The organism is Psychromicrobium lacuslunae (assembly GCF_000950575.1).
In the GTDB taxonomy this organism is placed as follows: domain Bacteria; phylum Actinomycetota; class Actinomycetes; order Actinomycetales; family Micrococcaceae; genus Renibacterium; species Renibacterium lacuslunae.
In genome coordinates this window covers 2,176,164-2,403,092 of sequence record NZ_CP011005.1, presented here as the reverse complement: position 1 = coordinate 2,403,092, position 226,929 = coordinate 2,176,164, and the positions used below count along the sequence as shown (strand labels likewise).

The 226,929-nt window shown below is 59.2% G+C and carries 225 protein-coding genes, 3 tRNA genes, 1 pseudogene and 1 riboswitch (2 of these 230 running past the window's edge); of the genes and pseudogenes, 137 read left to right on the top strand and 92 right to left on the bottom strand.

All coding sequences use genetic code 11. The annotated features are described in order from the left end of the window. From UM93_RS11325 to acs, 3 genes are all read right to left on the bottom strand, one after another. On the bottom strand, window positions 1-117 hold the start of the coding sequence (locus UM93_RS11325; protein WP_234399424.1) for a carbohydrate ABC transporter permease. 822 nt of this gene lie to the left of the window's left edge; the window shows 117 of its 939 coding nt (coding positions 1-117); it begins with the start codon at window positions 115-117; its stop codon lies off the left edge, out of view. 33 nt (window positions 118-150) lie between these two features. Beyond that, window positions 151-1,449 (bottom strand): ABC transporter substrate-binding protein, encoded by a 1,299-nt coding sequence (locus tag UM93_RS11320; protein WP_045077300.1) that lies wholly within the window; start codon window positions 1,447-1,449, stop codon window positions 151-153. A gap of 213 nt (window positions 1,450-1,662) precedes the next feature. Further along, a complete protein-coding gene (gene acs, locus UM93_RS11315; RefSeq protein ID WP_045075653.1) occupies window positions 1,663-3,633 on the bottom strand; it encodes an acetate--CoA ligase in 1,971 nt (656 codons plus the stop codon). 219 nt (window positions 3,634-3,852) lie between these two features. On the opposite strand from acs, the gene UM93_RS11310 reads away from it, so the two are divergent. From UM93_RS11310 to UM93_RS11300, 3 genes are read left to right on the top strand one after another with little or no spacing between them, the layout of a single operon-like run. Beyond that, window positions 3,853-5,253 carry a hypothetical protein gene (locus UM93_RS11310; RefSeq protein WP_045075650.1) on the top strand — a complete coding sequence of 467 codons (1,401 nt, stop codon included), beginning with the start codon at window positions 3,853-3,855 and terminating at the stop codon, window positions 5,251-5,253. Beyond that, complete coding sequence (gene nth, locus UM93_RS11305; RefSeq protein ID WP_045075648.1) at window positions 5,254-6,066, top strand: endonuclease III; 813 nt, start codon at window positions 5,254-5,256, stop codon at window positions 6,064-6,066. After that, entirely contained in the window at window positions 6,063-6,728 is a 666-nt protein-coding gene (locus UM93_RS11300) for an NUDIX hydrolase (protein ID WP_045075646.1), read from the top strand. The genes nth and UM93_RS11300 overlap by 4 nt, the downstream gene beginning before the upstream one ends. Window positions 6,729-6,748: 20 nt before the next feature. Here UM93_RS11300 and UM93_RS11295 read toward each other — a convergent pair whose 3' ends face one another. The 4 genes from UM93_RS11295 to UM93_RS11280 all read right to left on the bottom strand — a co-directional run bounded on the left by UM93_RS11295 (window position 6,749) and on the right by UM93_RS11280 (window position 10,912). Next, window positions 6,749-7,453 carry a hypothetical protein gene (locus UM93_RS11295; protein ID WP_157874135.1) on the bottom strand — a complete coding sequence of 235 codons (705 nt, stop codon included), beginning with the start codon at window positions 7,451-7,453 and terminating at the stop codon, window positions 6,749-6,751. 56 nt (window positions 7,454-7,509) lie between these two features. Beyond that, window positions 7,510-8,409, bottom strand: a complete 900-nt coding sequence (locus tag UM93_RS11290; RefSeq protein WP_045075642.1) for an alpha/beta fold hydrolase — start codon at window positions 8,407-8,409, stop codon at window positions 7,510-7,512. 53 nt (window positions 8,410-8,462) lie between these two features. Beyond that, a complete protein-coding gene (locus UM93_RS11285) occupies window positions 8,463-9,149 on the bottom strand; it encodes a TetR/AcrR family transcriptional regulator (RefSeq protein WP_045075640.1) in 687 nt (228 codons plus the stop codon). 83 nt (window positions 9,150-9,232) lie between these two features. Next, a complete protein-coding gene (locus tag UM93_RS11280; protein ID WP_045075638.1) occupies window positions 9,233-10,912 on the bottom strand; it encodes a bifunctional 3'-5' exonuclease/DNA polymerase in 1,680 nt (559 codons plus the stop codon). A gap of 214 nt (window positions 10,913-11,126) precedes the next feature. On the opposite strand from UM93_RS11280, the gene ssd reads away from it, so the two are divergent. The 7 genes from ssd to UM93_RS11245 all read left to right on the top strand — a co-directional run bounded on the left by ssd (window position 11,127) and on the right by UM93_RS11245 (window position 15,745). Continuing rightward, complete coding sequence (gene ssd / locus UM93_RS11275; RefSeq protein ID WP_052663758.1) at window positions 11,127-12,203, top strand: septum site-determining protein Ssd; 1,077 nt, start codon at window positions 11,127-11,129, stop codon at window positions 12,201-12,203. Then, entirely contained in the window at window positions 12,200-13,366 is a 1,167-nt protein-coding gene (locus tag UM93_RS11270; protein WP_045075636.1) for a TadA family conjugal transfer-associated ATPase, read from the top strand. Before ssd ends, UM93_RS11270 begins: the two co-directional genes overlap by 4 nt. Beyond that, the gene (locus UM93_RS17185) at window positions 13,363-14,043 is read left to right on the top strand and encodes a type II secretion system F family protein (protein WP_052663757.1); all 681 of its coding nucleotides are present in this window, start codon (window positions 13,363-13,365) and stop codon (window positions 14,041-14,043) included. Before UM93_RS11270 ends, UM93_RS17185 begins: the two co-directional genes overlap by 4 nt. A gap of 121 nt (window positions 14,044-14,164) precedes the next feature. Further along, a complete protein-coding gene (locus UM93_RS17180) occupies window positions 14,165-14,641 on the top strand; it encodes a type II secretion system F family protein (RefSeq protein ID WP_052663756.1) in 477 nt (158 codons plus the stop codon). Between the two features lie 63 nt (window positions 14,642-14,704). Then, window positions 14,705-14,980: a DUF4244 domain-containing protein gene (locus UM93_RS11255; protein WP_045075635.1), complete on the top strand. Its 276-nt coding sequence runs from the start codon at window positions 14,705-14,707 to the stop codon at window positions 14,978-14,980. Beyond that, a complete protein-coding gene (locus UM93_RS11250) occupies window positions 14,961-15,347 on the top strand; it encodes a TadE family type IV pilus minor pilin (RefSeq protein WP_045075634.1) in 387 nt (128 codons plus the stop codon). Before UM93_RS11255 ends, UM93_RS11250 begins: the two co-directional genes overlap by 20 nt. Next, entirely contained in the window at window positions 15,344-15,745 is a 402-nt protein-coding gene (locus UM93_RS11245; protein WP_045075633.1) for an Rv3654c family TadE-like protein, read from the top strand. The genes UM93_RS11250 and UM93_RS11245 overlap by 4 nt, the downstream gene beginning before the upstream one ends. Before the next feature lie 5 nt (window positions 15,746-15,750). Here UM93_RS11245 and UM93_RS11240 read toward each other — a convergent pair whose 3' ends face one another. Next, window positions 15,751-18,084: a DEAD/DEAH box helicase gene (locus UM93_RS11240; protein ID WP_045075631.1), complete on the bottom strand. Its 2,334-nt coding sequence runs from the start codon at window positions 18,082-18,084 to the stop codon at window positions 15,751-15,753. A gap of 62 nt (window positions 18,085-18,146) precedes the next feature. Between UM93_RS11240 and trhO the strand changes: the two genes are divergently transcribed. Continuing rightward, window positions 18,147-19,058, top strand: a complete 912-nt coding sequence (trhO, locus tag UM93_RS11235; RefSeq protein WP_045075630.1) for an oxygen-dependent tRNA uridine(34) hydroxylase TrhO — start codon at window positions 18,147-18,149, stop codon at window positions 19,056-19,058. 135 nt (window positions 19,059-19,193) lie between these two features. Here the strand turns inward: trhO and srmL are convergent, their stop codons facing one another. Further along, entirely contained in the window at window positions 19,194-20,330 is a 1,137-nt protein-coding gene (gene srmL / locus UM93_RS11230; RefSeq protein WP_045075628.1) for a PheS-related mystery ligase SrmL, read from the bottom strand. Window positions 20,331-20,457: 127 nt separating this feature from the next. On the opposite strand from srmL, the gene UM93_RS17940 reads away from it, so the two are divergent. The 5 genes from UM93_RS17940 to topA all read left to right on the top strand — a co-directional run bounded on the left by UM93_RS17940 (window position 20,458) and on the right by topA (window position 27,203). Continuing rightward, window positions 20,458-20,610: a hypothetical protein gene (locus tag UM93_RS17940; protein ID WP_157874133.1), complete on the top strand. Its 153-nt coding sequence runs from the start codon at window positions 20,458-20,460 to the stop codon at window positions 20,608-20,610. Beyond that, window positions 20,607-22,184, top strand: coding sequence for a DUF7059 domain-containing protein (locus UM93_RS11225; protein ID WP_045075627.1), 1,578 nt, complete (start codon window positions 20,607-20,609; stop codon window positions 22,182-22,184). Before UM93_RS17940 ends, UM93_RS11225 begins: the two co-directional genes overlap by 4 nt. Before the next feature lie 96 nt (window positions 22,185-22,280). Further along, window positions 22,281-23,621, top strand: coding sequence for a sensor histidine kinase (locus UM93_RS11220; RefSeq protein WP_162183384.1), 1,341 nt, complete (start codon window positions 22,281-22,283; stop codon window positions 23,619-23,621). Window positions 23,622-23,658: 37 nt separating this feature from the next. After that, window positions 23,659-24,327 (top strand): response regulator transcription factor, encoded by a 669-nt coding sequence (locus tag UM93_RS11215; RefSeq protein WP_234399294.1) that lies wholly within the window; start codon window positions 23,659-23,661, stop codon window positions 24,325-24,327. Window positions 24,328-24,428: 101 nt separating this feature from the next. Further along, on the top strand, window positions 24,429-27,203 hold the full coding sequence (gene topA, locus UM93_RS11210; protein WP_045075623.1) for a type I DNA topoisomerase: 2,775 nt from the start codon (window positions 24,429-24,431) through the stop codon (window positions 27,201-27,203). Window positions 27,204-27,342: 139 nt separating this feature from the next. Here topA and UM93_RS11205 read toward each other — a convergent pair whose 3' ends face one another. Continuing rightward, window positions 27,343-28,698 carry a C1 family peptidase gene (locus tag UM93_RS11205; RefSeq protein ID WP_045075621.1) on the bottom strand — a complete coding sequence of 452 codons (1,356 nt, stop codon included), beginning with the start codon at window positions 28,696-28,698 and terminating at the stop codon, window positions 27,343-27,345. Between the two features lie 137 nt (window positions 28,699-28,835). Here UM93_RS11205 and UM93_RS11200 point away from each other — a divergent pair, with 137 nt between their 5' ends. From UM93_RS11200 to proC, 3 genes are all read left to right on the top strand, one after another. Then, entirely contained in the window at window positions 28,836-29,822 is a 987-nt protein-coding gene (locus UM93_RS11200) for a Ppx/GppA phosphatase family protein (RefSeq protein WP_045075620.1), read from the top strand. A 12-nt stretch (window positions 29,823-29,834) separates the two neighbouring features. Beyond that, on the top strand, window positions 29,835-30,623 hold the full coding sequence (locus UM93_RS11195; protein WP_045075618.1) for a sugar phosphate isomerase/epimerase family protein: 789 nt from the start codon (window positions 29,835-29,837) through the stop codon (window positions 30,621-30,623). A 491-nt stretch (window positions 30,624-31,114) separates the two neighbouring features. Beyond that, window positions 31,115-31,951, top strand: a complete 837-nt coding sequence (proC, locus tag UM93_RS11190; protein WP_045075616.1) for a pyrroline-5-carboxylate reductase — start codon at window positions 31,115-31,117, stop codon at window positions 31,949-31,951. A gap of 30 nt (window positions 31,952-31,981) precedes the next feature. Here proC and UM93_RS11185 read toward each other — a convergent pair whose 3' ends face one another. Beyond that, entirely contained in the window at window positions 31,982-32,620 is a 639-nt protein-coding gene (locus UM93_RS11185; protein ID WP_422784956.1) for a potassium channel family protein, read from the bottom strand. Window positions 32,621-32,660: 40 nt separating this feature from the next. Further along, complete coding sequence (locus UM93_RS11180; RefSeq protein WP_082057111.1) at window positions 32,661-34,070, bottom strand: TrkH family potassium uptake protein; 1,410 nt, start codon at window positions 34,068-34,070, stop codon at window positions 32,661-32,663. Window positions 34,071-34,198: 128 nt separating this feature from the next. On the opposite strand from UM93_RS11180, the gene UM93_RS11175 reads away from it, so the two are divergent. Both UM93_RS11175 and UM93_RS11170 read left to right on the top strand, forming a co-directional pair. After that, the gene (locus tag UM93_RS11175) at window positions 34,199-35,407 is read left to right on the top strand and encodes an acetoin utilization protein AcuC (RefSeq protein WP_045075612.1); all 1,209 of its coding nucleotides are present in this window, start codon (window positions 34,199-34,201) and stop codon (window positions 35,405-35,407) included. 98 nt (window positions 35,408-35,505) lie between these two features. Beyond that, window positions 35,506-35,940 (top strand): ArsR/SmtB family transcription factor, encoded by a 435-nt coding sequence (locus tag UM93_RS11170; RefSeq protein WP_045075611.1) that lies wholly within the window; start codon window positions 35,506-35,508, stop codon window positions 35,938-35,940. Window positions 35,941-36,038: 98 nt separating this feature from the next. Here the strand turns inward: UM93_RS11170 and UM93_RS11165 are convergent, their stop codons facing one another. Then, a complete protein-coding gene (locus tag UM93_RS11165) occupies window positions 36,039-37,277 on the bottom strand; it encodes an alpha-hydroxy acid oxidase (protein ID WP_052663755.1) in 1,239 nt (412 codons plus the stop codon). 79 nt (window positions 37,278-37,356) lie between these two features. Here UM93_RS11165 and UM93_RS11160 point away from each other — a divergent pair, with 79 nt between their 5' ends. From UM93_RS11160 to UM93_RS17485, 3 genes are all read left to right on the top strand, one after another. Then, window positions 37,357-38,046 (top strand): FadR/GntR family transcriptional regulator, encoded by a 690-nt coding sequence (locus UM93_RS11160; protein WP_045077291.1) that lies wholly within the window; start codon window positions 37,357-37,359, stop codon window positions 38,044-38,046. 154 nt (window positions 38,047-38,200) lie between these two features. Next, window positions 38,201-38,413, top strand: coding sequence for a helix-turn-helix domain-containing protein (locus UM93_RS11155; RefSeq protein ID WP_045075607.1), 213 nt, complete (start codon window positions 38,201-38,203; stop codon window positions 38,411-38,413). Window positions 38,414-38,498: 85 nt separating this feature from the next. Continuing rightward, the gene (locus tag UM93_RS17485) at window positions 38,499-38,597 is read left to right on the top strand and encodes a 30S ribosomal protein bS22 (RefSeq protein ID WP_003792170.1); all 99 of its coding nucleotides are present in this window, start codon (window positions 38,499-38,501) and stop codon (window positions 38,595-38,597) included. Between the two features lie 93 nt (window positions 38,598-38,690). On the opposite strand, the gene UM93_RS11150 is transcribed toward UM93_RS17485, so the two are convergent. Next, on the bottom strand, window positions 38,691-39,503 hold the full coding sequence (locus UM93_RS11150; RefSeq protein ID WP_045075606.1) for an HAD family hydrolase: 813 nt from the start codon (window positions 39,501-39,503) through the stop codon (window positions 38,691-38,693). A 71-nt stretch (window positions 39,504-39,574) separates the two neighbouring features. Between UM93_RS11150 and UM93_RS11145 the strand changes: the two genes are divergently transcribed. Together UM93_RS11145 and UM93_RS11140 are read left to right on the top strand one after the other, a co-directional pair. Beyond that, the gene (locus UM93_RS11145) at window positions 39,575-39,865 is read left to right on the top strand and encodes a glutaredoxin family protein (protein ID WP_045075604.1); all 291 of its coding nucleotides are present in this window, start codon (window positions 39,575-39,577) and stop codon (window positions 39,863-39,865) included. Between the two features lie 85 nt (window positions 39,866-39,950). After that, window positions 39,951-40,622, top strand: a complete 672-nt coding sequence (locus UM93_RS11140; RefSeq protein WP_234399422.1) for a redox-sensing transcriptional repressor Rex — start codon at window positions 39,951-39,953, stop codon at window positions 40,620-40,622. Window positions 40,623-40,689: 67 nt separating this feature from the next. Here the strand turns inward: UM93_RS11140 and UM93_RS11135 are convergent, their stop codons facing one another. The 3 genes from UM93_RS11135 to UM93_RS11125 all read right to left on the bottom strand — a co-directional run bounded on the left by UM93_RS11135 (window position 40,690) and on the right by UM93_RS11125 (window position 42,956). After that, window positions 40,690-41,373 carry a DUF6264 family protein gene (locus UM93_RS11135; protein WP_045075603.1) on the bottom strand — a complete coding sequence of 228 codons (684 nt, stop codon included), beginning with the start codon at window positions 41,371-41,373 and terminating at the stop codon, window positions 40,690-40,692. Between the two features lie 98 nt (window positions 41,374-41,471). Next, a complete protein-coding gene (locus UM93_RS17175; RefSeq protein WP_052663754.1) occupies window positions 41,472-42,281 on the bottom strand; it encodes a hypothetical protein in 810 nt (269 codons plus the stop codon). Window positions 42,282-42,404: 123 nt separating this feature from the next. Continuing rightward, window positions 42,405-42,956: a YceI family protein gene (locus tag UM93_RS11125; protein WP_045075601.1), complete on the bottom strand. Its 552-nt coding sequence runs from the start codon at window positions 42,954-42,956 to the stop codon at window positions 42,405-42,407. Between the two features lie 126 nt (window positions 42,957-43,082). Between UM93_RS11125 and UM93_RS11120 the strand changes: the two genes are divergently transcribed. The 5 genes from UM93_RS11120 to ccsB all read left to right on the top strand — a co-directional run bounded on the left by UM93_RS11120 (window position 43,083) and on the right by ccsB (window position 47,973). Beyond that, complete coding sequence (locus UM93_RS11120) at window positions 43,083-43,745, top strand: histidine phosphatase family protein (RefSeq protein WP_045075600.1); 663 nt, start codon at window positions 43,083-43,085, stop codon at window positions 43,743-43,745. 72 nt (window positions 43,746-43,817) lie between these two features. Next, on the top strand, window positions 43,818-44,423 hold the full coding sequence (locus UM93_RS11115) for a TlpA family protein disulfide reductase (RefSeq protein WP_045077286.1): 606 nt from the start codon (window positions 43,818-43,820) through the stop codon (window positions 44,421-44,423). Between the two features lie 25 nt (window positions 44,424-44,448). Further along, window positions 44,449-45,201, top strand: coding sequence for a cytochrome c biogenesis CcdA family protein (locus tag UM93_RS11110; protein WP_045075598.1), 753 nt, complete (start codon window positions 44,449-44,451; stop codon window positions 45,199-45,201). Window positions 45,202-45,211: 10 nt separating this feature from the next. Beyond that, on the top strand, window positions 45,212-46,897 hold the full coding sequence (gene resB / locus UM93_RS11105; protein ID WP_045075597.1) for a cytochrome c biogenesis protein ResB: 1,686 nt from the start codon (window positions 45,212-45,214) through the stop codon (window positions 46,895-46,897). Then, on the top strand, window positions 46,897-47,973 hold the full coding sequence (ccsB, locus tag UM93_RS11100) for a c-type cytochrome biogenesis protein CcsB (RefSeq protein WP_045075595.1): 1,077 nt from the start codon (window positions 46,897-46,899) through the stop codon (window positions 47,971-47,973). The genes resB and ccsB overlap by 1 nt, the downstream gene beginning before the upstream one ends. 102 nt (window positions 47,974-48,075) lie before the next feature. On the opposite strand, the gene UM93_RS11095 is transcribed toward ccsB, so the two are convergent. The 5 genes from UM93_RS11095 to UM93_RS11075 all read right to left on the bottom strand — a co-directional run bounded on the left by UM93_RS11095 (window position 48,076) and on the right by UM93_RS11075 (window position 51,016). Further along, window positions 48,076-48,846: an ABC transporter permease gene (locus tag UM93_RS11095; protein ID WP_045075593.1), complete on the bottom strand. Its 771-nt coding sequence runs from the start codon at window positions 48,844-48,846 to the stop codon at window positions 48,076-48,078. Then, window positions 48,843-49,652 (bottom strand): ABC transporter ATP-binding protein, encoded by an 810-nt coding sequence (locus tag UM93_RS11090; RefSeq protein ID WP_045075592.1) that lies wholly within the window; start codon window positions 49,650-49,652, stop codon window positions 48,843-48,845. Before UM93_RS11090 ends, UM93_RS11095 begins: the two co-directional genes overlap by 4 nt. Beyond that, complete coding sequence (locus UM93_RS11085) at window positions 49,649-50,020, bottom strand: DUF1048 domain-containing protein (protein WP_045075590.1); 372 nt, start codon at window positions 50,018-50,020, stop codon at window positions 49,649-49,651. The genes UM93_RS11090 and UM93_RS11085 overlap by 4 nt, the downstream gene beginning before the upstream one ends. Window position 50,021: 1 nt before the next feature. After that, window positions 50,022-50,351, bottom strand: coding sequence for a PadR family transcriptional regulator (locus UM93_RS11080; RefSeq protein WP_045075589.1), 330 nt, complete (start codon window positions 50,349-50,351; stop codon window positions 50,022-50,024). A 287-nt stretch (window positions 50,352-50,638) separates the two neighbouring features. Further along, the gene (locus UM93_RS11075; RefSeq protein ID WP_045075587.1) at window positions 50,639-51,016 is read right to left on the bottom strand and encodes a PLDc N-terminal domain-containing protein; all 378 of its coding nucleotides are present in this window, start codon (window positions 51,014-51,016) and stop codon (window positions 50,639-50,641) included. A 66-nt stretch (window positions 51,017-51,082) separates the two neighbouring features. Between UM93_RS11075 and UM93_RS11070 the strand changes: the two genes are divergently transcribed. Next, window positions 51,083-51,442 (top strand): DUF4229 domain-containing protein, encoded by a 360-nt coding sequence (locus UM93_RS11070; protein WP_045075585.1) that lies wholly within the window; start codon window positions 51,083-51,085, stop codon window positions 51,440-51,442. A 66-nt stretch (window positions 51,443-51,508) separates the two neighbouring features. On the opposite strand, the gene UM93_RS11065 is transcribed toward UM93_RS11070, so the two are convergent. The 3 genes from UM93_RS11065 to UM93_RS11055 are packed head-to-tail and all read right to left on the bottom strand — an operon-like array spanning window position 51,509 to window position 54,461. Next, entirely contained in the window at window positions 51,509-52,390 is an 882-nt protein-coding gene (locus UM93_RS11065; protein WP_045075583.1) for a 1,4-dihydroxy-2-naphthoate polyprenyltransferase, read from the bottom strand. Window positions 52,391-52,394: 4 nt separating this feature from the next. Continuing rightward, a complete protein-coding gene (locus UM93_RS11060) occupies window positions 52,395-53,510 on the bottom strand; it encodes an AMP-binding protein (protein ID WP_045075581.1) in 1,116 nt (371 codons plus the stop codon). 6 nt (window positions 53,511-53,516) lie between these two features. Then, window positions 53,517-54,461, bottom strand: a complete 945-nt coding sequence (locus tag UM93_RS11055) for a 1,4-dihydroxy-2-naphthoyl-CoA synthase (RefSeq protein WP_045075580.1) — start codon at window positions 54,459-54,461, stop codon at window positions 53,517-53,519. Window positions 54,462-54,533: 72 nt separating this feature from the next. Between UM93_RS11055 and UM93_RS11050 the strand changes: the two genes are divergently transcribed. After that, window positions 54,534-55,013 (top strand): VanZ family protein, encoded by a 480-nt coding sequence (locus tag UM93_RS11050; RefSeq protein ID WP_157874132.1) that lies wholly within the window; start codon window positions 54,534-54,536, stop codon window positions 55,011-55,013. 7 nt (window positions 55,014-55,020) lie between these two features. Here the strand turns inward: UM93_RS11050 and UM93_RS11045 are convergent, their stop codons facing one another. Then, window positions 55,021-55,452, bottom strand: coding sequence for a VOC family protein (locus UM93_RS11045; RefSeq protein WP_045075578.1), 432 nt, complete (start codon window positions 55,450-55,452; stop codon window positions 55,021-55,023). A 150-nt stretch (window positions 55,453-55,602) separates the two neighbouring features. On the opposite strand from UM93_RS11045, the gene UM93_RS11040 reads away from it, so the two are divergent. From UM93_RS11040 to UM93_RS11010, 7 genes are all read left to right on the top strand, one after another. After that, complete coding sequence (locus UM93_RS11040; RefSeq protein ID WP_234399293.1) at window positions 55,603-57,288, top strand: ABC-F family ATP-binding cassette domain-containing protein; 1,686 nt, start codon at window positions 55,603-55,605, stop codon at window positions 57,286-57,288. 89 nt (window positions 57,289-57,377) lie between these two features. Beyond that, window positions 57,378-58,574 carry a thiolase family protein gene (locus tag UM93_RS11035; protein ID WP_045075577.1) on the top strand — a complete coding sequence of 399 codons (1,197 nt, stop codon included), beginning with the start codon at window positions 57,378-57,380 and terminating at the stop codon, window positions 58,572-58,574. Then, a complete protein-coding gene (locus UM93_RS11030) occupies window positions 58,571-59,344 on the top strand; it encodes an enoyl-CoA hydratase/isomerase family protein (RefSeq protein ID WP_045075574.1) in 774 nt (257 codons plus the stop codon). The genes UM93_RS11035 and UM93_RS11030 overlap by 4 nt, the downstream gene beginning before the upstream one ends. Then, window positions 59,341-60,198 (top strand): 3-hydroxyacyl-CoA dehydrogenase family protein, encoded by an 858-nt coding sequence (locus tag UM93_RS11025; RefSeq protein ID WP_045075573.1) that lies wholly within the window; start codon window positions 59,341-59,343, stop codon window positions 60,196-60,198. Before UM93_RS11030 ends, UM93_RS11025 begins: the two co-directional genes overlap by 4 nt. A 98-nt stretch (window positions 60,199-60,296) precedes the next feature. After that, entirely contained in the window at window positions 60,297-61,004 is a 708-nt protein-coding gene (locus tag UM93_RS11020; protein WP_045075571.1) for a tyrosine-protein phosphatase, read from the top strand. Between the two features lie 9 nt (window positions 61,005-61,013). Further along, window positions 61,014-61,607: a GNAT family N-acetyltransferase gene (locus tag UM93_RS11015; RefSeq protein WP_045075570.1), complete on the top strand. Its 594-nt coding sequence runs from the start codon at window positions 61,014-61,016 to the stop codon at window positions 61,605-61,607. Further along, window positions 61,604-62,032, top strand: coding sequence for a GNAT family N-acetyltransferase (locus UM93_RS11010; RefSeq protein ID WP_052663751.1), 429 nt, complete (start codon window positions 61,604-61,606; stop codon window positions 62,030-62,032). Before UM93_RS11015 ends, UM93_RS11010 begins: the two co-directional genes overlap by 4 nt. 116 nt (window positions 62,033-62,148) lie before the next feature. Here UM93_RS11010 and UM93_RS11005 read toward each other — a convergent pair whose 3' ends face one another. Together UM93_RS11005 and UM93_RS11000 are read right to left on the bottom strand one after the other, a co-directional pair. Then, window positions 62,149-63,078 carry an endo-beta-N-acetylglucosaminidase H gene (locus tag UM93_RS11005; protein ID WP_199921743.1) on the bottom strand — a complete coding sequence of 310 codons (930 nt, stop codon included), beginning with the start codon at window positions 63,076-63,078 and terminating at the stop codon, window positions 62,149-62,151. Between the two features lie 187 nt (window positions 63,079-63,265). Beyond that, on the bottom strand, window positions 63,266-63,661 hold the full coding sequence (locus UM93_RS11000; protein ID WP_045075567.1) for a hotdog fold thioesterase: 396 nt from the start codon (window positions 63,659-63,661) through the stop codon (window positions 63,266-63,268). A 25-nt stretch (window positions 63,662-63,686) separates the two neighbouring features. On the opposite strand from UM93_RS11000, the gene UM93_RS10995 reads away from it, so the two are divergent. The 3 genes from UM93_RS10995 to UM93_RS10985 all read left to right on the top strand — a co-directional run bounded on the left by UM93_RS10995 (window position 63,687) and on the right by UM93_RS10985 (window position 67,195). After that, window positions 63,687-64,466: a class I SAM-dependent methyltransferase gene (locus tag UM93_RS10995; protein WP_045075565.1), complete on the top strand. Its 780-nt coding sequence runs from the start codon at window positions 63,687-63,689 to the stop codon at window positions 64,464-64,466. A gap of 65 nt (window positions 64,467-64,531) precedes the next feature. Further along, window positions 64,532-66,652, top strand: a complete 2,121-nt coding sequence (gene paaZ, locus UM93_RS10990) for a phenylacetic acid degradation bifunctional protein PaaZ (RefSeq protein ID WP_045075564.1) — start codon at window positions 64,532-64,534, stop codon at window positions 66,650-66,652. Window positions 66,653-66,655: 3 nt separating this feature from the next. After that, on the top strand, window positions 66,656-67,195 hold the full coding sequence (locus UM93_RS10985; protein ID WP_045075562.1) for a GNAT family N-acetyltransferase: 540 nt from the start codon (window positions 66,656-66,658) through the stop codon (window positions 67,193-67,195). A gap of 10 nt (window positions 67,196-67,205) precedes the next feature. Here the strand turns inward: UM93_RS10985 and UM93_RS10980 are convergent, their stop codons facing one another. From UM93_RS10980 to UM93_RS10970, 3 genes are all read right to left on the bottom strand, one after another. Further along, window positions 67,206-67,637, bottom strand: coding sequence for a universal stress protein (locus tag UM93_RS10980; RefSeq protein ID WP_052663750.1), 432 nt, complete (start codon window positions 67,635-67,637; stop codon window positions 67,206-67,208). Continuing rightward, a complete protein-coding gene (locus tag UM93_RS10975) occupies window positions 67,634-69,112 on the bottom strand; it encodes an MFS transporter (RefSeq protein WP_324606731.1) in 1,479 nt (492 codons plus the stop codon). Before UM93_RS10975 ends, UM93_RS10980 begins: the two co-directional genes overlap by 4 nt. A 199-nt stretch (window positions 69,113-69,311) precedes the next feature. Then, the gene (locus UM93_RS10970; protein ID WP_045075561.1) at window positions 69,312-69,713 is read right to left on the bottom strand and encodes a winged helix-turn-helix transcriptional regulator; all 402 of its coding nucleotides are present in this window, start codon (window positions 69,711-69,713) and stop codon (window positions 69,312-69,314) included. Window positions 69,714-69,818: 105 nt separating this feature from the next. Between UM93_RS10970 and UM93_RS10965 the strand changes: the two genes are divergently transcribed. Then, complete coding sequence (locus tag UM93_RS10965; protein ID WP_045075559.1) at window positions 69,819-70,706, top strand: NADP-dependent oxidoreductase; 888 nt, start codon at window positions 69,819-69,821, stop codon at window positions 70,704-70,706. Between the two features lie 323 nt (window positions 70,707-71,029). Further along, a complete protein-coding gene (locus UM93_RS10960) occupies window positions 71,030-71,836 on the top strand; it encodes a hypothetical protein (RefSeq protein WP_045075557.1) in 807 nt (268 codons plus the stop codon). A 550-nt stretch (window positions 71,837-72,386) separates the two neighbouring features. Here UM93_RS10960 and UM93_RS10955 read toward each other — a convergent pair. The 3 genes from UM93_RS10955 to paaI are packed head-to-tail and all read right to left on the bottom strand — an operon-like array spanning window position 72,387 to window position 74,796. Beyond that, a complete protein-coding gene (locus UM93_RS10955; protein ID WP_045075556.1) occupies window positions 72,387-73,061 on the bottom strand; it encodes a TetR/AcrR family transcriptional regulator in 675 nt (224 codons plus the stop codon). Then, entirely contained in the window at window positions 73,058-74,356 is a 1,299-nt protein-coding gene (gene paaK / locus UM93_RS10950) for a phenylacetate--CoA ligase PaaK (protein ID WP_045075555.1), read from the bottom strand. The genes UM93_RS10955 and paaK overlap by 4 nt, the downstream gene beginning before the upstream one ends. Continuing rightward, a complete protein-coding gene (gene paaI, locus UM93_RS10945) occupies window positions 74,353-74,796 on the bottom strand; it encodes a hydroxyphenylacetyl-CoA thioesterase PaaI (protein ID WP_045075554.1) in 444 nt (147 codons plus the stop codon). Before paaI ends, paaK begins: the two co-directional genes overlap by 4 nt. A 109-nt stretch (window positions 74,797-74,905) precedes the next feature. Here paaI and UM93_RS10940 point away from each other — a divergent pair, with 109 nt between their 5' ends. The 5 genes from UM93_RS10940 to UM93_RS10920 all read left to right on the top strand — a co-directional run bounded on the left by UM93_RS10940 (window position 74,906) and on the right by UM93_RS10920 (window position 82,181). Then, window positions 74,906-76,486, top strand: coding sequence for a beta-N-acetylhexosaminidase (locus UM93_RS10940; protein WP_052663749.1), 1,581 nt, complete (start codon window positions 74,906-74,908; stop codon window positions 76,484-76,486). Window positions 76,487-76,613: 127 nt separating this feature from the next. Next, the gene (locus tag UM93_RS10935) at window positions 76,614-78,311 is read left to right on the top strand and encodes an LCP family protein (RefSeq protein ID WP_045075552.1); all 1,698 of its coding nucleotides are present in this window, start codon (window positions 76,614-76,616) and stop codon (window positions 78,309-78,311) included. Between the two features lie 58 nt (window positions 78,312-78,369). After that, window positions 78,370-80,433, top strand: a complete 2,064-nt coding sequence (gene pta, locus UM93_RS10930; protein WP_045075551.1) for a phosphate acetyltransferase — start codon at window positions 78,370-78,372, stop codon at window positions 80,431-80,433. A 2-nt stretch (window positions 80,434-80,435) separates the two neighbouring features. Beyond that, the gene (locus UM93_RS10925) at window positions 80,436-81,590 is read left to right on the top strand and encodes an acetate kinase (RefSeq protein WP_045075550.1); all 1,155 of its coding nucleotides are present in this window, start codon (window positions 80,436-80,438) and stop codon (window positions 81,588-81,590) included. 21 nt (window positions 81,591-81,611) lie between these two features. Next, window positions 81,612-82,181 carry a GNAT family N-acetyltransferase gene (locus UM93_RS10920; protein WP_045075549.1) on the top strand — a complete coding sequence of 190 codons (570 nt, stop codon included), beginning with the start codon at window positions 81,612-81,614 and terminating at the stop codon, window positions 82,179-82,181. A 98-nt stretch (window positions 82,182-82,279) separates the two neighbouring features. Here UM93_RS10920 and UM93_RS10915 read toward each other — a convergent pair whose 3' ends face one another. The 3 genes from UM93_RS10915 to UM93_RS10905 form a co-directional block, all read right to left on the bottom strand. Next, window positions 82,280-83,155 (bottom strand): trypsin-like serine peptidase, encoded by an 876-nt coding sequence (locus UM93_RS10915; RefSeq protein WP_045075548.1) that lies wholly within the window; start codon window positions 83,153-83,155, stop codon window positions 82,280-82,282. Window positions 83,156-83,303: 148 nt separating this feature from the next. Then, window positions 83,304-84,176, bottom strand: a complete 873-nt coding sequence (locus UM93_RS10910; protein WP_052663748.1) for a trypsin-like serine peptidase — start codon at window positions 84,174-84,176, stop codon at window positions 83,304-83,306. A 92-nt stretch (window positions 84,177-84,268) separates the two neighbouring features. After that, entirely contained in the window at window positions 84,269-86,413 is a 2,145-nt protein-coding gene (locus tag UM93_RS10905) for a S9 family peptidase (protein ID WP_045075546.1), read from the bottom strand. A 124-nt stretch (window positions 86,414-86,537) separates the two neighbouring features. Between UM93_RS10905 and paaA the strand changes: the two genes are divergently transcribed. The 6 genes from paaA to UM93_RS10875 all read left to right on the top strand — a co-directional run bounded on the left by paaA (window position 86,538) and on the right by UM93_RS10875 (window position 91,285). Continuing rightward, window positions 86,538-87,509, top strand: coding sequence for a 1,2-phenylacetyl-CoA epoxidase subunit PaaA (gene paaA / locus UM93_RS10900; protein WP_045075545.1), 972 nt, complete (start codon window positions 86,538-86,540; stop codon window positions 87,507-87,509). Beyond that, a complete protein-coding gene (gene paaB, locus UM93_RS17695; protein WP_045075543.1) occupies window positions 87,510-87,827 on the top strand; it encodes a 1,2-phenylacetyl-CoA epoxidase subunit PaaB in 318 nt (105 codons plus the stop codon). It begins immediately after the preceding gene. A gap of 46 nt (window positions 87,828-87,873) precedes the next feature. Beyond that, a complete protein-coding gene (gene paaC / locus UM93_RS10890) occupies window positions 87,874-88,722 on the top strand; it encodes a 1,2-phenylacetyl-CoA epoxidase subunit PaaC (RefSeq protein WP_045075542.1) in 849 nt (282 codons plus the stop codon). An 8-nt stretch (window positions 88,723-88,730) separates the two neighbouring features. Further along, window positions 88,731-89,240, top strand: a complete 510-nt coding sequence (gene paaD, locus UM93_RS10885) for a 1,2-phenylacetyl-CoA epoxidase subunit PaaD (RefSeq protein WP_045075541.1) — start codon at window positions 88,731-88,733, stop codon at window positions 89,238-89,240. Next, the gene (gene paaE / locus UM93_RS10880; protein ID WP_045075540.1) at window positions 89,241-90,428 is read left to right on the top strand and encodes a 1,2-phenylacetyl-CoA epoxidase subunit PaaE; all 1,188 of its coding nucleotides are present in this window, start codon (window positions 89,241-89,243) and stop codon (window positions 90,426-90,428) included. A 77-nt stretch (window positions 90,429-90,505) separates the two neighbouring features. Then, window positions 90,506-91,285, top strand: coding sequence for an enoyl-CoA hydratase/isomerase family protein (locus tag UM93_RS10875; protein ID WP_045075539.1), 780 nt, complete (start codon window positions 90,506-90,508; stop codon window positions 91,283-91,285). A gap of 54 nt (window positions 91,286-91,339) precedes the next feature. Here the strand turns inward: UM93_RS10875 and UM93_RS10870 are convergent, their stop codons facing one another. The 3 genes from UM93_RS10870 to UM93_RS10860 form a co-directional block, all read right to left on the bottom strand. Beyond that, window positions 91,340-91,813 (bottom strand): GNAT family N-acetyltransferase, encoded by a 474-nt coding sequence (locus UM93_RS10870; RefSeq protein WP_052663747.1) that lies wholly within the window; start codon window positions 91,811-91,813, stop codon window positions 91,340-91,342. After that, on the bottom strand, window positions 91,814-92,848 hold the full coding sequence (locus tag UM93_RS10865; protein ID WP_045075538.1) for a hypothetical protein: 1,035 nt from the start codon (window positions 92,846-92,848) through the stop codon (window positions 91,814-91,816). It lies immediately after the preceding gene. An 85-nt stretch (window positions 92,849-92,933) separates the two neighbouring features. After that, window positions 92,934-93,371: an Lrp/AsnC family transcriptional regulator gene (locus UM93_RS10860; protein ID WP_045075537.1), complete on the bottom strand. Its 438-nt coding sequence runs from the start codon at window positions 93,369-93,371 to the stop codon at window positions 92,934-92,936. Between the two features lie 166 nt (window positions 93,372-93,537). Between UM93_RS10860 and UM93_RS10855 the strand changes: the two genes are divergently transcribed. The 4 genes from UM93_RS10855 to UM93_RS10840 are packed head-to-tail and all read left to right on the top strand — an operon-like array spanning window position 93,538 to window position 97,987. Continuing rightward, window positions 93,538-94,677, top strand: coding sequence for a thiamine pyrophosphate-dependent dehydrogenase E1 component subunit alpha (locus UM93_RS10855; RefSeq protein ID WP_045075536.1), 1,140 nt, complete (start codon window positions 93,538-93,540; stop codon window positions 94,675-94,677). Further along, entirely contained in the window at window positions 94,674-95,711 is a 1,038-nt protein-coding gene (locus UM93_RS10850; protein ID WP_045075535.1) for an alpha-ketoacid dehydrogenase subunit beta, read from the top strand. Before UM93_RS10855 ends, UM93_RS10850 begins: the two co-directional genes overlap by 4 nt. Next, on the top strand, window positions 95,711-97,132 hold the full coding sequence (locus UM93_RS10845; protein ID WP_045075534.1) for a dihydrolipoamide acetyltransferase family protein: 1,422 nt from the start codon (window positions 95,711-95,713) through the stop codon (window positions 97,130-97,132). The genes UM93_RS10850 and UM93_RS10845 overlap by 1 nt, the downstream gene beginning before the upstream one ends. Before the next feature lie 45 nt (window positions 97,133-97,177). Further along, window positions 97,178-97,987 carry an MBL fold metallo-hydrolase gene (locus tag UM93_RS10840; RefSeq protein WP_045075533.1) on the top strand — a complete coding sequence of 270 codons (810 nt, stop codon included), beginning with the start codon at window positions 97,178-97,180 and terminating at the stop codon, window positions 97,985-97,987. An 18-nt stretch (window positions 97,988-98,005) separates the two neighbouring features. Here UM93_RS10840 and UM93_RS10835 read toward each other — a convergent pair whose 3' ends face one another. Next, a complete protein-coding gene (locus tag UM93_RS10835) occupies window positions 98,006-99,313 on the bottom strand; it encodes an acyltransferase family protein (protein WP_045075531.1) in 1,308 nt (435 codons plus the stop codon). Between the two features lie 192 nt (window positions 99,314-99,505). Between UM93_RS10835 and UM93_RS10830 the strand changes: the two genes are divergently transcribed. After that, window positions 99,506-100,705: an MFS transporter gene (locus UM93_RS10830; RefSeq protein WP_422784955.1), complete on the top strand. Its 1,200-nt coding sequence runs from the start codon at window positions 99,506-99,508 to the stop codon at window positions 100,703-100,705. On the opposite strand, the gene UM93_RS10825 is transcribed toward UM93_RS10830, so the two are convergent. From UM93_RS10825 to UM93_RS10810, 4 genes are all read right to left on the bottom strand, one after another. Further along, window positions 100,697-101,578: a phosphatase PAP2 family protein gene (locus tag UM93_RS10825; protein WP_234399292.1), complete on the bottom strand. Its 882-nt coding sequence runs from the start codon at window positions 101,576-101,578 to the stop codon at window positions 100,697-100,699. The genes UM93_RS10830 and UM93_RS10825 overlap by 9 nt on opposite strands. 83 nt (window positions 101,579-101,661) lie before the next feature. After that, on the bottom strand, window positions 101,662-102,150 hold the full coding sequence (locus UM93_RS10820) for a hypothetical protein (protein ID WP_045075527.1): 489 nt from the start codon (window positions 102,148-102,150) through the stop codon (window positions 101,662-101,664). Between the two features lie 41 nt (window positions 102,151-102,191). After that, entirely contained in the window at window positions 102,192-102,917 is a 726-nt protein-coding gene (locus tag UM93_RS10815) for a hypothetical protein (protein ID WP_045075526.1), read from the bottom strand. A gap of 61 nt (window positions 102,918-102,978) precedes the next feature. Then, window positions 102,979-103,578, bottom strand: a complete 600-nt coding sequence (locus UM93_RS10810) for a TetR/AcrR family transcriptional regulator (protein ID WP_045075525.1) — start codon at window positions 103,576-103,578, stop codon at window positions 102,979-102,981. Between the two features lie 136 nt (window positions 103,579-103,714). On the opposite strand from UM93_RS10810, the gene UM93_RS10805 reads away from it, so the two are divergent. Beyond that, the gene (locus UM93_RS10805; RefSeq protein ID WP_045077272.1) at window positions 103,715-104,653 is read left to right on the top strand and encodes an o-succinylbenzoate synthase; all 939 of its coding nucleotides are present in this window, start codon (window positions 103,715-103,717) and stop codon (window positions 104,651-104,653) included. 90 nt (window positions 104,654-104,743) lie between these two features. Then, a complete protein-coding gene (menD, locus tag UM93_RS10800) occupies window positions 104,744-106,390 on the top strand; it encodes a 2-succinyl-5-enolpyruvyl-6-hydroxy-3-cyclohexene-1-carboxylic-acid synthase (protein ID WP_045075523.1) in 1,647 nt (548 codons plus the stop codon). Here the strand turns inward: menD and UM93_RS10795 are convergent. From UM93_RS10795 to UM93_RS10775, 5 genes are all read right to left on the bottom strand, one after another. Next, on the bottom strand, window positions 106,374-107,132 hold the full coding sequence (locus UM93_RS10795) for an amino acid ABC transporter ATP-binding protein (protein WP_045075522.1): 759 nt from the start codon (window positions 107,130-107,132) through the stop codon (window positions 106,374-106,376). The two genes, menD and UM93_RS10795, sit on opposite strands and share 17 nt — an antisense overlap. A gap of 2 nt (window positions 107,133-107,134) precedes the next feature. Continuing rightward, window positions 107,135-108,136, bottom strand: a complete 1,002-nt coding sequence (locus UM93_RS10790) for an amino acid ABC transporter permease (protein ID WP_082057106.1) — start codon at window positions 108,134-108,136, stop codon at window positions 107,135-107,137. Beyond that, complete coding sequence (locus UM93_RS10785) at window positions 108,133-109,062, bottom strand: ABC transporter substrate-binding protein (protein ID WP_045075521.1); 930 nt, start codon at window positions 109,060-109,062, stop codon at window positions 108,133-108,135. Before UM93_RS10785 ends, UM93_RS10790 begins: the two co-directional genes overlap by 4 nt. A 656-nt stretch (window positions 109,063-109,718) precedes the next feature. Then, window positions 109,719-110,072, bottom strand: coding sequence for a beta/gamma crystallin domain-containing protein (locus UM93_RS10780; protein WP_045075520.1), 354 nt, complete (start codon window positions 110,070-110,072; stop codon window positions 109,719-109,721). 93 nt (window positions 110,073-110,165) lie between these two features. Beyond that, a complete protein-coding gene (locus UM93_RS10775; RefSeq protein WP_045075519.1) occupies window positions 110,166-111,470 on the bottom strand; it encodes an isochorismate synthase in 1,305 nt (434 codons plus the stop codon). Between the two features lie 68 nt (window positions 111,471-111,538). On the opposite strand from UM93_RS10775, the gene UM93_RS10770 reads away from it, so the two are divergent. Genes UM93_RS10770 through UM93_RS10760 form a run of 3 tightly spaced genes read left to right on the top strand, consistent with a single transcriptional unit; the run spans window position 111,539 to window position 114,653 of the window. Beyond that, window positions 111,539-112,252 carry a demethylmenaquinone methyltransferase gene (locus UM93_RS10770; protein WP_082057105.1) on the top strand — a complete coding sequence of 238 codons (714 nt, stop codon included), beginning with the start codon at window positions 111,539-111,541 and terminating at the stop codon, window positions 112,250-112,252. After that, complete coding sequence (locus UM93_RS10765; protein ID WP_045075517.1) at window positions 112,249-113,538, top strand: geranylgeranyl reductase family protein; 1,290 nt, start codon at window positions 112,249-112,251, stop codon at window positions 113,536-113,538. Before UM93_RS10770 ends, UM93_RS10765 begins: the two co-directional genes overlap by 4 nt. Continuing rightward, window positions 113,535-114,653, top strand: a complete 1,119-nt coding sequence (locus UM93_RS10760) for a polyprenyl synthetase family protein (RefSeq protein ID WP_045075516.1) — start codon at window positions 113,535-113,537, stop codon at window positions 114,651-114,653. Before UM93_RS10765 ends, UM93_RS10760 begins: the two co-directional genes overlap by 4 nt. Here the strand turns inward: UM93_RS10760 and UM93_RS10755 are convergent. Continuing rightward, a complete protein-coding gene (locus UM93_RS10755) occupies window positions 114,650-115,066 on the bottom strand; it encodes a hypothetical protein (RefSeq protein WP_045075515.1) in 417 nt (138 codons plus the stop codon). The genes UM93_RS10760 and UM93_RS10755 overlap by 4 nt on opposite strands. 22 nt (window positions 115,067-115,088) lie before the next feature. Between UM93_RS10755 and UM93_RS10750 the strand changes: the two genes are divergently transcribed. After that, window positions 115,089-116,924, top strand: a complete 1,836-nt coding sequence (locus UM93_RS10750) for a S9 family peptidase (RefSeq protein WP_052663745.1) — start codon at window positions 115,089-115,091, stop codon at window positions 116,922-116,924. 39 nt (window positions 116,925-116,963) lie between these two features. On the opposite strand, the gene UM93_RS10745 is transcribed toward UM93_RS10750, so the two are convergent. Further along, complete coding sequence (locus tag UM93_RS10745) at window positions 116,964-117,581, bottom strand: trimeric intracellular cation channel family protein (RefSeq protein ID WP_045075514.1); 618 nt, start codon at window positions 117,579-117,581, stop codon at window positions 116,964-116,966. Between the two features lie 23 nt (window positions 117,582-117,604). Here UM93_RS10745 and UM93_RS10740 point away from each other — a divergent pair, with 23 nt between their 5' ends. From UM93_RS10740 to UM93_RS10715, 6 genes are all read left to right on the top strand, one after another. Continuing rightward, window positions 117,605-118,321: a sirohydrochlorin chelatase gene (locus tag UM93_RS10740; RefSeq protein WP_045075513.1), complete on the top strand. Its 717-nt coding sequence runs from the start codon at window positions 117,605-117,607 to the stop codon at window positions 118,319-118,321. Next, window positions 118,311-119,030, top strand: a complete 720-nt coding sequence (locus tag UM93_RS17480; RefSeq protein WP_045075512.1) for an ASCH domain-containing protein — start codon at window positions 118,311-118,313, stop codon at window positions 119,028-119,030. The genes UM93_RS10740 and UM93_RS17480 overlap by 11 nt, the downstream gene beginning before the upstream one ends. 148 nt (window positions 119,031-119,178) lie before the next feature. Then, window positions 119,179-120,912, top strand: a complete 1,734-nt coding sequence (locus tag UM93_RS10730; protein ID WP_045075511.1) for a nitrite/sulfite reductase — start codon at window positions 119,179-119,181, stop codon at window positions 120,910-120,912. Between the two features lie 25 nt (window positions 120,913-120,937). Then, window positions 120,938-121,648 carry a phosphoadenylyl-sulfate reductase gene (locus UM93_RS10725; protein ID WP_045075510.1) on the top strand — a complete coding sequence of 237 codons (711 nt, stop codon included), beginning with the start codon at window positions 120,938-120,940 and terminating at the stop codon, window positions 121,646-121,648. Further along, complete coding sequence (cysD, locus tag UM93_RS10720) at window positions 121,645-122,682, top strand: sulfate adenylyltransferase subunit CysD (RefSeq protein ID WP_234399291.1); 1,038 nt, start codon at window positions 121,645-121,647, stop codon at window positions 122,680-122,682. The genes UM93_RS10725 and cysD overlap by 4 nt, the downstream gene beginning before the upstream one ends. Then, complete coding sequence (locus tag UM93_RS10715; RefSeq protein ID WP_082057104.1) at window positions 122,682-124,130, top strand: sulfate adenylyltransferase subunit 1; 1,449 nt, start codon at window positions 122,682-122,684, stop codon at window positions 124,128-124,130. Before cysD ends, UM93_RS10715 begins: the two co-directional genes overlap by 1 nt. Before the next feature lie 66 nt (window positions 124,131-124,196). Here UM93_RS10715 and UM93_RS10710 read toward each other — a convergent pair whose 3' ends face one another. After that, window positions 124,197-125,135 (bottom strand): hypothetical protein, encoded by a 939-nt coding sequence (locus UM93_RS10710; RefSeq protein ID WP_052663744.1) that lies wholly within the window; start codon window positions 125,133-125,135, stop codon window positions 124,197-124,199. After that, window positions 125,135-125,623 (bottom strand): DUF6318 family protein, encoded by a 489-nt coding sequence (locus UM93_RS10705; protein ID WP_162183383.1) that lies wholly within the window; start codon window positions 125,621-125,623, stop codon window positions 125,135-125,137. Before UM93_RS10705 ends, UM93_RS10710 begins: the two co-directional genes overlap by 1 nt. Window positions 125,624-126,033: 410 nt before the next feature. Here UM93_RS10705 and UM93_RS10695 point away from each other — a divergent pair, with 410 nt between their 5' ends. The 4 genes from UM93_RS10695 (at window position 126,034) to UM93_RS10680 (ending at window position 130,958) form a co-directional block, all read left to right on the top strand. Next, a complete protein-coding gene (locus UM93_RS10695; RefSeq protein WP_045075505.1) occupies window positions 126,034-127,425 on the top strand; it encodes a hypothetical protein in 1,392 nt (463 codons plus the stop codon). 210 nt (window positions 127,426-127,635) lie between these two features. Beyond that, window positions 127,636-128,859, top strand: coding sequence for an ABC transporter substrate-binding protein (locus tag UM93_RS10690; RefSeq protein ID WP_045075504.1), 1,224 nt, complete (start codon window positions 127,636-127,638; stop codon window positions 128,857-128,859). A gap of 289 nt (window positions 128,860-129,148) precedes the next feature. Continuing rightward, window positions 129,149-129,958, top strand: coding sequence for an ABC transporter ATP-binding protein (locus tag UM93_RS10685; protein WP_082057103.1), 810 nt, complete (start codon window positions 129,149-129,151; stop codon window positions 129,956-129,958). Next, window positions 129,951-130,958 (top strand): ABC transporter permease, encoded by a 1,008-nt coding sequence (locus tag UM93_RS10680; protein WP_082057102.1) that lies wholly within the window; start codon window positions 129,951-129,953, stop codon window positions 130,956-130,958. Before UM93_RS10685 ends, UM93_RS10680 begins: the two co-directional genes overlap by 8 nt. A gap of 185 nt (window positions 130,959-131,143) precedes the next feature. On the opposite strand, the gene UM93_RS10675 is transcribed toward UM93_RS10680, so the two are convergent. After that, the gene (locus tag UM93_RS10675) at window positions 131,144-133,219 is read right to left on the bottom strand and encodes a PhoX family protein (RefSeq protein WP_045075503.1); all 2,076 of its coding nucleotides are present in this window, start codon (window positions 133,217-133,219) and stop codon (window positions 131,144-131,146) included. A gap of 268 nt (window positions 133,220-133,487) precedes the next feature. Here UM93_RS10675 and cobA point away from each other — a divergent pair, with 268 nt between their 5' ends. The 6 genes from cobA (at window position 133,488) to UM93_RS10645 (ending at window position 140,821) form a co-directional block, all read left to right on the top strand. Then, window positions 133,488-134,732, top strand: a complete 1,245-nt coding sequence (gene cobA / locus UM93_RS10670) for a uroporphyrinogen-III C-methyltransferase (protein WP_045075501.1) — start codon at window positions 133,488-133,490, stop codon at window positions 134,730-134,732. Window positions 134,733-134,761: 29 nt separating this feature from the next. Continuing rightward, window positions 134,762-136,210 carry an FAD-dependent oxidoreductase gene (locus UM93_RS10665; protein ID WP_199921742.1) on the top strand — a complete coding sequence of 483 codons (1,449 nt, stop codon included), beginning with the start codon at window positions 134,762-134,764 and terminating at the stop codon, window positions 136,208-136,210. A 135-nt stretch (window positions 136,211-136,345) separates the two neighbouring features. Continuing rightward, the gene (locus tag UM93_RS10660; RefSeq protein ID WP_052663743.1) at window positions 136,346-137,074 is read left to right on the top strand and encodes a phosphatase PAP2 family protein; all 729 of its coding nucleotides are present in this window, start codon (window positions 136,346-136,348) and stop codon (window positions 137,072-137,074) included. Window positions 137,075-137,089: 15 nt separating this feature from the next. After that, window positions 137,090-137,764 (top strand): response regulator transcription factor, encoded by a 675-nt coding sequence (locus tag UM93_RS10655; RefSeq protein WP_045075499.1) that lies wholly within the window; start codon window positions 137,090-137,092, stop codon window positions 137,762-137,764. Beyond that, the gene (locus UM93_RS10650; protein ID WP_045075498.1) at window positions 137,757-138,740 is read left to right on the top strand and encodes a sensor histidine kinase; all 984 of its coding nucleotides are present in this window, start codon (window positions 137,757-137,759) and stop codon (window positions 138,738-138,740) included. Before UM93_RS10655 ends, UM93_RS10650 begins: the two co-directional genes overlap by 8 nt. Before the next feature lie 272 nt (window positions 138,741-139,012). Next, complete coding sequence (locus UM93_RS10645; RefSeq protein WP_045075496.1) at window positions 139,013-140,821, top strand: S53 family peptidase; 1,809 nt, start codon at window positions 139,013-139,015, stop codon at window positions 140,819-140,821. Between the two features lie 97 nt (window positions 140,822-140,918). On the opposite strand, the gene UM93_RS10640 is transcribed toward UM93_RS10645, so the two are convergent. Continuing rightward, window positions 140,919-142,373, bottom strand: coding sequence for a PucR family transcriptional regulator (locus tag UM93_RS10640; protein ID WP_045075494.1), 1,455 nt, complete (start codon window positions 142,371-142,373; stop codon window positions 140,919-140,921). A 166-nt stretch (window positions 142,374-142,539) separates the two neighbouring features. On the opposite strand from UM93_RS10640, the gene UM93_RS10635 reads away from it, so the two are divergent. The 4 genes from UM93_RS10635 to UM93_RS10620 all read left to right on the top strand — a co-directional run bounded on the left by UM93_RS10635 (window position 142,540) and on the right by UM93_RS10620 (window position 147,693). Further along, the gene (locus UM93_RS10635; protein ID WP_045075493.1) at window positions 142,540-143,970 is read left to right on the top strand and encodes a gamma-aminobutyraldehyde dehydrogenase; all 1,431 of its coding nucleotides are present in this window, start codon (window positions 142,540-142,542) and stop codon (window positions 143,968-143,970) included. 352 nt (window positions 143,971-144,322) lie between these two features. Next, a complete protein-coding gene (gene gabT, locus UM93_RS10630) occupies window positions 144,323-145,681 on the top strand; it encodes a 4-aminobutyrate--2-oxoglutarate transaminase (protein ID WP_045075491.1) in 1,359 nt (452 codons plus the stop codon). Window positions 145,682-145,785: 104 nt separating this feature from the next. After that, a complete protein-coding gene (locus tag UM93_RS10625; RefSeq protein ID WP_045075490.1) occupies window positions 145,786-146,661 on the top strand; it encodes a universal stress protein in 876 nt (291 codons plus the stop codon). 81 nt (window positions 146,662-146,742) lie between these two features. Beyond that, window positions 146,743-147,693 carry a ribose-phosphate diphosphokinase gene (locus UM93_RS10620; protein WP_082057100.1) on the top strand — a complete coding sequence of 317 codons (951 nt, stop codon included), beginning with the start codon at window positions 146,743-146,745 and terminating at the stop codon, window positions 147,691-147,693. Here UM93_RS10620 and rarD read toward each other — a convergent pair. Further along, a complete protein-coding gene (rarD, locus tag UM93_RS10615; protein WP_045075488.1) occupies window positions 147,658-148,653 on the bottom strand; it encodes an EamA family transporter RarD in 996 nt (331 codons plus the stop codon). The genes UM93_RS10620 and rarD overlap by 36 nt on opposite strands. 207 nt (window positions 148,654-148,860) lie before the next feature. On the opposite strand from rarD, the gene UM93_RS10610 reads away from it, so the two are divergent. After that, complete coding sequence (locus UM93_RS10610; RefSeq protein ID WP_234399290.1) at window positions 148,861-150,273, top strand: FAD-dependent oxidoreductase; 1,413 nt, start codon at window positions 148,861-148,863, stop codon at window positions 150,271-150,273. Between the two features lie 76 nt (window positions 150,274-150,349). Here the strand turns inward: UM93_RS10610 and UM93_RS10605 are convergent, their stop codons facing one another. Further along, complete coding sequence (locus UM93_RS10605) at window positions 150,350-150,604, bottom strand: hypothetical protein (RefSeq protein ID WP_045075485.1); 255 nt, start codon at window positions 150,602-150,604, stop codon at window positions 150,350-150,352. 361 nt (window positions 150,605-150,965) lie between these two features. Between UM93_RS10605 and UM93_RS10600 the strand changes: the two genes are divergently transcribed. Continuing rightward, window positions 150,966-152,147: a serine hydrolase domain-containing protein gene (locus tag UM93_RS10600; RefSeq protein WP_045075484.1), complete on the top strand. Its 1,182-nt coding sequence runs from the start codon at window positions 150,966-150,968 to the stop codon at window positions 152,145-152,147. Window positions 152,148-152,260: 113 nt separating this feature from the next. On the opposite strand, the gene UM93_RS10595 is transcribed toward UM93_RS10600, so the two are convergent. The 3 genes from UM93_RS10595 to UM93_RS10585 are packed head-to-tail and all read right to left on the bottom strand — an operon-like array spanning window position 152,261 to window position 155,299. After that, entirely contained in the window at window positions 152,261-153,787 is a 1,527-nt protein-coding gene (locus tag UM93_RS10595; protein WP_045075482.1) for a catalase, read from the bottom strand. Beyond that, window positions 153,784-154,287 (bottom strand): Fur family transcriptional regulator, encoded by a 504-nt coding sequence (locus UM93_RS10590; RefSeq protein ID WP_234399421.1) that lies wholly within the window; start codon window positions 154,285-154,287, stop codon window positions 153,784-153,786. The genes UM93_RS10595 and UM93_RS10590 overlap by 4 nt, the downstream gene beginning before the upstream one ends. Window positions 154,288-154,339: 52 nt before the next feature. Further along, window positions 154,340-155,299 (bottom strand): DMT family transporter, encoded by a 960-nt coding sequence (locus tag UM93_RS10585; protein WP_082057099.1) that lies wholly within the window; start codon window positions 155,297-155,299, stop codon window positions 154,340-154,342. A gap of 83 nt (window positions 155,300-155,382) precedes the next feature. On the opposite strand from UM93_RS10585, the gene UM93_RS10580 reads away from it, so the two are divergent. The 5 genes from UM93_RS10580 (at window position 155,383) to UM93_RS10560 (ending at window position 160,277) form a co-directional block, all read left to right on the top strand. After that, complete coding sequence (locus UM93_RS10580) at window positions 155,383-156,291, top strand: LysR family transcriptional regulator (RefSeq protein ID WP_045075481.1); 909 nt, start codon at window positions 155,383-155,385, stop codon at window positions 156,289-156,291. Between the two features lie 52 nt (window positions 156,292-156,343). After that, complete coding sequence (locus UM93_RS10575) at window positions 156,344-157,618, top strand: MFS transporter (protein ID WP_045075479.1); 1,275 nt, start codon at window positions 156,344-156,346, stop codon at window positions 157,616-157,618. A 16-nt stretch (window positions 157,619-157,634) separates the two neighbouring features. Beyond that, a complete protein-coding gene (locus tag UM93_RS10570; RefSeq protein ID WP_045075477.1) occupies window positions 157,635-158,327 on the top strand; it encodes a histidine phosphatase family protein in 693 nt (230 codons plus the stop codon). A gap of 109 nt (window positions 158,328-158,436) precedes the next feature. Then, window positions 158,437-159,624, top strand: a complete 1,188-nt coding sequence (locus tag UM93_RS10565; RefSeq protein WP_045075476.1) for a sensor histidine kinase — start codon at window positions 158,437-158,439, stop codon at window positions 159,622-159,624. Then, a complete protein-coding gene (locus tag UM93_RS10560; protein WP_045075474.1) occupies window positions 159,621-160,277 on the top strand; it encodes a response regulator in 657 nt (218 codons plus the stop codon). The genes UM93_RS10565 and UM93_RS10560 overlap by 4 nt, the downstream gene beginning before the upstream one ends. Before the next feature lie 116 nt (window positions 160,278-160,393). Here UM93_RS10560 and UM93_RS10555 read toward each other — a convergent pair whose 3' ends face one another. Further along, window positions 160,394-161,170 carry a VOC family protein gene (locus UM93_RS10555; protein ID WP_045075472.1) on the bottom strand — a complete coding sequence of 259 codons (777 nt, stop codon included), beginning with the start codon at window positions 161,168-161,170 and terminating at the stop codon, window positions 160,394-160,396. 210 nt (window positions 161,171-161,380) lie between these two features. Between UM93_RS10555 and UM93_RS10550 the strand changes: the two genes are divergently transcribed. Continuing rightward, window positions 161,381-162,721, top strand: a complete 1,341-nt coding sequence (locus UM93_RS10550) for an acyltransferase family protein (protein ID WP_052663741.1) — start codon at window positions 161,381-161,383, stop codon at window positions 162,719-162,721. On the opposite strand, the gene UM93_RS10545 is transcribed toward UM93_RS10550, so the two are convergent. After that, entirely contained in the window at window positions 162,630-163,118 is a 489-nt protein-coding gene (locus UM93_RS10545; protein ID WP_045075471.1) for a YajQ family cyclic di-GMP-binding protein, read from the bottom strand. The two genes, UM93_RS10550 and UM93_RS10545, sit on opposite strands and share 92 nt — an antisense overlap. Before the next feature lie 154 nt (window positions 163,119-163,272). Between UM93_RS10545 and UM93_RS10540 the strand changes: the two genes are divergently transcribed. Both UM93_RS10540 and UM93_RS10535 read left to right on the top strand, forming a co-directional pair. Then, on the top strand, window positions 163,273-163,524 hold the full coding sequence (locus UM93_RS10540) for a hypothetical protein (protein ID WP_045075469.1): 252 nt from the start codon (window positions 163,273-163,275) through the stop codon (window positions 163,522-163,524). Window positions 163,525-163,611: 87 nt separating this feature from the next. Further along, window positions 163,612-163,693, top strand: a tRNA-Tyr gene (locus UM93_RS10535). A 168-nt stretch (window positions 163,694-163,861) separates the two neighbouring features. On the opposite strand, the gene UM93_RS10530 is transcribed toward UM93_RS10535, so the two are convergent. Together UM93_RS10530 and UM93_RS10525 are read right to left on the bottom strand one after the other, a co-directional pair. Continuing rightward, window positions 163,862-164,071 (bottom strand): hypothetical protein, encoded by a 210-nt coding sequence (locus UM93_RS10530; protein ID WP_045075468.1) that lies wholly within the window; start codon window positions 164,069-164,071, stop codon window positions 163,862-163,864. Window positions 164,072-164,185: 114 nt separating this feature from the next. Then, a complete protein-coding gene (locus tag UM93_RS10525) occupies window positions 164,186-164,689 on the bottom strand; it encodes a GtrA family protein (protein ID WP_045075467.1) in 504 nt (167 codons plus the stop codon). Between the two features lie 101 nt (window positions 164,690-164,790). Here UM93_RS10525 and UM93_RS10520 point away from each other — a divergent pair, with 101 nt between their 5' ends. The 4 genes from UM93_RS10520 (at window position 164,791) to UM93_RS10505 (ending at window position 168,683) form a co-directional block, all read left to right on the top strand. Next, window positions 164,791-165,453 carry a sunset domain-containing protein gene (locus tag UM93_RS10520; RefSeq protein WP_045075465.1) on the top strand — a complete coding sequence of 221 codons (663 nt, stop codon included), beginning with the start codon at window positions 164,791-164,793 and terminating at the stop codon, window positions 165,451-165,453. Window positions 165,454-165,552: 99 nt separating this feature from the next. Continuing rightward, the gene (locus UM93_RS10515; protein ID WP_422784939.1) at window positions 165,553-166,959 is read left to right on the top strand and encodes an MFS transporter; all 1,407 of its coding nucleotides are present in this window, start codon (window positions 165,553-165,555) and stop codon (window positions 166,957-166,959) included. Window positions 166,960-166,990: 31 nt separating this feature from the next. Next, complete coding sequence (locus UM93_RS10510) at window positions 166,991-167,455, top strand: MarR family winged helix-turn-helix transcriptional regulator (protein WP_045075464.1); 465 nt, start codon at window positions 166,991-166,993, stop codon at window positions 167,453-167,455. Window positions 167,456-167,525: 70 nt separating this feature from the next. Further along, window positions 167,526-168,683 (top strand): MFS transporter, encoded by a 1,158-nt coding sequence (locus UM93_RS10505; RefSeq protein ID WP_082057098.1) that lies wholly within the window; start codon window positions 167,526-167,528, stop codon window positions 168,681-168,683. Window positions 168,684-168,765: 82 nt separating this feature from the next. Here the strand turns inward: UM93_RS10505 and UM93_RS10500 are convergent, their stop codons facing one another. The 3 genes from UM93_RS10500 to UM93_RS10490 are packed head-to-tail and all read right to left on the bottom strand — an operon-like array spanning window position 168,766 to window position 171,229. Beyond that, on the bottom strand, window positions 168,766-169,590 hold the full coding sequence (locus tag UM93_RS10500) for an ABC transporter permease subunit (protein ID WP_199921741.1): 825 nt from the start codon (window positions 169,588-169,590) through the stop codon (window positions 168,766-168,768). Next, window positions 169,587-170,561, bottom strand: coding sequence for an ABC transporter ATP-binding protein (locus tag UM93_RS10495; protein WP_052663740.1), 975 nt, complete (start codon window positions 170,559-170,561; stop codon window positions 169,587-169,589). The genes UM93_RS10500 and UM93_RS10495 overlap by 4 nt, the downstream gene beginning before the upstream one ends. After that, window positions 170,558-171,229 carry a TetR/AcrR family transcriptional regulator gene (locus UM93_RS10490; RefSeq protein WP_045075460.1) on the bottom strand — a complete coding sequence of 224 codons (672 nt, stop codon included), beginning with the start codon at window positions 171,227-171,229 and terminating at the stop codon, window positions 170,558-170,560. Before UM93_RS10490 ends, UM93_RS10495 begins: the two co-directional genes overlap by 4 nt. Before the next feature lie 74 nt (window positions 171,230-171,303). Between UM93_RS10490 and UM93_RS10485 the strand changes: the two are divergent. The 4 genes and pseudogenes from UM93_RS10485 to UM93_RS10470 form a co-directional block, all read left to right on the top strand. Continuing rightward, window positions 171,304-171,702, top strand: a pseudogene (locus UM93_RS10485) (helix-turn-helix transcriptional regulator); the annotation flags it as partial. A 151-nt stretch (window positions 171,703-171,853) separates the two neighbouring features. After that, window positions 171,854-172,258 (top strand): VOC family protein, encoded by a 405-nt coding sequence (locus UM93_RS10480; protein ID WP_045075459.1) that lies wholly within the window; start codon window positions 171,854-171,856, stop codon window positions 172,256-172,258. 178 nt (window positions 172,259-172,436) lie between these two features. Further along, window positions 172,437-172,607: riboswitch (M-box (ykoK) riboswitch) on the top strand. 162 nt (window positions 172,608-172,769) lie between these two features. Then, entirely contained in the window at window positions 172,770-173,480 is a 711-nt protein-coding gene (locus UM93_RS10475) for an MgtC/SapB family protein (RefSeq protein ID WP_045075457.1), read from the top strand. Between the two features lie 224 nt (window positions 173,481-173,704). Continuing rightward, window positions 173,705-174,082: a thioredoxin family protein gene (locus UM93_RS10470; protein WP_045075455.1), complete on the top strand. Its 378-nt coding sequence runs from the start codon at window positions 173,705-173,707 to the stop codon at window positions 174,080-174,082. A gap of 77 nt (window positions 174,083-174,159) precedes the next feature. Here the strand turns inward: UM93_RS10470 and UM93_RS10465 are convergent, their stop codons facing one another. From UM93_RS10465 to UM93_RS10455, 3 genes are all read right to left on the bottom strand, one after another. After that, window positions 174,160-174,441 carry a putative quinol monooxygenase gene (locus UM93_RS10465; protein WP_045075454.1) on the bottom strand — a complete coding sequence of 94 codons (282 nt, stop codon included), beginning with the start codon at window positions 174,439-174,441 and terminating at the stop codon, window positions 174,160-174,162. Window positions 174,442-174,491: 50 nt separating this feature from the next. Then, the gene (locus UM93_RS10460; protein ID WP_234399289.1) at window positions 174,492-175,358 is read right to left on the bottom strand and encodes a DNA-3-methyladenine glycosylase family protein; all 867 of its coding nucleotides are present in this window, start codon (window positions 175,356-175,358) and stop codon (window positions 174,492-174,494) included. A gap of 149 nt (window positions 175,359-175,507) precedes the next feature. Then, window positions 175,508-176,695 carry an SLC13 family permease gene (locus UM93_RS10455; RefSeq protein ID WP_045075451.1) on the bottom strand — a complete coding sequence of 396 codons (1,188 nt, stop codon included), beginning with the start codon at window positions 176,693-176,695 and terminating at the stop codon, window positions 175,508-175,510. Window positions 176,696-177,087: 392 nt separating this feature from the next. Between UM93_RS10455 and UM93_RS10450 the strand changes: the two genes are divergently transcribed. Then, window positions 177,088-178,254 carry an RtcB family protein gene (locus UM93_RS10450; protein ID WP_045075449.1) on the top strand — a complete coding sequence of 389 codons (1,167 nt, stop codon included), beginning with the start codon at window positions 177,088-177,090 and terminating at the stop codon, window positions 178,252-178,254. An 83-nt stretch (window positions 178,255-178,337) separates the two neighbouring features. Here UM93_RS10450 and UM93_RS10445 read toward each other — a convergent pair whose 3' ends face one another. Further along, window positions 178,338-178,883, bottom strand: coding sequence for a hypothetical protein (locus tag UM93_RS10445; RefSeq protein WP_045075447.1), 546 nt, complete (start codon window positions 178,881-178,883; stop codon window positions 178,338-178,340). Between the two features lie 79 nt (window positions 178,884-178,962). On the opposite strand from UM93_RS10445, the gene UM93_RS10440 reads away from it, so the two are divergent. From UM93_RS10440 to UM93_RS10410, 7 genes are all read left to right on the top strand, one after another. Further along, on the top strand, window positions 178,963-180,180 hold the full coding sequence (locus UM93_RS10440; RefSeq protein ID WP_045075446.1) for a M20 metallopeptidase family protein: 1,218 nt from the start codon (window positions 178,963-178,965) through the stop codon (window positions 180,178-180,180). 96 nt (window positions 180,181-180,276) lie between these two features. Beyond that, window positions 180,277-181,653: a cystathionine beta-synthase gene (locus tag UM93_RS10435; RefSeq protein WP_045075444.1), complete on the top strand. Its 1,377-nt coding sequence runs from the start codon at window positions 180,277-180,279 to the stop codon at window positions 181,651-181,653. A 73-nt stretch (window positions 181,654-181,726) separates the two neighbouring features. Continuing rightward, window positions 181,727-182,884: a cystathionine gamma-synthase gene (locus UM93_RS10430; protein ID WP_045075443.1), complete on the top strand. Its 1,158-nt coding sequence runs from the start codon at window positions 181,727-181,729 to the stop codon at window positions 182,882-182,884. Window positions 182,885-182,937: 53 nt separating this feature from the next. Next, entirely contained in the window at window positions 182,938-183,453 is a 516-nt protein-coding gene (locus tag UM93_RS10425; RefSeq protein ID WP_045075441.1) for a winged helix-turn-helix transcriptional regulator, read from the top strand. Then, window positions 183,450-184,805: an MFS transporter gene (locus UM93_RS10420; protein ID WP_045075440.1), complete on the top strand. Its 1,356-nt coding sequence runs from the start codon at window positions 183,450-183,452 to the stop codon at window positions 184,803-184,805. The genes UM93_RS10425 and UM93_RS10420 overlap by 4 nt, the downstream gene beginning before the upstream one ends. A 169-nt stretch (window positions 184,806-184,974) precedes the next feature. Further along, on the top strand, window positions 184,975-185,697 hold the full coding sequence (locus UM93_RS10415; RefSeq protein ID WP_045075438.1) for a S1 family peptidase: 723 nt from the start codon (window positions 184,975-184,977) through the stop codon (window positions 185,695-185,697). A gap of 119 nt (window positions 185,698-185,816) precedes the next feature. Continuing rightward, a complete protein-coding gene (locus UM93_RS10410) occupies window positions 185,817-186,551 on the top strand; it encodes a S1 family peptidase (RefSeq protein WP_052663739.1) in 735 nt (244 codons plus the stop codon). A gap of 61 nt (window positions 186,552-186,612) precedes the next feature. Here the strand turns inward: UM93_RS10410 and UM93_RS10405 are convergent, their stop codons facing one another. The 6 genes from UM93_RS10405 to UM93_RS10380 form a co-directional block, all read right to left on the bottom strand. Next, complete coding sequence (locus UM93_RS10405) at window positions 186,613-187,584, bottom strand: NAD(P)-dependent alcohol dehydrogenase (protein ID WP_045075437.1); 972 nt, start codon at window positions 187,582-187,584, stop codon at window positions 186,613-186,615. Next, the gene (locus UM93_RS10400; RefSeq protein ID WP_045075436.1) at window positions 187,581-187,814 is read right to left on the bottom strand and encodes a helix-turn-helix transcriptional regulator; all 234 of its coding nucleotides are present in this window, start codon (window positions 187,812-187,814) and stop codon (window positions 187,581-187,583) included. Before UM93_RS10400 ends, UM93_RS10405 begins: the two co-directional genes overlap by 4 nt. Continuing rightward, window positions 187,808-188,236 (bottom strand): hypothetical protein, encoded by a 429-nt coding sequence (locus UM93_RS10395; RefSeq protein ID WP_045075434.1) that lies wholly within the window; start codon window positions 188,234-188,236, stop codon window positions 187,808-187,810. The genes UM93_RS10400 and UM93_RS10395 overlap by 7 nt, the downstream gene beginning before the upstream one ends. 238 nt (window positions 188,237-188,474) lie before the next feature. Then, window positions 188,475-189,650, bottom strand: coding sequence for an acyl-CoA dehydrogenase family protein (locus UM93_RS10390; protein ID WP_045075433.1), 1,176 nt, complete (start codon window positions 189,648-189,650; stop codon window positions 188,475-188,477). Continuing rightward, window positions 189,647-190,840, bottom strand: coding sequence for an amidohydrolase (locus tag UM93_RS10385; protein WP_234399288.1), 1,194 nt, complete (start codon window positions 190,838-190,840; stop codon window positions 189,647-189,649). The genes UM93_RS10390 and UM93_RS10385 overlap by 4 nt, the downstream gene beginning before the upstream one ends. Window positions 190,841-190,878: 38 nt before the next feature. Beyond that, window positions 190,879-192,060 carry a DmpA family aminopeptidase gene (locus tag UM93_RS10380; protein ID WP_045075432.1) on the bottom strand — a complete coding sequence of 394 codons (1,182 nt, stop codon included), beginning with the start codon at window positions 192,058-192,060 and terminating at the stop codon, window positions 190,879-190,881. Window positions 192,061-192,245: 185 nt separating this feature from the next. On the opposite strand from UM93_RS10380, the gene UM93_RS10375 reads away from it, so the two are divergent. The 13 genes from UM93_RS10375 (at window position 192,246) to UM93_RS10320 (ending at window position 208,400) form a co-directional block, all read left to right on the top strand. After that, the gene (locus UM93_RS10375; RefSeq protein ID WP_052663738.1) at window positions 192,246-193,709 is read left to right on the top strand and encodes an APC family permease; all 1,464 of its coding nucleotides are present in this window, start codon (window positions 192,246-192,248) and stop codon (window positions 193,707-193,709) included. Further along, complete coding sequence (locus tag UM93_RS10370; RefSeq protein WP_052663737.1) at window positions 193,710-194,321, top strand: TetR/AcrR family transcriptional regulator; 612 nt, start codon at window positions 193,710-193,712, stop codon at window positions 194,319-194,321. Between the two features lie 285 nt (window positions 194,322-194,606). Next, window positions 194,607-194,699: a K(+)-transporting ATPase subunit F gene (gene kdpF / locus UM93_RS18130; protein ID WP_082057096.1), complete on the top strand. Its 93-nt coding sequence runs from the start codon at window positions 194,607-194,609 to the stop codon at window positions 194,697-194,699. 10 nt (window positions 194,700-194,709) lie between these two features. Further along, window positions 194,710-196,353: a potassium-transporting ATPase subunit KdpA gene (gene kdpA, locus UM93_RS10365; RefSeq protein ID WP_045075431.1), complete on the top strand. Its 1,644-nt coding sequence runs from the start codon at window positions 194,710-194,712 to the stop codon at window positions 196,351-196,353. Window positions 196,354-196,364: 11 nt separating this feature from the next. Then, window positions 196,365-198,557, top strand: coding sequence for a potassium-transporting ATPase subunit KdpB (gene kdpB / locus UM93_RS10360; protein ID WP_045077233.1), 2,193 nt, complete (start codon window positions 196,365-196,367; stop codon window positions 198,555-198,557). A 36-nt stretch (window positions 198,558-198,593) separates the two neighbouring features. Beyond that, the gene (kdpC, locus tag UM93_RS10355; RefSeq protein WP_045075430.1) at window positions 198,594-199,190 is read left to right on the top strand and encodes a K(+)-transporting ATPase subunit C; all 597 of its coding nucleotides are present in this window, start codon (window positions 198,594-198,596) and stop codon (window positions 199,188-199,190) included. Between the two features lie 144 nt (window positions 199,191-199,334). Continuing rightward, window positions 199,335-199,853: an adenylyl-sulfate kinase gene (locus tag UM93_RS10350; protein ID WP_045075429.1), complete on the top strand. Its 519-nt coding sequence runs from the start codon at window positions 199,335-199,337 to the stop codon at window positions 199,851-199,853. Window positions 199,854-199,957: 104 nt separating this feature from the next. After that, window positions 199,958-202,525 (top strand): DUF4118 domain-containing protein, encoded by a 2,568-nt coding sequence (locus UM93_RS10345; RefSeq protein WP_045075427.1) that lies wholly within the window; start codon window positions 199,958-199,960, stop codon window positions 202,523-202,525. After that, window positions 202,522-203,208 carry a response regulator gene (locus UM93_RS10340; RefSeq protein ID WP_045075426.1) on the top strand — a complete coding sequence of 229 codons (687 nt, stop codon included), beginning with the start codon at window positions 202,522-202,524 and terminating at the stop codon, window positions 203,206-203,208. Before UM93_RS10345 ends, UM93_RS10340 begins: the two co-directional genes overlap by 4 nt. A gap of 60 nt (window positions 203,209-203,268) precedes the next feature. Further along, window positions 203,269-204,456, top strand: a complete 1,188-nt coding sequence (locus UM93_RS10335; protein WP_157874130.1) for a serine hydrolase domain-containing protein — start codon at window positions 203,269-203,271, stop codon at window positions 204,454-204,456. A gap of 147 nt (window positions 204,457-204,603) precedes the next feature. After that, the gene (locus UM93_RS10330) at window positions 204,604-205,242 is read left to right on the top strand and encodes an MOSC domain-containing protein (protein WP_045075425.1); all 639 of its coding nucleotides are present in this window, start codon (window positions 204,604-204,606) and stop codon (window positions 205,240-205,242) included. A gap of 275 nt (window positions 205,243-205,517) precedes the next feature. Then, window positions 205,518-207,455: a DEAD/DEAH box helicase gene (locus UM93_RS10325; RefSeq protein WP_045075423.1), complete on the top strand. Its 1,938-nt coding sequence runs from the start codon at window positions 205,518-205,520 to the stop codon at window positions 207,453-207,455. 111 nt (window positions 207,456-207,566) lie between these two features. Further along, window positions 207,567-208,400 carry an MBL fold metallo-hydrolase gene (locus UM93_RS10320; protein ID WP_045075422.1) on the top strand — a complete coding sequence of 278 codons (834 nt, stop codon included), beginning with the start codon at window positions 207,567-207,569 and terminating at the stop codon, window positions 208,398-208,400. A 174-nt stretch (window positions 208,401-208,574) separates the two neighbouring features. On the opposite strand, the gene UM93_RS10315 is transcribed toward UM93_RS10320, so the two are convergent. Then, on the bottom strand, window positions 208,575-208,829 hold the full coding sequence (locus UM93_RS10315) for a hypothetical protein (RefSeq protein ID WP_234399287.1): 255 nt from the start codon (window positions 208,827-208,829) through the stop codon (window positions 208,575-208,577). A gap of 165 nt (window positions 208,830-208,994) precedes the next feature. Here UM93_RS10315 and UM93_RS10310 point away from each other — a divergent pair. Continuing rightward, window positions 208,995-209,066 (top strand) — tRNA-Thr (locus tag UM93_RS10310). Window positions 209,067-209,129: 63 nt separating this feature from the next. After that, a tRNA-Met gene (locus tag UM93_RS10305) sits at window positions 209,130-209,203 on the top strand. 81 nt (window positions 209,204-209,284) lie between these two features. Here the strand turns inward: UM93_RS10305 and UM93_RS10300 are convergent. Then, on the bottom strand, window positions 209,285-209,860 hold the full coding sequence (locus tag UM93_RS10300; RefSeq protein ID WP_045075420.1) for a dihydrofolate reductase family protein: 576 nt from the start codon (window positions 209,858-209,860) through the stop codon (window positions 209,285-209,287). A 342-nt stretch (window positions 209,861-210,202) separates the two neighbouring features. On the opposite strand from UM93_RS10300, the gene UM93_RS10295 reads away from it, so the two are divergent. Then, window positions 210,203-210,487, top strand: a complete 285-nt coding sequence (locus tag UM93_RS10295; RefSeq protein WP_045075419.1) for a PLD nuclease N-terminal domain-containing protein — start codon at window positions 210,203-210,205, stop codon at window positions 210,485-210,487. Window positions 210,488-210,724: 237 nt separating this feature from the next. Here UM93_RS10295 and UM93_RS10290 read toward each other — a convergent pair whose 3' ends face one another. After that, a complete protein-coding gene (locus UM93_RS10290) occupies window positions 210,725-211,090 on the bottom strand; it encodes a winged helix-turn-helix transcriptional regulator (protein ID WP_045075418.1) in 366 nt (121 codons plus the stop codon). Window positions 211,091-211,168: 78 nt separating this feature from the next. Here UM93_RS10290 and UM93_RS10285 point away from each other — a divergent pair, with 78 nt between their 5' ends. Then, window positions 211,169-211,855, top strand: coding sequence for an NAD(P)-dependent oxidoreductase (locus UM93_RS10285; protein ID WP_045077228.1), 687 nt, complete (start codon window positions 211,169-211,171; stop codon window positions 211,853-211,855). Window positions 211,856-212,100: 245 nt separating this feature from the next. On the opposite strand, the gene UM93_RS10280 is transcribed toward UM93_RS10285, so the two are convergent. Beyond that, window positions 212,101-213,087 carry a hypothetical protein gene (locus tag UM93_RS10280; RefSeq protein WP_045075417.1) on the bottom strand — a complete coding sequence of 329 codons (987 nt, stop codon included), beginning with the start codon at window positions 213,085-213,087 and terminating at the stop codon, window positions 212,101-212,103. A 251-nt stretch (window positions 213,088-213,338) separates the two neighbouring features. Beyond that, window positions 213,339-214,787, bottom strand: coding sequence for a tryptophan-rich sensory protein (locus UM93_RS10275; protein ID WP_045075416.1), 1,449 nt, complete (start codon window positions 214,785-214,787; stop codon window positions 213,339-213,341). 118 nt (window positions 214,788-214,905) lie between these two features. Between UM93_RS10275 and UM93_RS10270 the strand changes: the two genes are divergently transcribed. Beyond that, on the top strand, window positions 214,906-215,502 hold the full coding sequence (locus UM93_RS10270; protein ID WP_052663735.1) for a CPBP family glutamic-type intramembrane protease: 597 nt from the start codon (window positions 214,906-214,908) through the stop codon (window positions 215,500-215,502). A gap of 72 nt (window positions 215,503-215,574) precedes the next feature. Then, window positions 215,575-215,748 carry a hypothetical protein gene (locus UM93_RS17690; RefSeq protein ID WP_157874129.1) on the top strand — a complete coding sequence of 58 codons (174 nt, stop codon included), beginning with the start codon at window positions 215,575-215,577 and terminating at the stop codon, window positions 215,746-215,748. On the opposite strand, the gene UM93_RS10265 is transcribed toward UM93_RS17690, so the two are convergent. Next, window positions 215,741-216,319, bottom strand: coding sequence for a TetR/AcrR family transcriptional regulator (locus UM93_RS10265; RefSeq protein ID WP_052663734.1), 579 nt, complete (start codon window positions 216,317-216,319; stop codon window positions 215,741-215,743). The two genes, UM93_RS17690 and UM93_RS10265, sit on opposite strands and share 8 nt — an antisense overlap. Window positions 216,320-216,390: 71 nt before the next feature. Between UM93_RS10265 and UM93_RS10260 the strand changes: the two genes are divergently transcribed. Beyond that, window positions 216,391-217,557: an MFS transporter gene (locus UM93_RS10260; protein WP_045077224.1), complete on the top strand. Its 1,167-nt coding sequence runs from the start codon at window positions 216,391-216,393 to the stop codon at window positions 217,555-217,557. 44 nt (window positions 217,558-217,601) lie between these two features. On the opposite strand, the gene UM93_RS10255 is transcribed toward UM93_RS10260, so the two are convergent. The 3 genes from UM93_RS10255 to UM93_RS10245 are packed head-to-tail and all read right to left on the bottom strand — an operon-like array spanning window position 217,602 to window position 219,411. Beyond that, window positions 217,602-217,883 (bottom strand): YciI family protein, encoded by a 282-nt coding sequence (locus UM93_RS10255; RefSeq protein ID WP_045077222.1) that lies wholly within the window; start codon window positions 217,881-217,883, stop codon window positions 217,602-217,604. A gap of 40 nt (window positions 217,884-217,923) precedes the next feature. Beyond that, window positions 217,924-218,985 carry a nucleoside hydrolase gene (locus tag UM93_RS10250; RefSeq protein WP_045075414.1) on the bottom strand — a complete coding sequence of 354 codons (1,062 nt, stop codon included), beginning with the start codon at window positions 218,983-218,985 and terminating at the stop codon, window positions 217,924-217,926. A 27-nt stretch (window positions 218,986-219,012) separates the two neighbouring features. Further along, the gene (locus UM93_RS10245; RefSeq protein ID WP_045075413.1) at window positions 219,013-219,411 is read right to left on the bottom strand and encodes a glyoxalase superfamily protein; all 399 of its coding nucleotides are present in this window, start codon (window positions 219,409-219,411) and stop codon (window positions 219,013-219,015) included. Between the two features lie 169 nt (window positions 219,412-219,580). Here UM93_RS10245 and UM93_RS10240 point away from each other — a divergent pair, with 169 nt between their 5' ends. Then, entirely contained in the window at window positions 219,581-220,480 is a 900-nt protein-coding gene (locus UM93_RS10240) for an HpcH/HpaI aldolase/citrate lyase family protein (protein ID WP_045075411.1), read from the top strand. Next, complete coding sequence (locus tag UM93_RS10235; protein ID WP_045075410.1) at window positions 220,480-221,412, top strand: DUF2797 domain-containing protein; 933 nt, start codon at window positions 220,480-220,482, stop codon at window positions 221,410-221,412. The genes UM93_RS10240 and UM93_RS10235 overlap by 1 nt, the downstream gene beginning before the upstream one ends. Window positions 221,413-221,458: 46 nt before the next feature. Here the strand turns inward: UM93_RS10235 and UM93_RS10230 are convergent, their stop codons facing one another. Both UM93_RS10230 and UM93_RS10225 read right to left on the bottom strand, forming a co-directional pair. Continuing rightward, complete coding sequence (locus UM93_RS10230; RefSeq protein ID WP_045075408.1) at window positions 221,459-222,148, bottom strand: helix-turn-helix transcriptional regulator; 690 nt, start codon at window positions 222,146-222,148, stop codon at window positions 221,459-221,461. A 9-nt stretch (window positions 222,149-222,157) separates the two neighbouring features. Beyond that, window positions 222,158-223,093, bottom strand: a complete 936-nt coding sequence (locus UM93_RS10225; protein WP_052663732.1) for an alpha/beta hydrolase — start codon at window positions 223,091-223,093, stop codon at window positions 222,158-222,160. An 89-nt stretch (window positions 223,094-223,182) separates the two neighbouring features. Between UM93_RS10225 and UM93_RS10220 the strand changes: the two genes are divergently transcribed. Next, the gene (locus UM93_RS10220; RefSeq protein WP_045075406.1) at window positions 223,183-223,425 is read left to right on the top strand and encodes a DUF3188 domain-containing protein; all 243 of its coding nucleotides are present in this window, start codon (window positions 223,183-223,185) and stop codon (window positions 223,423-223,425) included. A gap of 33 nt (window positions 223,426-223,458) precedes the next feature. Here UM93_RS10220 and UM93_RS10215 read toward each other — a convergent pair whose 3' ends face one another. After that, window positions 223,459-224,997 carry an MFS transporter gene (locus tag UM93_RS10215; RefSeq protein WP_045075405.1) on the bottom strand — a complete coding sequence of 513 codons (1,539 nt, stop codon included), beginning with the start codon at window positions 224,995-224,997 and terminating at the stop codon, window positions 223,459-223,461. A gap of 144 nt (window positions 224,998-225,141) precedes the next feature. Here UM93_RS10215 and UM93_RS10210 point away from each other — a divergent pair, with 144 nt between their 5' ends. Beyond that, window positions 225,142-225,699, top strand: a complete 558-nt coding sequence (locus UM93_RS10210; RefSeq protein ID WP_045075403.1) for a TetR/AcrR family transcriptional regulator — start codon at window positions 225,142-225,144, stop codon at window positions 225,697-225,699. A 33-nt stretch (window positions 225,700-225,732) separates the two neighbouring features. On the opposite strand, the gene UM93_RS10205 is transcribed toward UM93_RS10210, so the two are convergent. After that, window positions 225,733-226,503, bottom strand: coding sequence for an SDR family oxidoreductase (locus UM93_RS10205; protein WP_045075402.1), 771 nt, complete (start codon window positions 226,501-226,503; stop codon window positions 225,733-225,735). An 8-nt stretch (window positions 226,504-226,511) separates the two neighbouring features. Then, window positions 226,512-226,929 carry the 3' end of a DMT family transporter gene (locus tag UM93_RS10200; protein WP_162183381.1) on the bottom strand. It continues 509 nt past the right edge of the window, so 418 of the gene's 927 nt are visible here — the last part of the coding sequence; its start codon lies beyond the right edge, outside the window; its stop codon occupies window positions 226,512-226,514.

Here is a 226,929-nt window from a genome sequence, read left to right as displayed (position 1 = left end):
GACCAGGGTGGGGATCCCAACCATCAGGGAAAGCACCAGCACGTCCCGGCGGGATAGCCGTTTGAGCTTTCGAGGTTTCCGCTTTGTGGGTGGAGCCTTGGAAGCCTCCACCGGCATGGTTTCGCTGCTAAGCGTCATTGTTGCTGACTCCTACTGCGCTGCGTACAGGGCTTTGGCCTGCGATTCGAGGTTTTTGACGTCCACCGAACCGTCCTTAATGAAGCTTTGGAGTGCCGGGATCATCACATTGCTAGCCATCGCGGGCAGCGCGTCGCGATCGAAGAACTGGCTGATGTTCTTGGCGCTCGCGATGGTCTCGGAGAGCTTCTTACTCAGCGGGGTGAAACCGCTAATATCTGCGCCCTTAGCGGTTGGCAGGTTGGAAGTATCCACCTTGTAGTAGGCGTTCTGACCCTCCGGGGTGCCAATGAACTCGACAAAGTCCCTGGCAGCCTGGTTCTGGCCACCCTTTTTGGAAAGCAGCAGCCCATCAATCGGAGCCTCGACCGCTTCTTGACCTTCCATCGCAACCTCCGGGAAGGGCAAGAACTCGATATCGGCGAGCACCTTGGGGTCGGTGAACTGCTGGGTGACGAAGGAGCCCAGCAGATACATTCCGGTCTTTTTCGCTTCGAGAGCCTTGGCGGCGTCTTGCCAGGTCTGGCCTAGCGCTGCCGGATCTTGGTAGGGCAGCAGTGCTTTCCAGGTGTCGAAGACATCGCTGACCTTCTTTTGGTCCCAGCTTTCCTTGTGTGCGCAGAGATCCTGATGGAACTGGAACCCATTCAGGCGCATATTGAGGTAGTCGAAGGTGCCCATCGCTGGCCAGCCGTCCTTATCGGCAAAGCCAATCGGGATCAGGCCGTCCTTCTGCATTTTGGCGCAAAGAGTTTTGAGCTCATCGAAGGTTTTGGGAGCTGTGTACCCTTTTTGCTCCCAAAGGCTCTTGCGGTAGAAGAAGCCCCAGGGATAGTTGTAATTGGGCACAAGATACTTCTTGCCATCGGCTCCGGTGGAAGCTTTTTTGAGCGCATCGGAGAAGTTGCCGCCAATCTTCTCCCAAACGTCATCGACCGGTGCTAAGAGGCCTTTTTGCGCGTAGTACTGCATCCGGTAACCGGCGAACCAGGTGAAGGCATCATCCGGGCTGCCCTGCAAGTAATTGTTGATTTTGTTCTGGAAGTCATTGTGCGGCACCACATTAGCAGTCACCGAGTCTCCCGATTTGGTCTTGAAGGCAGCCATCACCGCCTCGTAGGCGCGCTTCGGGACATCGTCCGAAGAACCAGAGCCGAAGGTGAGAGATTTCGAATCCGTACTGCCGCCGCTACCGCCGCAAGCGGCTAGGAACGGTACGCCGGCGAGTGCTACGGCGCCCAGGCCGACCCCCTTGAGCAGGCTGCGGCGCGCTAGGTCCGGGGCGGAACCTGCGAATGACGAATGCTTCATTGCGGACATCATTTCTCCTTTAAAGGATGTGAGCTGTGCCACAACGATAGATCATTATCACTCAGAATGGAACAAAAAAGATCAAATACATACTCCTTAACGAGGTCGAGTGTCGAGTTTTGGGGCTTAAAAGTGGGTTTTAAGCCCCAAAACTCGACACTCGACGGCGGATTACCGGGTAGGCGGGACCTGTGCTGCTGGCCCCGCGGAGAGCTATTTCTTCAGGCTGTCCGAAATCACCTGCATGATTCCGACGTCGGCCAGCGTGGTGGCGTCGCCAGCTTCCCGGCCTTCAGCGATGTCCTTGAGGAGCCTGCGCATGATCTTGCCGGAACGAGTCTTTGGTAACTCAGGCACCACCAAAATCCGCTTCGGTTTGGCAATTGGGCCGATCTCTTTGCCGACGTGATTCCGCAAGGTCTGCTCAATATCGGCATCATCGACCGCTGAGCCCCGCAAGATGACGAAGGCAACCACTGCCTGGCCGGTGGTTTCATCGGCGGCACCGACGACGGCGGCCTCGGCTACCGATTCATGACTGACCAGTGCGGACTCGATCTCGGTGGTGGAGAGCCGGTGTCCGGAAACGTTCATTACATCGTCGACCCGGCCAAGCAGCCAAATATCGCCGTCCTCGTCTTTCTTCGCGCCGTCCCCAGCAAAGTACATACCGTCGAAGCGGGACCAGTAAGTGTCTTTATAGCGCTCCGGGTCGCCCCAGATGCCACGCAGCATGGACGGCCAAGCCGATTTGACCACCAGGTAGCCGCCTTGGCCGTTCTGCACCGGGACACCAAGATCATCCACCACATCAACCTCAATGCCGGGCAGCGGCACCTGGGCGGAGCCGGGCTTGGTGGCGGTGACGCCAGGCAATGGCGAGATCATCATGCCGCCGGTCTCGGTCTGCCACCAGGTGTCAACAATAGGAGTCTTGCCGCCGCCGATCACCTCGCGGTACCAGATCCAGGCCTCTGGGTTAATCGGCTCTCCGACCGAGCCGAGCAGTTTGAGCGAAGAGAGATCGTACTTATCCGGAATCTCTCGACCCCATTTCATGAAGGTGCGGATCGCGGTGGGCGCCGCGTACAGGATGGTGACCTTGTACTTCTGCACGATTTCCCACCAGCGGCCCTGGTGCGGGGTATCTGGGGTGCCTTCGTACATCACCATTGAGGCGCCGTTGACGAGCGGGGAATAAGCAATATAGCTGTGCCCGGTGACCCAGCCAATATCCGCGGCGCACCAGTAGACATCGCTCTCCGGGTGCAGGTCAAAAACGTTCTTATGGCTATAGGCGGTCTGCGTCAAATAGCCGCCGGTGGTGTGCAGAATACCCTTTGGCTTACCGGTGGTGCCCGAGGTGTACAGAATAAACAGCGGGTGCTCAGAATCGTGCGGCACAGCCTGGTGCTCAGCGCTCGCGGTCTCGACCGATTCCGACCACCAGAGATCGCGGCCCTCGGTCCAGTCCACCGGTTCGCCGTTCCGCTTCACCACCACGACGTGTTGCACGGTATGCCCCGGGGCGGAAAGGGCGGCGTCGACGGCGGGTTTGAGGGCGCTCGGTGCACCGCGGCGATAGGTGCCGTCGGCAGTGACCACCAGCTTTGCTTCCGCATCGTCGATCCGGTTGCGCAAAGCATCGGCAGAGAAGCCGCCGAACACCACTGAATGAATGGCTCCAATCCGCGCGCAGGCCAGCATTGAAATGACAGCTTCGGGAATCATCGGCAAATAGATAGCCACCCGATCACCCTTGGCGACGCCGAGCGCTTCAAAAGCGTTTGCCGCCTTTTTCACTTCTTCGGTGAGCTGGGCATAACTAATCTGCCGGGTGTCACCGGGCTCGCCCTCCCAGTAAATAGCCACCCGATCGCCATTGCCAGCTTCGACGTGCCGGTCAAGCGCATTGTAGGCCGCGTTGATCTCGCCACCGACAAACCATTTAGCAAAAGGAGCTTCTGACCAATCGAGGGTCGTCTCGAAGTCTTTGCTCCAACTGAGCAGTTCGCGGGCTTGCTTAGCCCAGAAGCCGAGTCGATCCGCTGCTGCCTCTTCGTAGAGGCTGGCCTGCGCCACCGCGTTCGCCGCGAATTCGGGGCTCGGCGGAAACTGGCGATTCTCGTGCAACAGGTTCTCTAGTGCGTCATTCTGGTTATTTTCGGCCATCTTTTGCCTCATCTCGTCAGAGTTGCTGGATTAATTCCTACCCTAGCGCGCCTGAGTGGAAGATGGTGTGCCAGCTCACATCATATTAAGTTTGTGGGTCCGTGCTGCGCCGAGAGGTCCCTTTTTCCAGCTGAACGGAGCCCCCTCGCTTTGGTTTGCCGGGTCGTCTTACTACTCTGTAAGGGAGCTTTCTATCGAAAAGGCCCGCCGCGGGCCTGCAAGGAGAAGAATATGAGCGACACGCAGCAGACCCAAGCGGTGGGTCAGGTCTCGCCCTGGGCGACGCAGTCGAAGAGCGGCGCGACGCCGACTTCCGACTCAGCACAGCTTGATGCGCCAAGCTCGACGGTGGGCAGCGCACCTGACGCGGGCAGCGCCTCGACCGGCGGGGTGACGCTCGGGCCCTTCGCGCTCCGAGATCTGGTGATCATTGCCGCCGTCGTGCTGATGTTCATTGGCACTCTATTGCCGCTGGCCGTTCGTGGGGCGGGCAATTTCTGGACCGTCAACAATCTGTTTTATCTGGGCATCGGCATCCTGCTGCCGCTCGCAGTGCTGGTGCTGCTCTTGCTGCGTGGTTTCAAGGTCCTTAGGCAGGTGCGCATTGGCTCTCTGACACTTGAGCAATTCAGCTCGGTGGTGGCTTCCTTCGCGACCGCGTTCTTCTTCCTCGCCACGGTGACCAGCGTTGGAGTTGGTTTCTCGATTGGCTACTTGATTTCGCTGATCGGAGCAGTGGTGATGTTGCTCAGCACGGTGCTTTCACCATGGATACCGGCCCTTGCCGACGGTAAAGTCGCGACCGGCTCCGCAAGCCGGTCAGCGGCAGCCTTGGCCGATCAGAAGAACGCTCAGCAGCCGGTTGATCTGGTCGGCTCTACCTTCGCTGAGCCGCAACCTGTTCAGCCAATTGAATCCACTCGATGGCAGCACCCTGCAGCTGACCCAGTCCCCTCAAATGACTCAGTCGACTCGGCTGCCTCAGCTGGCGTGCTTGCCAGCGGCGCTGCGGCCCCAGAGACCAATCTCAATCCGCTGGCGCATGCCGGGCAGTCGCCTGCTAGGTCAGCTGAGGCAGCTGACTCAGTCGACTCGCAGACCGAACTGCCGGCTGAGCAGCCAAGCGATGAGGTGAGTAGGAGCGAGGAAAGCGGCGCCGCCCCAGCCGCTGCCGTGCCCGCTGAAACGGCGGCCGAGTTGCCGGCTCAGCAGCCAGCTGCGGTCGAGCAGCCGGGACTTTTGCCCACCCCGGCGCCTGAGGAATCGCTGCCCGCAGAAGAACCGCAGATCAGCTCGGCCCCACTGCCAGCCCACCACGAGCCGGAACCGGCGCCACAGCTAGCGGCCGAGCCGAAGGAACCGGAGAGCTTTGCGGCCACGGTCGATCCTGCGGACCGACCGAACCAGAACACGGCAGGCGAGGTGACCCAGGAAGCATTCTGGTTTGCTGTCGATAAGCCCAAGGCGGTGGTCGATGAACACACTGGCGGCTTCCTCTACAACATCGAGCCCGGCAGTTGGTTCTTGGCACTGCAGGACCGGGGCTATGACTATATCGTTCAGAACGCTGATGGGAAGCTCGGGGTGTTGCGTGACCTGCGCAATATCGAGCGCGCTCCTCGGGACAGCTAGTTGTCTAAAGGTGTTGGGGCGGGTGCTGAGACAGCTCTGAGTCTCAAACGGCGGGCCCGAAAAATTAACCGGACGCTCGCCGAGCAATACCCCTATGCGCACGCGGAATTGGATTTTCGCAACCCTTTCGAGCTTTTAGTGGCTACAGTACTTTCTGCTCAGACCACTGATGTGCGAGTCAACCAGACCACTCCGGCGCTCTTCGCTCGCTATCCTGATCCGGTCGCTCTGGCACAGGCCGAGCCGCTGGAACTGGAGGAGCTTATTAGGCCAACCGGTTTTTTCCGCGCCAAGGCGAAGTCGCTGCTCGGCCTGGCGAATCGTTTGGTGGATGAGTATGACGGTGAAGTGCCTGGTACCTTAGCGGCTTTGGTGACGCTGCCGGGCGTCGGCAGGAAAACCGCGAATGTGGTGCTTGGCAATGCTTTCGGAGTGCCTGGAATCACTGTCGACACCCATTTTGGCCGACTGGCTCGACGCTTCGGCTGGACAGATTCCGAGGACCCGGTGCAGGTCGAGAAGGACGTTGCCGAGCTCATTGAACCGGCCGAATGGACGATGCTTTCGCATCGGGTGGTGTTCCATGGTCGCCGGGTCTGTCACTCCCGTAAGCCTGCCTGTGGGGCTTGTGCGGTTGCTCATCTTTGTCCCGCTTACGGGATGGGTGAAACAGATCCGGTGAAGGCACAGAAACTACTCAAATACGAAATGGCGCCCGGCAACGAGGAATTATTGGCCGCGATGCTGGCCGATACCGAGGCAGCCGCTGAACTCAGGCAGAAATTTCAGCGACAGAGCGTTAGCCCATCATGACCGCTTTTGACGACCTCCGGGACTTCGCCACACGCGCCGCCGGCGGTGAGGTGACGGCGATGCGGGATGAGATCCGTGACCTCACCATCGATCCACGGCAGGCTCGGCAGGCTGCCGTGCTAATCCTGTTCGGCAGTGATAGTCGAGGCAAGGACGCCGATCCCGAGGACTGTGATGTGCTGCTGGTGGAGCGAGCAGCTACTTTGGAGGATCATCCCGGTCAGATTGGCTTTCCCGGTGGCGGAGTGGAGTCGCAGGATCTCAGCCATCAAGCTGCCGCGCTCCGGGAGGCCGTCGAAGAAACCGGGCTGGACCCTGCCGGGGTGCAGATACTCGGAGACCTACCGCAGACCGGGCTGCCGGTGAGTAACTTCATGGTGACCCCGGTATTGGCCTGGTGGGACGCGCCCTCGCCGGTATTCGCCGTCGACCTGGCTGAATCTGCCCGAGTGTTCCGAGCACCGCTGAAGGATTTACTCAATCCGGAATTACGCCGCACCTCAACGGTTACTCGGGGCTCCAATACCTTTCGTAGCCCGGCTTTCTTAGTCGAGGATGCGGTGGTTTGGGGATTCACCGGCGGTATCTTGAACAAGCTCTTCGACGAGTTGGGCTGGACCCAGGCCTGGGATCACAGCCTAGAGATGCCTGCACCGCTGTAGCGACTCCCGCGGTTTAGCCCTTACAGAGTGCTCAGAATCAGCCAGGAAAAGATGAAACCAAGAAGTAGCGAAACCACCCAGCCTGCGGTTGCTGCGGTGTACCAATTGAGTCGAATCTCAAGCTGATGACGCCGAGGGTTGCCCGCCGGTAGCTTGCGGAGCATTCGATCAGAGATCAACAGCACCGGAACCAATAAGATCGCCATCACTAAGTAACCGGCGATCTTGAGGGCGCTCCAGAGTGAGGCTGAACCGAAACTGACGAACTTCAGACCCTGCAGCATGCCCACTGTGATTTCCTGGGGGCCGACGAGCAATAGCAAAAGCACGCCGCCCAGTAGCAACACCACCAGCCGGACGAGGCGCTGCCCAATCGTCAGCCTGATTCGGGGTGTTGATTCGTTGCGGTTGCCGAGCGTGACGGCGGCGAAGCGGTGCTTTTGATGCCAAAACTGGCGGCTAATGGACCTAACCGAGAGCGGCCAGATGAGGACCGCGAGGAAGAACGCCATTTCCCAGGCGAATATTTGTCCGGCGGAGGTCGCCCAGTTCCAATAATCGGAGAGGAGCGTCAGGCCGATCCAGACGCCCAGGCCCAAGGGGACGGCGAGCACGACGACGAGAAATACCCAGGGAGCCGAAAGTGCCGGTGGGGGCCGGTCTCTCAAATATGGCCGGGTGTTGTATTCGTTCAGCGGATCCCCCAAATGTGTGCAGCTGCTCAACAACGATCCTATTGCTTGAGCGATTGCTTGAGCGACGCTATTGCCCCTTCCAGAAGCTATGCATCCGCCGGGGCGGGGCGTTCGAGCAGTTCTCGAATGAATTCGGTGACCGCCTGAGGCTTCTCCTCGGCCATGAAATGACCGGCCTGAATTGCTTGGTAGCTGAGGTCCGGTGCCCAGGCTGACCAGAGTGCGGAGGCGTCGAAGCCGAGCTGGGAACCCCAATCTTGGGAGATCACCCCGACCGGCATCTGAAGCTGCTTACCGGCAGCCCGGTCGGCCCGGTCCTGTTCAAGATCGATTCCCGCCGAGGCCCGATAATCGGCAACAATGGATGGCACCGCAGCGATCGAACTATCGAGGTAGTGTCGTCGGATGTCGGACGGGAAGGTCGTTCCGGCCGGATCCCAAGCATCCAGGAAGCTGCCGAAGAATTCCTCTGCGGTGGCTTGAATCATTTTCTCGGGCAGCCCAGCCGGTTGCGCCATCAGGTACAGATGCCAGGCAACAGCGGCATTGACGCCGCGCAAAACATCCCACATATCCATCGTGGGGAGCACATCGAGGATGCCGAGGTGGCTGATGTTTTCCGGGTGGTCGAGGCCGGCGCGCATCGCCACCAGGGCGCCCCGGTCGTGCCCCACCAGCCCGAAGCAGTGGTGACCCAGCTCTTTGGCTAGCCCGACGACGTCGCTCGCCATACTGCGTTTGGAATAAGTCTCGGGACTGGTTGTCTGCGGCTTATCGCTTTCTCCGTAGCCGCGTAAATCAGGCACGATCACCGTGTGGTTCTCGGCGAGGCCCTGGGCTACCTCGCGCCACATCAGGTGGGTTTGCGGGAAGCCGTGCAGTAAGACCACGGCGCTACCGCTACCACCGACTGCGGCATTGAGTCGCACGCCGTCGTGGCCAGCGATTTTTTGATAGTGAAAGCCGGCAATGGAAGTGTTGGTCATGGGGTCCTCTTAGGTGTTGTCGGATCGAGTGCTGAGGCAGCCGAGGATGAACGTTAATGGGTTGCCTGGGCTGTTTTGGGCGCGCCGGAAAAGATGCCCGGCGCGGCGTGTGGTGGTAGCTCATGCTTCGTCTGGAGCGCGGGGATCAGCACCGCGTCGATGAGTTGTTCAAGGTAGGCGCGATCGGTCCTTAGCCCGTTGAGTTTGCGTAATAGCAATGCCGCACCGGCTACTTCTTCATAGCTAAAGGGGGAGGCGTGGGCTGGAAGTTCGCCCCGCTGGATGGCTGCCTGCAGGATCGAGTCGGGTAGCCTCGCGCCGGTCGGGCCAGTTGCGGTTTCGAGGTATTCGCACAGCTCGGCGTCCTCAAGGCCGGCCTGTAATAACATCAAACTCATCGAACCGTCGCTAGCCTGCAGCGTGGCGTTGAGCCGTTCGGTCAAGGCTAAAAGGTCTCCGCGCAGGGTGCCGGTGTCGATAGCTGCGGCACCGTGATGGCTGGAGGCCGGTCCCGCCTTTATCGCTGCCACCACCATCTCACGCTTACCAGCCCAACGGCGGTACAGAGTTGCCTTCGAAGCCTTGGCGCGCCGAGCCACCTCTTCAAAACTCAACTTGTCGTAACCGTGCTCGGCCAACACCTCTAGGGTGACACGCAAGATTTCTGCCTCCCGGGCCTGATCCCGAGGCCTACCTGCCAGGTTGGCGGAAGCTGTCTGATCTTTATTTAGATACGGCACGTATCGTATCGTATCTAAATCGACTCTGAGTGTCCAACGGGTTTCAAAGTAGTCCGTTGGAAGAAGCCTTTAGCCAGTGACCTTTATTTGGCCTGGTCGTAGTGGTCAACGACGGCAAGGCTGACCGGGAAGTTGATGGGAGCGTTACCAAACAGCAGTTCCTTGGCGGCGCTAGCTGCCTCTTCAACCAGCAAGCTCACGTCGGTGACTGAGGTTTCCGGGCAGTGCACCATCACCTCGTCGTGTAGGAAAAATACCATTTCGGCGGCCAGCTCTGGCCGCGCTCGCAATCTGCGGCGGAGCTCGGCGAGCCAGCAAGACGCCCATTCAGCAGCGGAGCCTTGGACCACGAAGTTACGGGTGAAGCGGCCCCGGGAACGTGCCAGGTTATCGGCCCAGCGTTGCTCTTGCTCGGTGGTGGTGCGTTGCGCCTTCAGCCATCTCTCGGAGGGTGCCGGGCAGCTTCGGCCTAGCCTGGTGGTGACAATCTCACCTCGTTCGCCGGACCGTGCCGCTGCCTCGACCAAGCCAACCGCCCGGGGGTAGGTTCGGCTCAGTTGTGGCATCAGCCGTCCAGATTCGCCGGTGGTTGCGCCATACATTGCGCCGAGCAGGGCGATTTTTGCCTTGCTGCGATCGCCGCCGAACCCTTGGGCAGCAATACCGGTGTAAAGGTCGTGGTCTTGGGCGGCTTCAGCCATTTTGCGATCTTGCGCCAAAGCGGTGAGTACCCGTGGCTCTAGCTGCGCGGCGTCCGCCACAATGAGTTTGTAACCCGGATCGGCATGCACCGCACCACGAACTTGTTTGGGGATTTGCAGGGCGCCACCGCCCCTTGAGGCCCATCGGCCAGAGACCACGCCACCCACCACGTACTCGGGTCTAAACCGGCCATCAAGCACCCACTGATCAAGCCAGGCCCAACCATTGGCGCTGAATAACCGGGAGAGTTTTTTATAGGCCAGTAGCGGTGCGATGGCCGGGTGCTTAGATTTTTCCAGCTCCCAGCTGCGGGTGGTTTTCACCTCGATCCCGGCGCGGTGCAGGGCACGGATTAGCTCCTGGGGTGAGTCGGGGTTGAAGCCCGCGCTGCCGAGTTTTTCGGAAATCTCTCGCACCAGCGCTTCCATTTTTGCCGGTCTCTGCGGCACGATGTTGTTGTTCGTTGGCCTGGGGCCGAGAGTTTCCTCCAATAGCTTTTCATGCAGATCAACGCGCCAGGGCACGCCGGCATACTGCATCTCGGCGGCGACTAGGGCGCCAGCTGATTCGGCTGCCAGGAGTAGTTGCAGGCGTGCCGGGAACTGGGAATCGCTGACCGTTTTCAACTGCAGTTGGAGCTCCGCGCTGAGTTCCTCGACAGTTTGGCCGCGGCGTGTGACAGGCCGATCGAATTCGGTGAAAAGGCTTCCTTGCGCAGGGTCGACGGCAATCCTGACCGGCGGTTCAAGAGGTTCCTCGGTCGGCGCATATTCCCGCGGGTAACTGGTCTTCAGCGTGAATTCTGAGCCAGCTAGGATAGGCCGGCAGAGCGCCAGGTCGTGGCAGCGTTCAAGACTGACTCCCGCTGCCAGCAGAGCGGGGTACCAGTGCTGGGCGCGTTCCCATACCCAGCGAGGTCTCCGCCGTGCTTCGACCTCACGGACGATCTCGGCTAGCTGCTCCGGGCGCACCAGGCGGGCGCTGGATTGCGGGAGGCCCGCCGCATCCAGCGGCAGCAATGCGACTTCGGCACCTTCGGCCTCAGCCAGCAACATATACATCCTTCAATTGTGCCGCCTTCTGAGTGAGCTTCGACGAATTGGCGGAGCCGACAATTCGGTAACCCGGACAACTTCTGTCCGGGAAGTTCTGTCAGCGATGATTTTGCGATTCGATGAGCCGTCTCATCCTCCACAAGAACCAGATTTCGGTAGTTACCCCACAACTAGCGATCCGGTTCTTCCAATACGCTTACCGTGCGAACAAGCTGGACCCATGCCAGCAACAACCGCAGCGATAAGTCCGCGCAAACCACCAGCCCCGGTGCAACTGCTAATCGCGACCGCAGAGCTGCGTGCTCAGGTTGAGGCGGCGTTAGCCGCAGCCGGAGCGGACTTCGTTGTGGGATCGCTCAACGCGGCCACAATTTCCGCGCTGGTAGTCGACCTGCAGTCCTTGCCTCAACGGTCTTGGCGGCATGATGACACCCCGACCCTTTTAGTCGGACGGGACGATGAAGAGGCCGAGTTGTGGCTAGCCGCCGCCAGCCTAGGCATTGACCGGGTGGCTCCAATGCCCAAAGCCGCTACCTGGTTGGTTGAGTTTCTCAGCGGTCTGCATGCCGAGCGCTCACGCGGCCGAATGGTAACGATACTGGGCGGTTGCGGGGGCGCGGGGGCAACCACGCTGAGCGCATTATTAGCTCTGCAATTAAACCGGCTCGGTCGCTCCTCCTTGCTCGTTGATGCCGATCCGTGGGGTGCGGGAGTCGAATCGAGCTTGGCTCCGAACCCGCCGGATGGACTGAACTGGCAGGGCCTAGCGGCGAGCTCGGGAAGTTTGAATCCTAGCGAGTTCGCGGAGGCACTCCCTGAGCTAGCATCATCACCGGTGCTTGGTTTTGGTAACTCGGCACAGCCCGGAGGTGAAGCAGGTATCAGGGTGCTGCAACGATCCGCGGCGGCTGTTATCGACGCGGCTCGTCGTGGTTTCGATATTGTGCTGACAGATCCGGGGCGGAGCCGAGAGACGCAGGAGAACTTTGTCTTGCGGGCTGACCTGCTGCTGTGTGTATTGCCGGCCAATCTGCTCGCCATGGCGGCCACGCGTCGGCTGCTTGATGCCCTGCCGACCGAGCGTCCTTATCTGGTGTTGCGAGGTGGTATGCCCGAGGGGCTAGATGCCGAACTAATTGCCAACTATCTTGAGGCACCCCTGCTGGGCAGAGTCGCCAGCATACCCGGCGTCCGCTCCGCCGCCGAGCAGGGAACTCTGCCGAGCTATGCAGGCCACCGAACGCTCAGGCGGCTGAGTTCTGCGCTGCTTGCCGTGATGGACGGGCGGGAACGATGAAGCACCGCGAAACTGTCCAAACGCTGAGCCAGGATGAGCAGCTTCTGGACGACGTGAGAACCGAGCTCACTCTCGACCTTGAGCCAGTGACCACGGCTAGGGTTGCCGCAGCGCTCAGATCCACCGGCCATCTATTAGGGGCTACCGGATCGCTGATTGCCGCAGACCGGATAAAAGCTGAGCTGACTGGCCTGGGACCGCTACAGTCATTTCTCAACCGCAGAGAGGTGACTGACATTTTCGTCAATTCACCGCAGGAGGTTTGGCTGCGCGATAGCTCAGGTCTGACGAAAACCGACCTGCACTTCGTTGATGAAGCTCAGGTGCTGGCATTGGCGAAGCGTTTAGCGGCTGCTGCCGGAAAAAGGCTCGACGATGTTGTGCCCTATGCCGATGTCCAGTTGCCCGGGGGAATTCGGGTGCACGCGGTAATGCCACCGATCTCAGCTCGCGGAACCTTGATTTCGATTAGAATCGCCAGGCTTCGAGCCTTTCAACTGGCTGAGCTGATTTCTTGCGGGATGCTCTGCCCGCAAAGCGCTGATCTGGTGAAAAATCTGGTCATGCAAGGACTGAACGTACTGATTAGCGGAGCGACCGGTTCGGGAAAGACCACCTTGCTGAGTACACTGCTGGGGCTCTGTCCGAGAAATCAAAGAATCGTGCTCGTCGAGGACACCGCGGAACTGAACGCAGAACATCCACAGATACTTCAGTTGCAGAGTCGAGCGCCAAATATTGAGGGTAGTGGGGGAGTTGTGATGAGCCAACTTATCCATGAGGCGCTGCGGATGAACCCAGATCGGCTCATTGTGGGGGAGTGCCGTGGCGCTGAAGTACGCGAGCTGCTGACTGCGCTCAACACCGGGCACATTGGCGGAGGTACTGTGCATGCCAATAGCGCTAGGGACGTGCCTGCCCGACTCCAATCCCTGGGTTCACTCGCTGGCCTCAGTCCGCAGGCTGTCGCGGTGCAAGCAGCCAGTGCCATTGATGTGGTGCTGCATCTAGAGAACGCCCCAGAAGGGCGCAGACTCAGTGAAATTGGCATGTTCACGTTGGCATCGGGGGTACTAGGAGTGGAATTGGCGGCAGAGTATTCGCCGGGCGAGCTTCGGCATGGAACCGCTTGGCCGCAGCTGCGGAAGAAACTACGCCAATGACCATCTTTTTGCTTTCTGCTACCGCCTGCGTGCTCTTGTCGGGGGCTCAACGGATCCGGGCAAACAGACATGCTCGCTGCTCGGCCGTTTCCCAGCGACAACTGCGGCCGACGGCGGTGAGCGGTATCGAACTATTGGAGGTGTTCCGTAAATTGGCGCTTTTGCTCCGCGCTGGCCGAACCGACTTCGAAGTGTGGCACCAGGCAGCGCTGGGTGTTAAATCGGAGGCGCTCAAGCGACTCTTACACAAGGCAGCGGCGCTCGCCGCATTGGGGATCTCACCGGCCGCCGCACTGGAGCCAAAGAATTGGCCAGCTCAGGCTGAACCTTTGGCACTGCAAGGGGCGACCGAGCTTGCTAGATGCCTCAGAGTTTCAGAGCGGAGTGGAACCCCGCTGGCGGGTTTGCTTGAGAATCTAGCCGGACACTTAGAACAGCAGATAGATATTGCGAGCCTCCGTGTCACCGCACTCGCCGGTCCAAAGGCGACAGCGAAATTGCTGGCCTGGCTTCCGTTATTGGGGTTCGGCTGCGGTTACTTGATGGGGGTGGATCCGCTTGCCGCGTTGCTGTCTCCCCCGTGGGGGACTTCTGCGCTCTGTGCCGGCATCATTTTGAGCCTGAGCTGTCGGGTGTGGGTATCCGGACTGATTCGACGAGCGAGTCAGGTGGCTTAGGACGATGGTCTTTTCTCTCTGCTGTCTTGCCGCAACGCTGCTTTTCTGGCCTTTAGACCGGCCCCTGACAAGCAGTCGAAAGCCGTCGAGGAAACCGAAAAGACCGGTATCTTCTGCCGAAGTGGCGGTCAGCTTGGATCTTTTGGCGAGCATGCTCGACGCTGGCAACGCCCTGCAGACCGGACTGATGTACCTAGCCTCTGTCAGTGAGGGGGCCTTTGGGAAAGGCTTGGCTGCGGTGGCATCGGCATTACGTACCGGCAGCAGTTGGCAGCAAGCATGGCAGGCCTGGTGGCAGAAAGAAGATCAAGTAAAAGCCCAAGTAAAAAGCCAAGTAAAAGCTCAGGCAAACAGTGATACCGCGCTTCACGACTTGGCGGATTCTTTGAGTTTTGTGGCGCTCAGTGGAACGTCTTCGTCGCTGTTATTACGCCAGGAGGCCGCGAGCAGGAGGCGGCAGGCGCAGAGAGAGCTACAGCGTCAGGCTGCGGCACTCGGGGTACGCCTAGTGCTGCCAATGGGACTGACGGCTCTGCCTGCATTCTTTTGCCTCGGCGTGGTTCCACTGGTACTTGCGCTGTTACCGGGGCGCGGCTAATACATGACGCGTTGAGAGCTACCGAACAAGTAATCGACCAACACCATTGAAAGGAAACCAACCATGAGCATTAGATCCGCGGCCGTTTCGGGGGCCCAAGCGAAAGTGCAGGAAAATGTACACGAGATCTTTCCCGGTGCAGCTAGCTCATCGTCAACTCGGCCTTGGGACGAGGCGGTGCGACTGCGTCGAAGCGAACTAGGCATGGCCACCGCTGAGTATGCCATTGCGACGCTGGCCGCAGTTGGTTTCGCGGGGCTGCTGGTGGTGATACTTCGCAGCGACGAGGTGCGAGGGTTCCTGCTAACGATTATTCGCAATGCGCTCAACCTCGGTTGAGCGGGGCTCGGTGACGGCAGAACTCGCGGTCCTACTGCCGGTGATCACCATGCTTTTCGCGATTATTGTGTTCACCGCTCAGCTGGGTTTGACTCAGCTGAGACTTGACGATGCTGCTCGGGCTGGGGCACGCCAAGCCGCCCGCGGAGAAACCACCGCTGGCACGGTGCAGGCGGCCAGGACCATTATCGGGCAGGACGCCAGCGTGACAGTCTCCAGCACGGAGGGCTTTGTCACCGTTACGGTGTCGGCAACCGCAAGAGGCCCCTTTGCTAGCGTGCTGGCCTGGCGGTTGAATGCTCAGGCTAGTGCGCAGCTTGAGCAGTTCTCTCCGCCGGAACAGCCAAGTATTAGTAGCGCCCGATGAAGTCTCGCACCGGCTCAGCTGCGCTGCTTGCCATTACGCAACGTGGCTCCGGGACGGTGCTTGCGATCGGGCTGGGCATCGCTGCGATGGTCTTAATTTGTGCGTTGTCCTTATTGTCGCAGGCTGTTTCCGGTTACCAGCGGGCGGCCAGTGCAGCCGATTTGGCAGCATTGGCTGCCGCGGACGCCGCTCGGGGGCTCAGCCCTGGGGAGCCGTGCCAGGTGGCCGATTCGGTTGCAAGTCGCCACGGAGCGGTGTTGAACTTCTGCGAGGTGCAGGGGCCGATGTTCGACACGGTAAGAGTGAGCGCTTCGGTGCAGTTTTCCGCACCGCTCTCCGTTTTCTACCAACAAGTCACCGTGCAGGCCCGAGCTGGACCGCCGAGCCAACCGGCTTAGCCCGGCTAAGCAGCGTCGCGCAGCAGGATCTTAAGGAGCTCGATCGCGCCCGCCTTGTCGAGCGGATTATTCTTATTGCCGCATTTCGGTGACTGCACACAGGAAGGGCAACCATATTCACATTCGCAGGCCAGGATGGCATCGTGGGTCGCTTGCAACCAGGTTTTCGCCGTTTCATAACCGCGTTCGGAGAAGCCAGCCCCACCAGGATGTCCGTCGTAAACAAAGACTGTGGGGGCACCGGTATCGGCATGCAAGGCGGTTGATACTCCGCCGACATCCCAACGATCGCTAGAAGCCACCAGCGGTAGCAAACCGATGGCGGCGTGCTCGGCGGCATGCAAGCTCCCGGGGAAGCGCGACTGAGCCAAGCCTTGAGCGACTAGATGGGAAGCATCCACGGTGAACCAGAAAGCTTTGGTGTTGAGATCTCTTGGCTCCAAACTCAATGGCTCCTCACCGAGGACCTCGTTTGAAACTAGGGATTTACGTTGAAAGGAGACCACCTGAGTTTTCACCTGCACCTCGCCGAAATGAAGGGTCACCGGTCCCCAGCTTTTTTGGCGTAGATCGCGCAGTACCTCGATTTGGGTCAGATCACGGGCGGTGGTGTAGTAGTCCGGCCACGCTCGTCGGACCACTAAATAATGTTCCGCTTCATTCAACTCTTCGACGAGATAGGTTGAACCTTGGTGGAGATAGACCGCCCCAACATGGGCCTGATAGTGGGATTGTTCAGAGCCAATGGTGCCCAACACCGTGCCAGTATCCGCTTCGACAATATTCAGTGGACCGCCACCCTGTGAACGAAGGTTAATCATCGCCGAAGGGTTTTCTGAATGAGTCCAGAACCAGCCCGCGGGCCGCCGTCGCAAATATCCGTCGGCGACTAGCTGATCGAGAGTCTGTTCGCTGTTCGGGCCGAATAGCTCGAGATCGGCGGGGCCAAGAGGGAGCTCAGCGGCAGCAGCACAGAGGTGCGGGCCGAGCACCACCTGATTATCGGGGTCGAACACACTGGCCTCGACCGGAACGTCGAAGATGGCCTCGGGGTGATTGACCAGATAAGTGTCCAGCGGATCATCACTGGCGACAAAGACCGCTAAGGCGGATTGGCCGGCTCGACCGGCCCGACCAAACTGTTGGAAGAGGGAAGCTCTGGTACCCGGCCAGCCGGCCACCAGCACCGCGTCGAGGCCTGAGATATCAATGCCCAGCTCAAGCGCTGAGGTGCTAGCTACGCCCAGCAGTTTGCCGGAGCGAAGCGAGGACTCCAGCTCTCGACGCTCCTCTGGCAGATAGCCGCTGCGATAGGCCGCAATACGATGTGGCAGGCTCGCATCGACCTCCTCCAGCAACCTTTTGGTATTTCCAGATATTGCCTCAGCGCCGCGTCTAGAACGAATGAAAGCAATGGTCCGAATGTGGGCGGAAACCAAATTAGCCAGCAGATCGGAGGTTTCAGCAATGCTGGTTCGCCGCTCGGGGGCATTGTTCTCACCGACAATGTCGCTCAGAGCAGGCTCCCACAGCGCAATAGTAGTAGCACCGTGCGGCGAGGAATCTTGCGAAACAGCTGTCACCGCTTCGCCAAGCAACCTGCCGAAAGATCGTTCCGGCTCCGCTGCTGTTGCCGAAGCAGCAATGAACACCGGGGCTGAACCGTGATGCGCGCAGATCCTTCGGAGGCGGCGTAACACTTCAGCGACGTGGGAACCGAAAACCCCTCGATAGCCGTGGGCCTCATCGATGATGACGTACTTGAGTTTCCTGAAAAAGCGGGACCACCATTCGTGGTTCGGCAAAATACCGAAGTGCAGCATATCCGGGTTGCAGAGCACAAAGTTGGCATGATCACGGATCCAGCGTCGGGCAGCCAGATCGGTGTCTCCGTCGTAGGTTTCGGCGCGAAGCGTGCTCAGGCCGAGTGCTCGGAGCGAAGCCAATTGATCCGCAGCAAGTGCCTTGGTGGGCGAGAGATATAACACCGCGGCATCCTCGCTGTCGGGCAGGATCCGGCCGGGTGAGGCGGCTTGGCGGAGTTGGGCGGTGTGAATCGCATTGAGCGCGGGAAGTTGATAGGCGAGTGATTTTCCGGAGGCGGTGCCGGTAGCGATGATCACGTGCTGGCCATGGTGCGCTAAGTCAGCAGCTGTAACCTGATGTAGCCAGGGTTGTTGCACCCCCAGCGAAGCATAGGCTTCAACGATGTCCTCAGCGAGCCAATGAGGCCAAGGAGCTGTAATAGCCTGCCGGGCAGCTACTTGCCGGACATGCCGCAATTGTTCTGGCTCCGGGCCACGGCCCAGTATTGAGAGCAGAGGCGTATCCGGGTTCACCGTGTCATTCTGTCATTTGCAGCGAACAACCTCTATTACCGTAACCCCGGTATTCTTGAAAGGTGGCAATACAACGAATCGTGCTCTTTTACGCTTTCGCTCCGGTGGCAGACCCCGAAGCGGTGCGGCTCTGGCAGCGTTCGCTGTGCGAACAGCACGGACTCAGAGGACGCATCTTGATCTCCAAAGATGGCATTAACGTCACCCTTGGCGGCGAACTCGGCGCGCTCAAACAATATGTCAAAGCCACCAAGGAATACTTCAAGCAGGTCGACGTGAAATGGTCCGACGGCTCAGCCGACGACTTTCCACGGCTGAGCGTCAAAACAAGAGCCGAGATCGTCAGTTTTGGCGCGCCCGGAGAGCTTGAGGTCGACGAAAACGGTGTGGTGGGCGGTGGCAAGCACCTGCAACCCGAGGAACTGCATGAGCTGGTGGCGGAAAAAGAAGTAGTCTTCTTCGACGGCCGAAATGCTTTCGAAGCGGCAATCGGCAAATTCAAAAACGCTGTAGTGCCGGATGTCTCGACCACTCGTGACTTCATCAAGGAGCTCGATTCCGGTAAATACGATTCGCTCAAAGACAAGCCAATCGTCACCTACTGCACCGGCGGCGTGCGTTGTGAGGTGCTTTCCAGCTTAATGCTGAACCGAGGATTCTCAGAGGTCTACCAGCTCGACGGCGGTATCGTTCGTTACGGCGAAAAGTTTCGAGATCAGGGTCTATGGGAAGGTTCGCTGTACGTTTTCGATCAGCGGATGCGGATGGAATTCAGCCCGGAAGCTAAGACCATTGGCAGTTGTGTTCGCTGCAGCTCAGCCACTAGCGATTTTTATAATTGCAGCAATCTGAGTTGCCGGACACTCAGCCTTTACTGTGCCGATTGCGCTAAGGACGCTGAGAACGTGCGCTGCCCGGAAGGGTGCGAGCCGCAAGCGGCGGAAGGATCTGAGCGAGTTCCCGCTTCCCGCTAGGTACTCGTTCCACGGCGGGGCCCCGCACCTTGTGGTGCAGCACTCGTAGCGAATACTGCACCACAACTCTCGCCTCGGTGAAGCATGGCGAGGACGGCGGCCCTGGAGTGGACTGTAGCCAGCGAACCCGGGTGACTAGCCAGCGATCAATTCCAGCACTGGCCCCTCGTGTAACGCTAGGTACACCGTGTCACGCAGCGAGTTCGCCTCGCTCATGGTGAGAGTTCGATCCAACGCCTGAAGAGTCAGCCTAAGTAGCACATTTGACTGTCCCTCGACGATGCCCAGCCGAGCACGGGCCACCGCCGGCAATTGATCCGCCGGGGTGTTGGCCAGAATTTCCAGCGCTGAGAGTTCGTCTGCTCGACTGCCCAGAGCGGTTCTAGCCACATCGCCCAGCGTTTCCTCATCCACCGAGGAGTCACAGACCAATGACAGGTCCCGATGCATCGGCGGCATCAATGACACCGGCCGCCACGGTGAGAGATCCTGGAGCTGAGACTGCACCCGAGGATCGGTGCCGCGCAGTAACCGGATGTCATTGATCTGCTTCCGTAGCATCAGAGCGCGGTCCAGTCCCATTCCCATCGCCAAGCCGCACCAACGACGCGGCTCCAGGCCGGCGGCACGCAGAATATGGCTACCGATTAAGCCACATTCACCCAGTTCCAGCCATTCGCTTGAACCGTTGGCGCCGGTGACCAGCACGTCGAGCTGATGTCCGTGCGAGGTGTAGGGGTGTTGGGTCGGGGTAGCCCGCCATTCGCAGCCGGGCAATACCGCTTGCGCCACTGCCTGCATCATTTCGTGGAGCTCTGGCAGGCCGAGCATGCCACGGGATTTTATTCGCCAGATATCGAGTTGATGCGGGGTGCCAACGTGGTGCCGATCCACCGCGTCCCGGCGATAGACCAGCCCGGGCAAGACGTGCAGCATATCGTAGCGTTCCTCGGTCTCGCGGAGCGTGTCTAAGAGTGCCGGGATGCCCGCGGAGGTGTGGCTGCGGAGCATCACGGTAGGTGAGACATGCCGCGAATAACGTGAGTCCCGCGTGACCGCGCCTGGGCTGTAACCGAGCCGGTCATAGTTGTCCCGGGTTGCCACCAAGGGATTGAAGCGATGAGTCACACTAGCAAGCTGCCAGTTGCTGCTGAGGGCGGTAATGACTTCGTCGAGAAGCAGCTGCATTGCGTGCTTGCCATCGGAGGGATCGCTGAGATCGGGCACGCTCAACGCTTCATTGAGTTCGGCTAAAGACAGATAATTAGGCATTGAAGGTTCTTTCGGTGAGTAGAAGTGGGGAAACTCCCTCGACCGAACCTCCGGGGCGAGTTAGCGCATCGCTGAGCAGCCCCGGCGGCCAATCGGCCGAGGGCTGCTAAATCGCTGCGCTGTCTGCATGCCAACCAGTTTACTACCCTTTGCGAGCGGTGATGCTGGAGTGGCCCTGCTCACCGGCTCCGGGAAAGCGGGAAAGGCGGGCGAAAAACAGCACCACGGTCTGCCCGATGCTGCCTATCCCGAGCAAAAGTTAACTAGCCTAGGAGCATGACTTTCGACGTCCCCCGAGCAGATCCGCTGCTCTTGCCCGCATTGCTAGCTGACTTTGAGGCGGCCAACTACACGATTGACGGAGTTGCCGAGCTGCTGGGCGAAAGCGGTTATGCGGCGCTCAACCGGGAACAGTTCGGTGCTGCGCTATTGAGCACTGAACGATCTGAGTCTGCGCTCGCCACCTTGATCAGGTTCTTCTTGCTGGCACGACCGGTGTCAATAGAAAAGCTCGAGGCGGCCTTGCCGAGGCTGGGCGTGGTCGGGCTGGGCTCTCTCGGCTTAGCTGAGACAGTGGAGCTCGCCGAGACAGCGGGCACGGAATGCCGGGTGTTGGCTGATCTGCGCCCCTATGCCTTTCAGGATGAACAGGGTGAAGTGCGGCTCTGGGTTTGCAGCGATCTTGCCGCGCACCAAAGCCCCGGAGTATTGCGTCGGGACCACGTACTGGGGATCGGTGGGGCTTCTTTGAGCTTGGCGCAGGCGACAATCCGCAAGCCGATGCGTCGTGCGCTGGACCTCGGCTGTGGCTGCGGGATTCAAACTTTGCACCTATTACGTCATGCGGAGCACGTCACGGCGACCGATATTTCCGAACGAGCGCTTGGCTTTACCCGATTCAACCTGCTGCTGAATGCGGCTGCCCTGGGTCTTGACGCCGAAAACCTCAATGCGCGAGTCGAACTCAGACTGGGCAGCCTGCTACAACCGGTGGCCGGAGAAGAATTCGACCTGGTGGTCTCGAACCCGCCCTTTGTGATCACTCCACGACACCCGGACGAGGCCGCCAGCGAGCAGTTCACCTACCGCGACGGCGGATTGCCTGGTGATGAGCTGGTTTCCTCTTTGATTCAAGGGTTACCCCGGGTGCTTGCCGAGGCTGGCAGCGCGCAATTGCTGGGAAACTGGGAGATCCCCCGCTCGGCCGCTTCTTGGCAGCAAAGGCTCGAACCTTGGTTCGCAGATGATTTGGACTACTGGCTGATTCAACGCGAGCAGCTCAGCCCGGAGCAGTATGCGGAGACCTGGTTGCAGGATGCCTCGCAGGGCCGCGAACCGGAGGGCTATGCCAGCGTCTACCGCGAGTACTTACTCGACTTCGAAGCTCGTCAAATCGCCAGCATTGGCTTCGGCATGCTCTGGCTGCGACGGTCAGTCAGCGCGGGAAGCTCCTCAAGGTTGCGCCGAATGGAAGGAATCGACCATCCGATTGAACAGCCAATTGGGCCAGCATTAGCAGCCAGCATCGAACGCCATGACTGGCTCTCCGCCAGCACCGCGGAGGATCTCGACGCAGCCAAGCTGTTGGTGGCTGAGGATGTCACCGAGGAGCGCCACCAGCGCCCAGGAGCCGAGCACCCCGGAGTGATCTTGCTCCGTCAAGGTGCCGGACTGCGCCGAACGACTCTGCTCAGCACCGAGCTAGCAGGCTTCGTCTCGGCCTGTGACGGGACGCTGAGCGTCGGACAGATTATCGCTGCGCTGGAGGCGCTGCTGGGGCGAGGGCTGGAGCTTCGGGAGGAAATTAGGCAGCTGATTCTCGACGGTTTCCTGATTCCGGACCAGCCCAGCTAAGTAGGGAAAACCCCACTATGCCTGGTCAGGAAAGCCGGAAAAAGATGGGTGAAAGCACCAATGTTTTCATCCCGCTGGACTGGAAAACTAAATTCCATGAGTGCAACGAACATCCTGACCAGATACCCCGAGAGCAGTGCGGAGAGCGGAGAAGAAGAGACCATGTCGAGGTCCGTCGAGCAAAGTAGCGGAACGATCGCACGTCCCCGAGGTTTCTTCGGCCAGCTCGGCCGGGATTTGGGGTACTGCTTGGCCTCCTTTTTCGTCGGAATTCCAGCTTTCGCAGCGGCCGTCGCCCTTTTCAGTGCCGGGCTCAGCACGGTAATCATTTATCTCGGCATTTTCATTTTGATTGCCTGCGTCTTTACCGCTTCTTTTTTCGCTAGCGCCGAGCGACGGCTGAGCGGGTGGGCACGCGGGCCGTTGCCACCACACGTGTACCGCAGTCGGAACCGCGGCGGTATTCGTGGCTTCCTCACCCCGCTCGGTGATTCGTTACGCTGGCGCGAAGTGATTCACGCCGTGGTGGCTTTCCCCGTTCGGGTCGCCGTGTTCTGCCTCGCGCTGACCTGGTTGGTGACCGGCCCCGGACTGCTCACCGCCTTCTTCTGGAAGGGCTATTTGCCGGAAGAATCACACGATGTTTGGGATTTCGTCGGCGTTGCCAAGCCTTACCAGGGCTGGTTGGACGCCGCGATAGGGGTGCTCTTTGTGCTCACCCTGCCGGTGATGTTGAAGGGACTAGCTCTATTGCTTCGAGTGCTGGCCAAAGGCCTGCTCTGCAACCAATCAGCGGTCTGGAAGGCGCGCGCCGCGCAGCTGGAGGCTTCCCGCGATTCGGCAGTGGCGGCCGAAGCCGGAAATCTACGTCGGATTGAGCGAGACATCCATGACGGGCCACAGCAGCGCTTGGTGCGGGTTTCGATGGATCTCAAATCGGCGCAGCGTCGGATGGAGCGTGGCGAGGCTGGTGCCACCGAGCTCGTTGCCGAAGCTTTGCAGCAAACCCAGGACACGCTCAACGAGTTGCGCGCCATCTCTCGCGGCATAGCTCCGCCGATTCTGCTTGACCGAGGCCTGCTCGCGGCGGTAGAAGCCTCTGCAGCGAGAACGCCGATCCCGGTCTCGGTGCAGGCCGAGGGGCTTGAAGGCCGCAGGCTGCCCGAGAAAACCGAAAATACCGCCTATTTTATGGTCGCGGAGGCGCTTACCAATGTGGCTAAGCACGCCAACGCCCGGCGGGCCACCGTGGAACTCACCCTCGCCGAAGATACATTGCGGGTTTCGGTGACCGACGACGGCCAAGGAGGTGCCCACGTGGGCAAGGGCCATGGTTTGGCCGGCCTGGCCGAGCGAGTTGAGGCGCTTGGTGCCGTGCTTTCGGTTGAGTCGGGCAGCGGTGGCACCTCGTTGAGCAGTGTGCTCCCTCTGAGTTAGGGACTTTCAGGGTCTTCAAGCCAGGTAATCTTAGGGCGTGAAGACAATCCGGGTGGTGCTGGCCGAGGACTCAATGCTGCTCCGTGAGGGCCTGATTCGGCTGCTGGTTGAAGGTGGCTTTGAGGTACTGGCCGCCGTGGCCGATGCACCGGCCTTGTTGTCAGCAGCCGAGGAATACCAACCCGATATGGTGCTGACCGATGTACGGATGCCGCCCGGACATAGCGACGAGGGCTTAGCCGCCGCGTTGGCGATTCGGCGTCGCTGGCCAGCCATTGGGATTTTGGTGCTTTCCCAGTACGTAGAGCTCAGTTACGCTAAGGATCTTTTGGCCACTGCTTCGGGGGAAGGCGGGATCGGCTATTTGCTGAAGGACCGAGTCTCAGATCTGGACGAGTTGGTGGATGCGGTGGAACGTATTCATGACGGCGGTACCGTGCTGGACCCAGAGGTAGTGTCGGCGCTCTTCAATACCAGCTCAAACAGCTCAGCTCGGAACTCGGTTGAGTCGCTGACCGAGCGAGAGCGCGAGGTGATGGGGCTGATCGCTGAGGGTCGGAGCAACGCGGCGATCAGCAAACATCTGGTAGTTTCAGCGGGGGCGGTGGAGAAGCATATCTCCTCGATCTTCAGCAAACTTGAGTTGCCGCCGTCCTCGGTGGATCATCGTCGTGTGCTCGCGGTACTAAGTTGGTTGCGACAATAAGGTTTTGGCAGGTATTGACTGGCGTCGTGCATCATCTAATGTATGGTGAACTAGATCTGGGGGCAGTATCGCAATGAGGGAAATACGCAGGTAGGAGAACCGTGCCCAGCAAGGCATCGAAGGCAACGAAGACCTCTTCTCAGCATGAGAACAAGGGAAAGACCGGCAAGAAACTGGTCATTGTAGAGTCTCCGGCAAAGGGAAAAACTATTGCCGGTTATCTTGGCGCGGGCTTCGAAGTCGAAGCCTCCTACGGCCACATCCGCGACTTACCGCAGCCTTCTGACCTACCCGCTGAACTGAAGAAGACTTCGGTGGGCAAGTTCGCAGTCGATCTCGACAACGATTTCGAACCGTACTATGTGGTGCCCTCCGATAAGAAAAAAAGGGTCGCCGAACTCAAAGCCGCACTCAAGGGTGCCGACGAACTCTATCTGGCAACTGACGGTGACCGCGAAGGTGAGGCGATTGCCTGGCATCTCCTCGAGGTGCTCAAACCGAAGGTCCCGGTTTACCGCTTGACCTTCCCGGAAATCACCAAAGAGGCAATCCAGCGCGCCATGAACGAACTGCGCGATGTTGATATGCCGATGGTCGATGCCCAGGAAACCCGGCGCGTGCTGGACCGGCTTTACGGCTACGAGATTTCTCCAGTGCTCTGGCGGAAGGTTTCCCGTGGTCTCTCCGCCGGTCGGGTGCAATCGGTGGCGACCCGGTTGGTGGTGGAGCGGGAAAGAGAGCGGATGGCGTTCCGTTCAGCGTCCTACTGGGACGTGCTCGGTGAGTTCTCCACCACGGAGTCAGCCCAGGCTTTCAAGGCCAAGCTAGTTGCTGTTGACGGTGCCCGGGTTGCCACCGGCCGAGATTTTAACGATTCCGGCGCGCTGACCGCGAGCAAGGTTGCGCACTTAGATCAGGCGAGTGCAACTGCCCTCGCCGATGGCTTAGAGCAGGCCGAGTTCGCCGTTCGCTCAGTAGAACACAAGCCCTACACTCGCCGCCCAGCAGCGCCCTTCACCACCTCGACGCTGCAGCAGGAGGCTGCCAGGAAGCTTCGATTCTCGGCACGGGTGACCATGCGGGTTGCGCAAAGCCTTTATGAAAACGGCTACATCACCTATATGCGTACTGACTCGGTGGCGCTCAGTGATCAGGCAATCAGTGCGGCTCGGCGTCAAGCCGCTGAACTCTACGATCCCTCGTTCGTGCCGAATGCCCCGCGGATCTACTCGAACAAGTCGAAAAATGCCCAGGAAGCGCACGAAGCGATTCGTCCCGCGGGTGACTCTTTCCGGGTGCCAGCGCAGGTCGCTCGCTCATTGAGTTCCGATGAGTTCAAGCTGTACGAACTGATCTGGAAGCGCACGGTGGCTTCTCAGATGGCTGATGCCAAAGGCTCCACCGCCTCGGTGCGTCTCGGCGCAAAGAGTGCGGAGGGCCGGGACGCAGAATTCGCGGCTTCTGGCACGGTGATCACCTTCCAAGGCTTCCTAGCCGCTTACGAGGAAGGCAAGGACGAGGCGCGGCAGAGCGACGAAGCAAACGCGGCCGACGGCGGCAGACTGCCGAACCTGGCGGTCGCCGATGCGCTGCAGACCGAGAGCCTGGAACCGCAGGGACACGAGACCTCGCCACCACCGCGATACACCGAAGCTTCCCTGGTGAAGACTCTGGAAGAACGTGGCATTGGCCGCCCTTCGACCTATGCAGCAACAATTTCCACCATTATGGACCGCGGCTATGTCAGCCAGCGGGGTTCGGCCCTGGTACCTAGCTGGGTGGCTTTTTCAGTGGTCCGGTTGCTTGAGCAGCACTTCGAGAACTACGTCGATTACGATTTCACCGCTGAAATGGAAGAGGACCTGGACCGGATCTCGCGCGGCGAAGAAACCGGTTCGCATTGGTTGAAGCTGTTCTACTTCGGCGCCGATGACGGTTCAGGTCTGTTGCCGATTGTTGACAACCTCGGCGAGATCGATGCCCGCGAAATTAACTCTGTGCCGATTGCTGATGGCATCACCTTGCGGGTAGGAAAGTTCGGACCCTACTTGGAGAAACCGGTGCCGGCCGACGCGCCAGAAGGTACCGAACCGGAGCGAGCCAATGTGCCGGAAGACCTGGCACCTGACGAGTTGACCGCTGAGAAGGCTATTGAGCTGATCAACACCGCAGCGCCGGAAGAGCGCGTGCTCGGTGTTGACCCGGAGAGCGGGCATACCGTGGTGGCGAAGAACGGCCGCTACGGTGCCTACGTCACCGAGCTGATTCCCGAACCGAGCGCGGAAGAACTCGCGAATGCGCCGGTGGAGTACTACAAGAACGGCAAGCCGAAGCCGCCGAAGAAACCGGTCAAAGCGAAGCCCCGCACCGGCTCCCTATTTGCCTCAATGAGCGTTGAGACGGTCACCCTTGAGGAAGCGCTGCAATTGATGTCGCTGCCGCGGGTGCTTGGTGCCGACGCCGAAGGCGTCGAAATCACCGTGCAGAACGGCCGCTTCGGCCCTTATCTGAAAAAGGGGACTGACTCTCGTTCGATCGGCTCTGAGGAAGAGATTTTCACTATCACCCTGGAGCAGGCACTGGAGATCTACTCGCAGCCGAAGCAGCGCGGCACCCGCGCTGCGGTGCCGCCGCTAGCAGAATTCGGTGAGGATCCGACCTCGGGCAAGAAGATCGTCGTCAAAGAAGGCCGGTTCGGGCCATACATCACCGATGGTGAAACGAACATCACGGTGCCTCGCGGAACGTCAATTGAAGAGTTGACTCGCGAACGGGCGATCGAATTGCTGGCGGATAAGCGCGCTCGCGGCCCGGTGAAACGGACCAGTTCTCGGGCCAAGACGAGCACTAAGCGGAAGACAGCGGCGAAGCGCTAGCCTGCTCAGCAGGGCACGCCGCTGCCACGTTTTACCCCGCCGAGTGTCGAGATATGGTGCTTAAAACCCGAGAATAGGCACCGTATCTCGACACTCGATGCGGGCTGAAGGCCCTCCGACGCCGAAAAGCGTGCGCCGCTTAGCGGGCCAGGGCGCCCATTGGGTCCCAGGCGGGCAGTACCAGCGGTTGCTCCGCCAAGGCAGCTTGCAACTCGGGGCTCAGCTTGTTCTTATCGACGGCGATTTCAAACATGTACTCATCAAACCAAGAGTCGTTCATGGTGTAGAAACCCTTATCGGCGTTCTCCTCACCCCAGGAGTTCTCCACTCGCCAGCGCCGGGTCTGGCCGTCCAGCACATCGACCCCGGTGAACAGCATGGCGTGGGTCATCGCAGACTCTCCGATATTGACCCGCTGTTCCTTGTTCAGTGCGAGGTCCACCCCATAGACGCCGCTGTAATCAAACAACTCGGCATCCCAAAGTCCGTCGCTGCGCAGCATTTGCGGGCCCACATCGCAGCCGAACCAGACCGGGCTGCCGTTTTGCAGCGCATCTTTGGCGAGGTCTTTCATCAGCTGAATATCCACGTTGAGGTAGACGGTGTCGTCGCCGCCAATCACATTGCCGAGGTACTCGACGGTGAGAGTCTTCCCTTTGGGATGCTCGGTGCGAGGATCGTCAACCAGGCAAACATAATCATCGAGATTGAGTTTGGTGTATTTGGCAAGAAATTCTTGCGGGCTGAGTACGCCTTCTCGGCTGAACTTCTTATCGTCGTCGATCCATTGCCAGTCGATGCTGCTGGGCGGTGCGCCGAGGTGAATAGTCAGTACCCGGTGCACCTCGGTGATGGTGTTTTGAACGGCGGCGTCCAATTCCGTCTCACTCGCACCGCTTGCCACAGCTTGGCGCAATTCAAGTGCGGCTTTGCGTAGTAAGGTCTTGAGCCGGGCATTCATCTGGGCAGTATCGGAGGAGGACTCGGTCTCGGGCATGGCTTCTTGCGGCACCGCACCATATTTTTTGAAAATGCTGCTGGACATGTTCCACTGCCCGCCGTCGCCCATTAGCGACTCGCTGAGGAAGACCACCAGACGATCATCGAGTGGCCGGTCGGCAGTTTCGATCACCGACTGCAAGAAGTAATTGGCTCTTTCTAGCTTGTCGAAGTACATCGGATAGTTCTGCGAGAACTCGAAATCCTTCACATTGAGGATCTGCCGGGCCTCGGCTCGCAACAGATTGAGTGCGGCAAAAAGCCAGCACCGACCAGATTTCTTCTGGTTAGTGACCTTCCAGTCATCCAGTCGATCAGAGACCGAATGCGAACTGCTAGCTAAGACACTGTGGTTCACCGCCAGCTCATTGAGGGCCGTTCGGGTGACCGCGTTCTTTGCCAGAATGGCCGCTGAATCATCGGCGAACGCCTGATGCAATTCGGAAACTTGATTGTTTGTGATGGTTTTTGTGGCTAGTCGCCGGGTTTCACTCATTTCTACAGTCTTGTACGGAACCATTTGACTTTCAATGCTCGGTCCTCGCTGATCAACAATGGATCTGCTGTGTTGATGAACCGTCACGAAAAGGTCGGTAATACGGTCAGCTCTAAGCACGGTATAGACTCCACAGCATGCGACTTGGTGTTCTCGACATTGGTTCCAATACCGTGCACCTGTTACTAGTCGACGCTCATCCCGGCGCTCAGCCGGTGCCCTTTGCCTCGCATAAAAGACCGCTCTCCTTAGTGCAATACCTGGATCCGGATGGTGCTATTACCGAAGCGGGACAGCGAGAATTGATTGCTTTTGTGCTGGAGGCGCGGCAATTCGCTGCTACTCATCAGGCCCAGGATCTGTTGGCGTTCTGTACCTCAGCCATCCGTGAGTCCAGCAATGGCGAGCTGGTACTGAACCGAGTGCGCCAGGAAACCACTATTCAGCTTCGTGAACTCACCGGGCCGGAAGAAGCGGCGATGACGTTTTTTGCGGTACGTCGCTGGTATGGCTGGGGTACTGGCACAGTGCTTGACCTGGACATTGGCGGTGGTTCTTTTGAAATGGCGATGGGGGCTGATGAACTGCCCGCCAAAGCCATCTCGGTGCCGCTCGGCGCTGGCCGGCTGACTCGTGACTGGCTGCCGGAGAACCCGCCAAGCGCCAAAAGCGTAAAAAAGCTGCGGAAGTACATTCGCGCCACTCTGCAGGCGCCAATCGCCGAATTCGCCGAACTGGGTAAGCCTGATCTGGTGGTCGGTACCTCAAAAACTTTCCGCTCATTGGCGCGGATTACCGGTGCGGCACCCAGCGCCTCGGGTCCTTTCGTGCGACGCGAGCTGCGCGCCGTGGATCTCGGCCTGTGGGCGCAGCGATTGACCGCGATGAGTGCCGACGATCGACTGCATTTGCCCGGGGTGTCCAGGGCGCGGGCTAGCCAGGTGCTTGCTGGGGCCCTGGTCGCGGAGGCGGCATTGGAGCTCTTCGAGGTCTCCACCGTGCTAATCTGCCCGTGGGCATTGCGTGAGGGTCTTATTTTGCGCCGCCTTGATCAACTCGTCTTCGACGGTCCGCTCGAGCCGCCGCGACACGTCAGCGCACGTGCCGCCTCAGAAATCAGTTGAAAGTCGGTCAACGTGCCTATTCCGGTCGCTCTCTCTAGCGCCTCGGTGTACCCGCTCTCGGTCCACGATGCCTTCGCAACCGCTCAGGACCTCGGCTATGACGGTCTGGAAGTGATGGTGACCAATAACGCCACCAGTCAGGATGCCGCCGCCTTGCGGACCTTGACCGAGAGATACCAGCTGCCGGTGCTCGCTATTCATGCCCCGACGTTGTTGCTGACCCAGCAGGTCTGGGGTACCTACTGGAACAAGGTGGAGCAATCAATAAAATTGGCTGCTGAGTTGGCTGCGAGCGTCGTTGTGGTGCATCCGCCCTTTCGCTGGCAGAGCGAGTATGGCCGAAACTTTAGCTCCGGAGTGCGTGACCTATCCGAGTCCAGCGGGGTGCGGATCGCGGTGGAAAATATGTATCCCTGGCGGGTGCGCGGCCGGGAGGTGAAGGCGTATTTGCCCGGCTGGGACCCGATGGCTCAGGATTACGACGATGTCACTTGGGATCTCTCACATGCCGCCACCGCGGGCGTCTCCTCGCTTGAGTCGGTTCGGGATTTAGGTCAGCGGCTGCGTCATATTCATCTGACCGATGGCTCGGGCTCGGCCCGAGACGAGCATCTGATTCCCGGCCAGGGCAATCAGCAGGCTGCCAGAGTGCTGCAGTTTCTCGCCCAGGCTGGTTTCACCGGCACAGTGGTTGCTGAGATTTCGACGCGCAAAGCCAAGGGGGTCGGCGAGCGAGAAGAGTGGTTAGCTGAGACCTTGCGATTTGCTCGGCAGCATCTCGCCAGCACGAAATCAGACTAGTCCGGCTCGGGCTGTAGCCGAGACCGGGGTTGTGTTCCGGGCTGTCTCGGGCTTACTTAGATATCTGCACCATTTTTGACCGCCCAATCTAGCGCGGAGCTATCTAGGCACCACTTTCACTGGCTAGTCCGGTGCGGCTGTTTAAGTTCTGAGCCTCGAGTCCAGACCGGGAAACCATAGTCATCAGTCGTTAGCAGAATTGGCTGTTAAAAAGTGAAAGCACCGGAGAGTCTCGGTGGGCAGTGGTTGGGGGGAACACTGCCCGACTCTCCGGCGCTGTAACCGATCGTTCGAGAACGACCAGTCCGCAATCACTCGCACCTTAATGAGGTATTCACTACGTTAGGACCACACTCTGGGCACAAGCTGCTATCAAGCTGGGAATATCCTGACAATGTAGAAACACTTCAATTTCGTTGTATTTCCGCGGTTTTTCGGGCATTTGATCAACAAATTCGATAGCTGTTCGGGATGGTGAAAGGATAGAGAACATGACGAGTAGAATTGCGTTTCTGGGCTGTGGATCAATGGGCGAAGCTATTCTGGCGGGGATGCTCGCCGGTCCGGTCGATCCCGCCACCGTGGTGGCTACCGTACGTCGAATTGAGCGTGCTGAGGAACTAGCCCAGCGACACGGCATCACCGCGATTGCCAACTCCGAAGAGGAACAAGCTAACTCGCTGGCCGTGGCGGGCGCTGAGGTCGTGGTGTTAGGCGTTAAGCCCGCACAAATCGCTCCGCTCTGTCGAGAGATTTCCGCTGCCCTGGAGCCCGAGGCGGTAGTGGTGAGCGTGGCTGGCGCGGTCACCATTGAGCAGATCGAGCGCGCCCTACCGGCAGGGCAAGCCGTGGTTCGCACGATGCCTAACACCCCACTAATGGTGGGCCGGGGCGTAGTGGGGCTATCGACCGGCTCTTCGGTCAACGCCGAGCAGTCCGCTCGCGCGCACCAGGTCTTCGCGGGCTCTGGCGTGGTCTTAGACGTCCCCGAAGAGCAAATGCCGGTGATCGGTGCAATTAGCGGTTCCGGGCCCGCCTACGCCTTTTATTTGGCCGAAGCAATGGCAAGAGCCGCACGCGAGCTGGGAGTCGACGAAGAAACGGCCAAGACCTTGGCCACCGAGACGGTGGCCGGTGCCGGTTTGATGCTGGGGCAGCAGGGGGCTGACGCCACCGCACTCCGGAAGGCGGTGACTAGCCCGAACGGCACCACCGAGCGGGCAATCGCGGTCTTCGACGAGCGTGATTTGCCAGCGATCGTCTTGGCCGGGGCGCAAGCGGCAGCTAAACGTTCGGACGACATCACCGCAGAGCTCGACCAGGCTTAGCACCAGTCCGGGCTCACTGATGACTGAGCGCTAAGGCCTGGCCGCGAAGCGCTCCAGCAAGTCAACATGCCCCGAGACGATCAGCATGTGCCGGCCCGAGACCTTGGTGTCCGGCTGCGCGTAAGTGAAGTCTTCGCCCGGCGATTTGACGCCGACAATGGTGACTCCGTACTTGGAGCGTACCTTCGACTCAGCCAGGGTGAAGCCCTGAGTTTCTTTAGGCGGGTACATTTTCACGATCGCGAAATCGTCGTCGAACTCAATGAAGTCGAGCATCCGCCCCGACACCAAGTGGGCTGCCCGCACCCCGGCGTCTGCCTCAGGGTAGATCACGTGATTGGCGCCGATTCTGGTCAAGATCTTGCCATGTGACTGGGTGATTGCCTTGACCCAGAGATGCTCGATGCCAAGATCTACCAAGTTAACGGTGATCAGCACGCTGGACTCAATGGAGGTGCCCACCCCAACCACAGCGGAGTTAAAGTCCTGCGCGCCGAGCTGACGCAGCGCATCAATATTGGTGGCATCTGCCTCAACCACATGGGTCAGCGCGCCCGACCATTTCTGCACTAGGGCAGGATCCCGCTCAATGGCGAGTACTTCACGACCCTGCTTGACCAATTGCTCGGCGGTGGCCGCGCCAAAGCGGCCCAGGCCAATCACCAGCACCGGCGCATTGTGCGCCGGGCGCGAATTCGAGCTTGATTTCTCAGCCAATGATCGGCCTCTCTTCTGGATAGTGGAATAGTTGACGACGTTGCCGTAGCGCCAGCCCGGCAGCAAGGGTGATAGTGCCGACTCGCCCAGCAAACATCAGCGCGGTCAGCACGTAAACCCCGGCCGGGGGTAATTCACCGCTGAGGCCGGTACTGAGCCCGCAGGTAGCAAAGGCCGAGATCACTTCGAAGAGCACTCTGTCCAGCGAGGCATCGCTAATGATCAGTAATGCTCCGGTGGCCAGCAGCACGAAAGTTGCGCCCATAATGATCACCGAAATGGCCACCCGCATGGTGCCCTGCGGGATGGTGCGACCGTAGATCTTTACATCGGCATCGCCGCGAGCTTCGGCCGCGATGGCTAAGAACATCACGGCAAGGGTGGTCACCTTAATGCCGCCAGCGGTCGAGGCGGAGCCGCCGCCAGCGAACATCAGCGCATCGGTAAAGACCCGGGAGACCGGATCAAGGTCGTTCATATTGACCAAATTAAAGCCGCCGGAACGGGTCATGATCGAGGCAAAAATCGAGTGCAGCAGCTTATCGCCGTCGGAAAGACTGCCAATGGTCTTGGTATTGGTCCACTCAAAGGCGGCGAAGCCCAACATGCCGACTAGCACTAAGATCAAGGACACCTGAACCGTGAGTTTGGTGTGCAGGTTCCATTTGCGGATCCGGAAACCCTGGCTCAACAGCACCATCATCACCGGGAAGCCGAGAGAACCGAGAAAGACCCCAACCATCAATGGCGTCAGGATCCAGGGGTCGGCCTCATAGGGCACCAAGCCATCCGAGTGCGGGGTGAAGCCGGCGTTATTGAAAGCGGAGATCGAGTAGAACACGCCGTGCCAGACAGCCTGCCAAAATGGCTCGCCGAGAATGATGAAACGGGGGATCATCACGAGTGCGAGCACGATCTCAACCACCACCGAGGTGGTGATCACAATCCGCAGCAGGGTGCCAACTTCGCCTAGTTTCCCGGCGTTCATCGCCTCTTGGGCGATCAACTTGCCGCGTACCCCTAGGCGTCGGGAAACCATTAAGGCCATCAGCGAGGCGAGCGTCAGAATGCCGAGGCCGCCGACGAAAATCGCAATCAGAATCACCAGCTGGCCGAAGAATGTCCAATGCAGCGCGGTGGAGACAGTGGTGAGGCCGGTCACGCACACCGCTGAGACGGCAGTGAAGAGCGCATCGTGGAAAGGCGTTACCTGGCCGTTGGTTGCTGCCGCGGGCAGCGAAAGCAGCGTGGTGAAGAGCATGATCACCACAATGAAGACAATCAGCGCCAGCCGAGCCGGCGAGGAGCTCGCTACCGAATCAATGAAGTCCCGGAGTGCGGCGACAAAAGCGAAGCGACCGCGTTCGGGTTGCGGGCGCCAGGCAGGCTGACTCTTGGCCATTGACGGAGGGACTTTCTTACTCGGAACGAATTGCAGATCTGACAAGTAGTAAACCACTTTTTAGAGCTTTAGCGTGGTGCGTCGGGGCGATTGCGCGGCTTTGCGCTGAATCACGTAGCCTTTCAGAGATGTCTTCGTTCAACGATGAAATGCAGAGCGCCCCGGCCAGCTGCGTGGTCTGGGACCCGTCGCTGACCGCTTACAACTTTGGTGCCGGGCACCCGATGGCTCCCGGCAGGCTCAGCTTGACCGCGGATTTAGCCGAGCAGCTAGGTCTTTTCGAGCGGCCAAACGTGACGATGGCCGAGCCGTACATTGCCTCAGATCAAGAGTTGCTGACCGTTCACGATGCTGATTACATCGCCGATGTGCGCTCGGTCAGTTTGGTGCCTCACACCATTGAGGCACGGGGTCTTGGCACCGAGGAGGATCCGGCTTTTCTTGGTATGCATGAGGCGAGTGCCCGGCTGGTCGGAGGCTCTTTGGTGGCGGTCGAGGCAATTATTGACGGCAGTGCCCAGCGAGGCGTGAATTTTTCCGGCGGCATGCATCATGCCAGCCGAACCAAGGCGAGCGGGTTCTGCATTTACAACGATGCCGCCGCGGCCGTGCAGCGACTACTTGACTCGGGTGTCCAGAAAGTGGCCTACGTCGATATTGACGCCCACCATGGCGACGGTACCGAGAGCATTTTCTACGATGATCCCCGGGTGCTTACCATTTCACTGCACGAAAGTGGCTTGTTCCTTTTCCCTGGTACCGGCTTCGCCAATGAGACTGGTGGTGCATCGGCCATTGGCAGTGCGGTCAATGTTGCGCTGCCCGCGCACACCGATGACGCTGGCTGGCTCCGGGCCTTCCACGCGGTAGTGCCGCAAATAGTGCGAGCCTTCGAGCCGGAGATCATTGTTTCGCAGCATGGCTGTGATTCTCATCGTGACGACCCGCTGACCCATCTGAACACTAGTGTTGATGCGCAACGCGAGGCCGCATTGAGCCTTTCTGCGCTTGCCAATGAACTTTGCGAGGGACGCTGGCTCGCGGTGGGTGGCGGTGGGTACAGCATTGTCAATGTCGTACCGCGGGTGTGGACTCATCTGATCGCCATTGTCGCCGGCAAGCCCGTCCCGCTGCGCACCGAAACCCCCGTGGCCTGGCGTGAGCGAGTGCAGGCGAGTTTCGGCGTTGAGGCGCCCCGACTGATGACTGACGACGTCGACCTCTGGTGGCGATCCTGGGAAGTGGGCTACAACCCCGCCGATGCCGTGGATCGGGCCATTATGGCCACTCGCAAGGAAGTCTTCCCGCTCTACGGCCTTGACCCCTGGTTCGACTGAGTCCCCACCGCCTCCCACTCCTCGTTCTTCAGACTCGGCGGTAGCGTGGGGTAGGCATCCTTAATGCCTTTTCGGTTATATATCGCTAGGGTAGTTCTATGGTGAACGAAGACGTCTTTGCCGTGCTGGCCGAGCAAACCCGCCGCGATATCCTACTGGCCCTCCGCTCAGGTCAGAAGGCAGTGGGTGAGCTGGTCGAGCAACTTGGTGCTAGCCAGCCCACTGTGTCAAAGCATCTTCGAGTACTTAGAGAAGCCGGATTAGTCAGCATGCGGGCCGAGGGACAGCGTCGCTACTACCAGCTCGAGACGGCTCCACTACACCTCGTGGTGAACTGGCTTGATGCCTTCGGCCTGGGCTCGAGTGGTTCGGCTGACGAGGCAACAGCTAGCTCCGACCCCGTCGCGGCAACGGAAATCGACGCAGATGCCGACTCGATGCCACAGCAGATTGGCCGCAGCGTCGGTCGCGCTGCTACCAAGGCCGCCGACTTATTGGCGAACTTACCGAAGTTCGGTCGTCGCAAAGACTAGGCACAGTCATTAGGCATAGACATTAGTCACAAGCATTAGGCATAGCCGCATTCGCCGGAGACGCTACCGTTGACACCCTCACTGACCCAGGCCGGCGGCTATTCAAAGCGGTCGGCTCTTTGGTTCACGTGCTCCGGGGTCAGTTCGCTCAATCGGGTGACGCCGAGCAGCTTCATAGTGCGCAACATTTCCGAGCGCAGAATCTCAATGCTGCGCTCCACTCCGCGCTGGCCGCCAGCCATCAGACCATAGAGATAGGCCCGGCCAATTAGGGTGAAATCCGCCCCGCTGGCAATAGCGGCAATAATGTCGCCACCGCTCATAATGCCGGTGTCCATCACAATTGTCGGCTGCTCGCCGAGGGCCGCGCGCACCTTGGGGACCAAATGGAACGGTAGCGGGGCGCGATCCAACTGTCGACCGCCGTGGTTCGACAGCACCACGCCGTCGGCACCATGGGCTACCGCACGCTCCGCGTCGGCCACCGTCTGGATCCCTTTGACCAGAAGCTTTCCGGACCAGTTATTTCGCAGCCAATCCAGATCGTCATAGTTGAGGCCCTGATTGAAGGTTTTGCTGAGTAGCTCGGATACGGTTCCCTCGAAGCTGCTGAGCGAGGCGAATTCGAGAGGCGCTCGGGAGAGGAAATTGAACCACCAGGCCGGCCGGTAAGAAGCGTCGAGAATTGTCTTCACGGTCAGCTGAGGAGGGATGGTCATGCCATTGCGCGTATCCCGCAGTCGCATGCCGCCGACCGCCGTGTCCACGGTCAGCATAATGGTGTCAAAACCATGCTCCTGGGCGCGCTGCACTAGCTCGAGGTTCTTGCCCTGATCGGCGGTTGCATAAAGCTGGAACCAGCGGCGTCCTTCCGGGCAGTGGCTGGCGACCTGTTCAGCGGATGCGGTGCCGAGGGTCGATAGGGTGAAGGGGATACCCGCCTTCGCAGCGGCTGCACTGCCGGCATATTCACCTTCTGACTGCATTAGTCGGGAAAAACCGGTCGGCGCAATGCCGACCGGCAGGCTTGAATTGCCGCCCAGAATAGTGGTGCTCAGATCGACCTCGCTGACATCACGAAGTACGTCGGGCCTGAACTCCAGCGCCCGAAATGCTTGCCTGGCACGATTGATGGTCACCTCAGCCTCCGCTGCGCCATCGGTGTAGTCGAAGGCCGCAGTTGGGGTGCGCCGTTTAGCGATATCTCGTAGATCCCAGATGGTCGATGCTTTAGCCAGTCGCGCATCGGTGCCAAAGCGCGGCGCACTGAACTTCATGAGTTCCGATAGTGAGGCAAGGTCGGGCAGTCTGCGGCGTAGCGCCGGTGGGGTAGTCATCAGGCTCCTCCTCGGATGTTCTGTGGTCTGACCACAGAACAAGAGTAACCTATGTGGTCTGACCACATACACTGTGAAAGTGAAATCTCATCAACCGGTGCTGGCCTGGATCGAACAGCAGCTCTCTCAAGGTGCGCTGCGAATTGGGCAGCGGTTGCCGAGTGAGCGGGCGCTCGCCGAGCAGTTCAATCTCTCCAGGGCTTCGATCCGAGAGGCCATTGCGGTGTTAGATGCGATGGGTGTGGTGCGTGCTGCGGTCGGCTCCGGGCCAGGTTCGGGAACCATTATCATTGCTCAGCCGGCCAGTGCACTAGGTTCTGCCCTGCGCTTCCATGTAGCCAGTTCCCACCTGCCGGTTGCTGATATTGTGCAAACCAGGCTGCTTTTCGAGACTTGGGCGTGCCAGCATAGTCAGCTTCAATCGCAGGCGCTGATCGAGGCAGCTCGATTGCTTGAGGAAATGCAGGCTTTGGCTACTCCACAAACTGAAGAATTCCTGACCCTTGATATCAGGTTTCACCTAGCGCTCGCCGAATCGGCCGGCAATGTGGTGGTTAGCGCCATGATGCTCTCGCTGCGCGAATCAATTAGGCAGTACACCAGCAGTATTGTTGCTTTGCTGCCGGATTGGCGGCGCACCTCGGCTCGCTTGCATCAGGAGCATCTGCATGTCCTTGAGCTGTTGCGGCAGGGTGATCGAGCTGCCGCGGCGGCGTGCATTGCTGAGCATATCGAGGGGTTTTACCAAGAGGGTCTTCGAGAAAAATAATCAATAAGTGGCGTGTTGCTGAGGATTGGCTGTATAAAGTTATGGTAAAGCACTTTCACATTGGTCACTCCAGCATCTAGAGTATCTTTGATGCGGTCAGGTAATCCTGCCGTCGTGGGTTGTGCGATCAACTCAAGAGCGAAGGGTTCCAGAGATGGCTGAGAGAAACACATTCTCCGATGTGAGTTTTCTAACCGTGGCCGAGGTCGCGGATGTGATGCGGGTGTCGAAGATGACGGTGTATCGGATGATTCGTTCCGGCGAGTTGCCAGCCGTGCAATTCGGTCGGTCTTATCGAGTGCCAGAAGACGCTGTGAACGAGCATTTGCGCACGGTCGGACTGGGCAGTTCGGCAGAGACAGCCTAGAGGCTGTACCCTATTAAAGATCCAGATCGGTCAATATGTAGATAATTCCGGGCTTCTGGCCAGGAAAAAAGTTTGTGAGGACTTTGTGGGTTCAGTAATCAAAAAGCGCCGCAAGCGGATGGCAAAGAAGAAGCACCGTAAATTGCTTCGTAAGACCCGCCACCAGCGTCGTAATAAGAAGTAAGGCTTCGAGCCTGGCCCGTCACCTGTGGTGGCGGGCATTCTTCGTTAAGCGATGCGCTTTTCGCGCAACTTCCGGCCTCAGCCGCAGCTAACCTCAGCGCTGCCGAATCCGGCTGAAACCACGCCACAAGCCATAGACCGCTCCGGCCACGGTAGCCAGCCGAAGACCGGCGGTCGCCGCGCGACGGCCCGAGCGGAAGTCATAAATCGGCCAGTTGTGGTCTCGCGCATGGCGACGCAGTTTTGCGTCGGGGTTGATCGCCACCGGATGCCCCACCGAGGTGAGCAAGGGAATGTCATTATAGGAATCGCTGTATGCCCAGCTATTCGCTAGCTCAATACCTTGCGCCTCGGCGAGTGCCTTGATCGCCACCGCTTTGGCGGGGCCATGCAGAATATCGCCGACCAGACGGCCGGTGTACACGCCATCCTGGATTTCTCCCACCGTGCCCAGCGCACCGGTTAATTTCAGCCGGGAAGCAATCACTTCCGCCACCTCGATCGGGGTCGCGGTGACCAGCCAGACCTTGCGACCTACCCGAAGATGTTGCTCGGCTAAGGCCCGGGTGCCGGGCCAGATTTTTGAGGCAATCATCTCGTCGTAGACTTCCTCGCCGACATTGGCGACGAAGTCGGCCCGTATTCCGGCGGCCAAGGTCAGCGCGGAGTTCTGCACCGAATGAATATCATCCATATCCTCGCCGCGCAGAATGAACTTCATCTGTTTCCAGGTAAAGCCGAGGGCTTGGCGCAGCGTGAAGGCCTTCTTTTGGTACATCTTGCGAGCCAGATGGAAGAGACTCGCGCCGCGCATCAGAGTATTGTCGACGTCGAAGAACGCCGCTTCGCCTTGGTGGCTGTCAGCGTCCGAGCGCGGCTCGGCTAGCTGGCTATTCACTTCGGGCATGCTACGAGTTTAGCCAGTTTTCAAGCTTTTTCCCTAAGCCAAGCCGTGCTGTTCTGAAGTACTGTAGGCAAATGACCTCGTCGGATAGCCCGGAGCCGGTAACCCTTTTGATCAAGCCAGATTGCCATCTTTGCGGTGATGCACTGCACATAGCGCGTGAGGTTTGCCTGGAATTCGGCCTGAGTCTGAGCGAGCAATCAATATTCGATGGCTCCGGCGCCCTGCTTCCTGAGTATGTGCAATTCGCTGAGGAGGTGCCGGTGCTGCTGATCGACGGTATCCAGCGTGACTTCTGGAAAATAGATCCAGTCCGAATGCGCCGCTTGTTGGCGGTTCGTCGAGACTCCGGTGGAACGGACTGACTTGGGATTGTTCATCGGCACGACCTAAAGTAAGGGAGTGCCCACACAGCAGTTTCCGATCGGCTCCGCGGATGATGCCGATAGCCTGCCTCCGCCGGAATTAGCGGCCAAGGTCAGAGCGCTGCCAGCTGCTGCCGTGGCCCGCTTGACGCTTTATCTGCGGGCGCTGAACGCATTGCTGGCCGAGGGCGCCGAGCGGGTCTCCTCGGAAGAGCTCGCTGAAGCTTCGGGCGTGAGCTCCTCGAATGTTCGAAAGGATCTCTCCTACCTTGGCTCCTATGGCACCCGAGGTGTTGGCTATGAGGCTCAGTTCCTGAGTCGTCGCATTACCGCGGCGCTAGGCCTGACTCAGGAATGGCGCGTTGCGATCGTTGGCGCCGGCAACCTCGGGCGGGCCCTAGCGCGGTATGCAGGTTTTGAGTCTCGAGGCTTCGACGTCGTCGCCCTGCTGGACCAGGACCAGCTGGTGATCGGCCACGAGGTCGGCTGGCTACGGGTGAGCGACGTTGCGCAGCTGGAGAGTGTTTTGGAGCGCAGTAAAGCCAATATGGTGGTGCTAGCCTTGCCAGCTGAAGCGGCTCAAGACATTTGTGATCGAGTGATTGCCGCCGGTGTTCACAGTATTCTGAGCTTTGCCCCGGTGTTGCTGCAGGTTCCCGAGTACGTCAATTTGCGCAAGGTTGATATGGCGACCGAGTTGCAGATCTTGGCCTATCATGCACAGCGGTTGCCCGAAACCGGTAGTGAAAGCGCCTGAGCGAGAACACCTGACGGAGGGCTGACCGGGTTGAAAGTACGGTTTCAGCAGCGCATGCGTGGTCTTTCTAAGCCTTGAAATAGTCCCGATTTGCGGGTAGCCAGCAATAGATCATGCCGAAGATGCCGAAACCGACCTGCAAGATCACCAGCGGATTGAAGCTGATCAGCGAGAGCAATGAAATTGCCGCCAGAACGGTGCCGAGGATTCTGGCCCAGTTCTTTCCGGCTCGGATTTTGAAGGCGATCAGCAGATAGAGGGCTACGCTGGCAAAGCCAATCACCACGGCGAACACGATGCTCATGGTGATGATCGCGGAAATATCGAGGTCCGCGCCGGCCAGTTGCGGATAGGCATTGATTTGCTTAATCAGCTCAGCGCGCAGCTCTGGTGAGTTAGCGACAAAAATACTGCTGATCGCGCTGAACAGCGCAATCACTCCAGCGAGCATGATGAGCGCGAAGGCGCTGGTGATCTGCCGGGGCACCGAGCGCGCGGCTCCAGCGGCAGTACTTGTGCCCGGTTGAGGTGCCTGAGCGGGAGTAGTCCCGGCCGGCCCGTTCTGCGGCTGCTGAGCTGCCGCTTGTTTGGCCTGTTCCTGTTCGAAGGGTGATTGGTAACCGGCCGGAGCGTACTGTCCGTAGCGGGGCACCCCGGGGGCGATTTCCGGGAACTGCCCGCGGCGCGGCGGTTCGACGGATTGCGCGGATTCCTCAGGGCTGTGCGGTTCGCCGCTGGCTGGAGTACTCATAGCTGTCCTTGTGCGTTCGCGGCCATGAAAATGGCCGGGGTAGGTCTTTCAACCCTACCCCGGCCATCCTGCGTGTTAGTTCTGAGTTACTGAGTCGCTTACTGCACGGGCGGCGCGGCGCGGCGCGAGTTCAACCAGGCGGTGGACTCGGGAAGCCACATCAGCACAGTGGCGACGATGCCGATCAGGCCAACGCCGCCTCCACCGAAGATCGCCAAGATAATCGATACGGCGGCAATGATGCTCAATGCCAGCCTTGGCCATTGCAAGCCTTCTTTGAGCTTCATTGCGCAAACCACAATTGCGGCGATTACCACGAGCGCGATGATCGAGAAGATAATTCCCTTGATGCCTTCGCCGCGCCAATAACCGTTGCTGTAGGAAACACCAAGGAAGGTGTCATCTCCTCTGCCCAGCAGAGTGAGGCTGAAGATAAACCCGATAACGGTGGTCAGCAGCCAAACTCCGGCGGTGATTAGCCACAGGATGTAGGACCACTTCAGCAGGTTTGGCAGACCGGCGACATTGAAGATTCCTGAGAAGCCGCCCTTGGGCATGACGTCGTCGAAAGACTTCGGTCCGTCGGTGGGCATCTGAAACTGGAAGTTCCCTTGGTCTTGTTGCTGATACTGCGGCTGACCAGGTTGCTGATACTGCGGCGGCTGCTGACCACCTTGTGGATACTGCGGCGGCTGCTGACCGTAAGGTTGTTGCGGCGCGCCCTGAGGAGCCTGGTAACCGGGCTGTTGGTAACCGGGCTGTTGATATGGCTGCTGGGGTGCCGCTGGTTGCTCGGGTGGCACCCCCTGAGGAGCCTGGTAGCCAGGCGCCTGATATGGATCAGCGGGGGGCTGCACGGGCTGTTCGCCCGGCTGGCCTGGATTCGGGTTCTCTGGGGGTGTACTCATGCCAACACTGTATTGCTGTTCCGGCCTTTTGCATAGGAACTGAAGGTGTCAAAACTGCACAAAAAGGCCGCTTTACCGCATCGTGCTGCTTGATGACGCGGTAAAGCGGCCTGGAAGGAGGTCTTAAGCTGCGGTGAATTCAGCCTCGATGCCGATGGTGACCTTATCGCCAACCAAAACGCCGCCAGCTTCCAGCGCGGCGTTCCAGGTCAGGCCGAATTCCTTGCGGCTGATCACGGTCTGGGCGCTGAACCCGGCCCGCGTGTTGCCGAAGGGATCGACAGCTACGCCATTGAACTCGGTATCAAAAGTGACCGGCTTGGTGATGCCGCGAATGGTCAGATCGCCGGTCAACTGGTAGGTCTCGCCCGAGCCGCTGATTCCGGTCGAAGTGAAGCTCAGCTCCGGGAACTGCTCGACATCGAAGAAATCCTCGCCGCGCACGTGGCCGTCGCGGTTGGCATCGCCCGAATCAAAGCTAGCCGCTTTAATCGTTGCCTGCACCGATGAGGAGTTCAAATCCTCGCCAACCACGGCGGTGCCACTAGCTTCGGTGAACTCTCCGCGCACCTTCGAAATACCGGCGTGACGGACGGTGAAGCCGATTTGGCTGTGTGAGTTGTCAAGGGTCCAGGTGCCGACGGTCAGGCCGGTGGGGATGGTTTCAACGCTCATGATGACTCCTAAATAGTGATTCGACAGGTTGACGGGTTGCCCCGTTCGTCTATAAGAATCATGCAAACGCATGTTTTATTCCAGATCTGATTAACCTTTCTTAATCTGGTTTGAGAGAATGGCTGTATGCCCAATGCCACCGTCCACCTCGTGCGTCATGGCGAGGTCTTCAATCCCGAGGGTGTGCTCTACGGTCGGCTGCCGGAGTTTCATCTCTCCGATCGGGGCGTGGCGATGGCCGTTGTGGTGGCCGAGCACTTTCGTGAGATGGCCGATTCCGGCGTGGTTTTTGGTTATCTGGCCGCTTCGCCACTCAGCCGAGCTCAGGAGACCGCCCAGCCCAGCGCAAGCGCGCTCGGCCTGAACATTGAGACCGATCCGCGGTTGATCGAGGCGGAGAATCAGTTTGAAGGGCTCAAAGTGAGCTCCTCGGAGCTGCTCAAGCCTCGGTACTGGAGATATTTCCGCAATCCATTGCGCCCCAGCTGGGGGGAGCCCTATCAAGAGCAACTGAACCGAATGCGGCTTGCGGTCGAGGCGGCCCGGGTGATTGCCGTTGAGCGTGCGGGCGATGGTGCGCACGCCATCCTGGTCAGCCACCAACTGCCGATCTGGGTGACGCATTTGAGCTTGCAGGGACGCAGACTCTTTCACGATCCGCGGCGACGAGAATGCTCGCTAGCCTCGGTGACTTCGATCGAGTTTGAGCAGCAGCGAGTGCGCTCGGTGCGCTATAGCGAACCGGCTGCGGCGTTGTTGCCCGGGGCGGCGTCAACCCCCGGGGCATAGCTGCGGTTTGAGACCAGCCAGCTAATGCGCGACAATTGAATTTCGACAACCTGTAGAAGTGTGGGTGAACAGATGACGCTAGATCGACGTGCGCTTTTCGGTGCGGCCGGAGCCATTGCGGCCACCGCCGCTCTTGCGCTGACCGGTTGCGCTGCTCCTGACCCGCTCGCCGATCAAGCAAAGGCAGGCGACGGCAAGAACTATATTGCCGGCGACGGTTCGGTGACGGAATATGCTGCCGATAAGCGCGGCGGGAAAGTCAATTTCGTCGGCACCTTGCTGAATGGTCAGAAGGTGGACACCAAAACCTTCGACGGCAAAGTCGCCGTGCTCAACTTCTGGTACGCGGCCTGCGCTCCGTGTCGTTTGGAGGCTCCTGACTTGGAGGCCCTGAACAAGGAGTTCACGCCGAAAGGCGTGCTCTTCTACGGCGTGAACGTCCGCGACGACGTCGCCAACGCTGAGGCTTTCGCCCGGACCTTCAAGACCACTTACCCAAGCTTCAAAGATAAAGACGGAGCCGTCTTACTCGCCGTCTCGAGCTTTGTACCTCCCTCCGCGGTGCCGACCACCCTGGTGCTCGATAAATCTGGCCGAGTTGCGGCGCGAATCCTGGGGGTAGCGGACAAGTCCACTCTCAAGGCTTTGATTAGTAGCGCACTGGCCGAGGGGAACTAGGCTCAGAAGTGAACAGTTCAACGACGTGCTAAACAACCCCTTCGCCGAGGCGGTGCAGAACGGCTCTCTGCTGCTAGCCCTGCCGGTGGCGTTGCTCGCCGGACTGGTCTCCTTCCTCTCGCCGTGCGTGCTGCCGCTAGTCCCCGGTTATTTGGGCTATGTCACCGGCCTGACCGGGGTGGAGCTCGCGAAGCAACGCCGCGGCCGGATGGTTTTGGGTATCTCACTTTTCGTCCTCGGCTTCACCGCGATCTTCGTCTTACTCGGCGCTGCGGTTGGCAGTCTTGGCGCTTGGCTTTCGATCAATTCATCGTGGATTACCCAGCTGATGGGTGTCGTGGTGATCATCCTGGGCATCGTCTTCATGGGCGGGTTTTCCTTTATGCAGGGTGAAGCCAAGATTCATCGCAAGCCGCCGGCCGGGTTGTGGGGAGCGCCGGTGCTTGGTGTGACCTTCGGCCTGGGCTGGGTGCCCTGTATCGGACCGACCCTCAGTGCGGTGCAAGCGATGTCCTTCTCTGGGGGTACCAGCGCGGCCAAGGGCGCTCTGCTGACTTTCGTCTACTGCCTGGGCCTGGGCCTGCCCTTCCTGCTGATTGCGCTAGGGTTTCAGCGCGGCATGCGGGCGTTGAGCTTCTTCAAGAAACACAAATTGTTGCTGCAGCGGATCGGCGGTGGTCTGTTGATCGTGCTTGGTTTGTTGATGGTGACCGGCGCCTGGAATTATTTGATCAGCACGTTACAGGGTTGGATTTTTGCGGTGGAGTTACCGATTTGAGGAATTGTCGATGACCGAAAAAGCAACGCCTAAGCCAAAACTGAGCAAAGGGAAGCCGGCCAAGGCCAAGCTGCCGACCGAGCCGGAACTGCCCCGGCTCGGTTTTCTAGGCATGCTGCGTTGGGCCTGGACCCAGCTAACCTCGATGCGCACCGCATTGTTCTTGTTATTACTACTGGCAGTAGCAGCGGTGCCCGGTTCCACTTTTCCGCAACGCATCCAGAATCCGGCAGCGGTGACCCAGTACATCAAAGACAATCCGGTCACCGGGCCGGTGATGGACTGGTTCAAGCTTTTCGATGTTTTCTCCTCACCATGGTTCTCGGCGATTTACGTCTTGCTTTTCGTGTCATTGATTGGTTGCGTACTGCCGCGGGCCAAACAGCACTATAAGGCGATGCGCACGCCGCCCCCACGTACGCCCCGTAGACTCTCCAGACTTGCTGAATACGGCACGCTGCAGGTTTCGGCGGCCCGCGCAGCGAGTGCGGACCAGACAATCGAGCAAGCCGCTGCGGTGCTAAAACGCCGAGGGTACCGAGTCGATTTACGCCTTACTGGAGACCGGCCGAGCGTTGGTGCGGAGCGCGGCTTCCTCAAGGAAGTTGGCAATCTACTCTTCCACGTTTCGCTGATCGGGGTGCTCGTTGGGGTAGCCCTGGGCGGCCTCTTCGGCTATTCCGGTCAACGGGTTTTGGTCACCGGGGATAGTTTTGTGAACACCCTGATTGGCTATGACTCCTTCAGCCCCGGCACTAACTTCAACTCGGATTGGTTACAGCCGTATTCGTTGACCCTTGATGAATTCAAGATCGAGTTTGATCGAAACGCCAACGCCAAAAAAGTGCAGCCCTTGGACTTCAGCGCCAAGCTGACCGTCAAGGATTCTCCAGATGCCGCTCCGGTGCAAAAGGAACTCAAGGTCAATGAACCGTTGAGCATTGGCGGCACCGATGTCTACCTGCTTGGCAATGGCTATGCCCCGCACTTCACCGTGAAGGACGGCAATGGCAAGGTGGCTTTTTCTGATTGGGTGATCGGCGGTGTGCCAGACCCGGCCTACAGTTCGCGCCTGGTGATCAAGGTTCCGGACGCCGGTCCGGACCAGCTCGGCTTCCAGGGCATCTTCCTACCTACCGGAGCCAAGGACGCCAGCGGGCTCGATTACTCGCTCGATCCGGATCCCGGGAACCCGACGGTGCTGTTGAATTCGTACTACGGAAATTTGGGTCTTGACGGCGGTAAGCCGCAGAACGTGTTCCTTCTTGACGTTTCCAAACTAACGCCGCTCAATGAACGGAACTTGCCGGCAGGTGGAATCACCCTGGACAGCAAGAAACCGAGCTATAAACTGCCCAACGGTAAGGGCACCATCACCTTTGACGGATTGACTCGATACGCCGGTTTGGAAATCCGACACAATCCGGCCCAGGTCTATGTCTTGATTTTTGCCGGTACCGCCCTGCTTGGGTTGGTGGGCTCGCTGTTCCTCTCGCGCCGTCGGATTTGGGTGCGCGCTGGTGAGCATCCCGATGGCCGGGTGCTGCTGGAGTACGGACTGCTGGCCCGGGGCGAGGATTACCGCTTGAACCGGGAAGCCAGCTTGCTGCGAGAGCAACTGGCTAAAGCCCTCGAGGTGGCGGACAATCAGAAGAGTGATCCGAAAGAAACGGATACGAAAGTGAAGGAAAGCTAATGCCAGAGATCAACGAACAGCTAGGCGAATACAGTGCGCTCTTCATTCTGCTAGCTGGCGTGACCTATGCCGTTGCCTTCTGCGCTTTTACCTGGGACCTGGTGGTCTCCAGCCGCACCACCCGAGCAATTGAAGCGCAGTCACAGCAAGCTCAGTTGATGAAAACCGCTGAGCGGCAGCCTGCAGCAGCGGCTGCGACCGCCGCCTCGGTGAACGGCAGCACCTTGGACCTAGCGGAACGGCCAAGCAGCCGCTCCGGTGAGAGGTCCCCAATGATCGCCGACGAGTCAATGAAGTACGGCTCCGAACGTCGAGTGGCCGCGCGGGCCGCTGTCGCGCTGACCCTCTTGGCCACCCTGATTTGTGGCGCCGGTGTGTTGATGCGTGGACTGGCTGCGGGCCGGGTGCCGTGGGGCAATATGTACGAATTCTGCACCACCGGCGGATTTCTGGTGGCGGCTGTTTTCTTGATCGTGTTGACCCGGCGTGACCTGCGCTTTCTGGGCACCTTCGTGGTCGGGCTGGTTCTGGTGATGCTCTTCGCCGCTTCGAGCGCTTTCTGGGTTCCGGTTGGCCATCTCGTCCCCGCCTTGCAGAGTTATTGGTTGGTCATTCACGTCTCCATCGCGGTGCTTTCCGCGGCGCTGTTCACGCTGACCTTCGCCATGAGCGTCTTGCAGCTGGTGCAGACTCGTCGGGAAAACCAGCTGGCTGAGGGCCTCACCGATCGGTTGCCATTCATGCGACTCGCCCCCTCCGCGCTGAGCCTGGAGAACCTCTCCTACCGGCTTAATGCGATTGCCTTCGTGGGCTGGACCCTGACGCTGATCTTCGGTGCAATGTGGGCCGAGAAAGCCTGGGGCAGGTACTGGGGTTGGGACACCAAGGAAGTCTGGACCTTCGTGATCTGGGTGGTTTACGCGGGCTACCTGCACGCCCGGGCCACTCGCGGATGGACCGGCACCCGTGCCGCCTGGCTATCAATTGTTGGCTATGCCTGCGTGGTCTTCAACTTCACCGCGGTTAATATCTTCTTCAGCGGCTTGCATTCCTACGGCGGTGTCTCGCCCAGCTAATCCTGAGCTGCTACCGGTTAGCACTACTTCCAACACGACTGTTCGCGGTAACCCAATCATCACCTTGGGCTACCGCGAACAGTCGTGTTATTGCTTTAAGGGCTAGCTGATCTTGCGGCGGTAGGCAACCATCGCGAAGATATAGGCCACCACCAGGATGCCGACGCACCAGGCCAGTGCAATCCAAATATCGCTGCCAACCGGCCGTTCGGCGAACAGGTTCTGGATGGTGTTCACGATAGAAGTGACCGGCTGATTCTCGGCGAACCAGCGGACCGGACCCGGCATGCTCTCGGTCGGCACGAAGGCCGAGGAGATGAACGGTAGGAAGATCAGCGGGTAGGAGAATCCGGTTGCCCCGTCCATCGAGCTTGCGGACAGCCCAGCGATCACCGCGATCCAGGTCAAAGCCAGGGTGAACAAGGCCAGGATGCCAATCACGCCAAGCCAAGCGAGTGGGCTGGCACCGGTGCGGAAGCCCATCAGCAGCGCGACCCCGACAATGATCACCAGGGTAATGGCGTTCGCTACCAGCGAGGTCAACACGTGAGCCCAGAGCACCGAGGAGCGGGCGATCGGCATCGACTGGAAACGTTCGAAGATACCGCTCTGAGTATCGGTGAACATCCGCACCGCGGTGTATGCGATGCCTGAGGCAATTGCGATCAGCAAGATTCCCGGCAACAGGTAGTTCACATAGTTCTCGGTATCAGCAATGCTGTTTTTGAGTGCGCCGCCGAAGACATAAACGAAGAGCAGCATCAGTGCGATCGGGGTGATCGCTGTGGTGATGATGGTGTCCATGCTGCGGCTGATGTGCTTCAGGGAGCGGCCAAGCAAAACGCCGGTGTCTGAGAAGAAGTGCTTATTCATGACTTGTCCTTTCCTGAGGTACCCGCGCCTGAGTTTTCCGTGGCCGGATCTGCACTGCCATCGGTGCCGATCAGGGCGAGGAAGATGTCCTCCAAGGTCGGTTGTTTCTCGACGTACTCCACCTCCGCGGGTGGCAATAACCGCTTGAGTTCGGCTAGCGTGCCGTTGGCAATGATCACGCCCTGGTGCAAAATCGCGATCCGATCGGCGAGCTGCTCTGCCTCGTCCAAATATTGAGTGGTGAGCAATACCGTGGTGCCGGAGGTCGCCAGGTCTTTGACGATCTGCCAGACCTCAAGACGGGCTTCGGGGTCGAGGCCAGTGGTTGGTTCATCGAGGAAGATCACCTTGGGCTGGCCGATCAGGCTCATCGCGATATCGAGCCTGCGACGCATGCCACCTGAATAGGTGCCCACTTTCCGGCTGCCCGCTTCGGTGAGGCTGAAGCGGGCGAGTAAGTCGTCGGCCACCTGCCCGGGATTCTTCAGGTGCCGCAGCTTGGCCACCATCACCAGATTCTCCCGGCCGGAGAGAATTTCATCGACCGCGGCGAACTGGCCGGTCAGGCTGATTGACTCCCGCACTTCGAAGGACTGGCTTTGCACGTCCAGACCCTCAACAGTCGCGCTGCCCGCGTCGGCCTTGAGTAGCGTGGAGAGGATCTTCACCATTGTGGTCTTGCCCGCGCCATTTGAGCCCAACAAGGCGAAAATGCTCCCGGTTGCCACCTCGAAATTCACGCCCTTGAGGACCTTGAGGTCTTTATAGGCTTTTTCAATGCCCTGAACTGTAATCGCTGTGGTCATGACTCTGCCTGCCTCTCAATAGCTTTGTCGACAGCCTGGTTGAGCCGACTACGTTCCTTATCGATCCACCGTTTCCCGCCGTAGGCCTCAGCGAAGCTTTCAGCGAATTCCACCGGGTCGTCGCCGACGATTTCGCTGACCGGAGTGCCGTCAATAGCGGCGCGTTCCCAGAGGTCGGCGTGTCCGAGGAACATCTGTACGATGGTGTCCCCTTCGGTGGCACCGCCGTAGTACATGAAGTACCGGTTGAAGGCGGTTGCCACGCTGAGATAGGGCTCGGGAAGCGCGTCCAGCCGGGCCTTAGCTTGCCGGTACTGCTTCTTCTGTTCGAGCGAGCCGGTAACCATTTCGATCCATTTTGCAGCCATTTTATTTTCCTCCCTGGCGGAGCTGTTCCAATCGTTCGGAGAGGAAGCCCCAGGTGTTCCAGAATTCTTCTAGTTCTTGCTTGCCTTGTTCATTGAGCGAATACACCTTGCGCGGCGGTCCCTTTTCGGAGGGCCGCTTTTCGACATCGACCAGGCCCTTCTGTTCGATCCGGACCAGCAGCGCATAGACGGTGCCTTCGGCGATTTCGGTGAATCCCTTTGCTCGCAGCATCGTGGTGATCTCGTATCCGTAGGCCGGATTGCCGGTCAATAGGGCGAGCACTATGCCTTCTAATGTTCCTTTGAGCATTTCTGTCATTTGCTTGCCCATCGGACCCCTCCTCTAACTACTCTGTATCGCTAAGCACTAGTACTCAGTGTTACTAGCTACTAGTACATAGTAGCGCTAAGTAGTGGAATTGCAAATATCTTTTTTAGGGGTGTTTGAAGGGGCGGGGCTAGTTCAGAGAGTCTGAGTGGTGAGAACATAACGACCGGCGATGGCGCCGTAGCAGGCGACCGCGAACTCGGCGGGCTCTCGCAAAACGGGCGGGCACGACGGCGATGAAATGGATTTCCGCTGGAGCGGCGTCAGCGGGAGCCGTAGGGGGTCGGAAGTTAGTTTTCCTGGTCGCGCAGCTTTCGCTCACGTTCTTCTAGTTCGGCGCGGAGCTGTCGAAGCCGCTCCTCCTCGGCCTTATGCCGCCGGGCGGTGTCTAGATTACGCAAGAACTCTGGGTCGTCGTCGGGAGCTACTGGGCCACGATTCACCGGCCCACGATTAACTGGACCGTGGGGCGTCGGGCGTGCGCTCTCGCTACGGGGCCGACCCAGGGTGAACCAAAGAATGATGCCAATGAGGGGAATGAAGATGATGAGCAGGACCCAGGCCACCTTTGGCCAGTTGCGGATATCTCGATCATCGGTGCGCAAACAGTCGATCAAGGCATAGAGCTCAAGGCCAATCAGAATCAAGACCGGTAGGTAGCGCAGCATAGTCCATTCTAACTGGCTGAGCTGCGCACACAGATCTCGCTCAGTGTGCGGGGGTAGAATGAGTCGGTGGCGTTCCTGAAGTATTTTTTGATCCGAGTGGGTATTTTAATCCCGCTCTTCGTGATTTTCATGGCTATAGGTCTGGGAATCATCGTTTCAGCGGTAGCTGCCACCCTGATGGCTTTTTGCATTGCCTATTTGTTTTTCCGTCCGCAGCGTAATGCCGCCGCCGAGTCGGTACGTAGCGCAGTCTCTCCGGAGGCACGTCGGTTGCGGGCCAGTAAGCAGACTACCGACGGCGATATTGAAGACGCTCTGATTGAAGATCATCCGGATCTGCGAATCGATACCGATCAGAAAATCAAGAAAGCCTCGTCTTCGGAACTCCGGCAGGCCGAGAATATTGACGGCTCACGCCACGTTTAAACGGTTCTGACACGTCTAAATGGTTCTGATTGGCGAGCCTGCGCTTGAGGATCAGGTCGGTACGATTCAGAGCGCTTTCGATAACACCAGCGCTAAACCGTAGAGCACGCTGAAACCAAGGTTGAGTAGCCCGGTTTGCTTGAGCACCGGGATCAGCGCTTTACGAGTTTTTCCGGAGAGCATTAACCAGCAGGGCATCAGTGTCGCCGGGATCAGCAGCAGCACGATCAGCACCCACGGCTTACTGCTGACCAAAAGTAACGGCAAGAGGATGGCGAGAGCGATCAGCAGCAGGTAACTAAAGCGAGCGTTTCGATCGCCTAGACGCACGGCCAGGGTGCGTTTTCCCACTTCGGAGTCGGTAGGAATATCTCTGACATTATTGGCCATTAGTAGCGCCATCGCAATGAAACCGGTGCCGACAGCGCCGATCAGTGCAGGCCAGCTGAGTTGGCCAGCTTGAGTATAGGTGGTGCCCAAGGTGGCAACCAAGCCGAAGAAAACGAAGACAAAGACGTCGCCCAGACCCAAATAGCCGTAGGGATTTTTGCCGCCAGTGTATCCCCAGGCAGCTAGCACGCAGGCCGCTCCTACCAGCAGGAACCACCATGACTGCGAGAGGATCACCAGCACTAGTCCGGCGACCATCGCTGCCGCGAAGGTGCCGAAAGCAGCGAACTTCACTTGACGGGGACTCGCTGCTCCGGAACCGACTAAACGCAAGGGACCAACTCGTACATCGTCGGTGCCGCGGATGCCGTCGGAGTAGTCATTGGCGTAGTTGACTCCGATCTGCAACAACAGCGCGACGATGGCTGCTAGCAGAGCATTGAGCCACTTAAAGGAACCCAGCTCGAACGCCGCTGCCGAACCGATAATCACCGGTGCGATTGCCATCGGCAGGGTGCGCAGGCGTGCGCCCTCGACCCATTGTGCTGCGCTTGCCATCCCTTTATTCTCCCCGATCTTGGTGTTGTAGAAGCACTAGCAGCCGTTGCCGATCGACTTTGCCCTGCGCTAATAGCGGTAACTCCGGCAAAATCACTAAACTTTTCGGCACCGCATGCCGTTCCAAAACGGCGTCTAAGGCGTTCCGTAGTTGCTGCTCGGAAAGCTCAGTGACGATCGCGGCGGCTACTTTTTGTCCCCACTCAGCGCTCGGCACCGCAGAGACAAAGGCGTCCCGCACGCCGTCAATGCTTCTGAGCTTCGTGGCAATCGCCTCGGCAGAGACCTTGAGGCCGCCGGTGATCAAAACATCGTCCGCCCGGCCGAGAACTCTTAGCCTGTTCTGCTCATCAAACTCCCCGATGTCCGAGGTCTGATACCACCGGGTGCCGTTGATCTGCTGAAAGACATTGGTGTCCAATTCGGGCTCAGACAGGTAGCCGTCGGCAATCACCGCACCACCGAGCCAGATCAGCTGGTTCCCTTTCTCGTCCGCTCGTAGGGCGACCTCGACGCCTTCTAGCGGTTCACCATCGTAGATGCAGCCGCCGCAAGTTTCAGCACTACCGTAGGTGGTCACGATGGAAAGCCCGGCCTCACGGCTGCGGCTCAGCAGCTCCTCACTTGCTGGGGCGCCGCCGAGCAGAATGGCGTTGAAGCGGCGTAGCGTCGGCAAAGCCTCAGGCGCGTCCAATAATCTGTTCAGCTGGGTCGGCACCAGCGAGGTGAAGCGGATCGGGTCGGTCATCTCTGCGGCCGCAACACAGAAACCGGTGACGCTGAACTTGCCTTCCACTATCTGAGGTTTGGTGCCGGCATAGAGCGAGCGAATCAGCACCTGCACCCCGGCGACGTAGTGCAGCGGCAACGCCAGCAGCCATTGGCCTTCACCGCGCAGCCTGAGTGCGGTAGCCATCGAGGAGGCGGCGAGCGCATCTACGCTGAGTAGCACTTGTTTTGAACGGCCGGTGGAACCAGAGGTGCCAATCACCACGGCGATGCCCTCCGGCACCTCGATGGCACTGACCTCGGTGCTTCCGAAACGCACTGCGGGACCTTCTCCGGAGAGCGCAGCGGCTAGCGCCGTCATGGCCTGATTGACCTCTTGTTGGGTATCCATCGGCGCTTAGAAATAGTAGGGGAAGCCGGACCAGTCGGGCTCGCGCTTAGCCAAGAAGGCGTCCCTGCCCTCCACCGCCTCGTCGGTCATATAAGCCAGCCGGGTTGCCTCTCCGGCAAAAACCTGCTGACCGGCTAGGCCATCGTCGGCTAAGTTGAAGGCGAATTTCAGCATCCGGATGGCCTGCGGAGATTGCCGGGCAATATCGGCGGCGTACTCAAGGGCGACGTCCTCGAGTTTTTCATGATCAACCGCTTCGTTCACCGCACCCATCGCGACCATCTCTTCAGCTGAATACTCCCGGGCCAGGAAGAAGATTTCCCGAGCCCGCTTTTGACCGATCTGGCGGGCCAGCAGTGCCGAACCGTAGCCCGCGTCGAAGGATCCGACGGTGGCATCGGTTTGCTTAAATTTCCCGTGTTGCCGGGAGGCGATGGTGAGATCTGCCACCACGTGAAGCGAATGCCCGCCGCCAGCGGCCCAACCGTTCACCACCGCGATCACCACCTTGGGCATGGTGCGGATCAGGCGTTGCACCTCGAGAATGTGGAGTCGACCGGCTCGGGCCGGGTCGATGGTCTCCGAGGTCTCACCTTCCGCGTAGCGGTATCCATCCCGGCCACGAATCCGCTGATCGCCGCCGGAGCAGAAAGAGTGCCCGCCGTCTTTGGGGCTCGGCCCATTGCCAGTGAGCAACACGGTGGCCACGTCCGGGGTCATCCGAGCGTGGTCAAGGGCGCGGTAGAGCTCATCGACGGTGCCGGGGCGGAAGGCGTTGCGGACTTCGGGGCGATCGAAGGCGATTCGCACGGTTGGCAGATCGACACCGTTCTCGTGCTGCCGGTGATAACTGAGGTCTTGGAAGTCCTCGAAGCCTTTGACGACCCGCCAGCGAGCCGGGTCGAAGGTGTCGGAGACTTTCGGCGTCGCCTCAGGCGTTGATTCACTCACCCAGCTATTCTACTGACCGGATCGGGCGGGCTGAGCTTTTTAGGCCGCCACCGAGGCTGCCACACTGGGAAGGTGAATTCATCGGAGGAGCTACCCCTCGCCGACTCGTCAAGAGTCGTTTTGAGGCGAAGCGTCAGGCGCTTTGCGCTCTGGGGGCTGCTTATTTATGGCGTACTGGTGCTGGTCGTGGTGTTTTGGCCAAGGCACGTCGACGAGGCAGTCGCTCCGGCTTTGGGCTCCTTCTTCGGGTGGCTGCATGACCTCGGGGTGCCAGAGTTCATTAACTATCAAGCACTTGAATTTTCCGCCAATGTGCTGATGTTTGTGCCGCTCGGATTCTTCTTGGCGTGCTTGTTTTGGCGGCGCTGGTATCTAGCAATTCCGCTATTGTGCTGCTTGAGTGTGGGCGTCGAACTGCTTCAAGCCGGCCTGCTGCCCGACCGAACCCCCTCAGGGTCCGATGTATTAGCGAATAGCCTGGGCGGTCTGCTCGGGGCGCTCATTCAAGGGATCCGTTTCCAGCGAGGCTTGAGGAGAGCTAAAGCTAGCTAGGAAATAGCTAGGAGATGCAGAATTCGTTTCCCTCCGGATCAGCCATGGTGTACCAATCGTGCGGCCCCTGACTGGCCTGCCAGCGGAAGCTGGCGCCACGAGCTTCCAATGCGGCACGGACCTCGTCCTTGTCTGCTCCCTCAAGCCGGATATCCAGATGCACCCGGTTCTTCACTGTCTTTTTCTCGGGAGCGGTCTGAAAGAGCATCCGAGGCGCTCCTGGCTGCCCCTCAGGGGCGTTAATGGCCGCCCCGTCCTTCCAGACCAGAACTCCCCGGTGGGTGCTGGTATCGGCTTCCTTGGCGAAGCCCTGACTGATCATTGAACGAATGAATTCTTCGTTGCTGGGCTCCACCTGCCAGCCCAGAGTTTCGGCCCACCAATCGGCCTGATCATGCGGGTGCTCGGCATCTACGGCAATCTGAAATGAGTAGCTCATAGCTGCAGATTACGCCGCGAGCTGGTCACTGGACAGCACGATTGCGGTCATCTGCTGTCCGTGATAGTCGCCGATGCTATTCTTTAAGGTATGGATAACTAATCGCAATCTTTTTCAAACGTGTTCATCCCGTTGATTGCGAGGTTTGTTTTGGCTTTTATTTCTAGCACCCCGATAACTCTTTCCAGCACTCTGGCGCAGCCCATTGCTTTGCGCCAAGTGTCGCATGGCTATGGCAATAGGCTGCTGTTTGAGCAGCTTGATCTGACTATTGCGCCCGGCGAGCACGTTGTGGTGATCGGCGAGAACGGTTCGGGCAAATCCACACTGCTGAGAATCCTAGCCGGGCTGGAAAAACCGGATAAGGGTGAGCTCAGCCTGCCGCAACGGCCCGGTTACCTGAGCCAGGCTCTTGAGGCTGCCGCCGGACTCACGGTGGCTCAGGCAATTGATCAAGCGCTTGCTGATTTGCGCTCCATTGCTGCCGAAATCCAGCGGCTCAGTGAGAATTTGGCGGACGCCACCGCTGAGACGAATGAACGCTATGACCAGCTGGTCACGAGCTTTGCGCTACGAGGCGGCTATCAGGCGGATGCCCGTATTGATGCTGCGCTGAATAATCTCGGGCTGGCTGGGCTGGCGCGAGATCGACCACTGGATAGTCTCTCCGGCGGTGAGCGGGAACGTTTTGCTCTGGCTTGCCTGCTCGCCGACCCAGCGCCGGTACTGCTGCTGGACGAGCCGAGCAACCATCTCGACGCGGCTGGCCTGGATTGGCTCGAGGCTCGTTTGGCGGCGCATCACGGCACGGTGGTGGTCGTCTCACATGACCGGCAATTACTCGATAACCTCGCCCAAACAGTGATTGAGGTTGACGCCGATAAGACTGAAGTGCGGCGGTATGGCAACGGCTATCAGGGCTATTTGGTCGAGAAAAAGGCCGAGCGAGCTCGCTGGGAGCAGGCGTATCAGCAGTGGCTTGACGCCATGGCCAAGGAGCGCGAAAAAGCCGTTGAGGGCACCGGTCGTAATGGCTATGGACGGGTCCGAGATAAAGACAAGATGGCCTTCGACTTCAAGACCGGAACGGTAGAGGCAGCGGTCAGCTCGCAGATCCGCAATGCCCAGGAACGGCTACGCAGACTGGAAGAAAACCCGATCGACAAGCCACCTCAGCCTTTGCGGCTGGCTGCCAGACTTGGTGGCTCAGCGGCGTCCGGCGCAGCGGTAATGCCATCTGAGTCGGTGCTGCGGGCCCGCGATTTGCTCATTCCGGGTCAGTTGGAGGTGCCGGAGTTTGCGCTGGCTAGGCAGGAAAAAGTGCTGATCAGCGGGCCGAACGGTGCCGGAAAAACCACCCTGCTCGAGCTGCTCTCCGGTAACCGGAAAGGCGTCGGTGAGGTGCATGCGGTGGCTCGCATTGGCTACCTGCCGCAGGAAGTCCCCGCTCCGCCTCGTCCTGAGCAGCGGCTATTGCCAGCCTTTGCCGAGGGGCGGGTCGGCAGCATTGAGGAACACGCGGAGAACCTTTTGCGGCTCGGAGTCTTTCGTTCGGCTGATTTCACGCTGCCGGTCGGGGGCCTATCCCTGGGGCAGCGGCGCCGGCTGGCCCTGGCGAGGTTGCTCTTGGATGAATACTCAGTGCTGATGATCGACGAACCAACTAACCATTTAGCGCCGCAACTGGTGGACGAACTGCAAGAACTCTTCACCGGTTTTGCCGGCGCTTTGCTGTTGGTCAGCCACGATAGAGTGCTGCGTCGCTGGTTTGAGACTCTGCCGCAGGCTCGCCAGGAGCATATGCAGGCCGGTCGGATGGTGTCATCGGATTCCTGATTGACCGTACTTAGCGGGTATGAAATATTTATAGAACGATCGGTCAGTAATGTTGCTGACCGATGTCATACCTGTGTTGAGGAGCGGCCATGGCGGAAGCGTTTCTAGTCGATGGAGTGCGAACCCCGGTGGGCCGCTACGGTGGTGCGCTTTCTTCGGTCCGACCGGACGATCTGGCCGCGCTCACGCTGGCGGCTCTCGTTGAGCGGACCGGCATCGATGCCGGGTTGGTGGATGAAGTGATCCTCGGCAGTGCTAATCAGGCCGGTGAGGACAATCGCAATGTGGCCAGAATGGCCTTGCTGCTCGCAGGCTTGCCGGATTCCGTGCCGGGCATCACCGTCAATCGGCTCTGCGCCTCTGGCATGTCGGCGATCACTCTCGCCTCCCAGATGGTGAAGGCAGGAGCGGCGGATCTGGTGATCGCTGGCGGGGTCGAATCGATGAGCCGGGCACCGTGGGTGATGGCAAAGCCCGAGAAGGCTTTTGCCCGGCCGGGTGAGGTTTTCGATACTTCGATTGGTTGGCGTTTCACCAATCCTCAGTTCAAGCAACGCGATAAGGCGACCTATTCGATGCCGGAAACTGCCGAGGAGGTTGCCGCGCTAGACGGCATTAGCCGAGAAGAGGCAGATGCTTTCGCCTTGCGTTCACATCAACGGGCCATCGCAGCCATTGATGCCGGACGTTTCGACGCTGAGATCATCCCGGTTCAGGCTAAGTCCGGACGCAGCATGGTGACGATTTCCGCCGATGAAGGTCCCCGACGCGATAGTTCGCTAGAAAGCTTGGCCGCTTTGCGCCCGGTAGTCCGGCCCGACGGCGTGGTGACCGCCGGGAATGCCTCGCCGCTGAACGATGGAGCTTCAGCAATCCTGGTCGCCTCGGAAGCTGCTGTGCAGCGTTATGGGCTGAAACCCAGGGCTCGGGTGGTTGACGGTGTCGCGGCCGCGCTAGCGCCGGAAATCATGGGGCTCGGCCCGGTTCCGGCGACCGAGAAACTGTTGGCTCGCACCGGCGTCGAACTATCCTCGATTGGCGCGGTGGAAATTAACGAAGCCTTCGCCACGCAGTCAATTGCCAGCATTCGTCGGCTCGGCCTCGACCCCGAGATCGTCAACGCCGATGGCGGCGCGATTGCGCTGGGCCATCCACTGGGCTCATCCGGCGCACGGATCACCATTACGTTGCTCGGCCGGATGGAACGCGAAGCTGCCAACCGTGGTTTGGCGACCATGTGCGTCGGCGTTGGGCAGGGCACCGCTCTGCTGGTGGAACGAGTATGAACTCGCTCGGCGAAAAGCAGACCCTGCTGATTGAAGAGCGGGACGATCGGTTACTGGTGCGGCTGAATCGTCCTGAAGTGCGCAACGCCATCGATCAGCAGATGGTAGATGAATTGCACGAGGTCTGCGAATACCTCGAACAGCAGCCCAAGATCTTGATCCTGAGCGGCAGCCCGGCAGCCAATGGGAAGCCAGGTGTTTTTGCCTCCGGGGCGGATATTGCACAGTTACGTGAACGCCGGGCCGCCGATGCCTTAGCTGGTATCAACATCAGGCTCTTTATCAGGATCGCCGAGCTGAAAATGCCGGTGATTGCGGCTCTTGATGGTTATGTGCTGGGTGGCGGCGCGGAACTCGCTTTCGCCGCGGATTTTAGGATCGGCACCCCGGCCATTCGGATCGGCAATCCGGAGACGTCGCTCGGCATTCTGGCCGCGGCCGGGGCGAGCTGGCGGCTGCGCGAACTCGTCGGCGAACCGCTCGCCAAGGAGATTCTGCTGGCCGGTAAAGTGCTCAACGCGGAAGAGGCGCTCGCCGCTCGACTGGTCAGTTCATTGCATGAACCGGCAGAACTCATCGCGGCGGCGGCCGCTCTGGCAGATCGGATCGCGACTCAGGACGCGCTCGCCGTGCAATACACCAAATCGGTTTTCCACGCTCCACCGGAAGCCCACCCTGAGATCGATATGCAGGCGCAGGCGGTGCTCTTTGAATCCGAAGAGAAGTTCGCAAGGATGACCGCTTTCCTGGAGAAAAGGACAAAGAAATGACCGCAGCGACCGGCTTGCCGACTAATATCGGCGTCATTGGCGGCGGCAGGATGGGTGCCGGAATCGCGCATGCCTTTCTGATCGGCGGCTGCCAGGTCACTATTGCCGAAGCTACCCAGGACGCCGCCCGGGCCGCCGAGGACCGGGTGGCCGAGGCTGTGCAGAAAACGGCGGCTCGAGGAACCTTGCAGGGATCAGTCGAGGACCAGCTAGTCCGACTATCGACCGTTACGGACATCGAGGGACTCGGCGCAGCGCAATTGGTGATCGAAGCTGTTCCTGAGGTTTTCGATCTCAAGGTCCCGGCCTTGCAACGGGCGGAAAAGGCAATTGCCGAGAACGCCGTGCTGGCCACCAACACTTCATCGCTCTCGGTCAACGGCCTGGCGTCCACCTTGCTGCGGCCGGAACAGTTCTTCGGTCTGCACTTCTTCAATCCGGTGCCGGCCTCAACGCTGGTGGAACTTGTCCGGGGGGATCAGACCACCGAGACGCTGGTTACTACCGCCAAGGAATGGGTGGCCGCGCTCGGTAAAACTGCCGTCGTGGTGAAAGATGCGCCAGGCTTTGCCTCCTCAAGGCTCGGAGTGGCAATTGCCCTGGAGGCAATGCGGATGGTCGAGGAGGGAGTGGCCTCGGCGCAGGATATCGATACCGCGATGGAACTCGGTTACAAGCACCCGATGGGGCCGCTGCGTACCACTGATGTGGTCGGCCTCGACGTGCGCCTCGGCATCGCCGAATATCTAGCCTCAGCTCTGGGCGACCGGTTTGCGCCGCCGCAAATTCTGCGCGATAAGGTTGCTCGTGGTGAACTCGGGCGCAAAAGCGGGCAGGGTTTCTTCAGCTGGTAGCCGGGTCGAGATAGCTAAACAGGCGCTCGCTCGCAATGGGGAGTTCAGCCCAGTGCTCTCGCTGGCGATGCCGGAGTTTTGCTGTTTGACTGGCCCCCATGACGTCGAAAACGAGAGAAGTTAATTGGGAAGGCGCGATCAACGCGCGCGACCTGGGCGGCCTTGGCGGAGTGCAGCCAGGCAGAGTGTTCCGGATGGCCAGACGCGAGTTCTTGAGACAAAAAGGCTGGCAGCAAATGTTCGACGCCGGAGTCCGCAACATTATTGATCTGCGGAATCCCGACGAAGTTGAACGCAGAGAGACTGATCCGGTAGCTGCCGAACTGCCTGGGATCGGTATTCAGCTGCTCCCGGTCGAGGACCATTCCGACCCGAAGTTCCAGACAATCCTGCCGATACTCGATTCGCCCGAGTCGATCTGGCCGCTGCTGCGGACCTTACCGGAGAAAATTGCAGCAGTTTACCGCGCCGTTGCGTTGGCCGAGGGGGCCGTGGTGATTCATTGTGCTGGTGGTTGCGACCGCAGCGGAATGATCACCATGGGACTTCTGCAACTGGCCGGAGTCAGCGCGGAGGAGATTGCCGACGATTATGAAGCCGGAGTGCGGGCAATAGCTCATTATGACCCCACATTCGGGGAGTTGAAGCCGGGAGAAACAAACCAGCAGCTTGACGACTGGGTGGCGCACACCCGTGGCGCGATGCTCGATGCTGTTGCCGAGGCCAGCATCGAGGAATACCTGCTAGCTGCCGGCCTCCAAGCGTCCGAAATTGCTGCTATTCGGAGCAAGCTGCTGACCCCCTAGGATGGCATTATGACCACAATTGGACCCGTAACTCTGACCGGTAAGTACGTGCAGTTAGAACCATTGGCCCCCGAACATCACGATGAATTAGTTGAGGCGGTTCAGGACGGCGAGCTGTGGAAACTCTGGTACACCCGAGTGCCTTCGCCGGAGCAGATGCGAGCCGAAATTGAGCGTCGGCTAGAGCTACAGCAGACCGGCTACATGCTGCCTTTCACCACCCGCCGGCTCAGCGACGGCAAAATCATCGGGATGACCACCTACTGCAATATCGATGCAGATACTCCCCGCCTGGAGATCGGTTACACCTGGAATGCCGCCGGTGCGCAGGGCAGCGGGACCAATCCGGATTCCAAGTTACTTTTGTTGGGGCACGCTTTCGAAACCCTTGGCTGCACAGCAGTCGAATTTCATACCCACTGGATGAATCAGCAGTCCCGTGAAGCTATTGCCCGATTGGGTGCCAAGCAAGACGGCGTGCTGCGAGCACATTTGCGGATGCCCGATGGCACTGTGCGGGACACCGTGGTGTTCTCGATCATCGCCTCCGAATGGCCAATGGTTAAATCGGGACTTGAGTTCCGACTGAACAAAAGCCGGTGAATATTCGGCCTGCAGTAGCCGCTGATCTGGATGACCTGGTGCGTCTGTCAAAGGCGCACGACAAGGGGGCGCAGAGCCGTGCCGCCAGGGTACTAGGTAATGAAGATTTTGGCGTTTTTGTTGCGGAAGAAGCAGGCGTCCTCGTCGGGATTGCACTCGTCCAGTTCTATGGAGTCAGAATCCGGGGAGAATTCGGTTCCGCCCGCTTGCATGACATCTTCGTCGAGGAAGCACATCGAAACCGTGGCATTGCGACTGCTCTCTTGGCTGCAGTGCACGATTGGGTGATAGCACGCCCCGAATGCAAATGGCTGGAGTGGCAAGCCTCACCTTCGGCAATTCCTTTTTACGAGAAGATGGGTCTGCGTGCTAACGAGCACAACGATTCTGAGGAGTATCCGTTCTTTGAAATAACGGTGCGTTGAGCTCGCCCAGCTGCATCTTGCGGGGAAGTTAGTTCCGGGGGCCGGCTTGCTCTCAATCAACCTCAGAGTGGATCGGAGCATGCCGGAGCCCCCGGAAGCGAAAATCTCGGCTCCGGCTAAGCGGTGTACTTCGCGCTACTGCCGTACAGCTTTTGGGTGAACGAGGAGATGTAACTGGCGGAGTTAGTCGCCGTCAGGTTGTAAGTGAGATAAACCCCATAGCCTTCATCGACGGTTCGTTGCGCATAGCTTGCCGCCGTGCTGGAAGAGGTGCTGTTGATCTCGATAGCCGCGGGGGAGCGCTTTGATTTGGAGCTGGGGCCGCGCGGGTCCGACCAGGTGCCGTAGTACGGGTTCCACGAGTAGTTGAAGGTATCGGCAATGCTGTTCCCGTTGTAGCTCAGCCGATCTGCCGACGGCCCGATGTCGTACAAGGTGATGAGCTTGCTGCTGCCGAGTTTGCTGCGCAGTGCCGAGACCAGATAGTAGAACGAGCTGTCGTTAGGCTGGCCGGTGCCGTTATTGCCGTACTCGGTGTATTCGTCGTCGAAGTCAATGCCGTCCAGACCGTAGCTGGTGACAGCATTGGCTAGCTCGGTGGCAAACGCCTCAGCAGCGGCCTGATTGGGGAAGTTTGCAAAACCCGCCCCCTGGTGATTGCCGAGGACGGAGAGCAGCACCTTGATGCCCTTGTCTTGCAGCGGTTTGATCTGGTTGGCCGCATCGTTCAGCACCGCGGTGACCTGATCATTGAAGTGCAGATAAGCCTTTTGGGTGCTGGTGTTGTAGTTGATATTCGCGGCGAAGATCACCGCGACGTCGAAAACCTGGGCTCCACCGTTGGTCAAGGTGTACTTACCCGCGTTCAGCATGCTGTTGCTATTGACTTCGACGTAGACGACGCTGGTCGGCCCGGACTTGGCGGTGGCGGCGCTGGCCGCGGTTGCTAACGCCGGGTTAATGGCTGCCACGCCGGTCGCGGCCACTGCGGCCCCGGCGCCGAACATCGACAGCACCGTCCTTCTTCCGATGATTTGTTTCGGCACTGAAACTCCTTCTTCGAAGTGATCTGATTCTCAAACGTGCTAAACCGTTTAAGTTATCTGCTAATTTACGACTATTTCCCTGACTGTCAAGGAGAATTTGCCGCGAACTAGCTGTGAATAGGAGAGTGATGGGTGCCGCTCGGCGCCCGGGCGTGGCCCTGGACCGTCGGTGCTCTTGGCTGGACGGCTACTTTGGATCGAGCAGCAGGTTACTGATTCGCACGGTACAAAGCCGCTCGCCAGCGGCATTGCTAATCACCACTTGATGGCTGGTCAGGGTGCGTCCGAGCTGTAACGGGGTAGCGGTAATCGTGACCAAGCCCTCGCGCGCCGACTTGTGATGGGTGGCCGAGACGTCGACGCCGACCGCAGTCTTGCCAAGAGTGGAAGCGTAGATCACTGCGGCCCAGGAGCCCACCGCCTCCCCAACGGCTAGTGAAGCGCCCCCGTGCAAGAGTCCGAAGGATTGGCGATTGCCAGCTACCGGCATCGTCGCCACTACCCGTTCCACCGACTCTTCAATAATCTGGACACCCATCTTTTCGTCCAGTTCGCCGAGTACGATTTTCCACTGTTCGTTCATTCCTCAAGCCTATTAGGCTCAAAGCATGAACTTTGACGACGGCAGTGCTGGGGATGCGAACTACGCGCAGATTGGCCAAGGTTATGCGCGATACCGTCGTCCCGAGCCGGCGATTGCGGCTCGGATTGCGGCAGCTCTCGGTGATGCCAAAACTGTACTGAATGTCGGGGCGGGAGCTGGTTCATATGAGCCGCTCGATCGAGAGGTGACCGCTGTCGAGCCGAGTGCCACCATGCGCGCGCAGCGGCCATCCCGGCTGAGCCCCGCTATTGCTGCTAGTTCAGAGGACCTTCCCTTTGCCGATAACTCCTTCGACGCTTCGATGGCAACCTTTACCGTTCATCAATGGCAGGACCTAGCGCAGGGTCTAGCGGAAATGAGGCGGGTGACCCGAGGACCGGTGGTCATCCTGAGTTGTGACCCCGCGCTGCTCGGTCGCTTCTGGCTGATCGACTACGCCGTCAAAGTCATTGAGACCGAGGCCAGTCGCTATCCGGCTCCGGATCGAGTCGCCGAGTTATTGGGTGGCGCTCGGATTGAGGCGGTGCCTATTCCGCTGGGCTGCACGGATGGTTTTGGTGAGGCTTACTATGGTCGGCCGGAGATGTTGCTCGATGAAGGTGCCCGGCAAGCCAACTCGGCGTGGAGTTTTTTGAGTGAAGTCGAGGCAGCAAGCGCGGTTGCTGCGCTGCGGACAGATCTGGAAAGTGGGCGCTGGGATGAACTGTATGGCGAACTGCGCAATCAGCCATTTTTCGATGGTTCACTGGTGCTTATCGTCAGTGAACCGAATACGCTAAACTAGGCCTATTACCGACCGATCGTTCAGTAATTATCGCCCCGAAGAATCGCGATAGAGGAGCGTCAAAGATGACCACTACGACATCCGAGCAGCAAGCCGTGCCCAGTTATGTTCAAGGCAGCTGGTGGACTCCGCAAGCCGTGCCCACCAGCGCGCCGGAAGTGCGGGATGCCAGCACCGGTGAAGTGCTGGGGCGGGTAAGCACCGAGGGCCTGGAGCTGGCCGAGGTAGTGCGTTATGGACGGCAGACCGGCCAACGAAACCTGGCTGACCTCACCTTTCATCAGCGGGCGCTCAAACTCAAGGAACTAGCGCAATTCCTCAACGCGCGCCGTGAAGAACTTTACGAAATATCAGCTAAGACCGGTGCCACCAAAATCGATAACTTGGTGGATATTGACGGCGGCATCGGCGTGCTGTTCACTTTCGGTTCTAAGGGACGCCGGGAACTGCCGAACTCCAACGTGGTGATCGACGGCCCCTTGGAGGTGCTCTCGAGGGACGGCTCCTTTATCGGCGAACACATCTACACCCGAATCCCCGGGGTGGCCGTGCAGATCAACGCTTTCAACTTCCCGGTCTGGGGCATGTTGGAAAAATTTGCCCCGGCTTTCCTGGCTGGCGTGCCATCAATCGTCAAACCTGCCACGCCCACGGGGTATCTCACGGAGGCGATGGTGCGGCTAATGATCGATTCGGGAATCCTTCCGGAAGGATCCCTGCAGCTGATCTCCGGCTCCGCCCGGACGCTGCTGGACGAACTCGATTACCGAGATTTGGTTGCTTTTACTGGCTCGGCTTCCACCGCCAAACTGCTTAAGGACCATCCCCAGGTGGTCTATGGCGGTGTTCGTTTTACCGCCGAGACGGATTCGCTCAACGCGGCCATTCTGGGCCCCGACGCTGGCCCGGACACCCCGGAATTTGAAGCTTTCGTGCGTTCTGTGGTCACTGAGATGACGGTCAAGGCCGGGCAGAAGTGCACAAGCATTAGGCGCACCATCGTGCCCAACGCCCTCAAGCAGGACGTCATTGCGGCGATCTCCGCTCGACTGAACGAAAAAGTGGTCCTGGGCGATCCGCGGGCTGAGGGCGTCACGATGGGGGCGCTCGCTTCATTGGAGCAGCTCGCCGATGTGCGCTCGGCAGTGCAGGCCATGCTCGACGCGGGTGGCGAGTTGGCCTATGGCACGCTTGACGCGCCCTCGGTGACCCGGCGCGACGGTTCCATCGGTGAGGCCGCCGAGGGTGCGTTCATGTCGCCGGTGCTACTCAGCTGGGCTGATGCTTCGAGTCAGCAGGTGCACAGCCTCGAAGCCTTCGGGCCGGTTAGCTCCGTCATCGGTTACGACAGTCTGGATGAGGCGATTGCGCTCGCCGCCTTGGGGTCCGGCTCGCTTGTTGCCTCGGTATGCAGCAATGATCCTTTGGTGGTGCAACAACTGGTCACCGGTATCGCCGCCCACCATGGTCGGGTGCTGGTACTCAATCGCGAGGACGCCCGGAGCTCAACCGGACACGGTGCTCCGGTGCCGCATCTGGTGCATGGTGGCCCGGGTCGCGCGGGAGGCGGCGAAGAACTGGGCGGTATCCGTTCGGTGTACCACCATATGCAGCGCACCGCCTTGCAGGGTTCGCCGAATATGCTCACCGCGGTCACCGGGGTCTGGCACCCGGGTGCGGATCGGCATTTCGATGACACTCATCCTTTCCGTAAGTCCCTCGCGGAACTGCGGATCGGTGATGCCTTCGGCTCGGAGTTACGTGAGGTGAGCCTGCAGGACGTCACCGACTTCGCCAATAGCACCGGCGACACCTTTTATGCGCACACCAACCAGGAAGCGGCCGCCGCGAATCCGTTCTTCCCAGGCATTGTGGCGCACGGGTATTTGCTACTGTCTTGGGCGGCTGGTTTATTCGTCGAGCCGGCGCCGGGCCCGGTGCTGGCGAACTACGGTCTGGAGAACCTCAGGTTTATCACCCCATTGGCCGCAGGGGATTCCTTCCGGGTAACACTGACCGCCAAGCAGATTACCCCGCGCGAGGATCAGGACTACGGCGAGGTCTGCTGGGACGCGATTTTGCACAATCAGCATGATGAGATTGTTGCCACTTACGATGTGCTGACCTTGGTAGCGAAGACTCAAGATCCGGTGGCTGATGCGTCGAATGCTTCGTTGCAAGGCTAAGAGATGGCATCGCTAAGGCCCTGGCTGCCAAGCGATGCCGAGGTCGTTCTGGCGGCCTTCGCGCAGGCCGATATGACTCGCGAGGGTGGGCCGCTAGCGGGGGTCGAAGAAGCCTCGCAGTGGATTGAGCAACGGAGCTGGGGCGTGATGCCTCGGGCCTATTCATTGGCTATTGTGGACGGCGAGCAGGCGCTTGGCAACGTGAGCGTAAGCGCAATTGAGCCAGTGCACGGCACCGCCTGGATCTCTTACTGGATGAGCAACGCAGGCCGCGGTAATCGGCTGACAACCAGGGCGGTGGCAACGCTAGCGCACTGGGCCTTCGACGAACTCGGTGTCTTTCGCTTGGAGTTGGGCCATCGGCTCAACAACCCAGCTTCGGGCAAGGCTGCACTGGGTGCCGGCTTCATTCGGGAAGGCACCGAACGGCAGCGGCTACAGTACGACGGCGAGCGCTTCGACGTCGCAACCTACTCGCGGCTCAAAACCGACCCTGCTCCCGCCACTGAGCTGCTGGAATGGGCTGCCCCATCGCCGAACTAAGCTCCGATGATCAACCGGCCTGCGCCTGGGAAGGCGGCATTATCAGCACCGGACAACTGGTCTGATAGACCAATTTATGGGCAAGTAGCGGCGAGGTGGCAGTGATGATGCCTCGAGGCGCATCAACTACCAGCAACTCGGCACCCTTCGATTCACTCAGTAGCACTTTCCCCGGCGAGCCCTTGACCAGTCGGCATTCCACCTCGTCGCTAAGGATTTGGGCGCCCTGATCCCGCAAGGTTCGTTCAGCATTATTGAATGTCTGCTGTGAATCAATACTGACCGCCGGCGGCCTACCTCCAGGGGCTGAGGGGGCGCGCGGAGCTGACCAGGCCTGGACCGCAATCAACGGTACGCCGCGAAGCTTCGCCTCGCGGGCTGCGGCTCTCAGCGCCCCGGGCGAACCGCTTGAAGCGCTGACACCCACCACGATGAAGGTCATGATTCTTTTCCTTCCACGGATACTTCCGCTTTAACTTTAGAGATCGGGTCGGCTACGTCTTCCAAACCCTTGCCTTCGGCATTAATGCCGAAAATCAGGGCGATCACGCCGCCGAGCAACATCACGCCAGCACCGAGGTAGTAGCCTGCCGCGAGCGGTCCACGGTCCGTGCCATCGCCGACCAGGGAGCCAAAGATCACTGGGCCAAGGGCGCCGACAATCTGAGCGACCGCGAAGAAGTACGAAATGGCTTGGCCTCGCAGCTCCAAGGGGAAGATCTCGCTGACCGTGAGATACGCGGAGGACGCTCCGGCGGAGGCGAAGAAGAACGCGATGCACCAGAGGATGACGTGCACGGTGGCATTGATCGCATTGGCTTGGAAAAGCGCTGCGGAAACGGCGAGAACCACGGCGGCCAGGCCATAAGTGCCAAAGATCATTTTGCGTCGGCCAATGGTGTCGAAGAGCGGGCCGAGCACGAGCGGGCCGATCAAATTGCCGATTGCGAAGGGGAAGAAATAGAAAGCGATATCACCCTTAGGAACCGCGTAGAAGTTCTCCAACACCATCGCATAGCTAAAGAAGATCGCGTTATAGAGGAACGATTGGGTGATCATCATGCTCAAGCCGAGAAAGGTGCGTTTCGGGTATTCCCGGAAGAACACCCGAACCACCTTCCCGAAGGGCACACTCTTCATCGGCGCGATCAGCATGGCCTGGTCATCGGTGACTTCGCTCAGCGTTCGACCTGAGGCTTTGATATCTGCCTCAATCTTGTCGACGATTGTATGAGCTTCCTCCGACTTGCCGTGTGTGACCATCCAGCGCGGGCTCTCCGGGATATGACGCCTCAAATAGATGATGATGAGACCTAATACCGGGCCGATAAAGAAGCCGATCCGCCAGCCCCAACTATTGGCAAAATCCTCGTTGCCGGTCGGAAGCAGGAAAAAGTTCGCGGCCGCGCCGAGCGCAGCGCCCGCCCAGTAGGTACCGTTCACCGCAATATCTACCCTGCCCCGATACTTCGACGGGATCAGCTCGTCGATGGCCGAATTAATAGCTGTGTACTCACCGCCAATGCCCATGCCGGCAATAAACCGGAAGACCCAGAGGAATTCCATATTGGGGGAGAAGCCAGCGATGCCGCTAGCCACCAAATAGATAGCCAGAGTGAGAATAAAGAGTCGTTTCCGGCCCAGTCGATCGGCCAAACGGCCGAAGAAGAGCGCGCCGACCACTTGGCCGAGCAAGTAGATGGTGCCGGTGAGGCCGATTTGCGCGCTATCCATGCCGAGCGCGGTGGCAAAACCGTTTTGCGCCACGATCTGAACTTCCAAGCCGTCCAGAATCCAGGAGACGCCGAGGCCGACCACCACGGTCCAGTGAAACTTAGTCCAGGGTAATCGATCCATTCGAGCGGCAATCACGCTGCGGATTGGTTGCGGAGTCTCTTCGCTAAGAGTTTTCGACACGGCACTCCTCCTCGAGTCCTGCTCGTCACCGGCGCGGGCGTCGGCTGCTGGCTGTTGAGTCGAGACCTTGTCACGGCTCACTGGGTAGCAACTTACTCTCGGTAGTTACTCTTGACAACCTTCTTGGCAGCCTTATTACCAGGCGCGTGCCTTTAGCGAGGGCGCTGGCGTGTGCGGCATTCCCTAGCGGATTACCGGTTCAATTGCGCGAATCGAACTCATCGCGGTGGGCAATAATGACGCCCATATTTCTTTCCGCCCATTGTTTGAGTTGCAGCACGATGCCGAAGAGGGACAAGCCGAGCGCGGTCATTTGATAGTCCACCCTGACCGGGACCGAGGCGGTGACGGTACGCGAAATGAGTCCGTCGCGCTCCAAATTTCGCAATGATTGAGTGAGCATTTTTTGGCTCACTCCGGCGATTTGGCGGGCTAGTTCGGAATAACGTAATGGTCCGTCAGCTAGTGCGGAGAGCACTAAGGTGATCCACTTATCGCCGATCCGGTCGAGTAATTGCCGGCTCGGGCAGGTCGCCAAGAATGCGTCGTAATCGTCTTTGGCTTTCTGACGCTGCTGGGCTGTGGTCATAGTGGGCGACATTGACTTCCTCTCCGGAGTGTAAGGCACTTTCAGGTACGTACTTACTAATAGAGAGTAACCCAACTAGCGTGGTGTTGGTCAATAGATCTCTGAAAGGAATGCTCCATGAAGGCAGTTGTCAGTCAAGCCAATGACGCTACTGAAAGCGTCGAAATTCCGCGCCCCACTCCGGATGCCGGGGAGGTGCTGCTCAAGGTTCAGGCCGCCACCATTAATCCGGTGGATGTCCATGTCAGGTCTTTGCTGAAAACCTTCGGCTTGGAGCAAGGGCAGCCGGTTGGCCTGGGCTGGGATGTGGTGGGCGAAATCGTTGAAGTCGGACCGGGAGTGTCCCTAGAGGTCGGCTCAAGGGTAGCCGCGGTGCAATCCGACGGAGTGGCAAAGAGCAGCGGCACGCTGGCAGAGTACGCGGTATTACCAGCGGAGGTGGTAGCGGAAGTTCCGGTGAGCCTCGACTCAATTGCTGCCGCAACCTTACCGATGAACTCACTCACCGCGGCCCAAGGACTTGATCTGTTGGGTGAGGCCGCTGGCCGGAAACTTTTGATCACCGGTGCGGCTGGGGCGGTCGGTGGTTTTGCCCTGGTACTGGCTCGTCGGCTGGGCTTCAAGGTGACCGGCTTAGCCCGAGCGTCGGACGCAGACTTCGTTCGTTCAACTGGGGCGAGCTTTAGCGCTGCGCTCACCGAGGGTGAATTCGATGCAGTTTTCGATGCGGCTTCGCTCGGTTCTGCGGTGTTTGTGGCACTTCGCGACGGCGGAGCTTATTCCGGAGTGCAACCGGGTAATGTCCCCACTGCCGAACGAGGGATTGGCGTGCAGGCGGTTCAGGTGGTCGGCGACGGGCCCCGATTAGCGGAGTTTCTGCGGCTGGCCGAGTCAGGGGAGTTCGAATTGAGAGTTGCTGGCAGCTTCGGGTTCGAGCAAGCCGCCGAAGTGGCAAATCGGTTATCGCGCGGTGGACAGCGCGGCCGCTGGGTGTTGGTGCCTTAAGGTGTCGGTGGGGCGCTGTGCCCAGTACTCGGTGCTGGGCGCTCGGTGCTGGGCGCCGGGTGCGTGAGTTAAATATCTGCGCCACTTTCGTACCTGAAGGTGGTGCAGGGATATCTCTGCACCACCTTCAGATGGCAAAAAGGTGCTCTTGTTTAAGTGTCTCAAAATAGTGCTCCTGTTTAAGAGTTCGGTGAGATGGGTGCCGGAACAGGTTACGGATGCGAGTGGGTTGGGAGGCGGGAACCGGTTTTGTGATCGGTGGGTTATCAACACTAAGCGGTTCGGGCCTTTCCCAATGACTCGAAATCAGGCACTCTGAATGAGTGGAGTCCCGGATTCAGGAACTTGCTGAGTTACATGGCGGAGCCGTCCGTCGTGCGGAACTGCGTCGGGCTGGAATCAGCGATTGGTCGATGCGCCAGGCGGTCGCCGCCGGTGTGGTTTGGCACTTTCCAGGTGGCGTTTATGCTTGCCCGGACGCGCCTTCGTGGTGGGTCAGAGCCAGGCTGGCTGGCGCTGACCTTGGCTGCGTTTCGGCGGCGATGAAGGCGCGGCTCTGGGTGTTAAACCCTCCCCGGCAGATGCACGTCACGGCGTCCAACAACCGGGTGAGGGGCCCGTTCATCCAGCATCGTAGCTATGCTAAGACCGCATTGCTGGACTCCGTCCTGCAATGCCTGAGGTGTTTGCCTGAACTTGATGCTCTGGTGATCGCCGAATCCAGTGTCGCGCTGGGCAAACTCTCATTACAGCAGCTGCGGCTTGCCGCGAAGGGGCCACGAAATGGGAATCTACGCAGGATTATTGCCAAAATTAACCCAGCTGCGGAGTCACTACTGGAGACTATTGCCCGCTATTTGCTAGAGAATGCAGGTTATCAGGTGCAGATTCAGAAGTATCTGCCCGGCTTAGGCAGACTCGACCTGCTGGTTGATGGTGTGTTGGGTATTGAAGTGGACGGCCGGGAGTATCACAGTTCTGCCGAGGCGTTTTCGGAGGATCGGCGTCGTTCGAACTTTTATGTTGTGCACGGTATTCCAACGTTACGAGTGACCTATCACTTGCTGGTGCATCAGCCCGAGGAGTTTCTACGATTAGTCCAGATCGCGATTCTCAATTGTCGTCGATGAGTGGGCTTTGTCTGAGAGGGTCCTGTCCGGTGAGGTTTTTGGGTGTGGACGGAGTCTATTGAGGGCGGGGTTTTTGTGAGTGGGCCTTGTGCGTGACCTGGGTTGTGCATGGGGCGGGGGGGGGGCTTGTGCGTGCGGTCTATTGATGAGCCGAGCTTTGCGTGAGGGGGCCGGGTTCTGAGTGGGTGTGTCTATTGATGGTTCGGCCTCGCCGGGCATGAGCCATGTCGGCAAATGAATCACGCTTGCCGGGTTTGACGAAGCCGGAACCTCTTAAATAGCTGCACCTTGTTAGGTGCAGAAAGTGGTGCAGGGATATCTCTGCACCACTTTCCCTAGGTAAAACAGTGCTCCTATTTAAATGCTCCCAATCAAGCCTGGACGGTATAACAGCAGGGCTGTCTTTGGTCCGCTCGACTCACTCAGGGCTACCAAACGGCCCCCACGTCTTCGACGGAACTTGGGAATGTACATCGTCTGCAGCGTTTGGCGAAACTGGCGGGCTAACTTCATCCAGCGGGGCATCCGAACCTGGTGTCGAAAGCCCGGATTAGTTCCGCAGACCATTGAACACCATGCCAATCACATCGTCGGCGAGCTTCTCTGCGGTCAGCGAACCGCCCGGTCGATACCATTCGACGATCGAGTTGATTGTTCCGAACAGCAAACGTTCAGCGGTTCGCGGATCAATATCCTTGCGCAGCGAACCGTTCTGCTGTGCGGCAGCGACCAGCGCGGCGACCTCCCGGTCGAACTCCCGTCGCCGGGCCAGCGCGGTGCGTTCCATCGGGGTATTGCCGCGAAGCCGTAGCAGCAGCGTGACGTAGGGGAGTTTGTCTACCAACACCGCAATAGTGCCACGCAATACCTGCTCGAGGCGTTGCTCGGGGCTGTTCTGGTGCTGCTCAGCGGATGAAACGGACGAAACGGACGAACCGGACTGAGTGGATGAAGCAGCTGAGCCCAACGAAGCTGGAACTTGTTCCGGCGCGCTGAGCACTGCCTCCAGCCCGCCGAGCGCTTGCTCTAAGGCGAGCTCGAGGAGTTCCTCCTTGCTCGCTACGTGATGATAAATCGCCGATTTAGAGACACCCAAGTTCTCCGCCAACACACCCATTGACGTTGCCTCATAACCGTGCTGGTTGAAAGCATCAACAGCAATCCGCAGTACCGTCTCCTGGTCGTAGCCTGGTCGGCCGCGACGTAGCCCTGCCTCGCTGGTCATGATTTAGTCCGCAAATCGTACACCCGGCGTAGCTTGCCATTTGAGCGTTCCAAGGTGCCTGGTTCGACCACCGTGATGGTGGCGGAGGAACCAATATGCACCTTGATTTCCTCGCGTAACCGCAGCGCTGCGGCATCTCGCTCAGCCAGACTGCTTTCAGCGCGCGGTTCAATCCGCACGGTGAGTTCGTCCATCCGACCGGATCGGCTGATCTCAAGCTGAAAATGGGGGCTGAGCGCTGGAATCCGCAGCGCGATCTCTTCGATCTGAGACGGGAACAAATTGACGCCACGCAGGATGATCATATCGTCGGTGCGCCCGCTGATCCGTTCCATTCGCCGCATCCCCGGGCGCTCGGTGCCCGGTAAAAGCCGAGTCAGATCCTTGGTGCGATAACGGATCACCGGTAGCGCTTGTTTGGTCAGCGTAGTGAAGACCAATTCCCCGGTCTCGCCGTCCGGCAGCGCGGTATCGAGACTGTAGGGGTCAAGGATCTCCGGCCGGAAATGATCTTCCCAAAGATGCGAACCGTCCTGAGTTTCGACAAACTCACCGGCAACACCAGGCCCCATCACCTCAGAGAGGCCATAGATATCGCACGCTTTGAGATTCAGCCCGGACTCAAGCTCGTGGCGCATTTCCTCGGTCCAGGGCTCAGCGCCACAGATGGCATACTTCAGCGAGGTGCTTCGTGGATCGATTCCGCGGTGTGCCATCGCATCCATAATGGTGAGCAAATAGGTCGGGGTGCACATGATGACATCGGGTTGGAAATCTTGAATCAGCTGTATTTGCTTTTCGGTCTGTCCGCCGGACATCGGAATCACCGTGCTGCCCAGCGCCTCCGCGCCATAGTGAGCGCCGAGCCCTCCGGTGAAGAGACCATAACCGTAGGCAATATGAACCTTGTGACCTGGGCGAGCACCCGAGGCGCGCATTGACCGGGCCACTAGATCAGCCCAATTTCGCAGATCATCAGCGGTATAACCAACCACCGTCGGTTTACCGGTGGTGCCTGAGGAGGCGTGGATCCGAGAGATTTCGGCCTGCGGCACCGCGAACATGCCGAAGGGGTATTCGGCGCGCAGATCCTCTTTGGTGGTGAAAGGGAACAATGCCAGATCCGCTAAGCTGCGCAGGTCTTGCGGCTTAACTCCGGCCTCGTCGAACTTCCGGCGGTAGAGCGGAACTCGCTGATACGCGTACTCAAGGGTGTGTTGTAGGCGTCGTAGTTGCAGTTCCTCGATCTGCTCACGATCAAAGAATTCACTTTCCGAATTAAGCGGCTCGTTCATCGCACTTCCTCTGCTGCCGGCGAGTGCGGGCGGTTAGCTTTGCTGGGGATAGTCCGGGAACGTCCGCGGAACTCAGCAATCAATTGGCGCATCCCCTCGGGATGTTCCGGCTGTGTGAAGACTTGGACGTCGTAGAGGCCGCTACGGCCCGCTTGCGCCCGACGATTGGCTACCGCAATAAGTCGCTGACCCGCGTAGGAAGGAGCTAGGAAGTTGACGTCGACGCCGGACGCAACGGTTTGGCTGCTGCCATCGGAGTCGCTCGGGTTGCAGGCGAAGGCGAAAGCGGAATCTGCAAACGCGAAGATCATCCCACCATGCGTCAGGCCAAAGCCATTCATCATTTCGGCCCGCAAGGTCATCGATAGGGTGGCATGGCCATCCGAGAGTTGTTCGATTTTGATGCCCAGCCACGCGGAGGCGGCATCGTGGGCAAGCATGGGGTGATCCACGATAATCTCCAATGATTACTTACCGAATGTTCATTAGGTAATCGTGAATTTCCCCAAAGGTCAAGCGCGATTGCTTATCACAAACTATGCTACGAGAATGAAGCTTCCTCGAATCGCCGGATTTTCGCTGGCCACCATGCTGGTTGCCGCCCTCATGGTGGCGGTGATTCCGCCGGCGGTGGTAGCAGCCGCAGCGCCCGCACCAGCCATTGCACCGACCGTTCGGCAATTTACCGCTAATGGCAGTACCAGCTGGAAACCGGGAACGAATGCACGAATTTTGGTGGATCCAGCCGCCAGCGCCAGCTTGACCGCCGAGGCGCAGCTGCTAAGCATCGAACTGGGCAGCGTATTGGCCCGGCCGGCTATCCCGGTGGCAAGTGGCACCGCAACTAATGCGGTGGCCGGCGATGTTCTGCTCAGCATCGGTGCCGTGACCGGTAGCAGCGGTCAGGAAGCTTATCGAATGGTCGCCGGGGCTACCTTAGGCATTACCGGTCCGAGTGCCGCTGGTGTGTTCTACGGCGGTAGGTCACTCTTGCAAAGCCTGCGAGCCAGCGCCGGGGTGCCGTCCGGCACCATTGTGGACTGGCCGGACCGGCCGATTCGCACCTTAAATCTTGATATTGGCCGGAAGTTCTACAGTAAAACCTGGATCCAGAACCAGATCAAGAGCATGGCTTGGATGAAGCTGAATACTCTGCAATTGCATTTCTCCGAGGATGAAGGGTTCCGGATCGAAAGCAAGAGTCACCCAGAAATTGTTTCCAGTCAAAAGCTGAGCCAGCAAGACGTTAAGGACATTGTCGCCTTTGCCACCAAGTACCACATCACCGTGGTGCCCGATTTTGATGTGCCAAGCCATATGAAATTCATTTTGAACGCGCACCCGGAGCTACGGCTGGTAGAAAATGGCGGCCTGGTTCATCAGCAGAACCTCGACATCTCTCAAGCTGCGGCAAGGACTTTGGTGATGGATATCATCAATGAGTTCTTACCCTTGTTCCCCGGACCATATTGGCACATCGGTATGGATGAGTATGTTGATCTGCCTTCTGCGGATGACGATTTCCAGCAGCTGCTGAACTATGCGATCCAAAAATACGGTAGCGGCGCCCGGGTCGCCGATGCGCTGGTTGGTTATGCCAACGAACTCAATGTCTTCCTGCGCTCCAAAGGCAAAACCGTACAGGCGTGGAACGACGAGTTCTACCGATTCAGCTCCAAGGTCAAGCTGGCGAGCACTATACAGATCACGCACTGGACCAATTGGGATTGGCCAATGGCGCCGCTGAAGGCCTTCCTTGACGGCGGTCACCAAGTTATTAACTACGCCGATTCCTACCTTTATTACGTTATTGATGCGGCGGCCGATGGCTACCCGCCCTCCGCGGAAGATCTTTACAACGAATGGTCGGTAGGAGTTTTCTCGCCGCTGGCTCAGCAAGATGGCAGCGAGTTGCCGCAAACCCTGGCCAGTCCGGTCAGTTCTGCTGTGCTGGGTGCCGCCTTCTCGGTCTGGAGTGAGAACCCCGGCGCGCAAACCGAGGCGCAGGTGGCGGCCGGCATCGCCCCGGTGCTCTGGGCGATGGCGCAGAAGATCTGGCGGCCGGGCAACCCGCCGGAGAGCTATTTGCAATACAAATCACGGGTGGCGGCAGTGGGAACAGCGCCTTAGAAGGGGTATCCGGTAGGCTTTGACCCTGGGGGATTGCACCGCCTTTCTTGGCGTCTGCTGCGAATGAGGCTGTTGAACCGGTGAAGGCTGTCGGCTCAATACTGACCAGGACCGACCAGAAAGGTGAATGATGGGACGACGCTCGGCTGCGCCCGCGCCTCCACGGCATCCCAGGGCGGTCAGAGCTGTTCCTTCAAACGCTTCGGTCTTTCGGCTGCTGTTATTGAACACGGTGCTGCCCGGTGCCGTGCATTATCTTAGGGGTCCGAGCAAAGTTAGGTGGTTCTTCCTCGGCATGGCCGCGCTGATCTGGGCGGCCGGTAGCTACCTGGCGTTCTCGGCGCTGAGTAACCGGGTCTGGATGTTCAACCTGGTCACCCACCCGGTAGCCTCGATGGCGCTGATCATCGGCTTACTGGTGGTCTCAGCCTGGTACCTCTTCACCTTTCTCGACTTGCTCAGGCTGATTCGCTTTAAGCAGTTATCTAGCGGAATGAAAGCTGCCACCATCGCCTTGCTGGTGCCGTTGTTGGTGCTAACCAGTGGCAGTACTGCCTACGCGGCTTACCTGTTGAATGTCAGTCGTAATGCGCTCGTTGATATTCTGCCCGAGCAGCAAGGCACCGGTAAGACTTTCACCAAGCCTCTGCTCACTCCAATCGACGGGCGCTACAACATCCTGATGATGGGTGGCGATGCGGGTTCCGATCGGATCGGACGTCGACCCGACAGCATTATGGCGATCAGTGTGGACGCTACTACAGGTGCCACGCTGACGGTGAGCATTCCCAGGAATCTGCAAAACGCACCGTTCCCAGATAACTCGCCGATGAAGGCGGCACTGAGCAATGGCGACGGCGTGGACGGCACCGATGGTGCGTTCAACTGTGGGGATCAATGCATTATTGGCAACCTGTACTCCAAGGTGAATGAGAAGTACGCCGATCTGTATAGCAATGTCGGTGACCCAGGCGCTCAGGCCATGATGGAATCGGTCAGTGCGATCCTCGGGATCACCATGCAGGCCTATGTGATTGCCGATATGGACAACTTCTCGCAACTCATTGACCTGATGGGCGGGGTAAAGATCAATGCCGGGAATTGGGTGCCGATCAGCGGTGAAGCGCTAGATAATGTCGGCGGTGGACACCTGCCACCGAAGGATTGGATAGCTCCGGGGCCCCAGACGCTGAGCGGCTATCAAGCTCTGTGGTACGCGCGCTCCCGCGAATGGACCACCGACTATGCGCGCAATCAACGCCAGCAGTGCATTGTGCAGGCAATGATTCAGCAGATGAACCCGCTCACCCTTTTCACTAAATTCACCGATATTGTCAAAGCCGGAACGAAGATTATTGAGTCCGACGTGACCACCGCGCAAATCGGCAGTTTCATCGATTTGGCGCTCAAGTCTCAATCACAGCCGGTGAAGAAACTTATCCTGGGTCCACCGGATATGACCTCCAACGTGCCCGGCCAGACGGATTTCCCGACCTATCCGGATTTTGCGCTGAGTCGGCAGAAAGTGGCACAACTGCTGGGTAAGACCGCTCCGAGCACGACCAAACCTTCGACCGGGGCCGCAACTACGCCGAATAGTAATGGCGCAGCCCCGGCCTCGACGCCCAGCTCGAATACTCCGGCAAGCAATCCCGCGACAAAACCAAGCAGCACCCCGAGCACCACCCCGACCAAGAGTTCAGGGCCGACCCTGACGAAGGATTACTTGCAAGGTTTGGCTGTCGCCGCCTATAACGGTGATCTAAACGCCAAGAACACATTGATCGAGTTAATGAACAACAACGGTAGCTGCACGCCGGGCTGAGTCGAGTTTTTGCTCACAAACTGCCCTGCTGGACCGTGCTTTTTGGCAGGATGGGATTGTGACTCAGGGAATTTACGTCAGCGCCGCGATGCCGGGTTCCGGTAAATCACTCATCACGCTCGGATTGGCCGATGCCTTACATCGTCGGGCAGATCGGATTGGGTTCTTCCGGCCCATAGTCGACGACGCTGACGCCGACCCGATGGTAGCCATGGTGGCGCGCCGCTTCGACCTGGCTCCCAGCGTCTGCCGAGCCGGACTCACCGCTAGTGAGGCGCGTGGCTTGCTGGCTTCCGGGCAACGCGAGGAAATCGACGCTCGTTGCGTGGCGATCTACAGTGAAATTGCTCGTGAAGTTGACGTGGTGATCGTGGAGGGAACCGATCTGACCGGCCAAGACGCGGCAGTGGAGTTCGATTTGAACGCGCGGCTGGCTAACGACCTAGGTTGCGCGGTGATTGCCGTAGTGAGTGCGAAAGGTCGGAGCGCGGCCGAAACTGCCGACGCGGTGGACGTCACCCGGAAGGAGCTCGCGGCGGCGAACTGCTCACTATTGGCGATGATGGTTAATCGCGCGGATGCCGAGCAGCTGGACAGCATCGCTCAGGCACTGCGTCCTGGCGCCTCCGGGAAACAGGTCTATATCCTGCCGGAAATTGCAGAAATTGCGCAGCCCACCGTGGGCGAGGTGGCCAGTGCGCTCGGATTACGCCAGATTGCCGGCAGCTCCGAACGCGAACGCGATGTGGAGTCGATCAAGGTGGCCGCGATGAGCGTCGGCAACTTTTTGCACTTGCTTGACCCAGGTGCTTTGGTGATTGTTCCGGGCGACCGAGCCGATATTATTATCGCCACCCTGGCCTCTAGCTTTTCCCCCGAGTTCCCGGTGCCATCCGGGATGATCCTGAGCGGTGGCCTGGCCCCGGATGCGCATATCTATCCGCTGTTAGCTGGTGCGCCATTTCCTGTTTTCGACAGCCCAGAAGACACCTATCACACCGCCCGGCGGGTGAGCGAGGTGCGCAGCGAGATCTGGTCCTCGCAGAATCGTAAAGCAGCGGCCGCGCTGGGAGTGTGGTCAAAACGCGTCGATGAGACAGAGCTGTTGGAGCGGCTAGAGATACCGCGGCCAGTGAAGATGACTCCGCTGCGCTTCCTTCACGAACTCATTGAACGGGCTCGGCAGGAACGAAAGCATATTGTGCTGCCCGAGGGGCAAGATCCGAGGATCCTGCGGGCCGCAGAAATATTGCGACGACGTGATGTCTGTGATCTGACCATCCTGGGACCGGAAGGGCAGATCCGGGAATTAGCTGCCAGCCACGGCGTCGATCTGCGCGGCATCACCCTGATTGACCCGGCCGATAGTGAGCTACTTGAAGACTTCGCGGCGGAATACGCTCGGTTGCGCGCGCATAAAGGCATGGACCTCTCACGAGCGCGGGAGATCATGTTGGAGGCATCATATTTCGGCACCATGATGGTGCAGCTCGGCGTGGTTGACGGCATGGTCTCCGGTGCCGCGCACACCACGGCCAACACCATCCGCCCCGCGCTGGAATTCGTGAAGACCGCCGATGGGGTGAAGATCGTCTCCTCGGTCTTCCTAATGCTGTTGCCCGATCGGGTACTGGTCTACGGCGATTGCGCGGTGAACCCGGAGCCTAATGAGGAGCAGCTAGCCGATATTGCCATCGCCTCAGCACAGACCGCCACACAATTCGGGGTTGAGCCGAGAATCGCGATGCTTTCCTACTCCACCGGTGAGTCGGGTACGGGCGCGGCGGTGGATGAAGTGCGGCGAGCCACCGAAATGGTGCGCGCAAGACGCCCCGATCTGGCGGTTGAAGGTCCGATTCAATATGACGCAGCGGTGGACGCCTCCATTGCCGCCTCCAAACTGCCAAGCTCTCAGGTTGCGGGGCAAGCCACCGTCTTCATTTTCCCGGATCTGAACACCGGGAATAACACCTATAAGGCAGTTCAGCAGTCCTCGGGAGCGGTCGCCGTCGGCCCGGTACTGCAGGGCCTACGCAAAGCAATCAACGACCTCTCTCGTGGCTGCACGGTCGAAGACATTGCCAATACCGTGGCGATTACCGCCATTCAAGCCCAGGAGTAAATATGCAGGTACTGGTGATCAATTCGGGTTCCTCATCGCTAAAGTATCAGGTGCGGGACACCGAAGCTGGTGCGGTGCTGCTCGAGGGTCTGATTGAACGAATCGGCCAAGCAGAGACCGCTCTGCCCGATAGTGGGCAGCGCGGTGCTGGCGTGCCGGATCACGCGGCGGCTTTAGAGTTGGTCAGTGCCGCCTTGGGCGAGATACGGATCGAAGCGGTCGGTCATCGGGTGGTGCATGGCGGTGAGCGGTTCAGCGAACCAGTGCTGATCGATAATGAAATTACCAGAGCCATTGAGAGACTCAATCCACTGGCCCCGCTACACAATCCAGCCAATGTTCTAGGGATTAGAGCGATCGCGGCTAAGTGGCCAGAGCTGCCACAGGTTGTGGTTTTCGACACCGCTTTTCATCGCAGCCTGCCCGAATATGCCTGGCGCTATGCAATCCCCGAGGAGCTCTATCAGCGACACGGCATTCGACGCTATGGATTCCATGGCACCAGCCATGAGTTTGTTAGCCGCCAGGCGGCGGAATTCCTCGGAATTCCTAGCGGTGACTTCGATGGCGTGATCGCACACCTCGGCAATGGTGCATCGATCACCGCGATCAAAGCCGGACGAAGCCTGGATACCTCGATGGGCTTCACTCCATTGGAAGGTCTAGTGATGGGCACCAGGAGTGGCGATCTCGACCCGTCGATCCTGGTTTTTCTTGGCCGAGAAGGATATTCGCCCGAGCAGATTGACACTCTATTGAATCGCGAGTCGGGGCTCCTAGCGTTGGCGGGAAACAATGACATGCGCTCAGTGGTAGAAGCTGCCGGCCGCGGTGAGCGGGCTGCTGAGCTGGCGCTCGCCGTCACTTCCTATCGCCTAGCTAAGTACATTGGTGCTTACCATGTCGCGGTTGAAGGTATGAAGGCCTTGGTCTTTACCGCCGGGATTGGTGAGAATTCGGCGGAATTCCGCGCCCTGGTGGTGGACCGGCTGACGGCGCTCGGAATTGAACTCGATCAGGCCGCCAATGTGATCCGAGCGAAAACTGCCCGGCTGATTAGCACTGAACATTCGGCGATTCCGGTGTTAGTGGTGCCGACCGATGAGGAACGCGCCATCGCCGAAGCCACCGCTAGCTTAGTGGCGGCTGGCGCCTAGGTGAGCTAGTTAGGATGAAGTATGGAGCAGATTCCTTACCCTCTTCGCACCGAGCGTTTGGTGTTACGACGCTTTGAACCCACAGATCTCGATGCCTACTATGCCTATCAGTCACTGCCCGAGACAGCCCGTTATCTCTTGGGCGATGCGCGCAGCCTGGCTGAGTGCATGGAGCGGGTTGGCAAATTCAGCCAGCAAAAATTCAGCCAAGAGGGAGACTGGGCATCCTTTGCCGTCGAGCTAGCCGAGCAACCCGGTCTACTCGGTGAGATTGCGCTGAAGTGGGGGACCGGTGGTGATGCCGAGCACGGCTATGTTGGCGAAATCGGCTGGACCTTGACTCCGCAAGCTCAGGGGAAAGGCTATGCCACCGAAGCTGCTCGAGCGGTACTGGAACTGGCTTTTGGGCAGCTGGGCTTTCATCGGCTGCACGCCCGACTGGACGCAGCTAACGACGGCTCTCGGAAGATCTGTGAGCGGCTCGGCATGCGAGCCGAAGGCCTATTTCAGCAGAACTGGTTTTTGAAGGGCGAGTGGACTTCTGAGGCGGTCTACGCGATTCTTCGCTCGGAGTGGCGGGCTCAGCAGTAACTGATCCGCTCACCAGCGTGCAGAAAGGTGGTGGCACCGAGGACCTCGGCGCCACCACCTTTCGAGTAAGCACTCAGCTCAGTCTGACTACTTACTGATTACTTAGCGTCTTTGAGATGAGTCAGCGTGTTATAGAGTTCCGGCTTAATCCGGGTGCCGCTATTGCCGGAGCCCACATTTCCGTAGGCGTGAATGGCGACAGCTTGAGCAGCGGAGGTGTAGACCGGGGAGCCACTCTGGCCACCAATGGTGTCCACCGGGTACCAGACCTTAGTGGTGTTGACCGATGAGATCTTATTGCTGTCGCTCCACATTTGGCCCCAAGGCTTATCTCCCGGGTAGCCAGAAACCGTTACGCCCAGTCCTTTCAGATTGGCATCGGATTCCACCTTGTAGCCGAACCAACCGGTCTGGGTGCCAACCGTGCAGTTAAGCTTCACTACTGCCCAGTCAAAATTTTCATCCTCGGAATCGAGCCATTTTTTGTCGGTCCAGATCTGCTTTGCCAGACAAGAGCCGAAAGGTTTTTTCGTATCATTCCGGGCCGGGGAAGCGGTGAAGTCAGCGGTGTACTTGGTGCCGTTCCAGACGCAGTGACCCGCCGTCACCAAGGTATCGGCTGAGATCATCCAACCCGTACAGCCAGAGAGCGAACCACCGCTAAGCTCAACCAGAGCACGATAAGGGGTCTTCAGCGTGTCGGTCACCTGCTTACGGGTATCAGTGCCGATGACCGATTCAGCGCCGGGGAAGCTAGCTGGCGTCGAGGTGCTGCCAACTGAGGAAGTCAGGCCTGCTGAACTCAAAGGGTTCGCGGTATCGGCGGTGCCATTGACAATCTGCACACCGACCGGAGTGGTCACGGTGTTCGGATCGACGGCTTTAGGTGCTGCCGTTGCTGCCGTGCCGCTCAAGACAAGAGCGGTCAGGGCCAGTAGCGCCCCGCCTGCCGCACTGATGGACCGTTTCTGCATGGTTGAACTACCTTCTCGGTTAGGCGATTTTTGGGTAGCAAGAGCTTTTCAATGATTGCTGAAAACTCTCTGGTAATTAACGGTGGGTTATCTGGACGCAAGGCTGCCCCCGGTCACGAGGACCGGACGCAGCCTTGCAGAACAGAATTTAGCGATCTTTCAAATGGGTGATGGTGTTGAACAGCTGAGGCTTAATCCGAGTGCCACTATTACCGTTTTCGTCGGCGCCATAGGCGTGAATGGCAATAGCCTGCCCTGCCGAGGTGTATACCGGGGCGCCACTCTGGCCGCCGATGGTGTCGGCCGGGTACCAGACCTTGGTCTTGGTGACGGTGGCGACCTTCTTGCTATCCGACCACATCGTGCTCTCGGGCATGTCTCCGGGGTAGCCGGTGACCGAAATGCGAGTCTTCAGCAAGGAAGCATCGCTGGCCACCTTGTAGCCAAACCAGCCGGTCTGATCTCCCACCCGGCAGTTGAGCTTGACCACGGCCCAGTCATACTCCCAATCCTGGGAGTCCAAGTACTTCTTATCCGTCCAGATTTGCGAGGCCTGGCAGGAGCCGAAAGGTGCGGTCTGGCCGTTCTTCGCTGGCCAGGCGTTAAAGTCGGCGGTGTATTCAGAGCCATTCCAGACGCAGTGCCCGGCGGTGACCAAGGTATCCGCCGAAACCATCCAGCCGGTGCAACCCGAAAGCGATCCACCGCCTAATTTCACCACGGCACGGTAAGGACTCTTTGTGGTGTCGAGCACCTGCTTACGGGTATCGACGCCAATGACTGACTCGGCCCCGGGAAAGCGTGCCGGGGTGCTGTTGTAGCCAACCGATTTGGTGAGTCCCTTAGCGTCCAGAGGGTTATCAGCATCGGCGACGCCATTGACCACCTCAACCCCGACCGGAGTGGTGACTAGCGCCGGATCAACTGCTTTGCTTGCGGCGCTTGCTACGCCACCGCTCAGAACGAGCGCGGTAAGCGCCAGAATCGCGCCTCCCGCTGCACTGATGGACCTTGCACGCATAGTTGAAAAGCCTTCCTTTTAGGGCATCCTCAGGTGAGAGTTCCCTGAGCATTTCAACGAATCCTCAAAGAAGGCTGATAGTTGGCTGCGCTTTAGCTGGTAGTTTCCACGATTTCCCGAGCGTTGAGTGCAGCGGCCACGAAGGCGTAGTCCCAGGCCCGGGTTTTCCAGCCCTCATAACGTCCGGAAGCCCCGCCGTGGCCGCCGTCCATTTCGATCTTGAGCACGATAGGCTCGCTGCCGGTGGAGACCTCCCTGAGCACTTGCACCCATTTTGCTGGCTCAACATAGAGCACTCGGGTGTCGTTGAGGCTGGTCACCGCCGCAATCTTGGGGTATTTCACCGGCCTGACGTTCTGATAAGGGGTGTACTCCTTCATGTATTGGTAGACCTCGGGGTCGGTGATCGGATTGCCCCACTCCTCCCACTCCAGGGCGGAAAGCGGCAAGTCGGGGTCGAGGATGGTGGTCAGGGCATCCACAAAGGGTACCTGGGCAACTACTGCTGCATACTTTTCCGGAGCCAGGTTCAGGATCGCCCCCATCAGCAGACCGCCGGCCGAGCCGCCTATCGCAGCGATTCGTTGTGGATCGGCCCAGCCTGAAGAGGCCAGCCAGTCGGTGGCGGCAACGAAGTCGGTGAAGGTGTTCTTCTTCTGGAGCTTCTTGCCATTGTCATACCAGGAGCGGCCCAGCTCACCACCGCCACGGACATGTGCGATGACAAAAACAATGCCGCGATCCAGCAGTGAAATCCGTGGAATCGCGAAGCCCGGGTCCATGCTCACCTCATAGCTGCCATAGCCGTAGATCACCGCGGGGTTCTCGGCATTTCGGGGCAGGTCGGCGCGACGGATCACTGAGAGCGGCACTTTGGCGCCATCCGGGGCGATGGCCCACTCGCGCTCCGCAACATAATCGGCGGCAGAATAACCACCGAGCACCGGGGTTTCCTTGCGCAAGATCAGCTCACCGCTGGAGAGCACATAGTCGTAAACCCGCGGCGGGGTGGTAAAAGAGCTGTAGTTGAGCCGGATTTGAGGTGCATTGAACTCTGCGAGCGATAATTCAACCGTGCAGAGCGCCTCATCGAAAGAGGGCTCGGTGATCGGGGCGGCGAGGTCGCTTAGCGGCAGCAGTTGAATTTTCTCAACGGTGTCTTGGCGTACCGAGATGATGGCGTGGCTCGCGGTCACCGCGGTGCCGTTGACTCGGGTGGTCTCGCGGTGTGGAACCACTGTGCGCCAGTCTTGCTCTTCAAAAGGCTTGGCTAGCTCGGAGACCTTGACTAGGGAGACCATCGAATTGAGCGCATTGTGGTCGTGGGTGATCAATAACTGCGGTTGGTTATCGACCAGCACCGGGTCAACGTCGTAGAGCACTCGCGCTTCTCGGGAGAGCACGAGCTGCAGGCCTGCCGCGCGGTCATTGAAGTCGAGCAAATGTGCTTCGCTGTACTCGGCGCAGCTGACGCTGATCACCAATTGCTCGCGATCGGCGGACAGTCCGAAACTGGTCCAGAGGCCTAAGTCATCTTCCTGGAAGATCACCACGTCTTGTTCTGCCTCGGTGCCCAGTTTGTGCGATTTGATCTGATAAGGCCGCCAAGAATCGTCCACGACAGTGTAGAAGAGTTCGCTGCCGTCCGGTGAGAAGGCGATGCCGTAGAAGATATTGCTGATCTGATCGCTGAGCAGCTCTCCGGTTTCCAGATCCTTGATTCGCAGCGTGAACCGTTCGTCACCGGCATTGTCTACCGCGTAGGCAAGCAGGCGGTGATCCCTGGTGAGGGCCTGTCCGCCGAGGCTGAAGAACGGTTTCCCCTCGGCTTCGACATTGCCGTCCAGTAAAATTTGTTCGGCCTCAATCGGCTCACCGGCGACTATGGCTGGCGGGGTCCAGTCGGCTTTGAGGTCGCCGGTGTTGGCGGCGGCGAGGCGGCAGTGAATAGCGTATTGCTTGCCTTCCTCCATCCGGGTGTAATACCACCAGTCGTCCCGGCGGTAGGGCACTGAAAGGTCGGTCTCCTGGGTGCGGTTTTTGATCTCGTCGAAGATGGCATCGCGTAGCGGCTGCTGATCAGCGGTGATCTCATCGGTGTAAAGCTGCTCGGCTTGGAGATGAGCCAAGACCTCGGGGTTTTCCTTCTCCCGGAGCCATTCATAGTTGTCAACAAAGACATCGCCGTGATGTTCGCGGGCAGTGGGGAGCTTCTTCGCAACCGGGGGAGTAGTCATAGCGATCACCTTATCGAATTGTTGCTCCTGCTGCGGCAGACGGACGGGAGGGGGCTGTTGCGATTCGCTTCTCTCGCCAGATATACTGAACGAACGGTCAGTAATTCCGGTGGATGGAGTGGCAATGGTGCAAAATCTCAGCGCGGTCGGCGAGCAGAGCGAGGATATCGCCGGCTTGGCCGCCTTCGAGGCAATCCTGGCCGAGGACTCTCGGATTGAGCCGCGAGACTGGATGCCGGAGGCTTATCGTAAGACCTTGGTCCGGCAAATCTCCCAGCACGCGCACTCCGAAATCATCGGTATGCAACCCGAAGCTAACTGGATATCGCGAGCGCCCAGTCTGAAGCGCAAAGCGATCCTGATGGCCAAGGTGCAGGACGAAGCCGGGCACGGCCTTTACTTATATTCGGCCGCCGAAACCCTCGGGACGCCGCGCACTAAGCTCACCGAGGACCTGATCGCAGGCAAGGCGCGTTACTCTTCGATCTTCAATTACCCGACCCGCAGCTGGGCCGACGTCGGAGCTATCGGCTGGTTGGTGGACGGCGCGGCAATCTGCAATCAGGTTCCGCTCTGCCGAGCCTCGTATGGCCCGTATGGCCGCGCTATGGTGAGGATTTGCAAGGAAGAATCATTCCACCAACGCCAAGGCTTCGAAATCCTGCTGGAACTCTCGCAGGGTACCCCCGCGCAAAAACAGATGGCTCAGGACGCCGTCAACCGCTGGTATGCGCCAGCCCTGATGATGTTCGGTCCTCCCGATGATGATTCGCCCAATTCGAAGCAGTCAATGGCGTGGAATATAAAGCGTTTCTCCAATGACGAACTCCGCCAGCGATTCGTCGGCATGATGGTTGAGCAGGTGAAGGTGCTTGGCCTGACTCTGCCGGATGATCAGATCCGTTTCGACGAGGAAACCGGCAAGTGGCAGCACGGTTCCTTGGACTGGAATGAGTTCAAAGAGGTGCTCGCTGGCCGAGGCGCCTGCAATTCCCAGCGGCTGGAACGTCGACGCGAAGCGCATCAGGATGGTGCTTGGGTGCGCGAGGCAGCGGCTGCCTACGCACTCCGGGAGCAGAGAGTTGAGGTGGCCTAGATGGTTGAACAGCCCGGCAGCGCGGTATCGGCGGAGAGCCAGCCTTGGCCGCTGTGGGAGGTTTTCGTGCGTTCTTCACGCGGCCTGTCTCATGTGCACGCGGGTTCTTTACATGCCCCGGACGCCTCAATGGCCTTGCGTAACGCTAGGGATCTCTACACCCGGCGAAATGAAGGTGTCTCGGTCTGGGTTTGCCCGGCGGATGCCATCTCAAGCTCAGACCCTGACTCCAAGGGGGCATTTTTCGAATCGCCGCAAGGCAAGGACTATCGGCACGCCACGTACTACACCAAGAGCGAAGGGGTGAAACACCTCTAATGCTTACCGATCAGCAGCGAGCGACTTTCACGCTGAGGAAGCCCCAATGAGCGGAGAATCAGCGACCAGGATTACCCCCGGGAATGCCCTGCGGCCCGAAGATATTGTGCTCGCGGTGCAGCAGCCAGAGCATAAGCCCAGCCCCGACATCGCCGAGTATGCACTGCGCCTCGGCGACGATGGCCTGATCCTGGCGCAGCGGCTTGGCTGGTGGATCTCTCGAGCCCCGGAACTAGAAGAGGACGTTGCGCTCGGTAATATTGCCCTCGATCAGCTGGGGCACGCTCGTTCTTTCCTGAGCTACGCGGCGGCGGCCTTCCAGCGTGCCGACGGCTCGGCTCAGACTGAGGATGATCTGGCCTATTGGCGTGGCGAAGAAGAGTTCCGTTGCGTTCAGCTAGTCGAGCAACCCAATGGAGACTTTGCCCGAACCATTGCGCGGCAGTTGGTCATCTCGGTATATCAGTTCGAGCTCTATCAGCGCCTGCAAAACAGCAGCGATCCGACCCTCGCGGCGATTGCGGCCAAGGCGGTTAAAGAGGTGGATTATCACCGGGATCACGCCAGTCAGTGGGTGCTTAGACTCGCCTTGGGTACCGCCGAGTCACGCCGCCGGATGATTGACGGCTTGAAGCTGACCTGGCCTTATCTTGAGGAGCTTTTCGATCAGGACGAACTGTTCGACCGGCTGGGGGACGCGGCGGTCGAACCATCGTCATTGCGCGAGAACTTTGACGCTTTCATTTCTGCACTCTTAGCAGAAGCGGAACTGGAGGTTCCTGAACTACCACGGGCCAGCGGCGGAGGACGTCGCGGCGAGCACAGCGAACACCTCGGTTATTTGCTCGCCGAGATGCAAGTGCTGGCTCGGCAGCACCCCGGGGCTAGTTGGTAGGCGCAGTGATGGAAACGCTCAAGCAAGGGATGCCCGGACAGGAAGCGCTCTGGCAGATTGCTGCCCGGGTGACCGATCCCGAGATTCCGGTGCTCAGCATTGCCGAACTGGGTATTTTGCGTGCTGTCGAAGGCTCGAATGACGGTGTTAAAGTCACCATCACGCCGACCTATTCCGGTTGCCCAGCAATGGCAGCCATCCGTGATGATTTACTCGCGGAATTTGCTCAACAAGGTTTGAAAGCCGAGGTTGAACTGGTGCTTTCACCGGCCTGGACCACCGATTGGATGACGGAAACCGGTAAGGCAAAGCTTGCCGACTATGGCATTGCGCCGCCCACTGGGCGCGCTGCCGTCGGTAGTCAAAGCACTCCGGTTCGACTGAGCTTGGCGGTGAAGTGCCCGCTCTGCAATTCGCTGAACACTCGTGAACTGACCCGCTTCGGCTCGACTTCCTGCAAAGCACTCTACAAATGCCAGGACTGCCTGGAACCCTTCGACTACTTCAAGGTGCACTAAATGGTAGTGACACGTAAGCCCTCGAATCGGCGGGCGAGCTTTCATTCGCTGACCGTAAAAGAGGTACGGCGACTCACCGCCGACGCTATCGAGGTGAGTTTTGTGGTGCCAGTTGAGCTCGCTGGCCAGTTCGACTACCTTCCCGGTCAATATGTTGCCTTGCGCACCAAACTGCCCGACGCAGAGGGGGAACTGAAAGAGCTGCGTCGCAGCTATTCAATCTGCGCGGTACCGCGCGCTTTTGACGACGGCAGCAGCGAGATCCGGGTGGCCATTAAGAAAGACTTAGGCGGTCTCTTCTCCACCTGGGCCAACGCTGAATTGCAAGCTGGCGAGACCCTGGAGGTGATGAGTCCGATGGGGGCTTTCACCTCTCGGCACCATAATGTGCTGACCGATTTGAACCATCCCGAGGAGCTGGCCGCCGCCTCAACGGCCGGTGGCTGCTTCGTCGCGATCGCCGCCGGATCTGGGATCACCCCGGTGATAGCGATTGCCCGGACCCTGCTGGCTGCTCATCCGGCCACCAGATTCGACCTGGTGTACGCCAATAAATCGGCGATGGATGTGATGTTCCTTGAGGAACTAGCTGATCTCAAAGATCAGTATCCGGCGCGTTTCGCATTACACCACGTGCTCTCCCGGGAGCAGCGGATTGCCCCTGTGCTGAGCGGCCGGATCGATGCCGAGAAACTTAGCCTGCTGCTCGGCACCGTGCTGCCACTGGATCAGGTTGACGAGTGGTTCCTGTGCGGTCCATTTGAGCTGGTCCAGCTATGCCGGGACACCCTGCAAGAACGCGGGGTTTCAGCGGAGAAGGTGCGCTTCGAACTGTTCACCACCGGCAAACCGGATCAGCCACAAGCGCAGTACGGTCGGCCGGTAAAGCCCCAGGAAGCCGATCAGAACTTTGAGATCACCTTCACCCTGGACGGCCTGACCGGTGCGGTGGAAAGCCCCACACACGCGCGGGAGAGCATCCTGAATGCCGCGCTGCGAGTTCGCCCCGATGTCCCCTTTGCCTGCGCCGGAGGTGTGTGCGGCACCTGCCGGGCCAAGGTGGTCAGCGGCACGGTGCAGATGGAAGAGAACTATGCTCTGGAGCAGGATGAACTGGACAAAGGCTATGTGCTGACGTGTCAGTCCCATCCGACCTCGGAAAAAGTTACAGTCGACTACGATGTCTAGACTTTCGTTCACGCCTTCACACGGTTACTTGAATGCGGCAGACAAATAATTCAGCACACGGATGAGGAGCAGCATCAATGATTGAGTTGAGCATAAGCGACGGCATTGCCGAGGTGGTGCTAAACGCTCCGCATAAGCTCAATGCACTGGACGGGCAGGCGCTGAGCGACCTCAAAGAGGCGGTGGATCAGGCAGCCGAGCAGGCGAACCGGGGCGAGGTGCGTGCGCTGCTGCTGCGAGGCGCCGGCCGGGCATTCTGTGCGGGTCGTGATCTGGCCGGTGTAGACATCCATAATGACGATGCGCTTGGCTTCCTGGAAGGGAAAATTGTGCCCGCTATGCGCGCCGTTATGGACTTTCCAGCGCCGAGCTTCGTGGCAGCGCAGGGCGCCTCCTTGGGCGCCGGTTTAGGTTTACTGATTGCTGCCGATGTTGTCTACTTGGCGGAGAACGCCAAAATTGGCTCGCCCTTTGCCAACCTCGGCATGGTTTTAGATTCGGGCGGGCACTGGCTGTTCACTGAACGGTTAGGCACTCACCGCACCTTGGACTTGATTTACACCGCCGATCTAATCTCCGGGGCCGAGGCGGTGCGAGCCGGGCTTTTCAGTCGGACCTTCCCGGCAGAGACCCTGCTGGAAGAAACCCGGAACATCGTCAGCCGGGTAGCGAACGGTCCGATCAATGCCTTCCAGGACGGCAAAAAGCTAGTCACCGCAATTCGGGACCAGCGACTCGGCTTCTGGGAAGCCCTCGATCTGGAAAACAAGACCCAGGGCGCCATTGTCAGCACCGAGAATTACAAGGAAGGCATCACCGCTTTTGTGGAAAAGCGCCCGCCGGTCTTTAAGAACTAACCCTGCTGGCTGGTCGAGAAAACCCCAGGGGAGCCGGTTGAGGACGCGGAGGGATTAGCCCAAGCCGAGGTCGAAATAGCACTGCTGCTCATCTCGGCGCAGCTCCCTAAAACCAGCCCCGAGTAACACTCGCTGCGAAGGGATGTTGTCCACGTCGGTGACTGCCTGCACCAGTTGAACGCCGTACTGCCGGGCAATGTCCAGCAATTCCGCGACCGCCCCTGCGGCATAGCCTCGGCGTCGCGCCGAGGGCACGATGCCGTAACCGATCGTCACCCTTGCTTCTTCGTCCGGCGGGCCGAAGAAGCCTATTCCGCCTACTGCGCGGCCCCGCTCGTCATGCACCGAGTAGAGTCCAAAAGCTTGATGATGATCGCTCAGCGCTGGACTCGCCAGGAAGAAGCGCAATGCATCCAGCTCGTCGGCCAGTGGATAGTCCTCGGCCCACCGGTCTGAGGCATCCGGTTGAGCGGTATAGATTCGCTCGGCCCGCGCGCGCGAGATGCGCCGCAGAGTTATTACTGGCACTCAGCTCCCAGTGGTGTAGATATTATCGAGCACACCGTGCCAGCCATCAGCGCCGGCGGGGGTCGAAGCCTTACAGGCGATGCTGGCGACCAGCACCGTTTTATTGACCGGCATGGCCCGCACCACGTACTGATGGCGGACTTTTACTCCGCTGCTATTGGTGTATGTGAAAGCCTTTTGATAGAACTCGAGTTGCGGGCCGCCAAGTTTATTCATGCTGACGGTCGCCCGGCTGTGCATCGAGATAGTGGCTAGATCAGGGTACTTATCCTTGAGCGAACCCTGCATCGTGACGGACTGGTAAATCGAGATCAGTAAATCGGAATTCTTACTAGTAGCGCCGAGGGCATTGGACTTCACCGCAGAGCTAGCCAGCGAGAGGCGGCAACCATCGGCATTGACATAGAGCGAGCCACTCGTCGCCGAGGTATCGGCTTTCCAACCTGCCGGTACCTGATCTGACCAGCTCGCACTGTTTAGATACGGAGCCGCGGAGGTCAGGCCGACCGCGCCGTTGGCGCCGAGCCCGCTGCTTGGTATTTGGCTAGGGGTCACACCGACGGGCGTCGGGCTAGACGAGGCCGTCGAGCTCTGCTGAGCCGGGCTGTTAGTCTGCTGCTGGGGTGCGGTTGGGCTGGGCGCTGAAACCGGGGTTTGCGGCATATTGATGGCGACTAACGCAATGACAACCGCGATCACTCCGAGCAGCGGGACACCAAGCACGAACCAACCCCAGAGCGGAAAATTCTTCTTCGGCGGGTTCGGCGGAAAACCGCCGCCTTGATACTGTCCACCGCCGTACTGCTGACCCTGATACTGCTGATAGTTCTGCTCCGAGTAATTACCCGAGCCATATGATTGCCCATAGGGTTGGGAACCTTGTTCCGGATATGCCGGCGGAGTGGGCACACCGTATTCGGGGTTAGTGCCGCCGGGCAGCGGGATCGGCGGTGGAACCTTGACCGGTTTTCCCTGTGGATAGCCACCTTGGGGACCGGGATAGGGGCCCTGCGGAGGATAGTTGGAATTACTCATGATCGGCCTCTCCCCAAGTGCGAATGAGCTAGTTAGGAAATCATATCGTTTTATTTCGCGGCGGAGAAGCGTTTTGGCTGAAATATTAGCGGGTATCGACGTCCTCAAAAATGAGGTAAGTCTGGGTGTCCAGCACGCCAGGCATGGACTGAATTTGATCGAAGATCACTCGACGCAGATCCACATTATCCCGGGCGCGCACCAGCAGCATGACATCAAAATTGCCGCCGAGTAGCGCGATGTGTTGCACTTCCGGCAGGGCACTGAGCAAAGCCTTCAGCTCGCGCCAGTCGTGTTGCCGGACCTTCATGCTGACATAGGCGCTTGAACGCAGCCCGGCCTTGAGTGGGTCAAGTACGGCAGTGAACCGAGTGATCACCTTCTCGCTGGTGAGCCGGGCGATCCGGGAATAGGCGTGGGCCCTGGAAATATGTACCCGCTCGGCGAGAGTGGTCACGCTGGCTCGGGCGTCGTGCTGCAATTCAGTGATAATCGCCCGGTCAATTTCATCAAGCTCAGACATTTGTCTCCAAAACCGAAGGTAAGCTAGGTCACATTTACGTTTCGTCTCCTAGATTATTCATTTTATAGCTAATCGTCCATAAAAATAGCGATTTGGTCATACGAAAGAGTCCGTAGAGGGAGAATAGATGAACAGAATGTCCTGATAACGAAGTCGAGGAGCCGGTATGAGTTCTAGCACCGACCGGGCGGAGACGGTGATGCTTCCGTCCACCACCCCCGTCACCCTGATCGCGGCCGACGGCAGCCTCGCCGAACATCATGACGTCTTCAAGGACAACTATTCCTTGCCCGATCAAAGCCTGCTGCTTCGCGGCTATGCCGAGATGGTGAAGGGGCGTCGAATTAACGACCAAGCGGGGGCATTGGTCCGCCAGGGACGGATGGCGGTTTACCCCTCCTCGCACGGCCAGGAAGCCTGTCAAGTGGCCGCTGCGATCTGCCTAGCAGAGCAGGACTGGCTGTTCCCCACTTATCGGGATTCAGTCGCGGTGATGAGCAAGGGAGTGCCACCGGTTCAGGTGCTCGAGTTATTGCGGGGTTCCTGGCACGGCGGATACAACCCCTACGACCACCGAGTTGCTACTCAGGCCACCCCCCTCGCCACTCAGCTCTTGCATGCGGTAGGGCTGGCCCACGCAGCCAAGCTGAAGGGCGAGGACACCGTAGTGCTCGCGCTCTGTGGTGATGGTGCGAGCAGTGAGGGCGATTTTCATGAGGCACTGAACTTCGCTGCGGTCTTCCACTTACCGGTCATTTTCCTGATTCAGAACAATGGCTTCGCCATTTCGGTGCCGCTCTCCCAGCAAACGGTGGCACCCTCGCTGGCTCACAAAGCGATCGGCTACGGCATGCCGGGGGAGCGAGTCGATGGCAATGACCTGGCTGCCTTGCTTGCGGTTTTGCAGAAGCTGGTGCGGCGAGCGCGTGACGGCGGAGGCCCGGCGCTCGTTGAAGCGCATACCTATCGGATGCTCGCGCACACCAACGCCGACGATGCCAGTCGCTACCGGAGTGAAGAAGAGGTGGCGCAGTGGCTGCCCAAGGATCCATTGCTCCGCTTGCAGCGTTATCTGAGCGCCGAAGGGGTGCTGAATGCGGCACTGGAGCGGGATTTCGCCGACCAGGCCGAGCGAGTAGCAGCTGAGATGCGTGAGGGGCTGAACGCCGAGGTGGAGGTCGACCCTCTCGATTTGTTCAGGTTCGTCTACGCCGAACCCACCCCGCAGCTTCGCGAGCAGTCCGAAATGCTAGCCGAGGAACTTCAGCGAGCAGCCCAGAACGATACCCAGGAGGGACTGAAATGACGGCGGTTTCAGAACGTCCCAACCCTACCGAGCAAAAACCCGGTTCGGTGACCTTTGCCAAGGCACTCAATCGGGCGCTTGCCGATGCCATGCAAGCCGATCCAGCGGTGCTGATGTTCGGTGAAGATGTCGGTACCCTCGGCGGTGTCTTCCGGATCACCGATGGCTTGACCGCGCGGTTCGGCGAGGACCGCTGCTTCGACACTCCCTTGGCGGAATCTGGCATCATGGGACTTGCGGTGGGGATGGCTATGAACGGCATGCGTCCCGTGGTGGAGATGCAGTTCGATGCCTTCGCCTACCCGGCTTTTGAGCAAGTGGTTTCACATGTGGCAAAGATGGCTAATCGGACCCGCGGAGCGGTGCGGTTGCCGATCGTGATCCGGATTCCCTACGCTGGCGGGATTGGCGGTGTCGAGCATCACTGTGACTCCTCAGAGGCTTATTACGCCCACACGCCGGGGCTTACCGTGCTGGCTCCGGCCACGGTAGCTGACGCCTACACGATGCTGCGGGACGCGATTGAATCGCCTGATCCAGTGGTCTTCCTGGAACCGAAGAAACTCTACTTTGCTAAGGAAGCGGTTGACCTTGATGGGCTCGCCCAGGCCCGCCCTGCCTCGGGCATTGGCCGTGCCGTGATTGCCCGTCAGGGCACCGATGCGACACTGATCAGCTATGGGCCATCAGTTGCCACCGCGCTCGCCGCGGCCGAGATCGCCGCCTCGGAAGGGCGCTCCTTGCAAGTGGTAGATCTGCGTTCGCTGGTGCCCTTTGATGATGAGACGGTTTGCCAAGCGGTGCGTTCCACTGGCCGTGCTGTGGTGATCGCTGAGGCGCCGGGCTTTGCCTCGGTAGCTTCGGAGATTGTTGCGCGAGTGCAGGAACGCTGCTTTCATTCATTGGCTGCGCCGGTGCGCAGGGTGACAGGTTTTGATATTCCCTTCCCAGCGCCAAAGCTTGAGCGGTATCAGCTGCCGAGCGTTGACCGGATCCTTGACGTGGTTGACGAGTTGCAGTGGGAGGACTCCTAATGGCTGAAGTGCAGGACTCCCGGGTCTTCCTCTTACCCGATCTAGGGGAGGGGTTGACCGAAGCCGAGTTGGTGCGTTGGCTGGTCGCCGAAGGTGAGGAAATCTCGGTGGATCAGCCGGTTGCCGAGGTGGAGACAGCGAAGTCGCTGGTGGAGGTACCCACTCCCTTCGCCGGGGTGGTGGCCCGGTTGCATGGCGCGGCCGGTGAGCTCATGGACGTCGGTAAGCCCTTTCTCACGGTGCGCACCGGAGAATCAGCGCCGGTCGCTGACCCGTCGTCGGTGACGGTCGAGCCGACCGCGCCGGATCATCACGAGGGGTATCGCGAAGAAGAGCGCGCCGGAAGCGGAAATGTGTTGATCGGCTACGGTACCTCCGCTGAGGGTCGAACAGGCCGAAGTCGTCCAGCTAAGCGTTCTCAGACGGCTCAGTCATCCGGGCCTGCTCAGAAAATGCAGCCTTCGGCTGCGGCTATCGCGACCTCTTCAACTGTTGAGGTCAGCGGCGGCCCAATTCAGGCCCCGCTGGTGATTTCGCCCTTGGTGCGAAAGCTGGCTCGAGACCTCGGTATCTCGCTGGCAACGATTGCGGGTTCGGGACCGGGTGGTCTAATTCTTCGTGCGGATGTGCTCGGCCAGCGGGACGCGGTCGCGCAATCCGGCGGCGAGGTTGATGTAACAACTGGTGAGCAAGAGATCGATGGGCGTTCCGGGCTAGCAGTGCTTTCTCGTACACCGCTGACCGGGGTGCGCCGAACCATCGCCAATGCGATGACCCGCAGTCGCAGCGAAATTCCTGAGGCGACGGTCTGGGTTGATGTCGATGCTACCGCGTTGCTTGAACTGCGCAGCGATCTCAAGCGTCGAGATCCGGAAGGTACGCCGAGTCTATTGGCGTTTATCGCTCGGTTTGTGTTGGCTGGTCTGGCTCGATTCCCTGAGTTGAACAGCAGGATCGTGACCGATCAGGCACAGAATCAGCAGATTCTCAGCGTCTCTGGAGTCAACCTAGGCTTCGCGGCGCAGACCGAACGAGGTTTGCTGGTGCCCGCGATCCGAGCCGCTGAACGGCTGAATGCTCGTCAGCTGGACACCGAGATCGCTCGGTTGACCGCCCTGGCGCGGGCTGGCAAAGCAACTGCCGAGGAACTCAGCAGCGGTACTTTTACTTTGAATAACTATGGAGTTTTCGGGGTTGATGGCTCGGCCGCGATCATTAATTATCCGGAAGCCGCAATCCTCGGGGTCGGCCGAATCATCGATAAACCCTGGGTGGTTAATGGAGCGTTGGCGGTGCGTAAAATGACCGAACTAACTTTGGTGTTCGATCATCGAGTGTGTGATGGCGGCAGCGCCGGTGGGTTCTTGCGTTTCGTTGCCGATGCGATGGAGAATCCGGCCGCTTTGCTCGCCGAACTCTAGCCCTGCCTAACGTCCGGTCAAGCATTGGTGAGGCAGAATAGTGCCATGGCATCGTGGCGTGAATTAGGTCCGGGTAACTATGCGTTGGTTACCGCGGGCGAGTTGTTGAACAGCGGCTTGGTGGTGGGGCAGGAACGCGCCCTGGTGATCGATACGGGCTGTGGTCCTCGGCAGGCCAAGCAGATCCTCAGCGCCGTCCGCGAGATCACCGAGTTGCCACTGATCGTCGCCAATACTCACGCGCATTACGACCATTTCTTTGGCAACGCGGTTTTTGCCGATGCTGGCGTGAGCGAGTTCTGGGCTCATCAGAATGCTGCCCGGCAGATCGCTGAGGGCGGCGATTGGCAGCATCGTCAGGTGAATTCGGAGACTGAACCCGAAATGGCGGCGCGTCAGGGTGCGGAAACTCGAATCGTGGTGCCCAACGCCCTGGTTGGTGAGCAGCCCGTGCTGCTTGACCTCGGCGGTGTCACAGCCACCTTGTTTTACCTCGGTCGCGGTCATACCGATGGGGATTTGTTGATCGGCACCTCAAGCACGGTTTTCGCCGGGGATCTGGTGGAGCAGGGCTCACATCCTTCCTTTGAAGACGCCTATCCGATCGAATGGGCCGAATCCCTGCGTCAGCTTTCTGCGCTGCGCAATCGCTATGAATTCTTGGTGCCGGGTCACGGCCAGCCAGTCAATGATGAATTCGTCAAAACCATGTCGGGCACCATGCTGACCGCTGTTCGGATGGCTCAGGAGGCGATGCGGGAGACCCCGCACGACGCTACCAAGTCCATACCGATCCTGCCCTATGGACCGGAGCAATCACGCTGGTTTATTTCGCGGCTCAAGCAGACCGCCTGAGCCGCAGCACAAGGTAGCTCAACGCCTCTCGAACGCCACGGTTTTGCGGCCGCGGACTAGTAGCAGAGCGAGGCAGAGAGCGCCGAAGCCCCACAAGACGTTATTGAGATCCAGACCGACCCGCATCACCGCAAATGGGCCGGTGGAAGCTACAACAGTAGCCAGCACAACGAGCCATAGCGTCGGTTTGCGATGGCCTGCAGCTAAGGCCGTGCTGGCCGACTCTAAGCGCACAAGCGGTTTGGTGACGAGTAGGACCAGGCCGAAGGCAGCCAGATAGTAGAGCGGGCGGCTCAGCCACCAGTCGGCGTTTCCCGGTTCCGGGAACGGCAGCCCGATCATTAAGGAAAGGCCGAACAGCGCGATAATCAGCGGCAGGTGCCAGAGGTAGATGGTGATCGATCGAGTGCCGACCAGGAACATCACTTGTTGGACTGGTTTTTGACGTGTAAGCCAGCTCAGCGCCGGATAGCACGCCTTGACCAGGCAGATTTGTGCCAGGCCGATCAGCACCAAGGGCAGCATTGGCGGGTTGAGCGCGGTCAGCATATCGACCGGGTAAGGGCCGCCGTGAGTCAGCGGAATCATGATCAAATAACAACTCGCCGCAATCGCCACCAGCTGCCAGCGGGAAAGCTGGTCAAAGGCACCGTCGGCATAGCAGAAACCGATCTGCTGGACCAGGAGCCAGACGAAGAACAGATTAGCCAGGCCAATGACGTCTTGATGGCTAGCTAAGCGCAGCGCATCGACAATGATTGCGCCCGCCAAAAGTGCGCCAATGGTCCGCCAAGGAGCCAGCTGGTGGAGCTTCGCCATCACCGGCACCATGAGCTGGCATAGCAAATAGGCGGCTAGGAACCAGAGCTGCACGCCTGCCCCGATTGCGACGGCGGCAAGTAAGTCCTGCGGCGCGCCGGCGAAGTGCGCGATCCAGAGTGCAATGGCCAGAAAGGCGTACAGTGCGGCGGTCGGCCGGATCAATCGGAGCAAACGGCCACGCAGATAGTCAGCAGCATCACCGCCTCTGCGTTGCAGGCTGCGCCAAGAAGTCAGCGAGGCGAACCCGCCCACCACAAAGAACAACGGCATTACTTGGCCGAACCAGCTGCCCTGAGCGAACCAGCTAATCGAGGCAATCGGATTGACCACTTGTACCCCTGCTGAGTCCAGTCGAATGCCAATCATCAGTAGGTGTACGGCGACTACTGCGAACATGCAGAGAACTCGGATGAAGTCCACCACCAGGTCACGTCCTGCGGGGATCCTTGCTGGCTCGGTTTTCCGGCCGGCGAGAGGGCCCCTGGCGGTATTTAGCTTCGGCATAGCAGCTCCTCCATCTAATAAATCTAGCGAATAGAAAAATAGTAAAGAAATCGAATAGCTAAATCCAGGGAGATGATCCGTTTTCGCATAACAATTCGGTATCGCCGCCCCGGCGGGCCGAGCGATCTTGACTGGGCTTGGCTTGACCGGGGACTTGTTCCGGTTTTCATCGTTCAACTCGTGCGGAGTAGGCTGCCAAGAGTGAGTCATGACGGTGCCGAATTCAGTTTCAAGAAGATTGCTATCCCCGCTTTCGGACCCTCAATCCTCTTCGGCGTCGGTGAAGGCGCAATCTTGCCGGTGATTGCACTCAGCGCCCGCGACCTCGGGGCAAGCGTGGCCGTCGCGGCCCTGGTGGTAACGCTGATCGGTGTCGGTTCCCTGATTAGCAATATCCCGGCCTCCATCGTGACCGACCGATACGGGGAGCGATGGTCCATCGTGGGGGCTGCCGTGCTGAGCATGCTGGCCATGTTGCTCTGCGTATTCGCGCCAAACCTCTGGGTTTACGGTCTGGGAGTGCTGTTGATCGGCGCCGCCTCGGCGGTATTTAACCTGGCTCGGCAGAAGTATCTGACCGAGGCTGTGCCGCTCAAATATCGCGCGAGAGCACTCTCAACGCTCGGTGGAGTGATGCGGATTGGGATCTTTATTGGTCCGTTCATTGGCGCGCTGGCGATCAATTTCTTCCACCTGGCTGGGGCTTACTGGGTCGGCGTGGTGGCGGTCATCATCGCGGGTCTGATCGCTCTCAGCATGCCGGACCTGGTGCATACAGCTGCCGGTGACGGCGCGCTGGCAAGTCCGACGCTGCGAAGCACTCTGCTGGATCATCGGAAGGTTTTTCTGAGTATTGGTATTGGCGTGTTGTTAGTCGGGGCGGTGCGAGCTTCACGGCAGGCGGTGTTACCGCTTTGGGCCGAAGGGCTGGGCCTGGATCCTAGTACCACCTCGCTGATTTACGGCCTCTCCGGAGCTATTGACATGCTGGTTTTCTACCCCGCGGGAAAGTTGATGGATCGACGCGGTCGCGCCTGGGTGGCGGTGCCCTCGATGGTGTTAATGGGGATTTCCCTGCTGCTAATGCCGCTCACTAGCGGGGCATTCGGCTTGCTTTTGGTGGCGCTGCTGATCGGCTTCGGAAATGGCATCGGTTCGGGAGTGGTGATGACCCTGGGAGCGGATTATTCGCCGGCGCGTGGTCGCGCGCAGTTCCTCGGCATTTGGCGCTTTTTGGCCGATCTCGGGGCTTTCTCGGGCCCCGCCTTGCTTTCCGGCATCACTGCGATACTGAGCCTCAGTGTTGGTATTGCGGCTACCGGACTGATCGGTCTAGGCGCGGCGGCGGTGCTTTGGTACTGGATTCCGCGGACGCCAAAAATTTCAGCCTGAGCTAAGCCGTGGGCGTCGGGCTGCAAAACTGAAGAGCAGAATCCCAGCCACCGTCAATAAATAGCCGGCAATCACGATCATTGCTACGCCGGAGAAAAAATAGTCGGTGCTGCTTTGCGTTCCTGGTGTTGCCAGCCTGCCGAGCACGATGGTGGCGAGCACCGCGGCGGCAACCCCCAGTAACGCCGAAAGGAGTGGCCACAAGCGGCTCGAGGCCCAGTGAGCGGAGTAGCCTTGCCAAACGTTCCAGGAGCGGCCGGAACGCAGAATGAGCCAGCCTGCAATGCAGGTCCAAGCAGCTACCACCAGGTAGGCGGCCAGCACATCGGCCGGACGATGCCATTGGTTAATCAAGGTAGAGCTGCCTGACAGGATGGCGAAGCTGCCGCCGATAAAAGCAGCGAAGGGACGCCAGCGCGGACTCACCACCAGGAAAACAGCGGCCGCGGCGCTAGCCGCAAGCGTGCTGTGCCCGGAGGGCAGAGAGTTGAAATTCAAGGTCGCGATGCCCTGGTCGGGGCGGACCGGAAGTGCGGACTTGAATAGCTGCGTGCTCAGGTTGGCGCCAGCCATTGCCAGGATGGCAATGCCAGAAGCCAGCCATCGTTTCCGAAAAATAGTGACAAACAAAATCACCACTAATCCGATCACCACCGAGATGATGGGCAGCAGGTCTAAGAAATAGGAGACTTGCAGACCAATTTTCTCACGTGGCACGGCGGCTTCAACCAGCGCCGATTCGTCGATGTACTGCCCGGTGGTGGTGTGCACGAAGTAGAGATAGGTGCCGATCACTCCGAGCACAGCGAATGCTGCGGCCAGGAAAAAAGGACCTGGCCGGGTAGTGGGCTGACTGCTCGAACGGGACTTCACCTCTCCAGCGTACTTGTTCAGCCTGGTCTCGGGCTGTGCGATGAGCCTAGCCGGCTACCGCTTGCTTCGCCGCGGCTCAAGCCTCAGAGCCAGTCGTCGCTGACCGGCACGATGAAGTAATCACCGCCCTGCCGCGCCCACACGCAGTAACTGTAAGGCTTTTGTTTGCCTTCCTGAATGGTGGGAAACACGATGATCCCGTCGGCGAGCCGGCTGAGTGAATGGGTATCGGCAGCGTCGGAATCTGAGCCAATAGCTTCAGGTAGCAGCGGCGCGAACTGGCCTTCCCAAAACAGGCGTCCGACCGAGAGTTGTTGGGCGGCGGCGGTAAGCTCGGCAACTACCTGCTCGCTGAGATCTCCTCGAAGGGAGATGGCGCGGACTGAGAAGATTTTTCCCTCGTGGTTGCGGCTGTCCAGCAAATAGCTTTGTCGCGCGCCGCGCTGTTCGGCGTTATTGAACAACTCCGCTGCCGCTTTGGTGCGTTTACCCCGAAACGAGCCAAGGTGCTTCTTGTAGGGGGCTGGTTCGCTATAACGGGCTACCAGCTCGGTTTCAATATCGGCGCTCATTGGAGTTCCTTCGAAGACGGTGATCGGGTGGGTTTAGCGGGCTATGGGCTTGGTGGTAGCAGGTTCTGTAGCAGCAAATAGCTCAGCCCCGACAGTACGAGTGTCCAGCTAAAAATGAGTACTGCGGTACGCAGTCGAGATGGTCGGGTACTGAGCCTTTTTCGGCTGGCTTGAGCCATTTCAAAGCGGTGCAGCTGTTCGTCAGGGCTGATCAGTTGCAACTCCGAAAACTCGGACGGCGGAGCGGTATGAGCCCGAATTCTGGCAAATAGTGCATTCAACAAAGGGTTGAAGTCTGCCGGCTGAGAACCCCGTGAAGCCATCGGTGAAGCATAGAAGAAAGCCCACCGGTCGATGAATTCAATATCGAAGTCACTCGCGTGTTCAACGAGTTCGGCGACCAAGCCAGGGCTGAGGATCTGTGCTGCCGCAGTGCTGTGCTCAGGCGCAAAATAGGCATTGAAGTGATGCTCAGGGTCTCCTAGTAACTGCTGAGCAGGGCTGGCGAAGTCAATCCCAGCTGCGGCTAAAAACCCTAAGCCCCGGCGTTTAAGGACCAGTTGCGGAGCGTCGCTGCGCAACGGAATAGCAAGGAAGTCGGTTCTGACGATTGGAGTGAGCGAAAGTTCGTCGGTGTAGCGACCAGAGATCTTGCCACTGAGATAAAGGGCATCCCGGTACGGACTGGATTGGTGTTCGATTGCGGTGATTCGGAGCAGTTTGGCGAAGGCCAGGCCGGGTAGGCCCAGATTGGACGTGCCAGACACGGTGCCTCCGAGAGATGACGACTAAGACAATAGTTGATCGAATGAACAACTTTTATCTTGTTTAGTCGTCTTTCGCAAGGTTTCCGGCGAATAAGAACTCCAAGGCTTGCTGTAGGGATGCTCGATCAGCACCGGCGGAACCACCCACCAGAGCACGGCGCAAGGCGTAGCCTTCGATCAGCGAAATAATCGCATGCGCCAAGTCTTCGCTGTCACGGAATCCGTGGGCAGCGAGGAATCGATCAACCGAGAGCGGGATTTCGGCTAGCTGGCGGGCGGCGTCCGGGTAGAGCGTTGGTTCCCGGGCGACTGCCAGATAGGTTTCTAGTAGCGGCAGTAGCGCTGCGCCGTCTCGGGACGTAACCTGCGCAGCCAGCACTGCCGCCATGGTGCGGAAATCCTGGGGATCGCTGATTGCTGCTTCGGCCGCCGACTCTATGGTTGCCGCCAGTGCGCGCAAATAGGTGGCAAAGGCTTCCTGAATCAGCTCCACCAGAGTGGGGTAGTAGTAGGCGACGCTCGAGGCGGGGACGCCGGCTTCGGCGGCGACCGCGCGCAGGGTAATTCCTGCAGGCCCCTCAGTGCGGAGCAAGGTCAGCGCAGCATCGACGATTCGCTGTTGTTTGACCTTGGCACGATCTTGCACGGTTTTTTGTGGCAATGGGTTTCCTAGAGCAGCTAGTAATTGAACTTGCGCCTGAAGCTTACCGCTAGCTGGGGTACCTCGGTAGGCTCGTGATGTGGTGATTCCGAATATTGACGAGTTATTAGCCAACGCGCATCCGGTTGGTTTGCCGATGCGCACCCGGTTCCGAGGCATCGACCTTCGTGAGACTGTGCTGCTGCAAGGCCCGCTGGGCTGGGCCGAATTCGGCCCCTTTGCCGAGTATCAGGATGATGAATCGGCACTCTGGCTCGCCGCCGCCATTGAGGCTGGTTGGCAGGGATTCCCGACCGCCCTGCGTAATAGCATCCCGGTGAACGCCACGATGCCAGCGGTTCCGGCGGATCAAGTGCCGGAGATTCTGGCCGCCTTCGGCGAAGTCCCGGCGGTCAAGATCAAGGTTGCCGAAGTTGGACAGAGTTTGCAGGACGATATTGACCGGGTCGCTGCGGTACGCCAGGCCGCGCCCGAGGCGGTGCTGCGAATTGATGCGAATGCTGGCTGGCAGCTGCAAACGGCCCTCGAAGCATTGCGTAGACTAGCTGACTTTGGCCTTGAGTACGCCGAACAACCGGTGCCGGGTATCGAGGGGCTGGCTAGCTTGCGAGCGGCACTGCTGGCCGAACAGATCCCGATCAGAATCGCCGCTGATGAGAGCGTGCGTAAGGAAAGTGACCCGCTTGCGGTTGCCCGCGCGGCTGCTGCCGATCTGATCGTGGTTAAGGTTGCGCCGCTCGGAGGGGTGCGGCGTGCTCTCGAAATTGTCCGAGAAGCCGGGCTGCCCGCGGTAGTGAGTTCGGCACTCGATACCTCGGTGGGAATCCGTGCCGGACTGGCCCTTGCCGCCGCCCTGCCCGAGTTACCGTTTGCTTGCGGCCTGGGCACGGTGGCGCTCTTCGAGCAGGACGTCTGCGCGCCCGCGCTGCTGCCGCGTGCGGGCGAAATCGAGTTGTCAGAAACTGTCCCGGACCCTGAGCTGCTGCAAAAATACCGACTCCCCGAGGATCGGGTGCGCTGGTGGGAAGCCCGCCTCCGTCGAGTCCACGCCCAGCTGTCCCAACGAGTGATGTGAGAACGACTGGGACGGCTGGGTGAAGGAACTGGATAGGGGGTGGCGGCCTAGACTGGGCAAGTGAGTGTAGCTGAACCCGTCTGGTCATCGATGGATGTCGCCCGCCGAGTGGTGAGCGAACTGGCTGCCGGGGGTATCCGCCAGCTGGTGCTAGCGCCCGGTTCCCGAAGTGCGCCGCTGGCGTACGCGCTGGCGGAAGCCGAGGCAGAACTGCAGACCCTGGTCAGGATCGATGAACGGGCAGCGGCCTTTACCGCGCTCGGGCTTTCGCTAGCCTCTGGCCTCCCCGTCGCCGTACTCACTACCTCCGGTACCGCAGTAGGGAACCTGATGCCCGCAGTAATGGAAGCAAATCATGCTGGCGTTCCCCTGATCGTGCTCTCCGCGGATCGGCCGGAAGAGCTGAGAGGGACTGGCGCGAACCAAACCACCGATCAGGTCGACCTATTTGGCTCACACCTTCGCTTCGCGGCTGACCTGGCAGCCGGGCAGGACCCGCAGAAAGCTGTGCAAACCGGGTTAGACGCGGCAAAAGGGTTACTGAGTGGGGTGCCTCGTGGCCCAGTCCAGTTGAATCTTTCCTTCCGAGATCCACTCACCCCAGCACTGGACGGCAGCGACTTTCAACCGACCGCCATCCGCCAGACGGCTGTGCATTCCTCCCGAAGGCCCGTCGAATCCTTAGCCGCACCGCGTTCCACTGCACCTCGGCGAACGGTGGTCTTAGCGGGACACGCTGCCACCGCCCAAGCCGAGGAGTTTGCCCGCCTGCACGGGTTACCGCTATTGGCCGAACCGTCCTCCGATGCGCGCTTTGGCCCTCATGCGGTCGGCCCCTACCGGCTGTTACTTGAACACTTCGGTGCGCAGATTGAACGGGTGGTGGTTTTTGGTCGGCCGACGCTTTCACGCCCAGTCGCCGCGCTACTGAATCGGCAGGATCTGCCCAGAGCGCTTTATCTTCCGGAGCCGGTGGCGTGGTTCCAAGCGGGACGCCGTAGCGAGCGGCTGATTCATCAATTGACCGAACTCAGCGACTTCGCCGGGCTGGCCGCGGAGGGCTGGCTACAGAGTTGGCAGCAGGCAAGTCGGGCTGCGGAGACCGCGCTGGCTGAGGTGTTGGCCGACGATCTGAGTGGCCTACAACTGGCGGCCGAGGTCTGGCGACAACCGGTGGAGCAACTGGTGCTGGGTTCATCGAACCCGATTCGGGATGTCGATCTGGCCGGGACTCCGGGGGTGCTTAGCCCGCGCGTCTTTGCCAATAGAGGATTGGCCGGGATCGATGGCACCGTCTCGACCGCGAGCGGAGTCGCCTTAGCAACTGATAAACCGACTCGGCTCTTGCTAGGCGATCTGACCCTGCTGCACGACGCTGGCGGGTTGCTATTGCCGCGCGGTGAGCGGGTGCCCGATCTTCAGATCATTGTGCTCAACGATGCGGGGGGTGGCATTTTCAGCGTGCTTGAGCATGGCGCACTGGGCGAACAACCAGCGTATGCGTCCGCCGTGGAGCGTCTCTTCGGTACCGCCCAGGACGTCGGGCTCGAGCAGTTAGCGGCGGCTTATGGCGTGCAATACCGGTTGATCGGTAGCAGGACTGAGCTGGTAGAAGCGCTGCAGGCCCCGTTCCACGGCCGTTCGGTGCTGGAAATTCGCACCGAACGATCCGCTTTGCGGGGCCTGCACGACCGGGTGAAAACCGCGATCAACGAAGGGCTCAGAGCACTCGGCTGAGGAACTCCTTGGTCCTGCTGTGTTGCGGATTGGTGATCATCTCTCGGGGATCCCCAGACTCCACCACCACGCCGCCGTCCATGAAGCTCAAGGTGTCACCGACTTCGCGGGCGAAGCCGATTTCGTGCGTCACCACCATCATGGTCATCCCGGACTTCGCCAAGTCCTTCATGACTTGCAGCACGTCGCCAACGAGCTCGGGGTCGAGCGCCGAGGTTGGCTCGTCAAAGAGCATCAACTCTGGTTCCATCGCCAAGGCTCGGGCGATCGCGACCCGCTGCTGCTGGCCACCGGAGAGCTGCGCTGGATAGTGTCCTGCACGATCCGCTAGCCCCACCTGCTCCAAGAGCTCCAAAGCCTTCCTTCGCGCTTCTGACTTGGCGATTTTCTTCACCTGAATCGGTGCTTCCATCACGTTCTGCAGCGCAGTTTTGTGGGGAAACAGGTTGAAGCGCTGGAAGACCATGCCGATTTCGCGGCGTTGTGCAGCGATTTGACGGGGGTTTAGGTCATGCAATTGACCGTTTACCTCGCGGTACCCGATCAGTTCGTCGCGGACATGAATCCGCCCCGCGCTGATCGATTCCATCTTATTGACGCAGCGCAGCAAGGTGGACTTTCCGGAACCGGAGGGCCCGATAATCACCGAAACCTCGCCCTGTTTGATGGTCATATCGATGCCACGTAGCACGTGATGCTGACCGAAGGTCTTATGAACCCCTTCAATGCGTACTAATGTCATCGCTATTTCCCCTCTCCGCTGGCTGGCGAGGCCGCGGCATCGGCCTCAGACTGCGCATGAGCGGCGGCCGTTGCCTTGGTTGCTGCCACAGGCGCCGGCACAAGGTTGTCAACGCCCTTACCGAAATGCTTCTCGACAAAGTGCTGACCAACCATCAACACACTGGTGATGATCAGGTACCAGAGCGCGGCGACGATGAGCAGTGGAATCGGTAGATAGATGCGGTTGGCGATTGCACTGGTGGCAAAGGTTAGGTCAAAAGTAAAAGGCACTGCGAGCACGAGTGAAGTTGTCTTCAGCATGCCTATCGTTTCATTGCCGGTTGGCGGCACAATGACCCGCATGGCCTGCGGCAGAATGATCCGCGTCATGATTTTGCTCTTACGCATCCCGAGCGCCTCGGCGGCCTCCATCTGGCCGCCATCGACAGACTTCAGACCAGCACGAAATATTTCAGCGAGGTAGGCGGACTCGTTTAGCCCCAAACCAAGAATGGCGGGCCAGAGGCCGATCACTCCTGGCCAGAGCCCGTTCAAAAAATCGGTGGTACCGAAGCTGAATAGCTCCGGGCCCCAGGGCACGCCAGCCGCGATCTTGGGATAAAGCACTCCGACTAGACCCCAAAAAATAAGCTGGGTGTACACCGGAGTACCGCGGAAGAACCAGACCCAGAACCAACTGACCCAGCGCAGAATCCAGTTATCCGATTGCCTCATCACGGCCAGTAAAAGAGCTAGCACAATAGCCAACACCATGGACAGCACGGTCAGTACTAGTGTCCAGCCCACACCCTGGACCACAAGAACGTCCATGAAATAGGTTGCCACCAGATCCCAGCGAAAATTCTGGTTGGTAGCGATGCTATTGGCCGCCGCGATCACGATCAGGGCGATAATGACGATGGCAACCCAACGGCCCGGATGCGGGACACCGCGAGATCGAATCCAGTGCGGCTGGGGGTCCTCAGTGCTAGCCCCAGCCACGCCGGAAGTTGGTGCACTCAACTTGCGGCCACCGGATTGAGCTCAGCCTTCTCAATGGCGCCCTCGGTGTTGCTCCAGGACTCAAGGACTTTCTTGTAGCTTCCGTCAGTAATCAGCTTATTGACGACTTTGGTGATGAGGTCCGCAAATTCGGTGTTTGCCTTAGCAACTGCGATGCCCTGTTTCGCGGCGTCGGTCTCAGCGCCGAGAAGCTCCAATTTGTCGCCGGTCTGGCTGATCGCGTAACGAGTCACTGGTGAATCAGCACTCATCGCATCCAGCGCTCCGTTAACCATTCGCGTGGTTACGTCAGTCTGGTTGGCGAGGCTGACCACGTTAATAGCGGGCTTGCCCGCATCGGTGCACTTCTTGGAACGAGCTGTCACGTCGTCTTGTTCTACCGTGCCGGTTTGTACACCAATCGATTTGCCGCAGATATCGTCCAAGCTGAATTTCTTCGGGTTTCCCTTCGGCACCGCCCACAACACGCCTGCGTTGAAGTAGCTCACCATGTTCACTGCCTTGAGTCGTTCAGGATTGATCGTGAACGAGGAGATTCCTAGATCGTATTTGCTGCCGAGAGCGGGCAAGATGCCGTTGAAATCGGCGGTCTGAACTTCTAGTTTCAGACCCAAAGTGGCGGCGATGGCCTTGCCCAGGTCGACGTCGTACCCCTGCGGGGTGCGGCCGTCCGCACCGCCCAAGAATTCAGCCGGCGCATAAGAAGTATCGGCCCCGACAATCAGGGTGCCGCGGGTTTTGATGGCGCTGGGAACCGCGGCGGCAAGCGTGTCGTCTTTGGCAACGCTTGTCGGATCGAAGCTGGCCGTCCCGTTTGAGCTGGCGGAGGGTTGCTGTTGTGATGCATTCGTGCAGCCGGTTAGCGCGATGGCGCCGATGGCCAGGATGGCGAACGACTGAGCGAGCGCCTTAGATGTGATTTTCATTAAGTTACCTTTGTTCAACTGAAGGTGCCTGTGCGAGCCCCGGATTACACAGTGTGCAGGCCAGAACTATACCTTAGTAACGCAGATCACATCTTGTAAACATTTGTAGCCTTCAAGGCAACCCATTTCTTCGTGAGTTGCTGAATTGTTATGTCTGAGTGGCTTGCTTGTGGCGACTAGGCCCGCTTTTGACGGCTCCAGACAGTCTCGGGTGCAGCCTCGGGGCGGTCTTGGGGCAGCTTTGGGACAGCAAGGCTGCCGGTAGTGCCGCAACCGATCTAGGGCAAAGAAAATAAGTTCCGATTTCGCGATCCTGGCTAACTGGCCAACCGGCTAACTGGCTAATCGGCAAATCGTCACCACGGGCTGACTAATAGTTAGTCTAACGATGGTTGGTGCGTAGCGGTGCTACACGGTGGGTCAGCGGTCGGGCCAAAAACTTGTATTATTTCGTCGTGAAACTTACCGGGCTTTCCATCGGATACTGTTGAAAGCCCGGTAAGTTTCGAGAAATTTAACCCGAACAGCTGTGCTCAGTAAATTTTGTTGATGCGCCGAGGGTGGTCCTTATGGTTTTAAAAATCATAAATTAACAAGGAATTATCTAGTAGGAAGCTTTTGTGCATCCCCGGCTATGACGATCACTTCGAGTTTGCTCAAAGAATGTTTATTGCCTTGAAAAATTTCATGGCCGATGTCCGCGTGACGGTGGACCACTTCCCGTAAGTCTGAGAGAAGTCCTTGACTCCGTCGCTGTAACTCAGGGTGATCGAGTTATTTCCGGTGGTAATTTTGTAGATCGTGGTTCTGAAATTTACGGGAATGATGACCGTTCCCGAATTCGCAAAGCATGCGGTGTCGCCGTTGTCGTGGAATAATTTCACAAAGTCTGTCCGACTGCCACAATCCACTAAATTTGCGGCATTGGCTGCGGGGGCAGCAACCAATGCCGCCGAAGTGCCAAGAATCAATGCTGTAATCACGCTGGTGGATAATTTTAGAATTTTCATGCCAACTCCTGTGAATTCAATTAATTATTAGATGGCACCGAGAATACATGCCATTTTAATTTAATTCAAGGATGGTGTGAGATATTAGCTGAATTAGGCTTGGACGCCTAAGGCCTGCAGCATTGGACGGAACTTCGCCCAGGTTTCGGCGAGTTCGGAAGCCGGGTCGGAGGCGCCGACTATTCCGCAGCCGGCATAGAGGCGCGCGGTATGAGCTGTTTCCAGCACCGCCCCGCGCAGGCCAATGCCCCATTCGCCATTGCCATGAGCGTCCAACCAACCCACCGGACCGGCGTAGGGGCCGCGCTCCAGGTGCTCCAATTCGCGAATCAATGCCCCGGCCTCCAGCCGTGGCGTTCCGCAGACCGCCGCGGTGGGATGCAGCGCCTCCAATAAGGCAAGGGTGCCGGGCAAGTGGTCGCCGCTGCTCGCGAGTTCCGCGCTGACATCGGAGGCGAGATGCCAGACATTGGGGAGTTCCAGCACGAACGGTTCCCTCGGCACCGAAAGGTCCGCGGCGAAAGGCGCCAATTCACGAACCAGTGATTTCACCGCGAACTCATGCTCTTCACGTTGTTTTTCCGAGTTCATCAGCATTCGCCTGGGATAGTCCTGATCCTCGGGGGCACCCGCACGATCGACCGTGCCAGCCAGTACTCGTGCTCTGGCCACGCCGGATTGGATCTCAACCAGCATTTCCGGGGTGGCGCCGACAAAATTGCCGACCCCATAGGTCCAGCACTCCCGATAGCGGGAGATCAATTGACCGAGCACCTTGGCTCGCGAGATCGGCTCGGCGCTGCGGGCTACGATGTCCCGGGCCAACACCAGCTTCTGCACAGCCCGCGAACCGGCTGTCGGGGCGTTAATGGCGGCCACCCCGGCGGCCACCACCGCCATCCACTCTGCTTCGCTGAGCGAACCCGTGGTCAGCTCAAAGTCGGCCAAAGCGTGCGTCTGTTCGCTCGTGGGGGTTGCTAATTGCTCTGTGAGTTCGGCTTTGGCGCGTTCTTCGGAGAGGTCGTCTTGGAAGCTATTCATGGTCAGCCAGGCGCTACCTTCGCGAAGGCCGAGCACCAGACGGGGCACGATCAGTCGTGAGTCATGCTCGGAAACCTTCGAAAAAGTGAAACTGCCGAAGGCTATTGGGCCGGTGCCGTGAAGATTGACCCTGTCCTCAATCACTGCGTCCGCGGTGAGCGTGGCCCACCAGTGATGAGCCTGCGTGAACCGCTCTGGCCCGCGCACCGAAAATTCGCTGAGTGCGCCGAAGCCGACCATTCCCTCGTCTCGCAGAACCCAGCACAGTGAGTCCTCGCGGAGGGCCGCATCGAGAGACGGGGCATCGGCGAGGGGGACGGTCAAACTGCGCAGCACGAGTCCAAGCGTACTCGTCAGTTGCCTCGCATCTTGAACCTCTGCGCCTGGTGGTCACGCGATGCCGCAGAATTTGCGAGAATAGAGGGGTGAGCCGTGCATCTTTGGAGAAACGTCCTGACGAAGTCGCCGCTATGTTTGACGACGTCGCACCGAAATACGACCTGACCAATGACCTTTTGTCCCTGGGGCAGACCCGGCGTTGGCGGCGGATCGTGGTGGACACCGTCGATGTACGGCCCGGGCAGCGGGTACTGGATGTAGCGGCCGGCACCGGCACCTCAAGCGAACCTTATGCCGATGCTGGGGTTGACGTGGTCGCTTTGGACTTCTCACTCGGCATGCTCAAGGTTGGCAAACGCCGTCGACCCGATATTGACTTCATCGCTGGGGACGCTACCGCGCTACCTTTTGCCGACAATACCTTCGACGCCACCACTATTTCTTTCGGCCTACGCAACGTCAATGAGCCGAAGAAAGCCATTGCGGAAATGCTCCGGGTCACCAAGCCCGGAGGCAAACTGGTGATTGCCGAATTCTCGCACCCCACCTTTGGGCCGTTCCGCACCGTCTACACCGAATATCTAATGCGGGCGCTCCCGGCGATTGCTAAACGCTCCTCGTCGAATCCCACCGCCTACACCTATTTGGCCGAGTCAATTAGGGCTTGGCCGGATCAAGATCATTTGGCGCAGTGGATTGCCGAGGCGGGCTGGAGCAAGGTCAGCTATCGCAATCTCAATGGCGGCACCGTGGCGCTGCACCGCGCCTATAAAGCTGAGGCGGGCACTCGCTCTTCATGAAAGTTCTGATTGTCGGAGCCGGTCCGGCCGGTTCTACCGCGGCCTATTATCTGGCTGCTGCTGGGATCGACGTCACGGTTCTAGAGAAAACCCACTTCCCACGCGAAAAGGTCTGCGGCGACGGCCTGACCCCGCGGGCGGTGAAGGAGATCCAGTTACTCGGTTTGCCGCATGATGGCGAGGGCTGGCGACGTAATCGAGGCCTGCGGCTGATTGCGCAGGGGCGTCAGGTCGAGGTTGCCTGGCCCGAGTTGAGTGATTTCCCGGACTATGGGCTGATTCGAACCCGCTTGGGCTTTGACGAGGAGCTGGCAGCACATGCTCGTTCGGCGGGCGCGCGCATCCTCGAAGGCCATAACGTTACCGGGGCGTTGACTGACGACGCCGGTCGGGTGATTGGGGCGAGCGCCGCGCTGCTCGATGCCAATGGCCGGAAGACCGGTGAGACCGCCGATTTCCACGCCGATGTGGTGCTCGCCGCCGACGGCAATTCCACTCGCACCGCGCTCTCCCTCGGCCTGGCAAAACGAGATGACCGACCGCTCGGTGTTGCGGTACGCACCTACTTCAGCTCACCGCGCCAGGACGAGGACTGGATGGAGGGTTGGCTTGAGCTGGCTGGTCCCTCCGGGCCGTTGCCCGGCTACGGCTGGGTTTTCGGAGTGGGGGATGGCAGCTGCAATGTTGGTTTAGGCATCCTCAACTCTTCAAAGGAATTCGGCAAGCTGGACTACCGTAAAGTGCTCCGCGACTGGACCGCTGCGATGCCCACCGAATGGGGCTTCAACCCGGAGAATCAGCTGGGCGAGATCCGCGGTGCTGCACTGCCGATGGGATTCAACCGGACCCCGCACTACAGCCCTGGGCTGCTCCTGTTGGGCGATGCCGGTGGCATGGTCAGTCCGTTCAACGGTGAAGGCATCTCCTACGCGATGGAGTCTGGCCGCTACGCCGCGGAATTCATTGAACGCGCAGTCCTCAGTAATTCTCGGCTGGCCTTTGACTTCGCGCTGGCGGGCTATGCCGATCATATTCGTGGTCTTTGGGGTAGCCATTTCACCCTAGGGCGGATCTTCGCCAACCTGATCGGAAAGCCGGCCATTATGCAATTAGCGCTTAAAACCGGGATGCCGGTGCCGCCACTAATGCGTTTTGTGGTGCGCTTGATGGCGAACCTCACCGACCAGCCAGGTGCCCCGGGACGTGACTTCAGCGACCGAGTCGTGCAGCTGCTTGAGCAGCTGGTTCCTGCGACCAGCAATGGCCGGGTTAGGGTTAACTCGTGAGCAATGCTGTAACCCCGGGCGAACCCGGCAAGCCCGCCTGGACCCACGCCGGTCACGGGGTGCACGATTCTGTCGAGTTGGACCCGCCGACGAGCGCTATTGCGCTGGGCATTAAGCTTCCTGCCGCCTTCGCAGAGATCGCCGAGGATCCCGAATTAGGCCCGGTGATCTCCACTTCGCTGGCCAAGGTGGAAAAGCAGCTGCGTGAGGCGATCGCCAACTCTGACCCGCTTGCCGATGCCACCTCTCGCCACCTGATCGAAGCTGGCGGTAAGCGGATTCGCCCGCTCCTGGTCTTGCTCGCCTCCCACCTCGGTGATCCGGGGCGTGCGGAGGTGATCCGGGCCGCCGTCGTCGTCGAGCTCACCCATTTGGCCACGCTGTATCACGATGACGTAATGGACTCAGCGCCGTTCCGCCGTGGCGCGCCGACCGCACACGAGGTGTGGGGCAATTCGGTGGCCATCTTGACCGGTGATTTAATCTTTGCCAGAGCCTCCATCCTGGTCTCCGAGCTCGGCCCCAAAGCCCTCGGCATTCAGGCCCGAACTTTCGAACGACTCTGCCTGGGCCAGTTGCATGAGACGGTCGGGCCACGCCCCGATCAGGACCCAGTCGAGCACTATATTTCGGTGGTCTCGGATAAGACCGGCTCGCTGGTAGCTGCCTCCGGGCAGCTGGGCGCCATCTTCGCCGACGTGTCAGAGGAATTGCAAGACGTACTGGTTGAGTACGGCGAGAAAGTTGGCGTGGCCTTCCAGCTCGCTGATGATGTGATTGACGTGACCGGGATGAAGCAAGTTTCCGGAAAGTCGCCGGGCACCGATCTACGCGAAGGGGTAGCAACGCTGCCGGTGTTACTGCTGCGCAAGGCTGCTGTGAATGACCCCGTCGCCGCCGAGGTGCTCACCCTAGTGGAGGGTGATTTGAGTAGTGATGAGGCCTTGGCTGAGGCAGTCAAGGCGCTTCGCGAACACCCGGTCACCGAGGAATCTTGGGCGGTGGCCCGGCAATGGGCTGACGAAGCGGTTGCCGCGCTGGCTCCGCTGCCGGAAGGCGTGGTGAAATCGGCGTTGACTAACTTCGCTCACGCCGTGGTGCACCGCGAGGTCTAGTCTTCGTCCTCTTCGCCGCTGAAGACCCAGTCGAAATAGTCAAGTACGAATTCGCTGAAGGTGCCTTCTTCGCAGACCCAGTTGCCCTTTGCGTTGCTGCGTCGCCAAATCAGTGGATCTGGCACATCAATCTGCTCGAACTTAATGCCCCAGGTGTAGAGCTCTTCTTCGTCCTCCAAGAACAGCAGATAGCCGTCCTCAATCTCTAGCTCGTCCGGGTCCCAAAAGTAGTAATAGGCTTCCATCAGCTCCGAATTACCCAAAGCTAGGTAGAACTCACGGAGGGCTTGCGGCACATCGGTGGCTAGCTCGGCCGAAAGTTCGGCCTCCGACAGGCCGTCTTCTTCTTGCCAAGGTTCGGATAGGTGGCTGGGAAGCAGGTCGCGGAACTTCTGCAGAAAGATTTCGCTCACTCATTCATCCTAGGATGTTTTTATGGCTCCCGAAACGCAGACGACTTCAGAAGAACTCATCGACACCGTAAAAAAGCTCTTGAACATTCCGGTTTCCACCGTGCTAGACGTCGCTGACGACGGGACCCTGCTGATCAACACCAATATCGACGGCACCAGCCAGCTGTGGGAGGTACGTAATGATGATCAACGGGTGCAACTGACCGACCTTTCCTCGGCCGCCACGGGCAGCTACCTTCCCGGCACCCGGCAGGTGGTGGTGTCCTCCGATACGGATGGCAATGAACGGCATCAGCTCTACCTACTGGATCCGCTCTCGGCCGAGCTGCCGGTCAGGAGCCTGCCCCCGCTGGTAGACGATCCGGCACATATTTACCATTTGATGTCGCTTGATGCTGAAGCGCTCATTTATTCGACGAACCGGCGTAACGAGGTGGATTTTGATCTGATTCGGAGATCTCATCGGGATGGCACCGAGACTGTTCTGTGGGATGGCGGTGGGAGTTTCGCCGAGGTTTCCGCCTCTCCGGACGGCAAATACCTGGTCAGCAATGCGATGAGCCTGCAACCTGCCTCGAATACTTTGCGATTGTTGGATCTCGAGGCTGGCAGCTGGCGGCGGATCACCGACGAAAACGCGCCCGGCCATTACGGGGCCGTGCACTGGCTTGCCGATTCCTCTGGTTTCTTGACCAGCCAAGATGCGAGCACTGATTTTGCCTCGATCAGCTACTACCGAGTTGTCGATCAGAGCTGGCATCTCTTTTTAGCGGAGGAGGGCGTCAACGTCTCGCTCAGCCTCAACGACAGCGGTAAGCGGGCTCTGATTCAGCGCCTCAGGGACGGTCAAACTACCCTTAGCGTGGGCGATCTTACTGTCTCCAACGGGTTCCCCGAGCTGGGAACCGAAACCGCAGTGAAACTGCCGACCGAAGGTTATGGCCGGGGTGTACTCAGTGCCGATGGCAGTCAGCTGGCGGTGACGTTCTCCGCTCCTACCTTCCCCGATGAGGCTTTTAGCGCCCCGCTGGGTGTGGAACTGGCGGCGTCGCCGCTCGGCTTGCAACAACGCACCTTTGCGGAAGGTCGCGCACTCGCTGCCGGGTTGTCGGTAACCGAGGTAGTTCGGATTCCGACCCGTGACGGTGAGCAAATTCCGGCCTTTGTCACTCGCGGGGATAACAGCGCGGTGATCAATATTCACGGTGGACCAGAATCGGCCAGCCTCTATCAATGGTCGCCGCGCAACGCTGCGCTGATCCTCTCCGGTCATACCGTGGTGGTACCTAATGTGCGGGGCTCGAGCGGTTATGGGCGGCGCTGGATGTCCCTCGACGACGTCGAACTTCGATTGGACTCGGTGCAGGACCTGGTCGACATTCACCGCTGGTTGGTGGAAAGCGGCGTCGACGGCGGGCGAGTAGCTCTCTACGGTGGTAGCTACGGCGGTTATATGGTGCTCGCCGGAATGACTTTCTATCCGGAGTATTGGGCCGCCGGGGTGGATATCGTCGGCATGAGTTCGCTGGTGACTTTTATGGAAAACACTTCGCCCTACCGTCGGGCTTACCGGGAACGTGAGTACGGTTCGTTGGAACATCATCGTCAGGTACTGGAAGACGCTTCGCCCTTGCCTCGGATCGAAAATCTGGCCAAACCACTGATGGTGATTCACGGTGCTAATGATCCACGGGTGCCGCTCAGCGAGGCCGAGCAAGTGGCCGCTGCGGTGCGCGCCAACGGCAGCGAGTGCGAAATGCTGATCTATCAAGATGAAGGGCATGGCCTGAGCCGCCGGAAGAATCAGCTAGATGCGTATCCCCGGGCGGCCGCGTTCTTGCGACGCACACTCGGCTAATGCATTTTGATGCGTTAGGCTGCGTTGCGTCGAAAGTAGCTAGTTTTTCTGTTTTCGGACTGCGAGTGGGGCGTGCCAGCGGAAGTGCCAGGCCGCGATGCGGAAGCTGAAGACCACTACGGCGATGCCGAAGCCGGTGCCGATATTGAGCCAGCCACCGGTATAACTGAGGGCAGCCAGGGCGGCACCAATGATGGCCGGAATGGCGTAGATATCGTGTGAATTGAAAAGTTGCGGCACCTGGTTCGCTACCACGTCCCGTAATAGACCCCCGCCCACCGCTGTGGTCACGCCGAGCAGTACGGATGCCACCGGGTTAAGGCCGAAGCTGAGTGCTTTAACGGTGCCGGTGATGCAGAACAAGGCGAGACCGGCGGCGTCGAAAACCACCAGCCAGCGGCCGATCTTCTCCGCCGAGTTGTAGAGCCAGAAAACTAGCAGTGCCGCGAGCACCGGCGGGGCTAGGTAGAGCGGATTGGAAAAGGCTGCCGGGGTTTGGCCGATAATGACATCGCGTGCCACCCCGCCGCCGAGACCGACTAAGGAGCCGAGCAGCAATGAGCCGATCAGGTCGAAACCTTTTCGGCCGGCGAGTAGACAGCCAGAAACAGCGAAGAAAAAGACGCCGAGCAGATCGGGCAGAATTTCGATACTCACCGCAGCAGATTACACTTCCCAAGATGAACCAGCCCATTCTGATCGCCTGCGCGCACGGCACCGATAACCCGCAGGGCCGCCTGGAGATCTCCGAGCTACGACGGCAAATCTCCCAATTGCGGCCGGGGGTGGATGTCCGCGAGGCTTATGTTGACGTGCAGAGCCCGTCGCTGCCGGAAGTCGTTGCCGCCCTGCCGCCCGGGACTCCTGCGGTCATCGTGCCGCTGCTGCTCTCGGTGGGTTACCACGTTGAGGTTGACATTGCGGAGGCGGCAGCGGGCCGTCCGCGCACCGTCGCGGCAGCACCGCTCGGGCCGGATGCCAGGCTGGCCGAGTTGTTGGCGCAGCGACTGGATGAGTTGCCTGGGTTCGGGCCCGACTGGGGTGTGGTGCTGGCGGCTGCGGGTTCCTCGCGGCCGGGCGCCGCGGCCGCCGTCGAAATTCTCGCGGAGCAGCTGCGCGAGTTGCTGCCGTATACCGTACTGATTGGCTATGGTGCGGGGGCGGAGCCGCGAGTTCCAGCGGCAGTTTCACAGCTGCGGGATTCGCTTCCTCCGGGAGCCAAGGTAGCGGTAGCCTCTTATTTGTTGGCGCCCGGGTTTTTCCATGACCGGCTAGCCGAAGCTGGAGCGGATGCGGTGACTGGGCCGCTACTGCCCGCTCCGTTGTTAGCCGAGCTGGCAATTGAACGGTTTGATGCTGCTGCGGCGGTCCTGAGAGGGGAAGCAGATGCTAGTTAGTTGGGAGCAAGATTTACTGGAAGCGGCGACGGAGCTGGCCGAAACGCTGCCTGAGAATGACGAGCACACGGTGGCTGCCGCAGCAATGGACGCCGAAGGGCGAATTTTTACCGGTGTCAATGTTTACCATTTCAACGGAGGCCCCTGCGCCGAACTGGTGGTGCTCGGTGCGGCAGCCGCCGCGGGATCTGCGGCATTGATATCCATTGTGGCGGTGGGCAACGGCGGTCGCGGAATTCTGCCACCCTGCGGGCGTTGCCGGCAAAGTCTGCTTGACTATTTCCCGGACATCAGCGTTTTGATGCCGCGATGGCCAGGGCAAGCCGGTCCGACTCCGGTGAGGGTGCGGGAGCTGCTGCCCGGCAACCATGAGCGCCCCGGTCAGACTATTCGCCCGCGAACCCTGTTCTTCGCCGCTCGTTATTACGGGGCGGTGCTGGACGGTTCTAAGACCATCACGAATCGCTATCATGACCCGATGGCTGTTGGCCCGGTGACTTTGGTCTTCGAATTCGATCAAGCACCGAAGTCCCTTCCGGGCCGGGTATTGAGTGTACGTCCGGTGCAGCTGAGCGAGTTGATGGCCGAGCAAGACGAGCTCGACGGCCCAGGCGCAGGCGAGCAATTCTTGCACGGCCTCCGTCAACACTATCCGGGTTTAGAGCCTCATGCTGAGCTGGAACAAGTGGCGTTCAGAGTCGAGCAATAGCGGATTTTCCGGGGTGTTTGGAGTGATCTCGCGGCTTTCTTGACGGCTTATCAAGGCGTTGGCGTTGAGTGTGACGAAGTATTGCCGCACGTGACCTCGCATTGCGAAATTTTCAGCCGGGCGCCCGACCCGGCCCTAATCTCGATACATGACGCAGGCCACCACCGATCGCTCCGCCGCAACTGGGAAACCAGCGCGCCCAGCCCGGCCTTCCGCAAAACCGCACGGCCAATGGAAGGTCGACGGAACTGCGCCATTGAACGCAAATGAGACCTGGAAGCAGGACGACGGCGGGCTCAATGTGCGTGCCCGGATCGAAGAGGTCTATTCTCGCGAAGGTTTCGACTCAATCGACGGCACTGACCTGCATGGCCGCTTCCGCTGGTGGGGTCTCTACACTCAACGCAAGCCCGGCATCGAGGGCGGTAAGACAGCAACCTTAGAGCCGCACGAGCTCGAAGATAAGTTTTTTATGCTCAGGGTTCGGATTGATGGCGGTGCGCTGAGCACTGAACAGCTCAGGGTGATAGCGCAGATCTCGGTTGATTTCGCCCGGGGATCGGCGGACCTTACCGATCGGCAGAACATTCAGCTGCACTGGATCCGGGTGGAAGACGTGCCAGAGATCTGGCGACGACTGGAAGCTGTCGGCCTTTCCACCACAGAGGCTTGCGGTGACGTTCCCAGAGTCATCTTAGGCTCGCCGGTGGCCGGCATCGCTGCCGATGAAATCATTGACCCGACGCCGCTGATCAATGAATTGGCGGAGCGCTTCATCGGTGATCCGGAGTTGGCTAATCTGCCACGGAAGTACAAGACCGCGATTACCGGGCACCCTTCGCAGGACGTGGTGCACGAGATTAATGACTTCGCCCTGGTTGGCGTGGTGCATCCCACTCTGGGGGCAGGGTACGACCTCTGGGTGGGCGGTGGCCTTTCCACCAGTGCGCGCCTGGCCGAGCGGCTCGGGGTGTTTGTCGCCCCCGAAGTTGCTGCAGAGGTCTGGCTCGGGGTGACAAGCATTTTCCGGGATTATGGTTATCGCCGGATGCGTACCAAAGCTAGATTGAAATTCCTGATGAACGACTGGGGACGGGTGAAGTTCCGGGAGATCCTGGAGACTGAATATCTTGGTTACGCCTTGCCTGACGGTCCAGCAGCGCCGAAACCGACGTCACCCGGCGACCACATCGGCATCCACGAGCAAAAGGACGGCCTCCGTTATATCGGTGTGGCGCCGACAGTTGGTCGAGTCTCCGGCGAGAAGTTATTGGCGCTCGCAGACCTGATCGAGGCACACGGCTCGCAACGACTACGCACCACACCGCATCAGAAGCTGGTGATCCTGGATGTCCCAGCGGAGCGGGTCGATTCCCTCGTGGAGGGTTTGGAACCGCTGGGCTTGACCGCCAAACCCTCTATTTTCCGGCGCAGCACTATTGCCTGCACTGGTATTGAATACTGCAAATTGGCGATTGTGGAGACCAAGGTCACCGCGGCGACCGCAATTGCCGAGTTAGAAAAGCGACTAGCTGATTTGGTTGACTCGGGTGAGTTGGTAGATCCAATCGCGCTACACATCAATGGTTGCCCAAACTCTTGCGCCCGGATTCAGACCGCCGATATCGGCCTGAAGGGCATGATGCTGCCAACTCCTGATGGCGATCCGACGCCGGGCTTCCAAGTTCATTTGGGCGGCGGACTGGCCTCGTCAAACCGGGAGGAAGCGGGACTGGGACGGACCATTCGCGGTCTCAAGGTCACGGTCGAGGATTTGCCTGACTACGTCGAACGGATAGTGCGGCGTTTTGTCGCTTCACGAGGCGAGGCTGAGACTTTTGCGGAGTGGGCGCACCGGGCTGAAGAGGACGTTTTGACGTGAGTTCTGACGTGAGTGAGGCATCGTTATGACAAAGCTGGTTCGGACCACGCAGGAGCTTCAGGCCCTAGCCCTCAGTGGGGCTGAAGAATTGGGCTGGGAGGCGCCAGCAGAACAGGTGATCGGCTGGGTGCGCAGGAACTTTACGAGTTCCCAGACCGCTGTCGCCTGCTCAATGGCCGATGCGGTATTACCTGCCTTGGTTTCCGAGCAGATCCCCGGGGTGGATGTTTTGTTTTTGGAGACCGGTTATCACTTCCCGGAAACCCATACGACTCGTGCCACGGTTGCTGAGTACTTCCCGGTCAATATTGTCGATGTGCTTCCCGAGCAAACCGTGGCAGAGCAGGACGCCATTCACGGCAAGGACCTCTTCGCCCGTAATCCTGCGCAGTGCTGCCAGCTCCGCAAGATGGACCCGCTCAAGAAGGCATTGGCTGGATATCAGGTCTGGTTCACTGGGGTGCGTCGGGACGAGGCTCCGACTCGAACAAATACCCCGCTTATCAGCTGGGATGCCTCGCATGGTTTGGTGAAAGTGAATCCGCTGGCTGGCTGGTCTTTGGATGCCCTGGTTAGTTATGCCGAGGACAAACTGATTCCGGTGAACCCCTTGATGTCGAAGGGCTATCTCTCCATTGGCTGCGCACCATGCACTCGACCGGTTGCCCCGGGAGAGGATCCACGCGCCGGGCGTTGGGCTGGTTTGGACAAAACGGAATGTGGGATTCACCTATGAGTATTGAAACCACCGACGAACAGGTAGCGCAGGGTAGGCGACGCCAGGTGCAGGGCGGGGCGGCCGAAAACGAATCTGCTCAGCCGGACAACGAGCCTGGTCACCCGGGCCTCACTCCACCGGCTTTTTCGCGCGGCACAGCGTCGTTGTCCGGCTTGGACGCGCTGGAGTCCGAGTCTATTCATATCTTGCGAGAGGTAGTGGCGGAGTTCGAGCGCCCAGCGATGCTGTTCTCCGGGGGCAAGGACTCGGTGGTGATGTTGCACTTGGCGGCTAAGGCGTTCTGGCCGGGCCGGGTACCTTTCCCGGTGCTGCACGTCGATACCGGGCATAACTTTCCTGAGGTGCTGGATTTCCGGGATCGTACAGTCGAGCGCCTAGGTCTGCGACTGGTGGTGGGAAGCGTGCAGGAGTACATCGATCGGGGTGAGTTGGCCGAACGCGCAGACGGCACCAGGAACCCACTGCAGACAGCGCCGTTATTGGGAGCGATCGCGGCCGAACGTTTTGATGCCGTCTTTGGTGGTGGTCGAAGGGACGAAGATAAGGCTCGGGCAAAGGAACGGATCCTTTCGCTTCGTGATGAGTTTGGTCAGTGGGATCCGCGCAACCAGCGACCGGAGTTGTGGAATCTGTATAACGGCAGGCATACCGTGGGGCAGCACGTCCGAGCTTTTCCGATCTCGAACTGGACGGAACTGGACATCTGGCGCTATATCGAACGAGAAGCTATCGAGTTGCCGTCAATTTACTATGCGCATCAGCGTGATGTCTTTTCCCGCGATGGGATGTGGATGGCGGTCGGCCCATTCTCAGAGCCGAAGTCAACCGAGTCGGTGGTTTCCAAAACGGTTCGCTATCGGACAGTGGGCGATATGTCTTGCACCGGGGCGGTACTTTCTTCGGCTGCCTCGGTCTCGGAGGTGATTCGTGAAGTCGCCGCTTCGACACTCACTGAGCGCGGAGCAACCAGGGCTGATGACCGGATTTCCGAAGCGGCGATGGAAGATCGGAAAAAGGATGGTTATTTCTAATGAGCCGGCTTGAGACTACGACGATTGCCGCAACGGAAGAGGCGGCGGCTGGGTCTGCAACTGACGTTGCTGGTTCTCTTGATCCTGTAACGGTGGGCGAGTTCACGACACCGTCCGGGACACTGTTTCGATTCGCCACCGCGGGTTCCGTGGATGACGGCAAATCTACTTTGGTGGGTCGTCTACTCCATGATTCAAAGGCGATTCTGGCGGATACCTTAGCCGCGGTGACCCGAACATCCGCAGAGCGCGGTTTCGGCGGCAGTGATGGAGGAGTCGATCTAGCCTTGCTCACGGATGGGCTGAGAGCTGAGCGTGAGCAGGGCATCACTATTGATGTCGCTTATCGGTATTTTGCTACTGCGGCACGGTCTTTCATCTTGGCTGATTGCCCCGGACATGTTCAATACACAAAAAACACGGTGACCGGTGCCTCGACGGCTGATGCTGTGGTTGTTTTGATTGACGCCCGAAAAGGAGTGCTTGAGCAGACCCGACGGCACCTTTCGGTGCTGCACCTATTACGTGTACCGCATGTGATTATTGCCGTTAATAAGATTGATTTGGTTGATTTTTCTGAGTCGGTGTTCGACGGGATTGTCGCTGAGGTCAGCCATGTAGCACGATCCATTGGCCTAGCGGAGCCGTTGGTTGTGCCGGTTTCCGCTTTGGCGGGCGATAATGTGGTTGAGCCTTCGGCGCGGACACCTTGGTACCACGGATCAGCTTTACTTGAAATTCTGGAGTCATTGCCGTCAATTGATGAATTGGAAGCTGCTTCCGATACGGTCGAGCCGTTGAGGTTCCCAGTGCAGTTGGTGTTACGCCCGCAGGGTGGATTGGCACCTGGCCTGCGGGCTGAGGAGTTTAGAGACTATCGCGGTTACGCCGGGCAGCTCGCGGCGGGTTCAGTCAATCTTGGCGATTCGGTGACGGTGCTACCGAGCGGGAAAACAACCTCGGTCGTTGGTATCGACGGGCCAGGGGGTAGCCACTTGGCCTCAGCTGCGGCCCCTCAGTCGGTGGTATTGCGATTAAGCGATGAGCTGGACATTGCCCGCGGCGAAATGATCAGTGGTAGCGGGACGACGCGTGAGGTCTCCCAAGATCTGTATTCATCGTTGTGTTGGCTCTCTGCTAAGCCGCTTCGTGAGGGCGCCAAGGTGCTGGTGAAACACGGCACCCGAACGGTACAAGCCTTAGTTCGGGCAATTATCGGCAAACTGGATCTCGATGATTTTTCCCTCCTACCGAGTTCGTCATTAGCTCTGAACGATATCGGCACCGTCCAGTTGAGGCTTGCGGCCCCCTTGCCGCTGGAACCTTATGCGGAGCACCGCCGTACCGGCGCCTTTTTGGTGATTGATCCTTTGGACGGGAATACCTTGGCGGCTGGGATGATCGGGGAGCGCCCCGGAGATTCTGAAGAAGAAAGATACTCGATTTAGCGGCTATTGGGACGAATCAGTACTGATCTCAACTCAGCTCGGTGCTCTGATCTCAACGCTCCGGGCTCAGCGCTCTGGCCCTGTTGCGGCGCAGCCCCAGGCGTGCGGGTTCTGAAGGCAGTCTTGCGAAACCCAACGTTTTCGCACGGACCACACTTTTACTTGGATGGCTTTGGTGGAAAAGTCGCCCTGGCCGGGGATTGGTGTGGCTGGGCCGCCGTTAATCGAGTAGCTGCCGCTGAAATGAACAATAACTCGGGCATTGTAGTCAACGGTGCTGGCGTAACGATGACTGGTTGGGGTCACCAGCTGCCCCCATTGGGCTTGCGGCACAGCTTGCCCGGCTGAGGTGATGGGGCCAAGGGTTTGACCGTCGCCAAAGTCGTAAGTGTAGCTCTGCGGAGTTGCCGAAATGTGCACCCGCTGACCGAGCATGCTGACGTCGAAGTTCTGGGTGACAGCATTAGCGAGGAAATTCGTTTGCCAGGTGTTGAGGGTGAAAGGACTGGGCTGGGCAGAGACGGTCCCTGGACTGATCGGTAGGTGTTGAAATTCGGTCTGAATTCGAGCGGCAATTTCGGCAAGTAGGTTCACTGGCTTCGCGTCGTAAACGCACGTGGGTGTGCCAACCTTCTGCCAATCGGGAGGGTTGAAAGCCTTGAGAGCGCTATACCACTGAACCATCGCACCATTGTTCCCGGCCGTGCACTGCCGCATTGAAACAGCCTCGCAGTGCATCGCGCCGGTATTACTTTGCTGATGCCCATCAGAGACGCACTCGATGGTGGTTTTATAGATGTGGCTGGTGTCAGGGGTGACGGGGGCCGAGTTGGTCCAGCCCGCGCCCGGGACTTCTATGTACATCCCGATTCCTTGGTTGTCAGTATCCCAGTCGGCTTCGCTTCCCTGCGCACGTGAACTAGGAACCGCAATCGTGAGAGTGAAGATAAAACAGATAATCAGCGGACCGATGGTCCTGAGCGATCGCAGAGTGAAGGTTCCCATCAGCCTATCTTTCCGATATCAAACACCAGCCATGTTCCATTTTCGTAAGTTGCATTTAGGAGGTCTCCGTTAGCTGCGACTGCTGGGTATGCTTTTTCCACTTTGTGCCCCGAAGTGATGTAACCGCCAGCTAGCTTGTTGTATTGAATCAAGTACTGATACATTCCGTTTGCGGCTTTCGCAAATCCAATTTTCGGTGGCTGTAGATGGGTGATTATTAGCTGGCCACCCATCCTCCAATTTCCAGATCTGTACCAATCCTCAGTATCCTTGAAGACTATTTGACATCTTTGGCAGTCCCCCTTGGTTGATGCACCAATGAGCCCAACTTTTCCGGTCTGAATCATGTAGTTATACACGTTGTACCAATAAACGGCGAAGGCTTTGAGACCTTGTTCGGAGAACTCATCGGCCTGAGAAGGCTTGATGGGGACCGGAACGTTTTGGGCCGCGCTTTTGACAGTGGCGGGCCGATACTTGGCGCTCACGGTGGGGGTGGACGATGCGGCCGAGATCGTGGTTGGAGCCTGTGTCGTTGGCGGGTCGGAAGTTGTCAAAGGAGCAGAGGAATCAGCATTAGATGAGGGAATACTTCCGTTGCTGCCGATGCACCCGGTGAGCATCGTAGTGCTAACCAGCAACAGGGTTGCGAGCAATGGGTAACTAAGAGATTTTCGAGTCACGATGAAACCAATCCGCAAGATAATCTTTTGTTGTCGACGAGCTTACTCATGCGCTCGTTTAAAAAATAGATCTAGCCATCTCTATGTGGATAAAAATACTTATCCACATAGAGATGTTTCCTTCTTGTTCGTAATACGCGGCCTTGCTTCCATGTATTCATGCAGCGCTATCCACCCGGATAGAAGAGGAGTTGCATCCGAGCGGAGGGACAGCAATGACAGATCAAATGTTGGGTGCCGATACTGTGAAGTTGCGAGAATTCGCGAATTTGCAGGCAAGATCTGCGGCTAACCTCAGGCAACTTGCGAGCAGCCTGACCTTCACCCTCACAACGGTCCGATGGCGCGGGTTGGACGCTGAGAGCTTTCGCCACCGCTGGGCGACGGTTCATTCTCCTGGCCTGCAGGCGGTCGCCGATTCGCTGGACTCAGTGGCAAAAGAATTAGAAGGTCAGGCGTCCGCTCAAGAGAGATCCAGTGCAGTTGACGCTAGGATCGATTCAGCGAAACTGGCGTCAGGGCAGGTGAGTCCAAGCGTGCTTGATATTGGCTTAGTTGTGCGCCACCCCTCTTTGCTGAAGGTTTTGAATCCTCAAGAAGTTCAGGCTTGGTGGAAGACACTCAGCTCCGCTGACCGGCATCGATTCATTGTCGAGCAATCAATGGTAGCCGGTAATACCAACGGTATTTCGTTCCAGGATCGAGTCGCAGCGAACCGGATCAACGCTGAGAATGAGCTCCATCGGCTGCGGCTGCCGAAAAGCCCGAAACAAAAATTCGATCCTTCTCAACTTGTGGCCGGAGCAGATATCGGGGCGCAAGACGCGGACGATGGTGACCCGGCCAAAATTAGCTATCTTGAGGCCGTGGCCAGCGGGAAGATCCGACTTGCTGCCTATGATCCGGCACATCACTCGATTATTGAGATGATCGGGCGGCTCTCAGCGAAGACCAGTCATATCATCACCTACGTACCGGGAACCTTCACTAACGACAGTGCCTTTTTTGAACACCAGGTTCAAGCAGTTCCGACTCATCTCCTCAAAAACGATGCTGACAGGAATGATGTGGCGTTTGTTTATAAGGGCGGAGAATTCCCGGACGGTAGTGTTCCCGATGGTCTGCTGGAAGCACGAGGCGATCATTTTCTGACGATGAATGCGCCCAAACTAGCCGCCTTCCAGGCCGCGGTCGACGCTGAAAATGTCGGTATCGGGGCTAAAACAACTAACATTTCGCACAGTTGGGGCGCCCGACTAACTTCAGGTTCAGAGGCAGCAGGGGCGCATTACGATCAGGTGATTGCACTTTCTGGCGCGGCCTTGGATCCACGTTGGAAAGCGCAGGCGGGTACCGAGTATATAAGCCTTAGCTACCCCGACCCGCTGCAAACCGCAGAGCAGCTAGGCGTGGTGGGGATTAACTATCCGATGAAGGATCCGCATTTCGAGCACCATTGGTATCAGCCACCAACGGGGACGGCCTGGGGAGCGCCGTTCAATGTCGGAAATCACAACCTTATTGTCAGCACCAGCGACGACAATTCTCAGGTGCTGCGCGAGTTGCAGAGCAGGCTCCAGGACGAGCAGCTTCGTGCAGCTGCCTGAGTGGAAGCTATTGCAATGAACCTTGGCTGTGCGCAACGGGGCCGATGAGAACTGGGGCTAGTCCGGGTGCCATAGTTGCTCGCGAAACCTTTCCTGTTCGGCAACTAATGGCTGGACTGAGCATCAGCGCATATGACTTCCTGTTACCCAGAGTGACCCACTGTTTCCGGGGCTATTGAGCGGGGTGGGGTCTCTCAATACCGTTGATCCATGTCCTCCGAACCCCGTGATCCAGAAGAAATTCAGACAACCAAAATAGTTGCTGGCCAAAAGTCGAAGAGTCTCGCAGACTCAAACAAAAGTAAGAAAAAGGGACTGTTCACTAAGTCCAGGTCATTGGAGATCGGGGTAGCGGTCGGGATCGCCGCGCTCATTGCCATTGGAGCCGCTTCAATCACCATCGCTGCGAATGCGAATAATTCCCACACCGCTGAGCAGAACGCCGCTTCAGCGGGGGAGGACCTGAAAGAGCTTAAGCTCGGATACTTTGGCAATGTCACGCATGCCTTGCCGGTAGTAGGTGTGCAACAAGGGTTCTACGCGAAGGAGCTCGGCAACACCGAACTCAAGACACAGATTTTCAACGCTGGCCCGGCCGCAGTGGAAGCGCTCAACGCCGGAGCTATTGACGCCGCTTACCTCGGCCCGAACCCGGCAATTAACTCCTTTGTGAAGTCCAAAGGAGAGTCAATCAGTGTGGTGGCCGGCGCCGCGGCTGGTGGCGCCCAACTGGTGGTCAAGCCCAACATTAATAGCGCAGCCGATTTGAAGAACAAAGTGCTCGCGACCCCGCAACTGGGCGGGACGCAAGACGTGGCACTGCGCAATTACCTGGCTAATAATGGCTTGAAAGTTACTACCAACGGCGGCAACGACGTCACCATTAACCCGACCGAAAACGCGCAAACGCTCAAACTCTTTCAAGAAGGCAAGCTTGACGGCGCATGGCTTCCTGAGCCTTGGGCGTCCAGGCTGGTGCTACAAGCCGGGGCAAAAGTATTAGTAGACGAAAAGGATCTATGGCATGTTGCGGGTGCGCCGGACGGACAGTTTCCTACCACGATTCTGATCGTCAACAAGACTTTCCTCAAGGAGCATCCGGAAGCGGTCAAGTCATTGCTCAAAGCCCAGCTTGAGACACAGAGCTGGTTGAGTCAGCACCAGGATCAAGCGATCAGCGCCGTCAATGCAGGTCTTTTGCAGGCGGCGGGAAAGGGCCTTCCGGACGATGTACTGAAACGTGCTCTAGCCAATCTGACTCTAACGGCGGACCCGATTGCCGCGAGCTATCAAACTCTGCTGTCGAACGGGGTGAAAGCCGGAGTGACGCAGGAAGCTGACATCAACGGGATCTTCGATCTACGACTACTCAACCAAGTGCTCAAAGACCAAGGTAAGAGCCCGATCAGTGCAGCAGGTCTAGGGCAGGAATAACAACTAAGTCGTCGTGCTATGTCTGGAATAACAACTAAAGACGGCGTATTAGGTCAGGCATAACAACTAAAAGTAGCTGGCTAGCGGAACCCTTCGATTTCGAATGCCAGCCAAGGCGATCCCGAGTCGGTTGCTTCCCAGCTGCTACCCGCTTTGTGGTCGTGCTTGTGGTCGGGTTTGAGTCAGCTTCGATGCGCCGGGTTCCACGGAATATGACCTCCAATGACCTTGGATGAACTACTGTTTCCCTTGTATTGAAGGGGCAGAGCCGCGTCTCTAGCGTTGAGAGATGACTGCGCCAGTGACCACCCAAGCCACTCCGGCAATTAATGAAGCGAGTGCGCTGCCGAAGAAGCCGAACTCGGCCAGAGCCGTTGTTATTTTGGAAAATTTAGCCAAGACTTTCGGGGATCCAGGCACTAATAAACCGGTCCTAGAGGACGTGGATCTGAAGATTGCTCAGGGCGAATTCGTGGCGTTGCTGGGTGCTTCAGGCTGCGGTAAGTCCACGTTACTGAACCTGATCGCGGGACTGGAAGAACCGACCGCTGGGTCAATGGAAATTCCCGCCGAAGGTGTCGCCTTCATGTTCCAGGACGCTACCTTGTTTCCGTGGCTCACTGCGCGGGGAAATATCGAGCTGGCGTTGAAGCTGCGCGGCGTTCCTCAGCCCGAGCGAGGTCAGCGCGCCGATGAGCTATTGAAACTCGTACACCTGCAAAGCTCAGGGGACAAAAGACCCCACGAGCTTTCCGGTGGCATGCGACAGCGGGTCGCGCTAGCTCGCTCGCTGGCTCAGGACAAACACGTATTACTGATGGACGAGCCATTCGCTGCGCTCGACGCTATTACCCGTGACTTGTTGCACGAAGAGCTAGAGCGAATCTGGCGGCATACCGGCCGAACCATTATTTTCGTTACCCACAATGTTCGGGAAGCGGTACGACTAGGGCAGCGAGTGTTGCTGCTTTCCTCACGTCCCGGCAAAGTCATCAGAGAGTGGCGGATTGACGCAGAGCAGAAAAAACCTGAGCAAGCCGCGGTGCTTGCCAACGAGATGACTGCCGCACTGCGACAGGAGATCAGTCGACATGTCTAACACTTTGAGCGCAGGCAAGAGCGCGGTGCAGTCCGCATCCGGCGAGACCGGGACACCCCCGGAGACCGGGACACCCCCGGAGACCGAGACCTCTGCCGAGACCGGGACACCTCCGGGGGCCGGAATCAAGGAGGGCCAACAAAAGCCGATAGCTGCCCAAGACGCCGAACTAGAAGGCCTGGATCGTTTACAAACCGATACCCGTGGCCCGAGAAATCTGAGGAAAACCCTCGTTCGGGTTTTAGCTCCGCTCATCGCCGTGCTTGCCCTGATTTTGATCTGGCAGCTCTACGTCTGGCTGGGTGGCAAGAGGCAAGACGTGGTTCCCGGCCCGCTCGACGTGGTGGCTACTTTTGCACAGCTTTGGGACCAAGGCACTCTTCAGCAAGCGGTGTGGACTTCGTTGCAACGTGGCTTGATCGGCTTTGTGGTGAGCGCGGTGATCGGCACCGCGCTGGGTTTATTACTCGCCCAAGTGCGCCCGCTACGAACTGCCTTCGGACCGCTGATTTCAGGACTGCAAGTGCTGCCGAGCGTAGCCTGGGTACCAGCTGCGATTATTTGGTTCGGTCTTTCCGACGGCACCGTGTACTTCGTGCTGCTGATGGGGGCGATTCCTTCAATCATCAACGGCCTAATCTCTGGCATTGATCAGGTGCCACCGCAGTTCCGAGCAATGGGTACCGTGCTTGGAGCCTCTAAGACCGAGCTTTCACTGCGCATCATTCTTCCCGCCGCACTGCCCGGCTACCTTTCCGGCCTCAAGCAGGGGTGGGCTTTTTCGTGGCGATCATTAATGGCCGCAGAGATCATCGCGATCGGCGGCACCCTGGGGTTCGGCCTGGGTTCCTTGCTGCAGAGGGGCCGGGATCTGTCAGATATGGGCATGGTGATGGCCGCAATACTGATGATCCTCTTCGTCGGAATCGTGGTGGAACTCGCTGTCTTTGCTCCAATAGAGCGACGCTTGCTGCGAGGCAGAGGTCTACTGCCCGGCTAACCCATCACGATCTACCCCTCCGCGATCGACGCCGCGAACTAAGACAGATTTGCCAATGAAGGTCCTTCAAAGTGGTCCCCTGACTTCGACTAGCCAATTAGCCGGCTAGTCCGCTAGCCCAGACCGACCAGCGGACTAGCAAAGTCAGGGTGACCACACGAACAAGTGCTTGACTCTGAAGCCGACTACTTCTTGAAGACCTGCACCACGGCTGGTCGAGGCAGGGCTGCTTGGCCTCGCTTCGGTTTACTCCCTGGCTTCACGTAATCGGGGAAGGCCGAACGCTGCTCGGCCCAACTGCCTTCCTCGCCAGGGTGCTGCACCGCGACAAAGACCAGTCCGTCGCGATCATGCACAATCGGTCCGCAAGTCTCAGATTCGCGAGGCACTGAGAGGAACTGCTGGACTCGTCCGCGCTCGCGACCTTCCAACGTAACCTTGAAGAGCCCGTCGTTGAAGCCAATGGTGGACGGCGCTCCATCGGTGGAGATCCACAGATCGCCAGCTGAATCGAAAGCGAGATTATCGGGGCAGGAAATGGGGGAGACCTTATCCTTCGGGAATCCACCGAAATAGGTTGATTCGTTCTTCGACGGGTCCCCGCAGACTAGCAACAAATTCCAGTCAAAGCGTTGAGAAATCTGCTGGCCGCGCTCGGTAATCTCCACCACGTGACCATCTCGGTTCTCGTTGCGGGGGTTCGTTTCATCGGCGGCCGCGTAACCCGCCTTACCGCGGTTGGTGTTGTTGGTGCAGGCAACATAAATCTTGCCGGTGCGAAGATTCGGTTGCACGTCCTCGCAGCGGTCCATCTTGGTGGCGCCTACCTTGTCACCAGCCAGCCGGGTGTAGACCAGAACCTCGGCAATGCTCATTCCTGGCACCGCCGAAACCCCGTTCCGAGTCAGCGGAATCCAGCGTCCGGAACCATCGAAACGGCCATCATCGGGAAGCTTGCCGGAGCCGTCGATCTCGCTAACCGAATCCCCTTCGAACTTAGCGACAAACAAATCGCCTTCACTCAGCAGCTTCTTATTCCAGGAACGCGCCGCCGGGGAATTCCCGGGACGGTATTTGTTCTTGCTGACGAACTTGTAGAGGTAATCGAAGCGCTCGTCGTCGCCCATGTAGGCCACCACATGTCCATCTTCAGCAATGATGACATTGGCGCCTTCGTGCTTGAGTCGCCCCATTGCGGTGTGTTTGACCGGCGTGCTTTGCGGATCGTGGGGATCTACTTCGACGATCCAACCGAAGTGATTGACTTCGTTCTGGTACCCCGGGTTGCGGGTATCCCAGCGCTGTTCGTCCTGTTCCCAGCCTAGGTTGGTGGGTTTTGAAGTCAGTCCATAGCGCTTATCGGTGGCGCTGGTTCCCGCCGTAACGAAATAGCCATTGAAGTTCTCCTCGCCGGAGAGCATGGTGCCCCAGGGAGTGGTGCCACCTGAGCAGTTGCCCAAGGTGCCGAAGGCCACCCGGCCATCCGGGCTGGTCACCGTCTTTAGCAACTCCGAACCGGCAGCCGGTCCGGTCAGCGCATAGGCGGTGTCTGTGAGGAAACGGCGGTTAAGCGGTGCACCCTGTTGGTAGGTCCAGGGCTTGCCAGCGCGGGAGCGACGCAGTTCCACCACGCTCAGGCCGTGGGCGGCGCGGCTGATCGCCCGCGTTTCGGCGGCATCCAGGGACGGTGGAAACATGATCGCCGGGTTGACGTACTCGTGGTTGCAGAACATGATCGCGCGACGACCGCGACTGCCCGGGATTTCGACGATATCCGTGTAGTCATTGTTGTAGCCGAACTGCTGAGCCTGAGCCGCGGCGCTCTGCTTGAGCGGATCGAAACCGGGGGAGCGCTTGAAAAGTGGATCCCCCCAACGGATCACCGGCTGCCACTGGAAGCCAGCGGGAACTGTTAGCTCGTCCACCAAGCGGTCGACTGGCTTGATCGCCTGAAAACTGAGCTGGGAGCCGTGCCACCACCGAGTGGCCGCGGATCCGAGCGGAGAGGCAGCAGCGCTGGGTGCAGTCGCCAGCTGGGCGGCACCCCCGCCCAGCACCAAAGTTGCCGCCCCGGCAGCTCCTAGACCGAGCAGCTGCCGCCGTCCCATTGCAGCACCCGCAATGTCCCGGAAGTACTCGTTGTTGGTGGTGTTGCAGACCTCGCCGGCGCAGGCGCTGTCGCACTTGAGCTGGCAGGTGACAGCGCTGCGCTTGCCTCGGGTGTGGCCTGCCATTGGCAGCAATGGGCGGGTTTCGATCATGATCTGTGGCTCCTTGTATCGGGGTCTGCCCTCCACCTTTGCGGCCTAGCCCGGCTAAGGGGTGAATGTGAGGTGGACCACAGGTTAACTCTGTGTCCACGCTGGGATCAGCCTGTTGTTTCGCGATGAGCCATTTCTTGTTGGCCGAGCCGCCAGCCGTAGCTGGCGAAAGGGTCTTAAAGCGGGCAGATGACGTTCCATGACCTCAGATGAACAGCTGCGTAACACTTGTTCGTGCCCGGTTCGAGCGAAAAACTAAAGTCGATCCATGGCTCTCAGTGACCTCTACCCCACCTCTCTGCGCTTGCTCGGTCGCGCGGTCGTGGTGGTCGGCGGCGGGCCGGTGGCGGCAAGACGAGCGAAGGCTCTGCTCGACGCCGGGGCTCGGTTGACTGTGGTAGCCCCAGAAATTTGCCAGCAGATGCGTGATTTGCTCGACGCCGGTCTGCTGGATTGGCGGCAGCGCAGCTACCAGAGCGGTGATTTAGAGGGTAGTTGGTTGGTGCACACGGCCACCGGGGTGGCAGAAGTCGACCAGAGAGTCGCGCAAGAAGCTGAGGAACAGCGGATCTGGTGTGTCAATGCAGCCGATCAGAACAACTCGACTGCCTGGACTCCCTCGGTGGCAAGACTCGACGACATCACCGTGGCGGTCAACGCGGGAGGGGATCCTCGCCGGGCAGTAGCGCTACGAAACTCAATTATTACGGCGCTGGAAATTGGGGAGTTGGACGCTGAGCGAGGTTCACCGCTGCGGCGCCACCGACAGCACCCAGGGTCGGTCGCCCTGGTCGGCGGCGGTCCCGGTGCCGAGGATTTGATTACCGTGCGGGGCAGGAAGCTGCTCGCCCAAGCCGAGGTGGTGCTAGCAGACCGGCTCGGGCCGCGTTCGCTGCTCGGGCGACTGGCTGCAGACGTTAAGTTGATCGAAGTCGGCAAAAGCCCCGAGCGCCATCCAGTACCGCAACAAGAGATTAACCGGCTGCTGGTGGCGCATGCTCGCGCCGGGAAAAGAGTGGTGCGACTGAAAGGCGGCGATCCCTTCGTCTTGGGCCGCGGCGGCGAGGAAGCCGAATACTGCCGGGCCCACTCGGTCGACGTCGAAGTGGTGCCTGGAGTGACCTCGGCGATCTCGGTGCCAGCCGCCGCTGGCATCCCGGTGACCCACCGTGGCCTAGCCCGTGGCTTCACGGTGGTTTCTGCGCACGAGGATTTGGCCGACGTCCCGGACGGCGCGGATCATACCGTGGTGCTGCTGATGGGCGTGGCCACGCTTCGTCGGGCTGCGGTGACTTTGACCACAAAGCGTCGGGATGCGGGGTGCCCGGTTGCTATTATTGAAGATGGTTTTGGCACAGCCCAGCGCATTACCATCGGCACCTTAGGCAGCATAGCCGAGCAGGCCGAGGCGATAGGCGTTCGCTCACCCGCAGTCGTAGTAATTGGTGATGTGGTGCGGATTAGTCCTTTTGCACCGAGCGATTTTCGTGCCGCTGTGCCAGTAGCACGTTGAAGATCAGGACTCTTGAGGAGAACCCACAGTTGTCGAATTTGACCGAGTTGAGCCAGCGCGGCAGCGCCGCTCGTCCTTTGCGCGTTGCTGTCATTGGCTCCGGACCAGCTGGCGTTTACGCCGCAGATATTCTGACCAAATCTGAGCAGGTCAAAAGTGGTGAGCTGGTAGTCAGCATCGATCTCTTCGACCGTTACCCGGCCCCCTTCGGCCTGATTCGTTACGGCGTCGCCCCGGACCACCCGCGGATCAAAGGCATCATCCAAGCGCTGCATAAGGTGATGGACCGTGGCGATATTCGTTTCTTTGGCAATGTCGATTACGGCACAGACCTGACCTTGGCAGATCTGCAGAAGCATTACGATGCGGTGATTTTTGCTACCGGCGCTATTGATGACGCCGCGTTGAACATTCCCGGTATTGACTTGAAGGGATCCTTTGGCGGTGCCGATTTCGTCTCCTGGTACGACGGTCACCCCGATGTGTCTCGGCATTGGCCGCTTGAGGCGAAGGAAATCGCTGTGCTGGGTAATGGCAACGTGGCCCTGGACGTCGCCCGGGTGCTGTCAAAGCACGCCGACGACCTGCTGGTCACTGAGATTCCGGAAAACGTCTACGCGGAACTGAAGAAATCACCGGTTACCGACGTACATGTCTTTGGCCGTCGTGGTCCCGCGCAAATCAAGTTCACCCCTTTGGAACTGCGTGAGCTATCGCATTCCCGGGATGTGGACATCATTCTTTACCCGGAGGACTTCGAGTTCGACGAAGCCTCGGACGAAGCCATTAAAACCAATAATCAGGTCAAAACCATGGTTGGCACGCTGACCAACTGGTTGGTCGAGCAGCCCGAGGAATCCACCGCCTCACGCCGATTGCACTTGCACTTCCTGCACAATCCGGTGGAAATCCTGGGCGAGAACGGCGAGGTCACCGGGATAAAATTCGAGCGCACCGAATTGGACGGTACCGGCAACGCCCGCGGCACCGGTGAATTCCTGGAGTACCCGGTGCAGGCCGTGTACCGGTCGATCGGCTACTTTGGTTCAGCATTGCCGGAGATCGAGTTCGATGCCGGGCGCGGCGTGGTGAGCAACGCTGGCGGCCGGGTGCTGGGCGCCGATGGTGAACACACTCCGGGGATCTACGCGACGGGGTGGATCAAGCGCGGGCCGGTCGGCCTGATCGGCCACACTAAAAGTGATGCGCTTGAGACGGTGACTTATCTTCTCGAGGACCTTGCTGAGCTGCCTTTTGCCGAAGCCGGCGCTGAGGATGCGATTGTGAACCTGCTGGAGGAGCGCGGCGTCGAGTTCACCAGCTGGGATGGCTGGCATGCGTTGGATGCTCACGAGAAATCTTTGGGCGAGTCCTTTGACCCCAGCACGCTTGGCCTGGAACTGACCCGGGAGCGCGTCAAGGTGGTAGCTCGGGAGGAAATGGTTAACATTTCTAGGGCAATCAACGCCGAGGTCTAGTGATTTTACGGTGGGGCCGATTCTTGCCAGAATCGGCCCCACCGTTTTGCTTCCGCGGCTTCGTAGCGATTCTTAAGCGTTTCTTAAAGCGGGCAGCTCATGCTGGGACAAAAGATCCCCAGCATTTGGAGCAGCATGGCCTCGCAGGCAGAGCAGATAGAACCGGTAGAACCGGTAGAACCCGTAAAGACGGCTCACCCTCGGCTGCTCCGGCTTCCGCTGCCGAAGCATTGGCTTAGCTCCGCCATTTTTCTGTTGCTATTGGTTTTGGCTATTGGCCTGAGTGTGAAGTACCTACCGGGTATCACCACCGCCGAGTTGGGCATCGACCAGCAGCTCTCTCGGATGCACACGGCGCCGCTCGATGCCTTCGCGAGGGTCTTGGAGTTTGTCTTCGGCCCACTCTTCGGCCCGGTGCTGGTCTTGCTGATCGGCCTTGGCGTTTGGTTGGTCCGCCGCCGTGCCTTGGACGGTCTGGCTTTTATGCTGCTGGCGTGTTCCGGTTGGGTTTTTAGCGAAGTTTTCAAGCTCATCATTGCGCGTCAGCGTCCAGATCAGAGCTTATTATTTGACCCGCTGTCGCCGGAAACCGGTTCGAATAGCTTCCCGAGTGGTCACACTTGCTTCGCTGTCGCCCTGGCCTTGGCCTTTTATTTTCTGCTGCCGCCCGGCAAGTGGCGCGGCCTGGTGACAATACTCGGCTCGCTGACGGCCATTGCGGTGGCCTGGTCCAGGCTATACATCGGTGTGCATTACCTCAGCGATGTGATCGCCTCCTTCGCCGCGAGTCTCGCTGGTGTGCTGCTCTTCGCCGCACTCTGGAATCGGATGGGGACTGCCATTGAAGCGCGGCAGCGACAATAGTGGAAGAGTAGCTGCATGACGAGCGAGTTGCAGCCCAGGATCTTGCTGGTGGAAGACGATCCGGCGCTAGGTCCGCTGATCGTCGAACTGCTCAGTGAGGACTATCGGGTGGAACTGGCTCGGGACGGCCAGCAAGGCTTACACCGGGGCCTGAGCGGCAGCTGGGATGCCATTATTGTTGATCGCGGCCTGCCGGTGATCGATGGCATTGCTTTGATAGCCGCGCTGCGTGCAAAATCGGTGGCGACGCCGATCTTGATCCTCACCGCACTAGGCTCGGTGCAAGACAAGGTTGCAGGCTTAGACGCTGGCGCTAATGACTATATGACTAAACCCTTCGACGTGGTCGAGCTCAGTGCTAGATTACGTGCCCTCACCAGAACCTACTCAGCACCCCAGCGGATAATTACGCTCGGCGATTGGCAGCTGGATCTGGAAGCACGATTGCTTCGATCGGTGCATGGTCGGTTGGTTGGTCTGACGCTGAAAGAGCTTGAGTTACTCAGTGCATTCGGCCAGGAACCGGAGCGGGTTTTCTCCCGCGAAGAATTGCTTGCCGCACTGTTCCAAGCTAGCGATCAGCCCGGTGTGATCGATACCTATGTGCATCACCTGCGTCGCAAGATCTCGCGTCAGATCATCCGCACTGTGCACGGTGTGGGGTATCAGCTAGGGGAGACCGATGACTGAGAGTAGTGCTGAATTAGGCGCCCGCCGCGCTGCCCGCCGGATCGCGGTGCGGATTAGCCTGGCGTGTGGCCTCGCGATGATCGCCGTTTTCGCCGTCGGTGGACTATACCTGTGGTACCGAACCAGTAGGCCGGCTCGCAGCAATGCGGAGAGCGCCGGGTCTTTCATGATTCGTTTGGATCCGCCGGATTTGATCGCGGGAATGATCATTTTGGGCATCGCTGGTGTGCTGTTGGCGGCAGCGGTAGGGTGGCTGAGCGCGCGCAGTGCAATCCAACCTTTGGAAGACTCTCTGGCGAGGCAGCGACAATTCGTACAGGACGCTAGTCACGAATTGCGCACTCCGCTCGCGATTCTGGATGCGCGCGTACAACTTGTGCAGCGTCTGGTCGAATCCCCCTCTGAAGCTGGCAAAGCCTTGACGAAGGTCCGTCACGATACTGCCTCGCTGACCGCCGTCGTCGAGGATCTGCTGCTCGCGGTGACGGCCGTTGAACTGACTAAGACAAGTGAAGTCTTGGAGATTACCGCACTTGTGAAGGAGGTGGCTGGAAGCGGCAGCGTGCTGGCCGAGGAGCAAGGGATCGTGCTGGAGCTGCAGACCAGCCAGCCGGTTTACGTTCGGATCGCTGAGTCTAGTTTACGGCGAGCAGTGCTGGCTCTGGTCGAGAACGCGGTGGCGCACACCCCGGTTGGGGGCCGGATACTGATCGCGGTAGCGGCTGTAGCTGATCATGCCCAACTCAGCGTCAGCGATACCGGGGCTGGTTTATCGACGATGGATCGAGAGCGCGTCTTTGAACGTTTCGTCAGAGGATCGGACGCTGGGAGCGCGCGGCGGGGTTTTGGTATCGGCCTGGCGATAGTTTGGGAGATCGCCACCGCTGCTGGCGGTAGCGCGGAGGTGGTGGAGAGCGGGCCATCGGGCACCACGATGAGAATATCTCTGCCGCTGAGCGTGCCTCCAGGGCCCTGACAACACGCCACGTAGTCATCCAATAAGACGGGTGGATTGTTGCCTGAAGTTACGAAATATTCTTTGAATTAGCTGGGTGTTTCCCTGGAGTTGCTCAAAGAATCGATGTATCCCGGGAGTTTGTCAAAGTAAATATTTCACTATTGTCGCGCTATATTTCACAGTCTTTCCTCGTTGCTTTCTTTCCGAAAATTAAGTGCTTAGATCTGTCTACTGGTTGCTCTGGACAACAGTCGGCCAAAACTCATTGATAAGCATTGGAAGGAACAGGTATGTCGCGACAAAAGTCTCGTTTGGCATTACGGATCACCTCGACTCTGAGTGTTCCGGTAGTACTTCTAGGACTCGCAGGCGCCGCTACCGCTGCGCAGCCGAGCAGTCCAGGGGAGGTGGCAATTCCTGGTTCGCAGTCTTTGAAAGCTGAGACCAGCCAAAAAGTCTCCGCCGCACCGGCTGCGCAGGAGCGCACCGTCACGGTGTCGTTAGCGCCTCGGGATCAGCGAGGCCTCGATAGCTTCCTGAATAATCTCGCCGACCCGGCGTCGGCGGACTATCACAAATACTTGACTCCGCAAGAATATTCGGCGCGGTTTGGGCCGAGCCAACATAGTGTTGACCAGGTGGTCAAGTACTTGGAGTCGCATGGTCTACGGGTGAATTCAATAGCGACAGGTAAGCAATCAATTACTGCCACTGGATCCAATGCTCAGCTTTCCAGTGCTTTCGCGACCGAGTTGGCGGTTTATCAGGACGCCAAACTCGGCGGCACCTTCGTCGGCGCGGCTGAAGCTGCCAAGCTGCCAAGCAATGTGGCTTCGCTAGTTACCAACGTCGCCGGGCTGACCGATCAGAAGAAGCCGTTGAGCGCCTCCTCGCATCAGAATCCGAATGCAGCAGCTCAGCTCGGGGCCCAGAAGACTGCTAAGCCCGTTAAGATTGCTAAGCCGAAGAGCACCGATCAGGGCAGCGGGGTGAATGGCGGCTTCACTCCGGCTGAGTTGAACAAGGCTTACAACACCGCGTCCATCACCAATGCAAACCAGGGCGCCGGAACAACTGTCGCGGTGGTCTCATTCTCTGGGCATAAGGCGTCAAACCCACTGGCTTACGATAAGCAGTACGGCATCACCGCTCCGGCTGTGCAGAATGTGAACGTCGACGGCGGCCCGGGCAGCGATGTCTCCGGGCAAGGTGAGGTCGATCTCGATATCGAGGTCTTGCACGCCATTGCTCCCCAGGCGACAATCTTGAACTATCAGGCTCCAAATACGGATACCTCCGATCTGGATCTCTACACCGCAATTGTCAACGACAACAAGGCGTCCATCATTACCAGCAGCTGGGGTCTGCCAGAGATCCTTGCCGGTGCTAGCCACGTCAATGCACTGGCCAATATCTTCAAGCAGGCAGCCGCGCAGGGCATTACGGTGTTCTCCGCCGCAGGCGATCACGGTGCTTCGGACGATTGGCCGAATAAGAAGGACAAGACGCTGACAGTTGATTCGCCGTCGTCGGACCCGAATGTTACCGGCGTGGGCGGTACTCGGCTGTATGTTGACTCCACCAGTGGCGCTTGGGCGAGTGAGTCGGTGTGGAATGACTACGTGCAGAACAACGATTCTTGGCGTGGCGCAGGTGGTGGCGGGGTGTCGTCCATCTTCGCTCGACCCTCCTGGCAGACCGGCAAAGGTGTGAATCTCAATCAGAAGCGTCAGGTGCCAGATATTTCCTCGGCGGCTGCCGAGTATCAGTACTCCACTTATACCGAGAACGTGGACGCCAATAATGTTGATCATGGGAGTGCATGGTTTGCCTCAGCAGGCACCAGCGCGGCGGCCCCGCTCAATGCTGGTTTCTTGGCGCTCACCAGCGCCAAGGGCGGCGGAACGAAGTTTGGCAATATCAATCCGCTGATCTACCAGATTGCTGCGAATGACACATCGGCATTTCATGATGTGACCACCGGTACCAATAGCATCGTCGGCAATTCGGCGGCCTATCCCGCAACCGTTGGCTTTGACAAGGCTACCGGCTGGGGCAGCCCGGTCTTCCCGAACTTCTCGACTGGTTTGTTGAAGTAACTGAAGCTTGAAACTGAGGGGCTCAGGACGCAAGCAGCGCCCTGAGCCCCTCAGTTGTTGATCTGCTGATCTACTCAGCGCTTGGGCTGAGAGCTGCTTATGACAATCTCCGCACCGAAAGCGCAAGCCACAGCTGTACCCGATCGGCGGTCAACGCGGGGTCGAAACCAGTCAACTCAGCGATTTGACTGAGCCGATAGCGGACCGTGTTCCGGTGCAAGGATAAGGCCTCCGCGACGGCGGCCAGTGAACCATTGAGCTGTAAATAGCTTTCCAGCGTGGTCAGCAACTCGGCATGGTGTTGCCGGTCGAATTCCAGCAGGGGTCCCAGCGTTTCGGTGGCCATATCGAGCAGCGGCACATCTTCGCTAGCTAACAGCAGGGAGGTAAGCGAAAGCCGTTCCGGTTCGTTCACCTCCAGGCCGTGAGTCGCCGCCTCCTTGGCCTCGAAATAACTCCAGCGCAGCCCCTTGGCCTGCGCATAAGCGCCGCCTATCCCGATCGAAGTAGCAATCCCCGCCCCGTGCAAATAACGGGAAAGCGTCCTGGCGGAAGCACTCGAATCGCCGGTGGAACTGGGCAAGACGAGCAACAGCTCGCCATCTACCACCGCGCTCACCGCGGCATCGAAGGCTGGTGGCAGCGCAATTCCACTGAGCAGCTGGCGCTTCCGCTCCGGGGCAGCAACCAGCAGGAGTAGATTCTTCGAGCCAGGGTCAATGCCCACCCCACGCAACCGGGCAGCGATATCCGCCTCCGGAAGCGTGCTATGCAGCACATCCTGCAGTACTTGACCAGCCAGTAGCCGGCCGTCCTGGCGGCGCTGCACTTGATTGGCGAGCTCCACGCTCAGTAGTCCCTTGGCGTAGTCAACGATGCCACCCCGCACACCCTCATCCGGGAAGGGTCTGCGCAGCCAGAGCGTGCAAGCATCCCGCTTGCCGGTCGGTACCGGAACCGGTAACCAGTCGTCGTCATTCGGTTCGGACCCCGGTAAGGTGCTGAAGATCTCCGCATGGAATTGCTCGAGCACCACCTCAGTGCCGACGATATTCCGCAACGTGCCAAGCAAAGACGCCACCCCGCCGCCGTGCTCAGAGCCTGTGCTCAGAAGCGACTGAGCGAGCAGCTGATGACCGGCCAGCAAGGCCTCTAGCTTGGCGTAGTGCTCGGTGCTCAGCGCATCGGCGACCAGCTTGCCGATCGCCAAAAAAGGAGTCTGGTACGGGATTTCCACCACCGGCACCGACCAGCGATTGGCCTCGGCGAGTAATGCGGAAGGCACCTCATCGTGCCCGAAACCGATGCCGAAACCGATGCCCACCGCACCGGCCCGCTGAACCTGCCGGACAAAGACCCGTTGTGCCGCGGCCGTGTTCAGGCGGGCCCCGGTGGTGAGAATCAACTCAGCGCCGCTGAGAAAGGGCTGCGGATTCTCCAACTCGGTGACCGCCACCCAGGCAATCGGTGATTCCAAAGTCCTAGTGGCCGAGCCGCACTGGCGTAGTCCTAGATCGGGCTTGGCTAGCAGAGCGCTCAAGGTAATGGCCATGCCACTAATCTACCGGCGACCACTATACGAATGCACTATCGGTCAGCGAGGTAATAGTGCATTCGTCCATTCCTCTGGGCTGCCTGGTCACTTACGCTCGCAACAATAGCTGAATTCCGAGATTCATCGGCCAGCAAGTACCCAGTAATCAGTGAGGTTGGACATCGTGGTCAACATTTTGCAGAACTTCATCAATGGCGAATTCCGGGCACCAACCGGCGAAGGCGCCCTTGATGTCGTCAATCCGGTCACCGAAGAAGTGGTTGCCAGCGCGCCCATCTCCGGTGCCGCTGATATTGATGCGGCGATGGACGCCGCGGCGAAGGCCTTCAAGAGCTGGAAGCGCACCACTCCGGCGGAGCGTCAGCTTTTGCTGCTCAAACTAGCCGATGCGATGGAAGCGCGTAGCGATGAATTGGTCGAAGCCCAGCATCGTAATACCGGCCAGGTGAAGCAACTCATTGCCGACGAAGAGGTCGCCGCTGGTGCAAATCAGATTCGTTTCTTCGCTGGTGCCGCTCGATTGCTAGAAGGCAAGAGCGCCGGGGAGTACATGGAGGGTTTCACCTCTTATGTGCGTCGCGAACCAGTCGGCGTCATCGCCCAGGTTACGCCGTGGAATTACCCGCTACTGATGGCAATCTGGAAGATCGGCCCGGCTCTGGCAGCGGGAAACACCATTGTGCTGAAGCCCTCGGATACTACTCCGGAGAGCACCTTGGTACTAGCGGAACTGATCAAAGATATCTTCCCGGCCGGGGTTTTCAATGTGGTGCTCGGCAACGGTGAAACAGGCGCTGCCATGGTGGCCCACAGAACTCCGGCGATGGTCTCGATCACCGGCTCGGTGCGGGCCGGCATCGCGGTAGCCACCGGTGCGGCCCAGGGCCTCAAACGCGCGCATCTCGAACTGGGCGGCAAGGCCCCGGCGGTGGTGTTCGCCGACGCCGATCTGGCCAAAACTGCGGAGGCGCTCGCCGAGTTCGCCTTCTTCAATGCCGGTCAGGACTGCACCGCGGTGACCCGCATCTTGGTTCAGGAAAGCGCCAAAGAAGAGTTCCTCGGACTGCTCAAGAGCGCAGCCGAGGGGCTGCATACCGGCAGTCAGGACGATAGTGAGAACTACTACGGGCCGCTTAATAACGTGAATCATTTCAATGCCGTGAGCAAGGTTGTGGACTCGTTGCCCGAGTACGCCACCGTGGTCACCGGTGGTCACCGAGCGGGCGAGAAGGGCTTCTTCTACGCTCCGACCGTGATTGCCGATGTCAAGCAGAGTGACGACGTGGTGCAGAAAGAAACTTTCGGCCCGGTGATCACGGTACAGACCTTCAACACCGAAGAAGAAGCCCTGGAACTGGCGAACGACGTCGAGTACGCGCTTGCCTCCTCGGTCTGGACCAGTAATCACGGTACTGCAATGCGGGTCTCCCGGGATCTCGATTTCGGCGCAGTCTGGATCAACACCCACATCATGCTGACCGCTGAGATGCCGCACGGCGGATTCAAGCACTCCGGTTACGGCAAAGATCTCTCAATGTACGGCGTCGAGGATTACACCCGGATCAAACACGTGATGTCCTCCCTCGACGCATAACTCCATAGCTACAACCGGCATCGTCCGGGTTCATGCCTGGCCCCGTCGGCAATTTCCCGCCGCTGGTCGCCCGTGGCCCGACTGATTTTCCGCCCCTTAGACACGGTCTTCGCCTGTCGACTTCGTCGCCATGCGGTGATCCCGCGATGCGGGGCTACAAAAATCAGTCAGGCCGCTGGCACCGGAAGCAATTTTGTTAGCCGCGCATCGCGAGCCCGAGCGTGGCGACGAAGTCGACACGGTGGCTCGTGTCTAAGCGGCGGGAAATTGCTGCAGGGGCCACCGGCCGACAGCCACCGACGATGCTCGCCCGATGTAAGAAGTAGATTTCCAAGACCTGAAAGGCAAGAACATGACTGAAATTCAGTATCGACTCGAGCAGAAGCGGCGTGTGCTGGGGGATTTCCCCGGGCCCAAGTCCGCGGCGCTCGCCGAGCGGCGTAAAAAGGTGGTCGCCGGGGGCGTCGCCTCGGGGGTGCCGGTGTACGTTGCCGACGCCGACGGCGGAATCATTCAGGATGTGGACGGCAACTCCTTCATCGACCTGGGGTCCGGTATCGCGGTTACCTCGGTGGGGGCTTCGGATGCTGCCGTGGTCGGAGCGGTTGCTGAGCAGGCCGCGCACTTCACTCACACCTGCTTCATGGTGACCCCGTACGAGGGCTATATTGAACTGGCCGAGGAACTGGCCCGGCTGACACCGGGTGATCACGAGAAGCGTTCGGTGCTGTTCAACTCGGGCGCCGAAGCCGTGGAGAATGCGGTCAAAATCGCTCGTCTAGCCACCGGGCGGGACGCCGTGGTCGCCTTCGATCACGCCTATCACGGCAGGACTAACCTGACCATGGCCTTGACCGCTAAGGCAATGCCGTACAAAACCGGCTTCGGCCCGTTCGCGCCGGAGATTTACCGGGTACCGATGAGCTACCCTTACCGCGAAGAGGCCGATATCAAGGGTGAAGAGGCCGCACAGCGCGCCATCACCATGATTGAAAAGCAGATCGGTGGCGATCAGGTCGCCGCGATCCTGATCGAACCGGTGCAGGGCGAGGGCGGTTTCATTGTGCCGGCTGAAGGGTTCCTGCCGACCTTGGCGGCCTGGGCCAAGGAAAAAGGCATCGTCTTCATCGCCGACGAAGTGCAGTCAGGCTTCTGCCGCACCGGTGCCTGGTTCGCAAGCCAGCACGAAGGCGTGGTACCCGATCTGATCACCCTCGCGAAGGGCATCGCTGGCGGTCTGCCGCTGAGCGCGGTGACCGGCCGCGCCGAGCTGCTTGACTCGGTGCACCCCGGTGGCCTGGGTGGCACCTATGGCGGTAACCCGATCGCCTGCGCTGCCGCACTCGCTGCGATCCGCTCGATGGAAGAGTACGACCTGAACGCTCGGGCGCAGCGGATCGAGGACATCGTCTTGACTAGGCTGCGGAAGCTCGCCGAAGAGCTGGGTGAGCAGAGCATTATCGGCGAAGTTCGTGGCCGCGGTGCGATGCTGGCTATTGAACTAGTCAAGCCGGGCACCGCGCACACCACGAAAGAACCCAATGCTGAGGCCACCAAGGCGATTGCTGCGGCCTGTCTGCAGGCCGGTGTGGTGATTTTGACCTGCGGTACCTATGGCAATGTGGTTCGGCTGCTGCCCCCGCTGGTGATCGGTGAGGAGCTGCTTTCCGACGGCTTGGACGTGCTGGAGACAGCGATCCGCCAAGCCTAGACAATCAAGCATTAATCAACGGCGCACTGGTCCGGCTCCCGGGAGTTTTCCCCAAAATTCTCGGGGGCCGGGACAGTGCGCTGATTAGCAGGTAAGGTTCGGTTATGCGATACGTGGTTGGTTACACCCCAAATGAACGTGGTGCTGACGCAATTGCCTTGGCTGCTGCCATTGCGAGGACGCAAGGCGCCAAGCTGGATGTGGTTTATGTCTTCAATGAAGACAGCCCCTACCAAGCGATCACCCCCGGAGGAGAGCTGCTCAGCCCTGCCGAGCAAGCGGTGCTGATTGCCCGTGGCAAGGCGTTGCGGCAGGTGCCGGAGGACGTTGAAACTGAGTTTCATGTCCGGGAGGCTGAGTCGTTCGCCTCAGGTCTAATCGAGGCTGCGGTGGAGTACGAGGCCGGGCTGATCGTGATTGGCGCCGCCAGCAATGGATTGTTTAAACGCTTTACCGTTGGCTCAATCGCCAACGGGCTACTGCACGCCTCTCCGGTTCCGGTGGCGCTAGCGCCACGCGGCTATCAGCGCCAAGAACCGTTGACCAGATTGACCTTGATGGTCGGTACCAGGCAAGGCGCCCAGGCCGCCATCGACGTTGCCATTGAGTCCGCTGCCCGGCGCGGGGTGCCGCTCCGGCTGGTCTCGCTGCTTGAACTGGACGAGTTGAAGCAGGGTGAATTTGAGCTGGATAATCCGCTCAGCCCGGCGCGTCAGCACGTCAACACGGTGCTGGCCCTTGCCGCTTCTAAACTTAAGGAAGGCCAAGCTACCGCCACCTTGGCGCACGGTCGCAGCATTGAAGCAGCTATTGACTCCATCGGTTGGGACGATGGAGAAGTGGTGATCGTGGGGTCTTCTCGGCTGGCCCAGAAGAACTTGCTGTTCTTGGGCAGCACCGCGAATAAGGTGCTGCGCTCGCTGCCCGTGCCAATGGTTGTGGTGCCGCGCGACTACGAACGAGTGAGCGGCACCGTCTAAGAGACTCTGACTGGTTCTCGCCCGCAGGGTCCGCACAATGATGTGGCGACGGTGAAGGGTTGGCTGCCGTAGAGTGGTGCCGTGACTGAGATTAAGGTTTTCGCTGGTACTGCAGGACAAGCCTTCGCCGAAGAGATGTGCGGCACGCTCGGAGTGCCGCTTAGCCCAGCTAGGGTGCAGCGCTTTGCTAATGATTGCCTCGAAGCCCAGCTTCTCGAGAACTGTCGTGAACAAGACGTCTATCTGATTCAGCCGATTGTTGCGCCCACTCAGGAAAACCTGATGGAACTGCTGCTGATGATCGACGCCGCCAAAGGAGCTTCGGCGTCCCGGATCACCGCGGTGATGCCGCATTTTGCCTATGCCCGCTCGGATAAGAAAGACGCCCCCCGGATATCGATTGGTGGTCGTTTAGTCGCCGACTTACTGCAGACCGCGGGAGTGGATCGGGTGCTGACGATGGCGCTGCACGCTCCTCAGGTGCACGCTTTCTTCCGGGTGCCCACCGATCAGCTCAATGCCTTACGCGAGTTGGCAGAGCACTTCCGGGGCAGCGATCTTTCCAACACCACCGTCGTTTCACCGGATCTCGGCAATGCCAAAACCGCCACCGCTTTTGCCCGGATGTTAGGCACTCCGGTGGCTGCCGGAGCGAAAGAGCGGTACGAAAATGATCGGGTGGTGATCACCTCAATCATCGGCGAGGTCAGCGGCCGGGACATCATTGTGCTGGACGATGAGATTGCCAATGGCAGCACGATTATTGCCGTGCTGGAGCTGCTGCGACAGGCCGGTGCGAAGTCAGTACGGGTCGCCTGCACGCACGGAATATTCTCGAATAACGCGGTCACTAGAATCGCCGCCGTCGACTCGGTGCAGAGCATTGTCACCACCAATACGGTTCCGACCAAAACTGAAAGTGCCAATCCGAAACTGACCGTGTTGAGCGTGGCGCCGGCCTTTGCCGAGGCGATCCGGCGAATCCATAGCGGAGAGTCAGTCAGTGCGCTCTTCAACCCGCAGCACGCCTGAGCTTTCAGCGTTCCGTGCCGCCCGGCGCAGCACCGAGTTCTTCCGCACCGTGGCCAGCATGTCAATGGTGAGCACCAAAAGCGCCACCCAGACAATGCCAAACCCTATCCAACGTTCCAGGCCCATTTCCTCTTTGAGGAACAGCACAGCAATCAGGAACTGCAATACGGGAGCAAAGTATTGCAGCAGCCCTATTGTGGTCATCGGTAACCGACGGGCTGAAGCACCGAAGAACAACAATGGCACCGCGGTGATCACCCCGGAAGCCGCCATCCACCAGAAGTGCGCGGGTCCCTCGGTAGTTAGGGTGGCACTGCCGTTTATTGCGAGGAGCACCATCACTACGGCGGCAATCGGCGCCAGCAGCGCGGTTTCGATGCTCAGCGACGTCGCCGCTGTTACTTGCGGGCCCACTCGCTTTTTCACAAAGCCGTAGATGCCGAAGCTAAAGGCGAGCACCAGGGCGATCCAGGGGAGCTGGCCATAGGCCACGGTCAGCTCGACCACTGCGATGAATCCGATCCCTACTGCGGTCCATTGCAGCGGCCGTAGTCGTTCTTTGAGCACAAAAACGCCGAGCAGTACCGATACCAAGGGGTTGATGAAATACCCGAGCGAGCTTTCTATCGCGTGGCCGGTGGTCACACCATAGGTGTAAGTGAGCCAGTTGACCGCGATGAGTGCCGCCGCCACGGCGAGGGTGCCGAGCACCCGGCCAGTGCTGAAGGCTTTGAGCAGCGCTGGCCAGCCCCGGGTGACGGTGAGCAGAAGGGCGCAGAAAAGCAAGGAGAAAAGCACTCGATTTGCCACAATTTCCACCGCTCCGGCGGGCTTGAGCAAAGTGAAGTAGAGCGGCAGCAAACCCCAGAGGCCGTATGCCGCAACGCCGTAGATAATGCCGAGGCTAGAACCTTGGGCGGAAGCGTCGAGGGTTGGCGAGGAGAGTTGTTTGCGAGGCACACAGCAATAACATCACCGGTCCATCGCAAATTCCAGTCAGCAGCCAGGAGAATCCCGGATTTCTCGACCGGAGCCGTGATTTGCGGATGTTGCAGCGGGGGCAACAGCGGGGTGTCCAATCTTCGGGCACGCTTCCCAGCAACTTATTCGGCCGCGTCATAGACTGGCAACCAACAGCACGGGCGCTGCCGCTGGAAGGAACCGCTGGTGGAAGATCTGAGACCGAAAGCTCTGCGTATCGCCGTGATTGGGGCTGGCCCTGCGGGAGTTTACGCGGCAGACATCTTAGCTAAGGCAAGCAGCGATGAGCTGCGCGTGAGCGTCGATCTTTTCGATCGTTATCCGGCGCCATTCGGCTTGATTCGCTACGGCGTCGCCCCTGATCACCCGCGCATCAAGGGCATTATCCAGGCCTTGCACAAGGTGCTGGATCGCGGCGACATCCGGTTCTTCGGCAATGTGAATTACGGTGTTGACCTTAGCCTGGATGAGCTGCGCCGACACTATCATGCGGTCATTTTCGCTACCGGGGCAGTGCACGACGCCGCGCTAGCAATTCCGGGCATCGACCTCGCCGGCTCTTTTGGAGCCGCCGACTTTGTCTCTTGGTATGACGGGCATCCGGATGTACCGAGGGAGTGGCCGCTGCAAGCGCAACAGATCGCGGTACTCGGTCACGGCAATGTGGCGCTCGATGTGGCTCGGATGCTCGTCAAACAGGCCGATGAGCTGCTCAGCACCGAAATCCCGGAGAACGTCTACCGGACTCTGAAGGCTTCTCCGGTGACGGATGTACATGTCTTCGGTAGGCGCGGACCGGCGCAGATTAAATTCACTCCCTTGGAGCTCCGGGAACTCTCGCATGCCGCCGACGTTGACATTGTGCTGTACCCGGAGGACTTTCAGTTTGATGAGGCCTCTGACCAGGCGATTAAGAGCAATAACCAAGTACGCACCATGGTCAACACCTTGACTAATTGGTTGGCGGAGCAACCCGAGGTGTCCACTGCCGCCCGCCGCCTGCACTTGCATTTCCTGCATACTCCAGTGGAAATCCTGGCGGCGGAAGGGCAGCTCTGCGGCATTCGTTTCGAACGCAATGAATTAGTCGGTAATGGCCAGGTTCAGGGCACCGGGGAGTTCGTAGACTATCCAGTACAGGCCGTCTACCGGGCGATTGGGTACTATGGTTCGCCGCTGACCGAGTTGGAGTTCGATTCGCGCCTAGGGGTGCTAAAGAACGACGGTGGTCGAGTGCTGGATGCGGCTGGTCGGCCGCTGCCCGGGATCTATACCACCGGCTGGATCAAGCGAGGCCCGGTCGGGTTGATTGGTCATACCAAAGGTGACGCGCTCGAAACGGTCGGGTTTTTACTTGAGGACCGAGTATCGTTGCCGGAACCAGCGGAGCCGCGGCCCGAAACAATTGTTGAACTGCTGAACTCCAAGGGGGTTGAGTACACCGATTGGGCAGGGTGGTTGAAGCTCGATGCTTATGAGCGATCGCTTGGCGACGCTTGGCCGGAGCTGGCATCGCCAGATCAGCAAAAACTAGGAATCGTACGGGAACGCATCAAGCTGGTGCCCAGAGACGAAATGATTAAGGTTTCGCGAAGCTGACTGAGGGCCGACGGTTGGCGAGAGGGCAGCTAGCGGCTCGGATCGCGGAGTTGCCTGCCGCTGGAACGGTCGAGCTTTAGCGATAATTGGCGGTCAGCCAAACAGCGCCCGCGCCGCACAGTAAGGTGGCGATCAGCGTCGGAATCCACCAAAGGGCCATCCCCAGGGCGAGCGCACCTAGCAGCAATACCAGGGTGGAAATCAAGAAGATTGCGGTTAGCGTCGCCAAAATTGCTGCGCCATGTACCGGACGGAAAGTAAATTTTGGTGCGACTTTTTGCACCTGGTTGAAATGCCGCGGCGCGATGCCTTGTTCTAGCGAGTCAATCACTGAAATCCTCAAAATATGGTGTGCTGTCACCTATTAGTAACTGGTAATGATGATTCGTGACGAAAAGTCTCGAGGATTTTTTCTTCGAGTGGCTAACCGCGGCGTCGAAATGCATTCTTGCCCTTGGGGCGCGGCTGATGGCCCGCGGAAGACCGATGATGACCGGCGAAAAACAACCGTCTCACTGGGCGTGAACCGGACCAGGATTCAAGGGTTTTCGGCCGCGGCCTGGAAGTTCAAAGTAGGCTAGGGAACGATTGCCCGAGCTTTCCAGCGTGCTAGCCGCCCTCGGTTGATCGCCGGTGAAAATGCGTGTAAAAAGTTTTTACAAAACCACTTTTGAGGAGAGTAGGCTGCTGCTATGAGTCAAGGATTTGTTTCAGATGGATTTCAGCCGCTGGCTGCCGCGTTCGACTCGCTCTTTACCGATGGCTTAGAGCACGGCGCCTCGCTTGCTGTCTACCAGAACGGTAAGGCTGCTCTGGATCTTTGGGGTGGCGAGGACCCGCATGACGCGACGCCCTGGGAGAAGGACAGCGTCACCATTGGTTTCTCCACTACTAAGGGGGCGGCGGCGATTATGCTGCTGCGTTTGGTGGAGCGTGGGCTGGTCGACTTGGATGCGCCGGTGGCTCAATATTGGCCGGAGTTCGCCGTGGCCGGCAAAGCACAAATCACTGTTCGTCAGGTGACGCAGCACCGCTCGGCGCTGCCGTTCCTGGAAGGGCCGGTTGAGGATTTCTTCACCCCGGGCAAGGCCGAAGCGGTGATTGCTACTCAGGCCCCTGCTTACCCGGTAGATTCCTTCTTCAACTATCACGCAGTCACTTTCGGCACTTTGGTCGGCGAAATCATCTACCGCGTTTCCGGCCAAAGGGTGGGAGAGTTCTTTCAGACTGAAATTGCAGGGCCGCTCGGGTTGGAATTCTGGATCGGCGAACCGGAATCAGTCGAAGGCCAGTTCAGGCGCTCGAGTTATGGCTCGGATGTTCAGCTACCGCCGGTGATTCCCGAAGCCTTGCTGGCGCAGCTACCCGCCGCGGTATCAGCGGGGGTGATCACCGGGCAGCAGCTAATGGGACTTTTTACCCCGGATAGCCGCGACGCCGTCGCCAACTCTCTGGTCTATCGTCGCGCCCAAATGGCGGGAGCAAATGGCGTCAACAACGGCCGCGCGCTGGCTCGGATGTACGCCGCCACGATTGGCGAAGTCGATGGGGTCAGGCTGCTTTCGGCAGAGACCATTAATGAGGCTCGGCGTTACGCCACCGCCGATATTCAGCGCCCGCCCTTGCCGGACGGTACCGAACAGCCGCAGCCGCGCTGGGGCGTTGGGTTCCAGCTGGAGGAGCCAGCGGGGCTCAAGTTACTAGGTGAAGGCTCCTTCGGTCACGCTGGGATGGGTGGCCGCTTGGGCTTCGCCGACCCTGAGTCGGGCATCGCCTTCGGGTACGTCTCGCAACGGATGCACCTGGACCCGACCCCGGACGAACGCCTGGGTCGATTGAACACGGCTCTCCGCGAGGTACTCGCAGCCCAATAAGCGTTGGGTCAGTGCGAAGCTGCTGCGAGCTAAGACGCCAAGGGCGGTTTCCAGATTACTGGAAACCGCCCTTGGCGCTAATGGGTAACTCTGGTCTTCAGAGCTGGGAAAAACTACTGGGCGCCGTCGTGCTCGCCGGTCAGGCCGCCCTGGGCGAGCGCGCCGTCGACCGACCCCTGATCGCCCGCGCCGAGGTTCGCGCGCAACTTGGCGCCGAGGTCGGCGTCGACATTGGTCCAGTACTGAATGGCGCGTTCCTTAATATCGGCGTTCTGCACCCCGCCGACAGCACCGGTGATGGTCTCCAGGAAGCGAGCCTTAGCGGCATCGTCGAAGACCTCGCGGTACAGCGTGCCAGCCTGGCCGAAGTCGCTGTCCTCGGAGTGCAGGCGAGCCGCGGCGATGGTCAGCTCGCCGTCGTTCTCCCAGCCGCCGGCCTGGAACTTCGACTCGTCGGCAGCAGCACCGCCCTTGGAGTTCGGTGCGTAGTTCGGCACCGAAGCCGCATTGAAGTGGTAGCGAGCCGCACCATTCTGCGAGTAGTTGTGCACCTCGTTCTTCGGCGCGTTCACCGGCAACTGGGCGTGGTTGGTGCCCACCCGGTAGCGGTGCGCATCGGCGTAAGAGAAGATCCGAGCCTGCAGCATCTTATCCGGCGAAGCAGCGATGCCCGGCACGAAGTTCGACGGCGCAAAAGCGGCCTGCTCGATCTCCGCGAAGTAGTTCTCCGGGTTGCGGTTCAGCGTCATGGTGCCTACGTGAATCAAGGGGTAATCAGCCTTCGGCCAGACCTTGGTTAGGTCGAAGGGATTGAAGCGGTAATCCTTGGCGTCTTCGTACGGCATGATCTGCACGTGCAGTTCCCACGACGGGAAGTCGCCCTTGTCGATGGCCTCGTACAGGTCGCGAATGTGGTGGTCGCCGTCGGAGCCAGCCAGTTCGGCGGCCTGCTCGTTGGACATGCCCTCCACGCCCTGGTTGGTGTGGAAGTGGTACTTCACCCAGAACCGCTCGCCTTCGGCGTTGATCCACTGGTAGGTGTGCGAGGAATAGCCCTGCATCTTGCGCCAGGACAGCGGCAGGCCGCGATCGCCCATCAACCAGGTCACCTGGTGAGCTGACTCGGGGGAGAGCGTCCAGAAATCCCACTGCATATCGGCATCGCGCAGGTTGGAGCCCGGCAGGCGCTTCTGCGAGTGGATGAAATCGGGGAACTTAATACCGTCGCGGATGAAGAACACCGGGGTGTTATTGCCGACTAGGTCGTAGTTGCCTTCACTGGTGTAGAACTTAATCGCAAAGCCACGCGGGTCGCGCCAGGTATCGGGGGAACCCTGCTCGCCGGCCACCGAGGAGAAGCGGATTAGCATTTCGGTTTCCACGCCGGGCTGGAAAAGCGCAGCCTTGGTGTACTTGGAGACGTCTTCTTTGGTGACGAAAGTGCCGAAGGCGCCGCCGCCCTTGGCGTGCACAACTCGCTCCGGAACCCGTTCGCGGTTGAACTGAGCCAGCTTCTCGACCAGATAATGGTCGGTCAGTGCGATGGCGCCGTCCTGACCGACGCTCTGCGAATGCGCGTCGGACTGCACGGGAGCACCAGACTGAGTGGTGGAACTCGGTGTAGTTGGATTAATGGTCATGACTCTCCTTGATTGGTGTTTCTGTGCGGTGGAGTGAAATTTTGGATGGCTTGGTCTTGGGCAGTGCAGTCGGTGCAAATGCCCGAGAAAGTCACTTCGGCATGCAAGATACGCATAGTTGAAGAAGACGCTTCAAGGCAGGGCGCATGCCCCACTGCGCAATCCACATCCTCGATACGACCGCATTTAATGCAGACCGCGTGGTGGTGATTATCGCCCACCCGGGTTTCGTAGCGAGCCGGGCCGGAGGTCGGGTCGATTTTCCGTAGCAGATCGAGTGCGGTGAGATCAGCCAGCACGGTATAGACGCTCTGCAGAGTGAGCTCCGGCAATTCGGCCTTGGCGGCCTGCCAGATGTGTTCGGCGTCCTGGTGCGGCGCTGAATCAGCTGCGGTGAGTACCGCCAGCCGCTGCCGAGTGACCCGTCGGCCGGCCGCGCGCAGACTGCTCTCCCAGTCTTGGGAGGGGCCGCCTTCCGGCTGCTGAGTGCCCAGGGTCACAGTCACAAACCCAGTCAAACACTTATTCCGAGTAATTCGTAATAAGGTGAACCTAAGTAGCTTGATCGATCGGCTGCGGCGCTCTAGCTGACACTCTTTTCCGCTGCCGAAGACCGCGGCTTCGGGCCTCAATGCGCTGCCCGAGGTAGCAGGCCGCGATGATCAGCACTGCACCCAGGACGCCAAGCCAGCCAATTAACTCGCCGCCCACCGTGATGCCGATCAACACCGCCCAAACCGGCTCGGTGCCCATCAGCAGGCTGGCTCGGGAGGCCGAGGTCTGCCGAATCGCCCAAAGCTGCACCAGGAAGGCAAAGACGCTGCAGGCCAAGCCGAGGTAGAGCACGCCGAGCCATTGAGGCAGTCCAAAGTTGACCACCGCGCTGATGGCGCCGCCCGGGTCCATGGCGGTGAAGAGCGCTGCGCACGCTGCGCTCTGCAACAGTGTCACGGTGAGTGAGTCGAAGGATTTACCGGTAGTCAGCTTCGCCATCAGGGTGACGTGTCCGGCCCGTACAGCGGCGGCGGCAAGCATCAGTAGGTCTCCGGCATTTGGTAACCGGAAGCCGTTGTCAGAGACCAGCAGGGCTACTCCGACCACGGCGACCACGGCGGCGACAAAGAATCCGGGCGGCAACCAGCGTCGATTAGCTGCCGATTCTAAGATGGGGGTGAAGATGATGGTCAGGCTAATGATCAGCCCCGCATTGGTAGCGCTGGTGACCGAGACACCGTAGGTCTCGAGCAGCAGAATAGCCGCTTGAGTGAATCCCAGAATGATCCCGACCAGTAGTTCGGCCCGGCCTGGCCGCTTCTTTCGCAGCCAAGAGAAGACCGCCAATAACGCCAATGCGGCAATCATGAAGCGCAACGAAAGTATTGCTGGCACACTGGCGAAGTCGGTGAGTTGTTTTGCCGCCAAATAGCTGCTGCCCCAGACCACAGCAACGGCGATTAGCAGAACGTCTACCCGAAGTCTTCGCCAGATTTCCGGCAACTGAGGAGATCTCATATCCTCAGCTTCCAGCGCCAGCAATAAGAGCACAAGCTACTGTTTTTGTGACCAATAGATTAGTTTGAACTAATGTTAATGGTATGGAAGTAGGCCAACTTAGAGCGCTCCGGGAGTTGCGCGACCGTGGCAGCATCGCCGCCGTCGCCCAGGCCATGCATGTCACACCCTCTTCGGTATCTCAACAACTCAGCGCCTTAGCGCGGGCCGCTGGATGTGCCCTAACCTACCGGGACGGTCGACGAACCGCTTTGACCGACGCCGGACGGGCGCTGGCCGCGGCAGCAGTCCGGGTGGAATCCGCGCTCGGCTCGGCTACCGAAGCGGTCAAGCAATTTCAGCAGCAGCCGGCCGGTAGGGTGAGCATTGCCGCATATCACAGTGCTAGTTGGGCGCTTTTCCCCGCGCTGCTCGAACGGTTCAATGAGCCAGACGGCATTGAGTTGCTGCTGAGCGATGAGGACGTCGCCCAGCAGCACTTCCCGCGGTTGACCGCTGATTATGATTTAGTGATCGGACACCGTCTGCAAGGCGGTGCCCAATGGCCAGCGACGGTGCACGTTGAGCCTTTGTTCCTCGAACCACTGGATATTGCGATGCCCGCCGGTCATCGGCTGGCGAAGAGGCAGGTATTGCAAGTTGCTGATCTTCGTGGCGAAGCCTGGCTCGCGGTGCATGACGGTTTTCCGCTCCGCGGCGCCATTGAACAGATCGCCGGTATCAATGGGGAAACCGCAAAAATAGTTCACCGGATCAACGAGTTCTACGTCGCCGCCAGAGTGGTGGAGGCGGCGGCGTGTATCTCATTGATGCCGCGATTCACGGTGGATCAGACGCGCTATCCCGGACTGGTGATGCGGCCCTTGGAGTTTCCCCAACTGGGGCGGCAAGTCGATTGCTTAATGCGCCCTGAAGCATTGACCAGGGGCAATGTGAGGGCAGTCCTTGGGGCCTTGCGCGAAATCTCAGCAAGTCTGAGTCAGGGAGTCTGAGCGGTTAACCTTTCCGAGTTCAAAGCACCCTATGGGGTATTAAGCTAGACCGGTGCGCAAACTTCTGGCCGACGTGACTCCGCTCCGGGAGAGCCCGGCGTATCGCCGAATGTGGACGGGGGTTGCGCTTTCTTCGGTGGGGTCGCAGCTCACCCTGGTGGCGATGAGTCTCCAGGTGTACGCGCTCACCCAGTCGACTTTCGCGGTCGGCCTGCTTGGCATATTCTCGCTGGTTCCGTTGATTATTGCAGGGCTTTACGGTGGGTCAATTGTCGATGCCCACGACCGCCGCAAGGTGGCCTTGTATTCCGCTGCCGCACTCTGGATTATCACCATCGGGGTCGCTGCTCAGGCCTGGTTAGGACTTGGCCAGCCTTGGATCCTCTATGTTTTTGCGGGTCTGCAAAGCGCTGCGATGGGCATTAACCAATCCGCCCGGAGCGCAATCATCCCCCGGCTGGTACGTCCGGAGTTATTGCCAGCGGCAAACGCTTTGAACATGATTGTCTTTGGCGTCGGTATGAGTATTGGCCCGCTGCTGGCCGGCTTCTTGGTCAGCCATGTCGGCTACGGCTGGACGTACCTGATTGATGTGCTCACCTTTACCGCCGCGCTCTGGGCGGTTTTCAGACTTCCCGCAATGCCGCCCGAGGGTGATCAGGTCCGCAAGGCGGGCTTGCGCTCGGTCTTTGAAGGGTTTCAGTTCCTGGCGCTACGCCCCAATATCCGGATGACGTTCCTGGTCGATCTGTGCGCCATGATCTTCGCCATGCCGAAGGCCCTTTTCCCGGCGATGGGTGCGGTATGGCTCGGCGGTGGGGATGCCACCGCCGGTCTATTACTTGCCGCGGTGGCAATCGGCTCACTACTAGCGGCGCTGTTCTCGGGCCCCTTGGGTCGGGTGCACCGGCAGGGCTTGGCAGTTGGTATTTGTATCACCGTCTGGGGCGCCGCAATAGCCGGGTTGGGTGCGGTGGTTCTGCTTGCGGGTAAGCATCAGGGCGGGGAGGTTTCGCCGTGGTTGTGGCCTGCGGTGTTGCTTCTGGTGATTTCGGGGATCGCGGATTCGATCAGTGGCGTCTTCCGGTCCACCATCCTGCAATCGGCCACCCCGGATCAGTTACGCGGACGCCTGCAGGGCATCTTCATCGTCGTGGTGGCTGGGGGCCCACGGCTCGGCGACCTGTTTTCCGGCACCGGCGGGCAGTTATTCGGTGAAGGCTTTGCGGCCCTACTTGGCGGGCTGCTCTGCGTGGCTGCGCTGTGGATTCTGCTCAAAACCCAGCCTAAATTCCTGCGTTATGACGCGCGAACCCCTGAACCTTAGATGTCAGAATAGGGATATGCGTCTGATTCTGATCCGTCATGGCCAAACCCCATCTAATGTTCGCAGACTTCTGGACACTGCGATGCCTGGGCCCGCTTTGACCGATCTCGGCTCTGAGCAGGCACGGGCCCTGGTGCCGGCCCTCGCCGATCAGCCGCTGGATGCCATCTATTCTTCGGTGGCCTTGCGCGCCCAGCAAACCGCCCAACCGCTGGCCGATGAACGCTCCCTGGAATTGCAGGTGCGCGAAGGTGTCAGAGAAATCGCTGCCGGAGAATTAGAAATGGCAGGGGACCTAGCGTCGATCAAGAAATATCTCACAGTGGTTTTCGGCTGGGTAGTGGGGCAACCGGAGTTGCGGATGCCCGGTGGTGAGACCGGCACCGAAGTGCTGGAACGGTTCGACGAGGTTGTGCAAGAGGCGCTCGACGCGGGTCATCGCAGCGCTGCAATTATTAGCCATGGTGCAATGATCCGTATTTGGGCGGCTAGCCGGGCGGCCAATGCTGACCTGCAGAACCCACAGCAGTACGATCTCAGCAACACCGGTGTAGTGATCTTGGACTATGACAATCCTGACGATAATGATGATGCTGCACGGCCATGGCGACTGGTGTCCTGGACCGCCGAACCAGCCGGTGGGCCAAGCCTTGCCGACAGCAAGCATGACGGTCCTGATCTGGAAGGGCTGAGCGCTGAAGAAAACTAAGCCACCAGGCAAGCCTAAGCTCCTTCCTCGACGCTGGGTTGCTCGGACTAAGACTAAGGTTAAGACTGAGGTCAAGGCCACGGCGCTTCCCGCTCAGCGTTTCCGGTCCTTGCGTAGAATCCGTTGGGATCGGATTCTGTTGTTTTCAGCTGCGCTCGTCGTCTTAGCGGTATCAGCTTCGCTGAACACCACGATCTATGGCATGAACATTGTGCTCGGCCTGCTCCTAGCGGCCGTGCATGCCGGCAGCTTGCTGCTCAGCTATTTCCAGGCCTGGACCGGTATGGTGATTTCGCTGCTCGCCGTCCTGGCCACCTCGGTGTTTATTCAACCCGCTGAGGGCGCAGTCGGCCCGTTCACAGTGATCGGGATGCTGACTCAGCTCGCGATTATTGTGATCTGCGGTTTGCGTGCCCCCTGGTATGTAGCGACCTTGTGCTGGTTAGGAACTCTGGCCGCCGTGACCTACGGCGGCTCCTGGATCCGCGGCGTGCAATTCGGCACCCCGGAAACGGGAAGTCTGGTGGTTTTCGCCGCGGTTGGATTCGGCTTGCTGCTCGCTTCAATCATTGCCCGGCAGTGGCAGCTAATTCGTGCGCAGCTCACCGTGGAGCGTAGCGTCAGCGCCAGTGAGGTTGCCCGTAGGCAGATCGTTGAGGACCGGGCAGGCATTGCCCGCGAACTGCATGACGTGGTCGCTCACGGGATGTCACTGGTCACCGTGCAAGCCACCACGGCTCGCTATCGTTACCCCGAGCTGGATAGCAGGGTGGTCGCCGAGTTTGATGAAATTGCCGAGCATTCACGCCGTGCCATGACGGAGATGCGGCACATTCTAGGGGTGCTGCGGGCCGAGGATGGCCAAGGTGAAACCCGGCCGCAGCCCGGGGTGAGCGATCTGAAAGCGCTAGTTGAATCGATCCGTCGTGCTGGTATTGCGGTTGATATTTCCTTACCCGACAACTTCACGCCCGGGCCGGTATTGGGTCTGACGGTGTATCGGATCGTCCAGGAGGCACTGAGCAATGTGGTGCGACATGCACCAAATTCTCGCGCCACGGTGCGGATTAGTCAGAGCTCAAAGCAATTAGTGGTGTTAGTGGAAAACAAGGCAACGAGTGCTCTTTCCACCGAGAAGACCGGTGGCCATGGCTTGATCGGGATGCGTGAGCGGACCCAAGCTGTTGGCGGTACGCTCGAGTATGGCCCTTCAGGCAATGGAGGATTCCGGGTTGAGGCACGGTTACCGCGCAGCCTGGGGCCGATGAGTGATCCAGCGCAAAGGACGAATTCGTGACAATCACCGCGGTATTGGCCGACGATCAGGCGATGGTCAGGGCTGGCTTTGCCGCCTTACTGAACGCGCAACAAGACATTGAAGTGCTTGGCCAGGCGGAGGACGGGCAGGAAGCCGTGACGCTGTGCGCCAAGCTGCATCCCGACGTTGTGCTCTTGGATGTGCGGATGCCCGAGCTGAATGGCTTGCAGGCGGCCGAAAAGATCATCGCCGCGAACTACGGCACGAAGGTGCTGATGCTCACCACCTTCGACATCGACGATTACGTCTATGAGGCGCTCGCGCTGGGGGCCAGTGGTTTCTTACTCAAAGATGCCCTTGCCGATGAGCTGGTCTCGGCGGTACGGGTGGTGGCAGCCGGTGAGGCCCTGCTTGCGCCCAGTGTGACTAAGAGACTGATCGAAAATTTCAGTAGGAGCCGACCGCGAACCGCTGTGCACACCGCTCGGTTGAACGGTTTGACCGAACGGGAACGCGAAGTGCTCACCCTGGTCGGCCGCGGGCTCTCCAACCAGGAGATCGCCGCCGAACTTTTTATCGCTGAGCAGACTGTGAAGACACATGTTTCAAAGCTTTTCACCAAGCTGGACCTGAGAGATCGTGTCCAAGCGGTGGTGCTTGCCTACGACACCGGCCTGGTGGAACCCGCTTAGCCGAGTTTGGCCGAATCGCTGCACGGAGCGTCCGGCGGGTCATCAGTGATGCCGAAGGGATGCCTATGGCCTGCCAGCCCAGCTAGGGTTGGCAGGCCATAATTTAGTTCCTTGGTTTAGCTATCCTGATGCTCGATCAGTTTGAAAGCCGCTCCGGTCGGGTCAGTCAGGCCGACCATTCGGCCGAAGGGGGTGTCTTCGGCTTCTTGAATCACCTGGGCGCCCAACGCTAGGGCTTTGGCGACGCTTTCATCGACATTGGCGACATCGAAGTAAATCTCCCAGTGTGAGGGAACGCCTTCGGGCAGGAATCCGGAGGAATCCATCACGCCGGCACGGGCGTCATCGCCTTCTCCGAGGGTGCTGTAACGAAATTCCTCGGTGTCTGACATGGTGCTGGGCTGCCAGCCGAAAGTATCTTTGAGGAAGTCTAGGGAGGCCTGATAGTTCTTGCTGTGCAGCTCGAACCAGGCCGGGGCGCCGATAGCTGCCTGGAGTTGGAAACCGGTGTGACCACCGAACTCCCAGACGCCAACCGCAGCTCCGGCCGGGTCGCCGACCATACCCATTTTGCCCTGTTCGGGGACTTCCATCGGGGCCAGATAGACCTGCCCGCCATTAGCCGCCGCAAGTTCCGCTGTCTTATCGATGTCATCGGAGCGCAGATAGGTGCTCCAGACGTCCGGATAGCCCGAGTCTGGGGCGTTCTGCATTAAACCAGCGACGCTCTTGCCGTCCTTTGAGGCCACTACATAGCCGCCGTATTTTTCTTCGTCGCCGGTTTCGTAGGTCCAGTCGAAAAGCGCGGTGTAGAAGTTTTTGGACTTCTCCAGATCGGAGGTCATCAAGTCAATCCAGCAGGGCGCTCCAGCCGGGATTTCAGATGTCGTCATTATCGCTCCTCTTCCTTGATGACCGATGTCATCTCACCTAGACCCTATGTCGGAGCAGGCCTCGATTCAATGCTTCACCCCGCAGAGCTAGCTGTGAGACCGCGACCATACCGGGGTAGGGGGAGAGAATCGCTCCGCTGAGCGATGTGCACTGGGAAAACCGGTTCTTAGTCTGCTGAGAGATAGCAGATTATTTCTCAGGAGACAGCCATGACGCAGCTTCTTTCTCGACCGGCAGCTAGCCCCGGTGATGCCCACAATACGGCGGTGCGCCGCGATGTGGTGGTGGATTTAGCCAGGGCGGTCTGCCTGCTAGTGGTGGTACTTTTTCACGGCATTATGATGGGCGTGCAACTGGACCCGGTACGCGGTTGGCAGGTCACTAATGCCTTCGAAGGCCAAGCATTTTTCCCGGTGCTGTCGCTTTTCCTCCAGGTGATGCCGCTGTTTTTCATCCTGGGTGGCTTTTCCAGCTTTGGCGCTTGGGAACGACGCCGACAAGCCGGGCGCTCAGCTGGTAGCTTCATTCGCGAACGATTGCTCAGGCTGGGCCGACCTGCCATCGTGGTGTTTGGCGTGGTTGGCCTAGGGCTGGTGCTCCTCGCTGCCAGCGGGGTACCCGCCGACTTGCTAGGCCAAATCGGCTTCAGAATCTCGCAGCCAATGTGGTTTCTGGCCGTCTATTTGGGTTGCTCCGCCGTGGTGCCGGTGATGGCAGCGGCTCATCGTCGGGCTCCCTGGCTCACAGTTGGCGCTTTGTTAGTAGCCGTGATCGCTGTCGATCTACTGCGAGCAGGCACTGGTATCGAGGGTATTGGCTTTGCGAACCTGATCTTCGTCTGGGCTTTAATGCAGCAGATTGGCTTCTTTGTCGCTCAGGGCATGAGGTTGTCGCGGCTGACACTAGTGATGATTTTTGCCGGAGCATTAGGGCTATTACTGGCCGGTGCCGCGTTGGCCTGGTGGCCGCTGGATATGCTGACAAATCTGAATCCACCCCGCTTCCCGCTCGTATTGCTTGGGATGGCCCAGCTTGCACTATTGGAAATTAACCGGACAGCTTTGCAACGGTGCGCCGAGCGCCCGCGGCTTCGCCGGGCGAGCGACTTTGCCAATACAAACTCGTTGACCATCTATCTCTGGCACGCCAGCGCGATGGCCGGTTTGATCGGTCTCATGCTACTGATCGGCTCTCCCATGCCGGAGCCGCTCAGCCTCGCTTGGTGGGCTAGCCGGGGCATTTGGCTAACAACCTTACTCGCCGTGGTGATTCCTTTGGCGGGCTACCTGAGTCGATTTGAGAAATTGCCCAGCCAAGCAGTGAGCGGTGGTGATTCACGGCATGTGGTGCTGGCGATCTTGCTCGCGGTAACCGCTGTCGTACTGGTATTGGCGACGGGTTCCAACCCGGCGAGCTGGTTGCTCGCCACACTGGGATTAATGACAGCCCTCCGGCTAGCTAGCGGAGGTTCACGAACTGCAGATCTGCGTCCTCAAAGGTTTTCAGGAGAGCCATGGTGGCTTGCAGGTCGTCGCGCGATTTTGAGCTGACGCGGAGCTCATCACCTTGGATCTGAGCCTTGACGCTCTTTGGGCCTTCATCGCGGATCAGTTTGGTGATCTTCTTAGCAACGTCCTGGGCGATACCTTCTTTGATTGACGCCTCCAGTCGGTATTCCTTACCGGAGGGGTAAGGCTCACCCGCGTCGAGGGACTTCAGGGAGATGCCCCGCTTAATCAACTTGCTCTCAAAGACGTCGAGTACCGCCTTGACTCGCTCGTCGGAGTTCGCCTTGAGCAAGATATTCTCGCCGCTAAAGTCGATCTCTGCGCCGACGCCCTTGAAGTCGTAACGCTGCGCGATTTCCTTCTGAGCTTGGTTCAGCGCATTAGCTACTTCCTGCTTATCGACCTTGCTGACCACATCGAAAGTTGAATCGCTCGCCATGATTCCTCCTGGTTGTCTCAAAAATTATCTGCCCCCAGCTTAGTCCTCGGCTGTGTGGGTAGAGCTTCAAAGCAGTTATCTAGGTTATCTGAAGTCGGAACAAATTTGGCTTCGGCAGAGTAGTACTAAGCAGTAAAGGGAAGGGAGTCATCAGGTGTCGAAATCTCGCCGCTACATTGTTCGAGGTGCCAAGGCCGCGGCCGGTACTGTGCTGGCTGCGGCGACCGTCGCCGCGATGACAGCCTTTGCTCCGGTGCCCAGTTCGACAGCCTCAAGTTCGACGGCGCGTCTCGCTGGCGTCCATCAAGATCTGACGCGTGCGATTGAGCTCCGTCAATTGACTCCGGAACAGGCCGAAAAATTTGAAAAACGCCTGCTCAAGCAGATCAATCAGGCTGAAAATTAGACTCGCCTAAGCCCGAAAAACCACTCGATTCGATTCTGAGCCAGTTGTTCTGTAAAGTTGTCTTGCTCCCACTGGGGAGTCGCTCATGGCAGATTACCCGAGCGGCCAAAGGGGGCTGACTGTAAATCAGCTGGCAACGCCTACGGGGGTTCGAATCCCTCATCTGCCACCGAGTAAGAAGGCCCGTACTTCCCTGAAATAACAGGGAAGTACGGGCCTTCTGCTTAATCTGAGTTAGTTCTCTGAGTGCTTTCGACCATAATTTCTGGCAAATCTGGTCAATCTGAGCAAAAGGGCAGCCAAAGACCCCACCGCCAAGCCGAGCAGGCTCTGCTGGTTAGTGGGCTACGTCCTCTTGCCGAACTTCTTCAAGGAGTTCCCAGTCGTGTTCCGGGGTTTCGCGTTTGAACACCTGGACGGGACCGTCGGGGAAGAATTCTTGGTGCGCTTCCGCCCACTCCGATGCCTCTTCATCGCTCTGGACATCTAATTTGATGAAGTCAGGGGAGGTGACCCAGTCGGCCCTGCGGTAAGCATATGAACTCATCCGGCTAACTGTACACCGGCGGACCCGCTCAGCGGTGTGAGTGCCGCGGCTGAGATAGACGTGCACTGATGGTTTGCAGGCCGGAAGCCTCAGGCCTTTAGCTGTTGTGCTCTCTCAGCGCGGTTTCTTGGCTTCAAGAAGTTCATGATCATGTTCAAATTCCGGCTCGGAGTCGAGTTCTTCATTGAAGACCCAGAACCGGTAGGCAAAAAATCTGAACAGAGTTCCTAAGATCAGGCCAACCACGCTACCGGCGATGAAGAGTGAGGCCTTGTCGTTTAGGTTCAGTGCATATTTCGCGAACCAGACGCAACCGGAAGCGATCAGCAGTCCAATGATGTTCATTACCGCGAACATCACTGCTTCTCGCACTGGATTTGCCTGTTTTCGGTGCCGAAAGGTCCAGAAACGATTAGCAATCCAGGAGAAAATACTTGCCACAATTGTGGCGATGGCCTTCGCCCAGACTTCGCTGCCATGCATTGGCCCGCTAAAAAGCCAGATGAATATAGCGCTGTCGATCACGAAGCCGATTCCGCCGACGATGCCGAATTTTGCAACTTCTCGCCAAAGCAACTGAACGAGGCCACGAACTCGCTGAATGATCGATTGAAACATTCCCCTCCAGGGCTCCGCGATAGATTGCTGAATCCTCTCGAAAGGCAATACTACCTTCGTCCTTCGCTGGCCAGCGGGCTATCCCCATTGACGCTAAAACTGTGGCTGGTTACGCTTGGCTGGGCACTCATTCCGGTGCAGCTAAGAGAGTCGAAATGGGTGAGGCAATGCGTGCGCTGAGACAAGGGTTCCTGCTGATCGGGTTGACCATGCTTACCGGGTCTTCGCTACTAGGTTTGAGCCCACTCGTCGCCAACGCAGCACCCAGCGTCACGACTCGAGTGGCCGCTTTCTCAGCGGCGCCGGCGAAGGTCTACGCCGGTAATTCAATTACTTTGCAGGCGCAGGTCCAACGCCTGGCCGGAAAGAGCTGGGTCAAAACGGGTGCTCTGAACATCGGCATCTGGTTTGATCCCGACGGCGCTAAGCCGAATGCTTTGGTCCGTACCGTGAAAACTAATGCCAGCGGGTATCTCAAAGCTTCCCAGTTGCCCGCCGTTTCGGGCCGTTGGTCGCTCAGATTGCCCGCCACCTCAAGCTATAAGGCATCCATCAGTTCGCAGCTTTATGTGCAAGTGCTTGCCGCAGTGGCAAAGCCGATCAGTAAGAATAGCTGTCCGAGCTGGGCCCCCATTAAGGGAAATAAACAGTCGCACATCTACCATCTGCCGGGGCAGCGATTCTACAAAGCCACCAACCCCGAGCTTTGCTTCGCGACCGAGGCGGCCGCGGTGAAAGCTGGTTATCGGAAGGCCAAGGTATAACTCTTCGCAGGATGAGCTCTGCGCCTGCTAATGAGGTTGTGATGGGCCCAATATATGGACGCGATTAGCGGGCGGACGGTGTCGAGCGCACACTGAATTGTGTCCATAAGCAACCAGATTTCTGCTTCGCAGCCCAAAAGCCGAGTCGGGCTGACCGTATTGGCGCTCAGTCTTGGTACATCGCTTAACCCGTTGAACTCTTCGATGATCGCCGTTGCACTCGTGGTATTGCGCGGAGATTTCGGCCTTGATGTCGGTACGGTGACCTGGGTTGTCACCTCGTTCTATCTTGCCTCTGCTGCGGGCCAGCCGCTCATGGGTCGACTCGCCGATAGGTTCGGGCCGCGGCGACTTTTTATGCTCGGCATGGTCATCGTGGCGCTGAGCTGTGCGCTTGCGCCGCTGGCTACAAATTTCCTGCTGGTCTGCCTTGCCCGCGCGCTGATGGCGATCGGTACGGCAACCGCTTTTCCGAGCGCTGTGGTGATGGTTCGTGCCCTGAGTGCCGTTGCCAAGGTGAGTTCGACCAGGCCGCTTTCTCGAATCCAGATGGCGAACACCGTCGGCGCTGCGCTGGGGCCGGTGGTGGGCGGGTTATTGATTAGTGTCGCGGGCTGGCAGTGGCTCTTTCTGATTAATGTGCCACTCGCCTTGATCTCGTTGCTGGGGGTGAAGTTCTTTGCGCCGGCCGACCCACCACGCGAGCAAGGCAGCCTTGGTTCGCTTCTCAAAGCTTCTGACCTGCCTGGAATTGCGGCTTTCACGCTCACCCTGGTGTTGCTGATTATGGGCTTGCTCGATGCACTTCCTGGCTACCGTGGCTGGTTACTCGGCCTGGCTCCGCTGGCTGCCGCGCTGTTTGCCTGGCGGGAGCTGGCAGTGCAGCGCCCCTTCCTGGATCTCAGGCTGCTGAGCAGGAACCGTCCGTTACTGCTGATCTATCTAGCATTCTTGGTCTTTAACGGCGTCTACTACGTGGGTTTCTTTGGTCTGCCGCAATTACTTGAGCAGTCAGCAGGCTATCCCAGCAATGTGGTCGGTCTATTGATGCTGCCACTCGCCGCGATTTCGGTCGTAGCGACTCCGCTGGCAGCCAGGGCCATTGACCGCTTTGGGGTGAGGAGCATGCTGATCACCGGAGTGCTCGTGCTCTTGCTTGGGGTGGCCCTGCTGTGGTTGCTGACGGTCAGCTACGCGCCGCCGCTCGTCTTGCTCCTGACGGCTGCGCTCGGCTTGCCGTTCGCCGCTGTCAACATCGCAGCCAGCCAGGGCATGTACGCGTCGACCCCGGCGAAGGACTCCGGGGTGGCGGCGGGCATCTTGCAGACCTGCCGCTATATTGGCGCAATCGCGGCCACCGTGATGATCGGTGTTTTCTATGCTCCAGGTGTCAACCAGCAGCAGTGGAGCCAGTTAGTGTTGGCGATTGCCGGGCTAGCCGTGCTCGCATTGGTGATCACTTTGTTTTGGCGGCCAGGCAGAGCTGAGACTCGATCCAAGTTGTAGTTAGGCAACCTAACTGTTAGGCTACCTAACTGTGAGTACAGAAAATATTGATCTTCTTGAGTTAGCAGCCGATTTTCGAAGTTCGCTACGTCAGACAGTGTTCCTCACCAGGCAGCTGGACGCTGAAGCCGAACTTTCAGCCGCTCAACTCAGCGTGTTGACCATGCTCTCCAATGGCGGCCTTCGGGTCAGCGTGATTGCCGCTAATCTTGGCGTCAAAGTGCCAAGTGCAACCGAAGCCATTAAGCGGCTGGAAGCTGACGGTCTGCTGAGCAGGAGCGCCGATCCTGAGGACTCTCGGGCTGTCGTGGTCAGTCTCAGCGAGAGCGGTCGGCGCATTGCTGAGATAAATAATGCGCGTCGAAATCACTTAATGGCAGAACTGCTCGGTCGCTTGAGCGCCGCGGAGCAGCAGAGCCTGCGCGCCGCCATTCCGGCGATCGCGAAACTCAACGGCAGTTTCAACCAAAACAACATTTCTACACAGGGAAACTAGGGATAGATCGGTGTCAGCTCAGCACAGCGTGGAAACCATAGAAGAAACTCTCCACGAAGAAAAAGTCTCAATGCTCAAACAGCCCATTGCGGTCTGGGCCACCGCAATTGCAGCGGTCTTTGCCTTTATGGGAATTGGCCTGGTGGATCCGATTCTGCCCGCCATTGCGAGCAACCTGAAAGCTAGCCCTTCCGAAGTTTCGCTGCTTTTCACCAGCTACTTTCTGGTCACCGCGATCGCCATGCTGATTACCGGCTGGGTATCCTCGCGGATTGGGGGTAAGAAAACGCTGTTGATCGGGCTGGCCTTGATTGTGGTCTTCGCTTCACTCTCGGGTATCTCGAATACGGTCGGTGAGTTGGTCGGCTTCCGAGCCGGCTGGGGCTTGGGAAACGCGCTCTTCGTGGCTACCGCGCTCGCCGTTATTGTTGGCGTGGCTAGCGGCGGCACCGCGACTGCGATTATCCTCTACGAGGCGGCGCTCGGCTTGGGAATCTCACTCGGCCCGTTGCTCGGGGCCTTGCTTGGTGGTTGGCAGTGGCGGGCGCCGTTCTTTGGTACCGCGACCGCCATGGCAGTGGCCTTCATCGCTTGCCTCGTTCTGCTACCCAAGATGGCACCCCCCGCGGTCAAGACCAGGCTGCGCGATCCGCTGCTGGCGCTTGGTCACAAGGGGCTCCGATTCACTGCGGGCAGCGCCCTGTTCTACAACTTCGGTTTCTTCACCATCCTGGCGTTCACCCCATTCATCCTGGGCATGGATGCTTATGGCATTGGCGCCGTGTTTTTCGGCTGGGGAGTCTGCCTGGCAATCACCTCGGTCTTCGTGGCCCCGGTGTTGCAGCGCCGTTTCGGTACTACCCAAGTGGTCTCAGCCACTCTGGTGCTGCTAGCTCTGGTGCTGATCGCGATTGGCTTCGCCGCGGGGCACTCGGTGCCGCTAGTGGTGATCCTGGTGATCTTCTCCGGGGCGTTGCTCGGCATTAACAACACGCTTTACACCGAGCTGGCGATGGGAGTCTCTGACGCACCCCGCCCGGTGGCGAGCGCCGGATACAATTTCGTGCGCTGGATGGGCGGGGCGCTGGCGCCCTTCATCGCGGCCCAACTGGGTGAGCACTTCGGTGAACAGGTGCCGTTCTTCGTTGCCGCGGTCGCCATCGTGATCGGCATCGCCGTGGTGGTGCTGGGCCGTAAGCACCTTGCCGGTGTGGCTAGCGAGCACTGAGCGACAGCGAGAAATTTAGACAGCTGAGACGGGCTGCTGAGCGATTCAAGCGAATCGCTCAGCAGCCCGTTTTTGATTGAACTTAGACCCCGATATCGCGACGGCGTAAGGCGATCACCGAGACTGCGGCAAACAGTAACGACAGCCCATAGAGCGCCAGCAGTGCCCAGCCGTTAGCCCCATTGACGAGTGGTTTATCGCTATATGCCCAGCTGATGGGGGAGAAGGCATGCAACCACTGAAGATCTTTCGATTGGTTGCCAATCGCGTTGAAGACGTAGCCGGCAACGGCGACAAAAGCGCCAATGCCAATGCCCCAGACCCGACGTCCGGTGAGCGCCCCGGCCATAAATGCCGCCGATCCGGTGAGCAGAGCTAGGCCAGCGAACAGAGCGCTGCCGCCGAGTAATTTGACGAGGTCAAGATTGGTTTGCGCCGGACCGTTGAGCAACGCGACAAGCAGAAAGACCCAAGCGCCCAGTAGCAGAATACGAAGCAGCAATGCAGCATAGCGTTCCACTGCGATCTGAGTCCGGGTTACGCCGTGCGCCAGGGTCAGCTCCAGTTGCCCCGCCTCCTCATCGCCGCCGATCGCACTAGCACCCCAGCTCACTGCCGCGATGGAAGTCAGCAGGAAGCCAATCAAGCCAAACAGCGTGGCCTGGACATAGCCAGCTCCCGAGGCAATATCGTCATAGCCGATCGCTTTCGTCAGCTCCGGTGGCAGCGAGGAGAGCAAGTCTTTCATCTGCGAATTGCCGCCAATGGCGGGGTAGAGCGGTAGGTATAGGGCGCTGGCCGCGCCGAGGCCGATCATCCAGCCGATCAGGGATCGCCAAGAGTCAGTCATTGCTTTGCTAAAGAGCGGCAGCGGAACTCGCCGCAGCTCAACTGTCGTGCTGCTCATAGTGCTGCTTCTTTCGAGGGTGAGGAATAGAGTTTGAGCACCGATTCTTCGAGATCCGGTTCCTCAAGAACCAGATCGCTCAGGGAGAGTGTGGAAAGTGCTTGAACCAAGGGAGGGATGCTGCCTTCCAAGGTTGCGGTGGCTTCAACGTCCTCGCCCGAGCTGCTCACGGTGAGGTTGTCCAGTCCGTCAAGGGAGTCCAGTCGTTGCCTGAGTTCGGCAACCGAAATGCCGCTAGCCACCAAACGAAGGTGTCGGATGGCGGAATCTCGAAGCTTGTCCACGCTCGAGATGGTGACGATTTTGCCGTCTCTGAGGATCGCCACTTCATCGGCTGCCTGTTGAATTTCGCTGATCACATGCGAAGAGAGGAAGACGCTCTGCCCGGCCGCGCGGGCTTCGGCGACCAGGTCGAGGAAGACCTGCTGCATGAGCGGATCCAGGCCGCTAGTTGGCTCGTCGAGCACCAAGAGGTCCGGCTTATGCATAAAGGCCTGCACGATGCCGAGCTTTTGCTTATTACCTTTGGAGAGTTTGCGGACTGGGCGGCTCAGGTCGAGGCCGAGTCGCTCGGCGAGCTCCTCGATCCTGCCCTTTGTCACTGGCCCGGAGATATCCGCATAGTGCTGGAGAAGCTTCCGACCGGTGCTGCGGCCATCAAGAATCAATTCACCGGGCAGGAAGCCGATTCGGCGTCGTAATTCTGGGCCGGCTTTTCTCGGGTCGACGCCGAGCACGCTGGCGTGGCCGGAGGTTGGCCGGATAATATCCAGCAAGGTGCGCATGGTGGTGGTTTTACCGGCACCGTTTGGGCCGATCACGCCGAAAACCGAGCCGCGCGGCATGCTGAAGCTAACGCCCTTGAGGGCCAGGGTGATGCCATATTTTTTGGTGATCTGGTGAGCCTCAATGGCGTTGTCGAGGCTTTTGCTGGGGGTTTCGCTGACCTCGTCGGTGGAGAGCTGGCTCATTGCCTTGCTCCTTCTGTGTTTTGGTTGGCGAGCACTTCCTGTGCTGCCTTGAGATAGCTGTCGTCGGTGTAGAGACCGTGGGTGAAGAGTTCGAGCGCCGGAATGGCCATTCGGCCGGTGAGGGCTTGGTTGAATTCCTCCACGCCGAGTGCCTTATTGATGTATTCGCTCATGGTGAGCAAGGTGACGCTGCTCATGGCCACGAAGACTGCCAGGGCGCGCGGGTCCGAGGAGGGATTCATGCTGCCGTCGGCTATCCCGGCGCGCACAATGGTCTCGGTTTCCTCGATCACTAGAGCAATGAACTTGTGCCCGACCGGGGAGTTCTCCGAGACCGCGCGGCGCAGGTAGCCAATTTCCAGGTCGAAGTCGCCAGGATTGTCGAGGTGCTGCTGCAATACGGTGCGAAAGCCCTGCGGGCTGGATTCATCATTGGCGCGGGCGAAGGTGCTTTTGAGGATGTAATCATCGCAACTCTGACGCAAGCCATCCTTGCTGCCGAAGTGGTGAATGACCAGACCGGGGCTCACTCCTGCGGCGCTGGCGATGCTGCGAATACTGGTTTTTTGGAAACCGGTTTCCACGAAACATTTGATCGCTGCCGCTCGGATCTTAGCCGGCGTGTTCAGGTCTTCGGCCGGCGGCCCGTGCTGCTTAGTTGAACTCATGTTCAATATGCTAAACACTTGTTCAATTCTTAGCAATAGGGGTAGGCAAGTTCTGGGGCGACTAAGCTTGAATTATGACGCCTCAGGAACTTGCCGTTCTTGCTGATCTGCGCCGAGCCCGAGATTTGATTGACCGGGATTTCGCGCTGCCGCTCGATGTGCCGACGATGGCGCAGCGCGCGCTGATGTCTCCCGCGCATTTTTCCCGCCAGTTCAAGGCGGCCTACGGCGAAACCCCTTATGGCTATCTGATGACCCGGCGAATCGAGCGGGCAATGGCGTTATTGCGCACCGGGATGAGCGTCACTGACGCCTGCATGGCAGTGGGTGCAACGTCCTTAGGCTCCTTTAGCTCAAGCTTCGCCGAGATCACCGGCGAAACTCCGACGGCTTACCGTTCCCGGGAACACCGGGCGGTGGAGGCGATGCCGGCCTGCGTGGCGAAGATCAACACTCGGCCGAAGAAGCGCAAACAGACCAAGCAGCTGCCGATGGGATCGGTAGTCGGCGAAGCGGCACCGGTCGATCCACTCGACGAAGGTCAACCAGGACAAGAACGAGAAGCAACCGAAACTGAGCAGGATTCGAGAAGCGTGCGGCGGGCGGGCTGAATAAGCTCGAAGCATGACTATTTCACTCCATTACTGCCATGTAACTGTCAACGATGTCGAGGAATCCCTGGGTTTCTACCGGGATGCGCTAGGCCTCGAAGTGCTCAACGATGTTGCCCAGGGCGAGTTCCGCTGGGTCACCGTGGGCAGTCCGGATCAGCCCGGTCTGGGCATTGTGCTCTCCGCTCCGCATGCCGGACGCTCGCAGGCCGACGGCGACGCGCTACAGGAGCTGCTGACCAAAGGTGTGCTGCCAATGATTATGTTCAGCACCGACGACGTCGACGCGCTTTTCGAGAAGGTGCGGGCTTCGGGTGCTGAGGTGCTGCAGGAGCCGACCGATCAGCCCTGGGGGCCGCGAGACTGCGGTTTCCGCGACCCCTCCGGCAATATGGTGAAAATCTCCCAGGTCTCCTAGGTTCGAGGGTCCCTTAGACTCTTGAGCCCCCGTCCGCCGCGCCGGGCGCTCTCATTCCCTCCTCGAGTGCGGAGATCTGCACGCTAAAAACGGCTTTTAGCGTGCAGATCTCCGCACTCGCTGTGGTTTTCGGCGCCGGGGTTTGACCCGGATGGTCGGAACCCGTCACACTGAAAGAGCAGCACCTCGTTAGGCGAGGCTCCTGCGCGAACACAGGCCACTGATCTGACGACATCGAGAGATGCCCAAGATCAGGACAGGCCACCTCGGCTTAAGGGGTGGTCCCAAGTGGCTTCCAATGCTTTTCGGATACGTCGCGCAGTGCCAAAGCTCTACGTGGGGGTGACTTCAAATATCTGGGCGCGTCTGGTGTGCGCCCGAGTCTCTCACGCTGTCCTGATGAACCAGCGTTCCGTCCCGGAGCAACCGAATTTGCCCTCTGGATTTTTCCGGCGGGTTGCTTGGTTGCGCCAGAACTGGATGCTCATCGATGTGATCCGGAGGTGGACAGATGGAATTCTTCGAGATGATCCTGCGCATTCTTTGCGGTTTGGGATTGGGGGCTTTAGTGGGTTTCGAGCGGCAATGGCGCGCCCGCCTGGCCGGGTTACGGACCAATGCCTTAGTCAGCCTGGGTGCCACCTTGTTCGTTATTTTCGGCGGTTATAGCTTTAGCGGTCCGGGAGCTGACCCGACCCGGGTTGCCGCTCAGATCGTTTCCGGCATCGGTTTCCTAGGAGCCGGTGTGATTATGAAACAGGGCGCCTCGGTGAGTGGGCTGAACACTGCGGCGACGCTCTGGGCCACTGCCGCGATTGGTGCCCTGGCGGGGGCGGGGGAGTTTGCTTTAGCGGCCGCTGGCACTGCAGCGATCATGCTGGCGAACATGCTGTTGCGGCCGCTCGGACGTCTCATGGACAGAGGGCCGGACGGCGGACGCGAGCCGGTCTCGGTGGACTATCTCTTTGAAGTTCGTTGTGCCGAGGACGCCGAGGCGCATCTGCGCACCCTGATAGTGCACGCTGTCAGCCTGCCGGAGTTCAGGCTTCGTTCGGTGCAATCTTCGGATACTTCAACGCCCGGGGAAGTTAGGATCGCGGCTGAGCTTTCAGCGCAGGAACGGGACGATCGGTTGTTAGAAGCAGCGGTCAGCCGGTTGAGCCTGGAACCCAGGGTGACCTCGGTGCGCTGGATCATCGCCGAGCCGGTGGCACTTGACTGAGGCGGGTCCCGTCCGCCGCCGAGTGTGCAGATCTACACCTTAACCGGCGTCCAAAAGGTGTAGATCTGCACACTCGGCGGTGAAAGAGAGACGGGGATTGAGGAATATCGATTCGTCGACGAGTGTTGTGCGGGGTGTTCGAGGTTTTTAGCGGGCCGTACGAAGGAGTTTTCTCCTCGACTGCCCGGGTTCGCTTCGAACTCCTCAAGAGATAGGCTGGAAATATGGCGACTTTAGACATCACAGGTGAAACCTTCGGACCCACGGTCGAGGAAAATGACATCGTGCTGGTCGACTTCTGGGCGGGTTGGTGCCAGCCGTGCTTGCGTTTCGCACCGACGTATTCAGCAGCATCGGAACAGCATGACGACGTGGTATTTGCGAAGGTCGATACCGAGGCCGAACAGCAGCTCTCGGCCGAGGCCAACATCACTTCAATCCCGACCCTAATGGCGTTCCGGGAGAAGGTCTTGGTCTTCTCGCAGCCGGGTGCCCTCAACCCGAGCCAGCTCGAGGAAGTCATTACTGCGGTCAAGGGTTTGGACATGAAAGAAGTTCACGCCGCAGTGGCTGCTCAGAAAGCCGAAGCCGAAAAGAATTAATAACCGCTTCGACCGGGGTGTTGTCGAGTCCGCCAGCGCAGAGCCGACAGTACCGCACCGCGGCGGTGAGGACTGGCCTAGGCTAGTCGTTCGAGCTTTACCGGCTCGGCCAGCAGGGCCGATAACGATTCATTGAGGTCCTGCACGGCCGAGCCTTTTCCGTGCACGGCCAACGCTTCTTCGGATTCCCACTGTTCGGTGAGCACGATCCGTTCAGGAGTGTCTTCGGTAACCTCATAGCGCAGGCAGCCGGGCTCCTTCACGACCTCCTCAATGGCAATGTCCAAAGCAAGCCGCACCCGGAACTGCTCGCCGTCATTAGGAACAAAAGTAGCCCGCAAATTCACCAATTCACTCATAAAGCTAAGCCTATCCCCACCGCGAGGGGTCGTAATACGTCTCGCTGGAGCTAGATCGCCCGATAATCTCGCACGCTCATCCGGGGGCCGTGTCGGGGTTTGGTGACTCCGGAGAGATAAAGCAACCGCACCACCCGCTGCCGATGCCCACGCCAGGGCTCTAGTAACTCAAGCATGCCGTCGTCGTCGACCGGCGAACCAGTGAGGGCGATACCGACGAAACTGGCTAAGTGATAATCCCCGACGGAGATCGAGTCCGGATCGCCGTGGCTGTGCTGCACAACTTCAGCCGCGGTCCATGGCCCGATTCCCGGAATGCTCTGCAGCCCGGCACTCGCTTGGTCAGCGCTGAGCTGGCCCAAACGTTGCAGGCCGGACGAACGCTGCAGGGCGCGCATTACGGTGTCCGAGCGTTGCGGTCCGACCCCGGCTCGATGCCAATCCCACGATGGAATAGTCGCCCAAGTACCGACGATGGGGGCCAACCGTAGCGCTTTGGGAGCAGGTCCCGGAGCGGGGTTACCGTGCCAGGAAATCAAGGCTCGGTAACCCCGGAAGGCTTCCTTGCCGGTTACCTTTTGCTCAAGGATCGCCGGGACCAAGGCATCAATGACCCGTCCTGTGGCGGGCAGGCGCAGGCCCGGGTTACGACGCCGCGCCTCGCGAACTAAGGGAGGTAACGCCCGCTGAAAGGTCTCGGAGTCGAACTCGCTCCAATCGTCCAACTCGCCGAGCAGCGCTGGCAGGGTTTCTAATGCCGCTTCCGCCCCTGGCCCGAAGGCGCTGGCCCGCACCTCACTAGCCTCGTTGTGTAGGCGAAGGGTGGCTGCTCCCTGAGCGGTGTTAAAGGCCAGCCACCAGGCACCTTGTTCGAAAACCATGCACGGATCGGTCAGGCTGCGTCTCAGCACACCCACTGTGGCATTCAACGAGTATGGTCCAGGGGGGCGCCACGTTCTGCTGAGAGCGGTACTGGCGGGCATCCTTCAATAGTCGCATGTCACCCCGACAGCTAACACTTTGGATCGGCTGGTTAGTTGTCTTGGTCGCTGGAGACAGCCAAAAACTAGCCAGGCAATCCGGCGGAGAGCCAGAGTGCTAGCACTGACAGCGGCAGCAGCACAACCGCCAGTATTAGACCCAGAATGGCGAAACGGAACCACGGCACCGAGACCCCGAGCGCCTTGAGCCGCTCATGCCACAGCAGAGTAGCCAGCGAGGCCCAGGGAGTGACCAGCGGTCCCAAATTCACCCCGATCAGCAGCGCCGCCAGTCGGAGCGGGCTCTGCGCAGTAGGTTCCAAGGCGAGGTAAGCCGGCAGATTATTGGCCAGATTCGCGGTACCGGCTCCCACAACGCTCAGTTGAAGCAAATTGAACAGACCCTCGCCGCGACCGGCAACGCCACTCAACAGCATCGGCAGGCCGTGTACCTGCAAGGTCTCGACCACCAAGAAAAGGCCCATCGTGAGCAGCAGGGGTTTGGCTGGCAAAATTCGCCAACGCAAGGTTTCGCGGCGGCGCACCACAAAAGCGAGGAGCAAAACCCCCGCGGCCAGTAAAGCTGGATACTCGACCGGAATGCCACTGATCAGAGCGGGTAGGAGCAGTGTGACCACCACGGCGCAGAGTATTAGTAGCCTTCGATCCGGTGCGGTTTCCAGGTTCGGTGCGCTGAACTTCCCGTCAAGTTTGTAACGAAACAGCAGCCAAACGAAGAGCACCGGCAGAGCAATCCCGAGCAGGGCGGGTGCCCAGAGCAGGCCAAGGAATTGCCATGGTGTGACATCCAGCGCGTGCTGAGCGAGCAGATTTGTCAGGTTAGAAACGGGTAGTAGCAGTGAGGCGGTATTCGCGAGCCAGACCGTGGTGAGCGCGAAAGGTAACGGCGCAATTCTGGCGTGTAAGGCGAGCAGTACGACGACAGGAGTGACCAGTACCGCGGTGGTGTCGAGTGAGAGAAATACAGTGCTGAGGGTGGCCAATAGGACCACGACTAACCATAGGGCGAGCACCCTACCTCGACCTTCCCGCCCTCCCGTCCAGCGTGCCAGCCGGGAGGTCAGAACCCGGAACAGCCCTGCATCGTCGGCGAGTTCGGTGATTACCGTCATCGCTAATACGAAGAGCAGGATGGGGATGGTGCGGCGTGCCAGCTCGCTAAAATTTGCCCATGGCAGTAGCCCGAGGAAGAGGCAAAGTAAGCCGATAACAAAGGCGCCAGCGGGTAGCGCCCAGCTACGAAAAGTCCTCATCACGCTCCTCGTTGCGCTCGTCCGAGGTGGCACTCAGAGAGTGGTGCGAGCGAGTACTTCATGCTTCCCTTTACTGTGACTGGCTGTTATTCTGAGCAGGTTGCTCAGAAGAGTGGCTCCCGAACAGAACCAAACAGACCCCAACAGAAAGGTTGCATCGTGTCTTTCCTAGATTTGAAAAGACAACGCGGTTGCGACTTTTTGGTTGCCCTCCTGCAGGAGGAAAAGCAGCTGTTCGGGTTACCGGTGTAAGTAGTCTTCCACTCTCACACCCCGTAACCAGACAGGTTCGGGGTTTTTCTTTGCCCGGCGCGCGCCGCGCGATCGAGGCAATAGCTGGCCAGCGGTCCCGAACCTTCGATAAGACACGAAAAATTCGAAGGAATAGGAACATGAAGGAAATCAATAGCAAGCTTTACAGTTGGGCCTCGATCATTGATGAACTGACCATGCAGCAGGCTCAGGTCACCTCGACCATGCCGTTCATCTTCCCGCACCTGGCCCTGATGCCTGACGCGCATCTGGGAAAGGGGGCCACTGTTGGTTCGGTCATCCCGACGCTCGGGGCGGTCATTCCGGCGGCGGTCGGCGTCGACATCGGCTGTGGCATGATCGCGGTGAAGACGCAGTTCACGGCTAGTCAGCTGCCCGAGGATCGGAAGACGCTGCGCGAGCAGATTGAACGGGCAATTCCGCTCTCTGCCGGTAGGTACAACCGCAAGGTCGTTGCCACCGCGGAGCCGAGGATCGCTCAGCTGCGTGAACTGGCAGAGCGCGCGGAATTCGATCCGGCAAACTACGCCGGTAACTGGGAGCTGCAGCTGGGTACGCTGGGCAGCGGCAACCACTTCATCGAGGTCTCGCTTGACGAAGACGAGGGTGTTTGGCTCTTCCTGCACTCCGGTTCGCGTGGCGTAGGTAATAAGATCGCGCAGCAGCACATTAAGGTGGCGCAGCGACTGGCCAAGCAGTACTGGATTCAGCTGCCCGATCCCGATCTGGCCTACCTGGTGGAGGGCACCAAGGAGTTCAGCGCCTACATTAGGGAGCTGAACTGGGCTCAGCAGTTTGCGCTGCTGAACCGTGAGGAAATGATGGACCGGGTGATCCGTCAGTTCGCTGAGTGGCTGGGGGAGCCGGTTCAGGAGCAGCAGCGGATTAACTGTCACCACAACTTCACTCAGCGTGAGACTCACTTCGGTAAGTCGGTGTGGCTGTCCCGGAAGGGTGCGATTAAGGCCGAGCCCGGCGATCTGGGGCTGATCCCCGGCTCGATGGGTACTGCTTCGTATGTGGTGGAGGGGTTGGGCGACAAGATGTCGCTGAACTCTTCGCCGCACGGCGCGGGCCGAGAGTTCTCTCGGTCCAAGGCCAGGAAGACCTTCAACCTGGAGCAGCTGCGTGAGGCGATGGTCGGCATTGAGTTCAGGGATACCGAGGCGTTTGTGGACGAAATCCCCCAGGCCTACAAGCCGATCGATACCGTGATGCAGGACGCTGCGCCGCTGGTCAAGATCAGGCACACGCTGCGTCAGATCATTAATGTGAAGGGCGACTGACCGCGCCCAAGCTGAGGGCCTGAGGTGCGGGGTGAGGGGGAAACTCACTCACCCCGCGCTCAGCGGGCGGTCGACCGCTACGTCTACAGATCTCCGAGGTATTGGCCTCGCACAATTTCCACGCTGCAGCCGTAGTTGCCGCGAAGTTCATCGGCCCAACTTTTCGCGGTGCCCTGATCCAGATTGAAATCTATGACCCCGCCGTGGCGGGCGATGAGTAGCGCTTCTTCTGGGGTGCCCAGGAAGTTTTCCACCAAGTTGTTAGCCAGTTTTTCGGGGAATGGAGCAGCTTCAGTCAGCATCACCATGAAGACGCTTTCTGCGCCGACCCGAGGTCTTGAACCGCTCAATGTCTGAGCGCCTACTTTGCGTAACTCTGACTCGCAGTTTTGCGCGGCTTGTAGGCTCGGAAAAGTGAAGGGTAGCTCGCCGAGGCGGACTCCGGCTTTGGCCGCCTCGAGGGGAATCTCCGCTGCTGCCGAGAGGGCTTCGGCGACGGCCTCACGATTCCCGCCGTCGCAAACCAACACGACATGGAAGCTGAGATTCGTCTCGGCTTCTTTGCTTGGGTCTGACTGGGACGGAACCGGGTGATCCGATCCGGCGAAGAGTCGTTTAAAGAAGTTCATCGAAACACCCTAGCGTCTGAGCTGGAGTTGCGGGGTTGGTCCGGCGTGATGCGGGGCCCTCGAGCGCTAGGCTGAATTCATGACTACTCGCACTCAGGAATTAGCTGCCGACTTTGCCTCCGAGATCATCGCCTTGCGGCGTCAATTGCACCAGAACCCCGAAATTGGTCTGCATCTACCGCAAACCCAACAGCAGATTCTGGAAGCCCTGAAACCGCTTGACTTAGAAATCACCTTGGGTGAAGGGCTCAGCTCCATCACCGCAGTATTGCGTGGCGGCGCTGAGACCGAAAAGAGTGAGGACCGTCCGGTGGTGCTGCTGCGCGGCGATATGGACGGACTGCCGGTGACCGAGCTTGTCGATGTGCCTTTCAAGTCCGTCAACGGGGCAATGCACGCCTGCGGCCACGATATGCATGTCGCCGGTCTGGTAGGTGCCGCAAAAGTGTTGCATGCTATGCGCGAGGAATTGGCTGGCGACGTTGTTTTCATGTTCCAGCCCGGTGAAGAAGGTCCGGGTGGGGCCAAGCCGATGATCGATGAGGGCCTGCTCGAGGCTGCAGGTCGACGAGTAGATGCGGCCTATGGCCTGCACGTGATGTCCGACCAGGCGCCCCTCGGCGTCTGGACCGGACGGCCGAAAACCCTGATGGCCTCGCCGGATAATTTACGGGTGAAGTTCATCGGGCAGGGCGGTCATGGTTCGTCACCGTTCCGGGCGAATGACCCGGTGCCCGCGCTCTGCGAAGCCGTGCTGGCGCTGCAGACCATGGTCACTCGGCACTTCGATATCTTTGATCCGATCGTGGTGACAGTGGGCCGGATCGCCGGCGGCAGCAAGGAAAACATTATTTCTGATAGTGCCGAATTCGACGCAACGGTGCGCTCCTTCAGTGTCGAGAGCCGGGCCAAGGTCGAGGACTACAGCGTGCGGTTAATCAAAGGCATTGCCGAAGCACATGGCTTGCAGGCTGACGTCGAATTTGAACATGTCTACCCTGTGACCGTTAATGACGAGGCGGAATTTGCCTTCACCCAGGGAGTCATTGAGGAGCTCTTTGGCGAGGAACGGTTCCACTTGATGGAGAACCCGATTCCCGGCGGCGAGGACTTCTCTTACGTTCTCGAAGAGGTGCCGGGTACTTTTGTTTTCCTCAGCGCTTGTGCGCACCAAGATCCTCGCAACGCTGATGGCAATCATTCACCGAGGGCAAATTTCGATGATTCGGTGCTTGCCGACGGCGCAGCCCTGCTCGCCGAGTTGGCGGTGCGCAGGCTGAATCGCGCCACGGTGTAGCCGGTGAGTCTCGACTGAAACCGGGGCGGCAGTCCGGGCCTCCCGCTTGCCGCTCCTGTTCCTCAGCTTAGCTACCCGGACGGTACGCTTAAGTCCATGAAATACGCCAACTCGGTACTGGACCTGATCGGCAATACGCCACTGGTTAAACTCAATAAGGTGACGGAAGGCATCCAAGCCACCGTGTTGGCCAAGGTTGAATATTTCAACCCCGGTGGGTCGGCTAAAGACCGGATCGCCGTCAAGATGCTCGACGAAGCCGCCCGCGAGGGCAAGATCGCGCCCGGCGGCACGGTGGTAGAGCCAACCTCGGGGAACACCGGTGTAGCGATGGCAATGGTGGCGCAGCAACGCGGTTACCACTGCGTCTTTGCGGTGCCGGACAAGATCGCCGAGGATAAGCGGGCCGCTTTGCGCGCTTATGGTGCCGAGGTGGTGGTCACGCCGACCGCCGTCGCTGCCGATTCGCCGCAGTCTTACTATGGTGTCTCAGACCGTTTAGTTACCGAGATTCCGGGCGCTTATAAACCCGATCAGTTCTCCAACCCGAATGGTCCACTGAGTCATTACGAATCCACCGGTCCCGAGATTTGGCGGGACACCGAGGGTAAGGTTACCCACTTCGTGGCTGGGGTGGGAACCGGTGGCACGATTAGCGGCACCGGCAAGTACTTACGCGAAGTCTCAGCTGACCGCGCCTCGGGTGAAGTGCGGATTATCGGTGCGGATCCGGAGGGTTCGGTCTACTCCGGCGGTACCGGACGCCCCTATCTCGTCGAGGGCGTTGGCGAGGATATCTGGCCCGGCTCTTACGATCCCGAGGTGCCGCACGAGGTGCTCGCGGTTTCCGACGCCGATAGCTTTGCCATGACCCGGCGGTTGGCTCGTGAAGAGGGGCTATTGGTCGGCGGTTCCAGCGGGATGGCCGTAGTCGCGGCGCTCCGGGTGGCCGCGGAGCTAGGCCCGGACGACGTCGTGGTGGTGCTGCTACCAGATTCTGGCCGGGGCTATTTGGCGAAGATTTTCAATGACGAGTGGATGCAGAGCTACGGCTTCCTGAAGACCACCGATCAGCCAGCAGTGGGCGAAGTATTACGCGCCAAGACCGGTCAACTGCCCGATTTGGTGCACATTCACCCCAATGAAACAGTGCGTGACGTGATCCGGTTGATGGATGAGTTCGGAGTCTCCCAGGTTCCAGTGCTCACCGCCGAGCCGCCGGTGGTGATGGGCGAAGTGGTTGGCTCGGTCGACGAACGTTTACTCACCGCCAAGCTGTTCCGTGGTGAAGCCAAGCTGACCGATAAGATCACCGAACACATGACCGCGACCCTGCCGATCATTGGCTCCTTGGAGCCAATTTCGGCGGCTCGAGCCAAGCTGCAGGATGTCGATGCGCTGCTGGTGACTTTCGTTGGTGCGCCGGTGGGAATTCTTACCCGCCACGATTTGCTGTTCTACCTGCAAGATTAGAAAAACCACTCGCCACGCGGAGCTGACGTTTCGGCGTGCCATAGCAAGCCAGTTTTCAGAAAGAGGAGCTTTTATGACCGACCTCAACGCCCTGGGCTTCAACACTCGGGCTATCCATGCCGGGCAAGAGCCGGATCCGGTGACCGGCGCCGTGGTCGGCGGCATTGTGCAATCCTCCACCTTTGCTCAGGATGGCATTGGTCAGTTACGTAATGGCTATGAATACGGCCGTGGCACCAACCCCACGCGTGACTCCTTGCAGGCCCAGCTGGCAGCTGTTGAGCACGGCAAGCACGCTTTCTCCTTCTCCTCAGGTCTAGCCGCCGAGGATTCGCTCATCCGCGCGGTACTCCGGCCCGGTGACCATATTGTTTTGGGCAATGACGCCTACGGTGGCAGCTACCGGTTGATCAGCCGGGTGCTGGGACCGTGGGGAATTGAGCATTCCGCGGTGGACATGGCAGCGACCGAGCAGGTCGCTGCGGCCGCCACCGAAAAGACCAAGTTGTTCTGGGTGGAGACGCCGTCCAATCCGATGATGAACATCACCGATATCGCTGCGCTGGCCAAACTGGCGCACGCGCAGGGTGCCTTGTTGCTGGTGGACAACACCTTCGCCTCGCCGTATTTGCAGAATCCGCTCGACCTTGGCGCGGATATCGTGGTGCATTCCACCACGAAGTACATTGGCGGACACTCCGATGTGATCGGTGGCGCGGTGGTGGTGCGCGACGACGAGCTGGCCGAGAAGATTGGCTTTGTGCAGTTCGCGGTGGGTGCGGTTTCCGGGCCGATGGACGCCTTCCTGACCACTCGGGGATTGAAGACTCTTGGCGTCCGAATGGATCGACACTCGACCAATGCGCAGCGACTGGCCGAATGGCTACAAGGACGCGCCGGCGTCGAGCGGGTGCTCTACCCGGGGCTGGAAGATCATCCCGGCCACGAGTTGGCGAAGCGTCAGATGAAGGCTTTCGGTGGGATGATCTCGGTGCAGTTCGACGGTGGAGCTGCCGCCGCCAGGAAGGTGGCGGAATCGACCTCGTTGTTCACCTTGGCCGAGTCCCTCGGCGGCATTGAATCGTTGATGAACTACCCCTCGGAGATGACCCATGCTTCGGTGAAGGGGACCGAGCTCGCGGTACCGGAGAACCTGATCCGACTTTCCGTCGGCATCGAAGACGTCGATGATCTCATCGCCGATCTGGACGCTGCGCTGGGAAAGCTCTAAAAACCCGGAGCTGAAACCTAGCTTTCTTTAAAAGAGTCAGATACTGTTTGGGCATGCCCTTACGTTCTGACTGGTCCCAGCGGCCCTGCGCGATTGCTCGTGGTCTCGACGCCTTCGGCGACCCCTGGTCGATGATGGTGCTCCGCGAGATCTTCTTTGGTAACAATCGTTTCTCCACCATTCGGGACCAGATTCAGATCGCCGATGCGGTGCTGAGTGCTCGACTAACCCAACTGACCGAGGCCGGATTATTGGAGCGCCGAGACTATCAGGATGCGCAACGCACTAGGGCCGAATACGTGCTCACCTCGGCTGGTGCCGATGCTTTGCCGATCCTCAATGCCATCCTGCTCTGGACCGAAAAACATCTCGAACCACCGAGTGAAGACGCGCATATGTACCTAATCCATCGAGATTGTGGGGCGCGCAGTAGCTCGGCGGAACGCTGTGATGCTTGCGGCGCAGAGCTCACCGTACGCAACTCCAGCTGGCACTCGTTGACCCGTTCGAAAGAGCCGATTGCTCTTGACTCTGCAGTCTCAAACCGGGTACCGGGTGGAGTCGCGTGAAGGCGCTCAAGGCTAGAGAGAAGGCTAGAGAAAAGGCTGGACAGACCGTCAAGCGGCGGCTGCATCCGGCCTGGCTGGTCGCTGCGGTTGGCTTACTCGCTCTGGTGGGGGCGGCAGGTTTCCGGGCCGCTCCCGGTGTTTTGATGGTGCCATTGCAGCAAGAGTTCGGCTGGCCAACCACTGTGCTTTCCGCTGCGGTGAGTATTAATCTGCTGCTGTTTGGGTTAACCGCGCCCTTCGCCGCGGCGCTAATGGAACGCTTCGGCATCCGGTTGGTGACGTCCATTGCGCTGGCCATGATCGGTGCCGGTAGTGCGCTGACCGTCTTTGTTCAGCAGTCCTGGCAGATTCTGCTGACCTGGGGGCTGCTGATCGGGCTCGGCACTGGATCGATGGCTCTGGTCTTCGCAGCCACCATAGTGAACACCTGGTTCGTCAAACACCGCGGCCTAATCCTGGGCATCCTGACCGCTGGCAGTGCTGCCGGACAACTGGTGTTCTTGCCGGTGATCGCTCAGCTAGCCCAGTCGCCGGGCTGGCGTCAGGCCTCGCTACTGATCGCTGCTGGTGCCTTTGTGGTGATTCCGTTGGTGTTGATCTTTATGAAAAACAAGCCCGCTGATGTTGGGGTGCTTCCCTTGGGCGCGGAGGCGGTCGACCCGGCTGAGGTCCCAGTCAGTTCGAACATCCTGGACGAACCGAAGCAGAATGCGGCGCTCAGAGCGTTGCAGGTTTTGCGGCGTGCTTCCAAGGTACCCACCTTCTGGGCGCTGGTCGCGGGCTTTGCGATCTGCGGGGCTACCACCAATGGCTTGATCGGTACCCACTTCATCCCTTCGGCACATGATCACGGAATGCCGGAAACCACAGCGGCAGGACTGCTTGCCGTGGTCGGTATTTTCGATATTGTCGGCACCATCGCCTCCGGCTGGCTCACTGATCGTTTCAACCCGAAGATCCTGCTCGCCTTGTATTACCAGTTCCGAGGCATTGGATTGCTGGTGCTGCCGCTGCTGCTGAGCGCCACGGTGCAGCCTTCAATGGTGGTATTTGTGGTCATCTACGGTCTTGATTGGGTGGCCACGGTGCCGCCAACGGCCGCAATTTGCCGCCGCGTTTTCGGTGCCGATGGCAGCATTGTGTTTGGCTGGGTTTTCGCGGCGCATCAGGTTGGGGCAGCCATCGCGGCCACCTTGGCCGGGGTCATTCGGGACGCCACCGGTCAATACACCTACGCCTGGCTGGGGGCGGCCGCGTTGTGCACCATGGCGGCAGTAATCTCCGCCACGATGCGAAAAGATCGCAAAAATGAACCCTTAAAAGAACAGCTTCCCAGCGAGTTGCCAGCCTAAAGCAACTAATCTGCGTGTTGCTCCCTAATTAGCTCAAAGTTAGCTGGGAGCTATAGGCCGACTTAGTTGACCGGGGTAACGTTCATCGCGGGGCCGAGACCAAAGGCTCCGATCCAAGTGAAGACTGGCGGGCAAAGAAGCCCGTCGTGAACACAAACAAAGGATAGGTATGAACAAGATTTTCAAGTCTGTTCTGGTAAGCGTGGGCGTGGCCGCAATGGCCTTCTTCGGTTCGGGCGCGGCGAATGCTGCAATCGCACCGGCCCCGGAGATTGTCGGTGGCACTCAAGCTTCCGCCACTCCGTGGGAAGTCCAGCTCGTCTTCCAACAGGGCAGCGGTACCTATGGCTGCACCGGTGAAGCCATTTCGGCAAGCTGGATTCTCACCGCCCAGCACTGCATTGACGGCATCAGCTGGATGGACGTCTACTACAGCAATAGCACCACCTCGATGGGCACCCCGATTGCCGCCGATAATGTCTACGGCTCGCCCTATGGCGATGTGGCTCTGGTGCACCTCTCCAGCTCGCATTCGCTGAGCTCCTATCCGGCACTGGCCTCTAGCTACACCCCGGTAGCTGGCGCGACCGGCACCATCATGGGCTATGGCCTGCGTGCCAATCAGGTTCAGTCGACCGGCCTTTACCAGGCTAACGTTTCGGTACTGGGTTCCAGCACCGACGCTTACGGTGGCGCAGCCGTGCACATCAAGGGTGTCAATGGCGCCTCCAACCACGGCGACTCCGGTGGCCCGCTGATTATCGGCGGCAAGATCGTCGGCGTTTGCTCCACCGGTGACAGCGCCGATCCGGGTGCGGACATCCACGCTGGCAGCAACTATGCGAACCTGACCGCTTCGCGCAGCTGGATCAAGAGCACCTCTGGCGTCTAACTGACCCGCGGTTCGTGGCGGTGACTGGGTTCTGCGACCTGGTCACCGCCATTTCATAAATTTTTCTAGACAGATCGGTGAGCGATGAAGCCCGCCGGGACAGCGAATAAAGGATGATGATGAACAAGATTTTCAAGTCGGTCTTGATTGGCGCCAGTGTGGCCACGATGGCTCTACTCAGCTCCGGCGGTGCCAATGCCGCGACTACCCCGGCTCCCGAAATTGTCGGCGGTACTCAGTCCGCGCCGACCCCCTGGGCAGTCCAGCTGGTCTTCCAGCAGGGTGGAACGTCTAGCTACGGTTGCACCGGCGAAGCAATCTCCTCGCAGTGGGTGCTGACCGCAAAGCACTGCATCGACGGCACCACCGCCATGAAGGTCTACTACAGCAATAGCACAGTAGATCGTGGGCCGGGCATCGTGGTGGACCAGTTCAAGGCTTCACCCTCGGGCGACGTCGCGCTGGTACATCTCTCCACCGCCAAGGTGCTGAGCTCCTACCCGACGGTGGCGAAGAGCTACACCGCGAGCACCTCCGATACCGGCACTGTGATGGGTTACGGTCGCCGGGCAAATGCTGTCCAGTCAACCGGTCTTTACCAGGCCAATGTCCAGGTTGTCGGATCCAGCACCGATGCCTATAACGGCACGGCCGTGCACATCAAGGGTATTGATGGCGCCTCCAACCACGGCGATTCGGGTGGTCCGTTGATCATCGGTGGCAAGATCGTTGGCGTTTGCTCGACCGGTGACAGCGCCGATCCGGGGGCTGACATCCACGCCGGTAGCAACTACGCGAACCTGACCAAGTCGGCGAGCTGGATCACCAGCACCACCGGCGTGGCCACCTCCTAATCAACTAACTCAGCAGTGAGCCGGTCCGGTCGCGTTCAACGCGACCGGACCGGCTCACTGTTTAAGCGACGGTAATTACCACCTTGCCGAGCGTGTGACCCTCGCCGACGTGCCGAATTGCCTGAGCGGCCTGGTCGAGTGGGTAACTGCGCTCTATCGCCGGCGTGATCGCGCCAGCATCCACCAGTTCGCGTACCGCGACTAAGGCTTCCGCATCTTCAAAGGAAACCAGCGCACTGAGCCGCTGGCTAACCCAGGGGGAAAGTAAATTGGCGCGCAGCGAGCGACCCACGCCGCCGGTCCAGGGCCCACCTTGCTCGGTGCCGATAACCACCAGGACCCCCTTGCGGCTGAGCATCCGACGCAGTTGGTTCAGTGGCCGACCGCCAGCGATGTCGAGTATTGCGTCAAAATCCTTCTCTGCTTCCAACCCATCCAGCGTGTAATCGAGAGCTCGCTCGGCGCCCAGGCTACGGATCAACTCCAAGCCGCCAGGGCCGGACACTCCGGTCACCCGGGCGCCGAGCGAGTGCGCTAGTTGCACCGCGAAACTTCCCACCCCACCGGAGGCGCCAAGAATCAACACCCGCTGCCCGGCCTCTAGCTTCGCGACCTCGCGAATCGCACGCAGCGCGGTAACGCTGGAGGCGGGTAATGCTGCCGCCTGTTGGAAGCTGAGCGTCTCAGGCTTCAAAGCGAGTGAGCGTTCCGAACCGAGTGCGTATTCGGCATAGCTGCCCTGGCAGACTCCGAAGACCTCATCTCCGATCTTGAAACCGTGTACTGCTGAACCGAGGGCCGTTACCACCCCGGCAACGTCACGGCCCGGCGTCTGGACCTTTGGTGCTCTTAGTCCGAAGCCAAAAAGCCGCAGCAGATAGGGTTTTCCGGTCAGTAAATGATAAGTGCCGCGATCTACGCCGGCCGCCATCACCTTGATTTGTACCTGGTTCGCAGCTGGTTCAGGAATGTGCCGTTCAACCAGTTCTACTACCTCGACGCCGCCATAGCGTCGTTGCAAAATGGCTTTCATGTTTTATCGCCTGTCGGCTCCGGATAGTGGAAAACATCATCGAGCGGCACGCCAAAGACTTGGGCGATCTGAAAAGCCACCTCGAGCGAAGGGGAGTAGCGACCCTGCTCAATGGCGATCACGGTCTGCCGGGTTAGTCCGATTCGTTCGGCTAACTCGGCCTGGGTGAGTTCGCCGTGATTGAAGCGCAGAGCGCGAATGCTATTGCTTACTCTGGTTGGTTTCACCATGTTTGAAAACCTCTGCGATAGCCGACAATCTTTGCGATGGAGCTCAGTAGTGCCGAAAGCACAAAGGCCAGGTAGATCAGATTCGCGATCCAGAAGTGATCTATTTTCGCTAGGGCTAGTACCAAGGCGCCCACCGCACCGATCACCACGAAGGCCTGTCCGGTGTACTCGCCGAAACGACCGATCTCCTTGTCCCGAGAATCGCTCTGGTTGCGGTTTTTGCCGGTGCCGATGGAGACCGCAACGTGCAGCAGAATGGAGACAAAAATTGCCCCACCAATGCTCCACAGCATGGCCGGCACATACTCAACTTCCAGAAACGCAACGTGTGCTGTCTGGGGGAGCAGCAAGAGCAGATAACCAAAATAGCCGACTATCGCCACGATGCCCATGATCCAGGCGCTCTTTTCTTGATAGGCCATGTCTACTCCTATGTAAAGAAATGTTGACATCCTAAAAGTAAAACGAAGCAGACATTAAGTCAAGAAAATTTGACATTGATGATTGGCTAAATTGATCGCCTGTGACCCGACTACCAATGACCCGACTACCGGTGACCCGACTACCGGTGTCGTGGCTACGAGTGACTGGTCACCAGGGTCGGAAGGGCTACGACTGGCTCAGCCGGTAATTGCCCTCCCGCTCAGCTGTCCCCGCTACTCAGCCGCGGAAAGCGGAATGGCCGGTGAGGTGCTGTCCCAGGATCAGGGTGTGCACCTCGTCGGTGCCTTCGTAGGTGCGCACCGATTCAAGGTTATTTGCGTGCCGCAGTGGCGAATACTCTAGGGTCACCCCGTTTCCGCCCAGTATGCTGCGGGCGGCGTGACAGATTTTCAGGGCTTCCCTGACGTTATTGAGCTTGCCCATCGAGATCTGTTCGGGCAGAAGTTGCCCGGCGTCCTTCAAACGACCCAAGTGGAGGGCAAGCAATTGCCCCTTTTGCAGCTCCAGCATCATATCGACGAGTTTCTGCTGGGTGAGTTGATAGCTGCTGAGCGCCCGGTCGAAAGGTTCCCGTTCCGCTGAGTAAGCCAGTGCCGTTTCGAAAGAATCTCGGGCGGCCCCTAGTGCTCCCCAAGCAATGCCGTAACGGGCCTCGTTGAGGCAAGAAAACGGGCCGCGCAGCCCTTTGGCCTCCGGCAGCAGGGCATCCGCGGGCAGCTCAAGTCGATCAAAACGCAGATCGCATTGCACCGATGCCCGCATTGAGAGTTTCGGCTCAATCGGCACGGCGTGGAAGCCCGGGGTGTCGGTGGGCACAATGAAGCCGCGGATAGCGTCGCCCGCTGTGACGCCTTCGGTGCGGGCCCAGACCACCGCGAGTTGGGCAACGGAGGCCAAGCCAATCCAGCGTTTCACACCGTTCAATTGCCAGCCGCCATCGGCGGTCTGAGTTGCGGTGGTTTGCATAGCTGCCGGATCGCTACCCGCTTGCGGTTCGGTGAGCGCGAAGCAGCCAATTACTTCGCCGCGAGCCATTGCAGGGAGATACTGCTGCTTTTGGGCTTCGGAGCCCCAGCGGTGAATCGCTGTCATGGCCAGTGATCCCTGTACTGAGACAAAGGTACGAATGCCGGAATCGCCCGCCTCTAATTCCAGCGCGCTCAGGCCGTATTCCACCGCGCTGCGTCCAGGGCAGCCGTAGCCTTTGAGGTGCATACCGAGCACACCGAGTTTGCCCAGCTCGGGAACTAGGTCGAGCGGGAAGGTAGCATTCTCGAACCAGCTGGCAATATTCGGTTTGATCCGCTGCTCGGTGAACTCGCGGACCTTGAGCTGCTGACTGAGTTCCGCCTCGCTGAGTTGAGCGGCCAGTTCCAGGACGTCGTGTTTCATCGCGGTGCCACCACTCCGGAGCGGCTCTCCTGGTCGTAATGGTAGACCGGTTCGCCGCCAATCAGCACTAGATTTGCACGCTGCATGACATCCAGCGGATCGCCGCTCCAGAGCACCAAATCGGCGTCCTTGCCGACGCTCAGCGAACCGATGCGATCCGCTAAGCCGAGTACCTTTGCTGGGTTAATGGTGATTGAACGCAGCGCGGTCTCTCGGTCCAAGCCCTCCTTAATAGCAAGAGTGGCTTGGTGTACCAGGAAATGAATGGGGACCACCGGGTGGTCGGTAATGATCGAAATTTCGACGCCGGCGTCAGCCAGTTTGCCCGGGTTGGCCAATGAACGGTTGCGCAGCTCCATTTTTGAGCGTGAGGTAAAGAGCGGTCCGATCAGCACCGGGATTTCTTTCTCGGCCAATAGAGGTGCCAGCAGATGAGCCTCGGTGCCGTGGTCGAGCACCAGCTGGTAGCCGAATTCTTCGGCGATCCGCACCGCAGTGGCAATGTCATCGGCGCGATGGGCGTGCTGCCGCCAGGGAATCTCCCGACGCAGCACCATACCAAGTGCCTCCAGCTTGAGATCCTTTCCTTTGCGATCCTTGGCCGGTTGCGAAAGGTAATCCTGAGCTTCTTGGAAAGCCTTACGGATCACCAATGCGGTACCTAGCCGGGTCGAGGGGGTCTGTTTTTTCTCGCCATAAACCCTTTTGGGGTTCTCGCCCAGCGCGGCCTTGAGGCCACTAGGATTGCGCAGCACCATATCATCGACGTAGCCGCCGTGCGTGTGCAGCGCAACGGCCAATCCGCCCACCGGGTTCCCCGAGCCCGGGTTGACGTTGACGGTGGTGATACCGCCGGAGAGGGCGTCGTCGAAACCCATCTCGCGCGGATTGATCCCGTCAATGGCTCGCACCGCGGCCATGATCGGATCAGTCATTTCATTGGTGTCGTTGCCCATCGACCCCTCAGCTTCCTCGTGCACCCCGAGGTGGGTATGGGCATCGATGAATCCTGGCAAAAGCCACTGGCCAGCTGCATCGAGTACCTCGCTGCCTCGGCTGGCTTTGACCTTAGGCCCGAGCTCGCTGATCTTGCCATCCTTGATCACCAGGCCGCCGTCAAAGGCTTCGCCGTCGATGGGCACAATGTGGGCGTTCAGAATGGTCAGTGAATGGCTGGATTTCGAGGGCACGGGGGAGACCTTTCGACGTTTTGAGTTACCTTCCTACGCTACTCCTGGCCGACCGAGTTTCTGGCCCTGACCGCCTCGAGCACCTCGTGGTGGGGTAATCCTGGGCTAAAGTGATCGTCGCGCCCGGTCATGTCCTGGGCGGCTATCAGAGCATTGGCAATGCTTTCCTCGACCGTTTCCACGCAGGCCTGATAGAACGGATCGATGTGCCCCCAGGGGATGAATTCCAACTGTGCCTTGTGCGGTTCGGTTTCTGCTTGCGGGAACTCAGAATTCAGTTGCCCCGGATTTGCGGTAGAGAAGGCCAGGATAATGTCGCCGGAAAAGTGCCCGCCAGTGGTGCCCGTGCGTGCCATTCCCAGCGGTGCGCGCCGGGCCAATGCGGCGCATTGGTTTGGCAATAGCGGCGCATCGGTGGCGATCACCACAATGGCCGAGCCCGCACCGCCTGGCACCCTGGCCCGCTCGTCGTCAATGTGCAACCAATTGCTCTGCTGCATCGGATTAGGGGTTTTCGAAAGCCTGCCTAAGGGCAGGCCATCCAGGCGGAGCTCGCTACGGCTGCCGAAGTTCGCCTGAATAAAGGCAGCAACATGGTAGCGCTGTCCGCCGAAATCGACCCGCCGCGAGGCGGTGCCCGAACCACCCTTGAAGCCATAGCAATTCATCCCGGTGCCACCGCCGACCGAGCCCTCGGCCAAAGGCCCGGAAGTTGCTGCGTCTATTGCCGCGGCGGTGAGCTCTGGGGTGACATGGCCGCCATTGATGTCGTTGAGGTAGCCGTCCCAGGTTTCACCGACCACCGGAAGTAACCAGCGGTTTGAGAGATCTGGCCGGTTCTGATGTACCCATTGGTCAATGCCCTGGTGGCAGGCGCCGACCGCGTGCGAGTTGCTCAAGGCGATCGGCATGGTGAGGCTGCCGGATTCGTCGATCCAACTACGCCCGGTGAGTTCGCCGTTGCCATTAAAGGAATAGGTTGCCGCGCTACATGAAACCCCGACGCCAGCCCGGCCTCGAGGCAAAATCGCGGTAACTCCGGTTCTAATTGGACCTCGCCCGGCGTCTAAGGCTCCTGAGCCGGAGATGATGGTTTGATAGCCAACTTCAAGGCCCGGAATATCAGTGATGGCGTTCAACGTACCTGGTTCGCCGTCGAAATTCAGTCCGAGGTCTCTGGCTCGGACAATCGCCTCGCTGGCTTCCGGCTGTGCTGCCATTGACTACTCCTCGCATTTCTAAAATTCTGAACATATGTTCAGAAAATGTTAAAAACCTCTTGTTTTACGTGATTTAGATCACTAGCATCACTCTACATAGTCGTTCAGTTTTTGTCTGCTCAACAGTTCCGGTGGTGCTTCTCAGTCAACTGAGAATGACGTCAAAAGAAAAAGAGGCTAGCAAGATGACAGAAATCTCCACTACTCGGGGCACACCGAAGCCGGCCGGGCAGCTCGCTCCCGCCCGGTTGGGTGTCTGGTCGATTGTCTTCTTCGTGATTTCCGCCGCTGCCCCGCTCACCGTGGTAGCCAGCGCCGGTCCTACTAGTCTCAGAATGGGCGGCATTGGGGCGCCGGGGGCGATGCTGGTCTGTGGCGTGATTTTGCTGCTTTTTGCCGCTGGATTCACCGCAATGTCGAAGTATGTGCGCAATGCCGGAGCTTTCTACATTTACGTAGCACGGGGCTTGGGCAAGCCCGCGGGAATCGGCATTGCTTTGGTCACCGCAGTCGCCTACGCCTTTCTCTGCCTCTGTTTTTATGGCTTCGTTGGCTTTTTCGCGGCTATCACTTTCAAAGATCTCTTTGGAGTGGACCTGCCTTGGGGGCTGTATTCGGTGGTAGCGCTGCTTATTGTGGGCTTGCTGGGGTACCGGCAGATCGACGTCGGTGCCAAACTGCTCGCTGTGTTACTCACCGCTGAGGTCGCGATCCTGTTAGTGCTCTCGTTGGCGGTGCTGATTCAAGGCGGACCGGAACCGGCCTCGGCAGCCTCCTTCGATCCGCAAAACGTGTTCTTTGCCGCTGGCGCTGGAAGCCTCTTTGTGGTTGGTTTCGGTGCCTATATCGGCTTTGAAGGCACCGCCATCTATGCCGAGGAAGCAAAAAACCCGAGCCGTACCGTGCCAATTGCCACCTATATTTCGATCGCTTTCCTCGCAGTGCTCTATGCGCTGACTTTCTGGATCTTGACGCTGGCCTTTGGGGTACATGGCGTGCTGGTGATGGCAGGGGCCGACGATTTCCAGGAGATGGCGTTTAGCGCGGCGGATTCTTATCTTGGTCAGTGGGCGACCATAGTGATGCGAATCCTCATCGTTACCAGTTTCTTTGCCTGCCTGCTGGCCTTCCACAATGCCTGCTCACGCTACTTATTCTCGATGGGCCGGGAGCGAATTTTGCCGCGTACGCTGGCCGCTACCCATCCCCGCAGCCAGGCCCCGCACCATGCCAGTGCGGTGATGACGGTGATCTCACTTATCGCCATTGCCATCTGCATCGCGCTTTCCGCTGATCCTTTCCTGCAATTTGCGCTCTGGACCTACGCCACTGGGGTAGCTGGCGTGATCTTCGCGCAGACTGTTGCCGCAGTGGCGGTGCTCTGTTTCTTTATCAGAAATCGTCGTGGGCATAGTGCTTGGAGGGTGCTGGTGGCTCCGGCTTTTGGTGCGCTCGGGTTGATCACTGGTTTCCTGCTGGTAGTCTTCAATTTCGAACTGGTCACCGGGATGGAAGGGGCGGTCAATTGGCTACTATTGCTGCCAATTCCAGTGCTTTTCCTCGGCGGGATGGGGATTGGCTTGCTGCTGCGCTCCCGCCGCCCCGAGCACTATGCTCGACTGACCCACTTGACCGAAGCCAAAGAATGAATGTTCTTAGTCATGAATGATGCGCGCAGAGAAGAGCGCCGTCGAGCGCTGATTACCGCGACCAAGAAGGTGGTTCGTCAGCATGGCATTAGCGGCGCTAATGTCCGCGCGGTGGCTGCCGAAGCCGCGGTGAGCACTGGCGCAGTGCTTTATTACTTCCCGAACTTCGAGGGCTTAATGGCCTCGGCTCTGGAAGGGGTGGTTGAGGAGTTTTATTCGCGACGTCGTGAGGCTCTTGACCAGTACAGCGACCCCGCGGAGCGAGTCTCCGCGCTCATTGCGGCGGGTATTCCGGATCAAGCCAGCGACGATCTGCGACTGCTTTACGAGAGCATCCCCCTGATCCGGCAAAGCCCAGAACTTCGCCCATTGCATCGCTCGGTGGTCGAACGCCAGGTGATGCTCTACGTCTGCGCCATTGAGCTGGGCGTTGGGCTGGGTAGCTTCACGTTAGCCGCACCGCTTGAGACCATCGCACGAAATATAGTGGCCTTAGAAGATGCCTACGATATGTATCCGTTGATCGGCCTCACCCAGCCAGCCGCAGAATATCGGGCCAATGTCCGTTCCTATGCGCAACTGGCTCTGGGCTGCGAGATCCCCGAAATCTAGCCGGTTCGCCAATAATTAACCACGCCCGAAGTAGTGATTCCGGCAGCGGCTAAGCAGCCGCCGGAAGTCGCTGCGTAAGGATTGCGTAAAGGCTTTCTGGGCGGGCGTAAGGGTGTTGTAAATACCGCGCTAAAGCCGTCCCGCTAGGCGTTCCATAGAGAGGTTCCCGGTTTCGGGAGATCGCTCGTTGGAAGGACAGCACATGGCTGACGTACTCGTCGTCGTGATATTTCTGGTCGCCGCCGCTTTGGTGATGTGGCTGGCTAAGGCGGTGGCTAAGCTCTAATGCTGGTTGTCGCCTGGATTGCACTCGCCGTCGTGGGGCTGGCGTTGTGCGGTTATCTTCTCGCCGCCCTGATTCGCCCGGAAAAGTGGTGAGCGAAGTTCAATGATCCTTTCACTCGCATCCTTATTCACCCAGCTGGCCATCTTGCTGGTGCTGCTGGCGCTCGCACACAAACCATTGGGCCTCTATATGGCCAAGGTCTTTGAGAGCAGTAAAAACTACCTGCCGGAGAGGATTTTCTACCGGCTGGCCGGGGTCGACGCCGGTGCTGACCAAAAGTGGTCAACCTACCTACGCAGTGTGCTGGCCTTCTCGGTGGTCGGTATTCTTTTCATCTTCCTCATGCAGCGCTTACAGGGTCTGCTACCGGGCCAGGGAGCGGCGGTGGACCCGTGGGTGGCGATGAACACAGCGATTTCCTTCGTCACCAATACCAACTGGCAGACGTATGTGCCGGAGACCACCGTCGGAATCTTGGTCCAGATGCTCTTGCTCGCGGTGCAGAATTTCCTCTCTGCGGCGGTTGGGATTTCGGTAGCAGTGGCGCTGATCAGAGGCATCAAGCGGGCCAAGACCGAGCAATTGGGTAACTTCTGGGTGGACCTGGCCCGGGCCAGCTTCCGCATCCTGTTGCCGATTGCTTTTATCGGTGCTGTCGTCTTCGTCATCACCGGGGTGGTGCAGAACTTCACCATGGGTACCGAAGTGCATAATGCCGCGCTCGGTGTTGGGCAGACCATTCCGGGCGGCCCGGTGGCCTCCCAGGAAGCTATTAAGCTGCTCGGCACCAATGGTGGTGGTTACTTCAATGCAAACTCGGCGCATCCGTTCGAGAACCCTAATGCCTACTCCAATCTATTCTCGATTCTACTGATCCTGGTGATCCCGTTTTCGCTGCCCTATAGCTATGGTCGAATGGTTGGTCAGCAACGCCAGGGGTACACCATCCTGAGCGTGATGGCCGGACTCTGGGCCGCCAGCACAGCGCTGATGGCCTGGGCAATGGCGAGTGCACCCGCAGCTTCGGGGGAGGGCTACGAGCAGCGCTTCGGCCCCGCCGCGAGCTCGCTCTTTGCCACCGCAACTACCGCCACCTCAACGGGAGCGGTCGACGTCGCACATGATTCGCTCACGCCGCTAGCTGGCGGAATGGCGATGCTGAATATGATGCTCGGCGAAGTTGCGCCGGGTGGGGTCGGTTCAGGGCTCTACGGCATGCTAGTGCTAGCCATTATCTCCGTCTTCATCGCCGGCCTGATGGTGGGTAGAACGCCCGAGTTCATGGGCAAGAAGATCACCGCCAAGCAGATGAAGCTGGCCGCGATGTACATTCTGGTCACCCCGACCTTGGTGCTGGCGATGACCGGGATCACCATGTTGCTGCCCGAGCAGCTCAGCAATGCCCCGGCGAATGGACCGCACCAGTTCTCGGAAGTGCTGTATGCCTTCACCTCGGCGGCTAATAACAATGGCTCGGCCTTTGGCGGTATTACCTCTTCCGGCCCGTACTTCGCCACCATGTTGGGGCTGGCCATGTTCCTTGGCCGCTTTATCCCGATCATCCTGGTGCTGGCCCTAGCTGGTTCCTTGGCGCAGCAGCGTCGGGTGCCGGAATCCTCCGGCACGGTACCGACCCACGGTGCACTCTTTGGTTCGCTGCTGCTAGTGATCTCCGTGGTCCTCACCGCACTCACTTATTTCCCGGCCCTCGCTCTGGGCCCGCTCGCTGAAGGTCTAAGTCGATGAAAACAGCTCCGATGAATACTGATCTGAAATCCAACCCCGACGCCGCTGCGTCAACCGAGGGGACGAGTCACAAACGGGTCAAGGCACCCGCTAAGCTCTCCTTCGAATCGGTGCGCAACGCGTTGCCACTGGCTTTCAAGAAACTCTCGCCCCGTCAAATGGTGCATTCGCCGGTGATGTTCACCGTGCTGCTTGGTGCCGCGGTCTGCACGGTGGTCACCGTGATCGACCTGGCCACCGGCAGTGTCGACTCTGTGTTCAGTCTGGTGGTGACGGTTTGGCTTTGGCTCACAGTGCTTTTCGGCACCCTGTCCGAGGCTATTGCCGAGGGTCGAGGTAAGGCGCAAGCCGCCAGTCTGCGAGCCGGACGTACCTCGGTGACGGCACGGCAGGTGCTCTTCGGAAAGTCGGAGAGTGCAGGTCGAGCATTCACGATGGCAGATTTAGCTGGCGCGGAGTTCTTGCAGACTCCGGCCACCGACCTCACTGTCGGGGATATTGTGGTCTGCTCGGCGGGGGATACCATCCCCTCGGACGGCGAGGTGATTGCCGGTCTGGCCAGCGTTGACGAATCCACCATCACCGGCGAATCAGCGCCGGTAATCAGGGAATCCGGCGGCGACCGCAGTTCGGTCACCGGCGGCACCCGGGTGCTTTCGGATCAGATTTTGGTCCGCATCACCGCGGCACCGGGGCAGACTTTCATCGACCGGATGATCAAACTGGTAGAAGGCGCTTCGCGGCAAAAGACCCCGAACGAGATCGCACTCAATGTGTTGCTGGTTTCGCTGACCATCGTCTTCGTGGTGGTGGTGATGGCGCTCGCGCCAATGGCTAGCCTGGCGAATGCGGTGCCAACCCCGATCGTGCTGGTGGCGCTGCTGGTCTGTCTGATTCCGACCACCATTGGTGCGCTGGTGCCCGCGATTGGCATTGCCGGCATGGACCGTTTGGTGCAGCACAATGTGCTCGCCACTTCGGGGCGGGCGGTGGAAACCGCTGGGGACGTGGACACCTTGTTGCTCGATAAGACCGGCACCATCACCTTCGGTAACCGGCGTGCCGTTGGCTTCTTCCCGGTGGCCGGCGTCAACGACCGGCGCTTGGTGGAAGCCGCCCGGCTATCGTCGCTGGCTGACGAGACCCCGGAAGGCAGATCAATCGTCGAATTAGCCGATCAGATCGGGGTGAATGAACCCACCTTGGAGAGCTTGGAGGCTCAGGCCAGAGCCGGGCAGTTAGAACTGGAGACGGTGGAGTTCACCGCCAGTACGCGGATGAGTGGCATTGATCTGATTGAGGCCGAGCAGCCCGGGGGGACCAGAAAGCGGGAAATCCGTAAGGGTGCCGCCTCCGCCGTCGAGGCCTACGCTGATGCCGATGTTTTGCCGGAGCTTGCCGCCCAGCAAGTGCAGCGGATTTCCGAATCCGGCGGCACCCCGCTGCTGGTTGCAGAGAACGGTGAGGTACTCGGCGTGATCGAGCTGGCTGACGTGGTCAAGCCCGGGATGCGCGAACGCTTTGCCCAGCTGCGTCAGATGGGTATTCGCACCATTATGATCACCGGCGACAACCGAGTCACTGCTGCCGCGATCGCCGAAACCGCCGGGGTGGACGATTTCGTCGCTGAGGCTACTCCGGAGGACAAGCTCGAGGTGATCAAACGGGAACAGGCCGAAGGTCACTTGGTAGCGATGACTGGTGACGGCACCAATGATGCGCCCGCCTTGGCTGCGGCCGACGTCGGCGTGGCGATGAACAGCGGCACCCCGGCGGCCAAAGAGGCGGCCAATATGGTCGACTTGGATTCCGACCCTACCAAGCTGATCGATGTGGTCGGAATCGGCAAACAACTGCTGATCACCCGTGGGTCACTGACCACGTTCTCGGTGGCTAATGACGTCGCTAAGTATTTCGCGATCGTGCCGGCGCTGTTTGCGGCAGCGTTCCCGGGACTGGGCCTGCTCAACATCATGGGGCTGTCCTCGCCGAACTCGGCCATCTTGTCGGCGGTGATCTTTAACGCACTGATCATTATGGTGCTGGTGCCGTTGGCGCTCAAAGGCGTGAAATATCGGGCGGTTTCGGCCAGCCAAGCACTGGGCCGGAACTTGCTGATCTATGGTCTGGGCGGTCTGGTGGCACCGTTTATCGGGATAAAAATTATTGATCTGCTGATCTCGTTGATCCCGGGCCTGGGCTAGGCATCGACAGAGAACTAGAGAGAACTAGAGAAGAACATGAACAGTTTTAGTGCTTATTTACGGCAATTCGGTACCGCGCTGCGATTCCTGTTGCTGGCCACTGCGGTACTCGGGGTGATTTACCCACTGGCGGTTTGGGGCGTGGGGCAACTGGCCGCGCCGAGTCAGGCGAACGGCTCGCTGGTGCAAGTGGCCGGGCAACCGGCCGCTAGCTCGCTGATTGCCCAGTCCCCGGAGGATGGCTTAGGACAGAAATGGTTCCACCCGCGCCCTTCGGCGGTGTCCTGGAACCCGCTGAGCTCCAGCGCCAGCAATCTGGGGCCGAATGATCCGAAGCTGGTGGAAGCTATTTCGCAGCTGCGCCAGCAGGTCGCTCAGACTGAGAGCGTCGATGCTACACAAGTGCCGATTGATGCGGTCACCGCGAGCGGTTCCGGCCTCGACCCGCAGATCTCGCTGGCTTATGCACAGCTTCAAGTCCCACGGATTGCTCAGGCCACCGGTGTCTCCCAGACCGAGCTGCAGGGGCTGATTAAGAGCCGCACCACCTCCGGCCTGGAATCGTTGCTCGGTCAGGAGTCGGTCAATGTGACCCTGTTAAACCTCGATCTTGCCGCGAAGGGCGTGCGCTAGGGGAGCTGGAGGCTTCCGGGAACGCGGGAGTGCACCGTTCGGTGTGATCTTTGCGCGGTGGTGACTACCGCGCAAAGTTCTCGCCGAGCGGTGCACTGGGGTGTTCGGCGGCGGGCCTGCCGAACACTGAGACAGAATGTGACCATGGCAGAAAACTGCGAAGTGCTTTTTATTGGCGGACGCTCGGGGGTCGGGAAGAGCTCTGTGGCCTTCGAAATGCATCATCAATTGAGTCAGCAGGAGATCAAGCATGCGGTGATTGAGGGCGACAATTTAGATTTGGCCTTTCCGGTTCCCTGGGAGCATCGGCTTGCCGAGCGTAACTTGCGGGTTCAGTGGAGCAACTATCTTGAACTGGGGTATCAACGGTTGATCTACACCAACACGGTGAGCGTGCTGGAAACGGACGTTCTCGCTGAGGCAATGGGTGGCACACCCAGGGTCACCGGGGTGCTGCTCACCGCTGGCGACGACACCGTTTCAGCCCGGCTTGCTCAGCGCACCAGTGGAGCGGAGCTGCTAGCTGAGGAGTTAGTCCGGAGTTCGGCAGCGTCTCAGCAACTGGCCTCTCGAGTCCCGTCCTGGGTGCACCGGATTGATACTGACGGGCGCAAGACAGCGGAGATCGCTGCTGAGATCTTGCAGCTTTTGGATTGGCATTGAGGTGAACGCACGGCGACTAGCTGAATCGGACGATGGAATACTCGACTGGTTACCTGGACGGTGTTGCGCGACACCAGAGGATCGGAATAGGCGAAGATAGGAAGATGTCCAGAGGCACCCTGCGGATCTTGCTCGGCGCTGCCCCCGGCGTCGGCAAGACCTACGCCATGCTTGAAGAAGCGCAGCTCAAGAAGAACCAAGGCATTGACACAGTGGTGGCGCTCGCCCTCGACCACGGACGCAAAGATACTGCCGCCCTGATTGAAGGCCTCGAGGTCATACCGCCAAAGATTGTCAGCTACCGGGGCGCTAATTTTGAGGAAATCGACCTAGCAGCCGTGCTGGCGCGCAAGCCGCAGCTCGCGCTGGTCGATGAGTACGCGCATACCGTGGTGACCGATTCCGGCAGCAATGGCGAGGATCAACCACGGCGCAAACGTTGGGAGGACGTCGAAGCCTTATTAGCGGCCGGCATTGACGTGATTTCCACCCTGAATATTCAGCACCTAGCCTCCCTGGGGGATGTGGTCAGCCAGATCACCAATACCAAACAAACAGAGACGGTGCCTGACGAGGTGGTGCGCCGCGCGGATCAGATCGAACTAGTCGATATTTCCCCGGAGTTGCTCCGACAGCGGCTCTCCGCCGGGAACATCTACGCGGCCGAAAAGATCGACGCCGCACTGGCCAACTATTTCCGGCTCGGTAATCTTTCGGCGCTGCGCGAACTCGCGCTGCTTTGGCTTGCTGATCAGGTCGAGGACGGGTTGGCGGTCTATCGCAATACGCACGGCATCGAGGAGAGTTGGCCGACCCGGGAACGCGTCGTCGTCGGACTCACCGGCGGCCCCGAAGGTGAGGTGCTGATCCGTAGAGCAGCGCGAATCCTGGCTCGGGTTGCCGGCGGCGAGCTGCTGGGGGTGCATGTCCGGGCGGCGGATGGAGTGCGCGGTGAATCACCCCGTGACCTTGAGGCTCAGCGCCAGCTCCTGAAAGATCTGGGCGGTAGTTATCACAGCGTGATCGGCGAAGATCCCGCCCAAGCCATGCTGGAGTTCGCTCGCAGCGCCAATGCTACCCAGCTGGTGGTGGGTATCTCGCGGCGTCGCCCGCTGGCACGGTTATTCGGCGGTGGCGGGGTGGGGGCCAAGGTGGTGCGCGGCTCGGGCGATATCGACGTGCATATGGTCTCGCACCCGATGGGCGGCCGGGGAGTGCGCTTCCAACGGGTCGGTGATCTGGGTCGCCGCAGGGTTTTACTCGGCTTCGCGCTCGCCATCGTGCTGCCAGCGCTCATCGAGACCGCGCTGGTGCAATGGGTGCCCAATAGCTTCGTCACCGACACCCTGCTGCAACTCTCGGGTTGTGTTCTGGTTGCCTTGGTCGGTGGCTTGTGGCCCGCGCTGCTTGCTGCGCTCTTCAGTTCACTGCTGCTTAACTTCTTCTCCGCTGCCCCCACGGGTACTTTGACCATTGCGGATCCCGAGAACCTACTGGCTCTGATCATTTTCCTTGGCGTTAGCGCGGCGGTTGCGGTGGTGGTGGGTTTGGCCGCGCGGCGTTCGCGAGATGCCTCGTTAGCCGGTGCAGAAGCTGCCACCTTGACCGAACTAGCGCGTGGCGCGCTCGGCGGGGAAGATTCCTTGGAGTCTTTTCTGAAACAAGTCCGGGAGAATTTCCGGGTCAACTCGGTGAGTTTACTTTCATCGCCTACCGGGGCCACACCTCCCGATTGGCAGCTTGAAGCCTCGTCGGGAGAAAATCCTGCGCTGTCACCGGAAGAGGCTGACAATGTTGAAGAGGTTGAACCCGGTTTGGCACTGGCCCTCAATGGCCGCACTTTGGACGCCGCAGATCGCCGACTGCTGGTGGCTTTCGGCGCGCATCTGGTCGCGTTGCGACAACGGATTGCGCTGAACATCAGCCGTCGCGATAACGTCAGACTGGCTGAGGGAAACACCATGCGAACCTCGATCCTACGAGCCGTTTCGCACGATCTTCGGACGCCGTTGGCGGCAATCAAGCTTTCGGTCAGTAGCTTGCGCCAGGAAGAAGTGCATTTCGAACCGGCCGACGAAGCGGAGTTGCTCGCCAGCATTGAGAGTTCAGCCGATAAATTAGATGCACTGGTTGGAAATCTTCTGGATATGTCAAGAATTTCCTCCGATGCGGCGACCCCGTTGCTCGCCCCGGTGCGCTGGAGCGATGTCATTGATGCAGCGTTGGGACACGGCGGCGACGGAGCCCTGCCACCCGCTGTGCGGGTCGATCTGCCCGCCAATATGCCGCCGGTGGAGGCGGACCCGGGCATGTTAGAACGGGTGATTGCCAACATTGTGGAGAACGCCCTGAAGTACGCCCCGGATTCCGATGTGGTACTGGTTGGCAGCGTTGGCGGCGCTGGCAGTGCCCTGATTGATGGTCAGCCAGCCAGTGAATTGCGCATCATTGACCATGGCCGGGGCGTTGCAGCGGAGGATGTGATGGCGATGTTCAGGCCTTTCCAACGCCTCGACGATGTCCCGGCCGGCACCGGAGTTGGCTTGGGACTGGCAGTGGCCAAAGGATTTACCGAAGCAATGGGCGGGGTGCTTGAAGCTGAGCAGACCCCGGGCGGTGGGCTGACCATGGTGGTGCGGCTGCCTATGAGTGTTGGAGGAGCAAGGCAATGACGACTGTACTGGTGGTCGATGACGAGCCGCAGATCCTGCGCGCCCTGCAAATCAATTTGCATGCTCACGGTTATACGGTTTTTACCGCTGTCAATGGGACTGAAGCGCTAGCCACTGCCGCTGCACATCGGCCTGACGTGGTGGTCTTGGACTTGGGCTTGCCAGATATTGATGGGCTGGACGTTATCGCCGGGCTGCGGGGCTGGACGGAGGTGCCGATTATCGTGCTTTCGGCGAGGCATGCCTCCGAGGAGAAAGTCGCTGCTCTCGACGCCGGAGCCGATGACTATGTGACCAAGCCGTTCGGGCTCGATGAGTTCTTGGCACGCTTGCGGGCGGCCCAACGACATGCCGAACAACGGATCAGCGCTGGCCGAGCGGTACCGACGGTGACCACCGAGGATTTCGTCGTTGACCTGCAAGCAAAAAAGGTTTTACGCGCTGGTGAAGCGGTGCGGTTGACCCCGACCGAGTGGTCGATCCTAGAGCTATTGGCCAGGAACCCGGGAAAGCTGATTAGTCAGCAACAAATTTTGGTGCAGGTGTGGGGGCCGGCCTATGCCAAAGAGACTCAATATTTAAGGGTCTACTTAGGCCAGCTGCGGCGAAAGCTGGAACCGGACCCGGCTCACCCTCGGCACCTGGTGACCGAGGCCGGGATGGGTTACCGCTTCGAACCGTAGCGGTCGAGCCGCCGGGAGGCTAAGCTCCCAGTATTGGGGCTGAAAGAGAGGTTACTGAAAATGTCCAATCAGCCAATGTCCAATCAACTAACGCCCGATCAGCCCAATCAACTGTACCCAGGTCAACCGCAGTCCAAGTTTCAACGGGTCTGGGCTTCACTTGACGAGGCGGTGGCCGCCGGGCGGTTTCCCGGGGTGGTGGCGGGTGTCCGACAGCACGGGGTGAGCGAGTTTCACGCCAGTGGAACGCTGGCTCTTGATTCGGATCGACCCATGCTGGAAAGCACCCCGTTCCGGATCGCCTCGCTGAGCAAACCTTTTTCCGCTGTGCTGACCTCGTTTCTGTTACAGGACGGGATCCTGGAGTTAGATGATCCAGTCAGCTCCTGGTTGCCGGAGTTAGCTGAGCCTCGGGTGCTCCTGGACCCGAATGGACCGCTTGATCAGACTGCTCCCGCCGAATCTGCCATCACCGTTCGGCAATTACTTGACGGCACTCTGGGCGCTGGGGTGATTTTTGGCAGTTCCCCGCTTAGTGAGGCAGTCCAAGCTGCCGGGATCGGTGCCGGAACCATGCCACCAAATCTGAGCGCTGATGAGTACCTAGCCCGGTTCGCCGAACTTCCGTTGAGCTATCAGCCCGGCAGTCGCTGGATGTACAACACCTCTGCTGATCTGCTCTCTATCTTGCTTGCCCGCGCTAGCGGGAAGACGTTGGCTGAGTTGCTGTGGCAACGCATCACCGAGCCACTGGGGATGTTGAACACTGCCTTTTATGCTCGTGCCGAGGAGCTACCGGCGCAATACATTCCAGGAGCTGATGGTCTGCAACTGGTCGACCCCGCGGATGGGCGTTTCAGTCGGCAGCCCAAGTTTGAGACTCTGGCCGGTGGGCTGGTCTCAACGGTGCCCGACTATCTGAAATTCTTCGGCGCCCTGGCCGATGGGCACTTGCTGCCGGAAGAATACAAAAGGCAGATGGTTTCCGATCAGCTCACCGTGGCGCAGCGCACGAGCGCTAGCCCGATCCTCGGACCGAGTAGCTCCTGGGGATGGCAGATCGGCGTGAACATCGCGGAAGCAGAGAACTCGATCTCGGCGGGCAGCTACGGTTGGACCGGTGGCAGCGGCACCAGTGCAGTGGTAGACCCAGGGCGGGACTTGATCGGGGTGGTTTTCAGTCAGCGCGCAATGGCCGGACCAGACGATGATTTCAACTATTTCTGGACACCATTGGCCAGCCAGTAAGCCTGTTCTCTCCCAGCTGTCCCAATGAATGCTGCTGTTGTGACGGCAGTGTTCGTGTTTTCGTAACATCGGTAACATTCGTCGCTTTCACTGGGATAACGGGGACAACATGAGGGGTTGGCCCGGGATGGGCCGTAGGGTGGAGGAATGGTTGATCAAGGAACCGTGCTCGCGGTCTGCCGGGTGCACGCACTGCTCGCTGACCAGGGCAGCGGGGTGACCGCCATCGATAAACGCCCGGTCACCGGGCCGGTTAAAGTCCAGCCCTACGGGCTATTCGCGGATGTGCAGGCTGACCGCAAAAACCATGGTGGCCTACATAAGGCTGTCTATGCCTATTCGCAGAGCGATGCCGACTTCTGGGCGGTGCAGCTGGGTCGAGAGGTGCCGCCGGGCCTCTTCGGCGAAAATTTGCGACTGAGTGGCGTCGAGGCGAATTCCGCGTTGATTGGTGAGCAGTGGCAGCTCGGCGCGAAGGCCGTCGTCGAAGTCACCATGCCCCGCACTCCCTGCTCGGTCTTTCAACGCCGGATGGCGGAGCCGCAGTGGGTCAAGCGATTCACCGAAGCCGCGCGGGTGGGTGCCTATTTGCGGGTGTTGCAGACCGGCAGCATCCAGCAGGGGGACGAGGTGAGAGTCATTCATCGTCCTAGTCATTCGGTGACGGTTCGCGATTGGTTCAGTGCCCCGTCGATAGCCAAAATGCAGGCCCTGCAGAATGAGCCCGGCCTGGAACTCGCCCCGGAATATCAGCCGTATTTTGAGAAGCTATTGCGGCGCAATTAGTTCGTTCGTTCGGTGATGTGCGCCATCTCACCCGCCCTGGACGCCGCTCCGAGCCGCTTCGGTGGCCGTTGTACCGTATGATTAAATCGCTCCCTTCTTACGGAATCCCTTTTCTTTCTTCCCTATTTTCCTGTCGAAACCGCTGTTAGCGGTGCCTAACGGTGATGACAGGCCCGCGTTAGTGGCGGGCAAGTGCGTAGGGGATCGCCGTGAGGTGAATCGTCCGGATATCGAGTTGCCTTCGATCCGGCCCTATGTGAACGAGGACTATTCCTATGCCCGAAAACCAAGATTCCGACTACGCCACCGACCGGATTTCCGACGACAACGCCGAGCAAGATGTGCTCTTCACCGATTTTGGCCTCGACGAGCGGGTGCTGAAAGCGCTCAAAGACGTCGGTTATGAAAAGCCTTCGCCGATCCAGGCAGCTACCATTCCGGTGCTGCTGGAAGGTCGCGATGTCGTCGGCCTGGCGCAAACCGGAACCGGTAAGACAGCGGCTTTCGCGGTTCCTGCGCTGTCCCGGATGGCCGAGCTGCCAGCCACCAAAGCTACCCAGGTGCTGGTGCTGGCGCCGACCCGCGAGCTCGCACTGCAGGTCGCCGAAGCGTTCTCTTCCTACGCCGCGCACCTGAACGACTTCAGCGTGCTGCCGGTGTACGGTGGCTCCGCTTATGGCCCGCAGCTGGCTGGCCTGCGTCGCGGCGCCCAGGTTGTTGTTGGCACCCCCGGCCGAGTGATCGATCACCTGGAAAAGGGCTCGCTCGATCTTTCTGAGCTGGAGTACCTGGTACTCGATGAAGCCGACGAGATGCTCCGGATGGGCTTCGCCGACGACGTCGAGCAAATCCTGGCGCAGACCCCGGAAGAGAAGCAGGTCGCCCTATTCTCCGCCACCATGCCCGGCCAGATCCGCCGGATCGCGAAGAAATACCTGAAAAACCCCGCGGAAATCTCGGTGAAGGCTAAGACCACCACCGGCGAGAATACCCGGCAGCGCTACCTGCAGGTAATGGGCCCGCACAAGCTCGATGCGATGACCCGGATCCTTGAAGTTGAGGACTACGACGGTGTGATCGCCTTCGTGCGGACCAAGATGGCCACCGAGGAACTTGCCGATAAGTTGAAGTCCCGTGGCTACCGCGCGGCCGCCATCAATGGCGACATTCCGCAGCAGCAACGTGAGCGTACCGTTGAGGCGCTGCGCTCGGGCAATATCGACATCCTGGTGGCTACCGATGTGGCCGCTCGTGGGCTGGACGTGGAGCGGATCAGCCTGGTCGTTAACTACGACATTCCGCATGACACCGAAAGCTATGTGCACCGGATTGGCCGTACTGGCCGTGCTGGGCGTTCCGGTGACGCGATCCTGTTCATGACGCCGCGCGAGAAGTACCTATTGCGGGCGATCGAGAAGGCCACCCGGCAGCCGGTGGAGCAGATGCATTTGCCGAGCGCTGACACCATTAATAATTTGCGGTTGAGCAAGTTCGCCGATCAGATCACCGAAACCTTGGGCTCCGAGGATCTTTCGGTGTTCCGTGAACTGATCAGCTCCTACGAAGCCGATCACGACGTGACCGCTGCTGAGATCGCCGCCGCCCTGGCGTTCATGGCGCAGGGTGGCGAGTCCTTGCTGGTCAAGGATCTACCAGCCGCCCCGGAGTACCAGAAGCGTGAGCGTTCCAAGGACGGTTTCGGTTCGCGTGGCCCGACCCGGGCACTGACCGAGGGCAATGCCACCTACCGGATCGCGGTCGGGCGCCGTCAGCGGGTAATGCCCGGTTCGATCGTCGGTGCAATCGCCAATGAGGGCGGCCTGTCCTCCTCACAGATCGGCGGTATTGATATTCGGGCCGATCATTCGCTTGTCGAGTTGCCCGCCGAGCTAAGCAAGGATCAGTGGCGTGCGCTGTCTAAGACCCGGATCGGTGGCGAGCTGATTCACCTCGAGCTGGATAAGGGACGCCGTCCCGGTTCCGGTGGTGGCTATAAGAACCGCGAAGAGCGCGGCGATCGTGGTCAGGGCGGCTTCAAGAAAAAGTATTCAAATGATTCCTCCGAACGTGGTTCGGAGCGTGGCGGCCGCGGTGAGGGCGGCTACTCCCGCAACTCCGATCACGGCCACACCGGTCGCGGCGCAGGGGACCGCAAGCCCCGGCACGGCAAAGAGACCGGCGGCCGGGATTTCAACCGCAAGGGCAAGTGGTAAACCGCTAACCCGCACATAACACCCGCTGAGTTCGTGGTTCAGTCTCGGATTCGCCTGTAATTACTAGCGAATTCGAGACCGAACCACGAACTCGCTGTTTAAGCTGGAGGGATGAGATGGAAGGTGCAGGACAGCGTCAGTGAGGTCGCCAGCGGAATTTTCTTCGTGCAGGGCCCGGCCTCGAACTGGACCATCATTCGGGACGTCGCCGGAGCCGAGCCCAAGGAAGAATCAGCTGAGCCACAGCGAGGGGAGCAAACCTCCGATCCAGGGTCGGAACGCTTCCTCCTGGTGGATACCGGTTATCCGGGGGACCGCGAGAAGCTACTTGAGTCAATTGCCTGGTGCGGCCTGGAGCTGAGCGATTGCTGCGGCGTCGTGGTCACCCATGCGCATTCCGATCACATTGGCTCGGCAAAGTTTCTCGCCGAGCAGGGGATTCCGATCTATGCTCACGCACTCGAGCTGCCCAATTTACGGCGTGAGGTCAGTGAACAAGTCACCTTGGCCGATTTTGGCTGGCGAGTCATGATTCCGCGGGTGCTGCGCTGGTTAAGGCATGCGGTGCGCGTGGGCGGCCTTAGCGATGTCTCGGTGGCCGAACCCCAGGAGGTGAGCGCAGAGGTGCTGGGGGCGCTGCCAGGGGCTGCCGAGCTAATTCTTACCGGTGTACACACCAGCGGGCATCTGGCCCTCTACCTGCCCGAAGCCGGAGTGCTGCTGAGCGGCGATGTGGTGGTCACTGGGCACCCGCTGAGCCGCTGGCAGGGCCCACAAACGCTGCCCAAGCTTTTTCATCACCAACCAGAGCTGATCGCGCAAGGGATCGAGAAGCTCAAGCCACTTAATGTTCGTCTGTTGCTCCCAGGGCACGGCCCGTATCTCAGGGTAGAGCAGGAATGGTTCGAGCAGGTGCGAGTCGCGGACTACTGGCCCTATCGTTAGCGGCTCCCAAAACCTCGCCCCGGTTCGAACACCCCTCCGCGAGTTCGCTTCCAGCGCGCGAAATCGTGGGGTTTTGCAGGCGAATCCGAGAAGCGGAAGCGAACTCGCGGGGGTGGGCGAGCATGGGCAGGCGAGCATGGGGAGCCGAGGCTTGGTGTGGCCGCGATGAAGTGGTCAGCGGTTCCGGGGGTGCTGGCGGGCCAGGCGTTCGTTGCCGCGTTTGTAGTTCCCGGTCAAGCGGGCCATCAGTTCCTGCGGATCGCCGCGTTCGATGTCGTCCAGGAAGTCTTGGGCTCGCTTGCCCCGCAAGACGGTGGCTTTCTTACCGTGATGGCTAATTACCACCTCACTATTGCTCGTGACGAGGTAGTCGAAATTGGTTGCTTTGCCGCTGATGCTCGATCCTTTCGACTGGCTGGAAGCTTTCACTCATCGAGTGCCCGTTGTGTTGCTATCCGCCCGAGCTTATGCCGGAACGGGGCCGGCGTCTAGCCTTATTTTGGCGGAATTTTCGGCGCTTAGGGCGGCGACTTAACGCAACGAAGATTGCTGATTTCCACTAGCCCGAAACGACTGGTAAAGTATTCATCTGTTGCCCCCCTAGCTCAGTGGTAGAGCGCGTTCTTGGTAAGAACGAGGTCACCGGATCGATTCCGGTGGGGGGCTCGCAAATGAGGAGGCTCGTGTCAAGGCGGTTTTGGCCGGCAGACACGAGCCAATCTCATTTATGGCGGTGTAGCTCAGTTGGTTAGAGCGCACGACTCATAATCGTGAGGTCGGGAGATCGAGCCTCCCCACCGCTACCGTGAAAGCCCCGGGATTCCGGGGCTTTTCTGGTTTCGGAATCACGCAGATCAAATTCGGGGGTCTGCCCTTAGCTGGTTTTATCGCAGGACGCGGTATTGCAGGTGGGTCGCTGTGGTGGATGGGTCGGCTGAGATCCTTTCAAGGGCGATTGTCGAATCGAGTGTTCCGAACAATGCTGTGCCGCCTCCGAGGAGAACCGGCATGATATGCAGGTGGATCTCGTCAACGAATCCTAGGGGGAGTGCTTGCTGCATGATTGTCGCGCCGAAAAGGTGAACGTCTTTGTCTCCGGCGACGCGTTGAGCTGTCTCGAGTGCGCTCTGCACGCCGTCTGAGATGAAGGTGAACACTTCGGGATATTGGCGCTCGGGCTGTCGATGGGTTAGCACAATGACAGGAATGTCGCCCATTGGTCCGGCGTCGCCCCAACCGCCGTCACCTTCATTCTTCTCAAAGGAGGTGCGTCCCATCACGATCGCGCCAACTGAGCGTATCGCCTGTTCGAGAACCTTCCGATCTAGATCCGAGGCGGAGGGTCGCAGCCAGGCATGAAGGTCCTGAGCGCCGTCTCCGAAAGGATTCTCTCTGTTGTCATGAGGCCCGGTTACATAGCCGTCCACTGAGACGGACATATCGCAAATGGTGAGTCCCACGGTGTCAACTCCTTCGTTGCTAAAGATTAGTGAGAACGACTCGGCGCACGATTCAAAGTCGCGGAATCAAGCCTTTATACCGTTGTGGAGAAGTTCCGGATTCCCGGCTTTCTCTGCTGTAGTCGTGAGCCTAGCGTAGGTCGGCTCGTTCTCGCCTTCGCGACAGGAGATTCTCAGGCCTCGGAACTGTCTCGTTTCTTTACCGGTGGCTCGAATTCATCCTTGCGGACGATCTATCGAGGGGCTAGATCCCATCCAGGTCTGACGTTCGCTCGTGAGATCTGTGATTATCTGGAGGTATAGGCGATTAAGACGCAGAACATACCAGTAGGAGAACAGAAAATGATCTACCAAGCAGTGTTGGCGGCCGAACAGGCTAACTCGGCCGAACAGGCCCTGGGAGTCGCTCTGGTGGTCGGGCTGATCGTGGTTGGCATTGCCCTTTTGGTGCTGTTTATCTCGGCCCTGATCTCGGTCTTGAGCTCGCGGGTGTTAACCGGGGGCGGCAAAGTCCTGTGGATCCTGGTGGTTTTCGCCTTCCCGTTCCTCGGTCCTCTGGGGTGGTTCATTTGGGGCCGGAAACAGCCGAGCTATCGCAGCGGACAGCCGATTCAGGAAGTCAGCTGAACTTTCCGCGCCGGGCGATTCATCACGTTCGAAAGAAACGATCCCCGTGATTTAACAGCAAACTGTTTCAGTTTTGTAATCACCTGAGGGCGCGGAATGTCATTAATTAATGCTATTCATTTTGTCGGGAGGGTTTCAGAGCGGCAGGCAGTATAGTATTTTGCCGCTGACATTTGGGGGCTTTGAAACCAGCCCAGCTGGGTGGGGTTTTGCAGGGGGGCACCCCATCCAGCTCACCTAATCAGCTGAACTGCGCCGTTCGCGCTCGGCGAGTACCGAAGCGAAATGTTCCCGTGTCCACTCCCGGCTAGCTTCGATCAGTGGCAACAGACTGAGGCCGAGTTCGGTGAGGGAGTAGCTAACCTTAGGTGGGTTATCGAAGAAATCCGTCCGGAGTACGAAACCATCGTGCTCCATGCGGCGTAAGGTCTCGCTAAGTACTTTCCTAGTCACCTTGGCTAAACCTGCCTCAAGCTCAGTAAATCGCTTTGGCTGCTCAGCGAGCGATAGTAGGATCATGGTCTGCCATTTGCTGCCTAGCTGTGCTGGAAAACTTGAGAGCGGGCAAGCCGAGTCGAAGATCTGTATTGATTGTTTGGTCATGAGTCTGTTTCGTTGAAGTAACAAGGTACTACCGTCATAGCGTTGAGGCTCTTCGAGGTATTTCCGATGGGAGCAGCAATGACTAAGATTTTGGTTTTTGGGGCGGCAGGTCGAGCTGGCGGCGCAATAGTGCAGGATGCACTAGAGCGAGGCTGGGAAGTTACTGGAGTGGTCAGATCACTCGCACAAAAACAGTTCATAGAACGGCCGGGACTCACTGCCGTCCTGGGTGACGTCAGGTCGATCGAAAAACTGACCGGTCTGGTGACCGGACATCAAGCGGTAGTGAGCGCGGTGACGCCCTTTAGTGCGCCCCCGGACTCCTTTGAGTCTTTCGACCAGAACTTCTACCGGGATCTCACACAGGGGCTGGTCGAGGCAATGCGAGTGAACGGAATCCGACGTTTGGTGACGATCGGTCTCGCCGCGACGCTACGGCACCCTGACGGTGGTCTGGTGATGGATAGCAGCGAACTTTTCCCTGCCCGGTTGAAGCCCTTCGCGACAGCCCACTTGAGGGCAGTGCAGTATCTGGAGCAGCAAGTTGCCGACCTCGGTTGGGCCGTGGTAACTCCGCCGCCACTGCTGCACGCCGAGAACCGCCTTGGCCGGGTCGAAGTAGCCGCCCCGCAACTGGTTGAGGGGGTTGACTTGAGTTATCTGGAGCTAGCCAGGGCAGTTAATGATGAACTGACAATGCTCCGTCAGTCGGGAGCGCAAGTGGCGGTCTTTCACCGGCTTAGCCTGGAAAAGACCGGGTTGTGAGTCAGATGGGCGTCGACTCAGCGGGTCGACTCAGAGCGCAGACTAGCAAAGACTTTTTGATCTGCTGGGAATGAGAGATTTGAGAAAGCTGTAGCGCATGGTGGTTCCACCTCAAGAGCGGAACCACCATGCGCTACAGCTAACTAAAAGATTTCGCCCGAGTTACTAGTCGCACCGAGAGACCTGATGAAATTAGATCTGAAGGTTACTCGTACTGCCGATTACACCCGTGACATTAGCTGAGATTACCAGCCGATGGTGTCCAAAATGGCCAGAGTGATGCTTCCCGGGTCGCGGATGGTCTCGGCCTTGCCGATCTTCGGAGTCAGCAGCGAATTCGGATTGCCAGCGGGGTAGGTGCTCTCGTCAAGGTGGGAGTAGCTACTGCCGCCTTCCCAAGAGGAGGGCGCGTAGATCTTCGCGGCGTTGCCGTTGTTCGCCGTTCGGACCTGGCTACTGTCAAAGGACAGATTCCCACTGGTCAATTTTGTGGCCAGGGTGGAGGAGTTGTTGGCAAAGCTGGTTAGCGCGTTCCCAGCGGAATCCTTGGTGTAAAGATCGTAGGAGATCGGGGTGTTCTGATAGCGAACCGTTCCCTTAGTGCCTGAGACGTTGCCAGCGCCTAGGAAGCCGAGCCCGTGGCCTAACTCGTGTAGCACCACACTGGTGAAATCATACTTCCCAGCGGGTGCCGGTTCAGCCCCGAAGTGCCAGTTAGTGAACGAGCTGCTGAAGCTGGCCTGAATGTCTGCCGACGGGTCTAGCTGCTTGCCCGCTTGCTTATTGGCGATCGCGTCGACGTAGTAGGTATCAGTCTTCTCGGCGCCTGGGAAATTCTTATACAGTGCGCTGGCTCCAGCCTGGCCGAGAACCCCCGGGGCGAGGGCCGAGAAATTTGCGTCAATCGTAATCGGTACCGGCGAGCTGATCTTGCTGGCCCAAATATCCACAGCCCGCTGGAAAGCCGCCTGAGCCTCCGGGGTAAAACCGGTGTAGTTCACCTGGAAGGTCGCGGTTGGAGCAGCTAGTGCGCTTCGTGACAAGGTGTTCTGGGTTGGCCCGACATAGGTAGGCTTGGCCGGGTCGGTATCGGCAACGGTGATGGTAGCCAACGACGACGGCTTCCGATCGAAAGCTGGGGCTCCAGTGGCAAGGGCCGCCGGGGCTCCGATAAACGCGGCGGCCACCACGGAACCGACGATTGATGCCGCAACTATACGTGATTTGAGCATTTCATATCTCCTTGAATTATCTGAGGTGAAAATTATGATCTGACAATTAATAAACAATCACCGTGGATTCAGATATTCAAATAAAATTACCTCTAGTTAATTAATGTAACTTGATGAAGAAATTACCTAAGATTACTCATTATGAGGAATTCATAATGCTTGTGACCTGACATTTCGAAAAGCTGCACATCGCCTGGGTTTTAGCTGGATTTTACCGGTGCCCCTGTGGCTTTGGCAGCAACTGCGCTTGCTTAGCGGTTGAGCCGGGCGATCGTTGCACTGAGGACGGCGGCCCCGGAGGTCCAGATGGCATAGGGAGCTAAAGCGATGCCGCGTTGCGGCGCGGACTTCGTGGCCCGGATCACCAGATCCACAGTGCTCGCGGCCAGGGCTGCTGCCCCGACGGTCGCTAGCAGCGGTCGTCTAGAGCGAAAAAACAAGCCGCACCAGCTAGCATTCAGCACCAGGTTTAGCCCGAGCGCCGCCCTATACCTCTTTGCCTCATAATGCTGCTGGTTCTCCTCGGCATCGGCGATTACCAGGGAGGAAATGGCCGCGATATCAGCGTAGAGCGCTGTCCACACCAGTGGGAAAGCTAGGGGCGGAGGTTGCCACGTTGGTTTCTTCAGATTCCGGTACCAGGAGCTCTTCGGATCGGTGAGGATGGAGCCAGCCACAGCGCAGCCGAGCACCGCAACACTTGTGCCAAGGAATGTTTTTGGCCACCTCTTGGTGTCAACTTTTTGCGTTGCCTTGGCCACGGCATCGTTGAAGCTTTCAAGGCCCGCCGGAGGTTTCCCCAGGTAGCTTTCGATATCGCGCTCTTTGACGACTGTGTCGTGCAGCAGGCTGTTCACCAGCGGCTTGGCTAGAGAGCTTGGCACCGGGGTGACCAGGCCTATCCACTGCGAGCCGAGGTTCGGCGTCATCACCGGTGCGCTGAGTACGGTTCGAGGAACCAGCCCGACGGCTTTCGCATACCGTTTGATCAAATCGGCGTAGGGAACTGACTCTGGTCCGCCAATATCAAAAGACCGGCTCACCTCGGAGGGCAGGTCAGCTGCCCCGGCGAGGTAGTAAACGGCATCACGGACGCTAATCGGGGTAATCAGATTCTTTAGCCACCGAGGGCCGATCGCGGCGGGCAGTCGCTCGGCTAAATGCCGGAGCATTTTGAACGACGCCGAGCCAGTGCCAATCACCACGCCAGCTTGTAAGACCGCGGTAGGAACACCGGATGAAAGCAGGATCTTTCCTACTTCGACGCGCGAGGCGAGGTGCTCGGAGAGTTCCTCCCCTTCGGGATGCAAACCGCCGAGGTAGACGATGCGCTGAAGATTATTGCGTGAGGCGGCACGAGCGAACTTGGCTGCGATATCCGATTCGGCACGCCGAAAATCCTTCGCTGTTGCCATTGAATGAAGCAAATACCAAGCCACTTCGCTACCGCTCAGGCTGGCGTCCAAATCTTCCTCACGACGAGCGTCACCCTCGATGACCTCGACTTGCCCCGCCCCGGCCGGCTGTCCAGCCGGTGTAATGGCGGCACCCCAGGCCGTTTTCAGCGCCTTAGCTCGGCTGCGGCATAGCGCCCGCACCGCCCAGCCACGCTCAATAAGCTCGGAAATCAGCTGTGACCCGACAAAACCGGTGCCGCCGGTAACCGTTGCTCTTCTGACCTCGAACGATCCTGGGTTCATAAAAGCCTCCTGGTTAACTAGGCTCAATCATATGTCTCGAGTTCAGAACCGATAGGACGCAGTGAATAGCTCCCAGTCCGGCCGGGCCCCTCGCGAGTTGAGTCGACAGCTGATAACCGTGGGAATCCCCGCACTCGCAGTCGCCGTTCTGCTTTTTCTCTCCACTAAGACCTCTCGAGGTGGAGGCCTTTTTTATCTTTGCACCTTCTCTGCGGCTGCAGTGTATTTCGTGGCTTGGCTGCTTTGGGGGAACCGGGCGGCAATTCTGGGCCCTCGCCCGGTTCAAGCAATCGGCCGCGGGGCGCTCTGGGGACTTTCCTTGCTTGGCGTTTTTCTTCTCGGTGCGCTCGTCGTCAAGAGTGTGCCGGGGCTAGCGATTCCGGTCCAGGGTCTGCTGGACAATGCCCGCCAAGGCCCGTTGCTGCTGACCTTGCTGGTCGCGGTGCTAGCCGGTGTGGGGGAGGAGCTTTTCTTTCGCCAATTGATCCTTGACCAGGCCCTTTTCTCGGTCCGGCAAGCTGGCACGATTTCGATCGTGCTCTATTTATTGGTCACCGCCGCAATGGGGATCCCGTTGTTGGTCTTTGCCGCGTTGATCATCGGACTGGCCGCGCAGCGGGAGAAGCAGCGGACCGAGGGGTTGATCTCCTCCATCGTGTTGCACCTATGCTGGAGTTGCGGAATGGTACTGCTACTGCCGGCGGTCTTTGGCTGAGAGCCGATCCCGTTCCAGCAAACGAGAAAATGCCTCTATCCGGCCGCCGAATCAAGCTGCCATACTGTAGCCATGCCACTTGGAATGAAGCTTGAACTAACTTTCGACGCAAATGTTCTGAGCCTGGGGGAGTTGCGCGCCTTCCTAGCGCGTGCGGACGCTGCAGGAGCGCTTGATACTCAAGAAGTGCGGGTCGATTTTGACGAGAACGAAGAAGTCTCCGGCTTGTCGATGCTGATTAGCTAGCTGAGCCGACTTTGAGCAGGGTTTCAGCGGCGAAGAGCGCATCGCGCCCCGGCTGAGTCGTCGGCTCGATGGTCATCACCACACTTGCGCCCTCAATCAGCAGGATGAGCTGTCGGGCCAGTGTTTCAACTTGTGAGAAACCCGCCTCAGTCAGTCGGGTTTCGAGGAGGGCGCGGTAACGTCCTAAATGCTTTCGGGCGATGGCGGTCACCGCCGGTTCTGCGCGCGTGTCGGTAACCGTATTGATCACCGCGCAGCCCTGATATCCGGGGCTGGCGAACCATTCGATCAGCAGTCGAAAAACCGAAAGTACCCGCTCCGGCCCGGGGACGGCATCGGCGGTGTGGCTCTCCAGCCATTGGTGGATGTCTGCGCTGTGCTCGGCGAGCATAGCCGCCACCAGGGCTTCTTTAGTGGGAAAGTATCGGTAAAGGCTTTGCTTTGAAGCTTTTGCCTGCGCGGCAATGTCGTTCACGCCGACCGCGTTAACTCCGCGTTGGTAGAACAAGGAGCGCGCGGTGCTCAGAATCTTGGCCCGAGTCAGCCGTTGCCCGGAGCTGAGGCTTGGCATCTTTTCCTTCCGCTAAACAAAAGAGAAAACAGTTCTGTACTTAAATAGTACAGAACTGTACCGTGTTGTCTATGACCAGTTCGCTATCCTTGGCCAGTTCCGCGAAGCCGCCGGTGCGTCGACTGTGGTTCGCCGTTTTGGCTGGCTATCTAGCCCTTGGGGCCACGCTTCAACAGCTCCCGCTGTACCTATCTCAACGATTTGCCGCCGACGAATTCACCATCGGCCTCGCCGTTGGCTTGGCTTTTGCCGGTACCGCAGTGATCCGTCCCTTTGCCGGTTGGCTGGGCGATATTGGACGCGGTAAGGCAATGGTGGTGGCCGGTGCGCTGGCTACCTCGCTGGCAGCCTGGATACTTCTCTACGCCGGTAACATCCCGACGGTGATGTTTGCCAGGGTATTGATGGGCCTCGGCGAGGGGGCGCTGTTCTCAGCGGCCCTGGGCTGGCTGCTGAAGGATGTTGAACTCGCTCAGCCGGGGCGTACTATTGGCGGTTTCGGACTTTCGATGTGGGCCGGTCTGTCGCTGGGACCGCTGCTGGCCACCGCGCTGAACGCGATTGGCGGTGATGGTTGGGTCTGGGCAGCAGTGCTAATCCTGCCGCTGATTGCACTCCTTCTGGTGATCTCCGCGCCTGCTACCAGGCCGAGTTCCTCGACAAAACCGGCGTTCCGGTTTCTTAGTTTCCGTGCTTTGAAGTCCGGTTCGCTACTGGGGATGGGAGCTTTTGGCTACGGCACCATCTCAGCACTGCTAATTATTGCCCTGCATCTTCAGGGGCAGGGCGCCGAGAGCTATGGGCTGGCCGTCTTCTCGGCGGCATTTTTGCTCATCCGATTACTCGGCAGCTCGCTGGTGGACTATTTTGCGTCTCGCGTGATGCTGCCTGGCACTCTTGTCCTAGAGGGTTTAGGCCTGGTGCTTTTCGGATTGAGCGGCCAGCTCTGGCTTGCCCTGCTGGCGCTGATTTTGGCTGGAGCTGGTCTGGGTCTGGTCTACCCGGCAACCTCAAAGCTCACCATTAGCCAGGCCGGGCAGGAGGGCCGCGGCATGGCCATTGGCAGCATGACCTCGCTGTGGGATGTCGGAATCATGCTCGGCGGGCCGATTGCCGGTGCTATCGCCACCGCGCAGAGCGTCAGCACGGCATTCGTGGTAGCCGGTGCTGTCGGCTTATTAGCGGCGTTGTTGGCGGTTCCACTGAGTCGTCCGCTGCCGGTAACCGTAGCGAAATAGCGCCGGAAGCAAATCCGCCGGTGCCGGCTGCTAGGCTAGCGCCTTCAGTTCAGGCTAAGGCCAGTTTTGAACTTGCTTGGTTCGAACTCGGTGACCGAGTATTCAGCAATTCCCGCGGTCTGAAACGGGTCGGCCGCTAATCGACGGTCCAGTTCCTTCCGGTCAACTCCGGCAGCCAAAATGATGCCTCCGGTGCGCGGTATTTTGCGGCCCGAGGCCAAAAACACTCCGTCGGCAAAATTTTCCTCCAGCCACGCGGTGTGAGCCGGAATGGCTCGGTCCACCCGCTCCAACTCAACCAGATAGTTCAATGAAATAACGAACATCTTGCCCCCTTGAGAATTTGAGCTCATCTAACGGGATAAGTCATTCTGCCGAGGGGATATTCCGGGCAAAGCGGCCGATTCGCTCAATTAACTGCTCGAAGAAGGCCTCCGGATCGGTCGTCAACGCCACCCAGGCGTTGCTCGGCCGGGCCCAAAGACCATGCCAGTCGGCGATTGTCGCTCCGCGGCTCAGCGCGCCCGAAAGCTCGACGTCGACGGTGGCCGCCCGCAGGCTGGCAATCTCCGGGTTGAGGGCGACCGCGGCGGCGAAAGGGTCGTGCATGTGGCTGATGTAGCCCTGCTGGTGTTCCTGGTGGAACTCAAAGTAGAACCTGACCGCATCGATGAGCTGGCGAATCAGCGGATTCGAGGTAGCTGAGCGCAGCCCCTTGGTATCTGCGGGCGAGGGCGGCGTAATCGGGCTACTGCCAGCGGCCTCGGCGAGGGCAACTAGGTGCTGCGGTGTCATTACGATGCTTTCGGTCACATCGAGTGGACAGATGATTGGCTGCTGTTGGGCCGGGAGACCAGAAAAAGCGTCGAAAACCAGTTTCGCGGACTCCGGATCGACTGCAATGTTCCATTCACTACACGGGGTGGTATTGCCTGGATGATTGAAGGCGCCGCCCATCACGACGAGTCGCTTGAGCAGCGTCGGCAACTCAGGGGCCAGTTTAATCGCCAGGGCCAGATTGGTCAGCGGCCCGGTCACCAGCCCGACCACCTGGCCGGGCCGGTTTCGAACGGTATCGATCCAGAGCTGGGCGGCGTGCCGAGCCGAGAGCCGGGTACGCGGTGCGGGTAACTCGGCATAGCCAATTCCCTGAGGCCCGTGGGTTTCCTCGGTGGTCATCAGCGGGGCTAGCAGTGGCACCTCGGCGCCGAGGGCAACCTCGATGCCACTGCGTCCGCACAGTTCCAGCCAGGCCAGATTATTAATCCCAACCTGCCGGGCTGGTACATTGCCAGCCGTGCAACTAATACCGAGTATTTCGGCCTCATCGCTGGCCAACAGGTAAATCAACGCCAGGGAATCATCGATTCCGGTGTCCACATCCATCAACAACTGTGTCTTGGAGGTGGTGCGGCTGGAAGATGTCATGCTTCAGTTGTAGCAGTTGAACGCGGCTCAGGCCTCAGCCGGTGTCTGTTTCGCGGCGGCGTAGTCGGGAAGTTCCTGAAGCGCCCAAGTATTACCGTCGGGGTCGGCGAAGTAGATGAATCTGCCCCAGTCCATCTCCACGATCTCGCTGGTTTCCACGCCGCGACCGCGTAACTCTGCGAGCGTCTGATCGGCACTCTCAATCACCATCATGACGCCTTTTTGCTGGCCGGGCGCCATTTCAACCACTCCTTCGCCAAGCACTATTGAGCAGGCCGAACCTGGTGGGGTGAGCTGGACAAAACGAAGCGTCTCGCTGACCCTGTGGTCGTGATCTGCATTGAAGCCGACCTGGTCAACATAAAAAGCTTTGGCACGATCCACATCGGTGACCGGAATCGGAACGACTTCAATTTTCATCGTCATTGTCATCGGAATACTGCCTTTCTTCGATTGGTAAATCCAGCTTAAAACCGCTTCCGGCCAGTTTTTGACCTAATGGTGAAGGAATCGCAAAGAAGTTTTGGACCGGCCTGATCCGGGTCATCTTTGGCGCAAAATCGCGCCATAGAGATCAGCGCGTTACGGTAGATACATGCCTTCCGACGCCTATGGTGATACCGGTCTGTCCGGTCAAACTGCCCCACTGACCTCTCCGCTGCCTCGAATTCGCAATGTGCCCGCCGAGATTGCGCGCTCCTGGCTGCTGGTTCCGGCCACCCAGCCGGAGACCTTTGACGCCGCGCTCGCCTCGCGTGCCGATGCCGTGGTGCTGGATATTGAGGATGCGGTGGACCCCTCGCACAAATCATCGGCTCGCCAGGATGTAGCGCAGTGGCTGCGCGGCGGCGGCCGAGCCTGGGTGCGAATCAATGATGTGAGCAGCGAGTTCTGGGCCGACGATGTCGCCGAGCTGCGCAATATTCCGGGTCTGCTCGGAGTGATGCTGGCGAAGACGGAGAGCGCCGAACAGGTCAAGGAGACCTACCATCGGCTCGACGGTAAAACCCGGGTGCTTGCCCTGGTGGAATCGGCCATCGGCATTGAGGAAGCTAATAACATCGCCCGAGCGGAGGGGGCTTTCCGGCTGGCCTTTGGCTCCGGAGACTTCCGTCGTGACACCGGCATGTCAGCCGATCGAGAGGCAATGGCCTACCCGCGCGCCAAACTGGTGGTGGCTAGCCGGGTCGGAAATCTGCCCGGACCGATCGATGGGCCGACGGTCGGCACTAACCATCCGGTGCTGCGTGAGCAGTCAGCCATCACCGTCTCGATGGGAATGACCGGCAAGCTCTGCTTGCAGGCAGATCAGGCGACCGTGATCAATGAAGTTATTTCGCCGGCACCTTCGGATGTCGCCTGGGCCACCGACTTCATGGCCGATTTTGATGCCCGCGGTGGCGTGATCAGAGACGGCTCCGACTTGCCACGTTTGGGTCGCGCACAGAAGATCATGAAGCTCGCCGTCGCTTTTGGCGTGCAGCCCGCTAGCTAATGCTCGTTCGCGGTGTTGACTGGTCTAAGGGCCGGCCGAGTCTGCAGGGCTTCGAAGGGAATGTTGACTTAGCCCTCGGCCGTACGCTGGGTTTTCGAGTGCTGGACGGACGGCGTCATTGCCTGGGGTTCTCCCGACTCAGTCTGGCTCAAGCCGAGACTAAGCCGGGCTCGCCGACCGCCGCTGGGACGGCAACACCGCCGGCTACTTCGGTTGAGCAGGTGCCCTGTCCGCAGGCTGCACTGGCAGAGCGCGGCTATCAGTGTGGTGCTTGCTTTGCCCGGGACGATTTTCGGTTTATGCATGACTTTCATCGTTCAGGGGTGGCGCCGGAAGGTCTGCGGGCCTATCTAGCCCAGCCGCATTGGCTTTACGTTGCGAGCTTTGCCAATGGTGCTGCCAAGGTCGGTACCGCCTCGGACCTGCGCAAAACCGTCAGGCTCGCCGAGCAGGGCGCGGTGGCAGCGCAGTACGTCGCTCATGCCGTCGACGGCCGCATCGTACGGCTCCTGGAAGATGCGGTCAGCGAGGGAGCCGGGTTGCCGCAACTGGTTCGCTCCGCTAATAAACTTGGTTCTCTGACCGAACCGTGGCAACTTGAGACGGTGGCTCAGCACAATGCCGAACAAGCCGCCAGAGTTCGAGAGTTCTTAAGCGGAGCCGCGCTTGAAGGTTTCCAGATAGTTGAGCAGAGCTTCGCGCTGCCCGCGCAGACAGCAGGGTTCCTCAGCGCAAGTGCACCGCAAAGTTATCCGATCGCCCTAGATTCCGGCGATCACGGCCTACCCTTGAAGGCGCTGCTGGGCTCCTTTGCGTTGCTGGAGTTGGATGGCAGCAATTTCGTCGCTAACCTCGGGGAGCTGAAGGGCCGGGTGATCGAGCTAGGCGACTTCGAATCCGAACTTCCCGCGGTGCAAAGCTCGCTGTTCTAGCCGCATCGTCCTAGGGGCACTGTTCTGGGCATACTGTTCTGTCGTCTTACCGCAGTTCCATGCCTTCGGCGCTCAGCACCTCACGCAGATCACGATGCCGGACTTTCTCGTTGCCTAAGCTGGCTTTCAGTACCCGGTCCAAGCGGAAGCCTCGAATGGCCTGACGGCTGCGACAAAAAGCAATGAGATACCATTGTGAGCTTGCGATCAGCAGGCCAACTGGCTCGACGACGCGGCTGCTCACCCGTTGCTCGGCATCTCGATAGTCAAGTTCGACCGCGGTCAGGCTGCTGACCGATCGCTGGATCACCTCAAGCACGTCGTCAGCTGGTGTTGGTTCACTTGCCGCCTTGCTGACCACCCGCTGTTGCCAGCCATTGAGGGCGTCCAAGGTTTGACTAGTTAGCACGCCGCGAATCTTAGCGAGTGCACTGTGTGCCGCCTGAGCCAGTGGTGTGTGCGGATCAGCCCCCAAAACGCTGAGTAAGAGTGCGCTGGCTTCCTCAGCGCTCAGATTGATCGGTGCGAGGCTCATCGTGGGATCAACCGTCCAGCCACCGCCACGGCCTTCCTGCCAGCGCACCGGCAGACCGGAGGCGAGCAGACTTTGCAGATCACGCTGGATGGTGCGTTCGCTGACTTGATGCTGAGCAGCCAACCGACTCACCGTGAGCAGCCGTGGCGCGGCGGCGCGCAGTTCTTCGGCGATGGCGTAAAGCCGCTCCAAGCGGTTCATCTGGCTAATCTACCGCGCCTTGCCGCCGATGATTCCTCGTAAGAAGTCATATTCCCGTTCCCTTGCGGCGCGGGTCGTCGCGGTATCCAATAAGGTGAAAGCGTGAGCGGCGCCGGCCACGATGTCCAGTTCGATCGGTGCCTGTAACTGCCAGCGAGCTGCCAGGAACAGGCTGTCTTCTAGCAACGCGTCCCGGCTGCCGACCATGAACCGGGCCGGTGGCAGATCGTCGAGCGGTGCGTACAGTGGGGAAAGCCAAGGAGCGCGTAGATCAGGTACCTCATTTTCCGGGGCAACAGTCTCAATGAGCTGTTCGTATCGCGGATTGCTGAAACGGCGTCCCGGCGTCCCGGCAAAATCGTACAGTCCGTAAGTCAGCACAGCGCCAACGAGGGCAGGCAGTCCCGCTTTCTGCAGTCCGAGCAAGGTGCAGACGGCCAGATGGGCGCCGGCAGACTCGCCGCCAATCGCTACCGGCAGTGCTGTCGAACCCAACACTTCGCGACTCACCGCAAGGCAATCCGCTATTACTTCGCGGATGCTGTGTTCCGGCGCTAGTCGGTAGCCCACGCTAATGACGGTCAAGCCGGTGGCATTCGAGAGTTCAAGCAGCCGTTCGTCTTGGCTGCGGTGGGAACCCATCGACCAGCCGCCGCCATGGAAATGCAAATAACTGCCGAGCGGTTGCTGATGCTCAATCAACCGGACCGGCACGCCAGCGATCTGGCTCTCTTGGATATTTGGTTGGTCAAGGGGGCGGGAGCCGAGCGGCCCGGACTCGCGAAGTTGTCGCCAACCCTCGAAGTCCTCCCTGGCTGGATATGGCCGAGCCAAGGTCTCGGCGAGAGTAGCGTCCGCCGCGAGCGTCTCTTCCACGGTGTCTAGCCCGGAAGTTGAAATTTGCAGTTCTGAGGCAGTTAGCTCTGAGGAAGTTAAGGAAGTCATGTCCTCAGTCTCAGGGTGCCAAGCGACAGCCCTCTGTCACCGTTTCTGCAGAAGTTCCTCGGCTTATCAGCAGCAATTAGACTGGGGGAGTGCTCAATGAATTCTGGGAATCCTCAGGCCTCGCCTACCGAGTGATTGTTTTTTCCGCGATGGGTCTGCTCGCGGTCGGACTAATCATGACGATTATTGGGGCGAATGTCGGTAACTCAGGCCTGATGTGGGCGGGGATGCCTTTCCTCGGCTTGGGTGCTCTATTACACGTGATCGGAATCGGCGTGCGCGGACGCGAGGTGCGTCGCAGGCTCAGAGCAACCCAAGCCAAGAAAAGCTAAAAACCCAGCAACCAGCTAGCTGATTCAGTTAGTTCAGCTGGCTTTGGCCCGCCGTAGCGTGACGATCGAAAGCACAGCTGCGGCAAGCATCAGCACCACGCCAACCACTGCAATCACCGCAGCGCCCTGGTCGAATGCTGTCATCGCCGAATCGCGTAGCGCGGCAGCGGCGTCGTCGCCCAATTTACCGGCAACTTCGAGTGCCCCGCCCAGCGTTCCTTCGGCCTTATTGGCCGCTTCGGCGGCCAGACCCGAGGGTAACTGCAAATGCTCGCGATACACCCCGGCCAGAATTGAGCCGAGGATCGCGGTACCGAGCACCGAACCCAGTTCATAGGCGGTCTCCGAGATAGCCGAGGCTGCCCCAGCCTTATCGACCGGCGCCGAACTGAGAATCAGATCGTTGGAGATCGTCTCGGCAGCACCAATGCCGGCGCCCAGTACGGCGAAAGCAATCAGCAGTACCGCCACCGGCGGCGGGTTGAAAGCCGCAACCATGGCGTAGCCGACCGCGTTCAGCAGCAAGCCGCCGGTGACTAACCAGACCGGTTTCACCAGTCGAGCCAGCGGCACTACCAACAGGCCAGCGAGGATGGTTACCGCCAGCCCGGGCAGCAGGGCTAGACCAGCTTGTGGCGGGGTCAAGCCGGAAACCAGCTGCAAGTGCTGGGAAATGAAGAACAAGAAGCCGACCAGCGAGAACACGCTTAGCAGATTCGCTAGGACCGCGCCGCTGAACACTGGATTGCGGAACAGGGTTATCTCCAGCATCGGGTCTTCGCGACGCAGTTGTCGGCGCACGAAGAGCCAGCCGCTCAGCAGGCCGATCAAGGCGGGCAGTATCGATCCAAGCCCTAGACCCTCGGTGGCAAAAGTCTTAATACCGAAGACCAGCGGAACCATCGCGGTGAAAGACAGCACAATGCTGATCGGATCAATTCTGCCCGGCTTCGGATCCCGCGACTCTGGGATGAAGATCGGCCCGAACACGAGCAACGGAATCAGCACCGGGACGGCGAGCAGGAAGACCGAGCCCCACCAGAAATGCTCAAGCAGGAAGCCTCCGACAATCGGACCCAGGGCGGCACCGCCGGAGAAACCCGCTGCCCAGACCGCGATCGCGGTGCGGCGCTGCCGGGGGTCGAGGAAGATGTTCCGGATCAGCGAAAGGGTTGAAGGCATCAACATGGCACCGAAGAAACCGAGCAGAGCGCGCGCGGCAATCAGCCAGGCGGCGTTCGGAGCGAACGCGGCAAAGATCGAAACCAGGGTGAAGCCCGCCCCACCGATCAAGAGCAAGCGCCTGCGGCCGACGCGGTCGGCAAAAGAGCCCATCGATACCAGCAGGCCAGCTAAGACCAAGGGGTAGACGTCGACAATCCAGAGTAGTTCTGGCGCGGACGGCGAGAGGCTGGTTGAGATCTCAGGGATTGCGAAGGACAACACGGTGTTGTCGACGGCGACCAGTAGGACCGGAAGCATTAGCACCGCGAGTGCCAGCCAGTTGCGAGCTGTGGCACGGGGTGCTTGCGCCTGAGCGGGTAGCTGATGAGTGGATGCCGGGGTGGACATGGAAATGCTCCTGGTCGAAGTTGATATATTTACTGTACCGTCTGGACGGTATAGTAATCAAGATGGTGCCAAGGAGACTTAACTCTCATTCGACGTTGCTTGCTATGGCCCGGTATTGTGCTTTCGACAGGAGAGAAGGGAAGTATGCCCCGAACATCAACCGCCAAGGATCGAATCCTCAGGGCATTCGAGGCGCTGCTGCTGAGCGATGGCGAGCGTGCTGCGACGCTGGAAGCGGTAGCCGCCGAGGCGGGTGTGTCAAAGGGCGGATTGCTGTACCACTTCGGCAGCCGCGAGGCTCTTGGCGAGGGGTTAATAGAGCGTTTGGAAAGGCTGGCCGAAGCGGATTTATCGTTGATGGCTGAGGCTCCCGAGGGAGCGGCAAAATACTACATCCGCACCTCTGGTCAGACCGATTCCGAGTTGGATCGCACCATTGTCGCCGCGCTCAGGCTCGCTCAAGGACAAGAGGAGCGGGTGCGAACGGTATTTGCGGGGATCCAGCTCCGCTGGTTTGAGCTAATCAAACAGGAGGTAGCTGATCCGGCGATTGCTCAGACCATCATTCTGATTGGTGATGGCATGTACTACAACGCCTCGTTACATGGGCAGGGCCTGGGCATCGCTAACACCGCCTACCCGGAGGGGCTGGAATCTCTTCAGCGGGTGGTTGAAAGAATTAAGGGCCTGGCTGCGGGCTGAGCGAAGGCCCTGAGTATTAGCTGCCGTACTGCTTCAGAGCTCCGACGCCCTGGTTTCCTCCAGCCAATCAGTCAAGGTTGGTTCGAGTAGTGTGGTTTGGCTGTTGGCGAGCAGCGCTCCGGAGCCGAACGCTGGTAACCGCGGCGGGATCTCAATGACCTTCCGTCGGTCGCCACGGGCGGCGAGGAATCTTTTGGTCAGCTCGGGCAGACAAATTGGTTCCGGGCCAGCAATCGAAACGATGCCGGTAGTCGATGCCAGGGCAACCTCAGCGAGAGCTTTGCCGACTGTAGATACGGCTGCGGGTTGGATGAGCCAGTCCGCGACCTCGACCTGGTGATCGTGAAGTGCGGTGGCGGCTGGATTCATCACAAACTCAAACCACTGCGAAGAGCGGACAATCGCAGACTCTAACGGTGCGCTGCGCGCTAGGCGTTCCTGTTCGCGTTTTGCCTGGTAGTAGGCGAATTCATTGAACCCCGGATGGTCGATGCCTAGGATCGAAAGGATAGCGATACGTCCGACCCGATAATCGCAGGCCGCTTGGATGAGCCGCTCCGCCGCCCTCACCGTCGCGATCTCACGCGACAGGCTTCCCGCGGTGACGTTCGAGGTATCAATGAGGAGATCGCAACCAGTCAGTCGCTCTAGTCCCTCGCCACTGAGCAGATCCACGCCGTGTGCCCGGCTGAGAGGTACCACCTCTATCGGATGTGCTGTTAGCGCTGCGCATACCGCCCGGCCCGCCAGTCCGGTTGCCCCGGCTATCGGGACTCTTGTCTTGAGTCTGCCGCCCGGGCTCATGCTGTGCCTTACGTCTTTGGGTTGTGCGGGCGATCCCGTTGATTCGCTGGACCGAGTGTAACCGCTAAAGTCGCGGCAATAATCAGAGCGATTCCGAGGAGCTGCTCGGCGGTGGGTAGTTTGCCAGTCAGCAGAATGTCGGTGAGCACTGCGACCGCCGGATTGACGAAGGACAGGGCCGCCAGGGTGATCGTTGAGACCTTCCGTGCCGCGGCATAGAGAAACCAGTACAGAATGCCTGTGTGAATAATGCCCATCGCGGCGATCCACCACCAGCTCGTGCCGTTCCAATCGAGCATGCCGGCGAAAGGCAGCAGTACGAGCGCTCCGAGCGCGCACTGCATGAGCGTCATCACTTGAGGGTGGATACCTTCGGTGCGCTGAGCGAGCAAAGTCGCGACCGCGTACAGCAGGCCCGCACCGAGG

Coding starts and splice junctions, on each gene's coding strand:
- UM93_RS11320 (WP_045077300.1), bottom strand. CDS start 1,449: ATGAAGCATTCGTCATTCGCAGGTTCCGCCCCGGACCTAGCGCGCCGC.
- acs (WP_045075653.1), bottom strand. CDS start 3,633: ATGAGGCAAAAGATGGCCGAAAATAACCAGAATGACGCACTAGAGAAC.
- UM93_RS11310 (WP_045075650.1), top strand. CDS start 3,853: ATGAGCGACACGCAGCAGACCCAAGCGGTGGGTCAGGTCTCGCCCTGG.
- UM93_RS11300 (WP_045075646.1), top strand. CDS start 6,063: ATGACCGCTTTTGACGACCTCCGGGACTTCGCCACACGCGCCGCCGGC.
- UM93_RS11290 (WP_045075642.1), bottom strand. CDS start 8,409: ATGACCAACACTTCCATTGCCGGCTTTCACTATCAAAAAATCGCTGGC.
- UM93_RS11280 (WP_045075638.1), bottom strand. CDS start 10,912: ATGTATATGTTGCTGGCTGAGGCCGAAGGTGCCGAAGTCGCATTGCTG.
- ssd (WP_052663758.1), top strand. CDS start 11,127: ATGCCAGCAACAACCGCAGCGATAAGTCCGCGCAAACCACCAGCCCCG.
- UM93_RS11270 (WP_045075636.1), top strand. CDS start 12,200: ATGAAGCACCGCGAAACTGTCCAAACGCTGAGCCAGGATGAGCAGCTT.
- UM93_RS17185 (WP_052663757.1), top strand. CDS start 13,363: ATGACCATCTTTTTGCTTTCTGCTACCGCCTGCGTGCTCTTGTCGGGG.
- UM93_RS11255 (WP_045075635.1), top strand. CDS start 14,705: ATGAGCATTAGATCCGCGGCCGTTTCGGGGGCCCAAGCGAAAGTGCAG.
- UM93_RS11250 (WP_045075634.1), top strand. CDS start 14,961: ATGCGCTCAACCTCGGTTGAGCGGGGCTCGGTGACGGCAGAACTCGCG.
- UM93_RS11245 (WP_045075633.1), top strand. CDS start 15,344: ATGAAGTCTCGCACCGGCTCAGCTGCGCTGCTTGCCATTACGCAACGT.
- srmL (WP_045075628.1), bottom strand. CDS start 20,330: ATGCCTAATTATCTGTCTTTAGCCGAACTCAATGAAGCGTTGAGCGTG.
- UM93_RS17940 (WP_157874133.1), top strand. CDS start 20,458: ATGCCAACCAGTTTACTACCCTTTGCGAGCGGTGATGCTGGAGTGGCC.
- UM93_RS11225 (WP_045075627.1), top strand. CDS start 20,607: ATGACTTTCGACGTCCCCCGAGCAGATCCGCTGCTCTTGCCCGCATTG.
- UM93_RS11220 (WP_162183384.1), top strand. CDS start 22,281: ATGAGTGCAACGAACATCCTGACCAGATACCCCGAGAGCAGTGCGGAG.
- UM93_RS11205 (WP_045075621.1), bottom strand. CDS start 28,698: ATGAGTGAAACCCGGCGACTAGCCACAAAAACCATCACAAACAATCAA.
- UM93_RS11200 (WP_045075620.1), top strand. CDS start 28,836: ATGCGACTTGGTGTTCTCGACATTGGTTCCAATACCGTGCACCTGTTA.
- proC (WP_045075616.1), top strand. CDS start 31,115: ATGACGAGTAGAATTGCGTTTCTGGGCTGTGGATCAATGGGCGAAGCT.
- UM93_RS11180 (WP_082057111.1), bottom strand. CDS start 34,070: ATGGCCAAGAGTCAGCCTGCCTGGCGCCCGCAACCCGAACGCGGTCGC.
- UM93_RS11175 (WP_045075612.1), top strand. CDS start 34,199: ATGTCTTCGTTCAACGATGAAATGCAGAGCGCCCCGGCCAGCTGCGTG.
- UM93_RS11170 (WP_045075611.1), top strand. CDS start 35,506: ATGGTGAACGAAGACGTCTTTGCCGTGCTGGCCGAGCAAACCCGCCGC.
- UM93_RS11165 (WP_052663755.1), bottom strand. CDS start 37,277: ATGACTACCCCACCGGCGCTACGCCGCAGACTGCCCGACCTTGCCTCA.
- UM93_RS11155 (WP_045075607.1), top strand. CDS start 38,201: ATGGCTGAGAGAAACACATTCTCCGATGTGAGTTTTCTAACCGTGGCC.
- UM93_RS11150 (WP_045075606.1), bottom strand. CDS start 39,503: ATGCCCGAAGTGAATAGCCAGCTAGCCGAGCCGCGCTCGGACGCTGAC.
- UM93_RS11145 (WP_045075604.1), top strand. CDS start 39,575: ATGACCTCGTCGGATAGCCCGGAGCCGGTAACCCTTTTGATCAAGCCA.
- UM93_RS11135 (WP_045075603.1), bottom strand. CDS start 41,373: ATGAGTACTCCAGCCAGCGGCGAACCGCACAGCCCTGAGGAATCCGCG.
- UM93_RS17175 (WP_052663754.1), bottom strand. CDS start 42,281: ATGAGTACACCCCCAGAGAACCCGAATCCAGGCCAGCCGGGCGAACAG.
- UM93_RS11125 (WP_045075601.1), bottom strand. CDS start 42,956: ATGAGCGTTGAAACCATCCCCACCGGCCTGACCGTCGGCACCTGGACC.
- UM93_RS11120 (WP_045075600.1), top strand. CDS start 43,083: ATGCCCAATGCCACCGTCCACCTCGTGCGTCATGGCGAGGTCTTCAAT.
- UM93_RS11115 (WP_045077286.1), top strand. CDS start 43,818: ATGACGCTAGATCGACGTGCGCTTTTCGGTGCGGCCGGAGCCATTGCG.
- resB (WP_045075597.1), top strand. CDS start 45,212: ATGACCGAAAAAGCAACGCCTAAGCCAAAACTGAGCAAAGGGAAGCCG.
- ccsB (WP_045075595.1), top strand. CDS start 46,897: ATGCCAGAGATCAACGAACAGCTAGGCGAATACAGTGCGCTCTTCATT.
- UM93_RS11095 (WP_045075593.1), bottom strand. CDS start 48,846: ATGAATAAGCACTTCTTCTCAGACACCGGCGTTTTGCTTGGCCGCTCC.
- UM93_RS11090 (WP_045075592.1), bottom strand. CDS start 49,652: ATGACCACAGCGATTACAGTTCAGGGCATTGAAAAAGCCTATAAAGAC.
- UM93_RS11085 (WP_045075590.1), bottom strand. CDS start 50,020: ATGGCTGCAAAATGGATCGAAATGGTTACCGGCTCGCTCGAACAGAAG.
- UM93_RS11080 (WP_045075589.1), bottom strand. CDS start 50,351: ATGGGCAAGCAAATGACAGAAATGCTCAAAGGAACATTAGAAGGCATA.
- UM93_RS11075 (WP_045075587.1), bottom strand. CDS start 51,016: ATGCTGCGCTACCTACCGGTCTTGATTCTGATTGGCCTTGAGCTCTAT.
- UM93_RS11065 (WP_045075583.1), bottom strand. CDS start 52,390: ATGGCAAGCGCAGCACAATGGGTCGAGGGCGCACGCCTGCGCACCCTG.
- UM93_RS11060 (WP_045075581.1), bottom strand. CDS start 53,510: ATGGATACCCAACAAGAGGTCAATCAGGCCATGACGGCGCTAGCCGCT.
- UM93_RS11045 (WP_045075578.1), bottom strand. CDS start 55,452: ATGAGCTACTCATTTCAGATTGCCGTAGATGCCGAGCACCCGCATGAT.
- UM93_RS11035 (WP_045075577.1), top strand. CDS start 57,378: ATGGCGGAAGCGTTTCTAGTCGATGGAGTGCGAACCCCGGTGGGCCGC.
- UM93_RS11030 (WP_045075574.1), top strand. CDS start 58,571: ATGAACTCGCTCGGCGAAAAGCAGACCCTGCTGATTGAAGAGCGGGAC.
- UM93_RS11025 (WP_045075573.1), top strand. CDS start 59,341: ATGACCGCAGCGACCGGCTTGCCGACTAATATCGGCGTCATTGGCGGC.
- UM93_RS11020 (WP_045075571.1), top strand. CDS start 60,297: ATGACGTCGAAAACGAGAGAAGTTAATTGGGAAGGCGCGATCAACGCG.
- UM93_RS11015 (WP_045075570.1), top strand. CDS start 61,014: ATGACCACAATTGGACCCGTAACTCTGACCGGTAAGTACGTGCAGTTA.
- UM93_RS11000 (WP_045075567.1), bottom strand. CDS start 63,661: ATGAACGAACAGTGGAAAATCGTACTCGGCGAACTGGACGAAAAGATG.
- UM93_RS10995 (WP_045075565.1), top strand. CDS start 63,687: ATGAACTTTGACGACGGCAGTGCTGGGGATGCGAACTACGCGCAGATT.
- paaZ (WP_045075564.1), top strand. CDS start 64,532: ATGACCACTACGACATCCGAGCAGCAAGCCGTGCCCAGTTATGTTCAA.
- UM93_RS10985 (WP_045075562.1), top strand. CDS start 66,656: ATGGCATCGCTAAGGCCCTGGCTGCCAAGCGATGCCGAGGTCGTTCTG.
- UM93_RS10980 (WP_052663750.1), bottom strand. CDS start 67,637: ATGACCTTCATCGTGGTGGGTGTCAGCGCTTCAAGCGGTTCGCCCGGG.
- UM93_RS10970 (WP_045075561.1), bottom strand. CDS start 69,713: ATGTCGCCCACTATGACCACAGCCCAGCAGCGTCAGAAAGCCAAAGAC.
- UM93_RS10965 (WP_045075559.1), top strand. CDS start 69,819: ATGAAGGCAGTTGTCAGTCAAGCCAATGACGCTACTGAAAGCGTCGAA.
- UM93_RS10955 (WP_045075556.1), bottom strand. CDS start 73,061: ATGACCAGCGAGGCAGGGCTACGTCGCGGCCGACCAGGCTACGACCAG.
- paaK (WP_045075555.1), bottom strand. CDS start 74,356: ATGAACGAGCCGCTTAATTCGGAAAGTGAATTCTTTGATCGTGAGCAG.
- paaI (WP_045075554.1), bottom strand. CDS start 74,796: ATGCTTGCCCACGATGCCGCCTCCGCGTGGCTGGGCATCAAAATCGAA.
- UM93_RS10940 (WP_052663749.1), top strand. CDS start 74,906: ATGAAGCTTCCTCGAATCGCCGGATTTTCGCTGGCCACCATGCTGGTT.
- UM93_RS10935 (WP_045075552.1), top strand. CDS start 76,614: ATGATGGGACGACGCTCGGCTGCGCCCGCGCCTCCACGGCATCCCAGG.
- UM93_RS10925 (WP_045075550.1), top strand. CDS start 80,436: ATGCAGGTACTGGTGATCAATTCGGGTTCCTCATCGCTAAAGTATCAG.
- UM93_RS10920 (WP_045075549.1), top strand. CDS start 81,612: ATGGAGCAGATTCCTTACCCTCTTCGCACCGAGCGTTTGGTGTTACGA.
- UM93_RS10915 (WP_045075548.1), bottom strand. CDS start 83,155: ATGCAGAAACGGTCCATCAGTGCGGCAGGCGGGGCGCTACTGGCCCTG.
- UM93_RS10910 (WP_052663748.1), bottom strand. CDS start 84,176: ATGCGTGCAAGGTCCATCAGTGCAGCGGGAGGCGCGATTCTGGCGCTT.
- UM93_RS10905 (WP_045075546.1), bottom strand. CDS start 86,413: ATGACTACTCCCCCGGTTGCGAAGAAGCTCCCCACTGCCCGCGAACAT.
- paaA (WP_045075545.1), top strand. CDS start 86,538: ATGGTGCAAAATCTCAGCGCGGTCGGCGAGCAGAGCGAGGATATCGCC.
- paaB (WP_045075543.1), top strand. CDS start 87,510: ATGGTTGAACAGCCCGGCAGCGCGGTATCGGCGGAGAGCCAGCCTTGG.
- paaC (WP_045075542.1), top strand. CDS start 87,874: ATGAGCGGAGAATCAGCGACCAGGATTACCCCCGGGAATGCCCTGCGG.
- paaD (WP_045075541.1), top strand. CDS start 88,731: ATGGAAACGCTCAAGCAAGGGATGCCCGGACAGGAAGCGCTCTGGCAG.
- paaE (WP_045075540.1), top strand. CDS start 89,241: ATGGTAGTGACACGTAAGCCCTCGAATCGGCGGGCGAGCTTTCATTCG.
- UM93_RS10875 (WP_045075539.1), top strand. CDS start 90,506: ATGATTGAGTTGAGCATAAGCGACGGCATTGCCGAGGTGGTGCTAAAC.
- UM93_RS10865 (WP_045075538.1), bottom strand. CDS start 92,848: ATGAGTAATTCCAACTATCCTCCGCAGGGCCCCTATCCCGGTCCCCAA.
- UM93_RS10860 (WP_045075537.1), bottom strand. CDS start 93,371: ATGTCTGAGCTTGATGAAATTGACCGGGCGATTATCACTGAATTGCAG.
- UM93_RS10855 (WP_045075536.1), top strand. CDS start 93,538: ATGAGTTCTAGCACCGACCGGGCGGAGACGGTGATGCTTCCGTCCACC.
- UM93_RS10850 (WP_045075535.1), top strand. CDS start 94,674: ATGACGGCGGTTTCAGAACGTCCCAACCCTACCGAGCAAAAACCCGGT.
- UM93_RS10845 (WP_045075534.1), top strand. CDS start 95,711: ATGGCTGAAGTGCAGGACTCCCGGGTCTTCCTCTTACCCGATCTAGGG.
- UM93_RS10840 (WP_045075533.1), top strand. CDS start 97,178: ATGGCATCGTGGCGTGAATTAGGTCCGGGTAACTATGCGTTGGTTACC.
- UM93_RS10835 (WP_045075531.1), bottom strand. CDS start 99,313: ATGCCGAAGCTAAATACCGCCAGGGGCCCTCTCGCCGGCCGGAAAACC.
- UM93_RS10820 (WP_045075527.1), bottom strand. CDS start 102,150: ATGAGCGCCGATATTGAAACCGAGCTGGTAGCCCGTTATAGCGAACCA.
- UM93_RS10805 (WP_045077272.1), top strand. CDS start 103,715: ATGCGCACCCGGTTCCGAGGCATCGACCTTCGTGAGACTGTGCTGCTG.
- menD (WP_045075523.1), top strand. CDS start 104,744: ATGGATGTCGCCCGCCGAGTGGTGAGCGAACTGGCTGCCGGGGGTATC.
- UM93_RS10795 (WP_045075522.1), bottom strand. CDS start 107,132: ATGACATTAGTACGCATTGAAGGGGTTCATAAGACCTTCGGTCAGCAT.
- UM93_RS10785 (WP_045075521.1), bottom strand. CDS start 109,062: ATGAAAATCACATCTAAGGCGCTCGCTCAGTCGTTCGCCATCCTGGCC.
- UM93_RS10780 (WP_045075520.1), bottom strand. CDS start 110,072: ATGAAAATTCTAAAATTATCCACCAGCGTGATTACAGCATTGATTCTT.
- UM93_RS10765 (WP_045075517.1), top strand. CDS start 112,249: ATGAAAGTTCTGATTGTCGGAGCCGGTCCGGCCGGTTCTACCGCGGCC.
- UM93_RS10750 (WP_052663745.1), top strand. CDS start 115,089: ATGGCTCCCGAAACGCAGACGACTTCAGAAGAACTCATCGACACCGTA.
- UM93_RS10740 (WP_045075513.1), top strand. CDS start 117,605: ATGAACCAGCCCATTCTGATCGCCTGCGCGCACGGCACCGATAACCCG.
- UM93_RS17480 (WP_045075512.1), top strand. CDS start 118,311: ATGCTAGTTAGTTGGGAGCAAGATTTACTGGAAGCGGCGACGGAGCTG.
- UM93_RS10730 (WP_045075511.1), top strand. CDS start 119,179: ATGACGCAGGCCACCACCGATCGCTCCGCCGCAACTGGGAAACCAGCG.
- UM93_RS10725 (WP_045075510.1), top strand. CDS start 120,938: ATGACAAAGCTGGTTCGGACCACGCAGGAGCTTCAGGCCCTAGCCCTC.
- cysD (WP_234399291.1), top strand. CDS start 121,645: ATGAGTATTGAAACCACCGACGAACAGGTAGCGCAGGGTAGGCGACGC.
- UM93_RS10715 (WP_082057104.1), top strand. CDS start 122,682: ATGAGCCGGCTTGAGACTACGACGATTGCCGCAACGGAAGAGGCGGCG.
- UM93_RS10710 (WP_052663744.1), bottom strand. CDS start 125,135: ATGGGAACCTTCACTCTGCGATCGCTCAGGACCATCGGTCCGCTGATT.
- UM93_RS10695 (WP_045075505.1), top strand. CDS start 126,034: ATGACAGATCAAATGTTGGGTGCCGATACTGTGAAGTTGCGAGAATTC.
- UM93_RS10690 (WP_045075504.1), top strand. CDS start 127,636: ATGTCCTCCGAACCCCGTGATCCAGAAGAAATTCAGACAACCAAAATA.
- UM93_RS10685 (WP_082057103.1), top strand. CDS start 129,149: ATGACTGCGCCAGTGACCACCCAAGCCACTCCGGCAATTAATGAAGCG.
- UM93_RS10680 (WP_082057102.1), top strand. CDS start 129,951: ATGTCTAACACTTTGAGCGCAGGCAAGAGCGCGGTGCAGTCCGCATCC.
- UM93_RS10675 (WP_045075503.1), bottom strand. CDS start 133,219: ATGATCGAAACCCGCCCATTGCTGCCAATGGCAGGCCACACCCGAGGC.
- cobA (WP_045075501.1), top strand. CDS start 133,488: ATGGCTCTCAGTGACCTCTACCCCACCTCTCTGCGCTTGCTCGGTCGC.
- UM93_RS10660 (WP_052663743.1), top strand. CDS start 136,346: ATGGCCTCGCAGGCAGAGCAGATAGAACCGGTAGAACCGGTAGAACCC.
- UM93_RS10655 (WP_045075499.1), top strand. CDS start 137,090: ATGACGAGCGAGTTGCAGCCCAGGATCTTGCTGGTGGAAGACGATCCG.
- UM93_RS10650 (WP_045075498.1), top strand. CDS start 137,757: ATGACTGAGAGTAGTGCTGAATTAGGCGCCCGCCGCGCTGCCCGCCGG.
- UM93_RS10645 (WP_045075496.1), top strand. CDS start 139,013: ATGTCGCGACAAAAGTCTCGTTTGGCATTACGGATCACCTCGACTCTG.
- UM93_RS10640 (WP_045075494.1), bottom strand. CDS start 142,373: ATGGCCATTACCTTGAGCGCTCTGCTAGCCAAGCCCGATCTAGGACTA.
- gabT (WP_045075491.1), top strand. CDS start 144,323: ATGACTGAAATTCAGTATCGACTCGAGCAGAAGCGGCGTGTGCTGGGG.
- UM93_RS10625 (WP_045075490.1), top strand. CDS start 145,786: ATGCGATACGTGGTTGGTTACACCCCAAATGAACGTGGTGCTGACGCA.
- UM93_RS10600 (WP_045075484.1), top strand. CDS start 150,966: ATGAGTCAAGGATTTGTTTCAGATGGATTTCAGCCGCTGGCTGCCGCG.
- UM93_RS10595 (WP_045075482.1), bottom strand. CDS start 153,787: ATGACCATTAATCCAACTACACCGAGTTCCACCACTCAGTCTGGTGCT.
- UM93_RS10585 (WP_082057099.1), bottom strand. CDS start 155,299: ATGAGATCTCCTCAGTTGCCGGAAATCTGGCGAAGACTTCGGGTAGAC.
- UM93_RS10580 (WP_045075481.1), top strand. CDS start 155,383: ATGGAAGTAGGCCAACTTAGAGCGCTCCGGGAGTTGCGCGACCGTGGC.
- UM93_RS10570 (WP_045075477.1), top strand. CDS start 157,635: ATGCGTCTGATTCTGATCCGTCATGGCCAAACCCCATCTAATGTTCGC.
- UM93_RS10555 (WP_045075472.1), bottom strand. CDS start 161,170: ATGACGACATCTGAAATCCCGGCTGGAGCGCCCTGCTGGATTGACTTG.
- UM93_RS10550 (WP_052663741.1), top strand. CDS start 161,381: ATGACGCAGCTTCTTTCTCGACCGGCAGCTAGCCCCGGTGATGCCCAC.
- UM93_RS10545 (WP_045075471.1), bottom strand. CDS start 163,118: ATGGCGAGCGATTCAACTTTCGATGTGGTCAGCAAGGTCGATAAGCAG.
- UM93_RS10530 (WP_045075468.1), bottom strand. CDS start 164,071: ATGAGTTCATATGCTTACCGCAGGGCCGACTGGGTCACCTCCCCTGAC.
- UM93_RS10525 (WP_045075467.1), bottom strand. CDS start 164,689: ATGTTTCAATCGATCATTCAGCGAGTTCGTGGCCTCGTTCAGTTGCTT.
- UM93_RS10505 (WP_082057098.1), top strand. CDS start 167,526: ATGCTCAAACAGCCCATTGCGGTCTGGGCCACCGCAATTGCAGCGGTC.
- UM93_RS10500 (WP_199921741.1), bottom strand. CDS start 169,590: ATGAGCAGCACGACAGTTGAGCTGCGGCGAGTTCCGCTGCCGCTCTTT.
- UM93_RS10495 (WP_052663740.1), bottom strand. CDS start 170,561: ATGAGCCAGCTCTCCACCGACGAGGTCAGCGAAACCCCCAGCAAAAGC.
- UM93_RS10490 (WP_045075460.1), bottom strand. CDS start 171,229: ATGAGTTCAACTAAGCAGCACGGGCCGCCGGCCGAAGACCTGAACACG.
- UM93_RS10480 (WP_045075459.1), top strand. CDS start 171,854: ATGACTATTTCACTCCATTACTGCCATGTAACTGTCAACGATGTCGAG.
- UM93_RS10475 (WP_045075457.1), top strand. CDS start 172,770: ATGGAATTCTTCGAGATGATCCTGCGCATTCTTTGCGGTTTGGGATTG.
- UM93_RS10470 (WP_045075455.1), top strand. CDS start 173,705: ATGGCGACTTTAGACATCACAGGTGAAACCTTCGGACCCACGGTCGAG.
- UM93_RS10465 (WP_045075454.1), bottom strand. CDS start 174,441: ATGAGTGAATTGGTGAATTTGCGGGCTACTTTTGTTCCTAATGACGGC.
- UM93_RS10455 (WP_045075451.1), bottom strand. CDS start 176,695: ATGAGGACTTTTCGTAGCTGGGCGCTACCCGCTGGCGCCTTTGTTATC.
- UM93_RS10450 (WP_045075449.1), top strand. CDS start 177,088: ATGAAGGAAATCAATAGCAAGCTTTACAGTTGGGCCTCGATCATTGAT.
- UM93_RS10445 (WP_045075447.1), bottom strand. CDS start 178,883: ATGAACTTCTTTAAACGACTCTTCGCCGGATCGGATCACCCGGTTCCG.
- UM93_RS10440 (WP_045075446.1), top strand. CDS start 178,963: ATGACTACTCGCACTCAGGAATTAGCTGCCGACTTTGCCTCCGAGATC.
- UM93_RS10435 (WP_045075444.1), top strand. CDS start 180,277: ATGAAATACGCCAACTCGGTACTGGACCTGATCGGCAATACGCCACTG.
- UM93_RS10430 (WP_045075443.1), top strand. CDS start 181,727: ATGACCGACCTCAACGCCCTGGGCTTCAACACTCGGGCTATCCATGCC.
- UM93_RS10425 (WP_045075441.1), top strand. CDS start 182,938: ATGCCCTTACGTTCTGACTGGTCCCAGCGGCCCTGCGCGATTGCTCGT.
- UM93_RS10415 (WP_045075438.1), top strand. CDS start 184,975: ATGAACAAGATTTTCAAGTCTGTTCTGGTAAGCGTGGGCGTGGCCGCA.
- UM93_RS10410 (WP_052663739.1), top strand. CDS start 185,817: ATGAACAAGATTTTCAAGTCGGTCTTGATTGGCGCCAGTGTGGCCACG.
- UM93_RS10405 (WP_045075437.1), bottom strand. CDS start 187,584: ATGAAAGCCATTTTGCAACGACGCTATGGCGGCGTCGAGGTAGTAGAA.
- UM93_RS10400 (WP_045075436.1), bottom strand. CDS start 187,814: ATGGTGAAACCAACCAGAGTAAGCAATAGCATTCGCGCTCTGCGCTTC.
- UM93_RS10395 (WP_045075434.1), bottom strand. CDS start 188,236: ATGGCCTATCAAGAAAAGAGCGCCTGGATCATGGGCATCGTGGCGATA.
- UM93_RS10390 (WP_045075433.1), bottom strand. CDS start 189,650: ATGAAACACGACGTCCTGGAACTGGCCGCTCAACTCAGCGAGGCGGAA.
- UM93_RS10380 (WP_045075432.1), bottom strand. CDS start 192,060: ATGGCAGCACAGCCGGAAGCCAGCGAGGCGATTGTCCGAGCCAGAGAC.
- UM93_RS10375 (WP_052663738.1), top strand. CDS start 192,246: ATGACAGAAATCTCCACTACTCGGGGCACACCGAAGCCGGCCGGGCAG.
- UM93_RS10370 (WP_052663737.1), top strand. CDS start 193,710: ATGTTCTTAGTCATGAATGATGCGCGCAGAGAAGAGCGCCGTCGAGCG.
- kdpF (WP_082057096.1), top strand. CDS start 194,607: ATGCTGGTTGTCGCCTGGATTGCACTCGCCGTCGTGGGGCTGGCGTTG.
- kdpA (WP_045075431.1), top strand. CDS start 194,710: ATGATCCTTTCACTCGCATCCTTATTCACCCAGCTGGCCATCTTGCTG.
- kdpB (WP_045077233.1), top strand. CDS start 196,365: ATGAATACTGATCTGAAATCCAACCCCGACGCCGCTGCGTCAACCGAG.
- kdpC (WP_045075430.1), top strand. CDS start 198,594: ATGAACAGTTTTAGTGCTTATTTACGGCAATTCGGTACCGCGCTGCGA.
- UM93_RS10350 (WP_045075429.1), top strand. CDS start 199,335: ATGGCAGAAAACTGCGAAGTGCTTTTTATTGGCGGACGCTCGGGGGTC.
- UM93_RS10345 (WP_045075427.1), top strand. CDS start 199,958: ATGTCCAGAGGCACCCTGCGGATCTTGCTCGGCGCTGCCCCCGGCGTC.
- UM93_RS10340 (WP_045075426.1), top strand. CDS start 202,522: ATGACGACTGTACTGGTGGTCGATGACGAGCCGCAGATCCTGCGCGCC.
- UM93_RS10335 (WP_157874130.1), top strand. CDS start 203,269: ATGTCCAATCAGCCAATGTCCAATCAACTAACGCCCGATCAGCCCAAT.
- UM93_RS10330 (WP_045075425.1), top strand. CDS start 204,604: ATGGTTGATCAAGGAACCGTGCTCGCGGTCTGCCGGGTGCACGCACTG.
- UM93_RS10325 (WP_045075423.1), top strand. CDS start 205,518: ATGCCCGAAAACCAAGATTCCGACTACGCCACCGACCGGATTTCCGAC.
- UM93_RS10320 (WP_045075422.1), top strand. CDS start 207,567: ATGAGATGGAAGGTGCAGGACAGCGTCAGTGAGGTCGCCAGCGGAATT.
- UM93_RS10295 (WP_045075419.1), top strand. CDS start 210,203: ATGATCTACCAAGCAGTGTTGGCGGCCGAACAGGCTAACTCGGCCGAA.
- UM93_RS10290 (WP_045075418.1), bottom strand. CDS start 211,090: ATGACCAAACAATCAATACAGATCTTCGACTCGGCTTGCCCGCTCTCA.
- UM93_RS10285 (WP_045077228.1), top strand. CDS start 211,169: ATGACTAAGATTTTGGTTTTTGGGGCGGCAGGTCGAGCTGGCGGCGCA.
- UM93_RS10280 (WP_045075417.1), bottom strand. CDS start 213,087: ATGCTCAAATCACGTATAGTTGCGGCATCAATCGTCGGTTCCGTGGTG.
- UM93_RS10275 (WP_045075416.1), bottom strand. CDS start 214,787: ATGAACCCAGGATCGTTCGAGGTCAGAAGAGCAACGGTTACCGGCGGC.
- UM93_RS17690 (WP_157874129.1), top strand. CDS start 215,575: ATGCCACTTGGAATGAAGCTTGAACTAACTTTCGACGCAAATGTTCTG.
- UM93_RS10265 (WP_052663734.1), bottom strand. CDS start 216,319: ATGCCAAGCCTCAGCTCCGGGCAACGGCTGACTCGGGCCAAGATTCTG.
- UM93_RS10260 (WP_045077224.1), top strand. CDS start 216,391: ATGACCAGTTCGCTATCCTTGGCCAGTTCCGCGAAGCCGCCGGTGCGT.
- UM93_RS10255 (WP_045077222.1), bottom strand. CDS start 217,883: ATGTTCGTTATTTCATTGAACTATCTGGTTGAGTTGGAGCGGGTGGAC.
- UM93_RS10250 (WP_045075414.1), bottom strand. CDS start 218,985: ATGACATCTTCCAGCCGCACCACCTCCAAGACACAGTTGTTGATGGAT.
- UM93_RS10245 (WP_045075413.1), bottom strand. CDS start 219,411: ATGACGATGAAAATTGAAGTCGTTCCGATTCCGGTCACCGATGTGGAT.
- UM93_RS10240 (WP_045075411.1), top strand. CDS start 219,581: ATGCCTTCCGACGCCTATGGTGATACCGGTCTGTCCGGTCAAACTGCC.
- UM93_RS10235 (WP_045075410.1), top strand. CDS start 220,480: ATGCTCGTTCGCGGTGTTGACTGGTCTAAGGGCCGGCCGAGTCTGCAG.
- UM93_RS10230 (WP_045075408.1), bottom strand. CDS start 222,148: ATGAACCGCTTGGAGCGGCTTTACGCCATCGCCGAAGAACTGCGCGCC.
- UM93_RS10225 (WP_052663732.1), bottom strand. CDS start 223,093: ATGACTTCCTTAACTTCCTCAGAGCTAACTGCCTCAGAACTGCAAATT.
- UM93_RS10215 (WP_045075405.1), bottom strand. CDS start 224,997: ATGTCCACCCCGGCATCCACTCATCAGCTACCCGCTCAGGCGCAAGCA.
- UM93_RS10210 (WP_045075403.1), top strand. CDS start 225,142: ATGCCCCGAACATCAACCGCCAAGGATCGAATCCTCAGGGCATTCGAG.
- UM93_RS10205 (WP_045075402.1), bottom strand. CDS start 226,503: ATGAGCCCGGGCGGCAGACTCAAGACAAGAGTCCCGATAGCCGGGGCA.